Annotated in this window: 235 protein-coding genes, 3 tRNA genes and 1 rRNA gene (1 of these 239 cut by a window edge); 62 read left to right on the top strand and 177 right to left on the bottom strand. The window is 32.1% G+C overall.

The features are described 5' to 3' along the window. Window positions 1-1,694, bottom strand: partial view of an arginine--tRNA ligase gene (argS, locus tag ASD98_RS04700; protein WP_056200864.1) — the 5' portion only. Its footprint begins 85 nt before the window's first position; 1,694 of the gene's 1,779 nt are visible here — the first part of the coding sequence; its start codon is at window positions 1,692-1,694; its stop codon lies off the left edge, out of view. Between the two features lie 325 nt (window positions 1,695-2,019). Between argS and ASD98_RS04695 the strand changes: the two genes are divergently transcribed. Then, window positions 2,020-4,425 (top strand): TonB-dependent receptor domain-containing protein, encoded by a 2,406-nt coding sequence (locus ASD98_RS04695; RefSeq protein WP_056200861.1) that lies wholly within the window; start codon window positions 2,020-2,022, stop codon window positions 4,423-4,425. A gap of 103 nt (window positions 4,426-4,528) precedes the next feature. Here the strand turns inward: ASD98_RS04695 and ASD98_RS04690 are convergent, their stop codons facing one another. From ASD98_RS04690 to ASD98_RS04670, 5 genes are all read right to left on the bottom strand, one after another. Continuing rightward, window positions 4,529-5,200 carry a copper homeostasis protein CutC gene (locus ASD98_RS04690; protein WP_056200858.1) on the bottom strand — a complete coding sequence of 224 codons (672 nt, stop codon included), beginning with the start codon at window positions 5,198-5,200 and terminating at the stop codon, window positions 4,529-4,531. A gap of 182 nt (window positions 5,201-5,382) precedes the next feature. After that, window positions 5,383-6,390, bottom strand: a complete 1,008-nt coding sequence (locus ASD98_RS04685) for a 3-oxoacyl-ACP synthase III family protein (RefSeq protein WP_056200855.1) — start codon at window positions 6,388-6,390, stop codon at window positions 5,383-5,385. A 250-nt stretch (window positions 6,391-6,640) separates the two neighbouring features. Continuing rightward, window positions 6,641-7,591 (bottom strand): ABC transporter ATP-binding protein, encoded by a 951-nt coding sequence (locus ASD98_RS04680; RefSeq protein WP_056200852.1) that lies wholly within the window; start codon window positions 7,589-7,591, stop codon window positions 6,641-6,643. 105 nt (window positions 7,592-7,696) lie between these two features. After that, a complete protein-coding gene (locus ASD98_RS04675) occupies window positions 7,697-8,392 on the bottom strand; it encodes an OmpA family protein (protein WP_056200850.1) in 696 nt (231 codons plus the stop codon). A 17-nt stretch (window positions 8,393-8,409) separates the two neighbouring features. After that, window positions 8,410-8,910, bottom strand: a complete 501-nt coding sequence (locus ASD98_RS04670) for a lipocalin family protein (RefSeq protein ID WP_056203187.1) — start codon at window positions 8,908-8,910, stop codon at window positions 8,410-8,412. Between the two features lie 201 nt (window positions 8,911-9,111). Between ASD98_RS04670 and htpG the strand changes: the two genes are divergently transcribed. From htpG to ASD98_RS04645, 5 genes are all read left to right on the top strand, one after another. Then, window positions 9,112-10,995, top strand: a complete 1,884-nt coding sequence (htpG, locus tag ASD98_RS04665) for a molecular chaperone HtpG (protein WP_056200846.1) — start codon at window positions 9,112-9,114, stop codon at window positions 10,993-10,995. A 230-nt stretch (window positions 10,996-11,225) separates the two neighbouring features. Beyond that, window positions 11,226-11,903, top strand: coding sequence for a hypothetical protein (locus ASD98_RS04660; RefSeq protein ID WP_128414782.1), 678 nt, complete (start codon window positions 11,226-11,228; stop codon window positions 11,901-11,903). A 205-nt stretch (window positions 11,904-12,108) separates the two neighbouring features. Next, a complete protein-coding gene (locus ASD98_RS04655; protein ID WP_056200841.1) occupies window positions 12,109-13,380 on the top strand; it encodes a patatin-like phospholipase family protein in 1,272 nt (423 codons plus the stop codon). 127 nt (window positions 13,381-13,507) lie between these two features. After that, window positions 13,508-14,326 (top strand): hypothetical protein, encoded by an 819-nt coding sequence (locus ASD98_RS04650; RefSeq protein WP_056200838.1) that lies wholly within the window; start codon window positions 13,508-13,510, stop codon window positions 14,324-14,326. 133 nt (window positions 14,327-14,459) lie between these two features. Next, window positions 14,460-15,197 (top strand): DUF4369 domain-containing protein, encoded by a 738-nt coding sequence (locus tag ASD98_RS04645; protein WP_056200836.1) that lies wholly within the window; start codon window positions 14,460-14,462, stop codon window positions 15,195-15,197. Window positions 15,198-15,258: 61 nt separating this feature from the next. Here the strand turns inward: ASD98_RS04645 and ASD98_RS04640 are convergent, their stop codons facing one another. The 8 genes from ASD98_RS04640 to idi all read right to left on the bottom strand — a co-directional run bounded on the left by ASD98_RS04640 (window position 15,259) and on the right by idi (window position 18,966). Continuing rightward, window positions 15,259-15,717 carry a DUF5362 family protein gene (locus ASD98_RS04640; RefSeq protein ID WP_056200833.1) on the bottom strand — a complete coding sequence of 153 codons (459 nt, stop codon included), beginning with the start codon at window positions 15,715-15,717 and terminating at the stop codon, window positions 15,259-15,261. 126 nt (window positions 15,718-15,843) lie between these two features. Further along, window positions 15,844-15,917, bottom strand: a tRNA-Thr gene (locus tag ASD98_RS04635). Between the two features lie 115 nt (window positions 15,918-16,032). After that, a tRNA-Thr gene (locus ASD98_RS04630) sits at window positions 16,033-16,106 on the bottom strand. 78 nt (window positions 16,107-16,184) lie between these two features. Next, window positions 16,185-16,451 (bottom strand): hypothetical protein, encoded by a 267-nt coding sequence (locus ASD98_RS04625; RefSeq protein WP_012022371.1) that lies wholly within the window; start codon window positions 16,449-16,451, stop codon window positions 16,185-16,187. 57 nt (window positions 16,452-16,508) lie between these two features. Then, window positions 16,509-17,480 carry a type I phosphomannose isomerase catalytic subunit gene (locus tag ASD98_RS04620; protein ID WP_056200831.1) on the bottom strand — a complete coding sequence of 324 codons (972 nt, stop codon included), beginning with the start codon at window positions 17,478-17,480 and terminating at the stop codon, window positions 16,509-16,511. 64 nt (window positions 17,481-17,544) lie between these two features. Next, window positions 17,545-18,003 carry a peroxiredoxin gene (locus ASD98_RS04615; RefSeq protein WP_056200828.1) on the bottom strand — a complete coding sequence of 153 codons (459 nt, stop codon included), beginning with the start codon at window positions 18,001-18,003 and terminating at the stop codon, window positions 17,545-17,547. A 3-nt stretch (window positions 18,004-18,006) separates the two neighbouring features. Beyond that, window positions 18,007-18,417, bottom strand: a complete 411-nt coding sequence (locus tag ASD98_RS04610; RefSeq protein WP_053470926.1) for a 6-carboxytetrahydropterin synthase — start codon at window positions 18,415-18,417, stop codon at window positions 18,007-18,009. 21 nt (window positions 18,418-18,438) lie between these two features. Then, window positions 18,439-18,966, bottom strand: a complete 528-nt coding sequence (idi, locus tag ASD98_RS04605) for an isopentenyl-diphosphate Delta-isomerase (RefSeq protein ID WP_056200824.1) — start codon at window positions 18,964-18,966, stop codon at window positions 18,439-18,441. A gap of 295 nt (window positions 18,967-19,261) precedes the next feature. Here idi and msrB point away from each other — a divergent pair, with 295 nt between their 5' ends. Beyond that, window positions 19,262-19,816: a peptide-methionine (R)-S-oxide reductase MsrB gene (gene msrB, locus ASD98_RS04600; protein ID WP_056203184.1), complete on the top strand. Its 555-nt coding sequence runs from the start codon at window positions 19,262-19,264 to the stop codon at window positions 19,814-19,816. 7 nt (window positions 19,817-19,823) lie between these two features. Beyond that, window positions 19,824-20,441: a peptide-methionine (S)-S-oxide reductase MsrA gene (gene msrA, locus ASD98_RS04595; RefSeq protein ID WP_056200821.1), complete on the top strand. Its 618-nt coding sequence runs from the start codon at window positions 19,824-19,826 to the stop codon at window positions 20,439-20,441. Between the two features lie 55 nt (window positions 20,442-20,496). Here msrA and ASD98_RS04590 read toward each other — a convergent pair whose 3' ends face one another. Continuing rightward, on the bottom strand, window positions 20,497-20,934 hold the full coding sequence (locus ASD98_RS04590; RefSeq protein WP_056200818.1) for an META domain-containing protein: 438 nt from the start codon (window positions 20,932-20,934) through the stop codon (window positions 20,497-20,499). A 274-nt stretch (window positions 20,935-21,208) separates the two neighbouring features. Here ASD98_RS04590 and ASD98_RS04585 point away from each other — a divergent pair, with 274 nt between their 5' ends. Continuing rightward, window positions 21,209-22,612, top strand: a complete 1,404-nt coding sequence (locus ASD98_RS04585; RefSeq protein WP_056200815.1) for an aminopeptidase P N-terminal domain-containing protein — start codon at window positions 21,209-21,211, stop codon at window positions 22,610-22,612. 181 nt (window positions 22,613-22,793) lie between these two features. Continuing rightward, window positions 22,794-23,753 carry a quinone oxidoreductase gene (locus ASD98_RS04580; RefSeq protein WP_056200812.1) on the top strand — a complete coding sequence of 320 codons (960 nt, stop codon included), beginning with the start codon at window positions 22,794-22,796 and terminating at the stop codon, window positions 23,751-23,753. 62 nt (window positions 23,754-23,815) lie between these two features. On the opposite strand, the gene ASD98_RS04575 is transcribed toward ASD98_RS04580, so the two are convergent. Next, window positions 23,816-24,904: a hypothetical protein gene (locus ASD98_RS04575; RefSeq protein ID WP_056200809.1), complete on the bottom strand. Its 1,089-nt coding sequence runs from the start codon at window positions 24,902-24,904 to the stop codon at window positions 23,816-23,818. Between the two features lie 90 nt (window positions 24,905-24,994). Further along, entirely contained in the window at window positions 24,995-26,554 is a 1,560-nt protein-coding gene (locus ASD98_RS04570) for an NAD(P)/FAD-dependent oxidoreductase (protein WP_056200807.1), read from the bottom strand. Window positions 26,555-26,860: 306 nt separating this feature from the next. On the opposite strand from ASD98_RS04570, the gene ASD98_RS04565 reads away from it, so the two are divergent. Further along, on the top strand, window positions 26,861-27,100 hold the full coding sequence (locus ASD98_RS04565) for a hypothetical protein (protein WP_056200805.1): 240 nt from the start codon (window positions 26,861-26,863) through the stop codon (window positions 27,098-27,100). Between the two features lie 118 nt (window positions 27,101-27,218). Here the strand turns inward: ASD98_RS04565 and recQ are convergent, their stop codons facing one another. After that, the gene (gene recQ / locus ASD98_RS04560; protein ID WP_056200801.1) at window positions 27,219-29,414 is read right to left on the bottom strand and encodes a DNA helicase RecQ; all 2,196 of its coding nucleotides are present in this window, start codon (window positions 29,412-29,414) and stop codon (window positions 27,219-27,221) included. Between the two features lie 88 nt (window positions 29,415-29,502). On the opposite strand from recQ, the gene ASD98_RS04555 reads away from it, so the two are divergent. The 5 genes from ASD98_RS04555 to ASD98_RS04535 all read left to right on the top strand — a co-directional run bounded on the left by ASD98_RS04555 (window position 29,503) and on the right by ASD98_RS04535 (window position 32,817). Further along, window positions 29,503-30,468 (top strand): SIS domain-containing protein, encoded by a 966-nt coding sequence (locus ASD98_RS04555; RefSeq protein WP_056203182.1) that lies wholly within the window; start codon window positions 29,503-29,505, stop codon window positions 30,466-30,468. Next, on the top strand, window positions 30,468-31,283 hold the full coding sequence (gene tatC, locus ASD98_RS04550) for a twin-arginine translocase subunit TatC (protein ID WP_056200798.1): 816 nt from the start codon (window positions 30,468-30,470) through the stop codon (window positions 31,281-31,283). The genes ASD98_RS04555 and tatC overlap by 1 nt, the downstream gene beginning before the upstream one ends. Beyond that, a complete protein-coding gene (locus tag ASD98_RS04545) occupies window positions 31,276-31,626 on the top strand; it encodes a carboxymuconolactone decarboxylase family protein (RefSeq protein WP_056200795.1) in 351 nt (116 codons plus the stop codon). Before tatC ends, ASD98_RS04545 begins: the two co-directional genes overlap by 8 nt. A 141-nt stretch (window positions 31,627-31,767) precedes the next feature. Further along, window positions 31,768-32,508 carry an LPS export ABC transporter ATP-binding protein gene (gene lptB, locus ASD98_RS04540; RefSeq protein WP_007803831.1) on the top strand — a complete coding sequence of 247 codons (741 nt, stop codon included), beginning with the start codon at window positions 31,768-31,770 and terminating at the stop codon, window positions 32,506-32,508. 84 nt (window positions 32,509-32,592) lie between these two features. Further along, window positions 32,593-32,817 (top strand): DUF5808 domain-containing protein, encoded by a 225-nt coding sequence (locus tag ASD98_RS04535; RefSeq protein WP_056200793.1) that lies wholly within the window; start codon window positions 32,593-32,595, stop codon window positions 32,815-32,817. Between the two features lie 59 nt (window positions 32,818-32,876). On the opposite strand, the gene ASD98_RS04530 is transcribed toward ASD98_RS04535, so the two are convergent. Next, window positions 32,877-33,731 carry a glycoside hydrolase family 25 protein gene (locus ASD98_RS04530; protein ID WP_056200791.1) on the bottom strand — a complete coding sequence of 285 codons (855 nt, stop codon included), beginning with the start codon at window positions 33,729-33,731 and terminating at the stop codon, window positions 32,877-32,879. A 10-nt stretch (window positions 33,732-33,741) separates the two neighbouring features. Further along, complete coding sequence (locus ASD98_RS04525; RefSeq protein WP_056200789.1) at window positions 33,742-34,455, bottom strand: phosphatidylcholine/phosphatidylserine synthase; 714 nt, start codon at window positions 34,453-34,455, stop codon at window positions 33,742-33,744. Between the two features lie 276 nt (window positions 34,456-34,731). On the opposite strand from ASD98_RS04525, the gene ASD98_RS04520 reads away from it, so the two are divergent. Together ASD98_RS04520 and ASD98_RS04515 are read left to right on the top strand one after the other, a co-directional pair. Continuing rightward, window positions 34,732-35,715 (top strand): PorV/PorQ family protein, encoded by a 984-nt coding sequence (locus ASD98_RS04520; protein WP_056203179.1) that lies wholly within the window; start codon window positions 34,732-34,734, stop codon window positions 35,713-35,715. 23 nt (window positions 35,716-35,738) lie between these two features. Continuing rightward, entirely contained in the window at window positions 35,739-36,878 is a 1,140-nt protein-coding gene (locus tag ASD98_RS04515) for a DUF4105 domain-containing protein (RefSeq protein WP_056200787.1), read from the top strand. Between the two features lie 4 nt (window positions 36,879-36,882). Here ASD98_RS04515 and ASD98_RS04510 read toward each other — a convergent pair whose 3' ends face one another. The 68 genes from ASD98_RS04510 to ASD98_RS04175 form a co-directional block, all read right to left on the bottom strand. Beyond that, on the bottom strand, window positions 36,883-38,277 hold the full coding sequence (locus tag ASD98_RS04510) for a sugar transferase (protein ID WP_056200784.1): 1,395 nt from the start codon (window positions 38,275-38,277) through the stop codon (window positions 36,883-36,885). A gap of 56 nt (window positions 38,278-38,333) precedes the next feature. Beyond that, entirely contained in the window at window positions 38,334-39,683 is a 1,350-nt protein-coding gene (locus ASD98_RS04505) for an O-antigen ligase (RefSeq protein WP_056200782.1), read from the bottom strand. Next, window positions 39,683-40,759 carry a glycosyltransferase gene (locus ASD98_RS04500; protein ID WP_056200779.1) on the bottom strand — a complete coding sequence of 359 codons (1,077 nt, stop codon included), beginning with the start codon at window positions 40,757-40,759 and terminating at the stop codon, window positions 39,683-39,685. Before ASD98_RS04500 ends, ASD98_RS04505 begins: the two co-directional genes overlap by 1 nt. Then, the gene (locus ASD98_RS04495; RefSeq protein WP_056200776.1) at window positions 40,756-41,871 is read right to left on the bottom strand and encodes a glycosyltransferase; all 1,116 of its coding nucleotides are present in this window, start codon (window positions 41,869-41,871) and stop codon (window positions 40,756-40,758) included. Before ASD98_RS04495 ends, ASD98_RS04500 begins: the two co-directional genes overlap by 4 nt. Next, window positions 41,868-42,968, bottom strand: coding sequence for a glycosyltransferase family 4 protein (locus ASD98_RS04490; RefSeq protein ID WP_056200773.1), 1,101 nt, complete (start codon window positions 42,966-42,968; stop codon window positions 41,868-41,870). The genes ASD98_RS04495 and ASD98_RS04490 overlap by 4 nt, the downstream gene beginning before the upstream one ends. 9 nt (window positions 42,969-42,977) lie before the next feature. Beyond that, a complete protein-coding gene (locus ASD98_RS04485; RefSeq protein ID WP_056200772.1) occupies window positions 42,978-44,135 on the bottom strand; it encodes a glycosyltransferase family 4 protein in 1,158 nt (385 codons plus the stop codon). Then, entirely contained in the window at window positions 44,136-44,786 is a 651-nt protein-coding gene (locus ASD98_RS04480) for a CatB-related O-acetyltransferase (RefSeq protein WP_056200768.1), read from the bottom strand. It abuts the gene before it with no gap. An 11-nt stretch (window positions 44,787-44,797) separates the two neighbouring features. After that, the gene (locus ASD98_RS04475) at window positions 44,798-46,183 is read right to left on the bottom strand and encodes a hypothetical protein (protein WP_056200763.1); all 1,386 of its coding nucleotides are present in this window, start codon (window positions 46,181-46,183) and stop codon (window positions 44,798-44,800) included. Window positions 46,184-46,190: 7 nt separating this feature from the next. Beyond that, window positions 46,191-47,072, bottom strand: a complete 882-nt coding sequence (locus tag ASD98_RS04470) for a hypothetical protein (protein ID WP_056200760.1) — start codon at window positions 47,070-47,072, stop codon at window positions 46,191-46,193. Then, entirely contained in the window at window positions 47,072-48,505 is a 1,434-nt protein-coding gene (locus ASD98_RS04465) for an MBOAT family protein (RefSeq protein WP_056200755.1), read from the bottom strand. The genes ASD98_RS04470 and ASD98_RS04465 overlap by 1 nt, the downstream gene beginning before the upstream one ends. A 30-nt stretch (window positions 48,506-48,535) precedes the next feature. Beyond that, window positions 48,536-49,669, bottom strand: coding sequence for a UDP-N-acetylglucosamine 2-epimerase (neuC, locus tag ASD98_RS04460; protein ID WP_056200752.1), 1,134 nt, complete (start codon window positions 49,667-49,669; stop codon window positions 48,536-48,538). Beyond that, complete coding sequence (neuB, locus tag ASD98_RS04455; protein ID WP_056200749.1) at window positions 49,662-50,702, bottom strand: N-acetylneuraminate synthase; 1,041 nt, start codon at window positions 50,700-50,702, stop codon at window positions 49,662-49,664. The genes neuC (ASD98_RS04460) and neuB (ASD98_RS04455) overlap by 8 nt, the downstream gene beginning before the upstream one ends. Before the next feature lie 20 nt (window positions 50,703-50,722). Continuing rightward, on the bottom strand, window positions 50,723-51,382 hold the full coding sequence (locus tag ASD98_RS04450; RefSeq protein WP_056203176.1) for a cytidylyltransferase domain-containing protein: 660 nt from the start codon (window positions 51,380-51,382) through the stop codon (window positions 50,723-50,725). 11 nt (window positions 51,383-51,393) lie between these two features. Continuing rightward, window positions 51,394-52,488, bottom strand: a complete 1,095-nt coding sequence (locus tag ASD98_RS04445) for a glycosyltransferase family 4 protein (protein WP_056200746.1) — start codon at window positions 52,486-52,488, stop codon at window positions 51,394-51,396. A gap of 19 nt (window positions 52,489-52,507) precedes the next feature. Continuing rightward, a complete protein-coding gene (locus ASD98_RS04440; RefSeq protein ID WP_056203174.1) occupies window positions 52,508-53,527 on the bottom strand; it encodes a glycosyltransferase in 1,020 nt (339 codons plus the stop codon). A 5-nt stretch (window positions 53,528-53,532) separates the two neighbouring features. Continuing rightward, window positions 53,533-54,423: a glycosyltransferase gene (locus ASD98_RS04435; protein ID WP_056200744.1), complete on the bottom strand. Its 891-nt coding sequence runs from the start codon at window positions 54,421-54,423 to the stop codon at window positions 53,533-53,535. Continuing rightward, on the bottom strand, window positions 54,408-55,196 hold the full coding sequence (locus ASD98_RS04430; RefSeq protein ID WP_082577789.1) for a glycosyltransferase family 2 protein: 789 nt from the start codon (window positions 55,194-55,196) through the stop codon (window positions 54,408-54,410). The genes ASD98_RS04435 and ASD98_RS04430 overlap by 16 nt, the downstream gene beginning before the upstream one ends. A gap of 72 nt (window positions 55,197-55,268) precedes the next feature. After that, a complete protein-coding gene (locus tag ASD98_RS04425) occupies window positions 55,269-56,213 on the bottom strand; it encodes a glycosyltransferase family 10 domain-containing protein (RefSeq protein WP_056200737.1) in 945 nt (314 codons plus the stop codon). A 34-nt stretch (window positions 56,214-56,247) separates the two neighbouring features. After that, the gene (locus ASD98_RS04420) at window positions 56,248-57,390 is read right to left on the bottom strand and encodes a glycosyltransferase family 1 protein (protein WP_056200732.1); all 1,143 of its coding nucleotides are present in this window, start codon (window positions 57,388-57,390) and stop codon (window positions 56,248-56,250) included. A 15-nt stretch (window positions 57,391-57,405) separates the two neighbouring features. Continuing rightward, window positions 57,406-58,254, bottom strand: coding sequence for a class I SAM-dependent methyltransferase (locus ASD98_RS04415; RefSeq protein WP_056200730.1), 849 nt, complete (start codon window positions 58,252-58,254; stop codon window positions 57,406-57,408). Window positions 58,255-58,280: 26 nt separating this feature from the next. Next, window positions 58,281-58,913, bottom strand: a complete 633-nt coding sequence (locus ASD98_RS04410; protein ID WP_056200727.1) for a DapH/DapD/GlmU-related protein — start codon at window positions 58,911-58,913, stop codon at window positions 58,281-58,283. A gap of 69 nt (window positions 58,914-58,982) precedes the next feature. Further along, complete coding sequence (locus tag ASD98_RS04405; protein WP_056200725.1) at window positions 58,983-59,921, bottom strand: hypothetical protein; 939 nt, start codon at window positions 59,919-59,921, stop codon at window positions 58,983-58,985. A gap of 2 nt (window positions 59,922-59,923) precedes the next feature. After that, a complete protein-coding gene (locus ASD98_RS04400; RefSeq protein WP_056200722.1) occupies window positions 59,924-60,826 on the bottom strand; it encodes a glycosyltransferase family 2 protein in 903 nt (300 codons plus the stop codon). After that, the gene (locus tag ASD98_RS04395) at window positions 60,826-61,671 is read right to left on the bottom strand and encodes a glycosyltransferase (RefSeq protein ID WP_056200720.1); all 846 of its coding nucleotides are present in this window, start codon (window positions 61,669-61,671) and stop codon (window positions 60,826-60,828) included. Before ASD98_RS04395 ends, ASD98_RS04400 begins: the two co-directional genes overlap by 1 nt. Continuing rightward, window positions 61,668-62,666 (bottom strand): glycosyltransferase family 2 protein, encoded by a 999-nt coding sequence (locus ASD98_RS04390; protein WP_082577787.1) that lies wholly within the window; start codon window positions 62,664-62,666, stop codon window positions 61,668-61,670. Before ASD98_RS04390 ends, ASD98_RS04395 begins: the two co-directional genes overlap by 4 nt. Then, the gene (locus ASD98_RS04385; RefSeq protein WP_056200714.1) at window positions 62,656-63,522 is read right to left on the bottom strand and encodes a glycosyltransferase; all 867 of its coding nucleotides are present in this window, start codon (window positions 63,520-63,522) and stop codon (window positions 62,656-62,658) included. Before ASD98_RS04385 ends, ASD98_RS04390 begins: the two co-directional genes overlap by 11 nt. Window positions 63,523-63,560: 38 nt before the next feature. Continuing rightward, the gene (locus tag ASD98_RS04380) at window positions 63,561-64,337 is read right to left on the bottom strand and encodes an FkbM family methyltransferase (protein WP_056200711.1); all 777 of its coding nucleotides are present in this window, start codon (window positions 64,335-64,337) and stop codon (window positions 63,561-63,563) included. A gap of 6 nt (window positions 64,338-64,343) precedes the next feature. After that, window positions 64,344-65,612 carry an ABC transporter ATP-binding protein gene (locus ASD98_RS04375; protein WP_056200706.1) on the bottom strand — a complete coding sequence of 423 codons (1,269 nt, stop codon included), beginning with the start codon at window positions 65,610-65,612 and terminating at the stop codon, window positions 64,344-64,346. Between the two features lie 53 nt (window positions 65,613-65,665). Beyond that, complete coding sequence (locus ASD98_RS04370) at window positions 65,666-66,526, bottom strand: ABC transporter permease (RefSeq protein ID WP_056200703.1); 861 nt, start codon at window positions 66,524-66,526, stop codon at window positions 65,666-65,668. Between the two features lie 151 nt (window positions 66,527-66,677). Beyond that, window positions 66,678-68,645, bottom strand: coding sequence for a nucleoside-diphosphate sugar epimerase/dehydratase (locus ASD98_RS04365; RefSeq protein WP_056200700.1), 1,968 nt, complete (start codon window positions 68,643-68,645; stop codon window positions 66,678-66,680). 83 nt (window positions 68,646-68,728) lie between these two features. Beyond that, window positions 68,729-69,613: a glucose-1-phosphate thymidylyltransferase RfbA gene (gene rfbA, locus ASD98_RS04360; RefSeq protein WP_056200698.1), complete on the bottom strand. Its 885-nt coding sequence runs from the start codon at window positions 69,611-69,613 to the stop codon at window positions 68,729-68,731. A 59-nt stretch (window positions 69,614-69,672) separates the two neighbouring features. Next, a complete protein-coding gene (rfbD, locus tag ASD98_RS04355; RefSeq protein WP_056200695.1) occupies window positions 69,673-70,518 on the bottom strand; it encodes a dTDP-4-dehydrorhamnose reductase in 846 nt (281 codons plus the stop codon). Beyond that, window positions 70,518-71,066 carry a dTDP-4-dehydrorhamnose 3,5-epimerase gene (gene rfbC, locus ASD98_RS04350; protein WP_056200692.1) on the bottom strand — a complete coding sequence of 183 codons (549 nt, stop codon included), beginning with the start codon at window positions 71,064-71,066 and terminating at the stop codon, window positions 70,518-70,520. The genes rfbD and rfbC overlap by 1 nt, the downstream gene beginning before the upstream one ends. A gap of 21 nt (window positions 71,067-71,087) precedes the next feature. Beyond that, window positions 71,088-72,227, bottom strand: coding sequence for a DegT/DnrJ/EryC1/StrS aminotransferase family protein (locus ASD98_RS04345; protein ID WP_056200688.1), 1,140 nt, complete (start codon window positions 72,225-72,227; stop codon window positions 71,088-71,090). Then, window positions 72,220-72,645, bottom strand: coding sequence for a WxcM-like domain-containing protein (locus tag ASD98_RS04340; protein WP_056200685.1), 426 nt, complete (start codon window positions 72,643-72,645; stop codon window positions 72,220-72,222). Before ASD98_RS04340 ends, ASD98_RS04345 begins: the two co-directional genes overlap by 8 nt. Further along, window positions 72,642-73,607, bottom strand: coding sequence for a glycosyltransferase family 4 protein (locus ASD98_RS04335; RefSeq protein WP_056200681.1), 966 nt, complete (start codon window positions 73,605-73,607; stop codon window positions 72,642-72,644). Before ASD98_RS04335 ends, ASD98_RS04340 begins: the two co-directional genes overlap by 4 nt. Before the next feature lie 18 nt (window positions 73,608-73,625). Next, complete coding sequence (locus ASD98_RS04330) at window positions 73,626-74,558, bottom strand: GDP-L-fucose synthase (RefSeq protein WP_056200678.1); 933 nt, start codon at window positions 74,556-74,558, stop codon at window positions 73,626-73,628. A 48-nt stretch (window positions 74,559-74,606) separates the two neighbouring features. Beyond that, window positions 74,607-75,722, bottom strand: a complete 1,116-nt coding sequence (gene gmd, locus ASD98_RS04325) for a GDP-mannose 4,6-dehydratase (RefSeq protein WP_056200677.1) — start codon at window positions 75,720-75,722, stop codon at window positions 74,607-74,609. 65 nt (window positions 75,723-75,787) lie between these two features. Next, the gene (locus ASD98_RS04320) at window positions 75,788-76,684 is read right to left on the bottom strand and encodes an NAD(P)-dependent oxidoreductase (RefSeq protein WP_056200674.1); all 897 of its coding nucleotides are present in this window, start codon (window positions 76,682-76,684) and stop codon (window positions 75,788-75,790) included. Between the two features lies 1 nt (window position 76,685). After that, window positions 76,686-77,474 (bottom strand): glycosyltransferase, encoded by a 789-nt coding sequence (locus tag ASD98_RS04315; RefSeq protein ID WP_056200670.1) that lies wholly within the window; start codon window positions 77,472-77,474, stop codon window positions 76,686-76,688. A 119-nt stretch (window positions 77,475-77,593) separates the two neighbouring features. Then, entirely contained in the window at window positions 77,594-78,472 is an 879-nt protein-coding gene (locus ASD98_RS04310) for a glycosyltransferase (protein ID WP_056200667.1), read from the bottom strand. 1 nt (window position 78,473) lies between these two features. Next, entirely contained in the window at window positions 78,474-79,589 is a 1,116-nt protein-coding gene (locus tag ASD98_RS04305; RefSeq protein ID WP_056200664.1) for an EpsG family protein, read from the bottom strand. Next, on the bottom strand, window positions 79,590-80,309 hold the full coding sequence (locus tag ASD98_RS04300; RefSeq protein ID WP_056200661.1) for a glycosyltransferase family 2 protein: 720 nt from the start codon (window positions 80,307-80,309) through the stop codon (window positions 79,590-79,592). 14 nt (window positions 80,310-80,323) lie between these two features. Further along, window positions 80,324-81,334, bottom strand: coding sequence for a hypothetical protein (locus tag ASD98_RS04295; RefSeq protein ID WP_056200658.1), 1,011 nt, complete (start codon window positions 81,332-81,334; stop codon window positions 80,324-80,326). Between the two features lie 75 nt (window positions 81,335-81,409). After that, a complete protein-coding gene (locus ASD98_RS04290) occupies window positions 81,410-82,582 on the bottom strand; it encodes a sialidase family protein (RefSeq protein WP_056200655.1) in 1,173 nt (390 codons plus the stop codon). A gap of 21 nt (window positions 82,583-82,603) precedes the next feature. After that, window positions 82,604-83,131, bottom strand: coding sequence for a DapH/DapD/GlmU-related protein (locus ASD98_RS04285; protein WP_056200652.1), 528 nt, complete (start codon window positions 83,129-83,131; stop codon window positions 82,604-82,606). A 1-nt stretch (window position 83,132) separates the two neighbouring features. Further along, window positions 83,133-83,702, bottom strand: coding sequence for an acyltransferase (locus tag ASD98_RS04280; RefSeq protein ID WP_056200649.1), 570 nt, complete (start codon window positions 83,700-83,702; stop codon window positions 83,133-83,135). A gap of 241 nt (window positions 83,703-83,943) precedes the next feature. Then, window positions 83,944-85,197, bottom strand: coding sequence for an oligosaccharide flippase family protein (locus tag ASD98_RS04275; RefSeq protein WP_056200645.1), 1,254 nt, complete (start codon window positions 85,195-85,197; stop codon window positions 83,944-83,946). Between the two features lie 30 nt (window positions 85,198-85,227). Next, entirely contained in the window at window positions 85,228-85,566 is a 339-nt protein-coding gene (locus ASD98_RS04270) for an acyltransferase (protein ID WP_128414781.1), read from the bottom strand. 506 nt (window positions 85,567-86,072) lie between these two features. After that, window positions 86,073-86,759 (bottom strand): cytidylyltransferase domain-containing protein, encoded by a 687-nt coding sequence (locus ASD98_RS04265; protein WP_056200641.1) that lies wholly within the window; start codon window positions 86,757-86,759, stop codon window positions 86,073-86,075. A gap of 3 nt (window positions 86,760-86,762) precedes the next feature. Next, window positions 86,763-87,809 carry a nucleotidyltransferase family protein gene (locus ASD98_RS04260; RefSeq protein ID WP_056200632.1) on the bottom strand — a complete coding sequence of 349 codons (1,047 nt, stop codon included), beginning with the start codon at window positions 87,807-87,809 and terminating at the stop codon, window positions 86,763-86,765. Then, window positions 87,796-88,908 carry a UDP-N-acetylglucosamine 2-epimerase gene (gene neuC / locus ASD98_RS04255; RefSeq protein WP_056200629.1) on the bottom strand — a complete coding sequence of 371 codons (1,113 nt, stop codon included), beginning with the start codon at window positions 88,906-88,908 and terminating at the stop codon, window positions 87,796-87,798. Before neuC (ASD98_RS04255) ends, ASD98_RS04260 begins: the two co-directional genes overlap by 14 nt. Further along, window positions 88,905-89,927, bottom strand: a complete 1,023-nt coding sequence (gene neuB, locus ASD98_RS04250; RefSeq protein ID WP_056200627.1) for an N-acetylneuraminate synthase — start codon at window positions 89,925-89,927, stop codon at window positions 88,905-88,907. Before neuB (ASD98_RS04250) ends, neuC (ASD98_RS04255) begins: the two co-directional genes overlap by 4 nt. 2 nt (window positions 89,928-89,929) lie before the next feature. Then, window positions 89,930-90,553, bottom strand: a complete 624-nt coding sequence (locus ASD98_RS04245; protein ID WP_056200625.1) for an acetyltransferase — start codon at window positions 90,551-90,553, stop codon at window positions 89,930-89,932. Further along, the gene (locus ASD98_RS04240) at window positions 90,543-91,685 is read right to left on the bottom strand and encodes a LegC family aminotransferase (RefSeq protein ID WP_056200621.1); all 1,143 of its coding nucleotides are present in this window, start codon (window positions 91,683-91,685) and stop codon (window positions 90,543-90,545) included. Before ASD98_RS04240 ends, ASD98_RS04245 begins: the two co-directional genes overlap by 11 nt. Window position 91,686: 1 nt before the next feature. Then, window positions 91,687-92,874: a UDP-N-acetylglucosamine 4,6-dehydratase gene (locus ASD98_RS04235; RefSeq protein ID WP_056200619.1), complete on the bottom strand. Its 1,188-nt coding sequence runs from the start codon at window positions 92,872-92,874 to the stop codon at window positions 91,687-91,689. Window positions 92,875-92,883: 9 nt separating this feature from the next. Further along, a complete protein-coding gene (locus tag ASD98_RS04230) occupies window positions 92,884-93,954 on the bottom strand; it encodes a Wzz/FepE/Etk N-terminal domain-containing protein (protein ID WP_056200616.1) in 1,071 nt (356 codons plus the stop codon). A 9-nt stretch (window positions 93,955-93,963) separates the two neighbouring features. Continuing rightward, a complete protein-coding gene (locus tag ASD98_RS04225) occupies window positions 93,964-96,354 on the bottom strand; it encodes an SLBB domain-containing protein (RefSeq protein ID WP_056200613.1) in 2,391 nt (796 codons plus the stop codon). Between the two features lie 51 nt (window positions 96,355-96,405). Next, complete coding sequence (gene rfbB, locus ASD98_RS04220) at window positions 96,406-97,452, bottom strand: dTDP-glucose 4,6-dehydratase (protein WP_056200608.1); 1,047 nt, start codon at window positions 97,450-97,452, stop codon at window positions 96,406-96,408. A 6-nt stretch (window positions 97,453-97,458) separates the two neighbouring features. After that, window positions 97,459-98,466 (bottom strand): mannose-1-phosphate guanylyltransferase, encoded by a 1,008-nt coding sequence (locus ASD98_RS04215; RefSeq protein WP_056200605.1) that lies wholly within the window; start codon window positions 98,464-98,466, stop codon window positions 97,459-97,461. Window positions 98,467-98,496: 30 nt separating this feature from the next. Continuing rightward, window positions 98,497-99,780, bottom strand: a complete 1,284-nt coding sequence (locus ASD98_RS04210) for a nucleotide sugar dehydrogenase (protein WP_056200602.1) — start codon at window positions 99,778-99,780, stop codon at window positions 98,497-98,499. Between the two features lie 322 nt (window positions 99,781-100,102). After that, window positions 100,103-100,567, bottom strand: a complete 465-nt coding sequence (locus ASD98_RS04205; protein WP_056200599.1) for a UpxY family transcription antiterminator — start codon at window positions 100,565-100,567, stop codon at window positions 100,103-100,105. An 88-nt stretch (window positions 100,568-100,655) separates the two neighbouring features. After that, on the bottom strand, window positions 100,656-102,047 hold the full coding sequence (locus ASD98_RS04200) for a UDP-glucose 6-dehydrogenase (protein WP_056200596.1): 1,392 nt from the start codon (window positions 102,045-102,047) through the stop codon (window positions 100,656-100,658). Window positions 102,048-102,069: 22 nt separating this feature from the next. Continuing rightward, on the bottom strand, window positions 102,070-103,053 hold the full coding sequence (locus ASD98_RS04195) for an SDR family oxidoreductase (protein ID WP_056200593.1): 984 nt from the start codon (window positions 103,051-103,053) through the stop codon (window positions 102,070-102,072). Window positions 103,054-103,063: 10 nt separating this feature from the next. Next, window positions 103,064-105,514 carry a polysaccharide biosynthesis tyrosine autokinase gene (locus tag ASD98_RS04190; RefSeq protein WP_056200590.1) on the bottom strand — a complete coding sequence of 817 codons (2,451 nt, stop codon included), beginning with the start codon at window positions 105,512-105,514 and terminating at the stop codon, window positions 103,064-103,066. A gap of 16 nt (window positions 105,515-105,530) precedes the next feature. Next, entirely contained in the window at window positions 105,531-106,319 is a 789-nt protein-coding gene (locus ASD98_RS04185) for a polysaccharide biosynthesis/export family protein (protein WP_056200587.1), read from the bottom strand. 70 nt (window positions 106,320-106,389) lie between these two features. Then, complete coding sequence (gene recR, locus ASD98_RS04180) at window positions 106,390-107,010, bottom strand: recombination mediator RecR (RefSeq protein ID WP_056200584.1); 621 nt, start codon at window positions 107,008-107,010, stop codon at window positions 106,390-106,392. A gap of 185 nt (window positions 107,011-107,195) precedes the next feature. Beyond that, the gene (locus ASD98_RS04175; protein WP_056200582.1) at window positions 107,196-107,561 is read right to left on the bottom strand and encodes a CoA-binding protein; all 366 of its coding nucleotides are present in this window, start codon (window positions 107,559-107,561) and stop codon (window positions 107,196-107,198) included. A 151-nt stretch (window positions 107,562-107,712) separates the two neighbouring features. Between ASD98_RS04175 and ASD98_RS04170 the strand changes: the two genes are divergently transcribed. Further along, window positions 107,713-108,342 (top strand): MarC family NAAT transporter, encoded by a 630-nt coding sequence (locus ASD98_RS04170; protein WP_056200579.1) that lies wholly within the window; start codon window positions 107,713-107,715, stop codon window positions 108,340-108,342. A 76-nt stretch (window positions 108,343-108,418) separates the two neighbouring features. Here ASD98_RS04170 and ctlX read toward each other — a convergent pair whose 3' ends face one another. The 37 genes from ctlX to rpsL form a co-directional block, all read right to left on the bottom strand. Further along, window positions 108,419-109,354, bottom strand: a complete 936-nt coding sequence (ctlX, locus tag ASD98_RS04165) for a citrulline utilization hydrolase CtlX (RefSeq protein WP_056200576.1) — start codon at window positions 109,352-109,354, stop codon at window positions 108,419-108,421. Window positions 109,355-109,428: 74 nt separating this feature from the next. After that, the gene (locus ASD98_RS04160) at window positions 109,429-110,343 is read right to left on the bottom strand and encodes a dimethylarginine dimethylaminohydrolase family protein (RefSeq protein ID WP_056200573.1); all 915 of its coding nucleotides are present in this window, start codon (window positions 110,341-110,343) and stop codon (window positions 109,429-109,431) included. 63 nt (window positions 110,344-110,406) lie between these two features. Continuing rightward, window positions 110,407-111,684, bottom strand: coding sequence for a citrate synthase (locus ASD98_RS04155; protein WP_056200570.1), 1,278 nt, complete (start codon window positions 111,682-111,684; stop codon window positions 110,407-110,409). A 156-nt stretch (window positions 111,685-111,840) separates the two neighbouring features. Beyond that, window positions 111,841-113,133 carry a phosphopyruvate hydratase gene (eno, locus tag ASD98_RS04150; protein ID WP_053470835.1) on the bottom strand — a complete coding sequence of 431 codons (1,293 nt, stop codon included), beginning with the start codon at window positions 113,131-113,133 and terminating at the stop codon, window positions 111,841-111,843. 101 nt (window positions 113,134-113,234) lie between these two features. Then, the gene (gene carA / locus ASD98_RS04145; RefSeq protein WP_056200567.1) at window positions 113,235-114,353 is read right to left on the bottom strand and encodes a glutamine-hydrolyzing carbamoyl-phosphate synthase small subunit; all 1,119 of its coding nucleotides are present in this window, start codon (window positions 114,351-114,353) and stop codon (window positions 113,235-113,237) included. Window positions 114,354-114,594: 241 nt separating this feature from the next. Further along, entirely contained in the window at window positions 114,595-115,086 is a 492-nt protein-coding gene (gene rplQ / locus ASD98_RS04140; protein WP_056200565.1) for a 50S ribosomal protein L17, read from the bottom strand. A 36-nt stretch (window positions 115,087-115,122) separates the two neighbouring features. After that, window positions 115,123-116,115, bottom strand: a complete 993-nt coding sequence (locus ASD98_RS04135; RefSeq protein WP_008464329.1) for a DNA-directed RNA polymerase subunit alpha — start codon at window positions 116,113-116,115, stop codon at window positions 115,123-115,125. A gap of 21 nt (window positions 116,116-116,136) precedes the next feature. Then, window positions 116,137-116,742, bottom strand: coding sequence for a 30S ribosomal protein S4 (rpsD, locus tag ASD98_RS04130; RefSeq protein ID WP_029272055.1), 606 nt, complete (start codon window positions 116,740-116,742; stop codon window positions 116,137-116,139). A gap of 89 nt (window positions 116,743-116,831) precedes the next feature. Further along, a complete protein-coding gene (rpsK, locus tag ASD98_RS04125; RefSeq protein ID WP_053470832.1) occupies window positions 116,832-117,215 on the bottom strand; it encodes a 30S ribosomal protein S11 in 384 nt (127 codons plus the stop codon). 8 nt (window positions 117,216-117,223) lie between these two features. After that, a complete protein-coding gene (rpsM, locus tag ASD98_RS04120; RefSeq protein ID WP_012022478.1) occupies window positions 117,224-117,598 on the bottom strand; it encodes a 30S ribosomal protein S13 in 375 nt (124 codons plus the stop codon). A 2-nt stretch (window positions 117,599-117,600) separates the two neighbouring features. Further along, entirely contained in the window at window positions 117,601-117,717 is a 117-nt protein-coding gene (gene ykgO, locus ASD98_RS23665) for a type B 50S ribosomal protein L36 (RefSeq protein ID WP_002987490.1), read from the bottom strand. A gap of 12 nt (window positions 117,718-117,729) precedes the next feature. After that, the gene (gene infA / locus ASD98_RS04115) at window positions 117,730-117,945 is read right to left on the bottom strand and encodes a translation initiation factor IF-1 (protein WP_007136545.1); all 216 of its coding nucleotides are present in this window, start codon (window positions 117,943-117,945) and stop codon (window positions 117,730-117,732) included. A 7-nt stretch (window positions 117,946-117,952) separates the two neighbouring features. Further along, on the bottom strand, window positions 117,953-119,299 hold the full coding sequence (gene secY / locus ASD98_RS04110) for a preprotein translocase subunit SecY (protein WP_053470831.1): 1,347 nt from the start codon (window positions 119,297-119,299) through the stop codon (window positions 117,953-117,955). 13 nt (window positions 119,300-119,312) lie between these two features. Beyond that, window positions 119,313-119,765 (bottom strand): 50S ribosomal protein L15, encoded by a 453-nt coding sequence (gene rplO, locus ASD98_RS04105; RefSeq protein ID WP_017495009.1) that lies wholly within the window; start codon window positions 119,763-119,765, stop codon window positions 119,313-119,315. Between the two features lie 11 nt (window positions 119,766-119,776). Then, window positions 119,777-119,959, bottom strand: a complete 183-nt coding sequence (rpmD, locus tag ASD98_RS04100; protein WP_017495010.1) for a 50S ribosomal protein L30 — start codon at window positions 119,957-119,959, stop codon at window positions 119,777-119,779. A gap of 12 nt (window positions 119,960-119,971) precedes the next feature. Further along, on the bottom strand, window positions 119,972-120,496 hold the full coding sequence (gene rpsE, locus ASD98_RS04095) for a 30S ribosomal protein S5 (RefSeq protein WP_085950926.1): 525 nt from the start codon (window positions 120,494-120,496) through the stop codon (window positions 119,972-119,974). 3 nt (window positions 120,497-120,499) lie between these two features. Continuing rightward, on the bottom strand, window positions 120,500-120,850 hold the full coding sequence (gene rplR / locus ASD98_RS04090; RefSeq protein WP_053470830.1) for a 50S ribosomal protein L18: 351 nt from the start codon (window positions 120,848-120,850) through the stop codon (window positions 120,500-120,502). A gap of 11 nt (window positions 120,851-120,861) precedes the next feature. Beyond that, entirely contained in the window at window positions 120,862-121,404 is a 543-nt protein-coding gene (rplF, locus tag ASD98_RS04085; RefSeq protein WP_056200562.1) for a 50S ribosomal protein L6, read from the bottom strand. Window positions 121,405-121,422: 18 nt separating this feature from the next. Next, window positions 121,423-121,821: a 30S ribosomal protein S8 gene (gene rpsH, locus ASD98_RS04080; RefSeq protein WP_029272051.1), complete on the bottom strand. Its 399-nt coding sequence runs from the start codon at window positions 121,819-121,821 to the stop codon at window positions 121,423-121,425. 104 nt (window positions 121,822-121,925) lie between these two features. Further along, window positions 121,926-122,195 carry a 30S ribosomal protein S14 gene (rpsN, locus tag ASD98_RS04075; protein ID WP_031456037.1) on the bottom strand — a complete coding sequence of 90 codons (270 nt, stop codon included), beginning with the start codon at window positions 122,193-122,195 and terminating at the stop codon, window positions 121,926-121,928. A gap of 3 nt (window positions 122,196-122,198) precedes the next feature. Beyond that, complete coding sequence (gene rplE, locus ASD98_RS04070) at window positions 122,199-122,750, bottom strand: 50S ribosomal protein L5 (RefSeq protein ID WP_012022484.1); 552 nt, start codon at window positions 122,748-122,750, stop codon at window positions 122,199-122,201. A 2-nt stretch (window positions 122,751-122,752) separates the two neighbouring features. Beyond that, a complete protein-coding gene (rplX, locus tag ASD98_RS04065) occupies window positions 122,753-123,067 on the bottom strand; it encodes a 50S ribosomal protein L24 (RefSeq protein WP_007803650.1) in 315 nt (104 codons plus the stop codon). Window positions 123,068-123,078: 11 nt separating this feature from the next. Further along, entirely contained in the window at window positions 123,079-123,447 is a 369-nt protein-coding gene (gene rplN / locus ASD98_RS04060; RefSeq protein ID WP_007803649.1) for a 50S ribosomal protein L14, read from the bottom strand. 2 nt (window positions 123,448-123,449) lie between these two features. Further along, window positions 123,450-123,710, bottom strand: a complete 261-nt coding sequence (gene rpsQ, locus ASD98_RS04055) for a 30S ribosomal protein S17 (protein ID WP_007803646.1) — start codon at window positions 123,708-123,710, stop codon at window positions 123,450-123,452. 17 nt (window positions 123,711-123,727) lie between these two features. Continuing rightward, entirely contained in the window at window positions 123,728-123,919 is a 192-nt protein-coding gene (gene rpmC, locus ASD98_RS04050) for a 50S ribosomal protein L29 (protein WP_056200560.1), read from the bottom strand. Between the two features lie 12 nt (window positions 123,920-123,931). Beyond that, window positions 123,932-124,357, bottom strand: coding sequence for a 50S ribosomal protein L16 (rplP, locus tag ASD98_RS04045; RefSeq protein ID WP_017495016.1), 426 nt, complete (start codon window positions 124,355-124,357; stop codon window positions 123,932-123,934). Between the two features lie 19 nt (window positions 124,358-124,376). Beyond that, complete coding sequence (gene rpsC / locus ASD98_RS04040) at window positions 124,377-125,135, bottom strand: 30S ribosomal protein S3 (protein ID WP_012022487.1); 759 nt, start codon at window positions 125,133-125,135, stop codon at window positions 124,377-124,379. Between the two features lie 5 nt (window positions 125,136-125,140). Further along, window positions 125,141-125,554: a 50S ribosomal protein L22 gene (gene rplV / locus ASD98_RS04035; protein ID WP_007803631.1), complete on the bottom strand. Its 414-nt coding sequence runs from the start codon at window positions 125,552-125,554 to the stop codon at window positions 125,141-125,143. 6 nt (window positions 125,555-125,560) lie between these two features. After that, window positions 125,561-125,839 (bottom strand): 30S ribosomal protein S19, encoded by a 279-nt coding sequence (gene rpsS, locus ASD98_RS04030; RefSeq protein WP_012022488.1) that lies wholly within the window; start codon window positions 125,837-125,839, stop codon window positions 125,561-125,563. Window positions 125,840-125,845: 6 nt separating this feature from the next. Continuing rightward, window positions 125,846-126,670 (bottom strand): 50S ribosomal protein L2, encoded by an 825-nt coding sequence (rplB, locus tag ASD98_RS04025; RefSeq protein ID WP_056200557.1) that lies wholly within the window; start codon window positions 126,668-126,670, stop codon window positions 125,846-125,848. A gap of 9 nt (window positions 126,671-126,679) precedes the next feature. Next, complete coding sequence (gene rplW, locus ASD98_RS04020) at window positions 126,680-126,970, bottom strand: 50S ribosomal protein L23 (protein WP_012022489.1); 291 nt, start codon at window positions 126,968-126,970, stop codon at window positions 126,680-126,682. Between the two features lie 7 nt (window positions 126,971-126,977). Next, window positions 126,978-127,607: a 50S ribosomal protein L4 gene (gene rplD / locus ASD98_RS04015; protein ID WP_056200553.1), complete on the bottom strand. Its 630-nt coding sequence runs from the start codon at window positions 127,605-127,607 to the stop codon at window positions 126,978-126,980. Beyond that, window positions 127,607-128,224, bottom strand: coding sequence for a 50S ribosomal protein L3 (gene rplC / locus ASD98_RS04010; RefSeq protein ID WP_007803612.1), 618 nt, complete (start codon window positions 128,222-128,224; stop codon window positions 127,607-127,609). The genes rplD and rplC overlap by 1 nt, the downstream gene beginning before the upstream one ends. A 404-nt stretch (window positions 128,225-128,628) precedes the next feature. After that, the gene (rpsJ, locus tag ASD98_RS04005; protein ID WP_007803605.1) at window positions 128,629-128,934 is read right to left on the bottom strand and encodes a 30S ribosomal protein S10; all 306 of its coding nucleotides are present in this window, start codon (window positions 128,932-128,934) and stop codon (window positions 128,629-128,631) included. An 11-nt stretch (window positions 128,935-128,945) separates the two neighbouring features. Continuing rightward, on the bottom strand, window positions 128,946-131,102 hold the full coding sequence (fusA, locus tag ASD98_RS04000) for an elongation factor G (RefSeq protein ID WP_056200550.1): 2,157 nt from the start codon (window positions 131,100-131,102) through the stop codon (window positions 128,946-128,948). Window positions 131,103-131,112: 10 nt separating this feature from the next. Continuing rightward, window positions 131,113-131,589, bottom strand: a complete 477-nt coding sequence (gene rpsG, locus ASD98_RS03995; RefSeq protein WP_056200545.1) for a 30S ribosomal protein S7 — start codon at window positions 131,587-131,589, stop codon at window positions 131,113-131,115. 23 nt (window positions 131,590-131,612) lie between these two features. Beyond that, entirely contained in the window at window positions 131,613-131,996 is a 384-nt protein-coding gene (gene rpsL, locus ASD98_RS03990) for a 30S ribosomal protein S12 (RefSeq protein ID WP_007136570.1), read from the bottom strand. A gap of 183 nt (window positions 131,997-132,179) precedes the next feature. Between rpsL and ASD98_RS03985 the strand changes: the two genes are divergently transcribed. The 6 genes from ASD98_RS03985 to ASD98_RS03960 all read left to right on the top strand — a co-directional run bounded on the left by ASD98_RS03985 (window position 132,180) and on the right by ASD98_RS03960 (window position 141,549). Further along, the gene (locus tag ASD98_RS03985) at window positions 132,180-133,883 is read left to right on the top strand and encodes a hypothetical protein (RefSeq protein WP_056200542.1); all 1,704 of its coding nucleotides are present in this window, start codon (window positions 132,180-132,182) and stop codon (window positions 133,881-133,883) included. Between the two features lie 84 nt (window positions 133,884-133,967). Continuing rightward, a complete protein-coding gene (locus ASD98_RS03980) occupies window positions 133,968-137,219 on the top strand; it encodes a SusC/RagA family TonB-linked outer membrane protein (protein ID WP_056200539.1) in 3,252 nt (1,083 codons plus the stop codon). A gap of 75 nt (window positions 137,220-137,294) precedes the next feature. Then, window positions 137,295-138,689 (top strand): SusD/RagB family nutrient-binding outer membrane lipoprotein, encoded by a 1,395-nt coding sequence (locus ASD98_RS03975; protein WP_242412072.1) that lies wholly within the window; start codon window positions 137,295-137,297, stop codon window positions 138,687-138,689. Window positions 138,690-138,706: 17 nt separating this feature from the next. Then, on the top strand, window positions 138,707-139,888 hold the full coding sequence (locus tag ASD98_RS03970; RefSeq protein ID WP_056200535.1) for a hypothetical protein: 1,182 nt from the start codon (window positions 138,707-138,709) through the stop codon (window positions 139,886-139,888). Between the two features lie 84 nt (window positions 139,889-139,972). After that, window positions 139,973-140,707, top strand: coding sequence for a 23S rRNA (guanosine(2251)-2'-O)-methyltransferase RlmB (gene rlmB, locus ASD98_RS03965; RefSeq protein WP_056200534.1), 735 nt, complete (start codon window positions 139,973-139,975; stop codon window positions 140,705-140,707). A gap of 41 nt (window positions 140,708-140,748) precedes the next feature. Then, window positions 140,749-141,549: a DUF2490 domain-containing protein gene (locus tag ASD98_RS03960; RefSeq protein ID WP_056200532.1), complete on the top strand. Its 801-nt coding sequence runs from the start codon at window positions 140,749-140,751 to the stop codon at window positions 141,547-141,549. Between the two features lie 2 nt (window positions 141,550-141,551). On the opposite strand, the gene ASD98_RS03955 is transcribed toward ASD98_RS03960, so the two are convergent. Together ASD98_RS03955 and ASD98_RS03950 are read right to left on the bottom strand one after the other, a co-directional pair. Continuing rightward, window positions 141,552-142,058 (bottom strand): hypothetical protein, encoded by a 507-nt coding sequence (locus tag ASD98_RS03955; RefSeq protein WP_056200529.1) that lies wholly within the window; start codon window positions 142,056-142,058, stop codon window positions 141,552-141,554. Between the two features lie 61 nt (window positions 142,059-142,119). After that, complete coding sequence (locus tag ASD98_RS03950; RefSeq protein ID WP_056200526.1) at window positions 142,120-142,893, bottom strand: rhomboid family intramembrane serine protease; 774 nt, start codon at window positions 142,891-142,893, stop codon at window positions 142,120-142,122. A gap of 162 nt (window positions 142,894-143,055) precedes the next feature. Here ASD98_RS03950 and ASD98_RS03945 point away from each other — a divergent pair, with 162 nt between their 5' ends. Beyond that, window positions 143,056-144,333: a replication-associated recombination protein A gene (locus ASD98_RS03945; protein WP_056200523.1), complete on the top strand. Its 1,278-nt coding sequence runs from the start codon at window positions 143,056-143,058 to the stop codon at window positions 144,331-144,333. Window positions 144,334-144,346: 13 nt separating this feature from the next. Here the strand turns inward: ASD98_RS03945 and ASD98_RS03940 are convergent, their stop codons facing one another. Genes ASD98_RS03940 through radC form a run of 3 tightly spaced genes read right to left on the bottom strand, consistent with a single transcriptional unit; the run spans window position 144,347 to window position 146,478 of the window. Then, window positions 144,347-145,096 carry a hypothetical protein gene (locus ASD98_RS03940; RefSeq protein WP_056200519.1) on the bottom strand — a complete coding sequence of 250 codons (750 nt, stop codon included), beginning with the start codon at window positions 145,094-145,096 and terminating at the stop codon, window positions 144,347-144,349. A 2-nt stretch (window positions 145,097-145,098) separates the two neighbouring features. After that, on the bottom strand, window positions 145,099-145,785 hold the full coding sequence (locus tag ASD98_RS03935; protein WP_056200517.1) for a YjjG family noncanonical pyrimidine nucleotidase: 687 nt from the start codon (window positions 145,783-145,785) through the stop codon (window positions 145,099-145,101). A gap of 3 nt (window positions 145,786-145,788) precedes the next feature. Further along, a complete protein-coding gene (gene radC / locus ASD98_RS03930; RefSeq protein WP_056200514.1) occupies window positions 145,789-146,478 on the bottom strand; it encodes a DNA repair protein RadC in 690 nt (229 codons plus the stop codon). A gap of 153 nt (window positions 146,479-146,631) precedes the next feature. Here radC and ASD98_RS03925 point away from each other — a divergent pair, with 153 nt between their 5' ends. Continuing rightward, window positions 146,632-147,279: a DUF1287 domain-containing protein gene (locus ASD98_RS03925; protein ID WP_056200512.1), complete on the top strand. Its 648-nt coding sequence runs from the start codon at window positions 146,632-146,634 to the stop codon at window positions 147,277-147,279. Between the two features lie 57 nt (window positions 147,280-147,336). On the opposite strand, the gene murC is transcribed toward ASD98_RS03925, so the two are convergent. After that, entirely contained in the window at window positions 147,337-148,692 is a 1,356-nt protein-coding gene (gene murC / locus ASD98_RS03920) for a UDP-N-acetylmuramate--L-alanine ligase (protein ID WP_056200510.1), read from the bottom strand. 207 nt (window positions 148,693-148,899) lie between these two features. Here murC and ASD98_RS03915 point away from each other — a divergent pair, with 207 nt between their 5' ends. Next, window positions 148,900-155,403, top strand: a complete 6,504-nt coding sequence (locus ASD98_RS03915) for an MG2 domain-containing protein (RefSeq protein WP_056200506.1) — start codon at window positions 148,900-148,902, stop codon at window positions 155,401-155,403. A 237-nt stretch (window positions 155,404-155,640) separates the two neighbouring features. Here the strand turns inward: ASD98_RS03915 and ASD98_RS03905 are convergent, their stop codons facing one another. After that, window positions 155,641-157,785 (bottom strand): S46 family peptidase, encoded by a 2,145-nt coding sequence (locus ASD98_RS03905; protein WP_056200500.1) that lies wholly within the window; start codon window positions 157,783-157,785, stop codon window positions 155,641-155,643. A 312-nt stretch (window positions 157,786-158,097) separates the two neighbouring features. On the opposite strand from ASD98_RS03905, the gene ASD98_RS03900 reads away from it, so the two are divergent. Next, window positions 158,098-158,628, top strand: a complete 531-nt coding sequence (locus ASD98_RS03900) for an outer membrane beta-barrel protein (protein ID WP_056200498.1) — start codon at window positions 158,098-158,100, stop codon at window positions 158,626-158,628. Between the two features lie 116 nt (window positions 158,629-158,744). Here the strand turns inward: ASD98_RS03900 and obgE are convergent, their stop codons facing one another. The 4 genes from obgE to hpt form a co-directional block, all read right to left on the bottom strand. Beyond that, window positions 158,745-159,746, bottom strand: a complete 1,002-nt coding sequence (gene obgE / locus ASD98_RS03895) for a GTPase ObgE (protein WP_056200495.1) — start codon at window positions 159,744-159,746, stop codon at window positions 158,745-158,747. Window positions 159,747-159,850: 104 nt separating this feature from the next. Continuing rightward, window positions 159,851-161,125 (bottom strand): hemolysin family protein, encoded by a 1,275-nt coding sequence (locus ASD98_RS03890; protein WP_082577784.1) that lies wholly within the window; start codon window positions 161,123-161,125, stop codon window positions 159,851-159,853. Between the two features lie 97 nt (window positions 161,126-161,222). Beyond that, a complete protein-coding gene (locus ASD98_RS03885) occupies window positions 161,223-161,795 on the bottom strand; it encodes an adenylate kinase (protein ID WP_056200491.1) in 573 nt (190 codons plus the stop codon). A gap of 75 nt (window positions 161,796-161,870) precedes the next feature. Beyond that, a complete protein-coding gene (hpt, locus tag ASD98_RS03880) occupies window positions 161,871-162,401 on the bottom strand; it encodes a hypoxanthine phosphoribosyltransferase (RefSeq protein WP_056200488.1) in 531 nt (176 codons plus the stop codon). A 185-nt stretch (window positions 162,402-162,586) separates the two neighbouring features. On the opposite strand from hpt, the gene ASD98_RS03875 reads away from it, so the two are divergent. From ASD98_RS03875 to purE, 5 genes are all read left to right on the top strand, one after another. Then, entirely contained in the window at window positions 162,587-163,858 is a 1,272-nt protein-coding gene (locus tag ASD98_RS03875; protein WP_056200485.1) for a sorbosone dehydrogenase family protein, read from the top strand. A 172-nt stretch (window positions 163,859-164,030) separates the two neighbouring features. Then, on the top strand, window positions 164,031-166,121 hold the full coding sequence (locus tag ASD98_RS03870; RefSeq protein ID WP_056200483.1) for a TonB-dependent receptor: 2,091 nt from the start codon (window positions 164,031-164,033) through the stop codon (window positions 166,119-166,121). A gap of 30 nt (window positions 166,122-166,151) precedes the next feature. Next, a complete protein-coding gene (locus ASD98_RS03865; protein ID WP_056203171.1) occupies window positions 166,152-166,706 on the top strand; it encodes a hypothetical protein in 555 nt (184 codons plus the stop codon). Between the two features lie 180 nt (window positions 166,707-166,886). Then, the gene (locus tag ASD98_RS03860) at window positions 166,887-168,044 is read left to right on the top strand and encodes a 5-(carboxyamino)imidazole ribonucleotide synthase (protein ID WP_056203168.1); all 1,158 of its coding nucleotides are present in this window, start codon (window positions 166,887-166,889) and stop codon (window positions 168,042-168,044) included. Window positions 168,045-168,159: 115 nt separating this feature from the next. Then, on the top strand, window positions 168,160-168,645 hold the full coding sequence (gene purE / locus ASD98_RS03855) for a 5-(carboxyamino)imidazole ribonucleotide mutase (RefSeq protein WP_012022518.1): 486 nt from the start codon (window positions 168,160-168,162) through the stop codon (window positions 168,643-168,645). Between the two features lie 124 nt (window positions 168,646-168,769). On the opposite strand, the gene ASD98_RS03850 is transcribed toward purE, so the two are convergent. Then, window positions 168,770-169,441, bottom strand: a complete 672-nt coding sequence (locus tag ASD98_RS03850) for a hypothetical protein (protein WP_242412071.1) — start codon at window positions 169,439-169,441, stop codon at window positions 168,770-168,772. A 217-nt stretch (window positions 169,442-169,658) separates the two neighbouring features. Here ASD98_RS03850 and ASD98_RS03845 point away from each other — a divergent pair, with 217 nt between their 5' ends. Next, window positions 169,659-171,686, top strand: a complete 2,028-nt coding sequence (locus tag ASD98_RS03845; RefSeq protein ID WP_056200479.1) for a M3 family metallopeptidase — start codon at window positions 169,659-169,661, stop codon at window positions 171,684-171,686. 122 nt (window positions 171,687-171,808) lie between these two features. Beyond that, on the top strand, window positions 171,809-172,468 hold the full coding sequence (locus tag ASD98_RS03840) for a vancomycin high temperature exclusion protein (RefSeq protein ID WP_056200475.1): 660 nt from the start codon (window positions 171,809-171,811) through the stop codon (window positions 172,466-172,468). 82 nt (window positions 172,469-172,550) lie between these two features. Here ASD98_RS03840 and ASD98_RS03835 read toward each other — a convergent pair whose 3' ends face one another. The 3 genes from ASD98_RS03835 to ASD98_RS03825 all read right to left on the bottom strand — a co-directional run bounded on the left by ASD98_RS03835 (window position 172,551) and on the right by ASD98_RS03825 (window position 175,249). Next, complete coding sequence (locus tag ASD98_RS03835; protein WP_056200472.1) at window positions 172,551-174,029, bottom strand: hypothetical protein; 1,479 nt, start codon at window positions 174,027-174,029, stop codon at window positions 172,551-172,553. Window positions 174,030-174,171: 142 nt separating this feature from the next. Continuing rightward, window positions 174,172-174,585 (bottom strand): DUF1842 domain-containing protein, encoded by a 414-nt coding sequence (locus tag ASD98_RS03830; RefSeq protein ID WP_056203162.1) that lies wholly within the window; start codon window positions 174,583-174,585, stop codon window positions 174,172-174,174. Between the two features lie 331 nt (window positions 174,586-174,916). Beyond that, complete coding sequence (locus tag ASD98_RS03825; RefSeq protein ID WP_056200469.1) at window positions 174,917-175,249, bottom strand: hypothetical protein; 333 nt, start codon at window positions 175,247-175,249, stop codon at window positions 174,917-174,919. Between the two features lie 393 nt (window positions 175,250-175,642). Between ASD98_RS03825 and ASD98_RS03820 the strand changes: the two genes are divergently transcribed. The 7 genes from ASD98_RS03820 (at window position 175,643) to ASD98_RS03785 (ending at window position 180,958) form a co-directional block, all read left to right on the top strand. Beyond that, the gene (locus tag ASD98_RS03820; RefSeq protein WP_056200466.1) at window positions 175,643-176,149 is read left to right on the top strand and encodes a GbsR/MarR family transcriptional regulator; all 507 of its coding nucleotides are present in this window, start codon (window positions 175,643-175,645) and stop codon (window positions 176,147-176,149) included. Window positions 176,150-176,625: 476 nt separating this feature from the next. After that, window positions 176,626-177,708: a YqjF family protein gene (locus ASD98_RS03810; protein ID WP_369814745.1), complete on the top strand. Its 1,083-nt coding sequence runs from the start codon at window positions 176,626-176,628 to the stop codon at window positions 177,706-177,708. 17 nt (window positions 177,709-177,725) lie between these two features. Continuing rightward, on the top strand, window positions 177,726-178,085 hold the full coding sequence (locus ASD98_RS03805) for a hypothetical protein (protein WP_056200460.1): 360 nt from the start codon (window positions 177,726-177,728) through the stop codon (window positions 178,083-178,085). 5 nt (window positions 178,086-178,090) lie between these two features. After that, entirely contained in the window at window positions 178,091-178,477 is a 387-nt protein-coding gene (locus ASD98_RS03800) for a hypothetical protein (protein ID WP_053470792.1), read from the top strand. A 62-nt stretch (window positions 178,478-178,539) separates the two neighbouring features. Continuing rightward, window positions 178,540-179,322, top strand: coding sequence for a fatty acid desaturase (locus ASD98_RS03795; RefSeq protein ID WP_056200457.1), 783 nt, complete (start codon window positions 178,540-178,542; stop codon window positions 179,320-179,322). A gap of 115 nt (window positions 179,323-179,437) precedes the next feature. After that, window positions 179,438-180,346, top strand: coding sequence for a TIGR01777 family oxidoreductase (locus ASD98_RS03790; RefSeq protein WP_056200454.1), 909 nt, complete (start codon window positions 179,438-179,440; stop codon window positions 180,344-180,346). A gap of 159 nt (window positions 180,347-180,505) precedes the next feature. After that, window positions 180,506-180,958, top strand: a complete 453-nt coding sequence (locus ASD98_RS03785; protein WP_056200450.1) for an SRPBCC family protein — start codon at window positions 180,506-180,508, stop codon at window positions 180,956-180,958. A 262-nt stretch (window positions 180,959-181,220) separates the two neighbouring features. Here ASD98_RS03785 and ASD98_RS03780 read toward each other — a convergent pair whose 3' ends face one another. Then, a complete protein-coding gene (locus ASD98_RS03780) occupies window positions 181,221-182,027 on the bottom strand; it encodes a hypothetical protein (protein ID WP_056200446.1) in 807 nt (268 codons plus the stop codon). 211 nt (window positions 182,028-182,238) lie between these two features. Between ASD98_RS03780 and gcvP the strand changes: the two genes are divergently transcribed. The 6 genes from gcvP (at window position 182,239) to ASD98_RS03750 (ending at window position 189,835) form a co-directional block, all read left to right on the top strand. After that, window positions 182,239-185,088, top strand: coding sequence for an aminomethyl-transferring glycine dehydrogenase (gene gcvP, locus ASD98_RS03775; protein ID WP_056200445.1), 2,850 nt, complete (start codon window positions 182,239-182,241; stop codon window positions 185,086-185,088). Window positions 185,089-185,403: 315 nt separating this feature from the next. Then, a complete protein-coding gene (locus ASD98_RS03770) occupies window positions 185,404-186,462 on the top strand; it encodes a 3-oxoacyl-ACP synthase III family protein (protein WP_056200440.1) in 1,059 nt (352 codons plus the stop codon). A 218-nt stretch (window positions 186,463-186,680) separates the two neighbouring features. Further along, a complete protein-coding gene (locus ASD98_RS03765; RefSeq protein WP_056200437.1) occupies window positions 186,681-187,205 on the top strand; it encodes a methyltransferase in 525 nt (174 codons plus the stop codon). A 193-nt stretch (window positions 187,206-187,398) separates the two neighbouring features. Next, window positions 187,399-188,247 carry a glycosyltransferase family 2 protein gene (locus tag ASD98_RS03760; protein ID WP_056203155.1) on the top strand — a complete coding sequence of 283 codons (849 nt, stop codon included), beginning with the start codon at window positions 187,399-187,401 and terminating at the stop codon, window positions 188,245-188,247. Window positions 188,248-188,327: 80 nt separating this feature from the next. Further along, on the top strand, window positions 188,328-189,074 hold the full coding sequence (locus ASD98_RS03755) for an ABC transporter permease (RefSeq protein WP_056200434.1): 747 nt from the start codon (window positions 188,328-188,330) through the stop codon (window positions 189,072-189,074). Continuing rightward, window positions 189,074-189,835 carry an ABC transporter ATP-binding protein gene (locus tag ASD98_RS03750; protein WP_056200431.1) on the top strand — a complete coding sequence of 254 codons (762 nt, stop codon included), beginning with the start codon at window positions 189,074-189,076 and terminating at the stop codon, window positions 189,833-189,835. The genes ASD98_RS03755 and ASD98_RS03750 overlap by 1 nt, the downstream gene beginning before the upstream one ends. A gap of 82 nt (window positions 189,836-189,917) precedes the next feature. Here the strand turns inward: ASD98_RS03750 and ASD98_RS03745 are convergent, their stop codons facing one another. The 13 genes from ASD98_RS03745 to ASD98_RS03685 all read right to left on the bottom strand — a co-directional run bounded on the left by ASD98_RS03745 (window position 189,918) and on the right by ASD98_RS03685 (window position 199,444). Then, a complete protein-coding gene (locus ASD98_RS03745; protein WP_199866270.1) occupies window positions 189,918-190,493 on the bottom strand; it encodes a hypothetical protein in 576 nt (191 codons plus the stop codon). Window positions 190,494-190,687: 194 nt separating this feature from the next. Beyond that, entirely contained in the window at window positions 190,688-191,293 is a 606-nt protein-coding gene (locus ASD98_RS03740) for a SprT-like domain-containing protein (protein WP_056200425.1), read from the bottom strand. A 77-nt stretch (window positions 191,294-191,370) separates the two neighbouring features. Then, window positions 191,371-192,048 (bottom strand): SDR family oxidoreductase, encoded by a 678-nt coding sequence (locus ASD98_RS03735; protein WP_056200422.1) that lies wholly within the window; start codon window positions 192,046-192,048, stop codon window positions 191,371-191,373. 35 nt (window positions 192,049-192,083) lie between these two features. Next, window positions 192,084-193,055, bottom strand: coding sequence for a M20/M25/M40 family metallo-hydrolase (locus tag ASD98_RS03730; protein WP_056200419.1), 972 nt, complete (start codon window positions 193,053-193,055; stop codon window positions 192,084-192,086). A 24-nt stretch (window positions 193,056-193,079) separates the two neighbouring features. Further along, window positions 193,080-193,736: a hypothetical protein gene (locus ASD98_RS03725; RefSeq protein WP_056200415.1), complete on the bottom strand. Its 657-nt coding sequence runs from the start codon at window positions 193,734-193,736 to the stop codon at window positions 193,080-193,082. Between the two features lies 1 nt (window position 193,737). Beyond that, complete coding sequence (locus ASD98_RS03720) at window positions 193,738-194,772, bottom strand: hypothetical protein (protein ID WP_056200412.1); 1,035 nt, start codon at window positions 194,770-194,772, stop codon at window positions 193,738-193,740. A gap of 11 nt (window positions 194,773-194,783) precedes the next feature. Then, a complete protein-coding gene (locus ASD98_RS03715; RefSeq protein WP_056200409.1) occupies window positions 194,784-195,494 on the bottom strand; it encodes an NRDE family protein in 711 nt (236 codons plus the stop codon). Next, entirely contained in the window at window positions 195,482-195,970 is a 489-nt protein-coding gene (locus ASD98_RS03710) for a hypothetical protein (RefSeq protein ID WP_056200405.1), read from the bottom strand. The genes ASD98_RS03715 and ASD98_RS03710 overlap by 13 nt, the downstream gene beginning before the upstream one ends. A 5-nt stretch (window positions 195,971-195,975) precedes the next feature. After that, window positions 195,976-196,356, bottom strand: a complete 381-nt coding sequence (locus ASD98_RS03705) for a DoxX family protein (RefSeq protein WP_056200402.1) — start codon at window positions 196,354-196,356, stop codon at window positions 195,976-195,978. Window positions 196,357-196,365: 9 nt separating this feature from the next. Further along, complete coding sequence (locus tag ASD98_RS03700) at window positions 196,366-196,824, bottom strand: YHS domain-containing (seleno)protein (RefSeq protein WP_056200399.1); 459 nt, start codon at window positions 196,822-196,824, stop codon at window positions 196,366-196,368. Between the two features lie 6 nt (window positions 196,825-196,830). Then, window positions 196,831-197,427, bottom strand: a complete 597-nt coding sequence (locus ASD98_RS03695) for a peroxiredoxin-like family protein (RefSeq protein ID WP_056200397.1) — start codon at window positions 197,425-197,427, stop codon at window positions 196,831-196,833. Window positions 197,428-197,517: 90 nt separating this feature from the next. Next, complete coding sequence (locus tag ASD98_RS03690; protein ID WP_056200395.1) at window positions 197,518-198,195, bottom strand: Crp/Fnr family transcriptional regulator; 678 nt, start codon at window positions 198,193-198,195, stop codon at window positions 197,518-197,520. Between the two features lie 106 nt (window positions 198,196-198,301). Further along, window positions 198,302-199,444: an acyl-CoA dehydrogenase gene (locus ASD98_RS03685; protein WP_056200391.1), complete on the bottom strand. Its 1,143-nt coding sequence runs from the start codon at window positions 199,442-199,444 to the stop codon at window positions 198,302-198,304. A 480-nt stretch (window positions 199,445-199,924) separates the two neighbouring features. Here ASD98_RS03685 and ASD98_RS03680 point away from each other — a divergent pair, with 480 nt between their 5' ends. The 3 genes from ASD98_RS03680 (at window position 199,925) to ASD98_RS03670 (ending at window position 203,193) form a co-directional block, all read left to right on the top strand. After that, window positions 199,925-200,500 carry a chalcone isomerase family protein gene (locus ASD98_RS03680; RefSeq protein ID WP_053470767.1) on the top strand — a complete coding sequence of 192 codons (576 nt, stop codon included), beginning with the start codon at window positions 199,925-199,927 and terminating at the stop codon, window positions 200,498-200,500. Window positions 200,501-200,642: 142 nt separating this feature from the next. Beyond that, window positions 200,643-201,869 (top strand): Glu/Leu/Phe/Val dehydrogenase dimerization domain-containing protein, encoded by a 1,227-nt coding sequence (locus ASD98_RS03675; protein WP_056200387.1) that lies wholly within the window; start codon window positions 200,643-200,645, stop codon window positions 201,867-201,869. 385 nt (window positions 201,870-202,254) lie between these two features. Continuing rightward, on the top strand, window positions 202,255-203,193 hold the full coding sequence (locus ASD98_RS03670; protein WP_056200384.1) for a hypothetical protein: 939 nt from the start codon (window positions 202,255-202,257) through the stop codon (window positions 203,191-203,193). A 321-nt stretch (window positions 203,194-203,514) separates the two neighbouring features. On the opposite strand, the gene ASD98_RS03665 is transcribed toward ASD98_RS03670, so the two are convergent. Then, window positions 203,515-203,910 (bottom strand): biopolymer transporter ExbD, encoded by a 396-nt coding sequence (locus ASD98_RS03665; protein WP_056200382.1) that lies wholly within the window; start codon window positions 203,908-203,910, stop codon window positions 203,515-203,517. 3 nt (window positions 203,911-203,913) lie between these two features. Then, on the bottom strand, window positions 203,914-204,609 hold the full coding sequence (locus ASD98_RS03660; protein WP_056200379.1) for a MotA/TolQ/ExbB proton channel family protein: 696 nt from the start codon (window positions 204,607-204,609) through the stop codon (window positions 203,914-203,916). A gap of 131 nt (window positions 204,610-204,740) precedes the next feature. Between ASD98_RS03660 and ASD98_RS03655 the strand changes: the two genes are divergently transcribed. The 3 genes from ASD98_RS03655 to ASD98_RS03645 all read left to right on the top strand — a co-directional run bounded on the left by ASD98_RS03655 (window position 204,741) and on the right by ASD98_RS03645 (window position 206,488). After that, the gene (locus ASD98_RS03655) at window positions 204,741-205,964 is read left to right on the top strand and encodes a folylpolyglutamate synthase/dihydrofolate synthase family protein (protein WP_056200376.1); all 1,224 of its coding nucleotides are present in this window, start codon (window positions 204,741-204,743) and stop codon (window positions 205,962-205,964) included. Between the two features lie 181 nt (window positions 205,965-206,145). Beyond that, window positions 206,146-206,220: transfer RNA gene (locus tag ASD98_RS03650), tRNA-Val, on the top strand. A gap of 61 nt (window positions 206,221-206,281) precedes the next feature. Continuing rightward, on the top strand, window positions 206,282-206,488 hold the full coding sequence (locus ASD98_RS03645; RefSeq protein WP_056200373.1) for a GIY-YIG nuclease family protein: 207 nt from the start codon (window positions 206,282-206,284) through the stop codon (window positions 206,486-206,488). 196 nt (window positions 206,489-206,684) lie between these two features. Here ASD98_RS03645 and ASD98_RS03640 read toward each other — a convergent pair whose 3' ends face one another. Together ASD98_RS03640 and ASD98_RS03635 are read right to left on the bottom strand one after the other, a co-directional pair. After that, the gene (locus ASD98_RS03640) at window positions 206,685-207,335 is read right to left on the bottom strand and encodes a hypothetical protein (protein ID WP_056200371.1); all 651 of its coding nucleotides are present in this window, start codon (window positions 207,333-207,335) and stop codon (window positions 206,685-206,687) included. Window positions 207,336-207,553: 218 nt separating this feature from the next. Then, the gene (locus ASD98_RS03635; protein ID WP_056200368.1) at window positions 207,554-207,991 is read right to left on the bottom strand and encodes a hypothetical protein; all 438 of its coding nucleotides are present in this window, start codon (window positions 207,989-207,991) and stop codon (window positions 207,554-207,556) included. Window positions 207,992-208,314: 323 nt separating this feature from the next. Between ASD98_RS03635 and ASD98_RS03630 the strand changes: the two genes are divergently transcribed. Further along, a complete protein-coding gene (locus ASD98_RS03630; RefSeq protein WP_056200364.1) occupies window positions 208,315-208,674 on the top strand; it encodes a VOC family protein in 360 nt (119 codons plus the stop codon). 136 nt (window positions 208,675-208,810) lie between these two features. After that, window positions 208,811-209,272 carry a MarR family winged helix-turn-helix transcriptional regulator gene (locus ASD98_RS03625; protein WP_056200361.1) on the top strand — a complete coding sequence of 154 codons (462 nt, stop codon included), beginning with the start codon at window positions 208,811-208,813 and terminating at the stop codon, window positions 209,270-209,272. 108 nt (window positions 209,273-209,380) lie between these two features. On the opposite strand, the gene ASD98_RS03620 is transcribed toward ASD98_RS03625, so the two are convergent. Beyond that, window positions 209,381-210,271: a winged helix-turn-helix domain-containing protein gene (locus ASD98_RS03620; RefSeq protein WP_056200358.1), complete on the bottom strand. Its 891-nt coding sequence runs from the start codon at window positions 210,269-210,271 to the stop codon at window positions 209,381-209,383. 181 nt (window positions 210,272-210,452) lie between these two features. Between ASD98_RS03620 and ASD98_RS03615 the strand changes: the two genes are divergently transcribed. Continuing rightward, window positions 210,453-210,992, top strand: coding sequence for a hypothetical protein (locus tag ASD98_RS03615; RefSeq protein WP_056200355.1), 540 nt, complete (start codon window positions 210,453-210,455; stop codon window positions 210,990-210,992). A 423-nt stretch (window positions 210,993-211,415) separates the two neighbouring features. After that, a complete protein-coding gene (locus tag ASD98_RS03610) occupies window positions 211,416-212,618 on the top strand; it encodes a PQQ-binding-like beta-propeller repeat protein (protein WP_056203152.1) in 1,203 nt (400 codons plus the stop codon). A gap of 58 nt (window positions 212,619-212,676) precedes the next feature. Here the strand turns inward: ASD98_RS03610 and ASD98_RS03605 are convergent, their stop codons facing one another. Beyond that, entirely contained in the window at window positions 212,677-213,447 is a 771-nt protein-coding gene (locus ASD98_RS03605; RefSeq protein ID WP_056200352.1) for an SDR family NAD(P)-dependent oxidoreductase, read from the bottom strand. 26 nt (window positions 213,448-213,473) lie between these two features. Then, the gene (locus ASD98_RS03600; RefSeq protein ID WP_056200349.1) at window positions 213,474-214,229 is read right to left on the bottom strand and encodes an SDR family NAD(P)-dependent oxidoreductase; all 756 of its coding nucleotides are present in this window, start codon (window positions 214,227-214,229) and stop codon (window positions 213,474-213,476) included. Window positions 214,230-214,338: 109 nt separating this feature from the next. Between ASD98_RS03600 and ASD98_RS03595 the strand changes: the two genes are divergently transcribed. Next, window positions 214,339-214,692: a helix-turn-helix domain-containing protein gene (locus ASD98_RS03595; RefSeq protein WP_056200345.1), complete on the top strand. Its 354-nt coding sequence runs from the start codon at window positions 214,339-214,341 to the stop codon at window positions 214,690-214,692. Between the two features lie 187 nt (window positions 214,693-214,879). On the opposite strand, the gene ASD98_RS03590 is transcribed toward ASD98_RS03595, so the two are convergent. The 4 genes from ASD98_RS03590 to ASD98_RS03575 form a co-directional block, all read right to left on the bottom strand. Next, window positions 214,880-215,422, bottom strand: coding sequence for a DUF1311 domain-containing protein (locus ASD98_RS03590; RefSeq protein ID WP_128414779.1), 543 nt, complete (start codon window positions 215,420-215,422; stop codon window positions 214,880-214,882). Window positions 215,423-215,675: 253 nt separating this feature from the next. Beyond that, window positions 215,676-216,074: a hypothetical protein gene (locus ASD98_RS03585; protein WP_056200340.1), complete on the bottom strand. Its 399-nt coding sequence runs from the start codon at window positions 216,072-216,074 to the stop codon at window positions 215,676-215,678. A gap of 68 nt (window positions 216,075-216,142) precedes the next feature. After that, entirely contained in the window at window positions 216,143-217,477 is a 1,335-nt protein-coding gene (locus tag ASD98_RS03580; RefSeq protein ID WP_056200337.1) for a PAS domain-containing sensor histidine kinase, read from the bottom strand. A gap of 1 nt (window position 217,478) precedes the next feature. After that, window positions 217,479-218,828 carry a sigma-54 dependent transcriptional regulator gene (locus ASD98_RS03575; RefSeq protein ID WP_056203149.1) on the bottom strand — a complete coding sequence of 450 codons (1,350 nt, stop codon included), beginning with the start codon at window positions 218,826-218,828 and terminating at the stop codon, window positions 217,479-217,481. 285 nt (window positions 218,829-219,113) lie between these two features. On the opposite strand from ASD98_RS03575, the gene ASD98_RS03570 reads away from it, so the two are divergent. Further along, window positions 219,114-219,824 carry an ABC transporter ATP-binding protein gene (locus ASD98_RS03570; protein WP_056203146.1) on the top strand — a complete coding sequence of 237 codons (711 nt, stop codon included), beginning with the start codon at window positions 219,114-219,116 and terminating at the stop codon, window positions 219,822-219,824. Window positions 219,825-219,828: 4 nt separating this feature from the next. Further along, complete coding sequence (locus ASD98_RS03565) at window positions 219,829-222,240, top strand: ABC transporter permease (RefSeq protein ID WP_056200334.1); 2,412 nt, start codon at window positions 219,829-219,831, stop codon at window positions 222,238-222,240. 98 nt (window positions 222,241-222,338) lie between these two features. Here ASD98_RS03565 and ASD98_RS03560 read toward each other — a convergent pair whose 3' ends face one another. The 12 genes from ASD98_RS03560 to rrf all read right to left on the bottom strand — a co-directional run bounded on the left by ASD98_RS03560 (window position 222,339) and on the right by rrf (window position 230,544). Further along, window positions 222,339-223,079 (bottom strand): SDR family oxidoreductase, encoded by a 741-nt coding sequence (locus ASD98_RS03560; protein ID WP_056200331.1) that lies wholly within the window; start codon window positions 223,077-223,079, stop codon window positions 222,339-222,341. Between the two features lie 79 nt (window positions 223,080-223,158). Continuing rightward, window positions 223,159-223,728 carry a Crp/Fnr family transcriptional regulator gene (locus tag ASD98_RS03555; RefSeq protein WP_056200328.1) on the bottom strand — a complete coding sequence of 190 codons (570 nt, stop codon included), beginning with the start codon at window positions 223,726-223,728 and terminating at the stop codon, window positions 223,159-223,161. A 69-nt stretch (window positions 223,729-223,797) separates the two neighbouring features. Beyond that, entirely contained in the window at window positions 223,798-224,121 is a 324-nt protein-coding gene (locus ASD98_RS03550) for a hypothetical protein (protein ID WP_056200326.1), read from the bottom strand. 3 nt (window positions 224,122-224,124) lie between these two features. Then, complete coding sequence (locus tag ASD98_RS03545) at window positions 224,125-225,039, bottom strand: AraC family transcriptional regulator (RefSeq protein WP_056200324.1); 915 nt, start codon at window positions 225,037-225,039, stop codon at window positions 224,125-224,127. 1 nt (window position 225,040) lies between these two features. Further along, on the bottom strand, window positions 225,041-225,346 hold the full coding sequence (locus ASD98_RS03540) for a hypothetical protein (protein ID WP_056200320.1): 306 nt from the start codon (window positions 225,344-225,346) through the stop codon (window positions 225,041-225,043). Between the two features lie 11 nt (window positions 225,347-225,357). Beyond that, window positions 225,358-226,164 (bottom strand): SDR family oxidoreductase, encoded by an 807-nt coding sequence (locus ASD98_RS03535; protein WP_056200318.1) that lies wholly within the window; start codon window positions 226,162-226,164, stop codon window positions 225,358-225,360. Window positions 226,165-226,267: 103 nt separating this feature from the next. Further along, on the bottom strand, window positions 226,268-227,626 hold the full coding sequence (locus ASD98_RS03530) for a hypothetical protein (RefSeq protein ID WP_056200315.1): 1,359 nt from the start codon (window positions 227,624-227,626) through the stop codon (window positions 226,268-226,270). Window positions 227,627-227,632: 6 nt separating this feature from the next. Further along, complete coding sequence (locus ASD98_RS03525; RefSeq protein ID WP_056200313.1) at window positions 227,633-228,136, bottom strand: endonuclease V; 504 nt, start codon at window positions 228,134-228,136, stop codon at window positions 227,633-227,635. 15 nt (window positions 228,137-228,151) lie between these two features. Next, entirely contained in the window at window positions 228,152-228,718 is a 567-nt protein-coding gene (locus ASD98_RS03520) for a DUF4256 domain-containing protein (protein ID WP_056200310.1), read from the bottom strand. A gap of 14 nt (window positions 228,719-228,732) precedes the next feature. Then, the gene (locus ASD98_RS03515) at window positions 228,733-229,194 is read right to left on the bottom strand and encodes an SRPBCC domain-containing protein (protein ID WP_056200308.1); all 462 of its coding nucleotides are present in this window, start codon (window positions 229,192-229,194) and stop codon (window positions 228,733-228,735) included. Window positions 229,195-229,209: 15 nt separating this feature from the next. Next, a complete protein-coding gene (locus ASD98_RS03510; protein ID WP_056200305.1) occupies window positions 229,210-229,803 on the bottom strand; it encodes a YdeI family protein in 594 nt (197 codons plus the stop codon). 631 nt (window positions 229,804-230,434) lie between these two features. Continuing rightward, window positions 230,435-230,544: ribosomal RNA gene (rrf, locus tag ASD98_RS03505) — 5S ribosomal RNA — on the bottom strand. Window positions 230,545-230,686 lie beyond the last annotated feature (142 nt).

The following is a 230,686-nucleotide window of genomic DNA, read 5'->3' as shown; positions in this document are numbered from 1 at the left end:
AAAACCTTTTTAGTCAAATCAACTTCACCTAAAATGTGAACTGATTGGTAAAACGAATTATATTCTTTTACTAAATCGTAAGTATAATTTGCAATTAATGCCGGACTATGATTTTGAGCAGCATTTTGAATTACTTCTGGAAAAAGTTCGATTTGTTTTACCAGCTCTTTTTCCTTTTCGTGAAGCTCTTCAATATTTGTTTTTTCAGAAAAATCAAAATCGGCTTTACGGATGATTGATTGAATTCTGGCGTAAGTATATTGAATAAACGGACCTGTATTTCCTGCAAAATCTACAGATTCTTCTGGATTAAACAGAATACGTTTTTTAGGATCTACTTTTAAAATGTAATATTTCAAAGCGCCAAGACCAATTGTTTTATACAATTTTGCTTTTTCATCGGCAGAATAGCTGTCTAGTTTCCCTAAATCTTCGGAGATTTGTTTTGCGGTATCTGTCATGTCCTGCATTAAATCATCAGCATCTACAACAGTTCCTTCACGGCTTTTCATTTTTCCGGAAGGTAAATCTACCATTCCGTATGATAAATGATATAAACTTGAAGCCCAGTCAAAGCCAAGTTTTTTCAGAATCAAAAACAACACTTTAAAGTGATAATCTTGTTCGTTACCAACAGTGTAAACCATTCCCCCAACATCTGGCATATCTTTTACACGCTGAATTGCTGTTCCGATATCCTGCGTCATATAAACAGCAGTTCCGTCAGAACGTAATACAATTTTACGATCAAGTCCTTCATCTGTCAAATCAATCCAAACAGAACCATCCGGATCTTTTTCGAAAACACCTTTATCAAGACCAACCTGAACAACATCTTTTCCTAATAAATAGGTATTGCTTTCGTAGTAATATTTATCAAAATTAACTCCAAGATTACTATAAGTTGTGGCAAAACCGTCGTAAACCCATTGGTTCATTTTTTTCCAAAGGGCAATAACCGCTTCATCTCCAGCTTCCCATTTCTTAAGCATTTCCTGCGCTTCAATAATAATTGGTGCTTGTTTTTTTGCTTCTTCTTCGGTTTTACCAGTTTCTATTAATTGGTTGATTTGTGTTTTGTAAGCTTTGTCAAACTCAACATAATATTTACCAACTAATTTATCGCCTTTTAAATCTGAACTTTCCGGAGTTTCTCCGTTTCCGAATTTCTCCCAGGCCAGCATAGATTTACAAATATGAATTCCACGATCGTTTATGATCTGTGTTTTATATACTTTTTTACCCGATGCTTTAATAATTTCTGCAACAGAATATCCTAATAAATTGTTACGAACGTGTCCCAAGTGCAAAGGTTTGTTTGTGTTTGGCGAAGAATATTCAACCATAATTGCTTTGTCAGCAGGATCTGGCGTTACATATCCAAATTTTTGATTGCTTTTTATTTCATTAAAGAAATTCAAATAATAACTATCTGAAATTACAATATTCAAAAACCCTGAAACTACATTGAAACGCGCAACTTCAGAAACATTTTCAACTAAGTAGTTTCCAATTTTATTTCCTAATTCGGCAGGATTGCTTTTGATCACTTTTAACAAAGGAAAAATTACCATTGTAATATCGCCTTCAAACTCTTTTCTGGTAGTTTGAAACTCGATTTTATCAACAGAAACGTCAAATAATGCCTGTATTGCTTTTTGTATAGAAGGTGTAAGAATTTGTGATAATGACATGTAAACTTATTTTAAAGTGAGCAAAGATACTGCTTATTCATCAATTACAGAAAATGAAAAACATATAAAATAATATAATCCTGTTAGAATTTCTTAAAAAACGATTTGTTTTGAATGTTAAAATTATCAAAAAATCAAAACGCTAACCTGCTACAAAACAGAACTTCCCAAAAAAACAAAAAGTTTTTTTTATTTTTTCTGTAACATATCGACAACAAAATAGTCTTAATAGAGACTTTAAATTTTATTTGAAGCAAAAAAAATCAAAACAAAAATAAAAAAACAACCTCATCATCAATCAAATCAAAATAATCATTATCTCATTATGAAATTAAAATTCTTTCTGCTTGCATTACTGGGGGTAATTGCAACAGCACAAGCCCAGAATTCAGGAACGGTCACGGGAAAAATTACCGCAAAATCAAACAATGCGCCTATTTCTTACGCTACTGTTTCTCTTAAAGAAAACGGAAAAGTAGTATCAGGAGTCAATACAGATGACAACGGAGATTTTAGCTTTAAAAACTTAGCTCTAAAAAGTTATACCATCGAAATTCAATACATTGGATTTAGAAAATATATTGGTTCTGTGATTTTAGCCGATAATAAAAAATCTGCAACTGTGAATGTTTCTCTTGAAGAAGAAGCAACACAGCTTAAAGGTGTTAATATCGTTGCCGAACGTTCGACGATGGAACAAAAAATTGACCGAAAAGTTATTACTGTTGGGAAAGATTTGACAACTGCCGGAGCTTCTGCGTCAGATATTATGAGCAATATTCCTTCTGTAAATGTGGATCAGGACGGAAAACTTTCGCTTCGCGGAAATGACAATGTTCGTGTATTAATTGACGGAAGACCTTCTAACATTGATCCTGCTCAGTTATTGAAACAAATTCCTTCAACTTCTATCAAAAAAATTGAGTTGATTACAAATCCTAGTGCAAAATACAATCCGGAAGGAATGTCTGGAATTATCAATATTATTTTACACAAAAATGCTAATACTGGTTTTAACGGAAGTTACAGCGGTGGTATTACTTTTGGAGAAACGGCAAAATACAATCAGTCTTTAGATTTAAATTATAAAACCGGAAAAGTAAATTTCTTTGGAAATGCCGGTAATAATTTTGGAACTTACTTTAACGATGGTCATATCAAAAGATTAGATCAGGATGTGGTTCAAAAATTAGATATTTCTAATGACAATGATAACTATTTGTATAAAGTTGGAATGGATTATTTAATCAATGATCACAATACTTTATCATTTTACACGAATCAAAATAAAGCAAAAGGAACGGGACTTGTAAATACTGATATTGATTATAATAACGGAGATCCGGATATTAAAAACATCTACCAAAAATCAAGATACGAAGGCCCAAACGAAACAGGAACTTATAATTTAGCGTACAAACATATCTTTAAAAAAGAAGGTCATACTTTAGATTTTGAAGGAAACTTTAGTAATACCAGAGAAACTCAAGATGCAAGTTTTGATACTAAAACAACAAAGCCGGATAATACTGCTAACTCTCTTTTATATGACGATTATATTAATGACAAAAGAAAATTAGGTACAGTAAACGTTGATTATGTTAATCCGTTAAACGATAAAACGACTCTTGAAGCAGGTGCTGAGGCGAGAATTACAAGAACTGACAATATTTACAACACAACCAATCCTGCATTTGCTAATTCTACTTATACTTATGATACAGATATTTATTCTGCATATGTAACTTTCGGTCAGAAATACAAAAAATTCAGTTATCAGTTAGGAGCTCGTTTTGAGAGTTATAATTTGCAGTCAAATTTAAATTCCGGTCAGACAAAATTTAATGATGACTATATTACATTATATCCATCAGCTTATTTAACTTATAACTTAAATGAGAAAAACGTTTTACAATTAAGCTACAGCCGTCGTGTTGACCGACCAAGTTTAGAGCAGACAAAACCTATTCGTGAGTTTTCTACTCCATTGGTAACTTCATACGGAAATCAAGAATTAAGACCTCAGTTTACAAATTCTGTCGAAGTAAATTATACTAAAACTCTTGAAAAAGGAAGCATTACCGCTGGAGTATTTGTAAGAGCTATCAACGATCAAATAAGCAGAACTTTAAGCCCAGATCCTACAGACACTTCTGGATATAAACAAGTCTTGGGCTTTGCTAATTACGATCACAATAGTGCATATGGTTTTGATATTTCTGCTAACTATAAACTTACTAAATGGTGGGATATCCAGCCTTCTGTTGATTTTTCCAGCATAAACCAGCAAGGTGTAGTGTTCCAGTATGACCCTGTAACAAAATTAAGTTCACCTTTAGAGCGTAGTGTAACAACTTCTGCATTTAATGCTCGTATGAACTCAAACTTTAAGCCTACAAAACGTTTAAGCTTTTTATTATTCGGTTTTTACAGAGGCGGAGTTGAAGAGATTCAACAACATAGAAACGAAATGTACAAAATGGATATTGGTTCACGCTATACATTGTTAGACAATAAAATGAATATCAGCGTACGTTTTAATGACGTTTTCAATACAATGAAATATTCATTTGATGGTATTTATCCTTATCCTCAAACTGGTCAGTTCACCTGGGAAAGCCAAACGGTTTATTTAGGTTTAACTTACAACTTTGGAGGAGCAAAAATCAAAAAATTAGAGCGTAAACAAAGAGAAGATAATACTACTCAAGGCGGTGGTGGAATGTTCTAATCACTGCTTTTATTAGAATCAATTTTAATATTTTTAAATAATTTTCTTGTAGAAAAAAGCCTGAAGTTTGCCAACTTCAGGCTTTTTTATTTTTTTGAGAATATTATAGAAAATTTTTTAATTCTTTTATTTCTTCGGGATTTGCAATTTCTGAATTATTTGTAATTGCAGATGAATGGTAAAAAGTTAAGTCTAACCGTTCTTGTAATAATTTAATATTTGAAGATCGTAAACCGCCGCCCGGCATTATTTCAATTCTATTTTTAGCAAGATCCTGTATTCGTTCCAGAGCCAGAATTCCTTCTTCTACATTTATCGCTTGTCCCGAAGTTAAAATCGTTTTAAATCCGCAATCGATAATATCTTCAAGAGATTTTTCTACATCTTTGACCACATCAAAAGCACGGTGAAAAGTACAAGGAAGCGGATGTGCTAAATGCACTAATTCTTTATTCTGTCTTTTATTAATATTACCGCTGTCTTTTAAAATTCCAAAAACAAAACCATCAACACCCAGTTTTTTATACTGCTTGATATCCTGTTTCATTTCTGTCAGTTCTTCATCAGAATAAACAAAATCACCACCGCGAGGTCTGATTATAATATGCATTTTAATGTTTAAGCTTTCACGGACTTTTACCACTAAAATAGAATTTGGAGTTGTTCCGCCAAGTTTCATGTTTTCGCATAACTCAATTCGATCTGCGCCATTTTCCTGAGCAATTATGGCGGATTCGTAATTAAAGCATGCTATTTCCAGTTGATTTTTTTTCATTGTTAATTATTAATCTATTTACTCATAGTTTGTCATTGCGAGGAACGAAGCAATCTCATTTTTAATTAGTAACGTAATATTAGCCGTGAGATTGCTTCGTTCCTCGCAATGACAGTACTAAAGTATAAAAAAACCTGCTCCAAAACGAAGCAGGTTTTAAATATAATGCAAGATGAATTAATTTACCATTTGATGATTGCACTTGCCCATGTAAATCCACTCCCAAAAGCGGCTAAAACAACGGTGTCACCAGATTTAATTTTACCTTGTTCCCAAGCTTCTGTTAAAGCGATTGGGATAGATGCTGCTGTTGTGTTTCCGTATTTCTGGATATTATTATGAACCTGATCATCAGATAATTTGAATTTATTCTGAATGAATTGAGAAATTCTCAAGTTTGCCTGATGTGGAATCAGCATATCGATATCTGAAACCTGAAGTCCATTTGCTTCTAAACCTTCATTGATTACTTCGGCAAAACGAACAACTGCATTTTTAAATACAAACTGGCCGTTCATGTAAGGATAATAACTTTCGTCATTCGGGTCGTTGTCTGCAATAATATCAGTTACCCAGCGCGCTCCCATTCCTGGTGCCTGCAAAGCCAATTCTTCTGCATGCTGCCCTTCTGAATGTAAATGCGTTGATAAAATTCCTTTTGTCAAATCTTCTTCACGGCTTAAAACTGCCGCTCCTGCTCCATCTCCAAAAATTACCGAAACACCGCGTCCGCGGGTTGTCATGTCTAATCCAGTTGAATGAACCTCTGAACCAATTACCAAAATATTTTTATACATTCCGGTTTTAATATATTGATCTGCAACAGAAATTGCGTAAACAAAACCGGAACATTGGTTTCTAACATCTAAAGCCCCAACGGTTCTTAATCCTAAATCACGTTGTACTAAAACCCCAGGTCCTGGAAAATAATAGTCCGGGCTTAATGTAGCAAAAACTACAAAATCAATATCTTCTTTGGCTACGCCGGAACGTTCTATAGCAATTTTAGCAGCTTTTACACCCATCGAAGTTGTAGTATCTTCTCCACGAATGATATGTCTTCTCTCCTGAATTCCTGTTCGTTCCTGAATCCATTCGTCATTGGTATCTATTATCTTAGACAAATCATCGTTTGTCACAACATTTGAAGGAACATAATATCCTAAGCCTGCTATTTTTGAATGATACATATAATATTGTTATTTGTTAAAAATTTAGAATGCAAATTTACGTATACTTTAAAACATAAGAGTACAAATTACTATTTTTTTCGGTATTAGCAATTTAATATACTTTAATTATCAGACTGTTTAAAAACAATTACTTTTTGAAAAAACAGTTTTTAAAGCAATTCATTGAAAAGAATGAAAAATAAGATTTAGCACTGGAAAGTCTTTCTAAAAAGCAAACCCGACAATTTCAAAACTGTCGGGTTTATTTTTATAAATAATTAAGTCCAAGAAATATTTCCTGTTCGAGAGGAAGATCAATTTCACTTTCGAAAAATATCAACTGTCTTTTATGTACCGTTTCAATTAAATAATGGCCTCCTCTAAAATAAGTTCTTCTAATTTTTACCGGAAGTTTAGATTCTGAAACCATTTTAAACTGATGCGGATACACTAATGTTTTATGGGTTTCGTCTTCATACGGAAGTAATAAATGTGTTGCAACCTCATTTACTTCTCCAAATAACGAAGCCACATATTTCGTCTGCGGATCTTCGTATATTTTTGCCGGATCACCTTTTATGATAATTTCCCCATGTCGCATTACAATCGCTTCATCTGCAAAAGACAAGGCATCTGTACTATCATGTGTTGCGATAATGCAGGTAATTCCTTTTTGTTTTAAGTACTTAAACAAGTTTCGGCGCAAAGCATTTTTACGAAAAGCATCAATCTGACTGAAAGGTTCGTCAAGCAGAATTACTTCTGGCTCTAAAGCTAAAACTCTTACTAAGGCCACTCTCTGCTGTTGGCCTCCACTTAAAAATTTAGCTTTAACATTAGAAAATTGCTCCATTTCTACCATCTCTAACAATTCCTGAACACGAAGTTTTTTCATGTTTGCAAAACCGTTCGAAAGAAACTTACCAACATTCTCCGCCACAGTTTCATATGGAGACAAGTCAAAATCCTGCGCCAGATATTTCATATAAGGCATTCCCGGAATCAAATTGTATTTTGGCCCCAGAATAGGTTTTTCGTTATAAAATATTTTGCCTTCGTCTAAATCGAACAAACCGTACATGAGCTTTAAAAGCGTACTTTTACCACAACCACTTTCCCCGATAATGGCAATATTTTCACCTTTATTGATCGTGAAAGAAACATTATTTATAACTGGTTTATCAGTATACGAAAAAGATATATTTTGAATATCAAGCATGTGTTGTAATTAGAGAGGTCAAATTTACGATGTTTAATTTCTAAAGTCAAAAAAAAGCTGCTTCAATTATGAAACAGCTTTTTTAATATTTTATTTTATCTGAAATTATTTTCCAGCTTCTGCTTTTGCATCGTTAACCATTTTGTCATTTGCTGTAATAGAGAATTCAACACGACGGTTTTGAGCTCTTCCTTCTGGAGTATCATTTGTTGCAATAGGATCAACAATACCTAAACCTGAAGTTTTAAAACGGCTTGATTTTAATCCTTTAGAAACTAAATAAGCTTGTACAGAAGCGGCTCTTTGTCCTGAAAGTGTCAAATTATATTCTGGTTTACCTGTGTTATCAGTATAACCGAAAATTTGAATATCTGTATCTCCATAATCGTTAAAAACAGGAACTAATTTATCTAAATTTGCTTTTGCCTGAGGAGTTAAAGTTGATTTGTTAGTATCAAAACGAACAGCATTTTCATTTAAGGTTAAGTGAATTCCTTCACCTACTCTTTCTACAGAAGCTCCTGGTAAAGCCTGATCAATTTCACGGGCTTGTTTATCCATTTTGTTACCAATTAAGGCTCCGGTTCCACCACCAACAGCAGCTCCAATTGCAGCTCCTAAAGCAGCGTTTCCGCCTTTTCCTAAATTATTTCCTAAAATACCTCCAATAATACCACCGGCAACTACTCCAATTCCGGCACCTTTTTGAGTATTATTAGCATTTTTAACTGAATCGCAGCTTGTAAATAAACTAACTAATACAAGTAAACTACTTAAACCTAAAACTGTTATCTTTTTCATTTTTATCCTTTTTAATATTAATTAGCTCTTTGAAATTGGTAAGTAACATCCTTAACCTGCCCACCAACATTGATATTGTCGATTAACTGAAAAGAGTTATCCGTTAAACCTGCAACTTTTAGTAAGTATCCTTCTTTTACATTTTTAGATTTTGTTCCCGGATTAACAATTTTCAGAACAAATAGTCCCTGATTGTTAATACTCCAAACAATTGGTGAAGTAAAAGCTGTACAATTTGGAGAATTTAAATTCATTGTACCTTTATTATTATTTGAAATAAAATTCCAGGTACTGCCAATAAAACATTTAGAATCTGCAAGATCAAAAGAGGTTACTTTAATATAGTCAGAACCGGCATAAGTTACATTTGTAAGGACCCAATTTCCTTTAATAGCAACTTGAGTAGGTCTGTCAAGTTTAGTCGAAAGCGGAGTTGCTTCTGTTGAAGCTGTTGACGAAGCAGATTTACACGCGAATAACATCGTGGCAATCATGCAAATGAAAATTATTTTCTTCATTTTGTACATTTATTTAAGTTAATACTTACACGTTTAACAATTATTATACCACAAATATACAATTCATTGGGTGAATTTATTTTTAAAATCTAATTATTTTCTTTCAAAATTAACATTTAAGACAATTTGTCACGTAAAAAAGATTGGTATTTTATTTGACTAAATGAAAACCATCAAGTTAAATCAAAAAATCAAAAAAATATGACAACAGGTAAAATTAATGTTTCAGTAGAAAACATCTTTCCCTTAATCAAAAAGTTCTTATACAGCGACCACGAAATCTTTTTACGTGAGCTGGTTTCAAACGGAACTGATGCTACATTAAAATTAAAACATTTAATAAGCATTGGCGAAGCTAAAGTAGAATATGGAAATCCGGTTATCGAAATTAAAGTAGATAAGGAAGGTAAAAAAATCCATATTATCGACCAAGGTTTAGGTATGACGGCGGATGAAGTTGAAAAATACATCAATCAGGTTGCTTTTTCCGGAGCTGAGGAATTTTTAGATAAATACAAAGATTCTGCAAAAGACTCTGGAATTATTGGCCACTTTGGTCTTGGTTTCTATTCTGCATTTATGGTTGCAGAGAAAGTAGAAATCATTACAAAATCATACAAAGATGAACCTGCTGCACACTGGACATGTGACGGAAGCCCTGAATTTACTTTAGAGCCAGCTGACAAAACTTCACGTGGTACAGAAATCATTCTGCACATTGCCGAAGATTCTTTAGAATTTTTAGAAGATTCTAAAATCAGCGGCTTATTGAATAAGTATAACAAGTTTATGCCTATTCCAATTAAATTTGGAACAAGAACTGAAACACTTCCAAAACCAGAAGATGCTCCGGAAGATTACGTTAACGAAACTATCGAACTTGATAATATCATTAACAACCCAAATCCGGCCTGGACAAAACAACCTTCTGAATTATCTGATGAAGATTATAAAAACTTCTACAGAGAATTATATCCAATGCAGTTTGAAGATCCTTTGTTCAACATTCACTTAAACGTAGATTATCCGTTTAACTTAACTGGTATTTTGTATTTCCCAAAATTGGGTACCGATATGCAAATCCAAAAAGATAAAATTCAATTGTACCAAAACCAGGTTTACGTTACAGATAACGTAGAAGGAATTGTACCTGAATTTTTGACAATGCTAAAAGGAGTTATCGATTCACCGGATATTCCGTTAAACGTTTCTCGTTCTGGTTTGCAGGCTGATGGAGCTGTTAAGAAAATTTCAAACTACATTACTCGTAAAGTAGCTGATAAATTGAAAGCTTTATTTAACGAAAACCGCGCTGATTTTGAAGCAAAATGGAACGACATTAAAATCGTTTTAGAGTACGGAATGCTTTCTGAAGATAAATTCTACGAAAAAGCAGGTGCGTTTGTTTTATATCCAACTGTAGACGATACTTATTTTACCTTAGAGGAATTAAAAGAAAAACTAAAAGAAAACCAGACAGATAAAGATGGTAAATTAGTAATTCTTTATGCTGGTAACAAAGATGCACAACACTCTTATATTGAAGCAGCAAAAGAAAAAGGTTATGAAGTATTACTTTTAGATTCTCCAATTATCTCACATTTAATCCAAAAAATCGAAGGTGATAACAGCGAATTAACTTTTGTTCGTGTGGATTCTGATCATATTGATAACTTAATCAAAAAAGACGAAAACACTATTTCTAAATTATCTGATGAAGAAAAAGCAACTTTAAAAACTTCATTAGAAGCTTATATTCCTAAAGCATACAGCGTTCAGCTGGAAGCTATGGACAGTCAGGCAGCTCCATTTATTATTACGCAGCCAGAATTTATGCGTAGAATGAAAGAAATGAGCCAAACGGGCGGCGGCGGAATGTTCGGAATGGGCAATATGCCGGAAATGTATAATCTGGTTGTAAACACTAATTCTGATTTGGCTTCAAGTATTTTAAATACTGAAGATAAAACACACCAGGAACATTTGGTAAAACAAGCTTTAGATTTAGCTAAGTTATCTCAAAATCTTTTAAAAGGTGAAGCATTGACGGCTTTCGTAAAAAGAAGCTTTGAGATGATCAAATAAGATTATAAAATATTTTATTCTAGAAATGGCTTGCAAGTTTTCACTTGCAGGCCATTTTCTTTTATCAGAAAACAAAATTATAAAAATTTAAAAATAAGGTAGTTCACATGTATTGATTTAAGAAAAATCATATAATTTTAGCTTTATTTTCTTTCATCTTATTTTCAATAACCAATAACGTGGAGCGAGCCAAAAATCCTAAATAGAGTAGGCAAATAAATTCTAAGATTATGTTTTATGTAAGACTAAACAAATTAAGAATCATCAAGAATGGTGATTTAATAGGAAAGGGAGAAGTCCAATTCATGAGTTTCATAAACCAATCAAATGAAAGTTTTCCTAATCTTAACGAATTTTTCGAAACCAATGATGAAGCTCGAAAAAAAGAAATCATTAAAGATTCTGTATCAAAGGTTATCGAATCCAGAATTTTGATGACTATCGACAAAGTAAAAGACAAAAGCATTATCACTTTTGGAGATACAGGATATATTGTTTACAAAGACGAAAAAATTCCAAAAGATTTTAGCTGGCAGATAGTCGCTGTAGAATTAGATAAAAAAACACGGGATAATGCTTCATTAATTAAATCGGTTTTAACTGATTCTAATGTTGACACAATTACAAAAGGAATACAGGCACTCGCAAAAGCAAGTAATCCTGTAAGCGGAGCTGTTGTTGAACTTTCTAAATTAGTTGTTGGAGTAATTTTAGACATCGCAAAAAATAAGAAAGACGACCAAATTGGTTATTACCTGACTTCTTTTATTGAAAAATTAGATTATCCAAACGGAATTCGAGACAGACAAGATATTCCTGATTTAACAGGTAATATGTTTGTAGATTATTCCATTTTTGGATATCAGGATTACGCTGTCGAAGCTGTTGAAAATTTAAAATCATTGTAAACAATCTCCTCAAAATATCTTAAAATCCTGCAGATTAATTTCTGCGGGATTTTTTTTGCCCTATACTAATTTCAAATATTTAAAAAAAGGGGAATTCTCCCCTTTTATGCCGATAATCGAATCTGTATTTTTACATGTCTGAAAATCAAATAATTAAATAAATTTATTTTGCAAAAACAAGCCAAAAACCTAAATACCGGAAATCATGGAGAAAACGAAATTTATAGAAAACGGTGAAGTCTTATCGATTATAAAAGATTTAAAGGAACAAATTAAAGAGAAGAAAAAGAAATTCTCTGATATTGTAGATGCAAATGGTAACGAATATGTAGATTTAGTTCAGGAAGGCGGAGGTGTTCTCGGCGTTGCATTGGTTGGATATGTGTATGTTTTGGAACAAGTGGGAATTCGGTTTTTGAGTTTAGCCGGAACTTCAGCCGGAAGTATTAATACCATGCTGATGGCGGCGGCCGGACCAATTGATATTACAAAGTCAGAATGGATTTTAGAGTGCTTGTGTAATAAAAATTTATATGATTTTGTAGATGGCGATCACGATGCCCGAGAATTTATTGATGCATTATTGAGCGATTCCGGAAATCTTAAATTAGTTATAAAGGGCAGTCAGGTTGTAGATAATTTCAAAGATGATTTGGGATTAAATCCCGGTACTAATTTTCATCAATGGATGACAAATCTGCTTTCACAAAAAGGAATCAAAAATTATGGTGACTTAAAAGCGCTGCGTGAAAAAGGTGTTTCAAATGACAATAAATTATTTAGAATTAACAAAGTAAAACTTGGTGATAAAGAAGATTATACCAGACAAGATCATTGGAGCGAAATAGCCATAATAACCGCTGACATAACTACTGAAAGTAAAATTATTTTCCCTAAAATGATTGACTTGTTTTATTCTAATCCCGATGTTCAAAATCCTGCAGATTTTGTGAGAGCTTCCATGTCGATTCCGCTTTTCTTTACTCCATTTAAAATTAAAAATATTCCCGGCGGCGTTGAAGCATGGAACAAATGGAATGAAGCAACATGTCTGCGTGCTTCGGTTCCGGGAGAAGTTATGTTTATGGATGGCGGGATAATCTCAAATTTTCCTATTGATATTTTTCATGAGAATATGAATGTTCCGGCGTCGCCTACTTTTGGCATAAAACTCGGATATGATAAAAATGAAATCAACAAAAACGAAAAAATTACCAATATTATAAGTTCTATGTTTGACACGGCAAGATTTGGTTATGATTCAGAATTTTTAAGAAAAAATCCTGATTTTAAAAACCTTATAGGATATATCGATACCGGAAACCATAACTGGCTGAATTTTAATCTTACTGATGATGCAAAAATTGATTTGTTTATTCGCGGAGCGCAAAAAGCGGCAGAGTTCTTAAACAAATTTGATTGGGAAGAATATAAAAAAATCAGAAAAGCCAAAAGCGAATATTACAAAACCGTTTAAAAAAAAGTTGATTTACAAATAATTAAAAAACTAAAATCCTGAAAGTAGAATTTTCAGGATTTTTTTTGTGAATTATTTTTTTTATTACATTTGGATGCCTTTAATCTAATCTTAAACAAAAACCAATATGAAAAAAACGGCTATTTTACTTTCTCTAATGTGTGCTTCGGCATTTATTTATGTTTCATGTTCGAGCGATGAAGTTGTTAATCAGGCAGACACAACCGCTGTCAGCGCCTCTGTTGTAATTGACGCTATAAATGAAATGGATGTTAAAACAGGATTAACTGTAACGAATACAAATCCTGCTGCAAAACCATCTGAAACTTCTCCAGAAACTTGCGCCAATATTACGGTTACAACCCCAAACGAAACTGCTTATCCAAAAGTCTTTACTGTTGATTATGGCACAGGCTGCACAATAAATCAAATTACAAGAAAAGGAAAACTAAAAATTACGCTTTCTGGTCCAGTAATTACAACAGGAAGCAAAATGACTGTTGAAAGAATCGACTATTCTATAAACGGATATAAACTTGAAGGAACTATAGAGTATACGAATACCACTACTGTTCCAACTGTACCACAATGGAGCAGAAAAGTAACAAACGGAAAATTTACAGATTTACTTGGAAGAGTTTTTACAAATTCAGGAATACACACGATAAAACAAACCGCTGGTGTTGATACTCCATACGTATTAGAAGATAACATTTATGAAATGCCGGAAGGAAACCATACTGTTACTACAGAAAAAGGAGGAACTTTGACTTTAACTGTACAAGAAACCTTAGTTAAAAAATATTCTTGCGAGTATGTTTCTAAAGGAAAATTAAAAATTCAGGGTGGATTTTTAAACGGCGTTATTGATTATGGAAATAACGATTGTGATGCCAAATATACGTATACACATGAAGATGGAGCATCATACACATTAGCAATGTAACCAATTCATTTTTAAAAAAATATAGAGATCCCAATTTAGAAATAGATTGGGATTTTTATTTTTAGAAAAATTAACGGTGACTTATTTACATTCAAACTATTTTCTTTATTTTGCACCAAAATCCAATAAACTAATGAAAAAATCAATTATTGCCTTTACTGTCCTTGCACTACTTGCATCATGTAGCAAAAAAGAATCTGCTGCAGATAACTTACACCTGACAGGAAATATAAAAGGCTTAAAAACCGGAACTTTATATATTCAAAGAATCGTTGATACATCGCTTGTTGCTATCGACAGTGTCAAAATTGACGGAAATGCTGCTTTTGAAAGAGATATCAAATTAGAATCTCCAGAAATGCTTTATCTGTTTTTAGATCGCGGCGTAACAAATTCTTTAGACAATAATATTTTATTCTTTGCTGAACCGGGAAACATCAACATTGATACTAATTTAGATAATTTCATATCAAGCGCAAAAATTACCGGATCTAAAAACCAGGAATTATTCGAAGAATACAAAAAAGTAAATTCTCGTTTTATTGACGAAAACTTATCAATGGTTGAAGCGAGATTTAAAGCGATTAAAAGACAAGACCAAAAAGCTATTGACAGCATTGACGCAAAACAACAGTCAAATATTAAAAGAAAATATTTGTATGCTACAAACTTCGCCATTAATAACAAAGATCACGAGGTATCGCCTTATATTGCTTTAGCAGAGATTTACGACATCAACATCAAATTTCTTGATACGATTCAAAAATCAATGACTCCAAAAGTAGCACAGTCACTTTACGGAAAAAAGCTTACCAAATATGTAGCTGACATTAAAAAAGAAGAACAAAAAACTCCTGCAGCAGCAGAGTAATACATAAAAAAACGCCCTGAAATTCAGGGCGTTTTTTTTATGCTTAATTTTTAAGAAAAAATTATCTTGCTAAAAGCCCTCCTAAAGCAGCAAATACAATTATTAGCCCGTATAAAGACAACAATATAATCGTAAAAATTCCGACGAATTTGTAATGAGATTTTAAGTACCCAAATGATGCTGTTAAGGCTTCTGAATCACTCTCTCTAAAAGCTTTTTTTCCATTTGAAGCAAACTTAAATAAATAATAAACAGGGAAGAAATAAAGAACTGCAAGTAATAAATAAACAAAACTTATGATTGCGCCAAAAGAACCGCCATAAATCCCCATTCCTGGTACCGTACTTGCCATCGTAGAGAAAATTGCTCCTGCAAAAATTGCAATAATCACTAAAAAAGCAATTCCTATAAAGCCCATAATAGCCAAGAAATAAGCCCACTTAGTAGCTTCTCTTAAAAAGTCTTTTGCAGTTGAATCGAGCTGCATCTCAAATTTTTCAAATACTGAGATTTCTTCCATTTTTTATATGTTTTGGTTAAGAAACAAACATAAGGAAATTATACTACAATTGTATTTTGTAAAACTTATATAAATTGGAATTTTTGAGGCATAAAAAAACCACCACAAATTGTGATGGTTTTTTTGAGCCGATAGAGGGACTCGAACCCACGACCTGCTGATTACAAATCAGCTGCTCTAGCCAGCTGAGCTACATCGGCCTATTTTTTTATTACGGGTGCAAAGATAAAATTGTTTTTTATATTTCCAAAAATAATTTCACACCTCTCTCTATAATTAAAAAAACCACCACATTTCTGTGATGGTTTTATCTTGAGCCGGCGGAGGGACTCGAACCCACGACCTGCTGATTACAAATCAGCTGCTCTAGCCAACTGAGCTACGCTGGCGACTCATTACGGGTGCAAATATAAAGCGGATTTTCGTTTCTCCAAAATAAATTTGCACTTTTTTACACTTTTTTTTGCTTACAATGCGTTGATTTTTTCAATCAATTGATTAGCAGTTTGTTCTAATTCAACATTGATTTGTTTGAAGTGTGCTTTTTTATTTTCAACGTTTTTAGCGTTAACTTTTGTAATCAAAGTATCAAATGCAGCGATAGCCTCATCGATTAAAGCATTCGTTTCTGGAGTAGGATTTCCTGTTGTAGACATCTCAAACAAATAAACTGCCTCAATAATATCTCCTAATACAAAATTGATGTCTTTCTTTAAATTCTTAACGTTTGCCATTTTTATTATAATTTTAATTTGCGTCTGCAAAAATACACATAATCTTTAGATTACGTGCTATGAAATGTAAATTTCTAAAATTGAAGCTTTTCCACTTAAATTAAATGCATTTATCGCAGCTGGAACTAAAACGGTATCTCCTTTTATGTAAGTATGTTTAAATCCGTTGTATTCGATTTCAAAGCTTCCTTCAATACACATATAAACTGTAAATGTTTCTCCAGATTTAGAAACTTCTACTTTATCTTCTAACGGAATAAAATTTGTCGTGAAATAAGGACAATCTACAACTACGTTTGAAGTATTTGCTTGTGAATCGTATTTCTTTTGTGTGTCAACTTTATTGTAGTTAATCGCATCGAGTGCTAAATCCACATGTAGTTCTCTTTTATTTCCCTGCGCATCTACACGATCAAAATCGTACAAACGATAGGTAATATCAGATGTCTGCTGAATTTCGGCAACCACCAAACCGGCACCAATAGCATGAACCGTTCCTGTTTCTAAAAAGAAAACGTCTCCCGCTTTTGCCTTTACATCATCCAAAATAGAAACTAAAGTATTATCATGCAAATGTTTTAAATATTCCTCTTTACTTGAATCTTTTTTAAAGCCAACAATAATTCTGGAATCAGTATCTGCCTGCATTACGTACCACATTTCGGTTTTACCAAATGAGTTATGACGTTCTTTTGCTAATTTATCGTTTGGATGAACCTGAATTGAAAGATCTTCACGTGCATCTAAATATTTAAAAAGTAATGGAAACTGTTTTCCGAAACGTTCGTAAACTCTCGTTCCTAAAATTTCATTTGGAGTTTCGTCAATAAGTTCCATTAACGATTTTCCTTTTAAGTCTCCGTTAGCAACAGTACTTACATCACCTTCTACTGTAGATAATTCCCAGCTTTCACCGGTAATTTTAGAAGTGATTGGTTTGTTTAATAATGTTTTTAATTTCTCTCCACCCCAGATTCTTTCTTTCAGGATTGGTTCAAATTGAAGCGGATATAATTTTTCTGGTTTCATAATTTTTAAGTTTTCGGCTAATATCTATATTAATTAAACAATGATGTAATACTATTTTCTAAATCTACAATACTAATTCTTTTATTATATCCAGCGCTTTCGGAATATGTTTTGCGGCATTCATACTATCAAAAATATAAATAACCACTCCGTTTCTATCAATAATAAAAGTTACTCTCCCCGGTAAAAGTCCGAACAGATTATTTTTCACACCAAAAAGCTGTCTCAGTCTTTTATCCTGATCAGAAAGTAAAATGAACGGCAGTTTGTGTTTATTGGCAAATTTATGATGCGATTTTACACTATCTGCACTTATACCAATTACTTCTGCTCCTAAAGCTGCAAAATCTTCATATTGATCTCTAAAGCTGCAAGCTTCTGTCGTACAGCCTGGTGTATTATCTTTTGGGTAAAAATAAATCACTAATGGTTTTCGTCCCAAAAAATTTTGGCTTTCAAAAACTTCTCCGTGACTATTCTTTGCAGTAAAATTCGGAACTATATCTCCTATTTTTAATGACATTTATTATTCTCCTTTATAAGTTACAAAATTGCGGTCCGTTTCATAAAGCACGATTTCTAAATCAAAATCGGGCTGAATTCTTTTTCTAATTTTATTCCATATCACAACCGCAATATTTTCTGCAGTTGGATTCAAATCCTGAAATTCCGGAACATCCAGATTCAGGTTTTTGTGATCAAACGGAATTTCTACTTCTTCCAGTATAATATCCGCTAATACTTTCACATCTAAAACAAAACCAGTTTCCGGGTCAATTTTTCCTGTAACACTTACTGTTAAACCATAATTATGACCATGAAAATTGGGATTATTGCATTTTCCAAAAACGGCATTGTTTTTTTCTAATGACCAATCTTTCCTGTGCAATCGATGTGCAGCATTAAAATGCGCTTTTCTTGATATGGTTACTCTCATTTAGGTCTTTGGTTGGTTTGGTTATAATTTATGGTCTTCGAGATAATGATCAAATTCATCAAAAATTATCTTAAACCATACGGTATAAATTTCGGGCTGTTTTTCAATATCTGCTTTAACATCTTCAATACTCATCCATTTCCAGTCTTCTACTTCATCCGGATTTATATTGGGCTTTTCATCATAATAGCCAATCATAACGTGATCTAATTCATGTTCTGTTAAGCCGTTGTCAAATGGGGCTTTATAAATAAAATGAAACAGCTCTTTTAACTCTGCTTTAAAACCCATTTCTTCAAACAATCTTCGGCTTCCTGCTTCGATATTTGTCTCACCTTCACGCTGGTGGCTGCAACAGGTATTTGTCCACAGTAAAGGAGAATGGTATTTATGATGAGCACGCTGCTGCAGCATAATTTCATTTTTATTGTTTAAAATAAAAACAGAAAATGCACGATGCAGAAGTGCTTTTTCATGTGCTTCTAATTTTGGCATTAAGCCAATTTGTTCATCTTTTTGATTAACTAATATTACGTTTTCTTCTGTCATAAGGCGTATTGATGAAACAAAAATACGAAAAAAGAAATGGCTATAAAATCCTAGAAAACATTGTGAAAAGTTTAACTACTCAATGTTTTTTATAACACTTTGAATCACAACAAACTATATTTCATTTCAGATCAAAAATCCTCTAAAAATAAGATATAAAAACTACAGGTCTTTGTTTTACGTAAATAATAAAAAGTTAAAACATACTTAAATATATCTGAATTGTAATTTAGGCGACATTTCTAAGCAAAATCTCATCGTATCTTTGAAATCCAGATAAATGCAACAAAAATTTATGAAATCGAAAAACCTATTTTTTAGTCTTTGCTTTTTAATTCCGCTTTTTATTTTGCAGGCATGCGGACAAAACACAAAAAAACAACCTGCAAAAATGGTTACTATGGAAAACAAAATAAGTAAACCCGGAAATCCTTATTATTCAAACACAGATACAACTAAACTAAATGTAAGCAACGCCGAATGGAAAAAGGTTTTACCGGAAGATGTTTATGCCGTAATGCGTGAGGCTGATACAGAAAGACCTTTTACAGGAAAATACTGGAACACAGATGAAAAAGGAACATACTACTGTGCTTCATGTGGAAACTTACTTTTCAGATCGACCGCTAAATTTTCAAGCAGCTGCGGATGGCCTAGTTTTTTTGAACAAGAAAATAAAAAAAGTGTTGTTTACAAAAATGATAATTCACTTGGAATGGAAAGAATCGAAGCGCTTTGCGGACGCTGCGGCGGACATTTAGGCCACTTGTTTGACGATGGCCCGGAACCAACCGGAAAACGTTACTGCATGAATTCGATTGCTCTTGACTTTATTCCTGATAATAAATAATATACAAATGAAAAATATACTTTTAATCTGCCTTTTTGCTTTATCAATAAGCGGATTTTCTCAAAACAAAAAACCAGATCTGGAAACTATTACACTTGGCGGAGGATGCTACTGGTGTGTTGAAGCTGTTTATGAAAATCTGGACGGAGTAAAATCTGTCGTTTCGGGATTTTCGGGAGGAAAAACCGTAAATCCATCTTATGAAGGTGTCTGCACCGGAACAACCGGTCATGCTGAAGTTGTACAAATTACGTACGACAAAAATATAACTGATATTAATGAAATCTTTAAAGTATTTTTTACCGTTCATGATCCCACAACTTTAAACCGTCAGGGTGCTGATGTTGGAACACAATATCGTTCTGTAATTTTCTACAAAAATGCCGAACAGAAAAAAGCTGCCGAAAGCATTATTGCAGAATTAAACAAAGCAAAAGTTTACAATAATCCGATTGTGACGAAAATTGAACCTTATAAAGTTTTTTATAAAGCCGAAGATTATCATCAAAATTATTATGCAAACAATAAAAATCAGCCGTATTGCAAAATGGTAATTCAGCCGAAAATAGAAAAGTTTGAAAAAGTTTTTAAAGACAAACTAAAAAAGAAACAAAGTAACAGCTAACAAGAAAGGGGAAATGAAAAAATCATTTCCCCTTTCTTGTATATAGATTTTAAAACTATTGTTTTGCCACTTTTTTAAATCTCATCATTGGCACATCGCCCTCAATTAAATTTAGTTTTCCATCTTTATCGATAGAATAACTGGTGATTTTTTGAATTTGCTTTAAAAATTGCTGCTCTCCTCCGCCTTCACAAAACATCATTGTAGTTGGTCCCGCTTCTCCAAAAGTTAAAGATTTTCCGTTTAAAGTAAATGGTGCGCTGTAACCATTACATCCGTTATTGCCATAAACTTTTGTTTCTTTTTGATCAAAAGTAAGTTGCGGTTTTTTATTTGGAAATAATCCTTCAAAAGCAATTCTTGGCCCCGAAATATATTCTAATTCCCAAGTTGTATCATAAATACTGGCTGTGCCTTTTGTATCTTTTGATGCCATACACGAAGTTATTAATAAGGTTAAAACCGAAACGATTGCAATGGTATACTTTTTCATAAAATTTACTTTTTAAAGATTAATATAATTTGTTTTTTGAAGATTAAAATTATCCTTCAATATCACTTTCTCAATATTCATGCCTTGTTACAAACTTTGTCTAAAAAATAACATAGCCATCCATCAGCTAAATTTTAATACAAATTGTAATTTTCTGATCTCTAATTTACGCCATTTTATTTAAAATATTATTAATCAAACACTTAAATTCTAATATGCGATTCTAATTTTTTCGTAATTTGCATCAATCAAAAAACAAAAAAACATCAAAAAAATGAAGCAATTTCTTTTATTCTTTGCCTTTTTAATTAGTGTATTGCAAATTCAGGCGCAAGAAAACCTTCCAACAGATTATCTTTCGAAAGAATTTCACAAAGGCCGCCGCGAAGCTTTTAGAAACCTAATGCCTGCCAATTCTGTTGCCGTAGTTTTTTCTTATCCTGAAAGAGTTTTTTCAAAAGACATTAATTACAATTACCACGCAAACCCTGATATGTATTACCTCGCAGGTTATAAAGAGCCTGACGCCGTTTTATTGATCTTTAAAGAACCGCAGGGAACCGAAAAATACAATGAAGTCCTTTTTGTGAGAGAACGAAATGCTACAAGAGAAATGTGGACAGGAAGACGTTTAGGAGTTGAAGGTGCAAAAACTAAATTGGGCTTTACAACAGTTTACAACGGAAAAGATTTCAGCAATTTTGCCATTGACTTTAAAAAATTCGACAAAGTTATTTATGACAAAATTCCAACAGATCTTGAGGGAAACAACAACATTGATAATCTTCACGCATTAATTCAAACCTTTAAAGCAAAAGCTGAAATTATTCAGGAAAACGAAACTTCTATAGAGCTGTTCAATACTATTACCAATTCACTTCGCGAGATAAAAACTCCCGAAGAAATGGTGTTAATGCGTAAAACCGTAAAACTTTCATGTGTTGCACATAACGAAGTTATGAAAGCAGTTGGCCCGGATATGAGCGAAAATGAAGCCGATGGAATTCACGCTTATATTCACAGACATTATGGTGCTGAAGGCGAAGGTTATCCGCCAATTGTTGGCGCAGGAGCAAACGGATGTATTTTACATTACGGAGAAAACAATGCTGTAAAAATTGACAATCAATTATTATTAATGGATGTTGGTTCTGAATATCACGGTTATTCTGCCGATGTTACCAGAACAATTCCGGCAAACGGAAAATTTACCGAAGAGCAAAAAGCAATTTATCAAATCGTTTACGAAGCTCAGGAAGAAGTTTTTAAACTTTGTAAAGAAGGAACTCCAATTCAGGATTTAACTAAAAGATCAAGAGAAGTTGTAGCTGCAGGATTAATTAAATTAGGAATCATTACTGATCCTAAAGACGCCAGAATGTATTACCCACACGGCTGTTCTCACTTTCTTGGCCTGGACGTTCACGATAAGGGAAATTATAGTGGAACTCTGAAAGAAAACATGATTTTGACTGTTGAACCTGGAATTTATATTCCGGCAAACAGCAAATGTGATAAAAAATGGTGGAATATTGGTGTTCGCATCGAAGATGATATCGCCATCAAAAAAGATTCATATGAAAATCTTTCTGCAGATTCTCCAAGAAAATGGGACGAAATTGAAGCTTTGGCAAAACAAAAAAGCACTTTCAACGAAATGAAACTCCCTAAGATCTAATTTATTTTAGTCACAGATTAAAAGATTTTCACAGATTATATTTCAGTTTTCAACTTTAAAAAATCCTTATAATCTTTTAATCTGTGACTAAAATAAAGCAAATCAACAAGCCTCATTTAACTTTTTAATTGAGGCTTATTTTTTGATTTTTCACGTACTTTGTATTCTAAATTAATTAAAAATGAAAGCACTTACCTTCTCCTCTTTCGGAGATTCAAATGTTTTAGAATATATTGAAATCCCAAATCCTCAATTAAAAAACGATGAAATTTTAGTCGAGATGAAAGCCATCGGATTAAATTTTGCTGACGTTTACAGGCGAAAGGGAAATTATCATTTAAAAGGAAATCCGCCTTTTATTGCCGGTTACGAAGGTGCCGGAATTGTTGTCGATGCCAATAATCATCCTGAATACAAAGTTGGTGATCGTGTGGCTTTTGCCGATGCTCCATTTGCAAATGCAGAATTGGTTGCTGTAAATATAAATCACGTTTTACCATTACCTGAAAACATTTCGTTTGAAACCGCAGCTTCTGTTTTATTACAAGGTTTAACAGCGCATTATTTAGCAACAGACAGTCATAAAACTGCAAAAGGCGAAACGGTTTTAATTCATGCAGTTGCCGGCGGTGTTGGGCAGATTCTAACGCAAATCAGTAAACTTCTGGGCGCAACTGTTATTGGTTTGACCTCATCTGCCGAAAAAGCAAAAGTTGGTTTTGATCAAGGTGCAGATCATGTTTTTCTTTATAACGACGATTGGAAATCGCAGGTTTTTAAAGTTGTAACAAATGGCGTTGATGTTGTTTATGACAGTATTGGAAGCACTTTAAAAGAAAGCTTCGAAGTAACAAAAGAATGCGGGCAGGTTATTTTCTTCGGAATGGCGGGCGGTGATCCCGAGCCTGTAGATCCAAGAATGTTAATGGATGGTTCGAAAACTTTAACGGGCGGCGATTTGTGGAGTTATTTAAATTCTAAAGAAGAACGAATTAAACGTACATCTCAATTATTCAATTGGATTATAGAAGGAAAAATTAAACTTTCTGAGCCCACTTCTTTTAAATTATCAGAAGGAAAACTTGCACATGACTATCTGGAAAGCAGAAAAAGTACAGGGAAAATTATTTTGATTCCTTAATTTTTTTTCGCCGCGAATTCACGAATTATTTAAAATAAAATTCGTGAATTCGCGGCAATTATTTAAAGTTGATCAATTTCAATTTTAATCAATTCAGACAATTCTAAAATCCTGCTAACATCATCTTTATTAGCAACAAAAAATAAATAGTTATCCCCATTTGTATTATAACTCATTAATTCGAAACCTCTTTTTTCTAATGCCGTTTGAATATAAGGAAACAATTCATGACTATAGGTCTTTTCAGGATATTCGAAATTTAAATCTTCCCCAATCATTTCAGAAATAAAACATTCAGCATCTTCGGGATCGAATTTCCAGTCGCTGTTCCATGCATTTATATTTTTAAAGAAGCTAAAATGACCTTCGACTTTTTCATAATAGTCTTTTTTCTCATTTTTAAAAGCTGCAAAAAGCTTTTTCGCCTCTTTTTTGAGTTCTTTTTGTTCAATATTTCCTCTCGAAACTAATTTTACAAACGCTTCAAAAATTTCAATAGTAACTTCTTCTTTTTCTACTAAATTTTCTGATGAAGGAAGTGTAACACTTTCCGGAATTTCAATATTTAAATATTGGCAGATTCCCTGTAAAACCAATTTAAAATCTTTAATTGCTATTTCCTGGCTTTCATTTTTTGGATTATTGAAATCTAAAAGTTCACTATCCAACAATCCTTTTGTATAATCGAAAAAATGGGTTCCTGAATATAAGATTTTAAAATCGTTGGTTTCTAAACTATTGGTACAGCAAAAAAAGATAATGAAATTTTTTATGGAACGTTTAAAGAACTTTTTTTCATCAGAAGTTGGCTCCGAATAAAACTGAATGTGTATAAAATCATATTCTAATCCCTGATCTATTACATCCTGAGAAAGAACTCCAATATCCATCTTTTTATAAAGCTCATTTAAAACTTCATAAGAATTATTAAACCCTGCTTTTTTAATTTCTGCTCTGCCTTCTTCATGATCTAATGAACCGGGAAAATAAAATAAATTAACCGATACATCTTCCTTAATTCCTTTTACTTTAAGTTCGAGACTTGACTGCTCATTATATAAGTGCAAATAAATTGGATCAATAATATCAAAAGAAATAATGGATTGCGGGTCGTTATTTCGACCAAATAAATTAGAAAAGAAGTTTTTCATTAGAGTTTACAGGTTTGTTTTTTTAGAAATTCTTATAACTAAAGAATTAAATATAAGAATATTCAAATAAATAAAAAACCTGATAAATTATTATTTCAAAGTTTCAGCAATCATTAAAGCACATTTTTCACCATCAATAGCCGCAGAAATAATCCCGCCGGCATAACCTGCTCCTTCTCCACATGGGTACAAACCTTTTATTTGCAAATGTTCATAGGTTAAAGGATCTCTCGGAATACGAACCGGAGAAGAAGTCCTGCTTTCCGGAGCATGCAAAATCGCTTCATTGGTTAAATAACCGCGCATTGATTTCCCAAATTCCTTGAAACCTTCACGTAAAATCTGCGATAAAAATCCCGGGAAAACTTGCCCCATTTCAACCGAAGTTGTTCCCGGAACATACGATGTTTTCGGAATATCTGCCGAAACTTTATTTTGGGTAAAATCAATCATTCTTTGAGCCGGAACTTTCTGAGTTTGTCCCGCCAAATGCCATGCTTTTTGTTCAATGCTTTTTTGGAATTCAACTCCCGCCAAAGCACCGAATTTTGCAAAAGGCTTAAAATCTTCTAATTTTAATTCGATTACAATTCCGGAATTCGCCGTTGCCTGATCACGTTTAGATGGTGACCAGCCGTTGGTAACCACTTCGCCCGGACTTGTCGCACAAGGCGCAATTACACCACCCGGACACATACAAAACGAGTACATTCCGCGTCCGTTCACTTGTTTTACAATCGAATATGGGGCTGGCGGCAAATGTTCGCCGCGATAATCACAGCTGTATTGAATGCTATCGATTAACTCCTGCGAATGTTCTGCACGAACTCCCAATGCAAAAGGTTTGGCTTCGATTAAAATTTTCTTTTTATCCAGTAATTCAAAAATATCACGAGCTGAATGCCCGGTTGCCAAAATCAATTTGTTAGCCAGAATTTTATCTCCGTTTTGAGTTACAATTCCTTCAACTTCATTGTTCTTAACCAAAATATCAGTAACTCTGGTATCAAACAAAACCTGACCGCCAAACTCGATAATTTTATTTCGAATGTCTTCAATAATCTTAGGAAGTTTATTGGTCCCAATGTGCGGATGCGCTTCAACCAGAATATCTTCTGAAGCTCCAAAAGCTACTAAAAGTTCTAAAATTCGGGTTACATCGCCACGTTTTTTCGAACGAGTATATAATTTCCCATCAGAATAAGTTCCGGCTCCGCCTTCTCCAAAACAATAATTAGAATCTTCGTTTACAATATGTTCTACATTTATTGCTTTCAAATCGCGTCGGCGTCCGCGAACGTCTTTTCCACGTTCGAGTACAATTGGTTTTAAGCCCAATTCAATTAATTGTAAAGCTGCAAAAAGTCCGGCAGGGCCTGCACCAACCACAATCACTTCCTGCGCAGAAGAAACATCTTTATATAGAGGAAGTTCAATTTTAGTTTCCTGAAACGGTTCTCCTTTTAAGTATATAATAACTTTCAAATTGATTTTTATCGCTTTTTGGCGTGCATCAATCGAACGTTTTAAAATTGTAATATGCTGAATTTCCTGCGGAGAAACTTTTATTTGTTTAGACAAATAGTCTTTAAGCAGCGATTCATTTGCTGCGATTTCCGGCGTTACCTGAAGTAAAAGTTCTCTTGGCATTGTATCTTTTTTATTCTATTAGCTTTTCTTTCTATGAAAAGAAGATGCAAAAGTACTATTTTGAAATGAGATTTCATCTTTAGTGTAAAATTTGCCCACAGATATAAACAGGTTTTATACTTAACATCTTTGTAATTCTTATTCTTTTTTAGCCACAGATTATTATGATTAAAAAGATTTAAAAAAAACAGTTAGACGCACTCTACAGAAAAAAAACTCAGAACCTTAGCATCTCAGAACCTCAGAACCTTTTTTTCAAAATAGACTTTGTACCTTTGCCACTCTGAACCTTTGCACCTTAAAAAAATGTCTAGAAAAATAAAATTAATTTGGGATTTTCGAGGTCCGGCATCAGCAAAAACTGCTGAACATCACGAAATTCATTTGAAAGAATATATCGCTATCGAAAAACTTCCGCTAAATATTACCGGTTTTAAAATTGTAAACGACATGCATGCAACCGCTTTTATGGTTGTAACCGATGAAAATATGATTCAGGTAAGAGATGCTTTGAAACCGCATCGTGGGGAAATTTATTCCGAATAAAATTCCAATTTTTCAAATCCCAAATTCCAATCAATTGGAATGAATTCCAAAAAAAAATCCAAATTCCAAACTTTCTCAAGCATTGGAATTTGGAATTTATAAATTTTGGCATTTAACTTTAGTTCGCGACTTCGCTAATAAACTTAATACGCATTAAACGCAATTCATCTATATCATAATCGCCATCGAATTCTTTTAGTGCGTCTTCGATTTTGTCTGATTCTGATTCCATGAAATAATCGTGAATTTCTTCCTGCTGATCGTCGTCGAGCATATCATCAATCCAATATTTGATATTTAGTTTTGTCCCGGAATATACGATTTGCTCCATTTCTTTAATCAAAGCATCCATCGTTAACCCTTTTGCAGAAGCGATATCACTTAGAGGCAATTTCCTGTCAATATTTTGAATGATGTATAATTTGTTGGCGGAGTTTACTCCGGTAGACTTTACAACTAGATCGTCTGGGCGAATAATATCGTTATCTTCTACATATCTGCTAATTAAGGTAACAAATTCACTACCGTATTTTTTAGCTTTTCCTTCACCAACCCCATGAATATTGTATAATTCGGTTAATGAAATTGGATATTTTAAAGCCATATCTTCAAGAGAAGGATCCTGAAAAACAACAAACGGAGGAACGCCTAATTTTTTGGCTACTTTTTTACGAAGTTCTCGCAGCATTCCCATTAAAACTTCATCGGCAGTTCCAGAAGATTTTGATGATGCCACTATTGCTTCGTCATCGGCTTCGCTGTATTCATGATCTTCAGACATCATAAATGAAACCGGTTTTTTGATAAAATCTAAACCTTCTTGTGTAATTTTTATCACACCGTATGTTTCGATATCTTTTGATAAATATCCGGTTACTAAAACTTGTCTAAGTAATGCCATCCAATATTTTTCGTCATGGTCTGAACCAGAACCAAAATAAGACTGTGCATCTGTTTTATGTGCTTTAATAACCGCATTGATTCGGCCAATTAAAGTAAACACAATTTCTTTTGATTTGTAAATATGCTTGGTATCCCGAACAATTTCAAGAAGTTTAACAACTTGATCTTTGGCTTCAATTTTATTTTTAGGATTACGAACGTTATCATCCATGTCTGCCCCTTCTCCGGTTTCACTGTCGAATTCTTCTCCGAAATAATGTAATAGGAATTTTCTGCGTGACATTGAAGTTTCGGCGTAAGCCACAACTTCCTGCAAAAGTGCAAAACCAATTTCCTGTTCTGCAACTGGTTTTCCTGACATGAATTTCTCCAGTTTTTCTACATCTTTATAAGAGTAGTAAGCTAAACAATGTCCTTCTCCTCCATCGCGACCGGCACGACCCGTTTCCTGATAATAACTTTCTAAAGATTTTGGAATATCGTGGTGAATTACAAAACGAACGTCTGGTTTATCGATTCCCATTCCGAAAGCGATTGTTGCCACAACGACATCAACATCTTCCATCAAAAACATATCCTGATGTTTTGCTCTAGTTTTTGCATCTAAACCAGCGTGATAAGGAACAGCGCTGATTCCGTTTACTTGTAAAACTTCGGCAATCGATTCTACTTTTTTACGGCTTAAGCAGTAAATAATTCCAGATTTGCCTTTATGTTGTTTAATAAACCGAATAATATCTGATTCGATATTTTTCGTTTTAGTACGTACTTCGTAGTATAAATTTGGTCTGTTAAATGATGCTTTAAAAGTATTCGCATCAGACATATCCAGGTTTTTCAGAATATCTTCCTGAACTTTTGGGGTTGCAGTAGCGGTAAGTCCAATAATTGGTACTTTACCTAATTGTTTAATAATACTTCTCAGATTTCTGTATTCCGGCCTAAAATCATGTCCCCATTCTGAAATACAGTGAGCCTCGTCAATCGCAACAAAAGAAATGGGCACACTTTGTAAAAAGGCTACATATTCTTCTTTCGTTAAAGATTCGGGAGCAACATACAAGAGCTTGGTTAAACCCGAACTGATGTCTTTTTTTACTTGTGTAATTTCTGTTTTGGTAAGGGAGGAATTTAACACATGCGCAATTCCGGTTTCTGATGAGAGGCTTCGAATCGCATCTACCTGATTTTTCATCAAAGCAATTAAAGGAGAAACAACAATAGCCGTTCCGTCCTGAATTAAAGCGGGTAATTGATAACAAAGAGACTTACCGCCGCCCGTAGGCATAATTACGAAAGTATTCGTTTTACCTAAAATACTCGTAATGACTTGCTCCTGCAAGCCTTTAAATTGGCTAAAGCCGAAATACTTCTTTAATTCCTTGTGTATTTCAATTTCGTTTGAATTCATTCTTTATTTAAATGGATATTTTTGTATAAATTTGCAACACATAAAGATACAACTTTCTTTTATACATACAAATTTTAAATATTCTGTTTTGATCTCAAAAGAAAATATACTGGCAATCGCCAAAAAAACTATACTCTCTGAAAGTGAAGCAATTATAAAGTTAATTGATTTTCTGGACGAAAATTTCTTCGAAGCAACACAACGTATTTACGAAACTAAAGGCCGATTAATCGTTACCGGTATAGGAAAAAGCGCCATAATTGCTCAAAAAATGGTGGCTACTTTTAACTCCACCGGAACACCTTCAATGTTTTTGCACGCTGCAGAAGCTATTCATGGCGATTTAGGGATGATTCAAAATGATGATATCATTATCTGTATTTCAAAAAGCGGTAACAGTCCTGAGATTAAAGTTTTGGTTCCGTTATTAAAACGTTTTGGGAATACCTTAATTGCTATTACGGGAAATGTAACTTCATTCCTGGCTAAAGGTTCTGATTTTGTTTTAAACACAACGGTTGACACAGAAGCCTGCCCTATAAATTTAGCACCAACAAACAGTACTACAGCACAGCTTGTAATGGGCGACGCTCTGGCAGTTTGTTTAATGGAAATGCGCGATTTTAAACCCGAAGATTTTGCGGTTTATCATCCGGGAGGTGCTTTAGGAAAAAAACTTTTGCTTCGTGTAAAAGATATGATCGAGCATTCGTTAAAACCAGCTGTTTCTCCAGACACTTCTATCAAAAAAGCAATCTTCGAAATTTCTGAAAAAAGACTTGGTGTTACTGCAGTTATTGAAGACAATAAAATTGTTGGAATTATTACGGATGGTGACATCAGAAGAATGTTAAACGACCGCGATACTATAGCAGATTTAACAGCTAAAGATATTATGTCAAAAAATCCTAAATTAGTATCTTCAGAAACTATGGCAGTAGATGCTTTAAATATTTTAGAAGATTTTTCTATTACACAGCTTATCGTAGCTGACAACGGCGAGTACAAAGGAGTATTACATTTACATGACATTTTAAAAGAAGGAATCGTATAATGGCAAAGAAAAACCTTGGCGAGATGTCATTTTTAGACCATCTTGAAGAACTAAGATGGTTATTAGTTAGAAGTACAATTGCAATATGCATTATGGCATTTGTTACTTATTTTATCAGTGATTATTTATTTGATCAAATTATTTTAGGCCCCACAAGACCTAGTTTTTTTACTTATGTCTGGTTTTGTGATTTATCACATCAATTAGGTTTTGCGGATAGTATCTGCATTACCAAATTAAACTTTATCATTCAGAATACTGAAATGGAAGGTCAGGTTAACATATTCGTCTGGATGTGTCTTTTGGCAGGTTTCATATTAAGTTTCCCTTACATTTTATGGGAACTTTGGAAATTTATCAGTCCTGCACTTTATGAGAAGGAAAGAAAAAATGCTAAAGTATTCATATTCACTTCTTCCCTGCTTTTCTTTTTAGGAGTAATATTTGGTTATTATGTAGTAATACCAATGTCTGTGAATTTCGTAGCAACTTTCTCTATTAGTGAAATGGTAATCAATCAATTTACTTTAGACTCTTATATGGGAATGGTAAAAACGAGTGTTTTGGCCAGCGGATTGTTTTTTGAACTACCTATTATCATTTATTTCTTAACGAAACTAGGATTGGTAACTCCTGATTTTTTAAGAAAATATTGGAAATATGCTGTGATAATTATTCTAATTATTGCTGCAATTGTGACTCCGCCAGATGTTGTGAGCCAAACTATTGTAGCCATTCCAATGTTAATTATCTACGAAGTAAGTATCCTGATTTCAAAGATTGTTTATAAAAATAAATTGAAAGAAAATGTCTGAATTAATTCAAGAATTTAACGACTATCGTTCTAAAATGAACGAAAAATTATTGGCTGACAATAACAAAATTGTAAAGCGAATTTTTAATCTGGACACGAATGCGTATGCACCTGGAGCTCTTGATGTAAAAACAAAAGAACTTTTAGGTTTAGTTGCTTCGGCTGTTTTGCGTTGTGATGACTGCGTAAAATATCACTTGGAAACAAGTTATAAAGAAGGCGTTTCTAAAGAAGAAATGATGGAAGCAATGGGAATCGCAACTCTTGTTGGAGGAACAATCGTAATTCCGCATTTAAGAAGAGCTTACGAATTCTGGGAAGCTCTTGAGGAGCAAGGGAATTAGAAAATGAGACAATTAGTCAATTAGATAATTTTCTTGACAATATGTTAATTCATTTATTCTATTGATTTATTTTCTTTTATTTTGCCCAGTGGAGATATAATTATCTCATTATCAAATTGACATATTATCTAATTAAAAAAAATGAAGCTAAGAGCCGATAATTTAATCAAAACCTACAAAGGCCGAAGTGTTGTAAAAGGAATTTCTGTTGAAGTAAACCAAGGAGAAATCGTTGGGCTTTTGGGACCAAATGGTGCCGGAAAAACGACTTCTTTTTACATGATCGTGGGATTGGTAAAACCAAATTCAGGAAATATTTATCTTGATGATCTAAATATTACCGATTATCCTATGTACAAACGTGCACAGCAAGGAATTGGTTATTTGGCGCAGGAAGCTTCTGTTTTTAGAAAATTAAGTATTGAAGATAACATTTTGAGCGTTTTACAATTAACGAAACTTTCTAAAGAAGAGCAGATTGCTAAGATGGAAAGTTTGATTGAAGAATTCAGCTTAGAACATATTCGCACGAACCGCGGAGATTTACTTTCCGGAGGGGAACGTCGTCGTACCGAAATTGCCCGTGCATTAGCAACAGATCCAAAATTTATTTTATTGGACGAACCTTTTGCGGGAGTTGACCCGGTTGCGGTTGAAGATATTCAGAGAATTGTAGCGCAGTTAAAAAATAAAAATATCGGAATCCTGATTACGGATCACAACGTTCAGGAAACTTTAGCAATTACAGATAAAACATATTTAATGTTTGAGGGAGGAATCCTGAAAGCGGGAATTCCAGAAGAATTAGTAGAAGATGAAATGGTTCGCCGTGTTTATCTTGGACAAAACTTCGAACTTCGTAAGAAGAAGTTGGAATTCTAGAAGAAGTATTCAGTCGCAGTTTTCAGTCACAGTTATCTGAAAACTGTAAACTGCGACTGTAAACTAATTTTTAAATAATCTACGATGAAGTCAGAAAAACCAACTCAGGAAGATTACGACAATTGGCACAAAGATCCAAACAATTGGTATTTGGGATGTTTTTATTATAATCCGAAAGACAAACGATTGCTTCCGCCAAAAAGAATTCAATGGATGGGATATACAGTAAATTTTGCGAATCCTTATTCAGTATTAATTTTTCTAGCTTTCATTGCCTTAATTCCGCTAGCGCTTTTATTTTCAAAATAACCATAAAGTATTCAATCTCAATTTTCATTCTCGGCAAACTGAAAACTGCGACTGTAAACTCATTCAACGGTAATAAACTGCAGTTGTTCTATATCTCCATTATAAATATTAACATCAACTCTGTGTTTTATTCCGGGCAGAGAAGCTTTTTCTGTAAACTGCCAAAACAGCCAATCGTCTTCGATTTTTTCCCGGTAGAAATTGTAATTGGCAATCCAAAACAAATATTCTCCAAATTCTTCTTTTAAGAAATCAGAATAATATCTTTCTCCTGAATAAATTATCGGGCGCACCTGATAATGTTTTTCCACTTTAGTTAACCAACGTTTTAAACCTTTTTTTAAACTGTCCAAAGATTGATTTTTTGGTAATTTCTCTATATCTAAAACCGGAGGTAAATCTCCTTTTTGCAATTTTACGGTTTTAATAAAAAGATTGGCCTGTTCTATCGAGTTTTCGTTTGGACGATAATAATGATAAGCCCCGCGTATGATTTTATTTTCCTTCGCTCCGTGCCAATTACGTTTAAACTGACCATCAACACGATCGTTGCCGGCAGTTGCGCGAATAAAAACAAATTGTACGGGATATTTTTCATCTAAAATTTCAACTTCATCCCAATCTACTTTTCCCTGAAATTCAGACACATCAATTCCAACAACTTTTCCTTTATGATTTTCGAGAACGCGAATATTCCTCACATCAGAAAGATGTTTGTCTACCTCATCTTCATCTAAAACCTTTTCTGATTTAAATCCTAAATAATAAGCCAGTCCCTTGCGATAGTGATAAACAATTCCAATAAAAAGTAGCGCAAAGAAAATCAATAAAAGAGATCGAAAAAGCCTGCTTAGAAATGATCTCCCTGCTGGTTTTCTGGAATATGTTTTACGATAAGTCGTTTTTCTTGCCATTCGAATAAAACTACTTTTTTTTCAAAAACAAATTATTTACGATCGATAGTAAAACGTAAAAAATGATGATTAATGGAACGGCTCCAAAATGGAATAATAAAAGTAAAACGAAAGAAATTAAAAGAAATACGATCTGCAAAGCATTATCTTTCAAATTAAACTTCTTTACTTTTAAAGAGAACAACGGGATTTCGGCATTCAAAATATAAGCACTGCATAAAGTGATCACTAATAAAACATATTGGTTTGTCAGGATCTCAAGCAATAATAAAGAATCTGAAAACTTTAAAACTAACGGAAGACTCAAAATAAAAAGAGAATTTGCCGGAGTTGGCAATCCTATAAATGAATCTGTCTGACGTGTATCAATATTGAAATTAGCCAAACGATAGCAGGAACCTAAAGTTACAATAAATCCTAAAAACGGAATAAATGCATTTGTTCCTAATTCGTGTGCGCTGTTTGTAAATAAACTGTACATAACGTAACCCGGAGCAACTCCGCTGGTTACCATATCTGCCAAAGAATCTAACTGCAAACCAAGCGGGCTTGAAACTTTGAATAATCTAGCGAAAAAACCATCAAAAAAATCAAAAAAGATTCCGAGACAAACCATGTAAAAAGCCATTTCGTAATTGGCTTCGGAAATAAAAACTATTGCAACGCAGCCACAAAAAAGATTAATTAATGTAATTAAATTCGGAATGTGTTTTTTAATATTCATGTCTTATAAATTTTGATAATCTTGGAGAACAAATTTAGCATAATATGCACATGAAAAACGTGTTTTCGCAATTGTTTTTTATTTGAAATTCTAACTTTCGCAATATTTCTAAAAAGGAAGAAATTAGATGGGTAAAATATTATATTTTTGATGAAAATTAAAAACAGACGTCAGTCTGCAAAAAAACAGCTTTTGAAAAAACTTTCTGCGTTTTTATTATTTTGGAGTTTTACTTCGCAATATGCACAAACCGTTCGAAAATATTCGAATGAGTTTATGAATATTGGTGTTGATGCAGCAGCGTTGGGAATGTCGAGTGCTGTTACAGCTTCGACTAATGACGTAAATGCTGTTTACTGGAATCCGGCTGGTTTAACACATCTGGAAGATCATCAAATTTCGTTAATGCACGCCAGTTATTTTGCCAATATTGCGCAATACGACTTTATTGGGTATGCAAGTCCTATTGATGATCGAAGTGCCTGGGGAATTTCGATGATTCGTTTCGGTGTTGATGACATTATGGACACGACTCAATTAATCGACAGTCAGGGTAATATTGATTATAACAGAATTCGTTTGTTTTCTACTGCCGATTATGGTTTTACTTTTTCATACGCCAGAAAACTTCCTGTTGAAGGATTTCAATATGGTGTAAATGCAAAAATCATCCGAAGAGTTATTGGAAAATTTGCCAATTCATGGGGCTTTGGTTTTGATGTTGGACTTCAATTTGAACATAATGACTGGAAATTCGGATTGATGTTGCGCGATATTACAACAACTTACAATGTTTGGAATATTGATGAGGAAGAATACGAAAAAATCGCAAATGCTATTCCGGGAGAAAATAATGAATTACCTGAAAGTACCGAAATCACTTTACCAAAGGCACAATTAGGAGTTTCTAAAAAATTCGAATTTCATGACGATTACAGTCTTTTGGCAGCTGGAAATTTGAATATGCGTTTTGAGCAGACAAATGATATTATTTCGTCTAAAGTTGTGAGTATCGATCCGGCACTTGGTTTTGAATTTGGTTATACAGATATTGTTTTTTTAAGAGCCGGAGCGGGAAATTTTCAGAATGTGATGCAATTGGATAATACTGAAAAACTAAGTTTTCAGCCTAATATTGGTCTCGGTTTTAAATACAAAGGCATTCAGATTGATTATGCTTTAACTGATTTAGGAAATCAAAGTGCAGCTTTGTATTCTAATATTTTCTCTATAAAAGTTGATCTTGGTATTTTTAGATAATAAACTTCTTAAAATTTTAAATTATGAAAAAAGTCCTTTTACAAAAAACACTTTTTAGTTTACTATTATTACTAAGTTTTACTATTGGCTTTGGCCAAAATATACCATTATCAAAATATTCTAGAATAAGCTTGATTACCTGCGGGTTAGGAAACGAAACGTATTCTTATTTTGGACACACTGCTATTCGCGTGGCAGACCCGATAAACAATCTTGATGTAGTTTACAATTACGGTGCTTTTGATTTTAGAACACCCAATTTTGTTGCCAAATTTACTAAAGGTGACTTGCAGTATTTTGTAGTTGCTCATTCATTTGCAGATTTCTTAAATGATTATACTTATGAAAAAAGAAGTGTTTTTGAGCAGGAATTACTTCTTTCTCCAGAATTAAAACAGAAACTTTTTGACAGACTAAACGCTGTTTTACTATCTAACGAACGCTACTATACTTATAAATTTATTGACAAGAACTGTACATCGATGGTTGTTGATGTCATTAATTCAGCGTTGGGTGGAAATGTAATTGTAAAAAAGAAAGATACTGATAAAACATACCGCTCTGTTTTGTTTCCTTATTTTAAAGGTCATTTTTATGATCAATTGGGGACAAGTATTATTTTTGGAACTAAAGTTGATCAATTAGCGACTAGAATTTTTCTGCCTTTTGAATTAAAAAACAGTTTAGATGAAACCACTTTTCAAGGCCATCTTTTAGCAGGAAAGACTAAAACACTTTTAAGTTTTGAAAAAGAAACTCCAACGTCATGGTGGAACAACATCTATACTTATTTGTTTATTTTAGGATTTGTGGTTGTTGTACACAATAAAATTGTAGATAAAATCTATCTTTTGGTTTTATCGTTAATGGGAATCTTTTTTGTTTCGGTTGGATTTTATTCTTTTCACCAAGAACTGGCGATGAATTATAATGTGTTATTGTTTAGTCCGTTCTTATTGCTTTTGATTTTCTTTTCGATTGCAAATAATAAAAGATGGACTTATAGATTTGCTGTTTTACATTTAATTTTCCTAATTGTTTACAGCCTATTTATGATCAATAAGGCACATTTGTTAATTGTACTGCCAATGATCATTACAAATGGTTTTGTTCTGGTAAGAGTTGTGATACGAAACGTAAAACGCATCCCGATAATAATCTAATACTTTATTGGCCTCTGTAAAATAAAACAGTCGTAATTGTTTTAAAAGTAATACTCAAATCAAGAAAAACGCTTCTATGCTTGATATAATATAGATCGTATTGAAGTTTTATTAAGCTCTCATCAATCGATTCTCCATAGGAGTAATTTACTTGTGCCCAGCCGGTAAGTCCTGGCTTTATTACATGGCGGGTTTCATAAAAAGGCATTACTCTGGCGATTTCCTCTACAAAAAATGGTCTTTCAGGTCTAGGCCCTATTACAGCCATATCTCCTTTTAAAACATTGAAGAATTGCGGTAATTCGTCTATTCTGGATTTGCGCATGAATTTGCCAAAGGGTGTAATTCTTTTATCATTAAAAACGGCAAAAACAGCACCATTTGTTTCAGAAGCTTCAATCATGGTTCTGAATTTATAAATTTTAAAAACATTCCCGTTCTTACCAACGCGATCTTGTGTATAAAAAAGACTGCCTTTGTTTCCGAGAAGATTTGCGATAAAAATAAAAGGAATGAAAACCGTGCAGATTATTAAGCCAGTAAAAGAGAACAACAGTTCTAAGAAACGTATTAAAAATAAATACAATTTATTGTTATTACTACGGCTGAAAGGAAAGAAACGATAAAAATCCCGAGCTATATAATGTACGGGAATACGCTGTGTTTTGCTTTCATAAACCTGTGTATATTCCCTAATAACATTTCCAGATTCTAATAAATGAAGTAATTGCTGGTATAAATCTGCCGTGATTCCATCTGTTTTTTGGGAGGCAATTACAATTTCAGAAACGCTGTTTTTTATTACAAAATCTTCTAATTCACTTTTATCAATTTCTTTTACATAGTGAAATTCTACATTTTCTTCAGAAATAGAATCAGAATTAACAAATCCAATAATTTTATAATGCGGGTCAACGTTTTCTAATCCTAAGACTAATTCCTCCACCTGATCCTGATCACATATTAAAACTACATTTTGTGAAAAACGATGAGATGCCAGAAATAATGCATAAAAGAAACGCCATAATAACACAACTAGTAATATTGTTAAATAAAAAATCAATATTATCAATCGCTGTTTTGGAAGTTCCGGAGATAAAACAGGTGTAAGCAGGTATACCAGAACAGTAGTGGAAACTGAAAGAACAACACTTTTAAGTATTTGAAACTGATTACTTGCAATCTGCAAATTATACATTTCGAAAATTGTCCCAAAAATGAACAAATAACCAACAAGTATAATGGGTCTGTAAATAATTTCAATTTCTAAAGCAAAATAATGATAATCAAAAAAGAAACTTAAAAAATACAATGCAGACAAAACGAAAATAGCATCAAAAGCAAAAAGCAAAACTTTTCGTTCTGAAATTTCAAAATGCATTTTATTAGTTGAACGCATATTATGGTAGGTTTAGGGGCTTAAACTTGGAGCAAATGTATTATAAAAAACGAAATTTATTTTAGGTTATTACTTGTTTTTTCAGGAATTTTTATGTGAACGGAAAGCAGCATCATTGCGTATACAAAAGCTGGGGCTGCGATACGCATTGCTGCATGATTTATTGTTAAAAGCCAAAAAACAAAAAAGGATAAAAAATATAAATGCTGGCGATTATTAATATAAAGTATAAAAGGAGGTATAAAAAGCAATAAAAGTCCAAAAATGCCAAATATACCATGCTCGCTAAGCATTCGGGATATTTCATTGTGTGAAGCAACTGCCTGTCCTAATGATTCTTCACGCAATTTTTTTCCAATTCCGGCACCAACACCTAAAATTGGATTATCTAAAAAAAGTTTAAAATCAGCATCCATAATAGCTTCTCTTCCTCCTAATCTATCTTTTTTCACACGTCCTTTTGCATCCTGATTCGCATACCGTTTTTCGATAAGACCTCTTGTCTGTAATGAACTATATGCCCAGGTTCCAACTCCCATTGACCCAATCAAAATAAAGATTAAGATAAACTTCTTTTTTGCTTTTCCGTTTGAAAAGTAATACAAAAAAAGAAGTGAAAGACCAATCATGGCTGCACCCGTAATAACACCTCCTCTGGAAAAAGTTACTATCCCTCTATAACTAATGAAAATTAATATTAAAATATTCAATAAAACAATTCTTTTTGATTTTGAAAACAATATCAATTGTGTAAAAAAGATAAACATTCCTAAACCTAGTATAGTCGAAACCTGATTAGGCCCAAATCCTCCTGAAGTTTCAAAATTGGAACTTGTTCCCGTTACTACATCTTTTACGCTGGGATTATATAAGAAAAGATAAACTACAGTTGTAATTATTGGCATTCCCATGGTAGTCAAAATATTCTGTAAATCTGAAAACAGGATTCTTCTTTTATACATATATATAGAAGAAATTGCCAGACAAAATGGTCCCGACAAATTAAAAACTAGGGCCTTTTTAATATCTGTATCTAAATCAGCTTCAGCAAGTGCTATGAAAATACCAGGTATTAAAAAAACAATAAAAAGAACATATATTAAGGCATTTATAGAAAAGTTGCTATAAATCATGCCTAAAAACATAAAAATAATTACGCAAAGTTTTATGTATTCATTATTTAAATTACCACCTGTCATTCGCAAGAAAACCTCTGCCCCAACCAAATACGCCGCGACAAAAAGCACTTCATTGTTTTTGTTCTTATTACGGCTAACAATATAAAGTCCTACAATAGGAATTAAAAGTGCATAAATTTTTGACAAAAAAGGAATTGCAAAAACTGCCAATGCAATTACAGCATGAATTAAAATTAGAAAACTGTAAGAGAAGGATAGTTTTTTCATTAATTTATTTTTTTATATTCAGACATTAATTTTTCGATTACAACTTTTTCTGAATAATTCTTCATAACTGATATTCTAAAATTATCTGCCGTTGTCTTCCTAAACTGTTCTTCTTTTATCATTTTTTCTAATTGAACTTTCAACTCAAAATCATTAAAAGGACTAAACACTAACCCTGTGACTTCATGTTGAATAATTTGCGAACAAAAACCAACATTGGTAGAAACAACTCCCAAATTGCTCATAGCGTATTCTAATAATGCAACAGGAAAGCCTTCTTCTGTAGAAGCTAAAACTCCTATGTCTGCTTGCGATAAAATATTTTTAACATCTTTTCTTTCTCCATACAAATGTATATGCTTTTCTAATGCATTATATTTTATAAAACTTTTTAATGAATTTGAATATTCATCTAAGTAATCTCTTCCTATTAAATGGAGTGTCCAATCTGAGTCTTGTAATTTTAAATCCAAAAAAGTTTTCAAAATTAAGATATGGTTTTTAGGATTTTTCAAATTTGCCAAAACAACAATTCGTTTTCCTTCTATGCCTTTCAAACTTGTAATTTGATTATCATTCTTTTCTTCAATAGTAAAATTAGGAATAAAAACTACTTTTTTACATAGCATTGTTTTCTGACTCCAGTTTCTTAATTGATAATTAACTACAAAAATGGATGAAAAAAAAACAGATAAAAAAATTAAAACCTTATTTTGTTTCCACGTTTCATTAACCCGGCTTCCATAATGATCATGCCATACAATTTTAATTTTAACAAAAGTTAGTTTGACTAAAACAGCCGTAAAAAAAGAAGAGCTATGAGCATGAATAATCGTAACTTTATTATCAAGTATATATCTTCTTAATTTAAAGATAGCTTTAAGGTCTATTTTTTTCTTCTTGTTTAAAAATAAATAGGAAACATTTTCATTTATTTGATGAATTAGCTCTCCTTCTTTTCTTGTTGCAATTAAGCCGGAAAAAGTTATTTCTTTTGAAAGTGCATTTGCATAATTAACAGCCATTCGCTCTGCCCCTCCAGATTCTAAAGAATCTATTAATTGTACTATTCTCATTTTTGTAACAGCTTTTTAATTTCAAGTTCAAAAATTTCTGTTGTATAATATTGAGACCAATCAGCAGCATTTTTACTCAGTTCTAAGAAATTATTTTCGTTTAAAACCTTATTAATTTGACTTACATCTTTCTCTAAATCCATTTCGAGCATAATTCCTCTTTTTCCATAATCCAACATATAAGGAACACATGAAACTTTTGTAGCCGCGGGAACGCAGCCCCAAAACATTCCTTCTGCAATAGCTTTGGGCCATCCTTCACTTTTAGAAGGCAGAATCACAAAGTGACTTTCCTGATATGCAGTTTTTACGATTTCTTTGGTTTGATTACCATTTAGAAAAATAATGCTGTCAAGTTTATTATTTGTTATGTATTGATGTAAAACATTTCCTTCTGCACCATCACCATATAAATTCAAAATAACATTTTTTCCCTTTTTAGCTAATCCTTGAACTATGTTTACTGCATACATTGGATTTTTTCCTGAAACTAAACTTCCAACAAAAATAAATTTTATGATAGGATCTAAAGACGGCTTTTCTATTTGAATTTTCTCCAATTCAGAATAAGTCGCTGTAAAGAAAGGTTTAATATTTTTAGATTGTTTATTCCAGTCACCATAAACTAAAACCGTCATGTTTTTAGTCAAAAAAGTATTATTTAAAATACGTTTTTGCAATTTATAAGTCCATGGTTGTTTACTTTGGGGATCCCAATTTCCTGCATATTTTACGGTTTTTATTTTTCCGGGAAATAATATCTGGACAAAACAGCCTAGTAAACCCATATTTCCTGGGCATCTTAAGTGAATATGATCTGCGTTTTTCATTGCCCAAAATATGCTCCAAAGAATTACTGGAATTTTAACTATTGAGAATAATATATTCTTAAAACTGATAAAGCTAAAATCAGATACTTTTCTAAATTCAATTTGGTTATGAATATAAGCAATGTCGATGTCTGTTGGATTGGCCTTAATTAATGGAGCAACTATTATTGTTTTATCTACGTATTTAAACCAAATGTTCATTTCACGTACATAAGGTGCGTAACCAAAAAACTGTCCGTTATCCTCAACATGATTGACATTTGTAATAATTGCAAATTTCATTTCAATATTTCTTTAGAAAAATTAAAACAATATTTTTCAATACTAAATTTGTCTAAGTAAGTTTTTCTAGAATTAATTGCCATTTTAGGTTGGAGAATAAAGTCATCTTCGACTCTTTTAAATAATAATTTTATAGATTCAATAGTTGCATCAAATTTAAAACATTCCTTCCCGTCTTCCAGATAGTGAGTTAATCCCGTTGTATTTGATATTAACAAAGGCGTATTATTCATCATAGATTCTAATCCAACTGTAGGTAGGTTATCAATTTTTGATGGTATTATTGCGAAGTGACTATTTTGAAGATATTGATCAATCTCAGTATATTTTAGTGCGCCAAAATATCTGATTGAATTTTCGTCTTTGATTAATTCTTTAATTTCTGATTCTAACCCCCCGTTTCCGGCAATATTCAAAATAATCTTCGAAGATTGATTCTCTTTCTGATAAATTTTAAATGCTTCAATTAATTCTATTATTCCCTTTGAGTGAGCGAGTCTGCCTAAAAAAGAAACAACAATTGCATTTCCATTAATAGTTTTTGAGTTTGAAAACCTATCTTTCATCGGATTTAAAACAACTAATCCTTTTTTAGAATGATAGTTTTTTTCAAAATCCGTTTTAGCCAATTCTGAAGGACAAATTACTACATCACAAAACAGTTTATAGAATACTTTCTTTCTGAGAAATAAAATATCTTTTTTTAATTTCATCTTTTTATTATCTAACTCAATTTGTTCCATTAGGGTATGATAATAAGCAAATGTTCGGATTTTATTTAATGATAATAATTTTGATATCCCGATAGTAATATTAGCTCCAACAAAATGACCAATTACCACATTTGGTTTGTATTTAAAATATAATCTGGAAAACCAAACAGCATCTTTTAATGAAGTTGGCCGGTTTTCAGATGGCCATGAACATATTATTATTTCGCCTTTTTCTTTTTTGATTATTTCAGTTTGAGAAAAATAAGGTCTATAAGAAATAAAAACAACTCTATTACCTTGATCTGCCAAATAATTAGCTAATGAGAAACTAATTACGGCAAATGAATTTTCATTGTAATTATGAGCTATTAAAATGGTTTTCATAAACCTAATTTATTTAATGTATTGAGTGATTATAGATTTGAAGAAATCAACATTTTGCTTAAAAATCTGTTCTAACGCATATTTTTGAAGTACAAATTCCCTTGCCTTTTTTCCAATTGTTTTTGCTTCTTGTTCATTCGAAAGAAACCAAATAATTTTTTCAGCAATATCTTCAGGACTATGTGGATCGCATAATAATCCTGTTTTATAATCTTCAATAGCTTCTGGACCTGGTCCTAATTTTGTAAAAACCACTACTTTTTCCATTGCCATAGCTTCTGGGGCAACTAATCCCTGGGTTTCCATATGAGAAGGGAACACACATACTGATGCCTCAGAATATGCTTTTGGGATATTCGAATAAGAAATAACTCCTTGAAAATGAATATCTTTTACCAGTCCTCCTAACTTTGGCAGCTCCTTTTCTTTTAACATTTTTATATATGATGTGCCATCTGCGAAAAACCAATCTCTTCCATAAATTTCAAGCGCGGCATCAGGAAATTCTTTTTTAACAAAGGGAAAAGCCTGAATTAATTGACGTATTCCTTTTTTCTCACAAACTGTTCCTGCAAATACAATTTTGTTTTGAATTTCATTTTCATGAATGGGTTTAAAAAAATCAGTATCAATAGGATTGCTGATGTATGCTATTGGCTTATTATTATAACTCAAATATTTCTCCGTATGTTTTTTTACATATTGAGAAACTGCAATAAAAGCATCGGCTTTCTTAAAAGATCTTTTTTCCTGAAATCCTTTCCATTTATTAATTTTTCTGTTTTCGCCTTCGGCAAAAAAATGATGTCCTCCATGAAGACGAATAATATATTTTATGTCTTTTATTTTTGATATGAAGGCAAAACCAAGTTCGGAAGATTCTATAATTTGTATAGGATTCTGTTTATGAATTTCAATAATTTTTTGAGTTATAGCTTTTGAGTTAAAATACCATGAAAATCCTTTAACAGTACTTTTCTTTAGTCGATAAACATTAACTCCTTCTACAACTTCTGTTTCCTCGTTTGGAGTATAATTAATACCAATAACAGATACTTGAATATCCTTTTTCACTAATGCTGCTGCTAGTGTTTTAACAAAACTACCAATTCCGCCATGTGGAAATCCTTGTTTTGGAAATTCGTTAGTTAGGAAACAAATATGCATTTATGAATGTTTTTTAATAAACTCCTCTATTGAAAGATAGAAATCATTTACAGATTGTTTTACCTTTTCATCTGACCAATCCCACCAGCTAATTTTATTCAAAGCATCTATAATTTCCGGGTTGTGTTTGTATTTAATTATTTTGGCCGGAACGCCCGCTGCAATTGCATAATCAGGAATATCACTTGAAACAACAGCTCCAGACATTATTGTAACTCCATTTCCAATTTTTACACCTGGTAAAATTGTGGCATTCATTCCAATCCAAACATCATTTCCTACTACTATATCAGCCTTCTTAGCTTTTATTTTATTACTTATATCTCTAACTCTGTAAGGTATTTCATTAATTATTACTTCATCATTTTTTTCCAAAATTTCATGAAACAAAGGAAATGAAGTAACTTCACTTTCTGTGTGAAAACCAGAGTCACAAATGAAATTTACATCATTTGCTATGGAGCAGTATTTACCAATTTTTAAGCTCGAATCATTATACCATTTCCAGACAAAAGCTCCATTATCGTAAGTTTTATTTCCAACAACTGCCCATTTTGCATCTTTTAAATAGATATTATTTTTTCCTTTTAAATAATTATAGTAATTAATTCCTAAAAGGCGCCATAGTAGTTTTCTAATGTATAAAATCATCAGCTTTAATTTTAAGTGTTTTTTATAACATTTGAAATGTTAGAAGCAATATTGTTTTCTTTTCCAACAACAATTTCATACCAATTTTTTAGAGGTGTTATTGATTTCCAATTTTTTTTATGAATAATTTTATCAATAATCTCTTCTTTACTGTTGAGCCAAATTACAGCATTAGTATCTTGCATGCTCCTAAAATGCTGAAATTGGTAAATTGTTTTTACTGACCAGTTTTTATCCCCTTGATTTTGTTGATCATAATTAATAAAAACGCAAGGTTTGTCAAACTTTCCAAAATCAAAAGCCATCGTCGAGCCTACGTTAACTACTATATCAGAATAAAATACCGTGCTTACTAATAATTTAACATCTTCAAAAGTTGGATAAACTGTATTCCATTCTTTTGATTTACTGAAATACCATAAAGGCGGTGCTTCTTTAATTAAATCTTTATACTGCTTTATAATTGCGTCAAATCTTCCCGAAAAATCGACTGGACATCTTCTTAAAAGGATTTGATATTCGTTCTGTAAATTTGCTTTGATAATTTCTTCGGCAATATCTTTTAGATATTCCGGATCATCAGGGGAAGTTTTTGTATCGTCGCCAGAAAAGCAGATGATTTTTTTATTTAAATCTAAATTGTATTTCTTGTAGAAAGTATTCTTATCTATTATATTTTTTTCTTCATTGTAAAACTCAAACTGCGGGGTTCCGGTTACATAAATATCTTTTGATAGTATTTCAGGATAGTATAATTTTAATTCATTCTTCATATAATCAGACCACACTAAATAATTGTTTGCTCTCAGGGCTAATCTTGCTTTTGGTAAATTATCCCATGAATAAATTACGGTGCTTGTTTGAATTCCTAAATCTGCCGCTGCCGCAAAAACAGGAGCTGCACTTAAAGCTCTTTGATGCGAACAAAAAACATGATTGATTTGTGTGTCTTTTAAAAGATTTATTACTTCATTGTAAAATGGATTTTTACGAATTGCTTTTTGATAGCTTTTTTCCAGTTTCAAAATGCTCGAATATTTTTTAAAAAAAACAGATGATACTTCAATTGTTCTGTAAAATATCTTTTTAGACAATCCTTTTTGTTTCCAATTCCAATTAGTTAGTAAACTTGGATTATTGACCTTAGAATTATTATAATATAATCTCGAAAGACAGATTAATTCTCTTAAAAACTTCTCTTTAACTGATTCTTTATAATTAGGAATTAAAATTTCTTCATTAATTGCAGTGCTTTCTTTTATTGCCGTTATAGTTTCTGGATCGAAATTATGAAACAAGATTATATCTTCTTCTAAATTATCAAAAACATTAGAGTAGAGATAGTTTCTAATACCAACGCCATCTGGAAACAGTAATACAATTTTATTTTTCTCCATTGAAAGATTATTTTTTGAAAAAATCTTTTAAAATTCTGGCAGTAAACATTTTTGCTCCAGTATCTGTCATATGTCCGCAAGATGAAAAATATTTATTTTCAACTACTACGTTTTCATAATTATAAATTTCAGGATATGCTTTTTTTACCTTTTCAAAATAATTCATTCCAATAACATTTTCGCACATTGGCGTCATAACCGGGATAAAATTGATATTATGAATCTTGCAGATATTTTTAATCTCTTCGTAATATTTGTTATGTGTTAATGGTTTTAAATTGACAATATTATTTTTCATATTGCCATTTTTGTGTTTTACAAGTGGGTAATATCCTAAATTATCTAATGTGTTTGTCTGCTCTTTTTTTAAAATTTTAAAAGCTTCTCTAAAACCTATTTTACCGTCGTATTTTATATATCTGTAAAATGGGACATAATACAATTCATTAAAATCTGGTTCGTTTACAAAATGATTTCTAATTGTTTCTGAATTATGAATATAGGGTAAGAATTTCGCCGAAATTCCTTCGGACTGATGATCGTTTGAAAGATTTAAATCGGCTTCCAGAATAACATTTTTAATTTCATATTTTCTTTCTATCATTAGCTTTAACATTAATGAAGCTTCAAATAAATGTCCGCCGCTCATTCCATAATTAAATGTTTTGAGCCCTTTTTCTTCAAACATTTGAGCTACAAAATGATTATTTGCTCTGGAAGACCCCAAAATAACAACATCATACTTTTGAGCTTTTGAATTAAAAACTTTTTCAATTTTACCTCTATTATTAGAATGCAAAAAAATATACGTATAGAGTCCGTCTAGTAGAAATGCTATAAGTACAGTTACTAAAATAATTTTAGTGATATAGATTAAAAACTTCTTCATTAAAATTGGAAATATATAAATTCTTTATAATCTGAAAAAGTTCCAAAAGCCATAATAGCTAAAATTGCCAGAGCCGTTTTTAATGTGCTCCATTTTCCAGAAAGCGGTTCTACTTTACTGCGATTATTCCATTCGATTAAAACAAATATTCCAATCATAAGCAGCAATTCGTAACTATAGCGTTCGTTATCTAAATACTGAAAACTAAAATCTTTGCTGGTAATAATTCGTTTTAAATACAAAACAGCATCTGTAATCGTTTTGGCTCTAAAAAACACCCATGCAATACAGGTTAATGCAAATGTGTAAAGTATGCTAAAGAACACTTTTACAGAATCAAAATTAAATTTGAGCTGAATTGTGTCCATGTTATTTCGATTGCTGTTTGAAAGAAGCAACGGAAGGAAATAAACGGCATTTATGAATCCCCAAGCCAGGTATGTCCAATTTGCACCATGCCAAAAACCACTCACAACAAAAATGATGAATGTGTTTCTGATTTTCATCCATAATCCGCCTTTACTTCCTCCTAACGGAATATATAAATAATCTCTAAACCAGGAAGAAAGTGAAATATGCCAGCGGCGCCAAAACTCTGCTATATCTCTTGAAAAGTATGGATAATTGAAGTTTCTCAATAAATCTAAACCAAACAATTTGGATACTCCAAGTGCGATATCTGAATATCCTGAAAAGTCTCCATAAATTTGAAAAGCAAAATATATAGCTCCTAAAATAAGTGAGAAGGAATTCATTGAAGTATAATTATCAAAAATAGCATTTGCATAAGTTGCACAAGTATCTGCAATAATTACCTTTTTTACTAAACCCCAAATAATTTGATAAACTCCTTGTTTTGCATTTTCTAAATCAAACTCGCGTTTAACTTTTATTTCTGGGAGTAAGTGTGTCGCTCTTTCGATTGGTCCGGCAACTAAGAGCGGAAAATAACTCACAAATAAGGAATAATCTACAAAATTATATTCGGCTTTTATTCTTTTAAAATAAATATCGATGACATAAGAAAGTCCGTGGAAGGTGTAAAATGAAATTCCGACTGGTAAAATTACATTTAATAATAATGGACTTGCTTTGAGCCCAACGTTATTTAATAATTCAGAAAATGAGGCTGCAAAAAAGTTGTAGTATTTAAATATTCCTAAAAACCCCAGATTGACTAAAACACTTAACCAAAACCAAAATTTTCGGTTTCTCTCTGATTTTCCTTTTTCAATTTGAATTCCTGTATAGTAATCCAGAAATGTTGAAAAAACTAAAAGAAATAAAAATCTCCAATCCCAACAAGAATAGAAGTAGTAGCTGGCAATAATTAATAAAGCATTCTGCGTGCTTTTGTTTTTATTAAAAACAAACCAATACAGGAAAAAAACGATTGGTAAAAAGATAGCAAACGCTATAGAATTAAAAAACATAAGTGCTTAAAGTGGATTAGTAAAAAGATATTATATATCTCTAAATTGTTTTTGGTGATTGAGCTGCCAAATATCGTCTTTCTTTATTGATTGCAAAAACAATTCATTGCTGTTTCCTTGTCCAAAATCATTTTCTGAAACCTGAACTTTATGAGAATCTATTTTTGAAAGTGCTTGTTTTATGTTTTTTTCTGAGTAATCCACATTTATAATATCGGCATGAATAGCTCTATTTTGCTGGCGTGTTCCTATGTTTATTATTGGTATTCCATAATAAGGAGCTTCACGAATTCCGGCGCTGCTGTTACCTATTATAAATTGACTATTTTTTAATAATGTTAAAAAGTACTCAAATCTTAGAGATGGAAAAATCCTAAATCGTTTATTTTCTTCCAGTCTTTTAAATTCATCAATTATAAATTGGCTTCCTAAATCATTATTAGGAAAAATAACGATGTAATTATGATTATCCTCCAATAAACAATCAACAAAAGTATTCGCATACTCTTTCATTGAATTAAATTCTGTTGTAACCGGATGAAACATTACTATCGCAAATTCATTAAATGAAATTCCGTAGTACTTTTTAGCTGTCTCAAGGGATGGTAAATTGGTAGAAAACATAATATCTATATCTGGAGAACCAATGGTAAATATAGATTCTTTTACTTCTCCCATTTGAATTAATCTCCTTGCTGCTTCCTTGTTAGATACAAAGTGTATATGACTTAGTTTACTAACACTATGGCGAATTAATTCATCAACAGTTCCTGAAACTTCGCCGCCTTCTATATGGGCAACTAAAATGTTATTTAAAGATCCCACAATGGCACCGGCAAGAGTTTCTACCCGATCTCCGTGTACTACAATCATATCCGGATTTATTGACTTGCAAAAGTTTGACAATCCTTCAATGGTTTTTGCCAATGTCAAATCCATTGTAGTTTCGTGCGTATGATTTTCAAAAGTAAAAACATTAGTAAAATTACAGCGCTCAATTTCTATCAGAGTATATCCATAAATTTCCTGCAGATGCATACCCGTAACAAAAACAAAAACTTCAAAATCTTGTTGTTCTTCAAGAGTTTGAATTAGTGATTTTATTTTTCCGAAATCTGCGCGAGTGCCGGTAAGAAATACTATTTTTTTTGTAGAATTACTCAAAATCAGTAAAATCTAATTGCTCATCATTTTCAATATCACGCAAAGCTTTTTTACCTATTAAATCATTAAAATGCTCCGCTAGAATTTTACCAGTTCCCGGGCGCTTAACCCAAATATTTTCTTTAGATAAAATTTCGCCTTTTTTAATTGATTTTATAGCACAAACAGTAGCAAAAGCAAAATCAATTGTAACTTGTTCTTCAAGAGCAGGTTTTTTAGTTCCACCTCGCATTAAGGCAATTTCTGCACTTGAAACAATTAATTCTCCACATGCTTTTTCATCCATACTGCAAACAATATCCGGGCCTGTTCGCTGCATGTGGTCTGTAAAATGTCTTTCTAAAATACTCGCTCCAAGTGCAACTGCACCTAGACAAGCATTATTATTTAAAGTATGATCACTTAATCCAAATACTTTATTTGGAAATGCCTGGTGAAGTTCGACCATTGCACCAAAACGAACTAAATGAATGGGAGTGGGATATAAATTTGTGGTATGTAATAAAGCAACCGGAATATTATGTTTATCAAAAATCGCGACGGCTTTTTGAATACTTTCTATTGTATTCATTCCTGTACTTAAAATTACAGGTTTACCAAATGAGGCAATATGTTCTAACAATGGATAATTATTGCATTCTCCCGAACCAATTTTATAGGCCGGAATGTCAAATTTCTTTAATCTCTCGGCAGCTGCTCTTGAAAAAGGCGTTGAAATAAAAATCATGCCTTTGCTTTCCACATAATTTTTTAGTTCTAGCTCATCAGATTCATTTAATGAACATCTTTCCATAATTTCATAAATAGAAACATCTGCATTTCCCGGAATCACTTTTTTTGCTGCGCCAGACATTTCATCTTCTACAATATGAGTTTGGTGTTTTACAACCTCAACTCCTGCGCGGTGTGCTGCATCAACCATTTCTTTGGCAACTTGTAACGATCCCTCGTGGTTAATTCCGATTTCTGCAATAACTAAAGGTGGAAAATCTGGACCAATTTTACGACCTGCAATTTCTATGTATGGATTCATTATTTTTAAAATTTGGGGTTTTATTGTTTTTGATAAAGGTATCTCGCATAATCCAAATCATCGGGAGTATCGATATCAATTTGTGCAAAAATATGATTTACTTCGAATGGGAATGCATTTTCTGAAATAATAATATCTTTTAGAATTAAGGAAGCTTTTGAAATATAAAGTAATCCGTTTTCAAAAAAAAGCGGTTCTAAATCCTGACTTCTCTGTCCGATAGTATAATTAAAAGGCTGGAATTTATTATTGACAATTTTCCCGAATTTCTGATGATTTCTTGAAACTGTAAATATGCTCTCTAAATTATCATTTTGATATTTTTCAAAAACTTCTTTTAATAAATTTTGAGGTCGCAATGGATTTGTAGCTTGCAATAAAACAACATTTTCAACATCTGAATCAATGGATTCTAAAACATGCTTTAAAGCAGAAACCGTTGGCTCCATGTCTCCCGAAATAGAAATTGGTCTATCGATAACTTTTGCACCAAATTGTAATGCTATTTTTTTAATTTCTGCATCATCAGTTGAAACATAGATATCCTCTATTATATCACTATTTTCCTGTGCATATAGTATTGAATGAGCAATTAGAGGTAATTCTCCCAGTAACTGAATATTTTTTTCAGGAATTCGTTTCGATCCTCCACGGGCAGGAATTATAGCTATTGTCTTCATTGTTTCTTTTTTCAATCTAATCTTGATTTAGCTTTTTTAATGATTTCATTCATACCTAAATTCCATGCTTCTGTAGTATATAAATTTTCCGGAAGAGAATCAAACTTTAATGGCTTTTCCATAAATTCAATTATAGCATTTTCCCAAGCTGATACAAAATGCGGTGTTTCAATTAATTTTCCAAATCTGCCATTTTCCATTATTTCTGATACTCCTCCAACATTTGAAGCTATACAATAACAGCCTGAATGCAATGCTTCTGTAAGACTTAAAGGAAATCCTTCCTGACAAAGGGAAGAAAACAAATAACAATCAGCACTTTGCAGATAAGATGCAATATTTTCATTTGGAATTTTTCCTAAAAACCTAACCCCTTCCTGCTCTTGTTTTGGTTCACATCCTATCACCCATAATTCGGTATTTGTATATTTTATAAAAATATTTTTCCAAGCTTCTAATATTATATGCAAGCCTTTTTTTGGTCGATCCTGTGAGCACCAAATGAAGATTTTTTTATCCTTAACATTAAATGAATCTTTTAACTGATCTTTTTTAGCACTTTCAAGTCTAAAGAATTTTTTAGTATCTATTCCGTTATGTAAAACCGAAATTTTAGATGGTAATGCTCTATAATACTCTTTATGAACCAAATATGATTTATAAGTTAAAAGTACCATTTCATCTATGGATTCAAAAAAAGAATCGCCTTTTTGATGGTCAAAAAAAGGAGGATAACTATGGTAAAAAAATTGAATATAACAGTTACTGCTAATTTTTTTTCTGCTTAAAAAATCTACAACATGTTCGACTAAATAAAAATTATCGACTATTTGAATAACAAATTTTTCTTCATTATTCACGATTTTACCTAAAGCTTTTATGTATGATAAATATCTTTTTTTCGTAAATTTTCTAAAAGCCTTTGTTAGGAAAGTATTTTTTACAAAACTATATTTGACTTTGCTAAAAGAACTATGAGGTTGTTCACAAACAATATAATCTATTTGGTTAAGCTGGGAACCAATGTAATTTTTATACAAGGTTGTCCAGCTCCCTATGTTTGAATAGGGCAACGGTAATTGAGAGATTAAAATTGTTTTTGCCATTTAAGTTAGAATTGTTTTTTTAATAATATTTTGCTTCTTCTTTTGTTAAGCCTTTATATATTAAAAACTTCTTTTTTATGCTTTTTTGAAAGATAAATCTATAAAACAGATCATTTTTTATCCATGAGATTATCTTTTTTTCTTTTTGTTTATCAAATTGAATCTCTTCTATTCTATCCTCAGACGAAATTATTGCTTTTTCTAATTTTTGTGACATCCATTCTTCTTCAACATTGCCCATATGGTACACAAAATTATCTTCTGTAGATAATCGCCAGAGTCCATTTCTTACAACTGTTTTATCGAGGATTTCGTCTTCACTATTTCCTCCTAAACTATAGTCTGAGAATAAAACCCCAAGATTAGAGAATACATCTGATCTGTAAGTTGCTACAAAGTGTCCTGCCCCAATGACTGCTTTTACATTTCCATTAGAAAGGGTAAGGTATTTTTCTAAATGTGTGTGTTTATAAAATTCAGGATTTCCAATACTATTTGCGAAATATTGCAAAGCTTTTGGATTTTTTACAGCAGTAAACTTTAATAAATTAGAAAAAAAATTCTCAAAAATTACGTTTGCTGTTTTATTACTAAACGATTTTGGAGAAGGTGTTGGACAAACTGCTCCTGCTTTTGGAAAGGCTTTGAAAACTTCATAAGTTGTGTTTTGCCAGCCATTTAAAAACAATGCATCTGCATCTGCAATTGTTATAAGTTTAAAATTTTGTCCTGTTATTCCTTTTAAAACAGCATTGATTTTACCAATATTAGAAGTGTGAATTAATTCGTTTATTTTCTTACTATGATATAAATTATTTAAATACTCGACCACTTCATTATTACTTCCGTTATTGACGACTGTAAAGTATGTTTTATTATGGCAGGTTTTAAACAGCGATTCTAAACAATATTGAAGAATTTTAAAACTGTCTTTAAAATACCCCTCCTGATTGGGTATATAAACGGGAATTATAACCTGATGAAAAAAGCTATTAGGTTCTTGTACTTGATCTTTATTCGGATTAAATCCTATTCGCATCTTTGTTATCTCTTTATTAAAATAAAAGTAAGTAATTTTAAATTCCTCCTTTTGAATATCCAAAAAGGATTTAGTACAAAAAGATTAAGGACGGATTTATAACTAAACTTCTTCACCATTTTAATCTGCATTGCGCAAAGATTGTTTAAAAGTATGTTATATTGAATATTATTTATGATTTTTTCAGAATTGAATTTAGTAAGGACTTTTTTTAAAAACAATGAAAGATCAGCATATCCTTTTGCTTCTGCAGAAATATTATTATTATGAATTCTATATTGAACTAATGGTTCGTCAACGTAATAAAACTTGGTAAAAAAAGAACATCTGATCCAATATTCAGCATCTTCACCTGCAGAGGGCATTTCTTCATTAAATAATCCTACTTTATCTACAATAGTTTTATTTAGAAGAACCGAAGGGGTCATTAAAGTCCAATTGCCCATCATTCTCATAGAAACATCTCCGTGTTTTACATCTATAGATCCAGGTCTGCCGGCTATCTGTGCTTGAATTATACCATTTTCATTAATTACCTGACAGCAGCCATGAACAAGACCAAACTCTGGATTTTGTTCTAAGATATTGACTTGGGTTTCAATTTTATGCGGAAGCCATAAATCGTCATCATCTATAAAAGCTGCATATTTACCTTTTGCTAGATTAATTCCAACATTTCTGGGTTTTGCCGGACCTCCGCTATTTTCAATTTTAATATATTTTACTTTTTCAAATGTTTGGCAGAGAAGTAAGTTTCCATCATGCGGGGTGCCATCATCAATAACAATAATTTCTATATTTTCATAGGTTTGATTAATGACACTTTCAATAGTCAATTTAAGAAAATCCGTCCTATCGTAAGTTGGAATAATTATACTAACTAAGGGATATGACATATTTTTTTTATCTTGTTTTTAACTCTTTTCATCAAGCCGAAAAACGTTTTCTTACGAGCCTGATTTAATTCTTGCTGTAATTGCAGCATTTTTTTATAATCTTCATAGTAAATACCATAGTGATTTTGGAGCATTTTATCACATTCTAACAAATGTTTTTCTTGATGAGATTTATCATTACTTACTCCTTTAAGATCAAAGACCGTAAGAGGATATTCAATATGTTTGAAAATAAACTTATTGCTTAAAAAACATTTGATAAAAAAATCTCTATCAGAAACTATTTTATACTGTTCATCGTAAAGTCCCATTTTTTCAAAAACTTCTTTTTTAAAAAATGTACTTTGATGCGGCAAAGAAGTACGTACAAAATATAATGGAGACAAATAATCAGGAAATATTTTGAAACCGCTTTCAAATTTGTAATCTCCGTAAATAATATCCCCTTTAAAATCAGAATGATTTAAAAAATCTTTTAAAGCTGTATTGCTGTTTAAAAAATCACCGCTGTTTAAAAACAATAAGTACTCACCATTTGCAGCTTTAATACCTTTATTCATGGCATTATAAATACCGTTATCTGGCTCACTAAGCCAAAATTGAATGAACTTTTCCTGACTCTCAATATATTCTTTACTTCTATCATTGCTGCCTCCGTCAATCACTATATATTCAAAATCTTTGAATGTTTGTGACAATACAGATTGCATAGTCGTTTCGAGACCTGCTCTATTATTAAAATTAATAGTAATGATTGACAAGTATGGCTGCATAGTTGATATAGTTAAATCTCAGTAATAAATTTCTGTATTAAAATTTCTGTATTAAAATTTCTGACTGAAATACTATTTGATAAACAATAGTCTCTTTATTGCTTTTTTTATATTTTTCTTATACTCTGTATTCATCAAGTGAATTAATTCCTTATAAGTTTGTGCTTTAGGTTTTTTAGGTGACTTTAAAACACCATCAATTATTTCTAAAACATCTTCTCTTATCTTAATTGGGGAGTCCATTTTTTCATTAAATACTGGTTGAGATACTATATCAAGAGCAATTTCGGGATTTTTATCAATTTCAAGCAATTTTTCTATAAGTGCTTCTTCTGTTTCAAAATCATGATAATTTAAAAATCTCTTAGTATTAAATTCTTTCCCTACATGTTTGTTTCCCCAATAAATTGGAATACTGTCAACAAACATTGGTTCGATAATTTTTTCTGTTGTATAGCCATCATGGCATTCATTTTCAAAAGAAATTACAAATTTATATTCCTTTATAAATTCTTTTTTATTGGGTACTGGCCCTCCAACATTATTTAATACTTTGCCTCCTGAGTCAACTTGGATATATTTGGACAGCTTATGAAAAAAATTGATTCTGTCTAAAGCGTTTGGATTAGAAACAACCATACAGCATGTCTTCGTTTTTTGGCTCCAGCTTTCGGCTAATTCATTTCTAGATTTAATTTGAGAAATCTTGTTATTCATATTGTCTTCATCTATGTACAATAAATAAAGAGGCAGTCTGTAATGATCTTCTCTATTATTAAAATCAAATGTAAAAGCAAAATCACATGCAGAAAAATCTGGTCTAATATTTTCTCCTGTAAAATAAATTCTTTTGCATTTATATTTAAGATATTCTGTACCAAAACAAGAGTAAAAAATCAAATCTGGATTTACTTCATCTATGGTCACATTATAGCGTTCTGATAATAAATTGTAGAAATAATTATTCGTTTTATCTAATGGCCAAAAGTCTACAAAGTTAATTCGTATTTCTTTCATTTCTGATCGATTTTCGCTTATCATATAAATTTTCTTATTGCTTAATTGAAGTTTTATAAGCTTTTTTGTAGACAGCTAAACATTCTGCTGCAGCTTTTTCCCAACTAAACTTTTTAACTTGATCTGATCCTTTTATTGAAAATTCATTTCGTAAAATAGGATTTTGAACTAATGAATAAATTTTATTTTTTAAATCTTCAGGATTTCCTGCTTCATAATAAACTCCTGCTTCACCAGCTACTTCTGGAAAAGAACTATGTTTTGCTAAAACTACCGGACATCCGCAAACCATTGATTCTAAAACTGGAATTCCAAATCCTTCATATAAGGAAGGAAAAACAAAACAAATTGCATTTTTATAATAAAGTCCTAATTCATCATCCTTAAATTCTCTCTGAATAATTTGATTTTCCAGATTTAATTCTTTTAAATATTCCTTTTCTTCATTATCAAATTCTCCTCCGCCAGCACACAATAAAACTAGATCATTGTTTAGTTTTAAAAGCTCTTTTATAGAATTTACTAAAAAAATAAAATTTTTATAATTAGCTCTAGTACCTACAAACAAGATATATTTTTCGGGAAGGTTATGCGTATGTGTGTCAACAATTTTTATTGAACAGCCATGATAAACTACATCAATTTTAGATTCATCAATATGCGGATATATTTTAATAATGTCACGTTTTGTATTTTCTGAAACGGCAATAATTCTTGTTGCACTCTCCATTAAAAGTAATTTATTAGCGCTAATCGATGAAATTATTTTTTGCTGATCTTCAAAAAAATGTGGAAATAATTCATAAATCATATCATAAATTGTCAGCACAAAAGGCTTTGAGTCTATCAATTTTAAAAAACTTACATCATAATAAGTCGGAATAAAAACATCAAAATCTTTTTTTAAAATTGTTTTCTCAAAAAATTTATCATTTCGTTTTCTTGTTTTTTCCAGGCCGCGAATTTTTAATTTTTCAAGTAATTTGATATACAGCGAATATAATTTCTGTTTAAAAGTTACTAAAACGCTTTCATTATAGTATACGTTTGAAGTTCCGTACAGAGGAATTTGAACTTTATTATTTTTTGAAAGTCTTGAAAGTATTTCTGTATAATATCTCGAAATACCCCCATATTTTTGCAAATTAAATGTTTGCGGATGTACCAAAATCTTCATCGTATGGTAATTAAATTAATTAGTATTGTTATTAATTTTATCTATTACCATTTTATAATCTTTCTCTAGCAGGCTTTCGAGGTAAATTTCTTTTTTTGAGCTGCTTGAATATTCTAATTGTCTAATAATTTTGTAAAGTCCTCTAACAACAAAAGATTTTTTATTTTTATTCTGCCACTTTTGAAAAGGGTTTGAATCCAGTTTCTTTTTTGTTAAAATGTGAAGATTATTTTCATTCGAATAAAAATGACAGTTCAATTTTTCTGCAATTATTTCGAGCGATTTTATATTATAAAAAGCAACGTGCTGACCAGTTTCTTTTGCAAAATACCTCCAATCCTCTATTGATTCCATTTTTAATTGTGGCTGTAATTCTGTCGAAAAAAATATAGAATCAGAATAATCAAACATTTTTTCAATTTCTTCAAAAGGATTAACCAAATGCTCAAAAACTTCGAACGCAGTTAATAATTCAAATTTATCTTTAAAATTTTGATCTGTTACATCAAAATATTGTGCAAAATAATTTTCGCAATAAAAATCCTGTCTGTAAAAATCTAATCCTTTATCTCGCATTAATCTAACGAATAAACCGTAACCACCAGCAAAATCGATAAACTTTGCTTTATAGTTAAAGTATTTTTTTATAATCCAGGTTGTGATATTTTGAAGACTTAAATTTCTTGCAACTAATCCAATATCAGTCATTGCAATAACTGAAGAATAGGATTCTTGCAGCCAAAAAGGTTCTTCTGTTTGAATAAAACCACAGTTCTGACATTTAAAATAATCTATTTCGTATTTGCTTAATATTCTGCCAGAAAATATTCTATCTGAATTAGATTTACAAATTTTACAATTCATGAATTCTTTGTTTGTTTTTTGTGATTTTATCTTTCGTTTTCAGGAATAGTTCTTATAAATACAGCTGGATTTCCGGCAACAACTGTCCAGTCAGGAACATCTTTTGTTACAACGCTTCCTGCTCCAATTACTGCACCTTCACCAATCGATACACCTTTTAAAATGATGCTATTAAATCCGATCCAGGCTTTATTCTTAATCTTAATTTTCCCTTTCTTAATATTACTCCAATCTTTGTAGAATCCTCCTATTTTATTTTCTTCTAAACCTTTCTTCCATTGTAATAGATCATCTTTTCTTTCTGACCAGACAATTGAATGAGAGTTATTATCGATAAATGTGCATCCCCAGGAAATCAAAACGTCATCACCAATTTCAATTTCATCGATACAAATAAAAAGCCCGCCACCAATAAAGGTTCTATTTCCAATTTTTATTTTCCCTTCCTGAATTTCAAAAATATAATCCCCTTTTATAATAGATTCATCACCTATTTCTAAATATTTTTTTTCCTCTAAAGGTTTTCTCACAAATATATTGAGAGAGGAAATATCAGAAGAAGGCGCAGATAAAATATACTTTGATTTATTAGACTGTAAATCAATGTTTTTTTTACCTAGTAGTAGTGATTTTATTTTTTTCTTTATTTTTTTTAGCATGAAAAATGAATTTTGAATTCAATTTGAAATAATCCCATAATTAAAATAATCTTTTATTGCTATTGAAAATCAGCCTTTTGATTTTTTTAAATATTTAAATCCTCTTTTAACAATATTATATACTGTTTGTTTAATACCTCCTTTATTTCTAACAATTTTAAAACAAACATCTGAAATATATCTATCTATATTTTTGTTAACTTGGATATTATTGGGGTGAACAATATTTCCTATGTTTTCTGTTGGTAAATTTTCAAATTCACTTGATCCCGTTGTATGTGTTGCATTTATTCCAAATCCTAAATTAGATACCAGATTTACGTTTGGAGCAATCACAATTCCTTGATTATTCCAAATAGAAAAACTCCACTGGTAATCCCACGTATCGATCTCTTTATTTAAAACTTTTTCGAATATAGGCATCCAATAATTTTTAAATATTATTCTATTATCGATTCTATTCATTAAATTATTGGTTTTAAAGTTTTCTAAATGTTTTAAATCAAAATCGTATTGTTTCCAGGCTCTTTTCCAGCTTGCCCATCCCCAAACAAAAGCATAATTAGAGAAAAAATAAGAAGAATCATCAGCTCTTTTTTCAGCGTGCAAATTACTTCCGTTAATAGCAAAAATATTTTCGTTCTCTTTATATTTTTCTAATAACTCTTGGCAATAATAAAAAAAAGAAGGGTGTGGCAAACAATCATCTTCTAAAATTATTCCTTGCTCTACGTTATCAAAAAACCAAGTTATAGCTTGAGAAACTGCAAGGCCGCAGCCTAAATTTTCATTTCGAAATAATGTTTTCACTTCACAGTCCCAATCTATACCTTCTAGAACTAAATCTCTGGTTATTTTACATTTTTCAGCATCCTGAACAACATTTGGTCGTGCTCCGTCTGCAGCAATAAATAAATATTTAGGTTTTTGTTTCTTTATCTCTTCAAAAACTACTTTTGTAGTATCAGGACGATTGAATATAAGGAATAATATAGGAGTTTCAAACATGACTATTTTTTAAGAATACTAATAAAAAATCTTCTAATCGATTTTACAAATGGCATTAGCCTAAAGTTTAAAAAGTAAAGTCTCATTATAAAAAACCATTCTTTTAATGTCAGTTTTCTATCTTTTTTTATTGTGACTTCATAAGTCATCAGCAATTCCAGTCTTTGATCTTTTTTAAATTTGTGTAAATAATTTATTATTACATCCTTAAAAAAACGAATGCTTACCTCTTTTTTTAAGATTGCATTTTCTTGCTGACCTGATATATTTATATTAGAAATTCTAAAGAATACTATAGATTCATTTATGGTGTATATCAATTTGCCATCCGGAAAATCTAAAAATGCTTTATAATCACTGCACCAGGCTAAAGGATAATTATTAAAACCATACTTTTTGTAACTAGCTTTTGAAAAAACATATTCAGATAATGAGCTTCTTGTGATTCCTTTAAAAATTCTCACAAAAGAGTCTGATGCTGATTCCCAAACAGGATGAATGTATGCGTCTGAAATTGTTTTGGAATCTTCTAAAACAATTTTTGTAGCAAATCTAATTACATTAGATTCGCCTTTAAATTTTTCGAAATTTCGGTACCAAGATTCGATTAATGAATAGTCTAAAAAATCATCATCACCCAAAATCATTATCCAATCTTCTTTTTCAGAAAGCGAGATACATCTTTCCCACTGTTTGGTTAAGGAAGTACCTCCTAAATTAGTTTTAAAACGATGATATTCAAAATCAAATTCTGATTTATATTTTTCGAGAAGTAAATCTGGATTTTCGGGACTGGCATCATCACCTATGTAAACCTTGAATCTTTTGTCTGTTTGATTAGCTAATGATTCTAATGTCTTTTCGAAAAAGGTTATTTTATAATAAGGGATTATAATTGCGATCATTAACGTAATAACATTTTAAAAAACTTAAGATGAAGTTTTGATTTTGGTTTTAACAAAAGGAGTCTTAACCAAATTTTTATTAAATGTATTTTTTTTATGTGATTAAATGATTCCAAAAGAAACTTTGCACCATTATCAAACTCTAGTTTTTTTAAATTAAAGTCTGATTCTCCATTTAATTGTAATGGTAATATATCCGAATACATATCGTGTATTTTAATTACAGATTCATACCATGAAGAATTGATTGTTCCAATCGAAAAATGTTCTATTAAGATTTCTTTTGTTGCTGCGATTTTATAATTATGTCTTAAATACTCAAAGGATAAATTCAAATCGTAATTGTGAAATCCTGTTAATATGTTAGAAAATTGAATTTCATCTGAACGTCTTGCAGCCATAAAAACACCATCAATTGCGGCTACTTCTTCTGTTTTTTTTATCCAGCCTTTTTCCCAATGCTCAACCTCACCAGATTTAAGATGCTGCATTATATTGAGAGCCTTAAGATCTTCCGGACAATCCCACCATGCTGATGGCATTTTAGTTTTTATTTTGGCGCCTGCCACACCTATTAATCCTATTTTAGGATTTTGTACAAATATGTCCTCAACTATTTTTCCCCAATCATTATTGTGAAACAAAATATCATCATGAATAAAACACCAATAATCACCCTTGCTTCGATTAATGCCAAGATTGTAAGCTTCAAAAATAGAATATTTATTTTTTGAATTATCAATCAAAATCAATTCGTAGTCAACCCCAATTGTTTCATCAATATTACTTAAAAGTATTGGGTTGATTTCTGCTGTTCTGGAGCATATTATTATCGAAAGTTTCAAGCTGTTTTAAAAAATCTTTTTATTTTAATACTAAGGTTTTTACGAATTTTATATTTTTTATAAAAGATATCTATTATAGTTAACAGTAGTAAATACCCTTGCAGTTTTTTTCCTCCCCTAATAAGCAAAAAAGCCTTTTCGTATGTTAAAAAATTTCGTTTTATAAATCTATTTTCTGCTTTAATTCTATGAATATTATCAATAGTAGTAGTTGATAAATAATCCATTAAAACTTTCCGCATTTTATAATCAATATCAATAATTGCAATTCTCTTTTCTGATTGAATGGCTTTTGCGATAACACTGGTAGAATGATATCTAAAATTATTTAATGACTCCGGTATAAATGCTATTTTTTTATTTACGATTAATTTAAAATAAAACATCCAATCTCCACAATATCTAAACTCATCTGCTATATCAAAATGATCTTTAATATTAACAGCATCTTTTTTAAATAGTACTGCACTGGCATTTGGGATTACATTTTTGAATATTAAAAACTTCTCAATAAATTTATTTGCATCCATTGTAAAAGGATTCAAAAATAAATTTGCATCAATGTCATTAGTATGAGTAATCCAATTTCCTGTTACTTTGCCAAATTCATTAACTCTATTCGACTGACAGTATGCTAAAACAACATCTAAATCATTTTGAAAAGGTTCTACTAATTTTTCTAAAAAATTATTGTCGCAATAATCATCTGTTTCTGCGATCCAAATTAAGTCGCCTTTTGCTAATGATATTCCTTTTGACCACTGTTTAAAGGTATTTCCAGAATTAGTTTTGTTAAAAATACAATGAGAAATTTTCTCATTCTTTGCATACATTGATAAAATTTCCCGGCTATTGTCTGTGCTGCAATCATCTAATATGATTACTTCAAAGTTAGAATAGTTTTGAGCAAAAATACTATCTAGCCGCTTGGCCAAATATTTTTCATGATTAAAATTTGGGACAATTATAGAAACTAATGGTAAATTATTTATCACTCCTAATTTTTTTTAAAAGCTTTTTTAAAATTTTCTTGAATTGATTAACATCGAAAACTTTTTCTTTTTCAATCGATCCTCCATATTTTTTTATCTGATTATTCAGTATTTCCTGAACTTCAGAATCAAAATTTTTTCTTATATTTTTTAAAAAATCTATCCAAATTTCTTCTCTTTTTAATTGAGTCTGAGAAGACCATATAGAATTATCATGAAGTCTGTATACACTCATAAATTCATTTAAGAATTTAATTTTTCCATACTTAGCATTAAGCATGTGCAAAAAATAATCTCCAACTGGTGCTTTATGAAAATATTTAGGCAGCTTATTAAATAATTTATTTCTAAAAACTACACTACAAGTGTGAATGTAATTTCCTTTAGCAAGATCTTTTATTGTTGTTGTTTCTGATACTTCACTGGTTATATCATCTTCTTCTAAAACGCTATTCCTTAATACTTGGACTTTATGATAACAAATGCTATAATCTAAATTTGCTTCTAAGAAATCTACTTGTTTTTGCAGTTTTAATGGATCTGTCCAATAATCATCTCCTTCGCAAAGTGCAACATATTTTCCTGAACATTGATTAAAGGCAAAAATACCATTAGCTTGCATTCCAATATTTTTTTTATGCCTGAAATATTTGATTTTACTTCCTTGCGAATGTGTTTTTATTAAATCATTAACTATTTCCTCTGTTCTGTCAGGAGAACAGTCATCGGCGATAATTAATTCATAATCAAAATCCGTTTGCTGCATTAAAATTCCTTTTATAGCCTGTTCAATATAGGATTCATGCTTATAAGTAATCATATTAACCGAAACTTTCTTTTGTATATAATTACCGTTCATTTAACCTCTTAGAATTTTTAAATTATTCATTCAATTTACTATTGAGCAACTATTTGAGAATCAACAAATCCATTTTTCTTAACAAATACTAATTCAACCAGCCACAAGACTTTTAGGTCAAAAGGCCTGTTTAAATCTGTAATTTCAAATAATCTATATCCATTTTCATCCATGAAATTTATCAACTTCAAGAAACTATTATCAAACGATTTATTAACAACTCCAGCTTCTACCATAAATATTTCTGTTTTTCCAAAATAATCACTTGCTCCTTGCAAAACTTCAATATCTAATCCTTCGGCATCAATTTTAATAATATCAGGAATAGGAAAATTCCCTTCGATAAGCAATTCATTTAGAGTTATAACAGGAATTTCTATTTGTTGTAATCCAGCTGTTTCTGCTTCTTCTTTTGTATATCTGAATGAACAACTATCGTCACGATCTACAATTGTAAAAAGAAAAGATCCTTTTTCTTTACCTGCACCAAAGGGATAAAATCGAATTTTAGAATTGCTATCTAAAATATCTTGAAATGATTCTTTTAACCAATTTTGAGGCTCTACAAGAGTATAATATGCATCTGGAAAATATTTCAAAGCATCACGTGTCCAAGTTCCATGATTTGCTCCAATATCAACAATATGTTTTGGTTGAAAATTGATCTTTTTTAAATTATTATAAAAATTCGACAATAAGGAACTTTTATCATCAATATGAACAGATTCAATAGGTGATTGAGAGATTGAGCTTATCTTGGTTAAATTATAACCAAATCTTTTTAATAATAATTTAATTTTCTTTTTAATTTTCATTTTACATTAATTATCTATTGACCATTCAAATCTTGGTTTTATAAATCCCGGTTCTCTTCCCATCCAAGCACCAATTGGTCTTTCTCCTTCCTGAATAATAAATGACATAATGTCCTTTTCAATAAATAAAGCACTTTTTCCATTTTCTATTATAAAAAGAGAAAGATAATAAGTACCTATATTTAAAAATCCTTCGGGAAAAACACATTTAATTTTATTTAAACCGTTTCTTAATTTTAAATCATTATTTATATGTGAAAAAGTAAAAAGAGGTTCACCAGCATCATTATTTAATACTAAAGTTAAATGCAAGTTTTTTGAACTATCTTTTAAAGTAAGCATCGTATTTAGCTCTATTTTTTGATATTCATCTAATGGGTCCTCAGATGATTTGCCAAATGCATTTAAACTTATTTCGTGAAGTGTAAATTCTGGTTTATCGTATTCTGAAGAAAAGTTTCTCATGTTCATTGACTCTGAATCCTGACTTAGATAATAATTCACAGCTTGTTCTGTACTGCCAACCATTGCTACTTTTCCATTAATAAGTACCAAACCCTTTGTACACAAACTTTTAACTGCAGCCATATTATGACTCACAAACAAAACCGTTCGTCCCTCACCTCTAGAAATATCTTGCATTTTACCAATTGCTTTTTTCTGAAACTCTGCATCTCCAACTGCTAAAACCTCATCGATAACCAAAATTTCCGGTTCCAGAAAAGCAGCTACTGCAAATGCAAGACGAACAGTCATACCACTACTATATCTTTTAACAGGAGTATCAATATAACGCTCGCAGCCAGAGAATTCGATAATTTCATCTAGTTTAGATGCTATCTCTTTTTTTGTCATTCCCAGAATTGCACCGTTTAAAAAGATATTCTCACGACCGGTCATTTCTCCATGAAATCCAGTACCTACTTCTAATAATGATGCGATCCTGCCACGAGATTTTATACTTCCGGTTGTGGGTGCTGTTACTTTTGAAAGTATTTTTAATAAAGTAGATTTTCCTGCTCCATTTTTACCTATAATTCCTAAAACCTCACCTCGTTCAACCTCGAAATTAATATCATGTAATGCCCATACGTATTCTGAAGTTCCTTTTGTAGAACGATCATTAGTATCGCCTATTTTCAAGTATGGATTTTCTTTACCACGAATTTGGTGCCACCATTTATTTAAATCGTGATTTAATGTACCTGTTCCTACTTCTCCTAAACGATATTGCTTAGAAATATTTTCGGCTTTTAAAATAATATCTTTTTCCAATTATAATCTTTAATCGTTAATTACCTAAAATAAAATCTTATAGATTTTTAATCCTAAACTGTATCAATAAAACTTTTTTCTGTCTTGTTAAAAATTAAAAGGCCAAGAAAAAATATGACAATTGTAATGGTTACGGTATATCCTAATCCTATTACTGAAATTTCTCCAACGTTTAATAACATGTAACGTGACGATTCAATGATATACGCAAGTGGATTATATTCTACGATCCATCCGTAAGAAGGTAATTTTGCTTTAATAAGTTCCATTGGATACATTACTGCAGATAAATACATAAGCAATTGTATTCCAAATGCCACCAAATAACTAAAATCACGATATTTAGTTACCATAGAAGAAATCAACATCCCCAATCCAAGCCCTAAAATTCCCATAATGGCAATCAATAAAGGAAAAAGGAATAATGAACTGTTTAGACTTAAATCCGATCCTTTAAAATAATAAAAAATATAAAAAGCAATAAAAATTACAAGTTGAATTCCTAACTTAATTAAATTTGAAATTACTACAGAAAGAGGTGTAATTATTCTTGGAAAATAAACTTTTCCAAATATACCCGCATTGGCTTTAAATGTATCCGAAGTTCCATTTAAACAAGCTGTGAAATAATTCCAGACAGTGATCCCTGCTAAATTAAACAAGAATGGAGGAACAGAACCGGTATTTATACCCGCAACATTATTAAATATTATGGTAAATGTTATAGAAGTAAATAACGGTTGAATTAAGTACCAGAGCGGTCCTAATACCGTTTGTTTATATACTGTAATTACATCTCGTTTAACAAAAAGAAATAATAAATCTCTGTATTGCCATACTTCTTTAAAGTTTAGTGAAAAGAACTTATTTTTTGGTGTTATTTCGAACAACCAGTCATTAGAATTATTATTCATTTATATTCTATATAATCAATTTTTAATACTACATATAAGAGTTCTTTACCCTTTTATTTAACAAGATTTTTAGCCTTTTATTATTTAATTAAAAAGGAAAAAGGCGTTTTAAAAAAACACCTTTTTAATATATCTATTGAATTTGTCAGAATTATTTATCAAGAACCTCAAAAGCAGAATTCATACTTTTAAATTCAGGGACAATTTTTTTCATTTTTGCAACTATATCTTCATTATCATAAAAATCAGCAATTCCAATTAACTCATCTATATCGGTATGCAGATTTTCATATTCATCCTGAATTTCCTGAGCAATCATAATTTTATTATGATAAGTTGGTAATGTTTTAGAAGTATCATTTAATAATTCTTCATATAATTTTTCACCAGGTCGTAATCCAACTATTTTTATTTTGATTTCCTTATCTGGTATAAATCCGGCAAGCTTAATCATTTTTTTTGCTAAATCTATTATCCTTACTGGTTTACCCATATCGAAAATATAAATTTCGCCTCCATTACCCATTGCCCCTGCCTCTAAAACTAGCTGACAAGCTTCTGGAATAGTCATAAAATATCTAATAATATCCTGATGAGTTATTGTTACTGGGCCACCTTCAGCAATTTGTTTAGTAAATAAAGGAACAACAGAACCGTTAGAACCTAAAACATTTCCAAAACGTGTTGTAATAAACTTAGTTACTCCAGGCACATTTTCTTTTTGATTTTTCAAAAATAAAGACTGTACATACTTTTCTGCTATTCGTTTGCTGGCTCCCATAACATTACTAGGATTCACAGCTTTATCGGTAGAAACCATCACGAATTTTTTAACATGATATTTACATGCTAAATCAGCTAGGTTTTTTGTCCCCTTTATATTTGTTAATATAGCTTGTGATGGGTTTTCTTCCATCAATGGAACATGTTTATAAGCTGCCGCATGAAAAACAACGTGTGGATTATAATTTTTAAATACCTTTTCTAATGCCTTTTTACTTTTAACGTCGGTAATAACTGCTACGATTTTTGCTGAACAGTTCATACTTAATGTTTCAAGACATAAATTATGAAGAGGAGTTTCTGCATGATCCAATATTATAACTGTCTTTGGGTTAAAACCAAGCACTTGTCTTGCTATCTCACTTCCAATAGAACCTGCAGCTCCAGTGATTAGAATAGTTTTGTCTTTTAACTGTTTAGATATTGATTTACTATCTAAAACAATCGGTTTTCTTTCCAACAAATCTTCAATCTGAATATTTTTTACTTTTTGTGAAATTTCCTTTTGGTTTTCCCAATCAGAAATTAGAGGCACTGTGTAAACCCTGTAATTAAATTCAAGACATTGGTCTACTATGATTAATTGTTCATCTTTTGATAAACTTTTATCAGCAATAATAACTCCTTCGGCTGCGACAGATCGCATTAATGCCGGCAGTTTTTTTCTTAAAATCAAAATTGGAAGATCCAGCATTCTCTTGGATGCATTTTGATTATTCTTATCTACAAAACCTACAATCTTAAATCGGGATGGAGTTTCAAATTTCAGTGCATTGGCAACCGATATGGCATTTGCATCCGTACCATATATTACTGTTCTTATTAGTTTTGAATTTGTTTTTTCTGAAAAATATAGTTCAAATGTTTGTTTTACAATAACACGATATAAAAACAAACCGCAGAATGAAAGAACTAAATTGATGAATAATGCTGTATTTAAAAATGCCTTTTCTCCTGCATATAATTCATAAACAAGATTTACAAACAAGAAAAAAACCAAAACTGACATTTGAGAAAACAAAAGTTTTATCGCATCAATATAGGACGAATGCCTTATAATCCCCGAATAAGTTCTAAAAAGCCAAAAGAAAAAAACATTTACTATTATTAAACTGGACACAAAATAGAAATCATGTGAAACAATAATGTATCCTAGTGCAGTTCCTTCAAACAGCATATAGGTAAATGTAAATGAGAAAAGAAGCACCATAACATCTATGGCAACAATAATCCACCTTGGTAAATAACTAAGGTTATTAATATTTGCTCTCAAATTTCTTGGTGAAAAAGAGTTATACAATATGGATGCTATTTTGGTTGGTTTATCTGTATCCAATTTCGTTTAGTTTAATTCTGCAAACTTTGTATGGCTTACAAAAATACAAATTAAAGGTTTAAAAATTTATTTATTATTTAAAATTAAACTTTAGAAGTGTTTTTCTTTTGTTTTAAAAAATCTATTAAATAAGACCCATACCCAGATTTAACTAATGGCAAAGCTAAATTTTCTAACTGGTCATCATTAATAAAACCTTGTCTCCATGCTATTTCTTCAATACAGCCCACTTTTAGGCCTTGCCTTTCTTCAAGGACCTGTACAAATTGACCTGCCTGCATTAAGCTATTAAAAGTTCCGGTATCTAACCAAGCCGTGCCTCTGCTTAAAATACCAACTTTTAATGCTTTTTTCTCTAAATATACTTTATTTACGTCGGTAATTTCATATTCTCCTCGGGCACTAGGCTGTATGTTTTTAGCAATCTCTACTACAGAATTATCGTAAAAATACAAACCTGGCACTGCAAAATTTGATTTTGGATTTTCTGGTTTTTCTTCTATACTAATCGCATTTAGGTTTTCATCAAACTCAACAACTCCATATCTTTCTGGATCTGAAACGTGATAAGCAAAAACAACTCCTCCTTCAGGTTTTGTATTCGATTTTAATAATTGCTGCATATTAGACCCAAAGAATATATTATCTCCTAAAATCAATGCTACATCATCATTACCTATAAACTTTTCTCCAATAACAAAAGCCTGTGCTAATCCATTAGGTATTGCTTGTTCAGCATAGCTGAATTTACACCCCAAAGTTGAGCCATCTCCTAATAATTTTCTGAAATTTGGTAAATCATGAGGTGTTGATATAATCAATATTTCATTAATCCCAGACATCATTAAAGTAGATAATGGATAATAAATCATCGGCTTATCATAAACAGGCATCATCTGCTTACTCATTGCAAGTGTAAGAGGATGCAAACGTGTACCAGAACCTCCGGCTAAAATTATTCCTTTCATAGAATCTTTTTTAAATTTTAGAGATTATCTATAATTTTTATATCAATCTTAAAATTAATTTATATAAACATTTTTTTCAAACTTTCTTTATAATAAGGAACATCCAGATTATAAATTGCTTTTATTTTTTCTTTGTTTAACAATGAAAACTTCGGACGTTTCGCAGGTGTTGGATAGGCCGATGTAGGAATTCCTCCAATACTACATTTGTAATTACCTAACTCTTTTATTGCCAACGCAAATTCATACCAGCTTATTTCGCCTTCATTTGAAAAATTATAAATTCCCGGAACCCATTTTGAAGATTCTATAATCTCAATCATTGCAATGGCCAAATCAGCTGCGTATGTTGGTGAACCTATCTGATCGTTTACTACATTAATTTCATCTCTTTCCTGCATTAATCTCTGCATTGTTTTAACAAAATTATTTCCAAATTTACTGTAGACCCAAGAAGTTCTTATTATAATTGAATTTGGATTTTCTCTCAGGCAAGCAATTTCACCAGCTAGTTTACTTTCTCCATATACATTTATCGGATTTGTTTCTGAATCTTCACCCAAAGCTGTTGAAGAAGAACCGTCAAAAACATAATCTGTCGAAACATGAATTAGGTTTACGCTATTTTCTGCAGCATACTTCGCAATTAACTCTATTGCTAAATGATTGATTGTAAAAGCCAGTTCTTTTTCAGTTTCAGCTTTATCGACTGCTGTATACGCTCCACAATTTAGAATAATATCGGGCTGAATTTCATTTAACTGAGTTTGAAGCAAATCAAGATCGTTCAAAGTTATTTTTGCCCTATCTGCAAAAACCCATTCGTATTGAGTATAATTCGAAGATAAAACGTTTAATTCAGAACCTAATTGTCCATTTGCTCCTGTTACTAATATTTTTTTCATTAAAATAAGCTGTTACAGTTTTCGATAAAAGGAAGTATTTGATCTTTTTCAGAAACAATAACATTTTTTAAATCCATTCCCCAATCAATATTTAATGACGGATCATCAAATTTAATTCCGCCTTCAGAAGCTTTATTATAAAACTGATCACACTTATACATTACAGAAGCTGTCTCGCTAATTACTGAAAAACCATGTGCAAAACCTTGTGGTACTAATAGTTGCTTTTTATTTTCGGCTGATAATAAAATACTGAATGCTTTACCGTAAGTTAAAGAATCTTTTCTTAAATCTACAGCAACATCTATAATTTCTCCTTCTAAAACACGAACTAATTTTGTTTGCGCAAATGGCGGGTTTTGATAATGTAATCCCCTTAAGGTTCCATAATTTGAAAAAGATTGATTATCCTGAACAAAATCTATTTCAATACCAAGATCTTCAAATTTAGTTTTACTGTAAGATTCAAAAAAGTAACCTCTTTCATCTCCAAAAACTGTTGGTTCAACAATAAGCAAATCTTTTATAAATGTTTCTTCAATTTTCATATTAAAATAATTCTTTTTTTTTTAGCAATTAAAAAAAGATCTTATCACTTTCTTAATCCTATATTTATCCTCATTAGTGAGACTTGATCCCGAAGGCAAACAAAGTCCGTTTAAAAATAATTCTTCAGCAACTTTTTCTCCATAATAAGGAAACTCTCTAAAAATTGGCTGTAGATGCATTGGTTTCCAAATCGGTCGACTTTCTATGTTTTCTGTCTCAAGTGCTAATCGCAGAGTTTCTTTATTTATATTGTTTTGAGAATTTGGTTTTACCAAAATTGTATTCAACCAATAATTTGAATAAAAATTTTCATTTGAAACTTCAAAAAGTTCCACATCTTCTATATCACAAAAAACATCTTTATAAAAAGAATGATTTTTTCTTCTTGTCTCGATGTTTAAGTCTAGTATTTTTATTTGGCCCAAGCCGACACCAGCACAAACATTGCTCATTCTGTAATTATAACCTATTTCACTATGTTGATAATGAACTGCTTTATCTCTTGCTTGTGTAGCGTAAAAAATAGCCTTTTCTTTTAAATCTGATGAATTGCTAAGTAAAGCTCCTCCGCTTGATGTTGTAATTATTTTATTCCCATTAAAAGATAAAATTCCAAAAGAGCCAAAAGTTCCACATTTTTTATCTTTGTATTTACTTCCTAATGCTTCGGCACTATCTTCGATTATTGGAATTTCGTATCGATCTGCAATTGCATGAATTTCATCCACTTTATAAGGCATCCCATATAGATGAACTGCAATTATGGCTTTAGGCTTTTTACCTTTTTTTATTCTGTCTTTTATTGCAATTTCCAGACTGTTCGGACATATATTCCAAGTTTCCTGTTCGCTATCTACGAATACTGGAGTAGCGTTCTGGTACAGAATAGGGTTTGCAGATGCTGAAAATGTAAGTGTCTGACAAATAACTTCGTCCCCAGCTTTTACTCCTAATAAAATTAATGCTAAATGAATTGCAGATGTTCCTGAATTTAAAGCTGTAATAAATGCTTCACCATTAAAGTAATCTTGTATTTTAGTTTCAAAATCATCAACATTTGGACCTCCCGAAGTAATCCAATTAAAATCTAAAGCTTTTTGAATATACTCCTGTTCAAAACCGCTTTGTTGTGCCAATGACAAGAAAATTCTTTTATCCATTTATATACCAGTAGTCAGAAGGAAAACGAACATCATCTTCTTTAGTTCTTGTTAGCGGTAAGGTTGAAAATGAAATTAATTTTGAATTTGCTTCAATAGATTCAATTGCATTTGCATAACCCGCTGGTATATGAACTACTTTACTATCAGATTCTGAAACAGAGATTGTTTCAATAATTAAATCTTTTGAAGGATTATCCCAATTATCGATTTTCACGAAATGGATTTTAAAAGACCCACTTAAACAGTAAAAGTTTTTTGCATCTAATTTATGACCTTGCCAGGCACGAATTGGGTTTTCTTGAGAATTGCTTATTATGTAAAATCTTTCTATATCTTGAAAACTAAAATCATTAACATATGAAATAGTCCCACGATGATCTGTAAAATTTCCACCCTGAATTACTTTTGGCATCATAAACTTAATCTCAAATTGTTTTTTCTTAACAGATAAAACTTTAATGAATATATTAAAAGTAACGGAACAATTACAATTATAAAGAGAACTATATCCTGAATTTTTTGATACAGGAATACAATTAAAAATGAAATCCCAGCCTGTACAATTGCATAATATAAAGACACTAATCGATGTTGTATTTTATATTCATTGCTCAAGACTTGATAGAGATGTAATCGATGTGCTTCAAATATATTTTGCTTTAAATATAAACGGTGAATTATTGTACATACAGCATCAACTCCGTACACTGCTAAAAATAAAAGCCAAATAAGACTGTTTGTAATTAAAATTAATTTTAAAACTAAATAAATAATCCAAAAAGCTATTGCAATACTTCCCACATCACCAGCAAAACATTTAGCTTTTTTTCTGTAATTAAAAAACAGAAAAACTAAACTCGCAATCATTGCATATTTTATAAAAATGCCACTAGTAAAAAGCTGAATCTTAGTATTTACATATAATAATGATCCCATTACTACTAAAGTGTAAAGTCCTGTGATACCATTAATCCCGTCCATAAAATTGTAGGCATTAATTAGCCCAATTGCTAAAACATATGCTATTAAAACTCCCCAAACTGGAACCAAATTAAATAATTCTAAATCATAAAAAATTAGTGTAATGGAAAGAAAATGAATTGAAATTCGAATTTTATTAGATAAACTTTGAATGTCATCCCAAAAACTAACCAAACTAACCAAAGTTATTCCAGTAAAGAAAAAATAACTATTCTGGATATTCTGTACAAAATAAAGTAGTGCTGAAAACCAAAAAATGATTCCTCCTCCTCGCAAGGTTATTTCTGTATGAGAACTTCTTTGATTTGGCTTATCAATGATATTAAAACGATCTGCAACCTTAAAATAAAGCAACATTAAAATCATTAATATAATTCCTAAAATTGTGTATTCCATAATTTAATGAAATTTATATTAATCCCAATGAGTATCTTTAATTTCATCATAAACTTTTTGAATTCCTTCTTCTAAAGTTGTTTTAGCTTTCCATCCAAAACCGGTTAATTTAGAAACATCCATTAATTTACGAGGAGTACCGTCTGGTTTACTTGGATCTGTAATAATTTCACCTTCAAAACCTACAATTTTTTTTACTAAAATTGCCAAATCTAAAATTGAAATATCTTCACCAACTCCTATGTTAACCAATCCTGAATCGTTATAATTTTCCATTAAAAACAGGCAGGCTTCTGCAAGATCGTCTGCATGCAAAAATTCTCTTTTAGGGCTTCCTGTACCCCAAATTGTTACAGCAGAATCTCCATTACGCTTAGCCGTAATAAATTTTCTAAGCATTGCAGGTAATACATGTGAATTTTTTAAGTCATAGTTATCATTAGGTCCATACAAGTTTGTAGGCATTACAGATATAAAATTACAACCAAACTGATCCCTATAAGCATCACACATTTTTATTCCGGCAATTTTTGCAATTGCATACGGTTCATTTGTAGGTTCTAACTCACCGGTTAACATATATTCTTCTTTTAATGGCTGCGGTGCCAATTTTGGATATATACATGACGAACCTAGAAACATCAATTTAGTAACGTTATTTAAATATGATTGATGTATCACATTATTTTGTATCATCAAATTTTCATAAATAAAATCGCCTTTGAAAGTGTTATTCGCAATTATACCACCAACTTTTGCAGCTGCTAAGAAAACATAATCGGGTTTTTCTTTTTTAAAAAAATCAGCTACTGCTTGTTGATCTCTAAGATCAAGTTCTGAGGAAGTTTTTAAAATAAAATTGGTAAAACCTTTGGCTTTTAATTGTCTTAAAATAGCTGAACCAACCATCCCACGATGTCCTGCTATATATATTTTGTCATCTAAATTCATAATGCTAAATTTCTCTTTCAAGATTAAAATTATTCTACTTTGTTTAAATTAATATTTAACCGATTTTATTTCTTTTAACATTTTTCCTTTTTGAACATAGTCTAGATCAGATGCCATCATTTCTTTCACTAATCCGGCCAAATCATATTGAGGAACCCATCCTAATTTGGTTTTAGATTTTGTAGGATCTCCAATAAGTAAGTCAACCTCGGTAGGACGAAAATATTGCGGGTCAACAGAAATAACCTGTTTACCTAACTCAATTTGATAAGCAGGATTACTGCAAGCAGCAACATATCCTTTTTCATTTACCCCTTCACCTCTAAATTCGATACTTATTCCTACTTCTGCAAATGACATTTTAACAAAATCACGTACATACGTAGTTTCTCCCATAGCAATAACATAATCTTCAGCAACATCTTGTTGTAGAATACGCCACATCGCCTCTACATAATCTTTCGCATGTCCCCAATCGCGTTGTGCGTCCAAATTTCCAAGATATAAGCAATCTTGTTCACCTAATGCAATAGCTGCTGTAGCCATAGTAATTTTACGGGTTACGAAAGTTTCCCCTCGGCGCGGTGATTCATGGTTAAACAAAATTCCGTTACAAGCAAACATATCATAAGCTTCACGATAATTTTTTGTAATCCAAAAGCCATAAATTTTTGCTACTCCATATGGCGAACGAGGATAAAAAGGTGAATTCTCATCATAAAACCCTTTTTCATTTTTATTCTCAACCAAGCCACCATACAATTCTGATGTTGATGCTTGATAAATACGTGTTTTCTTTTCTAAACCTAAAATACGCACTGCTTCTAAAATTCTTAATGTACCAATACCGTCAACATTTGCAACATATTCTGGTGAATCAAAAGAAACCTTTACATGACTCATAGCTCCTAAATTATAGATTTCGTCAGGCTGAACCTCTTGAATAATTCGAATAATATTAGTAGAATCTGTTAAATCTCCATAATGTAACTTAAAATTCACATGGGATTCATGTTGATCTTGATAGATATGATCAATACGTTGTGTATTAAAAGATGAAGCCCTTCTTTTAACCCCGTGAACCATATAACCTTTCTCTAATAATAATTCTGCTAAGTATGAACCATCTTGTCCTGTAATACCTGTTATAAGAGCTATTTTCATTTTTTTATTTTATTTTTTTAATTTCTATATCTATTTAAATAGAAACTGTTAATCTCTATCTTGTTTCAAATTGCTTCTTCTGAAATAAATTCAATAACTGATTGTGGCTTCCATTGTAATAACTTTCTAGCTTTTTCATCATCAAAAGTTAAATCAGAATTTATTTTTTTCACTTTAGAAGAATTTATTGGAGAAAAAGACCCCAGTAAATCTCCAATTTTTCCCATTATTTTTGCCGCAAATAATGGTAAATTTCTGGGTTTTTTCTTGTTATAGCTTAGAGCAATAACCTCGCTTAATTGATTGAAATTTGGATGTAAACCATCTGTCAAATTATAAACGCCGCCAATTTCAGCTACTTTAGGAATTATTTTTGCCACATCTAGAGCCAAAACCATACTTTTTTTAGCTCGACCTCCTCCAATATTAAAATAATATCCTTTTTTTATAGAACGTACCATAGCACCTAAATTACCAGGCGCATCTTTTCCAACTAAAAGAGGGAGTCGCAATATGGTACAGATAATATTATTTTCTTCACACCAGTTTTCAACTAATATTTCTGATTTAATTTTACTTAATCCATAAGGATCATTTGCTAGTAGTGATTTTTCTTCATTTATTAATTCACCAGAATCTAATCCATAGACACTTACAGAACTTATAAATATAAAATATTTAGGAAAACCTCTTTTGTCTAATGCATTTAATAAATTTTGTGTGCCTATATAATTTACTTCATTAAACAATTCCTTTTCTAATTCAGTTTTCGGAACACTATGTGCTTTACCAGCCGCATGTATAATCAAATCAAATCTTTCTTTGAAATCTGGAATTTCTTTCTCTAAAGAACAACGATAATTTCCACTATTCCTGTTTAAATCATAAATCGAATAATTCTTTAGGCTCTCTTTAATAATTTTACCTAAAAATCCGCTAGATCCAGTAATTAACGTTTTCATATTAATAAATGCTTTTTAACCATCCCCATTTGTTAAAATATATAAATGCACTTTGAACTGTAATCCATTTAAATTTGATTTTTTTATGGGTTAATTTTCCAAAATGGTGAAAGACTTTTGCTTCTGGAAAATATGCAGTTTCAGAAACCTCTAAAAACCTTCTTGTTAAATCAGCATCTTCCAAATACATAAATATCTTGTCGTCAAAATAACCTACTTCTTTTAATGTTGATGTTCTTAAAAACATAAAACAACCAGACAAATAGGGTATATTATACATTATATCATTGTAATCATGATTTTTATATTCATATTTATCCATGCGATTGCTAAAAACCTTTTTTAAAAAATTTGGCATAAAACCTCTTGCGAATAAATCAAAGAATGTTGGATTTGTTTTACATAAATATTGCAGATCACCATTAGGGTACTCTACTCTAGGCATGATATGTCCTACATTTTTATTGTTTTCTGCAAATGAAACTAGTTTTTCAATAATTCCTTTATCAAAATATATATCGGGATTCAATACTAAATGATAATCAGAATTCAATTCAAAAGCTTTTTTTATAGCTACATTATGTGACGCACCAAACCCAGGATTAGATGGATTATGAATATACGTGATTCTATCATCATCTTTTAAAATTTTTAGTGCATCTGTTGGTGAATTATCAACTAAGAATAGATGAACCTCGAGCTGGGTATTTAAAAAAGACTTTATAGCCTCTTTCAACATATTGATATCATTGTTATATAGTACAATACATGATGTAATATTAAAAGACATTTTTTTTATTTTAACAAGATTAATTTCAAAAGAATACAAAAATTTTAGAATTCATGTAACTTTTACACATTTATAAAGATATAGTAAATAGACATTATCAGATAATTATCTAAAAAAATCTATTTTTCAAGTTTAATGATAAAGAATTTAAGAGTATAGAAAAGCCGTACGAAAAAAGATTCGAAATAGGTAAAAGAAATTTTAAACTCACCTTTTACAAAATAAATTACAGTACCACCCAGCGCTCGAATGGTTAAGAAGGCTGCATGTTTATGCATTCTATGTTTACTTAATAGAGCAACCACACCAATCCCATAATTCACCATTCTACTTCTTAATTTTTTATATGGGAACAGCTTGAACTTACTTTCACCCGAAGGATGATAATTATAAAGTTCATTTGTGTAATAAAAATCTCCTTTTTCTGTAGCGCGAATAAAATAATCACCGTCTTCTCCCGCACCATACTTAGCATTCACTCCAAATCTAGTATCAAAATATAAAACGTTCTTAAATGTTTTATAGTTTAAAACAATGTTTACTGCTCCTACAATATTATAATCGTATTTTGTTAACAATTTATTATTTTGATAATTAACTTTTCGGAAAAACGATTTTGACCCTGTACAATAAACATCTATGATAAAATTTCGGAAATCTTTATTTAAAATTTTAGAATGGATTTCGTTGAAAAAACTATCATCAAACGAAGAATCATCGTCAGGAAAACTTAAAAAATCAAAATTAAAATTATTTTCTATTATATATTTTATTGCAATATTTCTAGCAATTGATGTATTTACATTTGCATTATGCTCAATAATTTTAATAGTTGTATTATTTGTACTTGTAACATTTTTGATAGGATTATTATCTTGATTCACTATTACTAAATAGACAGAAAGATTATGATTATTATCTACAATACTTTTTACAAGTTCATATATATATTCATGATTACAACAAGTTGAAATAAAAACAAGATCAAATTTTTGCATATTATTTGCTAAAGATTGTACGATAAGGAATGTAGTAAGGATAATTACCCGGCATATAAAAATTGGTAAGCATTACTGCAAACGACCATGCACTTACTAGTATAAGACCTAATATTTTAAATGGATATTCTTTTAGGAAAATTAAAAAATATGGTATCAATAAAACATCAAATACTTTAAGATTCATACTAACCCTTGTAGCCAGCATATACCCTAGAGGAGTTAATAAAAAATAAATAACAATACCCCAAAAATAAATATTTACCATTTTTTTAAAAATAATATTTGAGGATTGAAATTTTGAAAAATATAGCGCCAATATTAAGATCAAAAGTCTGTGCAAAACTGAAACACTAAGTAATTTAATTTCGGCGCCAAATGTTTCATTTTGAGTATAAAAATCAACTACCCCTAAATATCCCGCATCTTTTACAAAAGCTAATCCTCCTAACTGAATCAATACATTTCCAATTCCTGCAAATGCCCAAATCATAGAAGCTCCTAACAAAATAAATTTATTCTGGAGAGAAAAATCAAACAATCCCAATAAATAAAGAAAAGGAAGTACGAGTGCCGTTTTATGAACAAAAAAACCTAGAAAAAAAGATAAAACGAGTACTTTAAAAAAAGTTAATGTAATTTTTTCTTTTTGCAAAAGGAGAGGGAGAAGGTACATTATTATCGCAATAAATAAACCTTGTCGTATACCGTTAAAAAAAAGATTAGCATAATAAACACCATAAAAAATTAACCAGGATATAAATGGATTATACGAATATTTTAAAATAGCTTTATTGGTAAAATATAAAGATATTATCATATGTACAGCAAAGAGTCCTATTTTATCTAATCCAACATATTTTAAACAAGACATTGCAATTCCGTAGCCTGGCTCTATATATACATCAGCAACTTCAGATATTGACATTGGTCTGTTAAATATGGTGTCAAAAATTTCTTCGTAACTTTCATAGTCCATACCAATTTTATATCTCAAAACTCCAAAAATAAGTAATATAAAAAAAATACATAAAGAGTAGTATTTATTAATTTTAACAAATACAGACACAAAACTAATTAAGAAAATAAAGATAAAAATCAGATTATAAATAGCCATCTATATCTTTCTTAAGTTCATTCTTAAAAAAAAGTACAATCTTATTTTTATTTTTTTTAAAAACCCTGAGTTATTTTTTAAGGATATACCAGTATATTCATTTAGCATTTGTCTCGCATTTTGAGATGAAAAACCATTATTATCATAAATGCATATAATTTCATCTACAAATTTAAATACAGCCTTAGATTTTTTCAACTCGTGATACTGATTATAATCTGCTGCAATTTTATACGATAAATCAAAAAGATTATTAATTAGAAAAGTTCTTTTTATTAAAACACTTTGATGACAATAAGGCATTGTTTTCCAATCTAAGTTTAAGGGATATGCTTTGGCAATTCTTTCACTATTTAAATCTTTAATACATGTGTTACCATAAATAACATCTTCATATTGACTTTGAGTGATTATGTTCTCCAACGTTTTATTTGAATAAAAATTATCCCCAACATTTAAAAAGTAAATATAATCTCCGGTAGCTAATTGAATCGCTTTGTTCATTGCATCATAAATACCTTTATCCGGTTCTGATTTCCAGAGAGAAATTTTTTCTTCGTATTTTCTAATTATATCTTGAGTTCCATCTTTTGAGCCTCCATCTACGATAATGTATTCAATATTGTCATATGTTTGATTTATAACATTTGCTATAGTATTTTCTATAATATCCGCGCCATTATAAACAACTGTTACCACAGTAATTTTAATTTTATTCATCTCTTTTTTGAATACTAATTTTTAATATTATTCTCAAAATCATTAAATGATTGAAAAAACTTAACTTGGTTATTTGATGCTTCTGACAGATAATCTGTGTAGAGTTTTGAAGAAGTATTTTTCCTGAATTGAAACAAATTAACTAATGAATATGTTTTTATATCACTACTTGTTGCGAAATGAGCTAATGCTGTTGTGATAATTCCAACACACATTTTGACATCTTTAATCTGCAGAAATTCTGCGGGTATATAAGAGGGTATTTCGACGTCAACCACATTCATTATATTCTCAGGAACACCCAAGCGAGGATGTCCTTTTATAACAACAGTCCAATTGTTTTTTTTAAAAGATTCAACAATACTTAACTGAATTTCGTCATGGCTTTCACAGTTATAAATTGTAGGTTCGCAAGGCATGACAAAAAACAAAACTATTGGTTCTATTTTTTGTAAAATATCTATTTCATATTGATATTTTTGAAAAACTTCATTATTGACTTGAGGGACTCTTCGTTCAATTTTATATTTACCATAATTTAATTCTGGAATCTTTTCAATTATTTCCAATTTAAAATCAACTCCTGTGAGTAAGAAATAAATTAATTTATAAATACTTAATTTAAAGGTCAACTTCTTTTTTTCAAAAAATTCTGACGAAAAATCATAATGATCTAAATAATAAATCTTGTTCCTTTTTGACAGACCTTTTAAAAAGAAGGATGTCAGCCAATCTTCAAATCGAGAAAAAAAATAAACATTTGTATCAGCTATAGAATCAAAATATTTTTTATTAAGTTTTATAATTCTCTTTCTTTCTCTAATAATATCTAAAGGACTCTTAAATGATTTTAAAGCATAAGGAATAAAAACCAGTGAATCTAAATCAAGATTTAAGCTTTTGATAAATTTAAAAACATTTTCTACATTTATTACAACAATTGATATTATTTCTTCATTCTTGTATTTCTCATATAAAGACAATACATACGGAATATCCGCTGGTGCTTGGCAAAAAACAATCATATTTACAGGAGAAAAAATTAAAATATTTAAAATGTAGTATTTAAATATTTACTTTAAAAATTCATAAAATCAGTATCAGTTAGCTTTATTTAATAAATCTTCCAAAGAAGATATTGAAACTTCAGAAAAGACAACAACTGATCTAGAATCGCCTACATTTTTTTTTGTGTAAGTAATTAACATTTTATCTTTCGAAAAATTAATTGTTGGATAATATGCCCCCACATTTAATGTATTCTCAATATCAAAAAGATATTTCCAAGTTTTACCCTCATCTTTACTTATAGCTAACGATAAAGGTGACCTGTTATGATAGTCAAATATTCTATCAGTATTATTCCAGCTTAAAACCAATAAGTTTTTACCCGGAATTTTTGCAATTGTCGAAGGCGCATCAGGACTAGTTATATCACTTTTCACAAAATCTGTCCAAGTTAATCCATCATCATTACTAAATGCAAATATAATTTTACCAGACGAATTTCTTAGTGTCATAATTAATCTTCCATCACTCAACTCCTCTACACATGGCTCATATAAGGAATTGCCTTTTGTGTAAAGTAACTTAGTATTTTGCCATGTATCTCCATTATCATCAGAATAATAACAAAATATATAATTTTGTGAACCTGCTCCTCCAATTGCCATTGGCAATAATATGCGGCCAGATGAAAGTAAAATTGCACGATTATTTGCAGCATGCTGATAAACATCTTTAAGAGTATTTATCATTTTTGGTCCTGACCACGTTACACCATTATCAACAGATGATTTCATGTAAATATTAATACTATTTGTGCTTTCCTTGCCATAAAATAAACTTAGGATAACTTTGTCATTCAATTTAACAAGTGAATTTCCTCCTGTTTGAATTTTCGACAAGTTTTCCTGAAAAAGTGATGTTCCTGTAAATTGTTTCGTTTGAATATTTAAATCAAAATTTAATAATTCAGAGAATGCAAAGTCATCATATTTTCCATAGCCCATGGCAACAACTAAATAATCATTATCATTTTTTTTACAAATAGATGCAAAAGCAGATCCTCCCAAGTATTTTCCTGTTGGATTTGGATCAAGGATAGTATATTTTTCTAGTTTAAAAGAAGATGGTATTCCTTTTAGTATTCCAAAATCTTTTGATTCTTTAACTACAACTTCATGTGAATCTTCAAGATATTCTTGCGCATCACTACAAGAAGTACTAATAATAAATATTAATAAATAATAAAAAGTAGTTCTTAATTTCATTCAAAATTTAATTTAAATCTGTTAATAAAATTTTTTTTGTTCTTTTAATTTTTGGAAAGTTTCTATATCTCTAAACTTAATAATCTTATGAGGATTCCCCCCTATTATTGCATAATCAGGCACATCTTTTGTGACAACAGTTCCTGAACCAATAACGACCCCTTCACCTATTGTGACTCCTGGAACAATTGTTACATTTGCTCCACACCACACAAAATCTTTGATCTCAACTGGCGCTAATTTGTCTGCACTATCATATGGAATTGAGATCTGACTGTCATAATTATGATTATGAGAAAAAACAGTTAGTCCTTTGCCTATGTGACAAAATTTTCCAATTTTAACACCGCCGAAGGCATTAATATAACATTGTCCATTAATTACAGTACCATTGTCAATATATAGTTTTTCTGGTGAATTAATAATAAAACCATTATTACAATCAGGGCCTATAATTACTGATTTAATATCACAATTAACCTTTTTAAAAAGGTTTTTAGAATAAAAAACATTATAAATGGAAAGTATTTTATTTAGAATTTTAAACATTTTAATAAAATTTTTGCGCCCTTTTTAGTTCCAAAAAAGCATCTATGTCTCTATAACTCAAAACATTATGAGGGTTCCCTCCTATAATTGCATAGTCTGGTACATCTTTAGTAACCACACATCCACTTGCAATTATTACACCCTCTCCTATTACTACTCCAGGAACTATTGTCACATTTGCTCCACACCAAACAAAATCCTTTATAACGACTGGTTTATCAATTATTTTATTATCATAAGGAATTGCCTCAGCATTCTTATAATTATGATTAATAGAAAAAATAGTTAGTCCTCTGCCGGTATGAAAATATTTTCCAATTGATACTCCTCCTGAACATTCGATAATGGTATCAGATTTTAAATGACTAGTATTATCTATTTTGAATTTTGAATAATCTCCATTGACACTAATAATTTTAACACCTCCAAAACCTTGATCAACATAATTAATCTTATTTCCTGATTTTCGTTCTATTCTATTAATTTCAGCTAAATGAATTTGATTTTTCAGAAAAGTTATTAAAATATCAATTTTAAAAAAAAGAATTAGTTTTACAATAATTTTACTCATTTAAAATTTGAATTAATAATTACATTTTTAAGATGTTCGGATAACTTGGTAATAATACCGATTTTAGTTTTATTTCTTGAAAAACAATTCACTATTAATCGATTTAGGATAATTTCGTTAAAATTATGCTAATCGAATGAATTTACAACTTTAAAAAAAGATTAAATATTTGTAATATCAAATAGTAATTGATTGCCAATCTAAATATTTAACCAAAGTAATCATATTCCATCTTAATGATCTATGTAATTTGATACTTTTTAAATAAACTTAACGAGATAAAAAATGACAATACAGATAGAAATACAAAAGATAAAAGTGAGGCTAAAGCTGGTCCATAAATTCCAAAAAAAGGAATTAAAGTAAATGATAATAATATTACCAAAATAGCACTTGAAACTACTAAAATGGTCTTAAGTTTTGTCATTTTAAAATAATCAATAACTAAACCTGTTGTAGTATAAATACCAAAGAAAGCTTGAGCAATACACATTATATATATTATAGGCATGGCTGACAAGTATTTTTGACCTAAAAATAGGTTACCAAAAAAATACAATCCGAAGCAAAAAATCATACTAATTATTAAAACTAAAATTGAATAATATAATGTCAATTTTAATATAAAATTTTTCCCTTCTCGTTTACTTAGCTTTTTATAAACTAAAGGATAAATTACCTTAATCATGTTTGTATTAATCATAACAATAAAAGATGCTATGCCTGCTGCGGCTGCATATAAACCAACTTCCTTAAGACTAAAAAAATTCAAAAGGAAATATCTGTCAGACTGATTTAACACCCATCCGGCTAAAACTGAAAATATTAATGGGGCGCCATAATAAATAATAATTTTAAATTGCTCTTTATCAAAGCTAAATCTAAACGACTTACCAATTGAACTTAGAAAATAAAATCTTATAATCAGAAAAATAAACTCGGATATTAGTAAAGCAAAAATTCTTGATTTCCAATCTAAATTAAAAAGCGAAATAAAAATAACTGTCAGAACAAATCCTACCAAAACAGTTCCCGTTGAAATGAGTCCAAAACGGGTTGGCTGTGAGAATTGAAAAAGTTCTGTATTATGGACTGAGCTTAATGTCTGAATAAACCCTATTGTAGTTGCCATAATAATTACAAATCCAAACTCACTAAAATATAATGAAAACAGGAATGAAATTATTGAGCTGGCTAAAAATGAAATCAGAAGAAATGAAATATAACTATTCCTAAAGTTCAAATACTTATTGAATTCTAAATCAACTATTTCTATCGCTATTAATCCATTGGCAGAAAATGATATTAATGATGGAATAAAAAATAATATACTTGTATAAATACCAATCATTCCATAATCTTCGGGAACTATATTTTTGGTTAAATATGAAATCGAAAATATACTTATTCCTGCATTAATTATTGTAAAGATGTAATAATTAGCAAAGTTTAAAACCTCTCTTTTTTTTACTAAAGATTTTATTTTATTCAACATCTTCATCAAAAATTAAAATCTTTTTCATTCTTATTTATCATTATAGTTTAAAATAAGTTTAAGATTGTTTCCTCTTCTAATAAAATACTTTTCGAAATACTTATAAACAAAGTAACTTATTATAAGTGTTGATACAATAGACATGGCAATAATATAAAGTCCAGAAATGTTAAATCGTTTGGATATAATTTGAACAATTGCAAATACGATTGGATGTAGTAAATAAACTGAATAACTTGCTTCTCCTAAAAGGGATAACGGTTTTATAAATGAGCCTGCATCTCCACTTCCCCATCCTGTATAATGAAAAATCATTATGCCAAATGCACATATCCCTCTTAAATAGTCTAAATTAACTAGGCGTCTCATAAATTTCCCTTGTTTAAAACGATTAAAATAATAAAATTTTCTTTCGAATAGAAAAAGTCATAACTTTTAGCAGTTATTAAGCATCCCTTTACTTGTTTTGCAAATTATTTAGACGTTTCTCCATCCTCCATTAATAATCAAATACTTCATTATTCTCTCTTTAAAAAAATGCAAATTGTTATATATATATCTTTCTATATGGTATCTTATAGTTTTTCTCTGGTTCAATTATTTTCTCCAGACCTCGTGTCACTTTCAACTTTTCTTAGCTAGAAATCACCTTCTACAAATTAATGATATTCTTTTCACTAGTGATAAAGCTTCAAAAGTTTAATTCCGACTCTTGAAATATTAGTTCTTTCATCACTCAATTAGACTCTATTCGTCTAAAAATCAAGCCTATAGACTTTTATTTCTCTGTTATAAGTTTAAAAAAATATTAACTTAAACTGTAATCTAAACTATTATATCTAATCGCTATAATATACACTAAAATATTATTGAAGTTAATTTGAATCATTCAAATAAAACTCAGCAAGCTTCCAGTCAAACATAGTATCAATATCTATACTGTCTGTTTCATTCATTACATACTTTATCATTTTCTTAAATGATCCTATAGGTCCATTTCGTAATGATTGTATATTTATAATATATAAAGCCCCATTCAGCTCCCATACATCTGGGCAATCCTGCCTTCTTATAAAATCAGATTTCTTTGATTTTGCTAAAAATCCTTTTTCATTTTCTTCAAAAAGAACATAATATGGATTCGATTTAGTTTCTTTTACTGAGACTACCATATCAATATCATCAGTGTATAATTTAAGTGCTTCCTTAATATGTGCATGTGTTCTAAAAGGAGATGTTGGCTGCATTAAGACCAAGATATCTGCAGTATATCCTTTTTTTTCATAAAAATCTATTGCATGTAGTAAAACTTCATAAGTACCTGCATCATCTGTTGCCAGGAAGTCAGGGCGAAGAAAAGGAACTTTCAAACTTGTTGTATTCTCAACTACCTCTTTTATTTCTTCACTATCTGTAGTAACACAAATAATGGCATTTTCAAAAACACCTTGAGCTGCTTCAATTGAATAATTTATTAAAGGTTTGCCATTAAGAAGTTTAATGTTTTTTTTAGGCACACCTTTACTTCCGCCTCTTGCAGGAATTACAACTAACGGTTTCATTCTTTAAAATTTTATGTTTTTTACATCAATATGAGCTTTCTCAAAATCTTCATGTTTTCCAACATCTAACCAATATCCTGAAAACGGAAACGAAATTACTTTCTTTTTATTTCTTATCAGCTCCTCCATTAAATCCGTTGCATTAAAAAAAACATTTTCAGGAATAAACTTTAGCATTTCTTTTTTAATTAAATAAATACCGCCATTTGAATAATAAGTATAAATTGGTTTTTCTTTAAAACTTTTCACAACACCATTCTCGGTTTCTAAAACTGCATATGGCACATTTACCTGATATGGAATTGTTAGTACTGCCAAATCTGCATCTTCTTTTATAAACTCAAGAAAAAATTGTTCATAATCGATATTTGTAAGCAAATCTGAATTTGTTACCAAAACATAATCATGTTCAAAATTTTTTATCTGAGATACAGCTCCAATTGTTCCAAGAGGTTCATTTTCCCAAACGTATTCAATTTTAACATTTTTATCTTTTCCATCTCCAAAATGATCTTCAATTTTTTCTCCTAAATATTTAACAGAAACCCAAAAATCATCAATTCCAAATAAGGCTAATCTATCTAAATTGTGTTCCATAATGGCTTTACCTCCTACTTTTAAAAGCGGTTTAGGAAGAGAATCTGTTAAAGGCTGTAAACGTTGCCCACGGCCGCCAGCCATAATAACTGCATCAATAGGAAGATAAGATCTTATTTTTCTAAAATTTATAACATTAACTACCTTATGATTTTCATCTACTATAGGTACAACTCTAAAGTCACCTTCACGATATTCGATAATTTGTTTAAGATTGTTTTCTCCTTTTTTAATGTATCTTGGATTCGTTTGAATGATTTCATCAACATTACTTTCTATCGAAAATCCTTTAAGTAAACCACGTCTAACATCACCATCAGTTAATGCACCAATTAGTCTGTCTTCTTTGTCAACTACAAAAAGAATAGCATCTGGAGATAATTCATTAAATTTTAGTAGTGCCTGCTTAACTTTACTACCAGAAAGAATTAAGTGTTCTTTATATATTCTCATGAAATATTTTTACTATTTTAATAATGTTATCTGCAGCCTTATCTTTAAAGTATACATTATCGCCTTCAAATTTTCCTTTATTCATTGCTATATTAACAGCAGAAATAATTGATTCTTCTTTAAAATCACTATTTAAAATGTTATCACTTTGAACTCTTCCTTTTTGTCTATCACCAACATTCACAACATATTTGCCAAATGATGCTGCCTCCAAAATTCCGCTGGAAGTATTTCCTAATAAAATTTTTGCATAATACATTGCTGAGAAGTAATTTTGCTTTCCAAAGTTTTCAATTAACAAAAAGCGATCAGGCATTTCTTTTTTCAATTCTTGAATTAATTCTCTGTAAACAGAGCCTTGTGTATCTGCATTAGGCATTGTAATAATTACAAATGTTTCTTTGCAAATAGACAGTAATGCTTTCTTCATTTCATTAGCAAAATGAAAATTTTCTTTAATCGAAATTGTTTCTGGATGAAACGTAACTAAAATAAATTCCTCTTCTGGAATCGCATATTTTTTATAAAATTCATTTTTATCTATCGGACGAAAATCTTTAATGTCATTTAAACTTAAAGAACCAACGGAGTAAACTTCTTTTGATGAACCAATTAAATTAATAACTTTTTCTTTAAAAACATCGGTCGCAGTAAAATGAAGAGATGATGCTAAAGTAATTTGATGCCTATATATATTATCTATGGCGCCTAATGTAGTTTCTCCTCCATGAAAATGGGCAAATCGTATTCCAAAAACTATTCCCGCCTGAACGGCTGCGCTCATTTCAAAACGGTCTCCGAGACAAAAAACCAAATCATATTTATTTCTTTCCCAAAAATCTGCAAATTTTAAAATTGTAAGTCCATAAGATGTCACAATGGATTCTTCATCATCGTTAGATATCAATGCTGAAATAGTATGAACACAATTATATTTATCTACTTCTATTTCATTTAAAGTATATCCATGATTTTTGGATAAATGAGTTCCAAAAGCAATAATTTCTAATTCAAAAAAAGGATCGTCTTTTATTTTTTGAAGGAAGGGGAGATATATTCCATAATCAGCCCTTGAACTTGTTAATATTCCTATTTTCATTTTATATCTAAAAATGATAATTTGTCAAATTCATTTTTATTAGTGGTTAATTTTTTCCCAATAACATTTTCCCATTCCATAGGAGAAATTCCATCCCCAGGTCGCAATGTAATAATATCGTCATCAGTAATAATATGACCTTCTTTTAAATCTTTATTAATAAAAATACTCTTCCTCGCAATTGCTATATTTTTTGTTTCACTTTTACTTGCAATTTTTTCACCGTCTCCACTTATAGCTAATTCTATATTACGAATTCCTTTAACCATTTCTTTTAATTCATGAGGTTCTAATGAAGCCACATGATCAGGACCTGGCAAAGTTTTATCTAAGGTAAAATGTTTCTCTATAATTTTTGCTCCCATAGCTACTGCTGCAATAGGCACTTCTATGCCTAATGTATGGTCTGAATAGCCAATCGGTACCCCAAAATTTTTGCCAATAGTTAACATCGCTTTAAGATTAACATCTTCCATTGGAGTAGGGTATTCTGTATTACAATGAAGTATTGAAATTTTTTCTTTTTTTAATCCAAATTTCACTAATACATCTAAAGCTTGTTTGATTTCTATTTCAGAACACATACCAGTAGATAAAATAACAGGTTTACCACATAAAGCAATTGCTTTTAAATAAGGGTAATTAGTGATCTCTCCGCTTGGAATTTTAAAAAAATTAAGTCCTAATTTATTTAGATAGTTAATTCCTTCAACATCAAATGCGGTAGAGAAAAAATTAATGTTTTTTTCTCTACAATATGACATTAATTCTAAATGATTTTCGTGACTTAATTCTAAATTTTTTAACATGGTATATTGAGAGTCATCACCATCGTTAATATTAACACTTTGATATTCTGCTTTTTTTGCTGATTTACTAACCAAACTGTCAGCTTTAAATGTCTGAAATTTGACATAGTCTACACCAGCATCAACAGCCGCATCTATTAATTTTTTTGCAATATTAATATCTCCGTTATGATTTACACCAGCCTCAGCTATAATAATTACTTTACTCATATTTAGATTATTCTACCTGGATTCCCTACTACTTTTTTGCCGTCAGGTATATTCGAAATAACTACAGTGCCTGCTCCTATTATCACATCGTTTCCAATTACGACACCTTGTTTTATTACTGCATTTGCACCAATGAATGTATTTCTGCCAACATTTACATTTCCCGCTAAAACAGCACCCGGAGCTATATGCACTCCATCTTCTAAAATGCATTCATGTTCAATAATACACCCCGTATTCAAGATTACATTTTTTCCTATTTGAGCTAGAGCATTAACTACCACTCCCTTGTTAATAAAGCTTCCATTACCGACAATAGCACTTTTTGAAATTAGTGCCGTCTTATTAATAACTGTTTGAACTCTCTTTCCTTTACTTTCAATAAAACCTGCTACATTTTGTCTTAAATTATTATCTCCAATACCTATTACAAATGCAATGTTTTTATCAAATTCAATAAAATTTTGATTTTTTTCAAACCCTAAGTAAGGTAAATTAAAAGGATCATTATCGCTTTTTTCTTTTTCGAAATATCCAATTACCTCATAACCATTCTCTAAAAGAGTTTCTAGCACTACATAAGCATGACCAGAGTATCCTATAAGAATATTTTTTTTATCTGACACTGCTTGGTATATTTATAATGCGTTCCTCTAAGAATTCAGCATTAATTTGTTCGTCTCTTTGGCAATTTTTATACATCGGTAAACGATACATTAACTGCCAAATTGGTCTTGTCATAACACCTTTTACATTTGTTTCTTCTAAAAACAAATCTCTTTCATTTTTATTTGCCAACTCTATGCACATTAACCAATAATTCGCTTTAGTCTCAGGTGTTTCCGTTCTGAATTTGATACCTGATGACTGAAAAAAAGATTCATATTCTTTAGCTAATATCCTTTTATTTTCCAAAAAAGTATTTAATTGTTCTAATTGGGCACAAGCTAATGCTGCATTTAAATTTGGCATTCTAAAATTATAACCCATTTCATCATGCACATATTCATAAGGGTGAGGAATTTTGGCTGTTGTAGTTAGATATTTTCCTTTTTCACCTAATTTAAAATCATTTGTAACTATTGCGCCGCCGCCGCCACTGGTAACTATTTTATTTCCATTAAAAGAAAACGCTCCTAGTTTACCAAAACTACCTGTTGGTTTTCCTTTGTACTCGCTTCCTAATGATTCTGCAGCATCTTCTACTACTGGAATTTTCCAATCATTACAAACAGCAATTAATTCATCTAAGTGGACAGGAAATCCAAAAGTATGCATTGGGAGACATGCACTAATTTTTTTTTGAGTCTTTTTATTGTAACAACCATCCTCTCGTAATTCTCCAAACTCTTCTAAAAAAGTGGAGACAGCCTTCGGAGACAGTCCCATAGTATCCAAATCAACATCTAAAAAAACTGGTGTTGCATTTTGATATGCAATAGCATTTGCAGTAGCTACGAAAGTTAAAGCTTGTGTTAATACTTCATCTCCACTTTTGACCCCAATTAAACGGAGAGCTACCTGAATTGCTGCTGTACCATTTACAACTGCGACAGCTTTTTGTGTTTGAGTAATGTTTTGCATTGTCACTTCAAATTGATCAACATATGCACCAACAGAGGAAACAAAAGTAGAATCTATAGTCTCTATTAAATATTTTTTTTCATTACCTCCAAAATAAGGAACGTGGAGAGGTATGAAATTTTCTGTTTTATATTGCTCTTTTATAAAAGAAATTGTCGAATTAATAGCACTCATATTACATTTTTGAATCTAAATATTTACCTGTTTCTTTATGTCCAAAATTTGGGATCATGGCATGAAACATACTGACAATTTCTTCCTTCCCCCATCTTTTATCAGTTTTCATCCTTTTTATTTGAGCAGTAAAATTTTCCAATTTTAAATCATCAAAAATGGCCTCATTTTTAATAACTCCAAAATTTTCAAAACGATCCATATCCAAAGTTTCACTATCTGTAAAAAATTCTTCAAAATCTTTTTCTCCAGTAGTATCACTTTCTGTAAATAAACAGGGCCATTTTTTTTGTTTAATTAAATCTTCTACATTTTCTCTTGCCTCGGCTTCTGTTTTACACAAATGGGGCTTGTAACCTATTTCGTCTAAATATTTCACTGCAATATCAGCAAAAGAAATTAAATGAAGACTTTCACTTAACTTTGGAAAAAATACATCTCTATTTTCTCCAAAAATACATGACATTAAACAAAGTTCACCTGATTCTTTTGGTGTAACAAAATATCTTTTAATATCATTTGGAGCTACAATTGGTTGTTTTTTTATAATACGTTGATTAAAACCATGTAATAATGATCCATCTGAAAAAGCCACATTTGCAAAACGAGCTGTTGAAATTTTAATTTGCTGACTTTTACGCATCAGATACATTTCCATGATTCTCTTAGAAGCCCCCATCATGTTTACAGGATTCGCTGCTTTATCTGTTGAAACGCAAAAGTATTTCTTAGTGCCATTTTCGATTGATTGCTGTAAAGTTTTTTCTGTATTAAATACATTTACATCTATCATTCTCATTAATGTAAAAGGATCTTTTTCACTTCTAACATGTTTCAATGCAGATAGATTTAGTACATAATCATATTTTCCATCAGATTGGATAAAGGCATCATATTCTACAGATCCAATATCCAAGGCAAAAGTTTGAAAATCACCATCTATATAACCAAATGAACTTCTTAAGTCTCTAACCAGTTCAACCATATTGTTTTCACTTATATCAACAACATGCAACTTCAGAGGGTTTCTTTGGAAAATTTCTTTTGTAACAGCTTGTCCTATTGAACCTGCACCTCCAATAATTAAAAAACTAGATGTACTGATTATTTTCTTCAAGTCTTCTTCAAAATGCTTTATATCATTCTTAAAAATCTCACTCTTTCTTCCAATTAAATTAAGAATATCCATTATAATATTTTAAATATTGTTTTTTAAATTATTTACAATTTTTTTTACGAGCAAAAACATTATCATAAGGAAACCTGCTAAAAAACCTCCCAATATAATTCCTTTAACTTTTCCAAACCTCTCTTTTGCTAAAGGTAAAATTGGTCTATCAATAATTTGAATTAAAGGAGTTTCTCTTCTTAAAGTAACTTTTGCCATTTCACTTTGCTTAACAAGTTCTGTCAAAATTGCTGTATTAGCCTGAACATCAACCTGTCGTCTGGCAGAAGGCGCTCTTCGAACATTTAATGCTGGATTTAAATTAAATGTATTGTCTGTTGCGACTGCAACTCCTGTAATTGCTCCATTTAATTCACCACGAATAGAATCAGTTTGTCTTTCCAGGATATCCATATTTATTCTGGCTTTTTTACTTTTAGTATCAACGTAAAATTCGCCAACTTCTTTTGCTAAACTTTCGCAAAAATATTTAGCAAATAATTCATTAGTTGAAGAAACTTCCATTGTAACAATAGAAATCTTTTTATCCTTTTGATCAACAATTAATCCTTTAGATATATTTTCATAAATTGAACCTAAGATACTATCATGCAGCCTATTAAATCCTACTCGTTTTCCAGGTGAAAATTTAATGTTTTTCAACTTTTCACTTTTATTCCATGATTCTCTCCATTCATTATTTTCGATATACATCTCTGCTAAAGAAATAACTTTCCCATTTAAATTAACCGGAGATAGCAGTGTTTTTTCAATCATGGATCTTGATTTAAAGAGCTCAGTTAAATTGGCCCCAGAAAACATTCCTCCACCATTTCCTCCCAAATCTAAACCTAAAGTACTCGCTAGACCTATTGCTCCACCTAAGCCTCCCCCACTTTTTTCATCTTCCAATGCAAAAGAAAGTGAAGCTGTATATTTAGGCTTTTTCATTATGGAATAAGTGACTCCCAGGAAAGCTCCAACTATACCTGCTAATACAATTATTTTCCATTGTGAAAACAAGTAATTATACCATTGTCCTACTTTTAATATTAAATCTCTTAACGATATTTCGTCACTTTTAATATCTGTTCTATCCATTATTATAATCTATTTAAAAGCTGTAACAATTAGTAATGCTAAACTGGTAATGACGCTTCCTATGCTAACCCATTCACCTGTACTCATTTTCTTTGTTTCAGGTTTTTCAGGAACAACAATTTGCGAATCAGGCTCAACGGAAGGATATGAACGAAAGAATAAAAATGATTTTGTAACATCAGCTTTTCCATTAGGATATATTATATAAGCTTTTCTTTTCCAGCCTTTATTGTTCACTCCTCCTACCGCATTTATATAATATTTAAATCCTTTTCCTCTTCTATACGGAATTTCTGATGTTAACAACACATTTCCTGCTACCTTTACGCCTTCATTATAAACAGCAACTTCAATTTCATCGCCTGGAAATAAAGTAACATTTGAATAATGATTTTTATTTTTTTCTATTTTTTCCCAGTTAATAGGAATAGTAGCGTATTTTTTATCTACTAATTTCTCTTTTAAAGAATCGTTCTTAGATAAATTTAGATCAATATCCTCTAACTTCTCTATCTCCTCTTTTTTAATAGGTCTTTTTATCTTCATTCCTTCAATGTTTGAAATAGAAGTTAAACCTCCGGCTCTCATAACTATATCATAAACCTTTTCTTTTTTGTTTGCTAAAACATATTTACCCGGATAAGTTACTGCTCCTGAAATAGTCACCATCTGAGGTTTTTCATAAACTGCTATCCTACGAATATTAATAACATCGAAAGGTTTTAAAATGAAGTTTTTAGCCTGTTCATTATTATCTGATGAAATTTCAAGTTGCATCAATTCAATACGTTTTGGATCACTATCATTAATGACGTCTGACTTAACCATTCTTGCAATTTCTACTCGTTTAGATGCAGATCCTGTTAATCCACCTACTTGAACTATTAAATCATTTAGGGTTAGATTCTCAACATATTCATAGACACCGGGCTGTTTAATTTCACCATCAATAGTGACCTTATACTCTTCTCTAAAATCTAAAATAGAGTAAACTGTAATTATATCTTCTCTTTTTAGTTCAATGTCTGCATTGACGTCTCCCGTTAATGCCGCACTTAGATCAACATTTACAATCTCTGAAGTTAAGTCTGATTTTAAGCGGATTACCCTTGCTCTCTTACTGTAGGCATCTTCTTTAAGCCCTTCAGCTCTTGCAACAAGATCAGAAATTCTCATTCCTTCGGTAAAAGAATAATAATCTGGTCTAAAAACTGCTCCTTCAATTTTAATACGATTCTCAAATCTGTTTAAAATTTTTGTAACTCTAAAAACGTCTCCTGATTGTGGAATGTAAGTACTAAAATCACTTTCATTAATATCCTGAACTTTAAATTCTTTTCCTGTTTTCTGCACAACACTAACAGATGCCGTATATGCCAACTCATTAAATCCAGATGCAAAATTTAATAAATCAGAAAAAGTTTCTCCCTTTTTCATCTCAAAAATCCCTGGGCGCTTAACTTCACCCTCAACTTTAACTCTTTGATTATATGCAGGAATTCGTACAACATCATTGTCTTTTAAATTAACATTATCAGACTGGTCACCTTTTACTAAGAATCTATAAATATCAATATTTCTAAATACTTTATTATTTCTAATAAGTTCGATATTTCTATAACTTCCATTTTTGCCTGGTCCTCCTGCTAAATGAAGAGCGTTATATACAGTTGCTAAAGACGATATAGAGTAATTTCCTGGCTGTTTCCCTCCAACTACAGTTATTTTAATAGTTCGTATCTGACCAAGAGTAACACTAACTTGGGATTGTCCTGAACGTACTGTACTATATACATTAGAAATTGCTGATTTAATTTTTTGAGTAGCCGCTTCAATTGGCATTCCTGCTACTGAAATTTGCCCTACATATTGTATGCTTATTTTACCTTCAGCACTAACAGGAATGTTAGCATTATATTCTTGAACCCCATATATACTAATTTGAAGTTCGTCTCCAGGGCCTAATATATAATTAAGAGGAGTTGCTAGTTTCAAATTAGGTTCAAAATTTAAATTTGGATTATCAAAAAGTTCCGAACCAAAAATTATAGCGTTTGCCGAATCTTTGACTTTATTATTAATTATCTTTTCCTGGTTTCTTCCAGATTCAACTTTATTTGCATTATTACTTGTTGAACTACTTGACATATTATTAAGCTTGCTTTTGAGTTTGTCAAATTCTTCCTGGCTCATACCTTTAGATAAAGCCATAGGTTCAACCTGGTCAATAGTCATATTATTACTCTTTAATTGTCCACTAATTTCAGCTAGTTGATCCTGAGATAAATAATCAACTTTTATTGTACTTAAATCTTTGGACTTTAATATATCTTGAGCATGAGCATTGAAAGATATTATTGAAACTAATAATAAAATAAGAACGTATACTCTATTTTTCATATATTTAAAATTTGACCTTAGGTCTTGGATAAATAAAATTATTGCTTTTTTTTAAGAATATTGTTTTTGATAGTAATCTTTATAAGAACCCGATGTCACATTTTGAAGCCAATCTTCATTGCTTAAATACCAATTAATAGTTTTCTCTAAGCCTTCCTCAAAGGTAACAGATGGTTTCCAGCCTAAATCCCTATTAATTTTTGTAGCATCAATTGCATATCTCAAATCGTGACCAGGTCTGTCCTTAACATAAGTGATTAATTCCTGTGAAGAGCCTATTGTTCTACCTAACTTTTTATCCATTAGATTACATAAAAGTTTAACTAAATCAATATTTTTCCATTCATTAAAACCACCAATGTTATAAGTTTCGTGATTTTTACCTGCATGAAAAACCAAATCTATTGCAATTGCATGATCTTCAACGAATAACCAGTCACGAGTATAATTTCCATCACCATAAACCGGCAGTGGCTTATTATTAATAATATTATTTATAAAAAGGGGAATTAACTTTTCAGGAAAATGATAAGATCCATAGTTATTAGAACAATTTGTTAAGACATATGGTAATCCGTATGTTTCTCCATATGCTCTAACAAAATGATCAGAACTAGCTTTTGAAGCAGAATAAGGCGAATTTGGATCATAAGCAGTAGTTTCAGTAAAAAGACCTTCTGCCCCTAGAGATCCGTAAACTTCATCAGTACTTATATGGTAGAATCTTTTTCCTTCATAATTTCCTTTCCATTGATTTTTTGCTGCATTTAACAAATTCATTGTACCAATTACATTAGTCTTTACAAAAGCCAAAGGATCTTCAATAGATCGATCTACATGTGACTCTGCAGCTAAATGTAAAACACCATCAAAATTGTGCTTTGAAAAAAGATCATTAATAAAACTTTCATCAACAACATCTCCTTTTACAAACTTATAATTTGATTTATCCTCAATATCTTTTATGTTTTCAAGATTTCCTGCATAAGTTAAAGCGTCCAAATTAAAGATTTGATAATTCGGATATTTATTCACGAAACGTCTTATTACATGAGAACCAATAAAACCAGCTCCGCCAGTTATAAGAATTTTTTTCATTTTGAATTAATTTAATAGATCTGAATTTTGTTTTTCTAATTCGCTATATATATCTTTTACATCCTGCGAACTTTCTTTCTGTAAAATTAAATTTGCGGTATTAGTATGTACAAATATAGTATTTTGTAATCCTAAAAAAGTTGTATGCTTATCACATCCAATAACCATGTTTCCATTTTTATCTACCGGATGTCCTTTTGTTATTAAATATTGATATACAGACTCAAATGATCCGAGATCTGACCATGAAAATGATGCTGGTACAACTTTTATTTTTTTACTGCGCTCCATTACAGCATAGTCAATACTAATTGATGGAATCTCTAAAGATAAAGCTAAATCGAGGAAACCTTCTTTATGAGCTTCCCATACAGCTTTAGATTTTTCATAAACATCTGGCTGAAACTGTTTCAATTCATCTAACAGCACTCCTGCTTTAAAACAAAACATACCGCTATTCCATAAAAAATTACCTCTTGCTATAAATTCTTTTGCAGTAGTCTCATTTGGTTTTTCTCTAAATGACAGCACTTTATCTCCTTTTGATTCGATATACCCATAGCCAGTTTCTGGCTTAGTTGGAATAATTCCAAATGTTACAATAAAACCGTCTTGAGCTTTCAAAACTGCCTCCTGAATAGCATTATTGTAATCATCCATCTTGTCTATAATGTGATCTGATGGGGTTATAATTAAGATATCTTCTGGATTTGAAGCAAATGCAGCAAAAGCAATAGCAGCTGCCGTATTTCTCGGTGTCGCTTCTACAATATTTACGTATTCTGTTTTGGTTTTATCCATAACCTTTCCGCTTAAATGATGATTATCGACATTTCCAACTACCATTACTTTATCTGCTAAATGACTATTACGATCAACCGTCATCTCAAATAAAGATTTGTTTTCAAAAATTTCTAAATATTGCTTTGGCTGGCTTTTACGAGAAAGAGGCCATAATCTGCTTCCTACTCCACCTGTTAAAATTACATGTATAATTGAATTATTTTTTTCCATTTTTTTTAATTAAACAAGAAGTTAAAGTATCTATAGCCTATTATCTGCTAGTGAACCTAAAACTCCTTTTACATCATATAATAAACTGCTCTCTTTTCGCAATTCAGAAAAATTTAATTTTAAAAATTCATTATGCGCTACACCTAAAACTATAGCATCAAATTTTTCTGCTGGCAAAGAATTTTTAGTATCTAATTTATATTCTTTTTTGACCTCTTCGACACTCGCTAAGGGATCAAATATTGTAACTACTATTCCGTATTCTTTTAATGCTTTTACAACATCTACTATTTTGGTATTTCTAACATCCGGACAGTTTTCTTTAAAAGTAATTCCTAACATTAAGAGGTGTGCTCCATTAACTGAAACACCTTTCTTTATCATTAATTTTACAATTTGTGAAGCAACATATTCCCCCATACTGTCATTTAAACGTCGTCCTGCCAAAATTATTTCAGGATGATACCCAAATTCTTGTGCTCTCTGAGCTAAATAATAAGGATCTACTCCAATGCAATGACCTCCTACAAGACCTGGTTTAAATGGTAAAAAATTCCATTTCGTTCCCGCTGCCTTTAAAACTTCCTGGGTATCAATATTCATCAAATTAAATATTTTTGCCAGCTCATTCACGAATGCAATATTGATATCTCTTTGAGAATTCTCAATGACTTTTGCTGCTTCGGCTACTTTGATTGATGGGGCTAAATGTGTTCCAGCAACAATCACCGATTTATATAATGAATCTACTTTTAACCCTATTTCTGGAGTTGAACCAGAAGTTACCTTTAAAATTTTTTCGACAGTATGTTCTTTATCTCCTGGATTTATTCTTTCTGGAGAATAGCCTACAAAAAAATCTTTATTAAATTTAAATCCTGAAATTTTTTCTAAAACCGGAACACATTGTTCTTCTGTAACACCTGGATAAACTGTTGATTCGTAAATTACAATATCATCTTTTTTTAATACTTTACCAACTGATTCACTTGACTTATACAAAGGTGTAAGATCTGGGCGATTATTTTTATCAACTGGTGTTGGCACTGTAATTATAAAATAATTACACTTTGCAATATCATCAAGAGAACTTGTGCAATACAACCCAATTTCAGTATCAACATTATCGACTAATACTTTTTGTAAGGTAGTAGAATCTATCTCCAGCGTAGTATCTATACCAGAATTCAGACTTTCAATTCTTGATTTGTTTATATCGAAACCTACAACTGCATATTTAGTGGCAAATAATCTGGCTAAAGGCAAGCCAACATAACCTAAACCTATAACAGCTATTTTTATGTTTTTTTCCAATTTTACTCCTTATTTATAAGTTTTCAGTCATTAAAATTCACGGCTTCGCCCTTCTGAGTCACAAAAAATGAGACCAGACTGCACAAAATTATTTTCGGCAAATATAAGATAAAAGTCAACTTATATACTATAGTTTTTTGTAATACTTTAGTAAAACAAAGAATTACAGCCATTTCAAACACTAATACCCTAACAATCAATATGTAATAAAATATTTACAAAAAGAAACAGAAAATAAAACTCATGAATGAAATTTTATTTTCTGCATATTTAAGGAAGACAATATAAAGGTTAATCCAGACGAAATAGGATGATATGATTTTTATTTGTATTTAATTTTCAATATGCATCCCAAAGACTCAAGAACAAAAATATAATGTGTATTAGAAACTTCCTGAACAATTGCACTTTGATTATTAAAAACGCCAGATTCTAATTTTATTTTGTCACCAACATGAAATGGCAAAACAGAAGCATCGGCAATATTAGGAGATTTGAGGCTGTTCTTTATTATATTTATTTCTTCATCACGAACAACTGCTGGCTTTCCTAACCAAAATAAATATCTCACAACCCCGGCTATCTCAAATACAGAATTCCTTTCACTATCTGGCAATTGCACAAAAACATAAGAATTAAAGAGCGGCATTTCAATTTTTTTTTTTCTATCTGACCATTGCTTTATTTTAATTATTAATGGACAATAGCAGTCTATTCCCATTTCGGTAAGGCGTTCAGCTACTTTTTTTTCCCATTTCGGTTTTGTATAAATAACGTACCAATTCATAATTTGCATTTATTATTGAAAATAAATCTTAAAACCAATCCCCTTCTTCTCACTTCATCTTAAACTTTATCTCAATAGGACATTTTCTTTAAGAACCTATTCCTTTATAAACAAACCCGATTGATTCTAACTTTTTAGCATCTAGTATATTTCTTCCATCAAAAACAAATGCGGGCTTGTGCATTGATTGATAAATTTTTTGCCAATCATAAGTTGTAAATTCGTCCCATTCAGTTAATACTGCAATAGCATGTGAACCTTTGCAAGCATCATAAGCATCATTAAATATTATTAAAGAATTAGTATTTTCGTCAGAAGTTCTAGTTCCTAAATAATCTAAATCACTTAGCATTTTATTTCTTGATACTTTCGGATCATATACAGAAATTTTTGCCTGTTCATTTATTAAATCATCTGCTACATAAATTGCCGCAGATTCACGAGTATCATTTGTATCTTTTTTGAAAGCCCAGCCTAAAAAAGTAATTTTTTTATCGGCAACAGTATTATATAAAGTCTGAACAATTTTATTTGAAAATCTTCTTTTTTGATGGTCATTCATAATTATAACCTGTTCCCAGTAATCTGCCACTTCATTTAAACCATAAGTCTTAGCAATATAAACCAGATTTAAAATATCTTTTTGAAAACAAGATCCTCCGAAACCTACAGAAGCTTTTAAAAACTTAGGACCAATTCTGCTATCCATACCAATTGCTTTCGCAACTTCATTTACATCTGCTCCCGTTTTTTCACACAGTTCAGACATTGCATTGATAGATGAAATACGTTGTGCTAAAAATGCATTAGCCGTTAATTTAGACAATTCTGATGACCAAACATTTGTTGTTAGAATCTTATCTCTACTTACCCAATTTGCATAAACGTTTACTAAAGCATTAATTGCGGTCTCTCCTTCTGGAGTTGTATCTCCACCAATTAAAATTCGGTCTGGATTTAATAGATCTGTAACTGCCGTTCCTTCAGCTAAAAATTCTGGATTTGATAAAATTTGAAATTGTACGCCATTACCTGTATTATCTAATATACTTTTTATAGCTTCGGCGGTTCGAACTGGTAAAGTAGATTTTTCAACTACAATTTTATTCTGCTTTGCAACTTTTGCAATTTGCCTGGCACATAACTCAATATACTTTAAATCAGCCGCCATACCTTTTCCTTTACCATAAGTTTTGGTTGGGGTATTAACCGAAATAAAGATAATCTGCGCCTCGTCAATTGCTTTTTCTACTTCTGTTGAAAAAAACAAATTTCTTCCTCTTGCTTCTGCTACAATTTCCGATAGACCAGGCTCATAAATAGGAATATTATCAGTATTTGGATCATTCCAATCCTTAATTCTTTGTTCATTCAAATCTACAACTGTAACTTGAATATGTGGACATTTTTGAGCAATTACCGCCATTGTAGGACCTCCAACATAACCAGCTCCTATGCAGCAAATTTTTGTAATTTCCATTTACTATATTATTATCTTTTATTTATTTCAAATTATTCCAATACCAGCTTACAGCTTCTTTCAATCCTTCCTGAAGAGAATATTTAGGATTATATCCTAAAAGACTTTTTGCTTTATCAATACTTGCTAATGAATGTGGAATATCTCCCGCTCTATTTACACCATATATAATCTCTACATCAGCAATTTTTGGATCAAATTCTGACAAATACACTTTTAAATATTTAACCAAATCATTTAACGTGTTTCGATCTCCGAAAGCAGTATTATAAACTATATTAATAGCCGCTTGATCATGAGTATTAATTGCCAAATCATTCATCTGAATTACATTATCGATATAAGTAAAATCTCTAGAATAATTTCCATCGCCATTAATGACAGGACTTTCTAAACTCATTAATTGTTTAACAAATTTTGGAATTACTGCCGCATAAGCTCCATCCGGATCTTGTTTTCTTCCAAAAACATTAAAATAGCGCAATCCAATTGTTTCTAATCCATACGTTTTGCTGAAGATTTCAGCATATAACTCGTTTACATATTTAGTTATTGCATAAGGAGATAATGGTTTTCCAATTACATCTTCTACTTTTGGTAATCCTTCAGAATCTCCATAAGTAGACGAACTAGCCGCATATACAAAACGTTTTACTTTTGCATCCTTAGAAGCAACTAACATGTTTAAAAAACCTGAAACATTTACTTCATTAGTTGTTATTGGATCATTTATTGATCTTGGTACAGATCCTAACGCAGCCTGATGCAGAACATAGTCAACACCTTCAACTGCCAAAATACAATCTTCGATATTTCTTATATCGCCTTCAATTAATTTAAAGTTTGGATTTTCCATAACATCCTTCAAATTGTGACGATGGCCAGTAGAAAAATTATCTAAACAAACTACTTTATGACCTAATCCCAGAAAATATTCTGATAGATTTGAACCTATAAAACCTGCTCCACCAGTAATTAGTATTGTATTTTGATTTGAAATTTCCATTTGTTTAAAATTATCTTTTTCTAAATTTACCAGAAATTAAACTCCAAAGTCCACTTTGTTTCTCTTCTTCATGATATCCATTTGAATAAGCTCCATAACCATAGCCATATCCATAAGTAGCTCCATACTTTGCTTTATTTTCAAAGCCATTAAAAACGATACTTGTGTTGTTTAATTCTCCTCTTCTAACTTTATTATTCAGCAACGTTATCATATCTTTTTTAGTATAATTCTGCCTTACAATATATAAAGTAACATCAGCATATTGAACAAGTTCTGAGGCATCTGAAACTAAACCAACTGGTGGTGTATCGAGAATTATATAATCGTATTTTTGTTTTAATTCATCTATCAATTCTTTCATTGCATCGCTTAGAATTAATTCAGATGGATTTGGAGGAATTGGCCCGGAAAGTATTACATCAAGATTAGCAATTTGTGTTGAATTTGTAATTTCATCCAAACTGTTCTGCTTAATTAAATAATTAACAACCCCTAATTGTTTATTTGTTAAAGAAAATTCATCTGCTAATCTTGGTTTTCTCAAATCCAAACCAACGATAACTGTTTTCTTTTCACTTAAAGCAAAAACTGTGGCAATATTAATAGAACAAAATGTCTTTCCTTCACCACTTATAGATGAAGTAATCATTAAAGTTTTTGAACCATGAAGCTGTTGTCTTTTATATAAAAATTGCAATGAAGAGCGTATACCTCTAAAAGCCTCTGAAAGAGCAGACTTTGGCTTCTCAAAAACAGCTAAACTTACTGCATCTTTATTAACACCTATTACTCCAATTATTGGCATTTCGGTCAATTTACTAATGTCTTCAGTGTTTTGAATTGAATTATTGATAAAGAAAATTGCAATTACAAACATAAGAGGAATTAAAATCCCTAAAAACAATGCCAAGATATAATTTGCAGAAGTTTTTGGCCCTATTAATCCTCCGCCAATATCTTTTGCAGAATCAATAAAATGAATATCCGACAGATTTGAAGCTTTTACAATTTCTGCTTCATTTCGTTTTTGAAGAAACTCTGTATAAATATTATCATTTAAATCGTACTTCCTTTGAATTTTTAATAATTCTTGCTGTTCTTCCGGCAATTTTTTAACAGTACTTTCAGCTTGACCAATCTTTGCATTTACCAAAGATAAATCATACAATAATGAAGCCTTAGCTGAAATTATGTTTTCTAATAAAACACTTTTTACAGCCTGCATTTGATTATCGAAGTCTTTAAAAATCTTATCGCTTTTTACGGCATATGCCATCTCTGATCTTTGTGCCGAAAGAGCAATAAGTTTTGAAACATTTGCAACAATATTGGGGTCTTCTATGCCGGCAACAGAAGGTGCAGGTAATCTTGAATAATCGACACTATTATTTAAATAAGATCTTAAAGAATTATAATAGGCAATTTTTCGTGTTACCTGATCTTTTTCAACATCAAAGTTCATTATTTTATCTGAAAACTTAGCGCCACCTCCTTCAATTTCATAAATATTTTTACCTTTTCTAAAAGTTTTCAATTCATTCCCAGTTTGTTTCAACTGTGCTTCCATAGCAACAAGTGTACTATCAATGAATCTTATTGTATTGGTTGCAAACTGGTTTTTGCCATCTAATTGAATTTTTATCAACATTTTTACTGTTGCGTTTAAATATTCAACCATTCTGGCTTTATTGGTTCCCTGCATTCCTAAAGTCAGAAGTGAACCTCCATTTTTATCACTATCTACACTTATTCCTCTATAACGAGAAACCGTTCCATTAAAATCATTGAATTTTACAAAATATTCTTTTCCTTTATAAAATCCCGGATTATCATTAATTTGTAATTTCCAATTTAAAAAAGGCAGAGAAACTTGCTCACCAACTTTATATTTTTTAATAAAGGTTACAGGCTGTACAGAAGTATTACTATAAGCATTAGTAGCATAAGTAATTAACGAAACTGAATTACTTTCGAATGGTATTTGAATTTGATATTCATTTTCACTTAAAAACTTGATATTGATTAAAACATTTGCAAGCTGTCCTTTTGTTTTATCTATATCAACATAAAAAGGGACTGCTCCGTAGGAATCAATTAAATTGTATTTTCCTTGTTCAAGATAATCAATATAGTACTGTAACTTATCAACAACCAACTCATTATGTGACCTTGATTGCAATATTGTAGAAATTCCATTAACTTGATCTGAAATTCCGCCCCAATTAAAAACCAAACTTGTGTTAGATGTAAAAAACGGATTACTTTCTTCTTTAATAGAGATCATGGTCTGCATTCCGTAAATTTTCTCTTTTCGAATATTTACTTGATATGCAATTGTAAAAGCAATAATCAAACTTACCAAAAACCATTTCCAATAACTTAAGATTTTTAACAAAAATCCCTTAAAATCAAAATTTGAATGATTCTCAAAAATGGAAAAATCTTTTATATCTAACATTTTAATAAATTATTTTTTAATTTCTGATTATCAAATAAACTGTTGTAGCCAATGACAACAGTGTAATAACGGTTCCTATAGACTGTATACCTGTTTGACCAGTTCCCCATGTTTTTTGTTTTAAGGGCTTGACATATATATAATCATTTGGCTGCAGATAATAATAGGGAGATTTCATAACATTAACATCAGTAAGGTCTATTTCATTCATTTGTACACCTGTTGGCGATTGGCGAATTACAGTTACCGCTTTTCTATTACCTACAGTGGTAATGTCACCGGCATTCGCAATAGCCTCCATAATATTTACATTCTCTTTAAATAATGTTTTTGTTCCTGTACTTCCAACCTCTCCGTTGATCGTATACCTAAATCCTGCTAATTTTACAGTAAGAAAAATATTAGCTTCACTTTTAAAATACTCTTCATGCAGTTTTTTTTCTATTTTAACCCTGACTTCTTCTAAAGTATAACCAATAACATTAATTTCTCCTAAAATTGGCATTCTGATATTACCATGGTCATCAACAGTAAATCCATCGAAATATAATGACGATTCTGATTTACCACTAGAAGAAGTTTCTGTTGTGTTAAAAATAGAAACCAATTTAGGATCTATAGCTTTTATACTAATGCTTAAAACATCATTTACTTGCAATCTATAAGGTTTAGATTCTACTGATGCAATATTATTTTGTTCTGATGAAGTATTTTTATCTTGCAGATATACTAGATCATTTAGAGGAATACAAGATGTAAATAATGTACTAATCAGCAATAATATATAAAGGCTGTTTTTTGTCATTTTGAAAATTTTAACGCAAATATAGTTTTTCCTTTAGTTTTCCGGAAATCTATATATTATTTGATCGTATTTAATTGCTTTTGAAAGTTTTTTCGAACGGAACGCGGTGCAAAATACTTCTGCCAAGGGTAATTTCATCCGCATATTCTAATTCATCTCCAACCGAAATACCTCTTGCTATGGTAGAAATTATAATTTCTGAATCGGCGATTTGTTTATAAATGTAAAAATTTGTGGTATCTCCTTCCATTGTAGAGCTCAAGGCGAAGATAATTTCGATCACTTTTCCTGATTTTACTTTCTCAACTAAAGTAGAAATATTTAACTGACTTGGACCAACTCCTTCGATCGGAGAAATTTTGCCACCTAAAACATGATAAATCCCTCTGTATTGACCAGTATTTTCAATCGCCATTACATCGCGGATATCTTCTACAACACAAATCGTTTGATGATTTCTAGTAGCATTTGCACAAATTTCGCAAATCTTTGTATCTGAAATATTATGGCAATTTTGGCAAAATTTAATATCCTCACGCATATTTAATAACGCTTGAGACAGAAATCCTGTTTGTTCTTTTGGCTGCTTTAACAAATGAAGAACTAAACGCAATGCTGTACGCTTACCAATTCCTGGTAATTGCGACATCTCGTTAACCGCTTTTTCAATAAGTTTTGATGAAAATTCCATGACGACAAAAGTAATACTTTTAATGGTATAGCGGGCTTTGGCACATCTAAAATCAGCACTCAAAAGATTAAATATTATTACTAAGTTTATTTTAGCAGTAATAAAAACGACATTCTTTTATGGCAGTCCCGATACTTCGGGAGCCATAAAAATATAGAATCGCTGAGATAAACTTTAGAAAAAAATCAATATTGATTCGTCGCCAATAAAACCAAGGTACATGCAACTTCTACTTCAATATTGTTCAATTCTAATAATTGATATAATTCAGGATTTTCAGTTCCAGGATTAAAAATTACTCTCTTAGGCTGTGCTTCAACGATATAATTATAATAATCACGTTGACGATTAGGATTTAGATATAAAGTTACCGTATCTATATTTTTAACAGGAACAGCTTTTGTATGAATTTTTACGCCAGCGACTTCTCCTGTGTTTTGACCAATTGCAAGAACAGTATGTCCTTTTTGAGTTAATGCATTTATCGCTCTAAAAGCATAACGATCAGGTTTTGTGGTTGCACCAAGCAACAATGTTTTTTTATTTTTCATTATCTTAAAATATTTCACAAAAGTAGTCAAAAAGGACGAGCTTAATTTATCCTATTGATTTAGAATATTGACTTTAAAAAATAATATCATAATATAAATTTACATACAAGTATTAAAATTTGACTATTTTTACTTCACTAACCAATATTATATGGATTTATTTATTTATCTATTTGCTGCACTTTTCTCAGTACTAAACCCAATTGGGACAGTTCCCATTTTTGTTGGATTAACACAGCATGATTCACAAAAAGAACGCTCTAGAATTTCTTTATGGACTGCCATAAATGTTGGCATTATTTTATTGGTTTCTTTTTTTATTGGACAATATGTTTTAACTTTTTTTGGAATAAGCATTGATGCGCTTCGTATCGCAGGCGGAATTGTGATTGTAAATTCTGGCTTTTCATTACTCTCTGGTAAATTCAATAAAAAACGAGGAATCAATAAAAAAATCGAAAACGAAGTACAACAAAGAAACGATATTGCTTTAACTCCATTGGCTATTCCTATGCTTGCTGGGCCAGGTTCTATTTCTTTATTAATTGCATTTTATCAGGAACATCATCAAATGGAGGAAATCATTTTCTCCTGTCTTGCCATCTTAGCTATCGCCGTAGTTATTTTTGTTATTCTAAAAAGCGCACATTATCTGGCAAGAATTTTAGGTGCATCTGGAATTGTAGCCATATCAAGAATTGTCGGCTTTATTGTAATTTCTATCGGAATTCAATACATCGTAAGTTCGATCGTAAATATTATTAAAGGAAATCTGATGTGATTTACCTATTTCAAAAAACAGAAAAAGGGATAAAAACTTAGTGTTTCTATCCCTTTTTCTGTTTTATCAACTAATTTTAATTTCTTGGCAAAAATACTTCAGCCATCATACATCTTGCACTTCCGCCTCCACAAGCTTCAATAGTATCTAAGCTTGAACTTAATATTTCAGCATGTTTTTCTAATTGTTGAATTTGTTTTGGAGTTAAGCTTTGATGAGCCGAAGCGCTCATAACGATATATTTTTTATCGTTTGTTCCTCGAACTTCCAACATATTTCCAGCAAAATTATTAACCTGATCTTCTGTAATTAAAATGATTTCTTTTTTATCATCTTTTAGGTTTTCAAGAACCATTTTACGCTCTTTCTTATCATCTATACAATCTGCACAAATAACCGCAAACGTTTCACCCAAGCACATCATAACATTTGTATGATATATTAACTTGCGTTCACCATCAACAGTTTGAAAAGCTTCAAAAATTACAGGAGCATAATCAAAATCTTCACAAAATTCAATAAAAAGTTCTTCATCAGCACGAGGAGACAAAGCACAATATGCTTTTGCATTAGCACGATCTAAAAGTAAACTTCCGGTTCCTTCTAAAAAATAGCCATCATCTTCTGCAGATGTGTAATCCATTATGTTTGAAATTTCAAAACCTTTTTCCTCCAAAGTATCTAAAATATCTTCACGACGTTCTAAACGGCGGTTTTCAGCAAACATTGGATAAAGAGCAACATCTCCATTTTCATGAAATGAAACCCAATTGTTTGGAAAAATACTATCCGGAGTGTCTGTTTCCAAAGTATCTTCAATTACTGTCACGTCTACACCAACAGCTCTTAGTTTTTCAACAAAAGTATCAAACTCTTGTTGTGCTTTTGCATTAACTGTACTTGGCAATAATCCGTCTAATACTTTTTGGTAATAATTATTTACAGCTGTCTGTTCATTCATTCTGAAAGCAACAGGCCGAATCATTACAATTGCATTTGTTGTTTGTTTCATTTTATATATTTTTTTGTTTTAAGTTTCAGGTTTCAAGTTGCTGTAACTTAAAACCTGAGACTTGAAACTTATTTTTAGTCTCTAATTAATGGCAAAGTCGAACATCTTAACAAACCTTCTTGTTTTGCAATTTCGGCATACGGAATTTCTTCTACAGTAAACCCTTTTGCTCTAAGCCAATTATTTAATCTGGTAAAGTTTTTCTCTGAAACGACAACATCTTTATCAATCGAAAATACATTCGAAAACATGTTGTACATTTCATCTCTTTCAATATGAAATAAGTTTTCCTTTCCGAAAAGATTTACTAAATACAAATAATCTGCTTCTTCACGGAAACCCCTTTTATAAATGATTCCTTTATCTTTACCTACAGGTTGAAAACAGCAGTCTAAATGCAATGCATTGTCTCGGGCTTCCAGTTTCGATTTAACTAAATCAAATTCTTTCACAATCTTATTTGGAAACAATTCTTTAATATAATTTACGCCATGCATATTTGTTCTGGCAGTGATATAATCTTTGTAGTCGCTTCCTTTGTATGTACCGATAAAAATATGATCGTTCCAAAGCATAACATCTCCTCCTTCGATATGAACTTCTTCTGGCGGTCGAACAACTTTTAAGGAATCAATTTGATCAATTACATATTGAATCGCATCTAACTCACGTTCGCGATCAGGTAAAATATTCGATTTCACAAAAACATCATCAATTACAAACCCTATATCTCTTGCAAAAATCTGATTGTAGCTTTCAATCAATTCGGGACGATAAACCGTTACATCATATTTTTGAAAAACAGCATTGAACGCATCCATTTCAGCAACCATATCTTTTTCGACAGGATATGTTCCGGCTTTAATATGTTCCAATGATTTAGGATCATAGGCTTCTTCTAATGAAGGAGTTGGCCCATTATGAACGGCCGAACCCAAAACTACAGCACGCAATCTTGACGTTTCGTTCTTTATATTTAATTGCAACATAACTTTATTATATTTTGGACAAAGATAAAAAAAGCTTTACAGTTAAGTAAAGCTTTAGATTTTTTATTTATTAGACTTAAAGTCTCTTAAAGGATGTCCAGTATAAATTTGTCTTGGCCTTCCTATTGGTTCTTTATTTTCGCGCATTTCTTTCCATTGTGCAATCCATCCCGGAAGTCTGCCAATTGCAAACATAACAGTAAACATATCCGTTGGAATTCCTAATGCTCTGTAAATAATTCCAGAGTAGAAATCAACGTTTGGATATAAATTTCTTGATTTGAAGTAATCATCTTCAAGAGCTGCAGCTTCTAATTTTTTAGCAATTTCTAAAATCGGATCTTCAACACCTAAAGTCTCTAAAACTTCTTTAGCTGCTTTTTTAATGATTCTAGCTCTTGGATCAAAGTTTTTATAAACTCTGTGACCAAATCCCATTAAACGGAATGGATCATTTTTGTCTTTTGCTTTCGCTAAAAACTTATCAGTATCTCCACCGTCTTTATTAATTTCTTCAAGCATTTCAAGTACTGCCTGATTTGCTCCTCCATGAAGTGGTCCCCAAAGAGCAGAAACTCCTGCAGAAATAGAAGCAAATAATCCCGCATGAGATGAACCTACCATTCTTACAGTAGATGTTGAACAGTTTTGCTCGTGATCTGCATGAAGAATAAATAATTTATCTAAAGCATCAACTACAACAGGGTTTGCTGTATAAGGTCCTGTAGGCAGTTTAAACATTAACTGCATAAAATTGTCTACATAACCAGTTGTATTATCGTAGTAGTTTAAAGGATAACCCATAGATTTTCTATAAGTCCAGGTTGCAATTACAAGAAATTTACCCATTGTTTTACAAATGGCTTCGTACATTTCTTTTTCATTGTCAACATTTACTGCTTTTGGATTAAATGCTGTTAAAGCACTTGTCAAAGCAGATAGCACTCCCATTGGGTGTGCAGTTTTTGGAAAACCATCAATGATATTTTTCATTTCTTCGTTTACCAAAGTATGTTTTTTAATACCATTTTCGAACTGCTCTAATTCTTTAGCGGTTGGAAGTTCTCCGAAGATCAAAAGATAAGAAACTTCTAAAAAACTAGCTTTTTCTGCTAAGTCTTCGATTGAATATCCTCTGTAACGTAAAATTCCTAATTCTCCATCTAAGAAAGTGATTTCACTTTTACAAGATCCAGAATTTTTATATCCGGGGTCAATTGTAATAATACCTGTTAAATCACGTAATTTGTTAATATCGATAGCTGATTCATTTTCACTCCCTGTGATTACCGGAAGTTCAATTTTTTGACCATCTACTTCTAATGTAGCTATTTTTGACATAATATAATCGGAAATAATTCTATAAAATAATAATTTATCAAATCTAAGGAATTTAAGACTAATTAAAAAAAGAATCCTGCTATGAATTTGTTAAAACTCCAAAAAAAAACCATTCGTTAACACGAATGGTTTCTTTTCAATATATAACTCTTACAATTATTTGATCTTGAAAGCGTTTAAACCTGGGAAATAAGCCGTACTTCCTAACTCTTCTTCAATTCTTAATAATTGATTGTATTTTGCCATACGATCTGAACGTGAAGCAGAACCTGTTTTAATTTGACCACAGTTTAAAGCAACAGCTAAATCAGCAATTGTATTATCTTCTGTTTCTCCAGAACGGTGAGACATTACTGAAGTATAACCCGCATTTTTAGCCATATTTACTGCAGCGATAGTTTCTGTTAAAGTACCAATTTGGTTTACTTTTACAAGGATTGAATTAGCAATTCCTTTTTCAATTCCAGTAGATAAACGTGCAACATTAGTAACAAATAAATCATCACCTACTAATTGCACTTTATTTCCAATTTTTTCAGTTAAATATTTCCATCCATCCCAGTCATCTTCATACATACCGTCTTCGATAGAGATAATTGGATATTTAGCAGCAAGTTCAGCTAAATAATCCGCTTGCTCTTCAGATGTTCTGATTTTTCCAGTTTCACCTTCAAATTTCGTATAATCGTATTTACCGTTTACATAAAACTCAGAAGCTGCACAATCAAGAGCAATCATAATTTCGTCACCGAAAGTATACCCTGCCTTTTCAACTGCTAATTTGATAGTATCTAAAGCATCTTCAGTACCACCAGCTAAGTTTGGAGCAAAACCACCTTCATCACCAACAGCCGTACTTAAACCTCTGTCGTGTAAAACCTTTTTCAAGCTGTGAAAGATTTCAGTTCCCATTTGCATAGCATGTGTAAAAGAAGTTGCTTTTACAGGGAAAATCATAAATTCTTGGAATGCGATAGGCGCATCAGAGTGAGAACCACCATTGATGATATTCATCATTGGAACAGGTAATGTATTAGCAGAAACTCCACCAACATATCTGTACAAAGGCAACCCAAGTTCGTTAGCAGCAGCTTTTGCAGCAGCCAAAGAAACTCCTAAAATAGCATTAGCTCCTAATTTAGATTTGTTTGGAGTCCCATCTAAATCAATCATTAATTGATCGATAGTGTTTTGTTCAAAAACAGAAGTTCCAACTAATTCTTCAGCAATAACAGTATTTACATTGTTCACTGCATTCAAAACTCCTTTTCCAAGATAAGCTTTACCTCCGTCACGTAATTCAACAGCTTCGTGTTCTCCAGTTGATGCTCCAGATGGAACTGCAGCTCTACCTAAAACTCCGTTTTCAGTTACTACATCAACCTCAATAGTAGGATTTCCTCTGGAATCCAAAATTTGTCTTGCGTGAACTTTAATTATAATACTCATTATTTTTGTTTTTTATTAATAGATTTTAGATTTTTTTCGAAATTAGAAAAATATTTAATATTAAAAACGTATTTTCTTTATTAAACACCTTTATTTATTAACTACATCGTTTTAGACACAGTTAGTTTTATATTCTCAACAAATTGATCAAATAAATATGACGAATCATGTGGCCCCGGACTTGCTTCAGGATGGTATTGTACTGAAAAACAATTCTTATTTTTCATTCTCATACCTGCCACAGTCCCATCATTTAAATGCAAATGTGTAATTTCTAAATCAGGGTGATTATCTAACTGTTCTTTGTTTACAGCAAAACCATGATTTTGAGAAGTAATTTCTCCTTTTCCAGTAATGATGTTTTTTACCGGATGATTGATACCTCGATGTCCGTTAAACATTTTATAAGTCTGAACACCATTTGCTAAAGCAATTACCTGATGTCCTAAACAGATTCCGAATAAAGGTTTATCCTCTGTAAGAATTTTCTTTGTCACTTCAATTGCTCCAAATAATGGATCTGGATCTCCAGGCCCATTTGATAAGAAAAACCCATCTGGATTAAACGAATTTAAATCTTCATAAGTTGAATTATATGGAAAAACTTTAATATAACAGTCTCTCTTTGCAAGGTTTCTAAGAATATTTTTTTTGATTCCAAGATCAAGTGCAGAAATTTTGTATGTTGCATTTTCATCTCCAACAAAATATGGCTCAGTTGTAGATACTTTTGAAGCTAGCTCCAAACCTTCCATGTCAGGAACATTTGCTAATTCCTTTTTCAAATCTTCAATTGAAGTTCCATCTGTACAAATCACAGCATTCATTGCTCCATTGTCACGAATGTAACTTACAAGAGCTCTTGTATCAACATCAGAAATACAAATCAGGTTTTGTTTAGTAAAGTAATCTTCTAAACTTCCAGAAGCATCTTCTCTAGAATAATTAAAGCTAAAGTTTTTACAAACCAAACCAGCAATCTTGATGCTGTCTGATTCAACTTCTAAATCATTAACACCATAATTACCAATATGCGGATTAGTCGCAACCATAATTTGACCAAAATAAGAAGGATCTGTAAAAATTTCCTGATATCCGGTCATTCCAGTATTAAAACAAACTTCACCAAAAGTTTTACCGCTGATTCCGATAGATTTACCATGAAAAATAGTTCCATCGCTTAGTAATAAAATGGCGCTTTGTCGTGTTGTGTATTTCATTCTTTAATTTGTATTGTTTTTAATCGTCTTATGAAACTTTGATGTCTCATTTGTAATTAGATATTTTGCAAATTTACTTCTTTAAAAGAGCGCTGCCAAGATTTTTTAAATTTTTCATTCATAAAAATAAAACCTTGACAATAAAATAAGTTAAATTTTATTCTTCTAAAAAAAATCAAAAAAAAAGGATAAACTAAAAATTAGCTTATCCTTGATTTTTATAGAATCATTACTTTCATAATTATTCAGAAGCTTCAGTAGTCGATTCTGATTCAGCTGCAGGAGCTTCAGGAGCAATACCCTCAGCTTTTTTAGCTTTACCACCACGACGGCTTTTAGCTTTTTTAACTTCTTTTTTACCACCATTGTAAAGTTCATTGAAATCTACAAGTTCGATCATTGCCATATCAGCATTATCTCCCAAACGATTTCCAACTTTAATGATACGAGTGTATCCACCTGGACGGTCTCCAACTTTAGCAGCTACATCTCTGAACAAATCAGTAACAGCATATTTGCTACGTAAGTATGCAAAAACAATACGACGATTGTGAGTCGTATCTTCTTTTGATTTTGTGATTAAAGGCTCAACGAATTGTTTAAGCGCTTTAGCTTTAGCAACAGTAGTGTTAATACGTTTGTGCTCGATAAGAGAACAAGCCATATTAGCCAACATAGCTTTTCTATGTCCAGTCTGTCTGCTTAAGTGATTGAATTTTTTTCCGTGTCTCATTGCTATTTTAAATTTAATCCCGCAAGCGGGATTGAATTATTCTTTATCTAGTTTGTATTTAGCCAAATCCATTCCGAAAGTTAAGTTCTTAACTGCAACAAGTTCATCAAGTTCAGTTAAAGATTTTTTACCAAAATTACGGAATTTCATTAGGTCATTTTTATTGAACGATACTAAATCACCAAGTGTATCAACTTCAGCCGCTTTCAAGCAATTTAATGCTCTTACAGATAAATCCATATCAACAAGCTTAGTTTTAAGCAATTGTCTCATATGCAATGACTCTTCATCATACGATTCTGTTTGTGCAATTTCGTCAGCCTCAAGTGTAATTCTTTCATCAGAAAACAACATGAAATGGTGAATTAAAACTTTAGCAGCTTCAGTAAGAGCATCTTTTGGATTAATAGATCCATCAGTTTTAATTTCAAAAACCAATTTTTCGTAATCTGTTTTTTGCTCTACACGGAAATTTTCGATTGCATATTTTACATTTTTTACCGGAGTAAAAATAGAATCTGTAAAAATCGTTCCAATTGCAGCATTTTGTTTTTTGTTCTCCTCAGCAGGAACGTATCCTCTACCTTTTTCGATTGTTAAATCGAAATTCAATTTGATTTTAGAATCTAAATTACAGATAACAAGGTCTGGATTCAAAACTTGGAAACCTGAGATAAATTTTTGAAAATCACCTGCTGTTAATTGATCTTTACCAGAAACAGAAATTGTAACTGATTCATTATCGATATCTTCAATTTGACGTTTGAAACGTACTTGTTTTAGATTAAGGATAATTTCGGTAACATCTTCAACAACACCTGAAATAGTAGAAAACTCATGATCTACACCTTCGATACGAACAGATGTAATTGCATAACCTTCTAACGCTGAAAGCAAAACTCTTCTAAGTGCATTACCAACTGTCAATCCATAACCAGGTTCTAAAGGTCTAAATTCGAATTTACCTTCAAAATCGGTTGAATCGATCATGATAACTTTATCGGGCTTTTGAAAATTAAATATTGCCATAAATTTCGACTAAGTCAATTATTATTTGTTGTACAACTCTACGATTAACTGTTCTTTAATGTTTTCTGGAATTTGAAGTCTCGCAGGTACAGAAACAAAAGTTCCTTCTTTAAGATCATTATTCCAAGTAATCCATTCATAAACATGACTTGAATTTGATAAAGAACGCTCGATAGCCTCTAAAGATTTAGATTTTTCACGAACTGCAACTTTATCACCAGGCTTAAGGTGGTAAGAAGGAATATTTACAACTTCACCGTTTACTGTAATGTGTCTGTGAGATACTATTTGACGAGCACCTCTTCTAGATGGAGCAATTCCCATTCTAAAAACAACATTATCTAATCTTGCTTCACATAGTTGCAATAAAACTTCACCAGTAACACCTTTAGTAGCTGATGCTTTTTCGAATAAATTTCTGAATTGTTTTTCTAAAATTCCATAAGAATATTTAGCTTTTTGCTTTTCCATTAACTGAACAGCATACTCAGATTTTTTTCCTCTTTTTTTAGCCATCCCGTGTTGTCCAGGTGGGTAATTTCTTTTTTCGAAAGATTTATCATCTCCGAAGATTGCTTCGCCAAATTTACGAGCGATTCTTGTACTAGGACCAGTATATCTTGCCATTTTGAATTGTTTAAGATTGAGATTATGAATTCAGGTCTTATCCTTCGATAATCTATTTTCAATCTAGGTTATACTATAATTTTTGAGTATTAAACTCTACGTCTTTTAGGAGGACGACATCCGTTGTGAGGCATTGGAGTAACGTCGATAATCTCAGTAACTTCAATTCCACCGTTATGAATAGAACGGATAGCAGACTCACGTCCGTTTCCTGGTCCTTTTACATAAACTTTTACTTTTTTAAGTCCTGCCTCAAGAGCTACTTTACTACAATCTTCTGCTGCCATTTGAGCTGCGTACGGAGTATTCTTTTTAGAACCTCTGAAACCCATTTTACCAGCTGAAGACCAAGCAATAACTTCACCTTTCTTATTTGTCAAAGAAATAATAATATTGTTAAAAGTCGAAGAAACATGAGCTTCACCCGTTGATTCAACGATAACTTTACGTTTTTTTGCAGTTGCTTTAGCCATATTACTTATTATTTAGTTGCTTTTTTCTTGTTAGCAACAGTTTTTCTTTTTCCTTTTCTAGTTCTAGAGTTGTTTTTAGTTCTTTGACCTCTTAATGGAAGACCAGATCTATGACGAATTCCTCTATAACAACCAATATCCATTAAACGTTTGATGTTCAAAGAAACTTCAGAACGTAACTCTCCTTCAATTTTGTAAAATGAAACAGCATCACGAATTGCTCCGATCTCGTCATCATTCCAATCTTGAACTTTTTTATCTTGGCTAACTTGAGCTTTTTCTAAAATCTCAATAGCTCTACTTTTTCCTAATCCAAAGATATAGGTTAGTGCTATAACACCTCTCTTATTTTTTGGGATATCTACCCCTGCTATTCTTGCCATAATTATCCTTGTCTTTGTTTAAATCTAGGATTTTTTTTGTTTATTACGTACAATCTCCCTTTTCTACGCACGATAATGCACTCGGCACTTCTCTTTTTTACTGATGCTCTAACTTTCATAGTGAATATCCTTTAATATCGATAAGTAATTCTTGCTTTTGACAAATCGTAAGGACTCATTTCTAGTTTCACTTTATCACCAGGTAATAACTTGATATAATGCATTCGCATTTTTCCAGAAATATGAGCAATTACAATATGTCCATTTTCTAACTCCACACGGAACATTGCATTAGATAATGCTTCAATGATTGATCCGTCTTGTTCTATTGCTGATTGTTTTGCCATAAATATATTAAGCTACTGCTTTTCTATTTTTACCAGTCTTCATTAAACCATCATAATGTTTGTTTAACAAGTATGAATTGATTTGTTGAATAGTATCTATAGCAACTCCAACCATAATTATTAATGAGGTACCTCCAAAAAACATTGCCCAAGATTGTTGTACATCCATAATACTTACAACAATAGCTGGGAACACAGCAATTAAAGCAAGGAATAAAGATCCTGGGAAAGTTATTAAAGACATCACTTTATCAAGAAATTCAGAAGTTTCAGCTCCAGGACGAACTCCAGGAATAAAACCACCACTTCTTTTTAAATCATCAGCCATTTTGTTAGTAGGTACAGTGATCGCAGTATAAAAGAATGTAAATACAATAATTAAAGTTGCAAAAACAAAATTATACCAGAAACCAAACATATTACTAAATGCACCAACAATAGATTGTGATGTGTCTGATTTAGACAATCCAGCTACAGCTGCAGGGATAAACATAATTGCCTGAGCAAAAATGATAGGCATAACTCCTGAAGCATTAAGCTTAAGAGGAATCCATTGCCTGTTACCACCTGCTAGATCTTGCTCGTAGTCGCCAGTTGTAGTACGACGAGCGTATTGAACCGGGATTCTACGCACTGCCATTGTAAGCAATACACAAGAAATGATTACCAATAACCACACAATAATTTCAATAACTAACAACATTGGACCTCCATTGTTATTGGTAACTCTCGTAGTAAACTCTTGAATAAAAGCCTGCGGTAAACGAGCTAGGATACCAACCATAATTAATAATGAAATTCCATTTCCAATACCTTTATCTGTAATTTTTTCACCAAGCCACATAGCAAAAATTGTACCAGTGACTAAAATGATTACAGAAGAGAACAAAAATTCAGGTGAATTAAATCCTAGTAAGAATGCACTTCCAGGTAACGTTCTGTATAAATTATAGATATAAGTTGGACCTTGAACCAGTGTAATAGCTATAGTCAACCAACGAGTGATTTGGTTAATCTTTTTTCTACCACTCTCTCCATCGTTTTGAAGTTTTTGTAAATAAGGAATCGCAATTCCCATTAACTGAACAACAATAGATGCAGAAATATAAGGCATAATACCTAAAGCAAAAACTGAAGCTTTAGAGAAAGCACCTCCTGTAAACATGTCTAGGATAGACCCTAAACCATTTTTAGTTTGTCCCGCTAAACCTGTTAATTGAGTTGCGTCAATTCCAGGCAGCGTTACATGTGCACCAAAACGATATACCAAAAGCAATCCTAATGTAATTAAGATTCTGTTTTTCAGTTCTTCGATTTTCCAAACATTACTTATTGATTCAATAAATTTCTTCATCTTAATAGATAAGTTATATAGTTACAGCTTCTCCACCAGCAGCTTCAATAGCAGCTTTTGCAGTAGCAGTAAATTTGTGGGCAGTTACTTTTAATTTTGCTTTCAATTCTCCTCTACCTAAAATCTTAACGATTTCATTTTTGGTAGCTAGACGATTTGCTACGAAATCTGTCATAGAAACAGAATCAGTAATCACACCATTGTCTACTAATAATTGAAGCGTATCTAAATTAACACCTTCGTATTCTTTACGATTGATGTTTGTGAAACCAAACTTAGGCACACGTCTTTGAAGTGGCATTTGCCCTCCCTCAAAACCAATCTTTTTTGAATAACCAGAACGAGATTTTGCTCCTTTGTGACCTCTTGCAGAAGTACCACCTTTTCCAGAACCTTCTCCTCTACCTAATCTTTTATTTTGATTGTGCGTTGACCCTTCAGCTGGTTGTAAGTTACTTAAATTCATAACAGTATTTGTTATTTAGCTTCTTCGACAGAAACTAAGTGTTTAACTTTGTTTATCATACCAAGGATAGCAGGGTTTGAATCATGCTCTACAACTTGTCCCATTTTACGTAGACCTAAAGCTTCCAAACCTCTTTTTTGAGAAAGAGGACAGTTGATTTTGCTTCTTACTTGTTTTACTAATAATTTAGCCATAATTTCCTTGAATTAACCTTTAAAAACTTTTTCTAAAGAAACACCTCTTTGTTTTGCAACAGTGTGAGCGCTTCTCATTTGTAATAAAGCATCAAAAGTTGCTTTAACCACGTTATGAGGATTTGATGATCCTTGAGATTTAGATAATACATCGTGAATACCTACTGATTCAAGAACTGAACGAACAGCTCCACCAGCAATAACTCCTGTACCATGAGAAGCAGGAATTAAGAATACACGTGCACCACCAAATTTACCTTTTTGTTCGTGAGGAACAGATTGCCCATTCAAAGGAATTTTTACTAAATTTTTCTTAGCATCTTCTACTGCTTTCGCAATTGCTTCAGAAACGTCTTTAGATTTTCCTAATCCGTGACCAACTACTCCATTTTCATCACCTACAACTACAATAGCAGAAAAACCGAAAGCTCTACCTCCTTTTGTAACTTTAGTAACACGATTAACACTTACCAGACGATCTTTAAGTTCAAGACCACTTGGTTTTACCAATTCTACATTTTTGTATTTAGACATAATATATTAGAATTTAAGTCCAGCCGCTCTTGCGCCTTCTGCTAATGATTTAATACGACCGTGATACAAATAACCACCTCTATCAAAAGTGATTGTTTCGATCCCAGCTTTTAACGCTTTCTCTGCAACTAGTTTTCCAACAGCAGCAGCTACTTCAACGTTAGTACCTTTTCCTATTTCTTTTTCTCTTGAAGATGCAGCTAAAATAGTAACTCCATTTACATCATCAATAAGTTGAGCGTAAATTTCTTTGTTACTTCTAAATACAGATAGTCTTGGGTTAGCAGCAGTACCACTAATCGATTTTCTAATTCTGAATCTAATTCTCTGTCTTCTATCAGATTTTGTTAATGACATAATCTTATTTTTTAAGCTGATTTACCTGCTTTTCTTCTTAATACTTCACCCACAAATTTAACACCTTTTCCTTTGTATGGCTCAGGCTTACGGAAACCTCTGATTTTCGCAGCAACCTGTCCTAAAAGTTGTTTGTCAAATGATGTTAATTTTACGATAGGGTTTTTACCTTTTTCAGATATTGTTTCTAAAACTACTTCTGGAGCAATTTCTAAAACAATATTGTGAGAATATCCAAGAGCTAAATCTAATTTTTGACCTTGGTTTGAAGCTCTATAACCAACTCCAACTAATTCAAGTTCTTTTGTAAAACCTTCATTTACACCAACAATCATATTATTGATTAATGATCTGTATAATCCGTGTTTTGCTCTTTGGTCTTTATGATCAGACGATCTTTCTACTTGTACTTGATCGCCTTCAACTTTTACATCTACGTCCGAAAACTCCTGAGTTAGTTGACCTTTTTTTCCTTTTACTGTAATAATACCGTCTTTAACTTCTACAGTTACGCCAGCAGGGACTACAATTGGGCTTTTACCTATTCTTGACATCTTATCTAGTCTTTAAAATTAGTATACGTAACAAATTACTTCACCACCTACATTTAATTGTTTCGCTTGTTTTCCAGTCATAAGACCTTTTGAAGTTGAAACAATTGCAATTCCTAATCCATTAAGGATTCTTGGTAATTTGGCAGCACCTGCATATTTACGTAAACCAGGTTTACTAATTCTTTGGATATCTTTAATTACAGGCTCTTTAGTATCTTTATCATACTTCAAAGCAATTTTGATTGAACCCTGAACAGTGTTCGTCTCAAATTTGTAACTCAAGATATAACCTTGATCAAATAAGATCTTAGTTATTTCTTTTTTAAGATTAGAAGCTGGAATTTCAACAACTTTGTGGTTTGCAGCCACAGCGTTACGAACTCTAGTCAAATAATCTGCAATAGGATCTGTATACATATGTATTTGATTGCGATTATGGTTTTCGGGAGACACTCGCCTCCCGAACCTTTAATCAATTAAAATTATTTTTTGGTTTGCAAAAGTAGTAACTTATTGCGAGATTACCAAGATGCTTTTTTTACTCCAGGAATTAATCCATTATTAGCCATCTCACGGAAAGTTACACGTGAAATACCAAATTGACGAATATAACCTCTTGGTCTGCCTGTTAATTTACAACGGTTGTGCAAACGAACTGGTGAAGCATTTTTAGGTAATTTTTGTAAGCCTTCATAATCTCCAGCTTCTAACAAAGCTTTTCTTTTTTCAGCGTACTTAGCTACCGTTTTCTCTCTTTTCACCTCACGGGCTTTCATTGATTCTTTAGCCATGTCTTAATTCTTTTTAAAAGGTAATCCTAATTCAGCCAATAATGACTTTGCTTCCTTGTCTGTTTTTGCAGTAGTAACAAATGTAATATCCATTCCTGAAATTTTGTTTACTTTGTCAATATCAATTTCCGGGAAAATGATTTGCTCTAAAACTCCAAGATTGTAATTACCTCTTCCGTCGAAACCAGTAGCTTTGATACCACCAAAATCTCTAACGCGTGGTAAAGCAGAAGTAATAAGTCTATCTAAAAACTCATACATTCTTTCACCACGTAAAGTAACTTTTGCTCCAATAGGCATCCCTTTTCTCAATTTGAAAGACGCAACGTCTTTCTTTGAAATTGTAGATACTGCTTTTTGTCCAGTGATCTTTGTCAACTCATCAACTGCATAGTCAATAAGTTTTTTATCAGATACAGCTGCACCAACTCCACGGCTCAAAACGATTTTTTCAAGTTTTGGAACTTGCATTACGTTTGTATATCCGAATTCTTCTTTAAGAGCAGAGATTACTCTACTCTTATATTCTTCTTTTAGTCTAGGTGTATATGCCATTACTATAGTACTTGATTAGATTTTTTTGAAAATCTTACTTTCTTATCTCCTTCTACTCTAATACCAACTCTAGTTGTTTCCTTAGTTTTAGGATCAATTAGTGAAATGTTAGATATTTGTATAGAAGCTTCTTTCTTAACGATACCACCTTGAGGGTTTTTAGCACTTGGTTTTGTATGTTTCGAAACCATGTTTACACCTTCAACTATCGCTTTATTTTTTTCACGGTAAACACGTAAAACTTTACCTTCAGCACCTTTATGGTCTCCAGCAATAACTCTTACGATATCTCCTGATTTTATTTTTAGCTTTATCATCTTAAAACGAATTAAAGCACTTCTGGTGCTAATGATACAATTTTCATGAATTGTTTTTCACGAAGTTCTCTTGCTACCGGACCAAAAACACGTGTTCCTCTCATTTCCCCTGCAGCATTCAAAAGAACACATGCATTGTCATCGAAACGAATATAAGAACCATCAGCTCTTCTCACTTCTTTTTTGGTACGTACAACAACTGCAGTTGAAACAGCTCCTTTTTTAACGTTACCGTTAGGAGTTGCATCTTTAATAGATACTACAATCTTGTCACCAACAGAGGCATACCTTCTTTTGGTACCTCCTAAAACACGGATAGTTAAAACTTCTTTTGCTCCCGTGTTATCTGCTACTTTTAGTCTTGATTCCTGTTGTACCATAATTATTTAGCTCTTTCTAAGATTTCAACTAATCTCCAACATTTTGTTTTACTTAAAGGACGCGTTTCGCTAATTCTTACAGTATCTCCAATGTTACAGTCGTTTGTTTCGTCGTGTGCAACGTATTTCTTAGTTTTTAACACGAACTTACCGTATAATGGGTGTTTTACTTTTCTTACTTCAGCAATAACAATAGATTTATCCATTTTATTTGAAGTAACAACACCTATTCTCTCTTTTCTTAAATTTCTTTTTTCTTCCATCTTTCAGCAGAATACAATTATTGTAACTCTCTTTTAGTTAACTCTGTAGCTAATCTTGCAACCGCTCTTCTTACACTTCTAATTTGAAGTGGATTTGCAATTGGAGATATAGCGTGAGCCATTTTTAGGTCAGCATATACTTTCTTAGTTTGACTAAGTTTTTCTTGCAACTCCGCTGCAGAAAGATCTTTTATTTCTGATTGTTTCATAATAAATATTAATTATGCTTCGAAATCTCTAGCAACGACGAACTTAGTTTTTACTGGAAGTTTTTGAGCTGCAAGACGTAAAGCCTCTTTTGCAACTGACAATGGAACTCCTCCAACTTCAAACATAATTCTTCCTGGTTTAACAACAGCAGCCCAATACTCAACTGCTCCTTTACCTTTACCCATACGTACTTCAAGAGGTTTCTTAGTAATAGGTTTGTCTGGGAATATTTTAATCCATAATTGTCCCTCTCTCTTCATGTAACGAGTTGCAGCAATACGCGCAGCTTCAATTTGACGAGAAGTTAAGAACATTCCATCTTCATGTACAGATTTAATACCAAACATTCCATTTGAAAGTTCATGCCCTCTTTGAGAGTTACCTTTCATTTTACCTTTTTGTACCTTACGGTATTTTGTTCTTTTAGGCTGTAACATTTTTCTTTAGTTTAAAAATTTACTTTCTTTTACGAGCGTCTGGTTTTCCACCTTTATTAAAGTTAGATTTACCTCTAGGGGCATCTCCACCTTTACCACCGCCAGTACCAGATTGTTTTTTATCCATTCCAGCAAGTGGAGAAAGATCTCTCTTTCCATAAACTTCACCTTTCATGATCCATACTTTGATACCCATTCTACCGTAAGTAGTGTGAGCTTCAGCCAAAGCATAATCAATATCAGCTCTGAAAGTTGATAGAGGAATTCTACCTTCTTTGAAACCTTCTGAACGTGCCATCTCTGCACCATTCAAACGACCAGAAATCAAAACTTTGATACCTTCAGCGTTCATACGCATAGAAGCAGCAATAGCCATTTTGATTGCACGTCTGTAAGAAATACGGCTTTCGATTTGACGAGCGATGCTTGTCGCCACAAGATAAGCATCTAATTCAGGTCTTTTAATTTCAAAGATGTTAATTTGAACCTCTTTGTCAGTAACTTTCTTAAGTTCTTCTTTTAACTTGTCTACCTCTTGTCCGCCTTTTCCGATAATGATACCAGGTCTTGCAGTAGTGATAGTAACGGTTACAAGTTTCAAAGTTCTCTCGATGATTACTTTTGATACACTAGCTTTTGATAAACGAGCGTGGATATACTTTCTGATTTTGTGATCTTCGGCAAGTTTATCACCGTAATCATTTCCACCATACCAGTTTGAGTCCCACCCTCTGATGATACCAAGTCTATTTCCAATTGGATTTGTCTTTTGTCCCATGCTGCTTAAGAATTGCTTTGTGTGTTATTGATAGCTCCAAGCACGATTGTAACGTGATTAGAACGTTTTCTTATTCTGTGTGCACGACCTTGTGGAGCTGGACGAAGTCTTTTCAACATCATTCCACCATCTACTCTGATCTCTTTAACAAATAATCCAGCTTCTTCTAAATTACCTTCACTATTTTTTTGCTCCCAGTTGTTGATTGCAGATAATAATAGTTTCTCTAATTTTCTTGAAGCCTCTTTAGAACTGAATCTTAAGATGTTAAGTGCTCTTTCTACCTTCTGACCTCTTACCAAGTCCGCTACTAAGCGCATTTTTCTAGGTGAAGTAGGGCAGTTATTCAATTTTGCGAAAGCAATAGACTTATTAGCCTCTTTTCTCGCATCTGCTGTTTCTCTTTTACGAACTCCCATTGCTTCTTATTTTTTACCTTTATTTTTTGCTCCAGCATGACCTCTAAAAGATCTAGTTGGTGAAAACTCTCCTAATTTGTGACCTACCATGTTTTCTGTTACGTAAACTGGTACAAATTGACGACCGTTATGAACTGCGATTGTTTGTCCAACGAAATCCGGAGTAATCATAGAAGCTCTAGACCAAGTCTTTACTACACTATTTTTACCACTTTCTACGTTTTCCTGAACTTTCTTGTCTAACTTATAATGAACGAAAGGTCCTTTTTTTAATGAACGTGCCATATCTTATTATTTCTTTCTACGTTCTACGATATACTTGTTACTCGGGTTTTTCTTAGAACGAGTTCTATAACCTTTTGCTGGTATTCCATTTCTTGAACGTGGATGTCCACCAGAAGAACGTCCTTCTCCACCACCCATTGGGTGATCAACAGGGTTCATTGCAACAGGTCTTGTTCTAGGTCTTCTTCCTAACCATCTTGTTCTACCAGCTTTTCCTGATACAACTAATTGGTGGTCTGAATTAGAAACAGCTCCAATTGTAGCCGAACAAGTTAACAAGATCAATCTTGTTTCACCAGATGGCATTTTAATTGTAGCATATTTTCCATCTCTTGCCATTAATTGAGCAAATGTTCCAGCTGAACGAGCGATTACCGCACCTTGACCTGGACGTAACTCAATACAAGAAATTACAGTTCCTAAAGGAATTTTACTTAAAGGCAATGTATTACCAATTTCTGGTTGAGAATCTGCACCAGAAACTAATTTCTGACCAACTTTCAATCCATTTTGAGCAATAACGTATGTTTTCTCTCCATCAGCGTAAGCTAATAAAGCGATAAATGCAGTACGATTTGGATCATATTCAATTGATTTCACTGTAGCCGGAATTCCGTCTTTAGTTCTTTTGAAATCAATAATACGATATCTCTGCTTGTGACCACCACCCGTATAACGCATGGTCATCTTTCCTTGACTATTTCTACCTCCAGAGTTTTTTATCGGCGCTATCAAAGAGCGTTCCGGCTTATCAGTTGTAATGGCGTCATAACCATTCACAACTCTAAATCGCTGACCTGGGGTAATAGGTTTTAATTTTCTTACTGACATTTTTCTATCTTAGATATTGTTGTAAAAATCAATTGTTTCTCCTTCTTGTACTTGAACAATTGCTTTTTTGATTGCATTTGTCTTTCCACTGATTAAACCACTTTTAGTGTATTTAGTAGATCTATCCGGTCTTACGTTCATCGTATTAACTGAAACGATAGTTACTCCATAAGCAGCTTCAACAGCTTTCTTAATTTGAACTTTGTTTGCTTTTTTGTCAACAACGAATCCGAAGCGGTTTAGAACTTCACTTTCTTTGGTTACTTTTTCTGTTACTATAGGTCTAATTATGATACTCATACTCCTATTATTTGCTTAAATTTTCTTCGATTAACTCCAAAGAACCTTCTAAAAGCACTAAATTATTAGTGTTTAAAATAGCGTAAGTGCTTAATTCTGAGCTAGTTACGACATTAGAAGCCTTTAAATTGCGTGACGACAAATATACATTTTTATTTGACTCTCCCAACACAAATAGAGATTTTTTATTTTCTAACCCTAAAGCTTTCAAAACGTTAATGAAATTTTTAGTGTTTGGCGCATCAAAATTAAAGTCTTCAAGAACGATAATATTTGACTCTTTTGCTTTGATTGAGAAAGCAGATTTTCTTGCCAATCTTTTTAAGCCTTTATTCAATTTAAATGAATAACTTCTTGGTCTTGGTCCGAAAATTGTTCCACCACCTTTAAACAATGGATTTTTGATACTTCCCGCACGAGCTGTACCAGTTCCTTTTTGTTTTTTAATCTTACGCGTACTTCCCGTTACTTCAGCTCTTTCTTTAGCTTTGTGGGTTCCTTGTCTTTGATTAGCAAGATATTGCTTAACATCAAGGTATACAGCGTGATTATTTGGTTCAATTGCGAATACTGAATCAGAAAGTTGAACTTTTCTTCCAGTATCTTTTCCGTTGAAATCTAATACTTTTACTTCCATTACTTCTGAATGATTACATAAGAGTTTTTATGTCCAGGAACACATCCTTTAATAACAAGCAGGTTCTTTTCAGCAACTACTTTTAAAACTCTAAGGTTTTGAACTTTTACATTGTCTCCTCCCATTCTTCCAGCCATACGCATTCCTTTGAATACTCTAGATGGATATGAAGAAGCTCCTACAGAACCCGGCGCTCTTAAACGGTTGTGTTGACCGTGAGTCGCTTGTCCAACACCACCAAATCCGTGACGTTTAACAACCCCTTGAAAACCTTTACCTTTAGATACACCTTGTACATCTACAAATTCTCCTTCAGCAAAAATAGAAACATCAATAAGATCCCCTAATTTTTGTTCAGTTGCAAAATCTTGAAATTCAACGACTTTTTTCTTAGCAACAGTTCCAGCTTTTTTAAAGTGACCTAAAGCCGCTTTAGTGGAATGTTTCTCGTTTTTGTCATCGAAACCAAGTTGCAACGCTTCGTACCCGTCAACACCTTTGGTTCTGACTTGGGTAACAACACACGGCCCAGCTTCGATTACTGTACAAGGAATATTTTTCCCGTTTTCATCAAAAATGCTAGTCATGCCGATTTTTTTACCAATTAACCCAGACATAAATATTAATTATTAATTACTAAAATTCCCTTCAATTTGAAAATAACAGAAATTTCCAAACAGGGAGTGCAAAAGTATACATTAAAATTGAATATACCAAACAGTTACAAAAATTAAATGTCTCATAATCAAAATCAAAGCATCATTCCCTCTTCTTTCAATATTTTATTTGTCGAAAAAATTAAATTTCACCATTTTAACTTACAGCCTTATTCAACTTAACAATTACTTAATTCATTCATTAAAAAATTCCAGCAACCGCCTAAACAAAAGACATTTCAGCCAAAATAGAAACAATTCATCAAAATAAATATCTTAAAAAAAATTACCCGTCAAAACTTTTAACCAAAAAAAAAAGCGAGACATTTCTATCTCGCTTTTTATATTTAAAATATAATACAAAATTATACTTTTATTTCTACTTCAACTCCACTTGGCAATTCAAGTTTCATTAATGCATCAATAGTTTTAGATGAAGACGAATAAATATCAATCAATCTCTTGTATGACATTACTTCAAATTGCTCTCTCGCTTTTTTGTTAACGTGCGGAGAACGTAATACAGTGAAAAGTTTTTTGTGAGTTGGCAACGGAATTGGACCTGTTACAACTGCTCCAGTAGTTTTTACTGTTTTTACGATCTTTTCAGCAGACTTATCTACCAACATGTGATCGTAAGATTTTAGTTTTATTCTGATTTTTTGACTCATTTTCTTAAGAATTAAGCGTTACCTTTTGCTTTTTTAATTACAGCTTCTGAAATATTAGAAGGTGTTTCTGCATAGTGAGAAAACTCCATTGTTGAAGTTGCTCTACCAGAAGATAATGTTCTTAACGTTGTTACATATCCAAACATTTCTGATAAAGGCACATCAGCTTTAATAGTTTTAGCACCGTTTCTGTCACCCATGTCATTAACCTGACCTCTACGACGGTTGATATCACCTACGATATCTCCCATGTTTTCTTCAGGAGTAATAACTTCCATTTTCATGATTGGCTCCAAAATAATCGCACCAGCAGCTTTAGCCACTTCTCTATAACCCATTCTAGCAGCTAACTCAAAAGAAAGCGCATCAGAATCGACAGGGTGGAAAGATCCGTCCGTCAAAGTTACCTTCAAACTATCCACTTGATAACCTGCCAATGGACCAGTTTTCATAGCTTCACGGAAACCTTTTTCTACAGAAGGGATATATTCTTTAGGAACATTACCACCTTTTACTGCATTGATAAACTGTAATCCAACAGGAACTTTACCATCAACTTCATCAGCTGGCTCAAGTGTAAATACGATATCACCGAATTTACCACGACCTCCTGATTGCTTCTTGTAAGTTTCTCTGTGCGTTGCAGTTCTTGTAAACGCTTCTTTATATTCAACTTGAGGCTCACCTTGGTTTACTTCAACTTTAAATTCACGTTTCATACGATCTACTAAGATATCTAAGTGAAGCTCACCCATACCAGAGATAATAGTTTGCCCTGAAGCCTCATCTGTTCTAACAGTAAACGTCGGATCTTCTTCAGCTAATTTAGCCAAAGCCATACCCATTTTATCAACGTCAGCTTTAGTTTTAGGCTCAATTGCAATACCAATTACCGGCGCAGGGAATTTCATAGACTCAAGAATGATTGGGTGTTTTTCATCACACAATGTATCTCCAGTTTTAATATCTTTAAATCCAACAGCAGCACCAATATCTCCAGCCTCAATAAATTCGATTGGATTTTGTTTGTTAGCGTGCATTTGGTAGATACGAGAAATTCTTTCTTTATTTCCTGAACGAGTGTTCAAAACATAAGAACCAGCATCTAAACGCCCAGAGTAAGCACGGAAGAAAGCTAAACGACCTACGAATGGGTCAGTAGCAATTTTAAATGCTAAAGCAGCGAACGGCTCTTTCACATCTGGCTTACGCAAGATTTTAGTTTGATCTTCTTCTAATAATTCAGCATCATCAGGATGAATTCCCTCGATACCTTCTTTATCCATTGGAGAAGGCAAGTATTTACAAACTGCATCTAACATGAATTGAACTCCTTTGTTTTTGAAAGAAGAACCAGCAATCATCGGGATGATAGCCATGTCCATAGTTGCAGCTCTAAGAGCATTGTTAATTTCTTCTTCTGTGATAGAATCTGGATTTTCCATATACTTATCAAGCAAGTTTTCATCGTAATCAGCAACTGCTTCAATAAGAATATCTCTATATTCCTTAACTTCAGCAACCATATCAGCAGGAATTTCAACTATATCAAAAGTTGCCCCTTGAGTTGCATCATGCCAAATGATAGCTTGGTTTTTTACTAAATCTACAACACCTTTGAAATCATTTTCTTCACCAATTGGCAAAGTGATCGCAACAGCATTTGATTTTAACATATCACGAACTTGTTGACAAACTGCCAAAAAGTTAGATCCTTGACGGTCCATCTTGTTAACGAATCCCATACGCGGAACTCTATATTGATCTGCAAGTCTCCAGTTAGTTTCTGATTGCGGCTCAACACCATCAACAGCACTAAACAAGAAAACCAATCCATCAAGTACACGCAAAGAACGATTTACTTCTACAGTAAAGTCAACGTGTCCAGGAGTATCAATAATATTAAAGTGGTAAGGCAATGAGTTTGGCAAAAGTTTACCTTGCTCAGTTGGAAAATTCCACTCACAAGTTGTAGCAGCTGAAGTAATTGTAATACCTCTTTCTTGCTCTTGTGCCATCCAGTCCATTGTTGCAGCACCATCGTGCACTTCACCAATTTTGTGTGACTTTCCAGTATAAAAAAGAATACGCTCCGTTGTTGTTGTTTTACCAGCATCAATGTGAGCAGCAATTCCGATATTTCTTGTATATTTTAAATCTCTAGCCATTTCTTACGAATTAAAATCTAAAGTGAGAGAAAGCTTTATTAGCTTCTGCCATCTTGTGAGTATCCATTCTTTTCTTAACCGCAGCACCCTCTTCTTTAGCAGCAGCTAAACATTCTGACGCTAAACGTTGTGCCATAGATTTTTCGTTTCTTCTTCTAGAATAAAGTATCAACCACTTCATTGCCATAGAAATTTTTCTATCTGGACGAATCTGCATTGGAATTTGAAATGTAGCTCCACCAACTCTACGGCTACGTACTTCTACGTGAGGCATAACATTAGTTAAAGCATCTTTCCAAATTTCTAATGAAGTTTTTTCTGAATCTTGCTTTTTAGTTTCAATGATATCAATTGCATCATAAAATACTTTGAAAGCTGTAGATTTCTTACCATCCCACATTAAGTTGTTCACAAAACGCGTTACCAACTGGTCATTAAACCTCGGATCTGGTAAAAGTGGTCTTTTCTTTGCCGCTCTTTTTCTCATGTCTTTTTCTTAAAAGTTTTAAATTACTTTTTTGCTTCTTTTGGGCGTTTAGCACCGTACTTAGATCTTCTTTGCGTTCTTCCTGCAACTCCTGACGTGTCAAGCGCTCCACGAACGATATGATATCTAACACCTGGTAAATCTTTTACCCTTCCGCCTCTAACTAATACTATCGAGTGCTCTTGTAGATTGTGTCCTTCTCCAGGAATGTAAGCATTCACCTCATTACCATTTGTCAAACGTACACGCGCAACTTTACGCATTGCAGAGTTTGGTTTTTTTGGTGTAGTAGTGTAAACACGCGTACAAACCCCTCTTCTTTGAGGACAAGAATCTAAAGCAACCGATTTACTCTTCTTAGTTATCTGAGTTCTTCCTGTTCTTACTAATTGTTGAATTGTTGGCATAATTAATACTAAAAATTATTATGTTTATTAAATTCCCGCTTTTTACGGGGTTGCAAATGTATAAAATAATTTTCACTATACAAACGTTAATGTATTAATTTTCAACAACATTATTTATTAGTATGTTTTTACAAACAAACAATGGATATTTGCATACACTTTAATTAAATAAAACATTTTCACTTGAAACAGTTTTTTTATACATTGTTCTTTTTTCTTATAAGCTTTTCAGCTTACACCCAGACCTTTCATCTAAAAATAAATGGATCAAATGATATTGAAAACAAAATTATTGATTCCTTAAATTATACTAAAGATCATCCAAACATCAAATCATTATTTGATGAAATAAAAAACACTTCCGATAAACTCTCAAAAAAAGGCTTTCTAGACAATAAAACACTAGAAAACAACAAAATAAACGACAGTACATACACCGCTGTTTTTAGTCTAAAAAATAGAATAAAAAGTATACATATATATATAGGTATAAATAATCGTTTTTTAGATTCTCATAAAAATCAAAATGACTCCATAATTCTCCCTTACGGCGACATTGAAAGTTATTTAAATGCAAAAATAATTCAAGCTGAAAAAGATGGTTTTGCGCTAAGTAAAATTAAACTCGAAAATATCCGAAGAAAGAATTTAATAATTTATGCTGACTTAAATTTTAAATCCGAAAAAAAACGCAACGTAAATTCAATTATCCTAAATTATACAAATAGCAATTCTGGCGCCTTTTTTCCAAAAGGCCATCTAAAACAACTTAATAAAAAATACCTAAACAAAACGTTTAACCAGGAAATTATAAAACAACTTTACGAAGACATTAATAATTTTGAGTTTGTTTCTCAAACTAAATATCCTGAAATACTTTTTACAAATGATTCTACCAAAATTTATACTTACATAGAAAAAAGGAAAGCAAACACTTTTGATGGCTTTATTGGTTTTTCAAACGATGAAAACAAAAAAGTAACCCTTAATGGATATCTTGACATTCAATTAATCAATACACTGCACGCTGGAGAACAATTTTCATTATACTGGAAAAGTGACGGAAACCAACAAAAGACTTTCAGCACTAAACTAGAAATTCCATACATATTTAAATCACCGCTCGGAATAAAAGCCCAATTAAACATATTTAAACAGGACAGTACTTTTCAAAATACAAAAACTGCAATTGAATTAGGTTATTACATAAATTACAATTCTAAAATATATTTAGGATATCAATCTACAGAGTCAAGCGACATCCAAAACACAAACAATTCAATTATCAGCGATTTCGACAATTCATATTTCACATCGACTTTCGAATATAAAAAAACAGATTACAATAATTATCTCATGCCGAAAAAAGCATTCTTAAACTTGGCTGCCGGATATGGAAAAAGAAACACAAATAACGATTTAGAAACGGTGGGATCAAGCAAACAATTCTACATAAATTTAAATGCGGGCTATAATTTTGAGCTCAACAACAAAAGCTATATTAACATAAATTCACAAAATTTTTATTTACAAAGCAAAAACTACATTTCAAACGAATTATTCAGATTTGGGGGCATTAGGTCCATAAGAGGATTTTTAGAAAATAGTCTCCAGGCAAATTTCACAGCGTCTATTCTTACAGAGTACAGATATATTGTTTCATCAAACCTTTATATTAATTCAATCTTTGATTATGGAATATACCAAGACTTGACAAGCGTTTCAGACCCAAACAAAATAAAAAAATTAATAGGAATTGGAATTGGAACCTCAATACAAACTCCAAACGGATTAATAAATATTAACCTTACAAACGGAGCTAACAAAACACAGGAATTACAATTATATAACACTATCATAAACATATGTTATAATGTTAAATTTTGACCTTTAACGAAAAAAAAAAATATTTTACTAGGAAAGTTAACAAATTATTAAGAGTTTTGCGATACTAATTCAAAATATTTAAAAATGAAACTAAAGTTCAATGGATTCTTAGTACTTTTATTAGTACTAGTTGCGCAACTTTCTTTTGCGCAAGAAAGAGCTGTTTCGGGAACAGTTTCTGATAATGCAGGAATGCCTTTACCAGGTGTTAGTGTATTAGTTAAAGGAACAAAAGCCGGAACACAAACCGATTTTGATGGTAAATATTCTATCAAAGCATCATCAAGCCAAATTTTGGTATTTAGCTACATTGGGATGAAAACCCAAGAAATAGCTGCAACTTCATCTACAGTTAACGTAAGTTTAGCTGGAGATGCGCAAGAACTTGAAAGCGTTGTTGTAACAACAGCTTTAGGTGTAAAAAGAGAGAAAAAATCTCTTGGTTACGCTACACAAGAGGTTAAAGGAGGAGATTTAAGAAATGGTACATCAAGTGGTAACTTCTTAAACGAACTTTCTGGAAAAGTTGCGGGTGTTAACATTACAAGAAACACAAACTTTGGTGGTTCTACAAGTGCAATTTCCAGAGGGGTTAAAGCAATTGGTCAAAGTAATGAAATGTTAATCGTTATTGATGGTATGCCTATCAACAACGGAAACAATACTAATGATGGATTAACTACTCAGTCTTCAGGAGCAAGAGGATACGATTATGGTAATAATGGTATGGACATCAATCCAGAAGACATCGAAAGTGTTAACGTTTTAAAAGGTGCCGCTGCATCTGCATTATACGGTTATTTAGCTGGTAATGGAGTTTTAATGATTACTACTAAAAAAGGTAAAGCTAAAAAAGGATTAGGAATTACAGTTTCATCTGAGGTAGTAACAGGTTCTCCTGACAAAAGCACATTCGTGAAATATCAAAAAGAATACGGAGCTGGTTACGGAGGTTCTTTTGGCGAGCAAGATATTGACGGTGACGGTACTCCAGATTTAGTTGTTGCAATGGGAGATGATGCTTCTGTTGGAGATAGATTTGACCCATCATTAAATGTTTACCAATGGGATGCATTCTCTGCTTACCCAGGAAACGCTAACTATGGAAAAGCTACACCTTGGAAAGCTGCAGCAAATGATCCAAATTCATTCTTCCAAAATTCACTTTCATTAGTAAATAGTATCTCATTTGAAGATGGTAACGAAAAAACAAACGTTGTTTTTAATTACACAAACACAAACCAAACTGGTACGTTAATCAACAGTGAATTAAGAAAAAACAACTTCAGTTTAAAATTAAATCACCAGTTTACTGACAGATTATCTCTTAGCACTTTCGCTAACTTCTCTGCTCAACAAACTACAGGTAGAAACATGACTGGATACAGCGACAATATTGTTTCTGGTTTCCGTCAATGGTGGCAAACAAACGTTGACATTAAACAACTTGAACAAGCTTACAATAATTCAGGTCAACAAAACATTACTTGGAATAGAAAATCTCCAGAAAATGCAGCTCCAGCTTACTGGAATAATCCATACTTTGAGCGTTACCAAAACTACCAAAATGATAGAAGAAATCGTTTTATTGGTTATGCGAACTTGACATACAAAATTGCTGACTGGGTTTCTGCAACAGGAAAAATCTCAACAGATACTTACGATGAGTTACGTGAAGAAAGAGTTGCTGTAGGTTCTGTAGCAAAAACTTTTGGTATCAATGCTCTTGACGAAACTTCAGGTTACCAACGTTATAATGGTAATTTCTCTGAGCAAAACTATGATTTACTTCTAAACTTCAAACATAACTTCGGAGAAGATATTAGCTTAACTGGAGTTGCTGGGGGTACAATAAGAAACACTTATTTCAATCAAATTACAGCTTCTACTCAAGGAGGTTTAATTATTCCTGGAATTTACAGTTTATCGAATTCACGTTCTGCAAGTCCATATCCATATGAAAGAGAAACAAGAACATCTGTAAACAGTTACTATGCTTCTGCTTCATTAGGATATGTGGATACATATTTTATCGATGCAACTGCACGTAGAGATGCTTTCTCAAATCTTCCTGCTGATGACAATACTTTAACTAGTTATTCAGTTTCTGGTAGCTGGGTATTCTCTAAAAACCTAAACGCTAGCTGGTTATCATTTGGTAAATTAAGAGGAGGTTACTCTGAAAGCCCACTTGGAACTCCTGCTTTAGCATTAGTTGATACTTACACTAAATTTGATCCATTCAACAATAATCAAATGTATTCTGTAAACTCAATTAAAAATAACCCAGACTTAAAGCCTATTAAGACAAACACTACAGAGGTTGGTCTTGAGATGCAGTTCTTAAACAGAAGAGTTGGATTTGACGTGAGTTTATATAAAAACGTAAATGATGGTGAAGCTGTAAGAGTTCCTTATTCAACCGCTACAGGATATACTTCTAAGTATGTAAATGCTGCAACAATTGAAAATAAAGGTATTGAGATTCAATTTAATGTTACTCCAATAAAAACAAACAATTTTTCTTGGGATATTAACGTAAACTGGTCTAAAAATGAGAACGAAGTAACAGCTTTAGCTGATGGAGTTTCTAACTTACAAATTGCTTCATTCCCTGGAACTGTAACTTTAAACGCTGTTGTTGGACAACCTTTTGGAGTATTAAAAGGAACAGATTACACATATACTGCTGATGGTCAAAAAATTATCAACCCATCAACTGGTAGATATGTAATCAACACTTCAACAAACAATATTATTGGAAACATCAATCCTGACTGGATTGGAGGTATCCGCAATAAATTTGCTTACAAAAGCTTAGCTTTCAGCTTCTTAATTGACACTAAACACGGAGGAGATGTTTTCTCTACTGACCAATGGTACGGAGTTGGAACTGGACTTGGTGATGGTACTGCTGGAAACAACGATCTTGGATATCCAAAAAGAAATGCTCAACTTGCTGGTGGAGGTGTAATCCTTCCTGGTGTTTATGCTGATGGAACTCCAAATACAACAAGAACTACTTATTCAACAGGTGGAGCTATCACAAATGCTTATACTAACGGACCAAGAAGTCAGTATGTTTATGATGCTGGTTTTATTAAACTAAGAGAGGTAAACATTACTTATACTTTACCAAGTTCATTAGTACAAAAAATGAAATTGGTTGATGCTAAAGTTTCACTTATTGGATCTAACTTATGGATAATTCAAAAAAATCTTCCAGATGCAGACCCAGAAAGTGGATTAGGATCTAACGTAGGATCACAAGGTCTTTCTATCGGTTCTTTACCAACAACTAGAAATATTGGTTGTAACTTAACAATAAAATTCTAAGCTATGAAAAATAGATTAATAATATTAATATCGTTTATAACCTTATTTGCATCATGCTCTGATGACTTTGGAGGAATGAACGAAGACACAAAAAACCCAACCATTACTTCACCTGAGTTTTTATTCACCAATGCTGAAAAAACTATGGTGGATCAGGTTACAAGCACATCTGTAAACTTCAACGTTTTCAGATTATATGCTCAACAATGGACTGAAGTACAGTATCCACAAGAAACTCAATATGACCTTACTGGACGTACTATTCCAGATCGTCATTGGGCAACTTATTACCGTGATGTATTAAGAGATTTTAAAGAAGCTAAATCACTTTTGTTAACTCAAAAAGCTAATTACACTGGAGCACCAGAAGGCTTAGTAGTTTTTGATAATAAAATTGCTATTATTGACATTCTATCTTCTTACTCATATTCAATTTTAGTTGATACGTTTGGAGATGTTCCTTACAGTGAAGCTTTAGACATAGATGGGCATCCACAACCAAAATATGATGATGCACAAACTATTTACAGAGACCTTATTGCTGTGTTAACTGCAGCATCTCATAAATTAGATCAAAGTGCACCTAGCTATGATGTAGCTGATCTTATTTTTGGTGGAGATACTGCTAAATGGGCTAAATTTGCTAACTCTTTACGTTTTAGATTAGCTATCAATATGGATGATGTAGATCATACTTATGCTAGTGCACAAGCTTTAGCAGCACAAGCTGATGGTTTAATTTTAGTTAGTACTGACGGAGCATATATGCCATATACTACAAATACAACTAATAACAACCCGTTATACCTTGATTTAGTAGCTAGTGGTCGTGATGACTTCTTGCCGGCTAATACATTCGTAAACAAAATGAATACTCTTTCTGATCCAAGAAGAGCAAAATACTTTACAGAATTTCCAGAAGGTTCAGGACAATATAAAGGTGGTGTATATGGAACAGTTAATGTTTACGGAGATTTCTCTCACTTAACTGAAACTATCAAAAATCCAGTATATCCTGGTGTTCTTTTTACTTATTCTGAAGTAGAATTCTTGTTAGCAGAAGCTGTAGAAAGAGGTATTGCTGTTGGTGGTACTGCTGCATCTCACTATAATGCGGGTATTACGGCATCTATGAAAGATTGGGGAGTTTCTTCTGCTGACATTGCAGCTTACTTAGTAAGATCTGATGTAGCTTATGCAACTGCTGCTGGAACTTGGCAACAAAAAATTGGAGAACAAGCATGGATCTCTTATTTTAACAGAGGTTTTGAAGCTTGGACTTCTTACAGAAGATTAGATTTCCCAGCTTTAGTAGCTCCTCCAGTAACTTTTGGTGATATTACTGAAGTTCCAAAACGTTACTCTTATCCAGGAATTGAGCAAACATTAAATGCTGCAAATCTAGAAGCTGCAGTTGCAAAATTGGGTAACAATAATGTGACTACTAAAATTTTCTGGGATAAACATTAATATTTAATATTACAAATATGAAAAAATATATAAAACAAATTGCTGCGTTCGCATTTATTGCAATTTTAGCTTCTTGTGATGCCGCAGATGATAATATAGAATATTCAACCGCGGGAGGGAACGCTGTTCCAACAACATCAAGTATTAGTCGTTTAGATAACAACTATATTTTGCCTCTTAACACTTTTACAAAAGAAGGTGTAACCGTATCTAAAGTTGAAATCTATAAGAATGCTGCTAAAACTACTTCAGATCCTATCGTATTTGGAGATAAAGTTGCGGATGCGACTCTTAGTGATGGAAAAGCTACTTTCAACACTTCTTCATTAGGAAGCTTTGATGTATTTCCTGTAACTTCTGGAGGAACAACAACTTTAACTGGTAAAACAGGAAGTTATTCATTAGCAATTCTTTCAACTTATTCTGATGGTACAACTACAAGAGCTACTTGGACACTTACAGTTGGAAAAGGAATAGTTTGGCAGATATACAATGCTGATGGTGACCCGGTTACTAACCCAACAAGTGGTGTATCAACAATTAAGTATCTTGATCCAACTCCGGTAATCATTACTTTTGCACCAGTTAAAAAAGGAACTACAACTGTTAACAGTATAGTTGGAGAATGGTCTAAAAATGGTGGAGCTTTTTCTGCATTACCAGGAACATTACCTATTACTCATCAAGATCTTGACATTGCAGCAATTCCATATTCTACTTACGGAGGAATCGTAATTGGAGACAAAATCACTTACAGATTTACTGTAACTGCTGGAACTCAAACTGATGCTATTTCTACAACTGTAGAATTTGTTAATCAAGAGTTTGGTGCAGGTCACGATGGAAGTATTTCTAACGCTGCAGATTCAAACAGTTTTGATTTCACTACTGGAGCTGCCGGATCAGAAATTTCTTTTGTTAGTCCATTTGGTATAACAGCAGGAGCTACTAGCGGTATTACATTTGTAAAATCAACTCTAGATTTTAATACTACTGACTTATTTGAAGCTGATGCTGCTTACACAGCTGGAGCTAAAGTAACAAGCTTAACTAATCTTGTAACTGGAGATGTTGTCATCTACAAAATTACTAGAGATGGTGATGACTATTATGGAATTTTAACAATTACTGATAGAATCCAAGGAACTAACAGTCAAGAATTACAATTCTTATACAAAGAAGGAATATTATCACTATAATTATTTCTTTAATAATACTAAAAAGCCATCCCGTTCATTCGGGGTGGTTTTTTTTTATATAAACATTATGCCTATATTTGCCCCATGGAAAAAGAACATCAAATATTTGGTATTAGAGCCATTATAGAAGCGATACAAGCTGGTCAGGAAGTTGACAAAGTATTTATACAAAAAGAGATTTCTGGAGAATTAATGAAAGATTTAATGAAGGTAATGAAACGTGCTAACATTAACTTTTCATACGTTCCGGTTGAAAAACTAAATAGATTAACACCAAATAATCATCAAGGTGCCGTTGCTACAATCTCCCCTATTGGATTTATTGATATAGAACATTTAGTAGAATCTACAATTGCTTCGGGTTTAAAACCTTTATTTTTGATATTGGACCAAATTTCAGATGCGAGAAATTTTGGTGCTATTATCAGAACTGCAGAATGTACGGGAGTAAACGGAATTATCGTTCAAAAAGCAGGTTCTGCGCCAGTAAATGGAGATACAGTTAAAACATCTGCGGGTGCAGTATTCAATGTGCCTATTTGCAAAGTAGAACATATCAAAGATGCTATATTCTATCTTCAGGGATCTGGAATAAAAACTGTAGCCGCTACAGAGAAAACAGATCAAAACATTTATGATTTATCATTAAATGAGCCTTTAGCCATTATAATGGGATCTGAAGACAGAGGTATAAATCCATCTGTTCTTAAAATTGTAGATGAAAAAGCAAAATTACCAATGTTTGGTTCCATAGGATCGCTTAATGTATCTGTTGCCTGCGGTGCATTTTTATATGAAACAGTTCGTCAAAGAAGCTAACAAAGCATCCAGAAGTAGAATGACAACTTAATAAATATTAAATGTCTTCAAAACTTGCTCATAAAATAGTGCTTAGAAAAATCTGTTCTGCAATTGTAATTTTTCTAATTACAATGATGAGTTATGGACAAACAACAAAGTACAATCAATTTTGGGGTGAGATTCAATTTAACCGAACCATAAACAAAAAATGGTCAACTGAACTTAACTTGGGAACGAGTTACAGCAGTACTGAATCATCTCCAAACATTTTTGAGCAAAATACACAAAGATCATTTAGAGCCTGGGGACATTATTATTTGTCTCCACGATGGAAGTTGTCATCATTCATAGGATACTTTAACAACAAAGATGTTCCTGAAATAGGTCAATTTGAATCTCCAGAATGGAGATTTGCTTTACAAGGTATTTATTATTTCCACAAAACCGGATATACTTTAAGTACAAGGATGCGAACCGAGCTTCGTCATATGAAAAATGAAGATGACACTTACGAAAATGTAGTTCGATATCGTCAGCAAATTAAATACTTGCAACCTATTAACAGTAAAGTTTTACGAGAAGGTGTTGTATATGCTATTGCATCCGACGAATTATTTTTTAAATCCGGAACAAAAGTTACCGGTCTTAGTTTTTTTGACAGAAACAGATTAAATATTGGCGCTGGTTATCTGTTTTCGGACAACATACAGATTGAACTGACGTATGCTAATGAATATCTTCCCAGAGATGCCGGAAATCAAATCATAAACGCCGCATCATTCACCCTTACATTTAATAATTTTTTTGAGAATCTAAATAAAAAGTTCATACATAAATCAGAAACTATAAGTGATGATTAAATCTATTTTTCTTCTTCTTTTAAAAAACAAGCCAGCTGTTTTACAATTTCGTCTTTATGTAATTTGAAATTATAGTCACGTATAAACTCAGTTCCCTTCATGTTTATAGATGCCACAACAGCTTCAAATGTAGAAAATGCAGTTAAATCCTTTTTATCTATTAGATATAAAACCTGCATAACAGAATCGTTTTTTATATACTGGGTATCATAATGCGTTAATTTATAAGCATTATTATCAGCTAGGTGTATTATCAAATCATCTTTAATTTCTTTTCCTACTTTCTTTTCCGGAAAAGGTATGGGTTGAAGGGCTACAAAATAATTTTCTTTATCGGTAACAATATTTATTTTTAGAGATTTAGATTTTGTGGTATAAAAAACCGCCGGATCAAAATAATAAACCATAGAGCCATCAGCAAGTAACTTATTTTTTACATCGCATTGAGCAAAAGATTCAGTACTTCCAAAAATTAATAAAATTAAGACAGAGAAAAAAGCATTTTTCATGAGTTGGATTAATTAAATTAAAGCGTCTCTTAACAAAATTAATCATTTTAATTCATAAATATCACCCTTCAGAACCTTTATCAATTGATTCTGATTTGGTTACAACATAATTCACAATAATACTTGAATTAAAATATGCTTCAGGATTTTCAATTTCTTCTTCAGGAGTTTCCGTATTTACAAAATTTCCGTCTTCATCGAAATGTTTCATAAAAGCATCTTGTGAAGGATCAAAATCTGGTTTCTGCCAATCGTAAATTATGGGTTTTGTATATTCAGAAGTTTTGTAATATAAAGAAAGTCCAAATCCTGTAATAAACCCGCCTAAATGTCCTTCCCAGGAAATTGCCGCATCTACATCTGGAAAAACATACCAAATCATTCCTCCATAAAGTAAAATAACAGATAACGAAAGTGCCACCAGACGATAATATTTAGTTTGGATTCCTTTAAAAAAAATAAAACTTACCAAAACATAAATTAATCCGCTGGCGCCAATATGAAAGTTTGATCGACCAATAATCCAGGTTATCAATCCGGAAAATAAAATTCCATAACAAATAACCCCAAATGATTGTTTTGGATAAAAAAACTGTAAAGCTGTCAGCAAAACCAAAAGTGGAATTGAGTTATTATATAAATGTTCTAAATTTTCGTGGATAAATGGGCTAAACAACACACCTTGCAATCCGGAAAGTTCTCTGGGATAAATTCCATTTTGATAAAAATCGAAATCAAATCGAATCTGAATCCAATATATAACCCATAGAAAAAGGACAAAAAATATTGGAAGTCCAATAACTGCTGTTGAAAATTTAAATTGATTATCATTCATATAGTCTCGATTCTAATTCATGGTTTTGACATCAAAAAACTATCCAAATAAAAATTACTGATAATTTGTCAGCTATCCTATTATATGTTAAATGTTTAAAATTGAATTGGGATATAGTATCTCGTGTAATAAAATTAATTTTGAAAATAGTAATTTTACAAAATGGAAGCACCGTTAGCCGAGCGAATTCGCCCACAGAAATTAGAAGATTATGTTAGTCAAAGTCATTTGGTAGGACCAAATGGATCTTTGACGCAGCAAATTTCAAAAGGAATAATTCCGTCACTCATTTTCTGGGGACCACCCGGAACTGGCAAAACAACTTTGGCACAAATTATAGCGCAGGAATCTAAACGTCCGTTTTATATTTTAAGCGCTATTAACTCTGGTGTTAAAGACATTCGCGATGTAATTGAAAAAGCAAAACAAAGCGGCGGTTTATTTACTGCCAAAAACCCTATTTTGTTTATTGATGAGATTCACAGGTTTAGTAAATCGCAGCAAGATTCACTTTTAGCTGCTGTTGAAAAAGGATGGATTACACTTATTGGCGCAACAACAGAAAACCCAAGTTTTGAAGTTATTCCCGCATTATTATCCCGTTGTCAGGTCTACATACTAAATGCTTTTACAAAAGACGACTTAGAAGCCTTATTACATCGTGCAATGAAAATCGATGTAGAATTAGCGTCTAAAAAAATAACTTTAAAAGAAACAGAAGCTTTATTGCGACTTTCTGGCGGAGATGGCAGAAAACTGCTTAACATTTTTGAACTTGTGGTTAATGCTTCTCCAAACGATAATGTAATCATTACCAATGATCGTGTTTTTGAATTGGTTCAGCAAAATACTGTTTTGTATGACAAAACTGGTGAACAACATTACGATATTGTATCTGCTTTTATAAAATCTATAAGAGGAAGCGATCCAAACGGTGCAGTTTACTGGCTGGCAAGAATGATCGAAGGTGGTGAAGATGTAAAATTTATTGCCCGAAGAATGCTAATTCTGTCTAGTGAAGATATTGGAAATGCAAACCCAACGGCATTTATTATGGCAAATAATACTTTTCAGGCAGTTTCAACGATAGGTTATCCGGAGAGCCGAATTATATTAAGTCAATGCGCCATCTATCTGGCGACTTCTCCAAAAAGCAATGCATCCTATATGGCTATAGGAAATGCACAGCAATTAGTAAAACAAACAGGAGACTTACCTGTTCCTATTCATTTGCGAAATGCGCCGACAAAATTGATGAAAGAATTAGGTTATGGCGAAGATTATAAATATTCGCATGACTACGCCAATAATTTTGCCGAACAAGAATTTCTCCCTGATACCATAAAAGAAACGGTTCTTTACAATCCGGGAAGCAATTCTAGAGAGAACAGCAACCGCGAATTTTTAAAGAACCGCTGGAAAGATAAATATGGTTATTAAACCATAATATGTTTTAGAATTTTACAGAAACTTTTTCTGAAACCAATTTATCATTTTGATAATACTCAAAATACCATTGATTATCTTTTGCGTTTAAAGATCCCTGAATTCCATCTTTAATGGCTATAAATGAATCTGCACGTGAAGTTTTTAATAATTTCATCACCACTTTTGGTGTTTTATCAATTAATTGGAAACCATTTTCTGTTGGCTGAGCATACAGTAAATTAGGATCAGAAAGATTAACATTAACAGAAGGCTTTTCCTCAATTGGAGTACTTGCAACAGCAGCAACCGGAGTTGCAGCTTGCGCTACGTTAGAAGAAGTTGAAGAAACAGTTTTTCCATTATATTTATAATGTAACCCAATAACTGAGGTAAATGCATTCTCAAGACTTTCTTTATATGCTACTTCGTAATCCTTCTCCCTGCTCTTTCCGGTTTCAGAAGTATAAATTACTTTTCCGTAGCAATCTTTAAACTGAATAAAAAGTTTTGTTACTAAAAAGGCATTATCCTTTTTAACGTCGATATACAAAAGCTCACATCTGTCATAACCTGCAGGTATTTGCTCATTAGTATAAAAAGCTTCAAAACCAGCTTTAAGTAAATTTGATTTAGTTAATGTTGCTAATCGATATTGATTATCTGTTTTAATAAAATCATATTTAAGAGGAATTATAACTGCCTTATAATCATTAACAGATTGCGAAAAACCAATAGCCGAACAAAATAGTAAAGCCAGTAAAACTTTTATTTTCATAATTATAGATATTTTTTTAGTTCAAGTAAATGATTAATTTGTTTTAAATTTTTAGGCACATCAATATTTCTAACGTTAAAGAAAATGGCATCCAGTCCCGCGTTTAAAGCGCCATTAACATCTGCATCAAAATCATCTCCAATCATGACACTATTTTCTTTTGCGGCCTGAGCCAAATTAACAGCATAGTCAAAGATAATACTATTTGGTTTTTTAACCCCAGCTAATTCAGAATTTGTAATTGTGCTGAAATAATTTCCAAGCGAAGCATTATTAATTTTCTTAGTTTGAACATGGGCAAAGCCATTTGTAATAATATGCAGCTTATATTTAGGTTTAAGATACTCTAAAACTTCAATTGCTCCATCAAAAAGATAATTATTATCGGTTAAAAACTCAATATAATCATTAGCAATTTGATCTATGTTTTCATCAGAAATTGAATAATTTAAAGCATCAAAGGAAAATTTTAATCGATTGTAACGTAATTCCTGATGTGTAATTTCATCGTTTTGATACAACCTCCAGCATTCCTGATTTATGGGAACATATTTTTTAATAAAATCTTCAATTTTAATCTCTCCGAAATTGTTTTTAAAAATACGATCAAAAGCCATTTCTGAATTTTTATCAAAATCCCAAAGCGTATGATCTAAATCAAAAAAAATGTCTGTAATGTTAGTATTCATAAATTAAAAAATTCCTTCATCTACAAAACTATAATATTTTGTTTCAGTAATAATCAAATGATCTAAAATTTTAACATCTAGAATCTCTCCTGCAGTTTTTATTTTCTTTGTTATTTGTTTATCTGCATCACTTGGTTTCAAATTCCCGGAAGGATGATTATGGCACAAAATCAAACCTGTAGCACCATTTTCTAAGGCTAATTTAAAAACCAAACGTATATCTACAATTGTTCCGGCAATTCCTCCTTTACTTAATTGTGATTTAGAAATAACCTTATTAGAATTATTCAGAAAAAGTACCCAAAATTCTTCATGAGACAGTTCACCTATAATGGGCTGCATAATTTCGAAAGCATTTTTACTTGAAATAATTTTGGACAATTCAACCGTATCCTCTGCCCTTCTTCTCCTGCCTAATTCTAAAGCAGCTATAATTGTAATAGCCTTTGCTTCCCCAATTCCCTTAAATTGCATTAATTGAGAAATAGACATTTTTCCTAAAGAATTTAAATTCCCTGCGCCGGCTAAAATTCGTTTGCTTAAAGCAACTGCTGATTCATTACGACTGCCAGAGCCAATTAAAATAGCCATTAACTCGGCATCACTTAAGGCATCTTTACCTTTAAGCATTAATTTTTCCCTTGGTTTGTCATCTTCTGACCAATTTTTAATGGGAAAATTTATAGTTTCCATCTAAAGTAAATTTTAATTATTTGAAGAAAACTCTTTTCTTAATCTCCACGGCGAATATATTAAAAAATAAGAAAAATCTCTCGTAAATAAAAATCTATTCTATTTATTTAATCTCTAATTTTAAATGCGTTTTACTTTAAAATAACTTACTAAATGAAATCAATTTATATTGCTATAACCTTGCTTCTGTTTTTATCGTGTAATCAAAAACAAACAGATTCTTTACAGACTGAAAACCTACAGGAAACTGCTAAAACCTTTGGCCAAAAATTATCAGATGCAGCAATTTCAATAATCGATTCATCAATAGATTATGATCCTGCTTATTTTTCAATTCAATATCCCAATGGAGATGTTCCAGCAAAAAAAGGAGTTTGTACCGATGTTGTTATTCGTTCTTATCGAAAATTAGGGATTGATCTTCAAAAAGAAGTGCATGAAGATATGGTAGAAAACTTTGATGTATATCCGAATTTAGAAAAATGGGGAATGACTAAAACCGACACTAATATCGATCACAGAAGAGTACCAAATCTGGAAATATTTTTTGAAAGAAAAGGAACAAAACTACCTGTAACCCAAAATTCAAAAGATTATAAAACAGGCGAAATTGTAACATGGATGATTAATGACAAACTGCCTCATATCGGGATAGTAACCAACAAAAAATCAAAAGACGGAAAACGAAATTTAATTGTCCACAATGTGGGGAATGGACAAGTTCTTCAAGACTGTTTATTTGAATATAAAATTGTAGGACATTTTAAATATTTAAAAGAAATTCCAGAATCCAAATTCTAAAAAAAAGCCAGCTGCAAAACAGCCGGCAATTATCTAATTCTCAAATTGACTAATTTCCTAATTAATCAATTGTTTTACTTCGTCAAAATTTAAACCTCCGTAATTTCCTGAGCTCATTAATAAAAGTGCAGAATTATCTAAATTTAAGTTGAATAAATATTCTTTAAATTCAGCTGGGTTTGTATATATAATTAAATCCTCTCTATTAAATGAAGTTGCAATTTGCTCGTATGTTACTTCTTCTAACTGCTTAATTTTTACAGCATCTGGGGAGTAGAAAACAACTGCAACATCAGCATACTCTAAAGCTCCTTCGTATTCTTTCAAAAATTCAGCATTTAAACTGCTGTAAGTATGCAATTCTAAACAAGCCACCAAAGTTCTGTTTGGATATTGTTCTTTTACAGCTTTAGTCGTTGCGGCCACTTTACTTGGCGAATGCGCAAAATCTTTGTAGGCAACTTTTCCTTTTCCTTCGGCGATTTTTTCTAAACGCTTAGAAGCCCCTTTGAAACTTGCAATTGCTTCATAAAAATCAGCTTCGTCAACACCCATATTTTGGCAGATCCATTTTGCTCCGGCAAGATTATTTAAATTATGCGCTCCAAAAACTTCAATTGGCATATCGCCTTCTGGCGTTTTTAATAATGTTACGCCGTCACTAACAGTATATTCCGGAGTATGATAAGATAATTTACGAATTGGATTTGTTGCAGCTTCTGAAACACGTTTTACTTCAGGATCATTTTCGTTATAAACTAAAATTCCACCATTTGTAATTTTTGAAATAAAAATTTCGAACTGTTCCACATAATTCTCATACGTTGGAAACACATTGATGTGATCCCAGGCAATTCCAGAAATCAACGCAATATTTGGCTGATACAGATGAAACTTCGGGCGACGATCTATTGGAGAAGATAAATATTCATCTCCTTCTAAAACCATAAAATCATTTTCTTCAGTAAGATGCACCATGGTATCAAAACCTTCTAATTGTGCTCCCACCATATAATCTACTTCAATATTATGATAATGCATTACGTGCAAAATCATCGAAGTAATGGTAGTTTTTCCGTGCGAACCGCCAATTACAACACGAGTTTTATTTTTAGATTGTTCGTATAAAAATTCTGGATAAGAATAAATTTTAAGTCCCAATTCCTGCGCTTTCAATAATTCCGGATTATCAGCTTTTGCATGCATTCCAAGAATTATGGCATCAATATCGGCTGTGATTTTTTCAGGAAACCAGCCCAGTTCGGCAGGAAGAATTCCTTTTTTCTCTAATCTTGATTTTGAAGGCTCAAAAATAGCATCATCACTTCCTGTAACCTGATATCCTTTATTATGCAATGCTAATGCTAGATTGTGCATAGCGCTTCCGCCTATAGCGATGAAATGTGTTTTCATTTAAAATGTTTAATCGTTAAACTGTTTAATTGGTTAATCGAAAAGGCCAATAACTAATAAAACTCAAATAAATTATTTTTCAAAAATAAGGAAATATAAAATGTGTTATTTCCTTTTATAGATAAATTAGTACTTTGTACGAAAAATAATTTTAAACCTTTCCCAACCTTTATCGAGAAACTGCCCTCTATAGATAAAAAGCACTTTATGAAAAATATACTATTTGTTTTATTATTGATTTCTACCACAATATTTGCACAGCAAAACGACAAACAATGGGAAAAGGTAATTGATTTTGAAAATATTGGCAAAATAAAATCAGCAAATGAGATAGTTGATAAAATCTACAAAGATGCGGTTTCTGATAAAAATGAAGCAGAAATTATAAAATGCTTTTTTTATCAATCTAAATATTTGCAGGTTGTAGATGAAAATGCACAAACTAAAATTTTAAATAATCTTAAAACAGAAATAAACAGAGTTTCAATTCCTTCAAAAGCAATTTTGAATTTTGTTTATGCAAAATGCCTTAATGATTATTACAGCCAAAACAGTTATACTATTAACAAAAGAACAAATACAGAAACTCTCGATGCTGATTTTTTGACCTGGACAACAGCCAATTTCATGGATCAAATCAACCTGGCATTAAAACGAACTTTAGAAAATGAACAAATTTTAAAGAACACTCTTGTTATAAAATACGAACCTATTTTTGATTATTCGGCTTTAGAAAAAAGCACAGATCAAAATTTGTTTGATTATTTAATAAAAGAAAGCATTGCGATTTATAAAACAAGATCTCAACAGCATTATATTAATCAAACAGAATTTGATCCTTACAAAAAAGAAATTTTAGGAAATGCGACTGCATTTATAAAATTGAATTTTGATTTTGTTGCAAATGAAGATTTACGTTTGCTATTATCATTATACCAAAAACAAGAAACTGTCGAGCCAAATCAAGAAAATCAATTTGACCGTATGCAGTTTTTTAGAAATAGATCATTAATATCTGAAGATGATTATTTTTCGGCTTTAGTCAATCTTCAAAAAACAGTAAAAAACGAACTGCTGAATCAAAAAATTCAAATGGAAAAAGTTTTTATTTTAAGCAATCAGGCTTCAAAACAACTGAATCCAGATTATAACATTAAAGCAATTACCACTCTTGACAGTATTCTTAAAGTTATAAACAGATCAAATGCATATAAACTTGCTATTCAAAAAAAAGCAAATATTCTGTCTAAATCTTTATATGTACAGCTTCAAAAATATACTTATAATAATGAAAACACAAGGGCTTTTATTCGTTATAAAAATGTTGATCGTTTAAAAGTTTCTTTCTATAAAATCAATCATAAAGAACTTCTTGACTATAAAAAATCATATCATAAAAAAGATAGTTTAACAAACGCAATTATTATAAAAAAACAGGCTTTTGCTGTTAACGATTATTCCCTTCCAAACAAAAAAGACTATTTTCAATACACAACCGAAATACTTTTGCCTAACTTAAAAACAGGGTCATATTTAGTTTATTTTGAAAGTGATTCTGATTTAAAAGATACAAAAGCTTTTGCTTATGAAATCATTACTTCGTCAAACCTAAGTGTTTTGGGTTCTCAAGATAGTTATGATGAAAAATTTCAGGTTCTGGATCGAAAAACGGGAAAACCTATAGAAAATGCAACTATTAAATCAACAAACTTTAACATAAAAACAGCAAAAGACGGAATCGCCGTTTACAAACAAAAAAAACAAAATTCAGCATATGAAATGCTTGAATTGTTTACCGCAAACGATACTATTATAGTTCAAAAAAATTATCTCAATTACAATGCTCACTATTTAGATAAACAAGATGAAGATGCCAATTTTTCTGGAAAAGTAGAATTTTATCTTGACCGCGCCATTTATCGTCCGGGACAAACTGTTTATTATAAAGGAATTGCAATTCAAAAAAAGGGAAATAAAACAAGCGTTGTTCCACAGACTTCTTTTAAAATTCAGTTTGAAGATGCTAATTATAACACTATTAAAGAAATCGAAGTTACAACAAATGAATTTGGTTCTTTTTCGGGCGAATTTGTCCTTCCAAAAACAGGTTTAACGGGAAGATTCAGAATTAGTGCCGAAGAGCCTTCTGACGCAGAAAAAGATATTAATTACGATAAAGAAGAAGCAGATCATCCGTTTTGGGATCATGTAGATTTAGAAACTTCTGAAATCGATTTTAGAGTAGAAGAATACAAACGCCCAAAGTTTGAAGTTACGTTTGAACCTAAAAAAGAGACCTTTCAAGTCAACCAATCCATAAAAGTAAAAGGACTTGCAAAAGCATTTGCAGGAAGCACAATCTCTCATGCAAAAGTTACGTACACCGTAAGCAGATATACCAATTACATTAGAAGACATTATGGTCAGGTAGAAAATGAAACTTTGACTACCGGCGAAACTAAAACTGATGCAGAAGGAAAATTTGTAATTGATTTTGTTGCAACACCTTCTGAAGACAGTGATAAAGATAAACTGCCTGTTTTTAATTATCTTATTAAAGCTGAAGTCACTGATATAAATGGAGAAACACACGAAACACAGACAACTGTAAAAGTGGGTTATCATAATTTAGTTTTAGAAACAGATATTAAGTCTCAAATCGAAACCAAAGACAAAAATGAGATTACACTAAACAGCACGAATTTAAATGACGAATTTTTAGCTGCAAAAGGTGAACTTAAAATCTTTTTTGTAAGTCCGTTTTCAAGTAAATTCAAAAAAAGAGTCTGGCCAAAACCAGAGATTGATACTATTAGCAAAGCCAATTTTGAAAAATTATTTCCTTACGAAAAAAATAATGAAGAGTTTGATGATCTTGAGGAAATCTTGCTTTATTCTAAAAAAGTAGATACTGAAAAAGACAAAAAAATTGCCTTAGATTTTATCTCAAATTACAAATCCGGAAATTATAAAATCGTCTTTTCGGCAAAAGACAGCTTTAATAATGACATAGAATCTTCAACAGATTTTCAAATTATGCAAAGTAAAGACAAGTATCATTCCAGCACTTTATTTACAGAGAAACAAATAAATAAAGATCCTAAAAAGGATGGTTTTGTTTTATTAAAAATAACTTCGGTAATTCCTGAGCTTTATATTTCGACAGTAGGAAATTATAATAGTCAGATCTTTTTTGAAAAAACTATTCATTTAGAAAATAATGAAGCAACGCTAAAAATTCCATTAAAAAAGGAATTTGAAGAAGCTGTAAAATTAAGTTTCCAGAGTGTTTTTGAAAATGAAATCTTTGCCTCTGAAACAAATATTGCCCTAAAATCGACAGCTCCTAAATTAGAGTTTAATGTAGAAACATTTAGAAGCAAAATACAACCCGGAAGCAGCGAAAACTGGGCTTTTAAACTAAAATCAAACGGAACAAAAAAGGAGGCCGAAATTTTAGCCTCGATGTATGATAGTTCACTCGATCAGTTTACCAAAAAAGATTGGTATTTGCTGGCAATCAATAAGTACAACTATAACAATGGCAACACAAAATCGTCTTTGGGATTTGAGGAAACTTCATCTTATGTTATCAATTTAAATCAGCCATTAAATCGAATGGAACTTTTTAATGAAACTACTAAACTAATGTGGTTTGGATTCGATTTTAATAGCAGAAATACAAATATCCACCTTCAAAAAGAATATCAATTACAGCTTGCTAAAAAAGCAAAAAAACCGCTTAATACAAAATTGGTTTCTGGTGTTGTAACAGATATTTCCGGGCTTCCACTGCCAGGAGTTTCTATTGTAATTAAAGGAACCAAACGCATGACCCAAAGTGATTTTGATGGTTATTATGAAATAGAAGCTACAGGAACAGAAGAGCTTGTATTTAGTTATATTGGCTCCAAAAGCCAATCGATAATGGCCGAAAATAAAAAGATTATTGATGTTACTTTAACAAACGATTCCAGTCAATTAGAGTCAGTTGTTGTGACTGGATACGGTTTTAAGAAAGAAAAAAAATCACTTGCATACGCTACATCGACCATTAGCAGTGAAACTATTGAAGAAGATAATTATGTTTATAGTGCGCTGTCAGGAACAGTTGCTGGAGTACAGGTTACACAAACACCTTCAGATAAAATTGTTATTCGCGGCGCATCTTCAAATGATGCTGTAAATCCCTTATATATTATAGATGGAAAAATTGCCAGTGCACAAGCAGTGAGCAATTTAAATTCATCCGATGTTATTTCTATTAACGTTCTAAAAGAAAATGAAGCAGCAGCTCTTTATGGAAGCAAAGGCGCAAATGGCGCAATACTTATAACAACAAAAAATGCTTTAGAAGATTTGACTAAGGTACAAGCTAGAAAAAATTTATCTGAAACTGCTTTCTTTTTGCCTAATTTAAAAACGGATTCTAGCGGAAAAGTAAGTTTCAACTTTACGTCTCCAGAAGCATTAACGGCTTGGAAACTTCGCTTGTTTGCGCATAATAAAGATGCTGTATCGGGTTATTTACACAAAAGTGTTGTTACTCAAAAAGAATTGATGGTTTTACCGAATTTTCCTCGCTTTTTTAGAGAAAAAGATACGATTGTTATAAGTGCTAAAGTTTCAAATATTACAGCCGAAGCAAAAACCGGAATCGCCATTTTACAGTTTTTTGATGCTGTAACGATGCAGCCAATTGATGCTAAAATGCTAAACGAAAAAAATGTTAGAAATTTTACAATTCCGGCGTATGGAAATACTGTTGCAAACTGGACCATTACAATTCCAGAAGGCTTACAGGGAGTTCAATATAAAATTTTGGCAAAATCGGGTGATTTCTCTGATGGTGAAGAAAACATACTTCCGGTTCTAACTAATAATATACTCGTTACAGAAAGTATCCCTGTTTGGGTTCGAGACAATTCAACCAAGGAATATACGTTTGAGAATTTAAAAAATAACAATTCAACCACTTTAAAAAATCATCAATTTACGTTAGAATATACGTCAAATCCTACTTGGATTGCAATTCAGTCTTTACCGTATTTAATGGAATATGAACACGAATGTGCCGAACAAACATTTGCTCGTTATTATGCAAATGCTTTGGCATCTGAAATCATTTCAAGTAATCCTAAAATTGAAACTGTATTTGACGAATGGAGAAAGAACGGAAAATTAAACTCTAAATTAGAAGAAAACGAAGAATTGAAATCAATTATTTTGGCTGAAACACCTTGGTTAAATGATGCTCAAGACGAAGAAGAACAGAAAAAGAATACAGCTCTTTTATTTGATTTAGAAAAGATGAAAACTTCGCAAGAAGCTACTTTTAAAAAATTAAAACAAAAACAAAAAGATTCTGGAGGATTTGTCTGGTTTGATGGCGGAGAAGAAAGCCAATATATTACAAGGCATATTTTGGCAGGTTTAGGGCATTTGTCAAAATTGAGTACAACAGAGCAAAGTAAAGAAATTAATGAGATTACTAAAATCGGGGTTCAGTTTATGGATAATAGCTTTTTAGAAGAATACAGAATTACAAACCGATATTATAAAAACACCAAGAAGATTGCGTGGACAAGCACATTTACTAATTTGCATTATTTATACGCCAGAAGTTTTTATCTGGATAAATATCCATTATCTGATACTTTAAAAAAGGTTACCAAATTATATCTCGAAACAGCTAAAAAAGATTGGCTAAGTTATTCTATTTATGAAAAAGGATTGGCCGCTTTAACTTTAAATAGATTTGGAGAAAAAGAAACTGCCAAAAAAATTATTGAAAGTCTAAAAGAAACTGCATCAAACAACGAAGACTGGGGAATGTACTGGATTGCCAACCAATCAGGTTGGTATTGGTATCAGGCTCCAATAGAAACTCAGGCTTTATTAATTGAGGCTTTCGCCGAAGTAAGTAACGATACTAAATCTGTTGATGCAATGAAAGTCTGGCTATTAAAAAACAAACAAACCAAAAACTGGCCAACGACCAAATCTACAACCGAAGCTATTTATGCTTTATTATTGCAAGGAACAGATTGGCTTTCTGTAAAAGACAATACAATTATAAAATTGGGAGATGAAAAAATCATGACCAAAAAGCTGGCAGAAAATCAAAAAGAAGCTGAAACCGGTTATATCAAATTAAACTGGAAAGCTAAAGAAGTAAAGAAAGAAATGGCTTCTATCAGCATTCAGAATAAATCAAAAGTTCCGGGATTTGGCGGTATTTACTGGCAGTATTTTGAAGATTTAGATAAAATTAAAAACAATTCGGGAGCGGTTTTAACTGTTGCAAAAGAATTATATGTAAAGAAAAGCACTTCAAATGGTGATCAGCTGCAAAAAATAACGGCTGCAAACGAATTGAAAATAGGTGATTTAGTAACTGTAAGGTTAATTATAACTTCTAAAGAAGACACCGAATATATTCATTTAAAAGACATGCGCGCTTCTTGTTTTGAACCTCTAAATGTTCTTTCAGAATATAAATACTCAGATCGTTTAGGATATTATATGAGTACAAAGGATGCTGCAACACATTTCTTTTTTGACCGAATCAATAAAGGAACTTATGTTTTAGAATATGATATCCGCATAAATAACAGCGGCGAATTCTCAAACGGAATTACAACAATTCAAAGTATGTATGCTCCGGAATTTTCAAGTCATACGAAAGGAATCCGAGTAAAAGTTCAATAAAAATTTCAAAAAATAAATTCCAAATTCCAAAGAATGCCGGAAAAAACCATCCTAAAAACCCCGACAGGTTTTAAAAACCTGTCGGGGTTACTGAACCTGTATGTCAGGCTGAGCGAAGTCGAAGCCCTTTTTAGCGCTTCGACTTCGCTCAGCCTGACATTTTTTTTCAAAATTAAAAACAACAAAAAACCCGACAGATTTAAAATCTGTCGGGTTTACTTTTTAATGAAATTGAGATTATTTTGAAATCGTCAATTCGTCAATAATATTTTTAGCTCCGGCGTATTTATCAATAATCCAAAGTACGTAACGAATATCAACGTTAATAGTTCTTTGCAATTTAGGATCAAAAATTACGTCTCCGGCCATTGCTTCGATATTTCCATCAAAAGCAATTCCAATTAATTCTCCTTTTCCGTTTAAAACCGGTGAACCTGAGTTTCCTCCAGTAATATCATTATCCGTTAAGAAGTTTACCGGCATGTAACCTGCTTTATCTGCATATTGACCAAAATCTTTTGCTTTGTTTAATTCTAACAAACGATTTGGTAAATCAAATTCCTGATCTCCGGCTTTATACTTTTTCACCATGCTTTCCATAGTTGTATAATTGTTGATCGCCGCATCGTTACGAGGATCTGCAGGCAAAGCACGAACTTTTCCGTAAGTTAATCTCAAAGTAGAGTTTGCATCAGGATATTTAATCGCATTTAATTTTGACTCTCTTAAACCTTCAACCAATTCGCGGTAAGCAATTGCAAAACCATCATCTGCTTTTGCCTGATCATCTGTTTTAGCACGGTATTTTGTTAGTAAATCATTTGAAATAATATACAAAGGATCGTGTACAATTGCCAAAGGTTTTGGATCAGCCATAAATGCTAATACTTTTTCTTTAGTTGTAAAATAACTAATTTCAGTTGCTTTTGCTACATCAGCAGTAAAATCACCATTATTAGAAGTTTTCATTTTGGCAATTTCTGGAGCAAGTCCATATTCTGCAGCCTTAGAAGCGTATAAATTTAGTTGTGCTGTCAATACATCTTTTTCAAGCGGAGCATAAAAATTGCCATAGATATTGTCAATCATTGTGTTGATCTTAGGTAACATCTCCGCTCTTTTTGCTTCATTTTCTTTATAGTAGGCAATCAGTTCATTTCCTAAATTTGCAGGACCTGCAGCATAACTAGAAGTACGTAAAAGCTGCGTTAAGTAATTATCGTGACGTGCTTTTAAGTTTGTTTCTCTGTAATAATCGTTAATAGTAGGAATTACATTTTCATATTTTTCCTTATTAGCCGGCTTACTTGCCCACTCGTAAAATTTATCTTCCTGTTCTGATTTAGTATCTACCGTTCCAGCTTTTGTTAAAGCATCGATCATACCCTGACGGTTTTTCCAATAGTTTGCCGTAGAAGCATATTTAGAAGCATATTTCAAACGAACTGTTGCATCTGTATCCATATACTTTTTCATTACGTCCATTCCGGTTTTAGCACCTTCAACCCACGCAGGATAAGCATATTTTATATTCTGCTCAATTCCGCCTGCCGGCATCCAGCGATTTGTTCTTCCTGGATAACCCAAAATCATAGCAAAATCATTTTCTTTTACACCTTTAATACTTACAGGCAAATAATGTTTTGGCTGTAAAGGCACATTATCTTTAGAATAAGCCGCAGGATTTCCGTCTTTATCAGCATATACTCTAAACATAGAGAAATCCCCAGTTTGACGAGGCCACTCCCAGTTGTCAGTATCCCCGCCAAATTTACCAACACTTTCAGGAGGTGTTCCTACTAAACGAACATCTGTGTAATCTTGGTAAACGAAATAATAATATTCATTTCCTTGAAAGAAAGGACGAACAGAAACTGTATATTTCCCGTTTTCACTATTTTCTTTTTCAATTAAACTAATCTCTTGCTGAATGATTTTGTTTCTTTCAGTCTCCGTCATAGTATCATTTACTTTTGATAAAATTCTTTTAGAAACATCATCCATACGCACGAAGAAACGAACGTATAAAGATTTAGGTTTCATTTCGGCACTTTTATCCTTTGCCCAAAAACCATCTTTCAAATAGTTTTGTTCTGCAGTAGAAAGTTCTGCAATCGCATTATATCCGCAATGGTGGTTTGTTAAAACCAATCCGCTTTTAGAAACGATTTCAGCGGTACACCCACCATTAAACTGTACAATTGCATCTTTTAAACTATGGTGGTTAATACTATAAATTTCTTCGGCTGTTAATTGCAAGCCCATTTTCTCCATATCTCTATGGTTCAATCTTTCGATAAACATCAAGAACCACATTCCCTCATCAGCTCTTACAGGAAAAGCCATAAGGCACATGGTCAAGAATAAAACTATTTTTTTCATGTTATTTTGTTTAAGTACTGCGAATATAACTCATTTTCGCAAAAAAAATAAACATTCGATCTAAAAACAAAACATAATAAATAAATATGAAGATGATTTTGCGAAATTCATAATTTGATAAAAAAGGAAAATTATTAGAGTATAAAAAGATAAAAACTAGTTAAACTTATAAAATTCTAGATTTAATGAAATCATGATTTTAAATCTTAATAAAAATTGTAAAAATTAACTTTCTATTGAATATATTTTATTTAATCTATTTCTTACAAATAATATTTCCTTTAATTTGCCTTTTTAATTAAAAAAATAAAAATGAAAAAATTATTAGTAGCAGTTGTGCTTTTAGTAACAACTATGATGAGTGCACAAAAAGGGTCAATCTTACTTGGCGGAAATGTTGGGTTTGGTTCAGAAAAAATTGGAGATGATAAATATGAAAACTTTGAATTTTCTCCAAAAGTAGGATATCAATTTACTGACAACTGGACTTTAGGAGTTGAAGGTTCAATCCTGAACTACAAAGAATCTGGATCTAAAAGAGAAGAAGCATACAGAGTTGGTGTTTTTACTCGTTACTCAGTGCCCCTTTCTGATTTATTCTCTTTCTACACTGACTTTGGAGTTGGATACCAAGAAAGAACTATTGACAATACAAAAGGAGTTTATGCTAGTTTAACGCCAGCCTTATTTATTAACATGAAAAGAGGATTTGGTTTGAACTTTTCTATTGGGGGAATCAATTATGACAATCTTAGCGGAAAAGGAAATCCCAGAGAAGAACGTTTAGGTTTTAATTTTGGAAAAACTTTAAACATTGGAATTTCTAAAAACTTTGGACTATAATTTCACAGGATTTAAGTTAGAAAGTAAAATCCTTTATACTTTTTGTTTTTTCGCACAGAAAGTAAAAAACCCGACAATAGAAATTGTCGGGTTTTTATATTTATAATAAAACGATATTAATCGTTTAGCATTTTCCACAGCTTATCCTTCAAATCTGTCAAACCTTGTTGTGCAACAGATGAAATAAACATATACGGAATATCTTTAAAAGAAACATCTAACTCAGCTTTCAATTCAGCCTTAAGTTCATCATCCAGCATATCACATTTTGAGATCACCAAAAGACGTTCTTTGTCCAGCATTTCAGGATTATACTTCGTCAATTCATTTACCAAAATATCATATTCTGCTTTAATATCCGGTGTATCAACCGGAACTAAAAACAGTAAAGTTGAATTACGCTCAATATGACGTAAGAAATAATGCCCTAAACCTTTTCCTTCTGCAGCACCTTCAATAATTCCAGGAATATCAGCAATTACAAAAGACTGAAAATCTCTATAAGCTACAATTCCTAAATTTGGTTTTAAGGTTGTGAAAGGATAATCGGCAATTTTTGGTTTTGCTGAAGTTAATACAGATAATAATGTCGATTTTCCAGCATTAGGAAAACCAACCAATCCAACATCTGCCAGAACTTTAAGTTCCAGAATTACGTCCATTTCTAAACCCGGCAAACCAGGCTGTGCATAACGAGGTGTTTGGTTTGTTGAACTTCTAAAATGCCAGTTTCCTAAACCTCCCTTTCCTCCTTTTGCAAGAACTCTTTTTTCCCCGTCTTCTGTAATTTCAAAAAGTACTTCTCCGGTTTCCTTGTCTTTTACAACAGTTCCCAAGGGCACTTCAATAAATTTATCATCTCCATCTGCTCCTGTACTGCGGTCTCCTCCACCATCTCCACCATGTCCGGCTTTAATATGACGCGCAAACTTTAAATGAAATAATGTCCAGAGTCCTTTATTCCCCACTAAATACACATGTCCGCCTCGGCCTCCATCTCCACCGTCCGGGCCGCCTTTTTCAATAAATTTCTCTCTATGTAAATGCGTAGATCCTTTTCCTCCTTTTCCGGACGAAACATATATCTTAACGTAATCTACAAAATTTCCTTCTGTCATTTTTGTTTGTTTATGTGTAGTTTCAGGTTTCAGGTTTCAGGTTTCAGGTTTGCGCAACGCAATTAACCTGAAACTTGAAACTCTAAACTTGAAACAAATTTTCTCTACTCTTTAAGCGCTTTTACAAGTACTTTATCAATCTTTACGCCGTCCATGTCGACAACTTCTAAGATGAATTTTTGCCAAATTAGTTTTTCACCTTCTTTTGGAATATGCGAAAGCTCGGTCATAATCATTCCGCTTACGGTATTTACTTCGTAATCGTTTGTTAGTTCATCTAATTCGAAATACGTTAAGAAATCGTGTAATGAATAATGTCCGTCAACCAGCCATGATCCGTCTTCTCTTTCTATAAGCTGAAACTCATCTTTATAAAACTCGGATGCATCTCCAACTAAAGCTTCAAGAATGTCGTTCAATGTTATTAAACCTTGAAAAACACCATATTCATCTGAAACCAAAGCGTAATGAACACCCGTTTTTTTGAAATTTTCTAACGCTTTATAAGCTGTTGTCTGCTCCATTAAATAAGGCGCATCAGAAATTATAGAAGCAAAATCAAAATTATCATTTTCGATATTGGCGAATATATTTTTCAGCGTTACAACCCCAACAATATCATCGTAATTTTCATTATAAACCGGATAAACCGTATGCAGATCCTGAACTACTAATTCTTTTATTTTAGTTTTATCTGCATTTAACGGAAGCATATCTACCGATTTTCGGTGCGTCATTAACGAACTTACTTTTCTGTCTCCAATATGGAAAACACGCTCCACAATATCTTGTTCAATTTCCTGAACTTCTCCAACTTCTGTTCCTTCTTTGATGATTGCCTTTATTTCTTCTTCGGTTACTTTTCCGTCGGCTGTTGGTTTAATCTGCAAAACATTCAATAAAAAATCTGTCGACGATGTAAGCAGCCAAATAAAAGGTGCCGTAATAATCGAAACTACTTTCATTGGCATCGCAACCATTTTGGCAATCGATTCCGGATAATTTAATCCGATACGTTTTGGAAGTAATTCTCCTAAAACCAAAGAGAAAAACGTTAAAACTACAACCACAATTCCAACTGCAACGGAGTGGGCGTACGGTTTTAAAATTTCAAAACCGCTCACAAATGTTTCTACATCCATTGTGATTTTATCCCCACTGTAAATACCTGTCAAAATTCCGATTAAGGTAATTCCGATTTGTACAGTTGATAAAAATTTGTTTGGAGAATTCGCCAGATCCAGAGCAGTTTTGGCACTTTTGTTTCCTTTTTTTGCTGCTGTTTCCAGTCTATTTTTTCGTGCAGAAATCAATGCGATTTCTGACATCGAGAAAACTCCGTTTAATAGTATTAGAAAAAATATTATTAGTATTTCCATTTTTAAGTTTAAAGTTAAAAGTCAAAAGTTAAATGTTTTTCAGAACTTATTTCAAATTTCCTTCTAACATTTAACTTTTAACTTGAAACAGATTTTATTACAAATTATCTATAACTGACGTTAAGCGTTCTGTAATTTCTTCGATAGTTCCGATACCGTTTACGGCGTGAAACTTATTCTGCTCTTTATAATACCCGATTAATGGAGCTGTTTTTTCGTTGTATTCCTGATATCTCACACGAATTTTTTCTTCGTCCTGATCATCAGGTCTTCCGCTTGTTTTTCCTCTTTCAAGTAAACGTGCTACCAAAATTTCGTCATCAGCCTCTAATGCAATTGTTGCTGTTACGCTTGAACCAATTGTTGGTAAAAATTTATCTAATGCTTCAGCCTGATCGATTGTTCTTGGATAACCGTCGAACAAAAATCCTGCTGTATCAGGGTGTTTATTTACTTCATCAATTAACATTGCAGTTGTTACTTCGCAAGGAACTAATTCTCCATTGTCCATAAAAACTCTTGCTTTTTTACCTAGTTCAGTATCATTTTTTAAATTAAAACGAAAAATATCTCCTGTAGAAAGGTGTGTTAAATTGTATTTCTCTTTTAAAAATTCTGCCTGAGTTCCTTTTCCTGCTCCAGGCTTTCCAAATAAAACAATGTTAATCATAGTACGTTTGAGTTGTGTGACTTCTTATTTTTTGAAGAAGTTTAAAATGAATATATAGTTGTGTTTTGTTTAAAATTATTCTGCTAATTTATATACTTCGGTCAGGTTTCTGCCTAAACCATCGTAGTCTAATCCGTAACCGACAATAAATTTATTCGGAATTCTGATTCCAACATAATCTATTTTAATGTCTTTTTTATATGCTTCTGGTTTAAAGAACAAAGTAGCCACTTTAAAGTGTTTTACATTTTGTGCTTTAAATAAATGTTTTAATTCTTCGATTGTATTTCCTGTATCAATAATATCTTCGAGAATAACAACGCTTCTTCCAGACAAATCCTGATTGATTCCAATCAATTCTTTAACCGAATTTGTTGTTTCAGTTCCTTCATAAGAGGCCATTTTGATGAATGAAACCTCGCATGGTTTTTTATATTTTTTCAGGAAATCGGCAACCACCATAAATGCGCCATTCAAAACTCCAATAAAAATTGGAGTATCATCTCCAAAATCATCTTCTACCTGTGCTGCTAATTTGGTTAAAGCAAAATCAATTTCCTTAGCCGAAATAAACGGAACAAATTGTTTATCGTGAAGTTGTATCATTATTTTTAAATTTAAAATAATGGACAAAGATACAGAATTACAACCAATCTGCCCACATGAAAATAGAATCGAAAGATGACTTTTTTGTGAATGTTAAATATCAGTTAATAATTACAAAATCGTTCTTGCAGCTACTTTTTAATTTACTAAATTGTTGTTGAATAATCATTTAACTCCAAATATCAATGAAGAATTCCTTAACACTATTTTCTATATCATTATTAATTTTAATGACCGCCTGCAACGGACAAGTTAAAAAAGAAGAAAAAGAAGCATTGGCAAAACAACCTGGAAATGTTGTAAAAACTGCTGTTGGCAACATTACTCTACCTCCGCCGTATGCAACCGAATCTAAAACCAATAACAGCAAAATAATTGGATGGCCAAACGGAGTTACTCCAAAAGCACCGAAAGGTTTTGCAGTTACAAAATTTGCTGATGGTTTTGAAAACCCACGCTGGACCTATATCGCACCAAACCAGGATATTTTTGTGGTAGAAAGCGGAACACGCGCCAGTAAAAATCAAATCACAGTTTTGCGCGACAAAGACAAAGACGGAAAATTTGAAACCCGCGAAGTTTTCATCAAAAACTTAAATAAACCTTTTGGAATGTTAGTTTTAAAGGACTTTTTCTACATAGCAAATACCGACGGACTATATCGTTATCCATATAAAAACAATCCATTAAAATTAGAAACAAAAGGCGAAAAAATTCTTGAACTTCCTGCCGGAGGTTACAATAATCACTGGACCAGAAATTTATTAGCAAGCCCTGACGGGAGTAAAATATACGTTTCTGTAGGCTCAGGAAGTAATAATGCTGAACATGGTGTTGACAAAGAAGTCCGTCGTGCCGGAATTCTTGAGATTAATCCTGATGGAACTGGCGAAAAAATCTACGCTTCGGGGCTTAGAAATCCTGTTGGAATGGACTGGAATCCCGTTAATAAAGAACTTTGGACCACTGTAAATGAACGTGATGATTTGGGTGATGATTTGGTACCTGATTATATCACGAGTGTAAAAAAAGAGGGGTTTTACGGATGGCCATATTCGTATTTTGGAAGCATTCCTGACCCAAGAATGAAAGGCGAGAGAAAAGATTTGGTCGAGAAAGCAATTGTTCCTGATGTTCCCGTTGGCGCTCATACTGCTTCGTTAGGATTGGCTTTTTACACTAAAGATGCTTTCCCTGCGAAATATAAAAATGGGGCTTTCGTTGGGCAGCATGGCTCGTGGAATCGTTCTAAAATTTCAGGTTACAAAGTGCTTTTTGTTCCTTTTAAAGATGGAAAACCTTCAGGAAAACCGGAAGATTTTTTAACCGGATTTATTTCTGATGAAAATAAAGCTGAAGTTTACGGACGTCCGGTTGCCGTGACCGTTATGAACGACGGATCACTTTTAGTAAATGATGACAGCGGGAATACAATTTGGAAGGTTACAGCTAAATAAAATTTCAATTTTATCTGATAGATATCGGCACAAATTCCAATTCTGTACAGATAATTTAAACATATAGAAACATAGATTTTATATTTTATTAAAAGCGAAACACCTTTTTTGCCTCCATGAATCCTATGTTTCTATGTGTTTTAAAAAACTACGTCTTTAATTCAAATCATTTATGATCTTAAAAAAATATTGTCTTTTTCTTTTTATGCTTTTTATTTTTCAAAACATTGAAGCTCAAAAAAAAGAAGGCAAAAATATTGACTCTCTAAAAACTGAAAAACTGAAAGAAGTTGTCATCAGCCCGCTTCATATTGATAACAATTTATTAAATACTCCGGCTTCGATTGGAATCCTTTCGAAAAAAGATTTACTGCAAAATAACACCACAGATATTACAACGGTATTGAACACCATTCCGGGTGTTTTTATGCAGTCTTCTAATTTTACTACAACAAGAATTTCGATTCGTGGTATTGGCGCGAGAACAACTTATGGGACTAATAAAATCAGGGCTTTTTATGGCAGTATTCCGCTGACTTCCGGAAACAGCGAAACGGTTATTGACGATATTGATCTGGAAAACCTCAACCAGATTGAAATTATTAAAGGGCCTCTTTCGAGTGTTTATGGCGCTGGTTTAGGCGGTGCTATTTTAATTTCACCTCAGCTTTCTAAAAACGGAAATCAAACTGCAGGCATAAGTTCAGTTTTTGGTTCTTATGGATTATTGAAAAACAGTTTGAATTTTGGTTTAGATGAAAAAAACGGAAGCTTAAACATTAGTTATCATAATTTAAAAACTGACGGCTGGCGAGAAAATAGTGCTTACAAACGAGAAGGAATTACGCTTGCAGGAGAATTATTTCGAAAGAAAAACAGCAAATTGACTTACTTTTCAAATTATACTTATTTAAAAGCTTTTATCCCGAGTTCGATTAATAAAAACGCTTTTGAAAATAATCCGGAATCTGGTGCGCCAACCTGGGTTGCTTCTAAGGGATATAAAGAATACAAATCGACTTTGGGCGGAATTGCTTATGATTTTTCAATTAATGAAAATTTAAAAAACTCAACTTCAGTTTTCATCAATTATAAAGACAGCAACGAACCGAGGCCTTTTGATATTTTGCGTCAATATACTTTTGCAACGGGTGCAAGAACGCAATTCGCCGGAAATTTTAAAATTGGAAAAACACAAAATAACTTCATTGCCGGAATTGAATATTTTACGGATACTTATAAAGGTAATACTTTCGAAAACCTATATCAGCAAAATAATGGCTTAGGAAGTTTACAAGGTGATCAGCTTACAGAAACGGGTCAAAAAAGACATTTCTATAATATCTTTTCTCAACTTAGAACATTACTTTCAGAACAATTTGAAATTCAGGCAGGTTTAAATTATAATAAAACAAAATTCAGTCTAGATAATTATACCCAAAATACAAATCAGGAATATAGTTATGACGGTATTTTTTCACCGCAATTGTCTTTATTATTTAAACCAAATTTGCAGCAGACTGTTTATTTTTCTGTTAGCCGAGGATTTTCGTTACCAGCGACAGAAGAAACTCTTACAAGCGAAGGCACAATCAATACCAATATAAAACCTGAAAATGGTTATAATTTTGAAGTTGGTGGAAAGTTCTATTTCTTCAATAAAAAACTTTATACAGAAATTGCAGTTTACCGAATGGAAATTAAAGATTTATTAGTTGCTAAAAGAGTTGGCGATGATCAATATGTGGGTTTAAATGCCGGAAAAACATTTCATGAAGGAATCGAAATTACATTAAATCACAATTGGCCAATTAATAATTTCTTTTCTCTGAATTCCTATTTAGCCGGATCTTTAGGAAATTATGAGTTTAAAGAATTTATCGATAATGGAAATGATTATTCTGGGAATAAATTAACCGGAGTTGCGGCAAACAAAGTCAACGCCGGAATTACTTTAAACACCAATCTTGGAATTTATTTCAATGCCGATTATCAATTCGTGGATGAAATCCCGATGAATGATGCCAATACTGCTTTTTCTAATTCTTATAATCTTATCAATTTAAAAACAGGTTATCGATTGGAGGTTCTGCAAGGTTTGACCTCCCATTTTGCTGTTGGAATAAATAATGTAACAAATACAAAATACGCATCACTAATACTGCCAAATGCTGTTGCGGCTGGAAACGCGACACCCCGCTATTATTATCCCGGACTTCCTATAAATTATTACGGAACTATCTCATTAAATTATTTATTTTAGATGCTTGAAATCACCCCCAAACCTAAAAAAATGCTTTCTGTATTACACGAAAAACTGGATTATGTAAGTGCTTATCGGGAAAACCGGTTAAAGTGCGCGCAAGACATTCTTGAAAACCCATCTTTATTTGAAGAATTAGTTTCGATTTGCTTTTCGCCCGAAAACAAAAACAATCATAAAGCCTGCTGGATTCTTGAATTTGTATCGTACGAAGAACTAATCTGGCTCCAGCCCCACCTTGATTTTTTCTGTTCTAATTTGAAAGTTCTGAAAGATGAAAGTGCACTTAGGCCAATTGCAAAAGTGGTACAGCTTTTAGTAAAATCACATTTTAAAAAAGACGAAAACAGCATTTCTTTATCCGAAGAAAATCTTCAGTATTGTATTGAAGCTAGTTTCGATTGGCTTATAAATGATGTAAAAGTAGCGACAAAAGCCTATTCTATAAGAACCTTATATGTCTTGGGAAATTATTACGACTGGATTCATCCTGAGCTTCAAGTTATTTTAAATAAAGATTACGGAGATCATTCCGCAGCATACAAAGCCGTTGCGCGCGAAGTTCTGAAGAAAATCGAGAAATAATTTTTCAGCCACGAATTCACGAATTATTTTTGATTCTGACTTACGTTTTGCTAACTGAGAATTTTATTATAGATAAAGAAAAAAATAATTCGTGAATTCGTGGCTAACAAAAAACTAGTAGTCAACGAAATTTTGGCTGAAAAAAGATTAAAAGGTATCTTTGCAAAAACACAACACAAAATGAATTATTTTTCTTCTGATTTTAAATTAGGAATATTAGGCGGCGGACAATTAGGCAAAATGCTTTTGTTCGACACCAGAAAATTTGACATACAAACTTATGTTTTAGATCCGAGTGACGAAGCGCCGAGTAAAATTGCCTGCAATAAATTCTTTCAGGGTGATTTAATGGATTATGAAACGGTTTATAATTTCGGGAAACAAGTCGATGTTTTGACTTTTGAAATCGAATTGGTAAACCTTGAAGCTTTAACACAATTAGAAAACGAAGGCTTAAAAGTATATCCATCACCAAAGACTTTAAAAGGAATTCAAAATAAAGGAACTCAAAAAGATTTTTATACCGAAAGTAATATCCCAACTGCTGCTTATTTACGTTTTGAAAGTCCAACACATTTGCAAAAATCAGTTGGAAATAATGAAATCACCATTCCGTTTGTTTGGAAATGCACTGAGTTTGGTTACGACGGAAATGGCGTAAAAGTGATCCGCCAGATTTCTGATATGGACGATTTACCAAATGTAGAATGTATTGCAGAAACAATGGTTCCTTTCAAAAATGAATTAGCGGTAATTGTGGTAAGAAATCCATCAGGAGAAATTAAAACGTATCCAGTTGTAGAAATGGAATTTCACCCCGAAGCAAATCAGGTTGAATACGTAATCTGCCCTGCAAGAATCGATGAAAAAGTGGCAGAAAAAGCCAGAGCAATTGCTTTGAATGTTTCAGAAAAATTCAATCATGTTGGGCTTTTGGCTGTGGAAATGTTCCAAACTCATGAAGATGAGATTTTGGTTAATGAAGTCGCTCCTCGTCCACACAATTCAGGACATTATTCTATTGAAGCCAGTTATACTTCACAATTCGAAAATCATTTACGCGCTATTTTAGATCTTCCGTTAGGAAATACAGACAGTAAAGTTGCCGGAATTATGGTAAATTTAGTTGGTGCCGAAGGGTTTTCTGGAGATGTAGTATATGAAAATATCGAAACTATTTTAGGATGGGACGGAGTTACGCCGCATATCTACGGTAAAAAACAAACTCGTCCGTTTAGAAAAATGGGCCACGTTACGATCGTAAATGAAAACATGGTTGAAGCAAGAAGAATTGCTGAGAAAGTTAAGAATACTATTAAAGTGATCAGTGGTCAATAATCAGTGACAAGTCGCAGTTTTCAGTATTCAGTTAAAACTAAACAAACAGAGTTTACAGTTTCCAACAACTTGAAACTTGAAACCTGAAACTTGAAACAAAACAAACAAAAAACAAATGAGCAAAGTAGCCATTATAATGGGAAGCATCTCAGACATGCCAGTCATGCAGGATGCCATCGACATATTAAAACAATTTAATGTAGAAGTTGAAGTAGATATCGTTTCGGCACACAGAACGCCGGAAAAATTATTCGATTTTAGTAAAAATGCACATACACGCGGAATTTCGGTAATTATTGCCGGTGCGGGCGGTGCAGCGCATTTACCAGGAATGGTGGCTTCTATGTCGCCTCTTCCTGTAATTGGAGTTCCTGTAAAATCAAGTAATTCTATTGATGGATGGGATTCGGTTTTATCGATTCTTCAAATGCCAGGCGGCGTTCCTGTTGCAACTGTGGCTTTGAACGGAGCAAAAAATGCTGGAATTTTAGCGGCACAAATTATTGGAAGTCACGATAAAAAAGTTTTAGACACTATTATTTCTTATAAAGAAGAATTGAAAGCTGCAGTTAATAAAGCGGCTGAAGGTTTGAAAAAATAGAATTATTCCGCAGAGTTACACAAAGAAAAACGCAGAGATTCGCTAAGATTTTTATATTATTATAGAAACTTTGCGAATCTCTGTGCTTTTTTTGCGAGTCTCAGTGAAACAAAAAATTTATAAATTATACTTCATCTTCAACTTCCTCCAAAATAGATTCAAATTCAGATGCTGTTACATCATCCTTATTTATCCAATTCTCTGAAGTAACGAGGTTATAATTTATGTCATCCTCTGTGGTCAATTCCCAGATAATACTTTCTGCTTCCGGAAACGGAATATTCTGAGACATTTGATTTTCAAATAATCTTTTAATAAGATTTCTGTCAGACAAACCATTGTTCAATAATTTCAGAATATTTTCGGCGGTTAACTTTTGTGTTTCGCCATCGGTTGGTGTCATTGAAAAGTGAACTACAGAAGCTTTTGCATTTGGAAATTTCCCATTGTATGCTTTAAAAAGCAATTGATTGACATGGAACAAAGTTCCTTGCATGTGTATTTCCGGATATTCCTCACAAACTTTATCAATTAACATATTGTTCGAAATCTGCTCGATTTGACCCTCGGTTAATTCCTCTCCCAATTTATATTCTAAAACAATCTGTGCCGCTTCATTAGGTTCATAATCAGAAATTGCCATTTCTAATAATTCAGGCAGACTGCTTTTTTCAGCGGTCGCTCCATCCGGATAGTTGAATTTTTCTAATAATTGAATAAAATCTTCATCTGACCAATACCCTTCAACTTCATTAACCGTATCAATATTCTTTATTACAACTTGATAATTCATCATTTTTTATTTTTAATTATGATTAGTATTTTATAATTCTAATCTTTTTTTCAATTTACGCTTTTAAAACCAAGGAAGGGAATAAATAACATATCTATAACACAATTTAAGAGGATTTTATGCTCACAATCGATTTTATATAGATGATTAGATTTCTATAAAGTATTATCTTTGGAATTCAAAAATTTTGACTTCAATTAATAAAAAATAGTATATCATAATGAGCGTTTTACTTTCAAAATTTATAACCAAACATAATACTGCACCTTTTTCTCAAATTAAAATCGAAGATTACGTTCCGGCTTTTCAGGAAGGAATTGTTTTGGCTAAAGCCGAAATTGATGCCATCGTAAATAATCCGGATGCGCCAACTTTTGAAAACACCATCGTGGCGATGGATTTTTCTGGCGATATTTTAGATCGTCTTTCGAGTATTTTCTTCAATTTGAATTCGGCTGAAACAAATGACGAGATGCAGAAAATTGCTCAGGAAGTTTCGCCTTTACTTTCAGAATTCGGAAATGATATTCGTTTAAACGCTGAATTATTTGCAAAAGTAAAAGCCGTTTACGATCAAAAAGAAAGTCTGAACTTAAATCCGGAACAAACGACTTTATTAGATAAAAAATACAAAAGCTTTTCAAGAAACGGAGCGAATTTGCCTGAAGACAAGAAAAATCAATTAAGAGAAATTGACAAAGAATTATCTAAATTGAGTTTACAGTTTGGTGAAAATGTTTTAGCAGAAACCAATGCTTTTGAATTGCATTTAACAGATGAGAAAGATTTATCTGGTTTACCAGAAGGCACAATAGAAGCGGCAAGGTTATTAGCCAAAAATCAGGAAAAAGAAGGCTGGATTTTCACTTTAGATCATCCAAGTTATGTTCCGTTTTTGACTTATGCAGATAATCGTGAATTGCGTAAAAAAATGGCAATTGCCTTTGGTGCAAAAGCGTTTCAGAACAACGAATTTGATAATCAGGAAAATGTTTTAAAAATTGCCAAATTGCGTTTTGAAAGAGCCAATTTATTAGGTTATAAAACGCATGCACATTTTGTTCTGGAAGAAAGAATGGCCGAAAGCCCGGAGAAAGTTTTCTCTTTCTTAAATGATTTATTAGCAAAAGCAAAACCGGCAGCTCAAAAAGAATTTGCGGAATTAACTGCTTTTGCAAAAGAGCTGGACGGAATCGAGCAATTAGAAAAATGGGATGGTGCTTATTATTCTGAAAAATTAAAACAACAGCTTTTTAATTTAGATGATGAAAAACTGAAACCTTATTTCCAGTTAGAAAAAGTTTTAGACGGTGCCTTTACGGTTGCCAAAAAATTATATGGTTTAACGTTTACCGAAGTTTTTGATATCGATAAATATCACGAAGAAGTTACTACTTATGAAGTAAGAGATGCAAATAACAATTTGGTTTCGATTTTCTATGCTGATTTCTTCCCAAGAAAAGGAAAAAGAAACGGTGCCTGGATGACTTCGTTTAAATCGCAATACGTAAAAGATGGCGTAAACGAAAGACCGCACATTTCGAACGTTTGTAATTTTACAAAACCAACCGAAACGAAACCTTCATTATTAACTTTTAATGAAGTTACAACTTTATTCCACGAGTTTGGGCACGGTTTACACGGAATGCTTGCGGACACAGTTTATCCAAGTTTATCAGGAACTTCAGTTTACTGGGATTTCGTAGAATTACCAAGTCAGATTATGGAAAACTGGTGTTACGAACCGGAAGCTTTAGCTTTGTTTGCCAATCATTATGAAACCGGAGAAATTATTCCGATTGAGTATGTTCAGAAAATTAAAGAAAGTGCGAGTTTTCAAGAAGGCTTAGCAACTTTGCGCCAGTTAAGTTTTGGACTTTTAGATATGGCATGGCACGGACAAGATCCAACTCCCATTACAGATTTAAAAGCTTTTGAAACCCAACAATTTGCTAATACACAATTGTATCCAGATGTAAAAGAAAATGCGATGAGTACTGCCTTTTCTCATATTTTTCAAGGCGGTTATTCTTCTGGATATTACAGCTACAAATGGGCTGAAGTTCTGGATGCAGATGCTTTTGAATACTTTCAGGAAAAAGGGATTTTCAATGCAGAAGTAGCAAAGAAATTTAAAGATAATGTGCTTTCTAAAGGAGGAACAGAACATCCGATGACTTTATACAAACGTTTCAGAGGTCAGGAACCGAAACCAGAAGCTTTATTGAAGAGAGCGGGGTTGCTTTAGACTTTCTTAGATTTTTAGACTTCTTAGAATAGTAGAAACCGAGGTAGAAATACTTCGGTTTTTTATTTGGTTTTACTTTAACTATCTTCGTGTTTTAAATCTTAATCTTACAAATACAAGCCGTGAAAAAATATTTCAAAATAGCCCTTTACCTTTTTATTATTGGACTGATTGCAGTTGTTTCTGTCAATTACTACGTAAAATCTTCTACAAAAAAAAACATTTATTATTCAATAAAGAAATTCCCTAAGAATGATGTGGGAATTATTTTTGGTGCAGGAATTAATGGAAATCAGCCAAGCAAATATTTAAAAGATCGTTTGGATGCGGGAATTATGCTTTGGAAAGCCAAACGAATCAATAAAATTCTACTTTCTGGAGACAATGGCCGTGATGAATATGATGAATTAACGGTTATGAAAAACTACTGTTTTAATCATGGAGTTGATACAACAAAAATATTTATTGACTACGCAGGTTTCGACACCTACTCTACTATGTATCGTGCGAAACATATTTTTAAGATTAAAAAAGCAACATTAATTTCTCAGGAATATCATTTGAACCGAGCCATCTATATTGGACAAAAGCTTGGAATAAAATCGGCTGGATATTCTGCAAACAATGGAGAATATCACAGATATACTTATGTTTGTTTTAGAGAATATGGTTCAATTTTCAAGTCCTTTTTTGATGTTTTAAGAAATCGGGAACCTCGTTTTCTGGGAAATTCAATTAACATTAATGGTCCTTCTAATTATTCAAAAGAGGATAAAAGATAAAATAGAAAAGCCGAAGTAATACTTCGGCTTTTCATTTGGAGCAAAATTAAAATAAGACACTTTTTGTTTTGCAAAAAATGAACTATTTATTTCGACGAGCAAACACTTCTTCAAACTGTTTAAGTTTAAGTGCTTTTGTTTCTTCGATGCGTTTAGCTTTCAGGTTAACATTTTTAGCAGTTGCCGGATGAGGTTTTGTAGTATACAAATAAGACTCAAAAACGTGGCTTAAATATAAAGGAGATTTCCCGATTCCCCTTATAGTGTCAAAATTTTGAGATTGATGGCAGCTAAAACAATTCGCCAAATTACCAACATTAATTTTATGTATGCTATCCTTAAAAGTCTGCGTGTAAGTCTCCATTGTAATGTTTGCTAAATTAGCAGAACCTCTTGCCAATGAATCTGGAAGAACGCTTGATATATTACTTTTTACGATAGTTTTTGCCTGTTGCGCCGGAGTTAATCCGTCTGTGTTTAACCAAATTGACCCGTTATAAAAGTAATTCTTAAAAACATCTGTTAATTTTGATGCTACACATTTATTGATCGTATTAATATTGTCAAAATTAGCAGGTTCAGCCTGGCTTGTTGTCATGTAAGCATTTGTAGTTATAACTTTTGGAACACCATATTCGTAAAGAACAAAAGCTTTATATGGCTCTAATGGTTTCTTGCCTTTTTTATTCCATTTTATTCCTTTCAATCCAGATGTTGTTCCGCTTTCATAAAGCAGCATTTCTTTTGCCGAAGTCACAGAATTACTTTTCCAGTCATAAACCGGTGCCATTTCTTTATGCTCAAACGTTGCCCAGATAAATTCAGGATGATTTTTTACAACACCCACAACATGCATCCCTAATAAAGCAACAGGTTTTGCGACATATTGCCCTTGCTTATTTTTGAATGCTGCTTTCGTAACGAAATACTCTGCAATTTTTTCTTTCGGAATTGCATCGGTACTAATCCATGAAACTTTTAATTCAAATGCACCAACTGGAAATGTTTCTAAATTTGAATAAGGAACTTTTCCGCTGTTAATTTCAGAAGCTGCGATAATTGCTTTATCAAATAATATTTTATTTACGTGTATAGAATAATATACAGTATCGCCAGCCGTTTTTCCGGGAACAAATTTTGCGTTAGAAACTAACACCCCTTCTGGACCTGCCTGATTAATTGAGCTTAAAACTAATTTCAATCCTAATTGCGGAGCAACCGGTGCCATCTCAGGACTAACAACATCCAAAGAATCTAAAAACAAAGGATTTCCGGATGGAAGAGGTTTTGTCACCCAAAGAAATTTCTGCCATGACCATTGATGGAAAATGCAATTTGTGGTACTTGAAGTATCAAAAGGACTTCCGTCTCCTTCTGCAGGTGGCGGTGTCTGTTCGTGCGGAAACCAGCTTGCTTCGCATTCGCAAGGTTCTGCTGCCGTTTTAGCATATCCTGAAACTCCGGCTTTTCCTAATATTTTTTCTTTGTTTAAAAAAAATATTGAAACAGCTGCAACAATAAAAACTACTAATAATAAGATAATAATAGGTTTTCTTTTCATGTTTTTGTGATTTATTTTTTTTTCGGTAATAAAAAAGGCCGTCTAAAAAGACGACCCTTTCAATCAAAACTGTAACCAAATCAGGCGTAATTAAATCCTAATATGTTTCGTAATTCGAGTTGTTAATATTTGGGGTCTCTTATTATGCCAACTCTGGTTGTAAATTTGTTGCTGCTTTTACAGGTACATTTTCAATATTATGTTGGTAGTATGAAAAACCTCCAATTCCGTTCCATTCTGCATTAACAGCTAAATGAGCGTCAAAATCGGCTAAAAAAGCACCAATTGCCGGAGCTGGAAAAGTTTGAACATATTGTCCTTTTAAACTAACTAATTGTGTATACTGTCCAATTCCTGCTGCATATATTTTTCCAGTTACAGGAACAACAATATGACCATCAGGGCCATTTATTGCCTGAGTAATTACTACTGTACCAGAAACTGAATTTTGTGATGGTACAACAACTAAACTAAATGTTGCAATTGGAGCACCTGGTGTTCCTACATTTCCTATTGTGCCTTTTGCCAAATAAGCACCTGCTAATAAATCTGCCATAACTTTTGTATTTTTGGTTTTCCTACTCATAAGGCTTTTCGGTACCGCCTCGTTTTTTTAAGTGGGTTCTGCTCCACCTATTTTGAAGTTTTATATTTATTTAAACACTTTTATTGCTTATATTAAATAGTAATACTTTGGTTTATTTCTACTTCAAAACTATATCAGATAAGTAGACATAAATGGAAAAATGATGTGAAATGGAGTTTCTTTGACATGAAACAGCTTAAGAGTGACACGAGAAAATTTCACCAGTAAAAACACCTGCTTAAAACAAAAAAACCACTAATATTCTATTGCATATCAGTGGTTTTAAAACTTATTTAAGTTACTATGAACTTACGCCATCTAAAGCTAAATGATTAGAAAGAGTAGTTCCTGAACAAGTGTAATCAGCAACAGCCGAATTTCCTGACTGGTACATAAAAGCCTGCTGCGCTTGATTGTCATGTCCGGCCATAACCCAGATTTTCATCCAAAGTACAGAACCGTCCGGTACGCCCAGACTTCCCGGATCTGTCGTATACGACTGACCTAAAAGTTCATTACCAGTTTGAGAAGAACTTTGCAATTGTCCATTTGAGTCTAAATACACAAACTCTGTTCTGCAAACATACCCGCCTTGTTGATTTAATTTAAATTTTCCTACTGTTTGAATTGCCATGATATTAATTTTTAAAATTTTATGACCTACTCTATTTCTGCTTTTCGGTTTTCGCAGCCGCTTTTTCTGTGCGAAACAGTTCACTAAGTGATTTAATTCAATTTTGTTTGATTTGTTGTTTCAGGGAGAATTTCATAAAATTTTATTCTTTTCAACTTGAAACAAACTTTGAAAAAAAGATTGCTAGCTTATTTTCTTTTCGATTTCAAAATTATAGCAGATGCTTTGGCCAAATAAAAAAATTGCCGCAGAATAGATAATATTGGTTATCAATTAATTAAAATCAATACATAAAACATGTTTTTATTTAATCTAAAAAATAATAAAACAATTCAAAAAAACAAACTTTCAATTATTTTTGAAAGTTTAAAAACTTTTGTTTACATTTGATCTATGGAATTCAAAGAAGCAAAAAATAAGTTTATACAAACCTGGGGAGCTTTAGGTTCTCAATGGGGAATTAATAAAACGATGGCACAGATCCACGCTTTATTAATGATCTCAAACGAGGCTGTTTCGATGGAAGACATTATGGAAGAATTACAAATTTCCCGTGGGAATGCAAGTATGAATCTGAGAGGATTAATGGATTGGGGAATTGTATATAAAGAATTTAAAGCCGGCGAGAGAAGAGAATTCTTTACTGCTGAAAAAGATTTAGACGAATTAGCAGCAAAAATCTCCAGAGAAAGAAGCAAAAGAGAAATTAAACCTGCACTTAAAATCTTAAAAGAAGTTTCGACAATTGAGGCAAAAGATTCTTCGGCTGAAGAAAAACACTTTGTTGACCAAACTTCTAAATTATACGATTTCGTTTTAAAAGCGGATAATATGCTGGACAAAATGACTGAATTCAATGAAAACTGGTTAGGGAAATTGGTTATAAAAATGATGAAATAAAAAAATTTAATTAAAACTTTCATTTTTTTCTGAAAGTTTAAAACAATCAATAACTATGGTATCAACAAAAAGCATGAACAAATTTGCCCTAATAATCTGTTTCCTTTTCTATTTAACATGTTATTTACGTTTTGCCGGACAAGCATTTTTATTAATAGTACAATTGATTTCGGCAATTTTTTTAAGCATTGAAATATTTTCAAAACCAAATAATTATAAAATCAAAAATCAAATAAAGACATATTGGACCGTTACGATTCTAAATGCGATCATTCTTTTTTCCTTTTTCAATTTCATAATGTGGAATGATTTTTTACAAGTCGTTTTTGTAACTCTAATCCCGAATATTACTGCCATTTATTTTTATAGAATACTAATTAAATGCGAAAACTTAGGATTTGTGATCTAAAAATAGGTTTGGTATTCTGAAAATCATATAACCATCTTCAATCTTAAAATTCAAAAACAAATTAACCATGACATTTACCACATTACATAAAATCAATAAAATATTTTATTTCACAACTCTTGGACTTTACCTTTTCGTATATTTTGGTATGTTATTCCAAATCGTTTTAGGAATTGTACAAGTGATAATAGGAATTATTTTACTTGCAAAAATGAAGGAGCTCAGCAAAGAAAAAAAGAGAAAAATTCAAATTTACTGGCTTTTAGTACTAACAGATTTTTTACTTATTGTGATCAATTTTATTTACGAAAATGATTTTGCGAATTTCCTTTGTTTCTTTCTATTTCCAATGTTAATAGCAACCTACTTCTACTTTTTAACAGCCAATATTACTTCTGATTCATTTCTAAAAGCAGAATGGAAAAACTTAGCACTTTTCAATTATGAAGTTGATCCTAAAATTTTAGAAAAATATGTTCCAAATGGTACTGAGATAGATTTATGGAGCAACAAATGTTATGTGAGTCTGGTTAGTTTTATGTTTAAAAACACTAAAGTTTTAGGATTGAAAGTTCCGTTTCATATCCATTTTGAAGAAGTCAATTTAAGGTTCTATGTAAAACGTTTTGAAAACGGAGAATGGAAACGTGGAGTTGTTTTCATTAAAGAAATTGTTCCTAAAAAAGCCATCACTTTTATTGCGAATACTTTGTATCAGGAACATTATGAAACTCAGAAAATGAGACATGAAATCATTGAAAATGAAAACACAAACACTTTTATTTATCAATGGAAAAACAAGGAAAACTGGAATACTATTCAATTAGAAACTGAAAAAAAACTAATAGAAATTGAAAATGATTCTGAAGCTGAATTTATAACAGAACATTATTTCGGTTATACCAAAATTGATGAAGAAGTGACTTTTGAATATGAAGTTCAACATCCGAGATGGGAACAATACAAAGTTATCAATCAGAAAATGGACATTGATTTTGGAGAAAATTATGGTAATGAATTTGAGTTTTTAGAAACTGCAATTCCAAATTCAATTTTCCTTGCAGAAGGATCAGCAATTGAAGTAAAAAACAAACGCAAACTAGAAATTGCAGATCTTTTTATACCACGCGGTTTAAATTATGAATATTAACCGATAAAATAATCGTCATGAATTTCAACATCATCGGATATTTAATATATCTCAGCATTACGACTTTCATCATTCTGAAAGTCGGAAAAATCTGCTACAGAAACGGAAATATTTATGTGGCAGACCTAATCCCTGATCATGCTGACATTTGCCAAAAAATCAATCAGATTTTGCTTTTAGCCTATTACCTTTTAAATATTGGTTATTGTGCCATGACTTTAATATCCTGGCAGAAAATTATTTCATCAACACAATTGATTGAAATTATCTGTATAAAAACAGCTGTCATAATTTTTATTATTTCAATCCTGCATTACCTCAACATTTTAATTATAACTAAATACATTCAAAAACTAATTCATAACAACAAAAACTAAATATTATGGAAACTACAAAAATCTTAATCGGTTACAGTATTTATTTACCAGTCGCTTTATTTTTAACTTATTACGTTTCTAAAACGCTTTTTAAAAACGGAAAAATCTTTATGCTTGACATCTTTAAAGGCCGGGAAGAAATTGCAGAGGCCACCAATAAACTTTTTGAAACCGGATTCTATCTTTTAAATATTGGTTTTGCCTTAATGATTTTAGAAATGCAATTATACAGAGACAGTTATCAGGAATTAATTGAAAATTTAAGTTATAAAATTGGAGGGTTTTCTATTTATCTTGGTATCATGCTATTTTTCAATTTGTATTTCTTTTTTAGAGGAAAACGAAAAGCTAAAGAAGCTCAAAGAGAAGAAAGATTGGTTTTTAAAGCCTAATTTCAAATCAAACCTAACAGACTTAAAATCTGTTAGGTTTAAAGAACCTTAAATCATAAAAAATGACACATCAGGAAATACTCAAAAAAGTGCAATGGAAAGATTTGAAAACACTTAGCTTTAAAGAAATGCTAATTGAAAACAACTTGACAATTCCGTGGTTTCTAATTTCTATGACGCTTGCTTATTTTGGTTATTATTTAGCAGCAATTCCTTTTTCAGCTTTTTTCTTTCTAGCCGGATTAAGACAAGTACATAATGGCTTTCATAATTCATTAGGAACAAACAAATTCTTAACCTGGTTTACTCTTTATTCAAACAGCATTTTGCTGATGGTTTCAATTCATGCCGTAAAGTTCAATCATATAAGACACCATAAATATTGTTTGTCTGATGATGATTACGAAGGAAAATCAGCAAAAATGACTTGGTACGGAGCTATACTTTATGGACCAATTCATATGTTTTTGATTCACAAAGTAACATTGCAGAAAGGAAATAGAAATTATGTCAAAAATGTAATCTTAGAGCTTTTTTCTATTGCAGTAGTAACCTTTATAATTTTCTATTTTCAGATTCATTTCCTGATTTATCATATTATTATAATGGTCTTCGCCGAATTTTTAATGGCTTTCTTTGCTGTTTGGACTGTGCATCATGATACCGAAGATTCTCCGGAATTTGCCAGAACACAACGAGAAGACTGGAAAAACAAAATTACTTTCAGTATGTTTTATCATTTAGAACATCATTTATTTCCGGCAGTTCCAACAATTAAATTACCAGAACTGGCAAGAAGAATTGATAATGTATTTCCTGATATTGAAAAAAAGAACACTTTTTAATTGACAAATAATATTCGTCACGAATTGCACGAATTTTCACGAATTAATATTCAGCAAAACACTTCAAAAAAATTAATAAAAATTCGTGCAATTAGCGGCAAAAAATCTACACCCAATGAAAAAACTTATTATCGCAGCCGGAACAGGTTTTCTTGGACAAGTATTAGTTAATCATTTCAAAACTAAATTTGACGAAATTGTAATTCTAACGCGAGGAAAATCTCAGGTGATTGACGGAATCAAATATGTAAACTGGAACGCCAGAACTTTTTCTGGTTGGGAAATCGAATTAGAAAATGCAACGGTTTTAATTAATCTCGCCGGAAAATCTGTTGATTGTCGTTATACCAAAGAGAATAAGAAAGAAATTCTTTGGTCTCGAATTGAAAGTACAAAAATTCTAAACAAAGCGGTTTTAAATTGCAAAAATCCGCCGAAACATTGGCTGAATTCATCAACAGCAACTATTTACAGATTTTCATTAGACAAACAAATGGATGAAGTTGATGGTGAAATCGGGAATGACTTTTCTATAAATGTGGCACTTTCCTGGGAAAAGGCATTCTTTAAAACCGAAACTCCAAATACCTTAAAAACGGCTTTGCGAACTTCTATAGTTTTAGGAAAAAATGGAGGCGCTTTAATTCCGTTAAAGACTTTGGCTAAAATTGGTTTTGGAGGAAAACAGGGAAAAGGAAATCAGTTTGTAAGCTGGATTCATGAGGAAGATTTTGCGAATGTGGTTGATCTTATTATTCAAAAAGAAATTACCGGAATTATAAATGTGGTTTCTCCAGAACCTATTCGGAATGCTGATTTTATGCAAAAACTTCGAAAAGCAACTGGTTTTCCTTTTGGAGTTCCACTTAGTAAATTCTTTCTTGAAATTGGAGCTTTCTTCATTCGAACAGAACCTGAATTAATTTTGAAAAGTAGAAATGTGATCCCGAAAAGACTTTTGGAAAATGGGTTTCAATTTAAGTTTGGAGATATTGATAACGCTTTTCGAGATTTATTACGCTAAACTTTCTTAATAAATATTCTCTCAGTATTTGTCATTCTGAGGAACGAAGAATCCTCGCGAGAAGCTCCGTTACTAAAATCCAATCTTTGTAGAGTTACTTACGAGGATTCTTCGTTCCTCAGAATGACAAGATTGCGTAAAACATAATAACATAAATTCATGACAACAATACATCTCACAACAAAAATACAAGCATCTAAACAAATTGTTTTTGATGCTTCACGAAATATCGACATTCACCAGCAATCTGCAAGTCCTACAAAAGAAAAGGCAATTGCCGGCGTAACATCTGGATTAATAAATTTAAATGAAACGGTAACCTGGCGCGGCAGACATTTTGGTTTTTTTCTCACACACAAAAGCCAAATTCCTGTAATGGATTTTTATGATTATTTTGTGGATGAAATGGAAGAAGGAAAATTCAAATCTTTCAGACATGAACATATTTTTGAGGAACAAAATGGCGTAACAATTATGAAAGATGTATTACAATACGAAACTCCGTTTGGGATATTTGGGGAACTTTTCGATATTTTATTTTTAGAAAAACATCTTACTAATTTTCTTTTGGAAAGAAATAAGGTTTTGAAAGAAGTATCAGAAAAAAAATAATGAGTTGCCTCCGGCTTTAGCCAAAATATAAATTTGGCTAAAGCCAGATTAAAGTAACACTTTTACCTCCAGCTAAAGCTGGAGGCAATTCATAAAAGATTAATAAATCTTCTTTTTAAAATAAATTTTCTGGTTTTACGGTTTGCGTGAGGGATAGAAGCGGATAGCCCACAGCCTGACGAAGGAAGTGCGAGGACTTGGAGCGGATAGCCCGACCCGGAGGGGCACGCCCAAATAATTCAAGAAATCAAATGGCTATTATTTATAGAAACACAATCATCAGCCACCAAAAGATGGGTACACTTTCGACCCAAAAAGAAGTATAATATCGAGAGCGGTTTGTATTAGCAAAGAAAATAAAAAGCATTAAAGTTACCACCATAATAAGGTTGATGATAAGGTCATGAAGTGTAAAACTCAAAATTCCTAAAACCCAAAACGGAACCAAAAGTGAAAACCCTAAAATCTTTGTTCGTTTTACGCCAATGGTTTGCGGAACGGTTTGTAAATGAGGATCATCATTGGCCAAATCTAAAATCTCAAAAACCAAAATCAACACAAAAACCAAAACAAAACGCTGAATACATTTTATAAAAAAGTTGGCTGTAAAGGGAATTTCGGCATTTATATAGGGTAAAACCAAAGTCGCTCCTACCCAGCAAAGTGCTACAATATAAATTTTTACTCCTGCCCAATTTCGGGCATTTTTTCTGTTTGGAAAAAACGGTAAAGTATAAAGTGCGGTTATGGCAAAAATTACTGCAGAAACAATTTGTGTAATTCGTTTTAAATGGAAAAAATAATAACCCACTAAAATCACCGAAATGAAACTTAAAACAGCAATAATTTTTAATTGAATTCCAACCGGTTTTCTTTTCACCCGAACCAAAGCATCATATTTAACAAAATTATATCCTACAATTGTTCCGAAAAAAACAAACAATGCCATTGGTTCATCATACTGAATATGAAAGAAATGAAAAGTAATACGAACCAAAGCATAACACGATAAAGCCACGTGAATACTGCTGTTTAAATAAAAATCTAATATTTGTTTTAGAAGTTTCATGCCTCAAATCTAATCAATTGGTAACAAATCAACTCTTTAGTTAGAAATTTGATAAAAATTGAAGTTAAAAATACCCATTAAATTATTAATAATACTTAATTTTGCGCCACAAAAAAACAACACATTTACTATAAAATGTAATAAACCTTGTGAAATCGCATAGAAACACTCGGCAAATTACTTTTGATCTTTAAAAAATAGACTGCTACAGATGAAAACAGATGCTTTTGCTTTAAGACACATTGGTCCAAGAGAAACAGATCTACAACACATGTTACAAACCATTGGTGTTGACTCGATCGAACAACTTGTTTATGAAACCCTTCCGGACGATATTCGTTTAAAAGCGCCTTTGAATTTAGATCCTGCAATGACGGAATACGAATTTGCAAATCATATTCAGGAATTAGGAAAGAAAAATAAAGTATTCAAATCGTATATTGGTTTGGGTTATCATCCAACGATCGTTCCGGCTCCAATTCAAAGAAATATCTTCGAAAACCCGGGATGGTATACTGCTTATACACCTTATCAGGCAGAAATTGCTCAAGGTCGTCTTGAAGCTATTTTAAATTTCCAGACTACTGTTATTGAATTAACTGGAATGGAAATTGCAAATGCTTCATTACTTGACGAAGGAACAGCTGCAGCAGAAGCTATGGCTTTACTGTTTGATGTTCGTACTAGAGATCAAAAGAAAAACAATACACACAAATTCTTCGTTTCTGAAGAAATTTTGCCACAAACTTTATCTGTACTTCAAACACGTTCAACTCCAATTGGAATTGAGTTAGTTGTTGGGAACCACGAAACTTTCGATTTTTCAAATGAGTTTTTTGGAGCTATTTTACAGTACCCGGGAAAATACGGTCAGGTAAACGATTATAGCGCTTTTGTTACTAAAGCAAAAGAAAATGAAATCAAAGTAGCTTTTGCTGCTGACATTTTATCATTAGCAACTTTAACTTCTCCGGGAGAAATGGGAGCTGCTGTAGTAGTTGGAACAACTCAACGTTTTGGTGTACCAATGGGTTACGGTGGTCCTCACGCTGCTTTTTTTGCCACTAAAGATGAATACAAACGATCTATGCCAGGTCGTATTATCGGGGTTTCGATCGATGTAAATGGAAACCGCGCTTTACGTATGGCTTTAGGAACTCGTGAGCAGCACATTAAACGTGAAAAAGCGACTTCTAACATTTGTACTGCTCAGGTTTTATTAGCAGTTATGGCCGGAATGTATGCTGTTTACCACGGACCAAAAGGATTACAATATATTGCTGGTAAAGTTCACGCATCGGCAGTTACTGCTGCTGAAGCTTTAAATAAATTAGGCGTTTACCAAACCAACACGGCTTACTTTGATACTATTTTAGTAAAAGCAGATGCTCAAAAAGTAAAAGCTGTAGCGGAGAAAAATGAAGTAAACTTCTTTTATGTTAATGCCGATACAATCTCTATCTCATTCAACGAAACAACTTCAATTGCCGATATCAATCAAATTATAGCGATTTTTGCTGAGGCTTTAGGAAAAGAAACTTTTACTGTTTCAGAATTAACTGCTGCAAGTCAGTTACCGGCTTCATTAGAAAGAACGTCGCCTTTCTTGACGCATGATGTATTCAACAATCATCATTCAGAAAGTCAGATTATGCGTTACATCAAAAAATTAGAGCGTAAAGATTTATCGTTAAACCATTCGATGATTTCATTAGGTTCTTGTACGATGAAATTAAACGCTGCTTCAGAAATGTTGCCTTTATCAATGCCAAACTGGAACAGCATTCACCCTTTTGCACCAGTTGAACAAGCTGAAGGTTATATCACGATGCTTAAAAAACTGGAGGAGCAATTAAATGTAATTACCGGTTTTGCCGGAACAACTTTGCAACCTAACTCAGGAGCTCAAGGAGAATATGCTGGTTTAATGGCGATTCGTGCTTACCATTTGTCAAGAAACGAAGGTCACCGTAATGTATGTTTAATTCCATCATCTGCTCACGGAACCAATCCTGCTTCTGCAGCGATGGCCGGAATGAAAATCATCGTTACCAAAACGACTCCGGAAGGAAATATTGATGTAGAAGATTTAAGAGAAAAAGCGATTGAACATAAAGACGATTTATCTTGTTTAATGGTAACGTATCCTTCTACTCACGGAGTTTTTGAATCTTCAATTATCGAAATCACAAAATTAATCCACGATAATGGCGGATTAGTATATATGGATGGTGCAAACATGAACGCGCAAGTTGGATTAACAAATCCTGCTACAATTGGCGCTGACGTTTGTCACTTAAACTTACACAAAACATTCGCTATTCCTCACGGTGGTGGCGGACCTGGAGTTGGACCAATTTGTGTGAACGAAAAACTGGTTCCATTTTTACCGACAAACCCTATCTTAAAAGTAGGCGGCGAGCAAGCTATTACAGCGATTTCATCTGCACCTTACGGATCTGCTTTAGTTTGTTTAATTTCTTACGGTTACATCACGATGATGGGTGCCGAAGGATTAAAAAGTGCTACAGAACACGCTATTTTAAATGCTAACTACATGAAAGCCCGTTTTGAAGGTCACTATCCAATTCTTTATACAGGAGAATGTGGAAGAGCGGCTCACGAAATGATTTTAGATTGTCGTTCGTTTAAAGAAAACGGAATTGAAGTGGGTGATATAGCGAAACGTTTGATGGATTATGGTTTCCACGCGCCAACGGTTTCTTTCCCGGTAGCAGGAACTTTAATGATCGAACCAACTGAATCTGAAGATTTAGCAGAATTAGATCGTTTTTGTGATGCTCTTATTTCAATCAGAAAAGAAATTGAAGCTGCAACTGCTGATGATAAAAATAATGTGTTGAAAAATGCACCTCACACATTGGCAATGCTAACTACAGATAATTGGGCTTTCCCTTATACTAGAGAAAAAGCAGCTTATCCATTAGAGTATATTGCTGAAAATAAATTCTGGCCATCTGTTCGTCGTGTAGATGATGCATACGGTGACAGAAACTTAGTTTGCAGCTGTGCTCCTATTGAAGCTTACATGGAAAACTAAGAAATTATTTTTCTTATATATTCAAACCCGACAAGTTTAAAAACCTGTCGGGTTTTGTTTTTGTTTCAAGTTTCAGGTTTCAAGTCTAAACAAAAACCTGAAACCACAAACCTGAGACAAAAAAAACTTTTGCTATCACTTTGACTTCAATCGTTTGAAATCTCGGAAAAATTAAAAAATCATTAGAAAATAACCATTATATCATTCAAAAAATCGTTATTTCATAATTATATGCATGCATAGTATTTTTTATGATAGTTATCATGTTTTTATTTATACTTTAGCAGGAAATTTATCGGATAATTAAGGGAAAAAATGAAAATAAAAATTATTGGCATTGGGAGTTATATTCCTAATTTAGAAGTAAAAAACACAGATTTTGACAAGCATATTTTTTTGAATGAAGATGGAACCCCTTTTGGTTATCCGAATGAAGTCGTAATAAAAAAATTTAAAGGTATTACGGGAATAGAAAATCGCCGTTATGCCGAACCTCAATATACAGCATCAGATTTAGCCGTTTTTGCAGCTGAAAAAGCAATTGCAAATGCAGAAATCGACGCCGAAACTTTAGACTACATTATTTTTGCCCATAACTTTGGCGATGTAAAAACCGGAACGCATCAAACAGATATTTTACCAAGTTTAGCCACTCGTGTTAAAAATAAATTAGGCATCAAAAATCCTAAATGTGTGGCTTATGATATTCTTTTTGGATGTCCGGGCTGGATTGAAGGTGTTTTACAAGCGAATGCTTTTATCAAATCCGGAATGGCAAAAAGAGTTATGGTTATTGGGGCAGAAACGCTTTCAAGAGTTGTTGATGATCACGATCGTGATTCGATGATTTATTCTGATGGTGCCGGAGTTTCAATTTTAGAAGCATCTACTGATGAATCTGGTCTTTTATCTTATGAAAGTGCCACTTATGCTAATGACGAAGCAAATTACCTTTACTTCGGAAAATCATACAATCCAGATTTAGATCCGGATATTAAATACATTAAGATGTATGGCCGTAAAATCTACGAATTTGCTTTAAGCAATGTTCCGTGCGCTATGAAAAGCTGTTTAGATCAAAGTGGAATCGCTATCGACGATGTGAAAAAAATTCTGATTCATCAGGCAAACGAAAAAATGGACGAAGCCATTATCGAACGTTTCTACAAATTATACGATAAAACAGCACCTAAAGATATTATGCCAATGAGCATTCATGATTTAGGAAACAGCAGTGTTGCAACCGTTCCAACTTTATACGATTTGATTCTTCAAGGAAAAATTGAAAATCATGAAATCAACAAAGGCGATGTGGTTATTTTTGCTTCAGTTGGAGCAGGAATGAATATTAATGCTTTTGTTTACCGCTATTAATTTATAGTATTCAGTGTTCAGTTTTTAGTATTCAGTCGTATTTACACAGAATTTAATCTCCACCTAAAAGGAGTAACTAATTACACTAACTAAAATCTGAACACTGCAAATCTAATAACTACACTGTTCACTAAAAACTGAACACTGAATACTTTTTTAGTATATTTGCGACCTAAATAATTAAATCAAGAACGAGAGATTGTTCGTTCGCAATTACTATGTACGAAAAAACGTTTCCGAATAAAAGATTCAAACTTACCCTAGAGTTTTTACAAAAGCACGTTAGCACATCTGAAACCATTTTTGATTTTGGTGTACCAAATCCGTTTTCTAAAATAATGGAAGAAAATGGTTATACTGTAAAAAACACAAAAGGCGAAGATTTAGACAACGATCAAACGGCTTTACAAACAGAAGATTATACTGTTTTTACTGCTTTTGAAATTTTCGAACATTTACTAAATCCATACACCATTTTACAAAACGTAAAATGTGATAAACTGCTAATTTCAATTCCGTTGCGTTTATGGTTTTCACCGGCATATCGTTCTAAAACTGATATGTGGGACAGACATTATCATGAATTTGAAGACTGGCAATTAGACTGGCTTTTAGAAAAAACGGGGTGGAAAATAACAGATCGTTTACAATTTACACATCCGGTAAAAAAGTTTGGATTGAGACCTCTATTAAGATATTTTACTCCAAGATATTATATTGTTGTAGCTGAAAAAATAAAATAAAATTCCAATATTTAAATTCCAAATTCCAAACTGGGATAAATTTCAAAAAGCAATTCCAAGTTCCAATTTAAACTAGTTAAGTTGGAATTTGGAATTTTTAAAAATTGGAATTTACTTTTAAGTGTTGGAATTTGGAATTTAAGAAGATTGGAATTTATTTTGGAATTTGGAATTTAAAAAATTGGAATTTAACATGAAGTACTACATCGTCATCCCTGCACACAACGAACAAGATTTAATAGGCTTGACATTGCAGTCTCTAGTTACTCAAACCGTTTTGCCATCTAAAGTTGTGGTTGTAAATGACAATTCTACTGATAAAACAGAAGAAGTTGTTTTGGATTTTGCAAAAGAGAATCCTTTCATTTCTGTTGTAAACAAAACTTCAGATGCTATTCACCTGCCGGGAAGTAAAGTAATTCAGGCTTTTCAAAAAGGCTTTGAAACTTTGGATTCTAATTATGATATCATCGTAAAAATAGACGGTGATTTAATTTTTCCTCCAAATTATTTTGAAACCATAATCAAATATTTTGAATCTGATCCAAAAGTCGGAATGGCTGGCGGATTCTGTTATATTGATAAAAACGGCGAATGGGTTCTAGAAAACCTAACCGATAAAGATCATATTCGCGGTGCTTTGAAAGCGTATCGTAAGGAAACTTTTCAGCAAATTGGCGGTTTAAAACCTGCAATGGGCTGGGATACCGTAGATGAATTATTGTGTAAATATTACGATTGGAAAATAGTTACAGATGAATCTTTACACGTAAAACACTTAAAACCAACAGGCGCCAATTACAACAAAACAGCCCGCTATAAACAAGGCGAAGCATTTTATACTTTAGGTTATGGTTTTTGGATCACAGCAATTGCTTCGGCAAAACTGGCAATGATGAAAAAAAAGCCATTCCTCTTTTTAGATTATATCAAAGGATTTTTGAAAGCCAAAAAAGCTAAAACTCCTTTATTAGTGACCTCTGAACAAGCTAAATTTATTAGAAATTATCGTTTACAAAAAATGAAACAAAAGCTTTTCTAGTTTTTTTAAACTTAAAAAACTGTAAAGTGAAACGGTAAACTGTAAACTAATCCTTAATTTAGCCAATATTTGTAAAACTTATGATGCTAGTTCGTTATTTATCCCAAATAGGAAGATATTTTTTAATGCTTAAAGAAATTTTCAATAAACAGACCAAATGGCCTGTTATGAAAAATTTGATTTTCAAAGAAATCGATGATTTAATAATCGACTCTCTTGGTATCGTTTGCTTTATATCTTTTTTTATTGGAGGAGTTGTTGCCATTCAAACGGCTTTAAACTTAACTAATCCATTAATTCCAAAATATTTAATTGGTTTTGCTACACGTCAATCTGTAATATTGGAGTTTGCTCCTACTTTTATCTCGGTAATTATGGCCGGAAAAATGGGGTCTTACATTACTTCAAGTATCGGGACAATGCGTGTTACGGAACAAATTGATGCTTTAGAAGTTATGGGTGTTAATTCATTAAATTATCTTGTTTTTCCAAAAATAGTAGCTTTATTAATGTACCCTTTTGTAATTGGGATTAGTATGTTTTTGGGTATTTTTGGAGGATGGCTGGCTTGTGCATACGGCGGATTTTCGACTAGCCAGGACTTTATTCAAGGTGCTCAAATGGAATTTATTCCGTTTCACATTACATATGCCTTCATTAAAACTTTAATTTTTGCAATGTTATTAGCTACAATTCCATCTTTTCACGGATATTATATGAAAGGTGGAGCATTAGAAGTGGGTAAAGCAAGTACCGTATCATTTGTATGGACGTCTGTTTGTATTATTCTTTTTAATTATATATTAACTCAATTATTATTAGGATAATGATAGAAGTAAAAAATATAGAAAAATCATTTGGTGACAGTAAAGTTTTAAAAGGTGTTTCGACGGTTTTTGAAACTGGAAAAACCAACTTGATTATTGGACAAAGTGGATCTGGAAAAACTGTTTTATTAAAAACCTTACTAGGAATTCATACGCCGGATTCGGGAACAATTGAATTTGACGGAAGAGTTTATTCTGAATTAGATCCAGATGAAAAAAGAGAATTAAGAACTGAAATTGGAATGGTTTTTCAAGGAAGTGCTTTATTTGATTCGATGACTGTGGAAGAAAATGTTGCTTTTCCTCTAAAGATGTTCACAAACGATAACAGAGCAAAAATCAAAGAACGCGTTGATTTTGTTTTAGAAAGAGTAAATCTGGTTGATGCACATAAAAAACTGCCTTCTGAGATCTCTGGAGGAATGCAGAAACGTGTGGCAATTGCCCGCGCAATTGTAAATAATCCAAAGTATTTGTTTTGTGATGAACCCAACTCCGGTCTTGACCCGAATACCTCAACTTTAATTGATAATCTGATTAAGGAAATTACAGAAGAATACAATATCACAACTGTAATTAATACGCACGATATGAACTCTGTAATGGAAATTGGAGAGAATATTGTTTTCTTAAAAAAAGGAGTAAAAGCGTGGCAGGGAACTAAGGAAGAAATATTTGTAACAGATAATAAAGACATTGTCAAATTTGTTTATTCTTCGAACTTGTTTAAAAAAGTACGTGAAGCTTATTTGAAAGGCTAGAAGTTTTTTAAATTCCAATAAAAAAAATCCAAATTCCAATTTTACTAAGATTGAAATTTGGATTTTTTTATACTAATTCTCCCTAATATTTTTTGCTTAAACCAAAACCAACTGTTACTCCTGCACCAATAAAAGTATATTTCCCAAAATTTCCAAAAAGCTTGACACCAACACTTGGAATTATCGCATTATAGATTAGTTTGGATTTCTTTTTTGAATAAAACCATTTGTAATTAGCTTCAAAAGGTACACCATAATAATTTCGAGATTTAACCGAAAAAATTTCTTCAGTATCAATCTCTTCAGTATCGATTGTTTCTAGTTTTCTCATTTCTAAATTATTACGACTCACACCAACCGAAACGCTATAAGAATGATTTGAACTCAGCCAGCGTCTTCCATACAACAAAGCATATTCTTTATTATCTTCTGATTTATAATATCTCGGCATTATAATATAATTATCTCCTCTTTCAGAATATCCTACTGCATTTGTAAATCTAAAAGTAAAAAGATTTTCTTCAGTTTGATAATTCAATTCCAAACCACCCGAAATACCAACACTCTGACCAATTGTAGGTCCTCCAAAACCTTCAAAATAAATTATTGGATTTGAAGTTTCATTAGTTTCTTGTGCATAAATTGAATTGGAAAGCATTAGAACAAAAATAATCTTAAGTAGTTTTTTTATCATAATCAAAGAATGAAATAATTTTCTAAATATAAACAAATTGAATATCTTATGTCCACGTAAAACTAACCGTTTTTAAATTTAAATAAAATAAAAAATTCCAAATTCCAATCTTAGTAAAATTGGAATTTGGAATTTAATATATTGGATTTTTTTATATTTTAATGATTGCCTGGCAATAGCTCAACCTCAGCATTTGGATTAAAGAGATATGTTTTTCCTGAACTTATTTCGAGACATTCAAAACGTTTGGTTCTAACGGCTATTTTCTTGAATATTTTTCCATTTTTAATTCGGAAGACACTTCCGTAGGGAATCTCAAAAATATAATTTTTATCATTGGTCAAATCATATTGTTTTAAAGCCAAAGATAAAGTGGTGTCTGTATCACTGCTTGCTGAAGGATTTTTAAAGTGACGTGCCAATAAAGGCAGCAAATGACTCGGAAATATTTCCGGTCTTATAAACGGAACCATTAAACGCTGAAAAGAATATTTCCATTCATTTCCGTGCGGTTTTATATTTCTTCCAAATTTTTCAAAAGCAACTAAATGGGAAATCTCATGAATCAATGTAATCAAAAATCGGTACTTATTTAAACTCGCATTAACCGTAATTTCATGTTTACCGCTCGGTCCTCTCCTATAATCGCCATGACGCGTCTGACGCTCATTTACGATCTTGAGATGAACCTGATTGGCTACAATCAAATCAAAAACAGGCTTTACAGCGTGTTCCGGAATATATTTTGCTAATGTATCGCTCAAAATAATTATGAATTATAAAGTATGAGTTATGAGTTGTTTTTCAATTGGAATTTGGAATTTAAAAAATTGGAATTTAATTACGGGTTCGTTGATGAAACCTCTAAAACTTTTCCATTAAAATATTTATTTCCATTTAATGTAAAATCATAAATATAAGTTGCCATTCCTTCTGCAGAAATTGGAGCCTGATAACCCGGGAAAGCTTCATTTAGCATTTCGGTTTGAACCGAACCCAAAGCTAAAACATTAAATGATATTCCTTGTTCTTTATATTCTTCTGCTAATAATTCGGTTAAAGTAATTACAGCGCCTTTACTTGAGCTGTAAGCTGCTAAACCGGCAAATTTTAAACTTCCTCTTACTCCGCCAATTGAACTGATTGTTACCACGTGACTTCCTTTTTGTAAATATGGTAAACAAACTCTGGTAAGATTGGCCACAGCAAAAACATTTACTTTATAAATACTTTCAAAATCAGCTTGTGTTGTTTCTGCAAAAGGCTTTAATAATAAAGCCCCGGCATTATGAACTACTGCATCGACTTTTTTCCAGGTCGAAGAAAGAAAACTTTCTACTTCCTGCAAAGCAGTTTCATTAGCTAAATCAATTGATAAGCAGGTTACGTTTTGATGTTCTAAAAGTGTTTTTGGAATTTTTCTCGAAATCGCTAAAACCTGATTTCCGGCATTGGCAAACTGCAATGCTAATTCATATCCAATTCCTCTACTCGTTCCGGTAACAATAATATTTTTCATGCAGCAAAAATAAGCAAAACCAAAATAATGGACTGTTATTTATTCATTGTAATTTCTTCTGTTGGAGTTGTTGCAATTTTAGTTACTGCTGGTAAAAACTCCTGAATAAAAGCCGTCATGTGCGGAATATCCATTACTTTAAATTCATCTGAAACGTGGTGATAAAAATCGAAATTTTCAAAATCAAAAGTACTTATCGATTGACACGGTTTTCCGAAAGCTTCAAAAAACGAATAATTATCAGATCTGTAAAACAATTTATATTCAGCTTCTTTTGGTAAAAAACCAATTGTCTTTTTTCCTGTATATTCATTTATTTTTTCGGCCATAGTTGATTTATCAAAACCTGTAATGTACGCTAAGTAATCGCGTTTCATAGGAACGCCGATCATTTCGATATTTAATTGTGTGTATAAATTAAAGCTCTTTGCTTTAAGTTTCTGAACCATACTTTTTGATCCTAAAAGGCCTTTTTCTTCTCCGGCAAAAAACACAAAAAGAATACTTCTTTTATTAGAATGGGTTTTACTGAAATATTTTGCTAATTGCGCCACAGCGGTTACGCCCGAAGCATCATCATTGGCACCATTAAAAATTTGATCTGCTTGTTTCTTTTTTTCAATTCCAATATGATCGTAGTGCGCGCTTAAAACAACATATTCGTTTTTAAGAACCGGATCTGTTCCTTCTAAAACTCCAACAATATTAAAAGCCGGAGATTTAAAATTGGTTAAGGTGTCTCGATAAGTAGTAAAATAAGGTTTTACATTATTCTTCTTTAAAAAGTCTTCTAAAAAAACTGCTGCTTTTTCTATTCCTTTTGTTCCCGTTTCACGACCTTCTAATTCATCCGAAGAAAGATATTTTAAAAAATCTGAAACATCAGATTCTTCAACTTTATAAGTTATCTCCGTTGATTCTGATTTAGATTCTTTTTCACTAACTATCGATGTACTTGTTTTACAGGCAATAAAAACAAACGGAAGAAGAAAGTATAGTTTTTTCATAAACGAAAATTTGATGCACTTAGATTAAGTTTCTAAAGCTGCTGATTTAAAATATTTTTTATACACTTTAAATACCTGAATACTTCCGAGAATTATAAAAAATAATGGAATAAAAACAGGCATTACATACTTTGAAAACTGATTTGTTTTTTGAAAAAAAGCCTGCAAAATTACAATCAAACTAAACATTCCCAAAAAAACACCAATCAAAGTTCCTGCAATATAATAATATTTTAACTTTCTTTCTATTCTAATGTACTTTCCATTAAGCAAATATAAATTCCAACTGGCCCAAAAAGGGAGCTGCAAAAAATTAAAACAATTTAAAATAATCCCAATTACAAACGGTGAATAGATTAAATAATCCCGCAAAATTTCATTCGATTTTATTTCCTGATTAAAATTGAAATAAAAAACAAAGGCCAAAACAAACATAAATCCTACTGCAAAAAAATCAATAATCTTCATTAATTTTTTATTGTTAATGAGTTGTTTAGCAAAAAGCAGCGTGAAATAAATAACAAAAGTTTCTACTAAAACAACTCCGAATAAAAAGAAAACTAAATCATGAAGTCCTGATTTGGTATAAATTTCTAATCCAACGAGATTTAAATATCCTAACGGAATTGATCCCAGAAAACTCACGAGAAACCCAACTAAGATATTTTTTAAACTTTTCATTTTAAAAATTCATGATTTTATTGTTTTGTACCAAATGCAATTTGTATTCGCGCATACCCACTTTGTAATCTAAATAAGGAACTCCCATTTTATGGTTTTCAACACTTATTTCATACATATAGGTAATATGTCTTGCCAATTCTTTCCAGGCAAACCATACGGAATGTTTGGGATCGTAAATGTGTGTGGGCTCGCTTGCGGCGCCGTTAAGTTCTACAATTTGAAAATTTTCTCCCCGTTCTAATTCTTCAAAAGTGTTGTACATGATATCAAAACGTCCGAAATAGAATCCCGGAATTTGAGTTGCAATTTCATTAATTGTCTTTGTTAATTCTGTTGTAATCCAATCGCTGCCATCAAGAAATTTTGCACCTCGGGCATGATTGCCAAACGGAACTAAATTTAATGTTTCGTCTTTGTGTAAAATTCGCTGCAACTCTTTTCCATATTCTTCTTTTAAAACCTCAAACTGCAGTTCAAATCTTGGAGTTTGTTTGATTAAATCTTCAATAGTCGATTTTCCGTCTCCTGTTACAATCAAAAATTCTTTAGAAACAATTCCGGTAATTTTTCCGTTTTTTTGAAGCGGGCTGCGTACATAAAAAATACCTACTTCTTTTTCAAATGGAATAAGATCCTGCAGTAAAAAATCAAAATTTGCTTTTTTGGCATAATCTGTTAGTTCAGAAACTGTTTTTATTTTTTTCACTCCCGAACCACGCAACCCAATATCTGGTTTTGCGATTAATGGAAAATAAATTTGTTTTTCGACCAATAGATTGACGATATCTTTTAAATCCGAATTCTCCCGAATTAAAACTGTTTTGGGGTAATGTTTTTTAGGCAGTAAATCATAAATCTGTTTTTTACTTTCCATAATAAAACCACCATTTTTAATTTTGGGATTTGATGCATTAAAGAAAAAAATAGATCTTGCTTTGACAGCATAATAAGCCCAAAGAAAATAAATAGGAAAGTACAAAACCTGAAAAGGCCAATATTCCCAATTGGTTACTTTGTGAAAAAATAGTTTCATAGGTTTGCGTTTTAAATTCGAATAAAAGAGGTTGAAAAATCTTCTGTTTTTATTAAATCGTAATATTTCATTGCGCCTTTATTTTGCTCTGTCACCACTTGTGTTACGCTTAATGTTTTCATTGTGTTTTCTCTGTTAATGATTAAACCATTTTGAGCGTCATCACTATGTGTGTTTTTATGAAAATCCAGCATCTCTAAGGCCGAGATTTCATTTTTATCTTTTACAAAATCAAAAAACCAGTTGGAACGCTCTTTTCTAATTTCTTCCGGATATAAAGTAACCGATGACCAAATATAGTTTTGGGTTTCATCCAGTTTTGTTTTTCTTTTATTGAAACCATCCCAAATCAATTCGTACAAAACTTTTTCCTGATACAAAACCAGCGTAAAGGGTTCGATATTATGGAGATCAATTTGTTTCCAAAAATCTTTAGGAGAATCATTTTCAATAATATCCAGCACGATTAATCCGCGGCTTTTTCTATACGGAAGTACAGGATTGTGTTTTGTAATTCCGCCATTTAATAAAACCAAAACCGTTCCGTTTTCATCCATTGCAAACCAGGTTCCTCCCGCTTTTGAATCTTTTGGATACATAATATTTTTTCCGTTGTGAACATAATTTCTTGGCACAACAGCACTGGGACGAATAACTTTTTCGTCCCGGTTTGAAGTAATAATGGCAACTCCTTTATTATTTATAAAACTTACTGTACACATTGTTTTCTATATTCGATAGTAGAACGCGCTACGCCAAAATTGTCATCTATTAAAATATTTTCAAATTGCAGTACAGCCACTTTTATTAAAGCCTGATGATGCACGCAATGTTCCAGATTGTAAAGCAGCTCTCTGTAATAATTACTCTGAATTCTCATGGTAAGTCCGTCAATAAACTGTTCCAGAAACATTATTTTATTTTCGCTTTGCAGTCCTGCTTTAATTTCGGTGATGCATTGTTTTGCAAAATCAGTCTCCGTTTGAATTCTGTTGTTTCTCTCCCGGTTATCATAATTTATAATTCCCGAATCATATCCGTTTTGAAGACATTGAAACATTTCGAGAATATGCCTTGTGTGTTCGCCAATAGTAGCGTTGCTTAAAGCCAGACAGGATTTTGAATAATCTTTATCCGATAATTGATTTAATAAATCCGTTAACTCATCTAAACTGCGGCGTATTGATTTTAGTAACATAACTTTTAATTTAGAAGATTAAACAATTTGTTTTTATTGAAATAAAGCAAACCTAAACTGCATAATAAGGTAATAACAGCTAAAGCAAAAAGTAATCCGCCGTCGTTTTGAACCTCAATTCCTAAAACAAATAAGTGTGACAGGATAGCGCCAATCATAATTCCGGCTGCGCCAAGTGCACCAAGCCAGGTTGTTTTGGGTGTTAAAATCAAAATTGCGGCAATCAATTCGGCAATTGCAGAACCAATTCTTCCGTAAGGTTCTACACCTAAAGTCGAGAAAATATAAATACTTTCTTCTGCTCCGCTGAATTTAAAAAACAAGGTTTGCAATAAAATTACCGAAGCCGTTATTCTCAAAATCCATAATATAATTTCCTTTTTCATGGCTTCTGGTTATTTGTATATTTTTTTCCAGTTGTTATCGGCCTTCACTTTTAACTCCGCTTCATCCGGGTTCCAGCTTTTCAGGGTATTATTAAAATAAGCATTATAGAACAAATAGAGCTTTCCATCGCTAATTTTAAAAGTCTCCGGATTAATTTCTATTTTTTTGCCTGCACTTCCCATTGCATAGGCACACCATCCGCCATATTGAGGTTCATATTTTGATGGGTTTTTCAAAAAGGTATTTTTATTTTCTGCTGATGAAAAATTATAAGTTACTCCCTGATACGAAGTCGAAATTTCTTTTTTCCCTTTAACTGCTTTTCCCTGATTAAAATATCCAACGGGATCATAACCCTGAATACCTACTTTATTTTCTAAATTATACTGGCTAACTCTTTTGGCATCATTTTGAGCAAATGAACTGCCTGAAACTAAAATCAATAACAATAATACTAACTTTTTCATCTTTTTTTATTTTAAGTTTTTTAATACTGACACTAATAATTCTGTGGAAATACGCTGTTTAACATCGGGTGAGATATATTCAAAAAGTATATCAGACTCAGTATTAACAACAAAAACAGAAGGAACAGGCAGTAAACTGGTATTGATTCCATTAGAATGTACGTTAATTACTGTTTTGTAGTTTTCCGGAACCTGATAAGCAATTCCTGCCGCTTTTATCAATTCTCCTTTTGAGTCAGAAAGTAAAGTGTATTTTACTTTGTCCTTGTCTTCTGTTATTTTTAAATTTTCAGGAGAATCCGGACTTACAGCAATAATTTGGTAACCCAAATCAATAATTTGTTTTTCAGCTCCAGCCAATGACTGCAAATGCAAGTTGCAATACGGGCACCAGCCGCCGCGATAAAAAACAAGAACCGTTTTTTTCTTTTTAAGTAATTCTGAAAGGTTTACATCTGCATTTTCAGATGATTTTAAAGTAATGTTTGGAATCTTCTCTCCTATTAATAAAGGAGCAATATCAATCGCAGATTTAGGAATCTCGCTTTGCGCATGAGCAGCCGAAGTTAACGCTGCCACAAAAATTAAAAGTATTTTTTTCATAGTGTATGGTTTTACATCTTTTTGATGATGTAAAATTATTGTACTATGAAAAAGCAAAATGTCAGCTAATTTACACTTCGCTTAAAATAATTATAATTTGGTAATATCCTGAATGATAATTTCTTTTCTGTTATAGCTTAATAACTGGTTGGTTTCCATTTCATTTAGCAATTGTGTAGCGGTTTGCCTCGAAGTACAGATAATTTGAGCAATATCATTTTGGGTTAAATAGTTTTCAATTGCTACCGTATTTCCGTTTCTCACACCTTCTTGTTCTGCCCAGTCTTTTAGGAATTGGTACAATCTGGTTTTGGCATCTTTAGAAATTAAATTCGCATAACTATTTTTAACACGCTTCATTTTTAAACCAACAAACTTGGTGTATGAAATTGCCAATGTTGGATTACGCAGCAATAAATCTTCAAAATCAGACATTAAAAAACTGCAGATTACAACATCATCAGAAAGTACTTTTGCATATTCTTCGACTCTATTGTCTGTTTCTAAAGTCAATTCGCCAAATAAATCTCCTTTTTGAATAATGTCTTTTATCGTTTCATTACCATCATCATCAATGGCAACAATTTTTATATTCCCTTTTTTAAGTAAAAAAATACGTGGCACATCTGAAGAAGAAAAGTAAATAATTTCCCCTTTTGATGCTTTTTTAAAACCGGTTATAATACACAATTGCTTGATTTGTGAATAACTCAGCGTTCTAAACAATTTATGATCCCGCAAGTACCAATATTTTAAATCTTCGTACATAGAATAAATTTTCTTGATGTAAATGTAATAATTTTAACATCTAAACAAAAAACCCTTTCGAAGCAGAAAGCCTGAAAGGGTTTTGAAATTATATTTATGAGAAAAATTATCCGGCGATAACTGATCTTGAAATAACGATTTTTTGGATTTCTGAAGTTCCTTCGTAAATCTGAGTAATTTTTGCATCGCGCATAAAACGCTCTACATGGTATTCTTTTACATAACCATTTCCTCCGTGAATCTGAACCGCTTCAACAGCAGTATCCATTGCAACTTGCGAAGCGAATAATTTTGCCATTGCACCACTCACATCATAATTTTTGTGCTGGTCTTTATCCCAAGCCGCTTTCATACATAAATGACGTGCCGCTTCGATATTCACCGCCATATCTGCCAATTTAAAAGCGATCGCTTGGTGATTGCAGATTTCTGTTCCAAAAGCTTTACGCTCTTTAGAATATTTCAAAGCCAGTTCATAAGCTCCAGAAGCAATTCCTAATGCCTGAGACGCAATACCAATTCTACCACCGGCAAGGGTTTTCATAGCAAATTTAAATCCGAAACCATCTTCACCAATTCTGTTTTCTTTCGGAACTTTTACATCACTAAACATTAAAGAGTGTGTATCAGAACCGCGAATTCCCATTTTTTGTTCTTTTGGACCAATAGAAAAACCAGGCATATCTTTTGTCATGATCAACGCATTGATTCCTTTATGTTTTAATTCAGGATGCGTTTGCGCAATTACCAAATATACAGAAGCTGTGTTTCCGTTTGTAATCCAGTTTTTTGTTCCGTTTACCAAATAATGGTCGCCCATATCAATCGCAGTTGTTTTTTGCGAAGTTGCATCACTTCCTGCCTCTGGTTCGCTTAAACAAAAAGCGCCGTGAATTTGACCTGAAGCCAGACCCGGTAAATATTTTTGCTTTTGTTCTTCCGTTCCATATTCTTGTAATCCCCAGCAAACCAAAGAATTATTTACAGACATTACTACAGAAGCCGAAGCATCAACTTTAGAAATTTCTTCCATTGCAATAACATAAGAAATTGCATCAAGTCCGCTTCCACCGTATTTTGGATCAACCATCATTCCCATGAACCCAAGTTCACCCATTTTTTTCACCTGCTCGGTTGGAAAAATTTGTTTCTCGTCGCGTTCAATAACTCCGGGTAATAATTCATTTTGAGCAAAATCTCTTGCAGCTTGCTGAATCATCAAATGTTCTTCGGTAAGATTAAAATCCATAGTTTTATTTTATTGTTTTTTCTAAACCGAATTCAGAATTCAGTTTTTGTGGTTTTTTATTTGTTTTTTTTGAAAAGCCAATTTATGGTTAAAAGGCTTCCAAAGATAATTTTTAAATGCGGATTTTACAATGCATGCATATAAATTTAATAGATCAACAAGAATAACGATAACGTTTTCGTAATAATTTATGATTTGCTTCAAACAGACGATAATTTTGCAGCGTTTTTTCTAAAATTCAATATTAGAAAATGCCATTCAAAAACTTCAAAAAAGTAAAATTTACGACATTTCCTTCGCAGAAAAGATTAAACAATTGCTAAAGCGCGTAAATCTACGTAAAGTTAGTCTTACTAATTTGATTACTAAAGCGATAGAGTTAAAAAAATCCGAAAACTCAGAAAAAAAACTTCTAAAAAAAGATGATTATATTGATAAATTAACATTATTTTTGCCTTAAAATTAAATAATTGACAGAGCATGAAAAAGATTTTACTAGTACTTACACTCCTTTTAACTTTACAATTTTCAGCAGTTTCTGCCCAGACTCATTTAGAGGTAAACGGCGTTACTGTTCCTAGAAAAATAGATTATCAAAACAAAACCTTACAGCTTAACGGCGCTGGCGGAAGATCAAAAATGTGGTTAGAAGTTTATGTGCAGGCTTTGTATTTATCTCAATTGAGTCAGGATCCAAAGTTTATTATTGACAGCGATACCGAAATGGCGATTCGAATTGAAATTACATCTTCTATGGTTTCTTCAAATAAATTAACCAAAGCGATGAATGTAGGTTTCGAAAAATCTGCTGGAAGCAATCTGGAACAATTACGTCCGAGAATCGAACAATTCAAAACGTATTTAAGCGATGCCATTACAGAAAAAGATGTTTTCGTTTTAGCTTACAATCCGCTTGATCAAACTATCAATGTTTTTAAAAATGAAGTTTTGAAAGGAAAAGTTCAGGGATTTGATTTCAAAAAAGCATTATTCGGAATCTGGCTTTCTGATAAACCAGTTGACGAAACTTTGAAAAAACATTTATTAGGAATATAATCCTTAAAATTTTACATATTCAGAAAGCCGAAAACCGAATAGTTTTCGGCTTTTCTTTTTTGTTTAATAAATTTGATGCAAAATACATTATTAGCATTATTCTATTTTATACTTTTACGCAAAATAAACATATCACAACAAAATGAAAGATTTATTACAGCAATTTGAAAATAAAGAACCTGAAATTGTTTTTAACTGGAAAGATTCTGAAACAGAAGCAGAAGGTTGGACAGTAATTAATTCACTTCGTGGAGGAGCTGCAGGAGGTGGAACAAGAATGAGAAAAGGCTTGGATATGAACGAAGTTTTATCTTTAGCTAAAACAATGGAAGTTAAATTTTCAGTTTCCGGGCCTGCAATTGGAGGCGCTAAATCTGGAATAAATTTTGACCCGAATGATCCTCGCAAAAAAGGAGTTTTACAGCGTTGGTACAAAGCGGTTTCTCCATTATTAAAAAGTTACTACGGAACCGGAGGAGATTTAAATGTTGATGAAATTCACGAAGTAATCCCAATGACAGAGGAATGTGGTGTTTGGCATCCGCAGGAAGGTGTTTTCAACGGACATTTTAAACCTACAGAAGCGGATAAAATTAATAGAATTGGTCAATTACGTCAGGGTGTAATTAAGGTTATCGAAAACCCAAAATTCTCACCAGACGTAACCAGAAAATATACTGTTGCTGATATGATTACCGGTTATGGTGTTGCCGAAGCGGTTCGTCATTTTTACGCAACTTACGGTGGAGACATAAAAGGTAAAAAAGCAATCGTACAAGGTTTTGGAAATGTTGGTTCTGCAGCCGCTTTTTATTTAGCCGAAATGGGAGCAAAAGTGATCGGAATTATTGATCGCGATGGCGGATTAATTAAAGAAGATGGTTTTTCTTTTGAAGAAATCAGAACGTTGTTTTTAAATAAAGACGGAAATAAATTAGTTGCTGACAATATGATTCCGTTTGAAGAAATCAATTCTAAAATCTGGACAATTGGTGCTGAAATTTTCACGCCTTGCGCGGCTTCAAGACTGGTTACTCAAAACCAAATTGACAGCTTAATCGCAAACGGATTAGAGGTTATTTCTTGTGGAGCGAATGTTCCTTTTGCAGATAAAGAAATTTTCTTTGGTTCTATTATGGAAGAAGTGGATCATAAAGTTAGTTTGATTCCTGATTTTATCTCAAACTGCGGAATGGCGAGAGTTTTTGCTTATTTCATGGAGAAAAAAGTTCAAATGACCGATGAAGCTATTTTCAATGATACTTCTGAAATTATAAAAAATGCAATTGTAAAAGCGCACGCTTTAAATTCATCAAAAACAAATATTAGTGCAACGGCATTCGAAATTGCATTAAAACAGTTAGTGTAATCTACTTTATACTTTTATATAAACGAGCCAGATTTCTATTTGGCTCGTTTTTTTATTTAACCGCAGAGAACGCAAAGGTTTACGCTAAGTTCGCTAAGCTATTTATTTTTAATCTCGCAAAGACGCAGAGTCGCAAAGAAAAACTTAAAAAGAAAAACTTTGCGACTCTGCGTCTTTGCGAGAAATAAATTAGCGCGCTTTGCAGTTAAATATTTAGCAACAGATTTACACAAATTAAAACAGATAAAACTTTGCGTTCCTTTGCGCAAAACCTTAGCGAACTTTGCGGTTAAATTACCCACAGCTCTTTCTTTCTAAACAATTTTTACTAATTTTAAACGTTTTTAATAATACAATTACAAAACTCTGAATCGAAATTAGTTCAATGAAAACGAACCAGTATAAAATTAATCCTAACAAAGCAAGTGCTGCTATTTCTTCTGATAAAAAGAAATCGCTGGCACTTACTATTCTTATATATACAGCCTTAATTGTTTTATTATTTTTCATACGTTTTTGGCCTCCATACAATCCGGAAAATAATGTTGCCCTTGCAGATGGCGGCGGCGGCGGCGGTGTAACGGTAAATTTTGGCGACAGTGATTTAGGTTCGGGAGCCAATTATAAAAGCGAAGTTCTGAATGTAAAAAATGAAGTCAAACAAGCTCCCGCAAAAGCAGTTGAAGAAGAAGCTATTATTTCTCAGGAAAACACAAAAGCTGATGAAACTGATGTTGTAATTCCTGTAAAAGAAAAACCTAAAAAACCAACTCCGGTTGAAAAACCAATACAGAAACCTGTTCCTGAAAAACCAAAAGTTTCAAATTCTACAAACGATGCTTTATCAAGCATTTTAAAAGGTTCGAAAAAAGGCGGCGACGGCGATGATAAAGCAGCAGGAAATAAAGGAAAACCGGGAGGAGATTTAAACTCTAAAGGTTATTACGGATCTGGTGGTTCTGGCGGAGGAACCGGAGGCGGTAACGGAACCGGAAATGGAATTGGCACAGGAAGTGGTTATGGTCCCGGAAGCGGCGGCGGTTCTGGTGGCGGATCTGGATATTCTTTAAATGGTCGAAAAGCATTATCTAAACCTGCACCGAAATATACTTGTAATGAAGAAGGAACAGTTGTAGTCGAAGTTACGGTCGATCAAAATGGAAAAACCGTGAGTGCAACTGCGGGAATAAAAGGAACAACAAACAAAGCGAGTTGTTTATTAGAACAAGCAAAAATAGCCGCATTAAACACGAAATGGTCTCCTGACGATAAAGCGGCAGCGAAACAAATTGGAAAGATTATTTATAATTTCAATTTGAATTAAAAAACACGAATTTCACGGATTTTCACGAAATCTGTTCTCATAAAAAAAGGCTTTCTGAAATAATCAGAAAGCCTTTTTAATTTATTCATCACGTTTGTCATTGCGAAGAGCGAAGCAATCTCACCTCTATAAGTAAGCGCAAAGATATACTTAGTGTGATTGCTTCGTTCCTCGCAATGACAAGATTGTGTTGTTTTGCGTGAGGGATAGGAGCTGGCTACCGAAGTAGCGCGTATAGCCCGACCGCAATAAAAAAATGGGCGAATCAACGTTATGCTGATTGGCCCATTTTTTTATTGTGGTCACGCCCTAATTATAATTTTACTTCGGACTCGTAGCAATTACAAACTTCAAATTGTTCTTCACTCCTATCTGCAATACATCAACTAAATCCTGAACCTGCAAATTAAACGGAATTCGGACTACGACAGTCTGCGATTTATCGGCGCCAATTTTATTCATTAAAGTAGTTTCTAATTCTTCAAAAGCAACGGGCTGTTTATCGATATAAAATTGCTTATCTTCTGTAACCGATAAACTAATTAATTGTTTATTGGTTTTTTCATTTGATTTCGCTTTTGGAAGCGTCATCTTAATAACATTAGGGTTTGCCAGTGTTGAAATAATAAGGAAAAACAACAACAGGAAAAACATAATGTCACTCAAAGATGAAGTGGCAACTTCGGCGTGAAATCTTCTTTTTCTCTTAATCGACATACCTTATGATCTTTGAATTATGTTTACAAATTCTAATATCTGTTTCTGAATTTTTAAAGCAAAATCATCAATTTTTCCGTTTAGTAAATGGTAAGCACTATAGGCAATAATTCCCACCATAAGCCCGGAACCGGAACTGATCATTTTCTCATATAAACCTCCGGAAATATTTCCAATACTGATATTTTCTGTAACCGAAATACTGTAGAAAATCTTAATTACCCCGGAAATAGTTCCAATGAAACCAAGAGTTGGCGCAATACCAGCAATAAGACCCAAGTGACCCAAACGTCTTTCCATTTCGCCAATTTCAATATCGGCGGCGCGGTCCATATTTGATTCGATTTCTGCAATTGGTCTTCCAATCACTAAAACACCTTCTTTTAAAATATTTCCAACAGCCGTATCATTTCTTTCTACAATTGTTCTGGCTAATTCAATGTTTCCGGCATGTAATTTATCTCCAACATCCTGCATTAATCGCGCATCAATTCTTGAAGCTTTCTGGATATACAAGTAGCGTTCAAAAATTACGTAAATGGTGTAAAACAATAAAAGTGCGATTGGTATTAAGAAGAAACCTCCTTTTAAGATAAATCCTAAAACAGAAATTTCAGTTTCCGGGTGAGCAATTTTTTCGATCACTACGTTTGAGGCGTTTGCGAGAGTATCAGCTTGTAATTGAATGTAGCTAAACATATTTTAATTCTGGTTTTTAATAATTAATTCTAAAAAATATTTCAATTTTGCAATAAAGATAATTTTCATTGTTATATTAAACTAAAAAAACTGGAAATTATTTCAATCAGCAACTATTTTATCCAAATAAAATGAACTATCAGGAAACGACAAACTGGATGTTTAATCAATTACCAATGTATCAGCTTCAGGGTGCTTCGGCATACAAAGAAGACCTGACAAACATCAAGTTACTGGCAGAACATCTTGGTAATCCCGAAAAGAAATTACAAACAATTCACGTTGCGGGAACAAACGGAAAAGGTTCAACATCGCACATGCTGGCTTCGGTTTTGCAGGAAGCGGGTTATAAAGTGGGTTTGTATACGTCGCCGCACTTAAAAGATTTCAGGGAAAGGATTAAAGTAAACGGCCTGGAAATCTCAGAAGATTTTGTTTGCGAGTTCATCTCCAAACACAAAGATTTCTTTGAAGCCAATGATATGAGCTTCTTCGAAATGTCGGTTGGTTTGGCATTTGATTATTTTGTTTCAGAAAAAACAGATATTGCGATTATCGAAGTTGGTTTGGGCGGAAGACTGGACGCAACGAATATTATTACACCTTTGGTTTCCGTTATTACAAATATTGGTTTAGACCATACCCAATTTTTAGGAAATACGCTTGAAGCTATTGCGGGCGAAAAAGCCGGAATTATTAAACCAAATGTTCCGGTTGTTATTGGTGAATATACTCCGGAAACGCAGCCTGTATTTTTGGCTAAAGCCGAAGAAAATAAAGCGCCGATTTCTTTCGCTTCAGATTTAATTGATCAAATTTATTTGTCTGACTTAATTGGAGATTATCAGTTTCATAATAAAAAAACAGTTCAGCAGACGATTTCAATTCTGAACAATCAAACCAATTTTAAAGTTTCAACGGAACAATTAAAAGAAGGTTTATTGAATGTTGTAAAAAATACGGGTTTACAAGGAAGATGGCAGCAGCTTGGCGAAAACCCAAAAATTATCTGTGACACGGCACACAACAAACACGGATTAGCTATTGTGATGAATCAGCTTCAGAATGAAAAATATGAAAAACTGCATATTGTTTTGGGTGTGGTAAACGATAAAGATTTAGATTCTATTTTACCGCTTTTCCCGATAGAGGCGCAATATTATTTCTGCAGTCCGAATTCGGCAAGAGGTTTACCAACTGAAACGCTTCAAAATGCAGCAGAGAAATTTAATTTAATTGGAGAAAAATACGATTCTGTTGAAAGCGCTTTCGCGAAAGCCAAACAAAACGCTTCAAAAAATGATTTTATTTATGTTGGCGGAAGCACTTTTGTCGTTGCCGAATTGCCTTTGTAACAATCAAAACTTAAATCTTAGAAAAAAGTCTAAAAAAACCGATTTAATAACAAATTCATAAACAGCGAGATATAGTTTATTTTTAAAAAAGTTTTATTTTTTATTCGATTTTCTTTGCAGAACTCAAAAACTAGCGTATATTTGCACTCGCTATCACAAACGATAGCAACCTAGTAAAATAGGGCGATTAGCTCAGCTGGTTCAGAGCACCTCGTTTACACCGAGGGGGTCGGGGGTTCGAACCCCTCATCGCCCACAGAAATTCCAAAAACTCCAAAGTCATTTGATTTTGGAGTTTTTTGCTTTATATACATTTCATGAATTTTATTGTTTATATCTTATTTAGTGAAAGCAAGAATAAATTTTATATTGGATTTACTTCTAATTTAGAAGAAAGGCTTATTCGTCATAATCAAAAAAGCAAAGGTTTTACTGGAAATGTAAATGATTGGAGAGTTGTTTATACTGAAAATTACGAAACAAAAGAACTTGCACATAAAAGAGAATTACAAATTAAATCTTAGAAAAGCAGAATTAAAATTCAGAAATTAATTGATAATAAAGATTAGCTCAGCTGGTTCTGAGCATTCCGATTTTTCATCGGAAGTGGTCGGGGGTTTGAACCCCTCATCGCCCACCAAGAAACTCCTTAAGAAATTAAGGAGTTTTTTTTACGCACTTTACAGACACGGATTGCAAATTCAATCCAAATATCTGATTTTAGATAATACCTAATTTTAATAATTCTTGTCCAAGCTTTGTTATTCTATACAAACTACCACCGGTTTGATTCCCATCAGCGTCGAAAATCTCTGGCCTAACATAGTACATATGAACTAATCCTGAATTTTCTAATGAAATAGAAGTAAACGTGTTGAACTGACTTTTATCTTTATAAATGGAAAGTTTTTTTAAATCAGGCAGGAAACAATTTGCAATAATTGTAGCAAGTCTGTGAAACATCTCAAAATTTATTTCCTCTTCTATAAAATTTTTAAATAGTTTTCCAAGTATAGTTGGTTTTTCTAAATCATCTATCTTTTCTAGAATTACAAGTATTTGTTCTCCAACTTTTTTTCTTAATGATTCATTATTATTTAAATCATCATAAAATTTATTTTTAGATTCTTTTTTTGCTTTTTCAGTCTCAAGTAAAAACGCTATAATCTTTTTTTCAAATATCTTTTCCTGAATGTTTTTTCCAGCAGAATAAAGCTTAGCCAATGATCCGATTATTGGAACATCTTTAATTATTCCGTCATCAAAAAATGTATCCAAAGATATTTCTGCTATATCACTTACAATTTCTTTTAAATCTGATTTTGCAATTGATGTAACTAAACTTGTTTCTATATCTTCTTTTTTTATCATATTTCGTAAAATCTTACTTAAACTTAGATATAGGTCTAATAAAATTAAACTTATATGTTACTAATATAAAAACATTTCTTTTAAAAATTATCAAATAGATTTTCAATGTCTTGTACACTTTTGGCTCCTGCTGGCTCGAGCGTCTCGCTCATGAACACACACGGTTAGGCACGAACGAGAAGCTCATTTTTTTCTTAATTCATTTTTCGAAATATATTCTACTCAAATGGTATTTCAAACCAAACTAGAGAATCATAATCTAAGTATAAATCAGCCAAAAAATCACCTTCTTCATCAGTATTCATTAAAAGGCTTTCACGTTGTATTTCACCATTCTTAATAATTAGTATAATAATTTCAGAAAGCGGATAAGAACTGCCCGGATCTTCAGTATAAAGCACAATAAAACTATCAATTTTAAATTCTTCTACAATGGTAATTATTTCTTTTCCCATTAAAGACAAATTTGCTTTATTAAAAATTAAATTATTAATGGTTTCATAAAGACTAAATTCATTTTTAGCATCTTCAATATTTCCTTTTAATGAAAAATGCGTATAATCTTTGTTACAAAAGTGCTCATATTTATCCGGTATTTGACCTATCAAATCCTTTGTTATTAATTGTGCATTAATCTTATATCCAAAGAATTTCATATACAACTACAATTTATTTTTTTAATAAAACTAAGCCAAAATTAAATGATTTCAACTTGTAATTTTCAATTATTCTAATATAGATATTTTGTAATGAATTAAAACAAACACAAAGCATTGTCATTTCGACTGAAAGGAGAAATCACACTCGACAATCGACAAAGATTGACGATATACTTTGCAGAATTTCTAGTGTGATTTCTCCTTTCAGTCGAAATGACAAGATTGTGTAACTTCCAAAAATTAAAAACAAAAAAGCAAATTCATTTGCATATTGTTGTCGTGTATATTATATTTGCGACAACAATTTAATTTTAGAAAAAATGAGAGAACTTACATTTGCATCACTACAGGTAAAAAATTTAGAAGCATCAAAAGACTTCTACGAAAAGAAATTAGGGTTTGAAGTTGGAAATACTAATCCGCAGGCTTGTATTTTTAAATACGACGAAGGAAAAGCAAGTTTTGCTATTCGTACTCCGCTTGAACCTTTAGAAGATCGAGAATTAGGAGTTGGCGTAGCGCTTTGGTTTGCTGTTACCCAAAATGTAGACGAATTAAAAGAGAAATTTATCGAAAACGGAATAACAACAGCGGGACCAATTATAGAAACTCCGTTTGGAAGAGCTTTTCACGTAAAAGACCTTGACGGTTATAAACTTACTTTTTTGCAGACAAAATAAAAGTCAATATCAGTAATTTTAGAACAGATTAAGGAAAAAAAAAATTCCGTTATCTAATCTACTAAAGGTTCTGATGGCTATCTTTGAAACCAATAAACTTGATTTTTAATACTGACACAAATGCTTCAACATTATTATGGCTAAGGAAATTAATTTTCATTTTAAAAGTCCAAAAGACAGCCCCGGGTATTTACTTGGACAACTAACAATGCTTTGGCAGCGCAAACTAAAAAAAGTTTTAGATCCGTTAGATTTAACGCAGACTCAATTTGTATTATTGGCTGCTTTGGGCTGGCTTTCAAAAAAAAGCAATTCTGTAACACAAATTGACATTGCGAACCAAAGCAATGCCGACAGAATGATGGTATCAAAAGTATTGCGAACGCTGGAAGAAAAAGGTTTTATTACAAGACATGAACACGAAACTGATACAAGAGCAAAAACTATTCGATTAACGAATATAGGCGAAACAATTTTGCAAAAAGCTCTTATTGAAGTAGAAAATGCCGATCTTGATTTCTTTTCTTCTTTAGATGAAAATCTTCCGTTGTTTAATTCTAATATGGCAAATCTTATTGATAGAAATAAAACAGAGTAAAAGTGCTTCGGCATAATACTTTCAATCCGCTTGATAAACATCTAAAAAGCCCCATTATTTCTAATGGAGCTTTTTTATTTATCAAAATTCTCAAAATGAATTTTCTACTTAAGAAGTAATGCTAAGCTTATATCCCTTTCCGCGTATAACAACAATTTGGACATTCGGATCATATTCCAGTTTTTTTCTAAGTTTTGATATGAACATATCCAAACTGCGGCCTACAATAACACCTTCATCTTCCCATATCTCTTTTTGTAGTCGGCTTCTCTCTATGATCTCGTTAGGAGACAATGCAAAAATGAGCAATAAACGGGTTTCTGTTCCGGTGAGGTCTAATGTCTTTTCATTTATGATCAGCTTACGGTTCTTCGCATCAAAAACTACCGAACCTAAAGTGAACAAACTAGCAGAATCGTTAGGTAAAGTTACTTTCGGCTTAGCAGACCTAAAAAAAATAAATCCAACAAATGCTAAAAATGACAAGCCGCCAACCAAAAAATATTTATTCTTTGCTGTATATATACCCAGTGGTTTAAATTTGATATTAATCATGTAACACGCTTTGGGCTGTTTTCTTCCTTTACATGGCACAATATCATCTTTCTTATTTTCTGATATAGCATATCCATAAGCTACACTTGTATTTCCACAGTTCACTACGTTTACAACATAATCACGTGCGAGTGGATCTTGAGCTAACAAACGCTGCGTAATATTGACCAAAGAGTCCGTTTGAAAAGTAAACTCATTCTCGAACATGATTTGGTATTCATTTTCAGCAATCTTTTTTACGGGAAGAACCTTGGATGTTTTATCTCCCGATTGTAAAAGTAGTTCATGACCAATTCTCCGAAGCAAAATTTCCCTTCTTGCGATAACAAACTCGTCACTATCATTCTTACTGAAAGCTACGCAGATTGCAGATATAAACAAAAGCAGTATCAATCCAAAGATGTACTTGCCTTTTACGGATAGGAGATTTTGACTATGATGCATAGTGTCAAGTTTTTATTTACAAAGTTTACATTTTTATTTACAATCTAAGTTACTCAGGCTGAAATATATCAAAGTAATTTTGCTACACCAACCTTAATAAGGAGGTAAAAAATAAAAGAATGCCTTACATGAACGAGATTTATCAGGAGATAAATCTATTTTAATTAAACCTATAAAAAATATGAAAAAAATCATTTATGCGGTGATCTTACCGCTGGTTGTAGTAAGTGGACTAGTATTTGTAAATTGTGAAATTAAAAATGAAACTTCTAAAAAACCAATCCAAAAAACACTCTCTATTGCTGAAAGGAGAGCCAAATTGAAAAAATGGGAAGCAACTCCAGATGGTGTAAAGTTCAAAAACTGGGAAATGTCTCCCCAAGGTAAAAAAGTGCTTGCCGGCGCTGCTAAAATAAGCAAGCATACCCATGACTTTACCAATATGGAGGCTGTTGTAACTTCTCTTTCTCTTCCGCCCGGATCGCTATTAGGTTTCGGAGTGATGGCCAGGATTGATGGTGAAGATTATATTCTGAGATTTGAGCCGGAAAAGTCCCAACTTCAGCAATTGTACAGTCTGAAAGTTAACGACACAATAATTTTAAAAAGCCATGGTGTATCATATGCACCCAAGTATTCGTATCCAATAATATCGGGCAGCTATGTAGAACGAGATAATAAAGTACTTTATAAACGTGTCCCTCGCAAAGGCGGCTGCTAAGTAATAAATTAGATATATTCACGTATATACCTTATGAATAAAAAGTAAACAATTTTAATTACTGCTTTCTTCTTAGGTTGCCGTGAACCTGTAAAAGAGGAACGAGAAATCGCACATGAAATTCTGCAAAGTATGTCGCCAATTTTTGTCGATTCCCGAGTGCGATTTCTCCTTTCAGTCGAAATGACAAGATTGTGTAAAGATCTTTGCTTGATTTAAGTTCCAAAAATAACCTCTCGAAACAGAAACTCCATTAAAACAATGGAGTTTTTTTATGTCTTTATTTTTTCATTATGTTTCACTTGCTGCTATCACAACTTCTAAAACCCAATAATAATTTTTAACTATATTTGACATAGATTGTTTTGTTTGGCAGCTTTTTTGCTGAGAAGAAAATCAAATCATCAAACCCAAATCTTAAAAATGAAAACAAACCTAATAACTCTTTTGTTTGTATTTGCTGTTATAAATACGTTTGGGCAAACGCCCGCCGCATCAAAAACTACAATTACGAATAATAAAACTTTACCGCCTGGTGAGCAGGTCACGAATAAAGCTGTAAGCGCGCTTAAAAAAGTTCCTTTAGACGAAGCATCAATTTTAATTTATGATTACGACGGTGCTCTCTTTTCATACGATTTAGAATCTGAACAAATTGGCTGGACTGTAAAAGCTACAAATCCTTATACCGAAATGTGTGCCAATAAAGTAACCATATCTAACGGCGTTGTATACATTCCGTTTATAAACGGTGAAATTGTTGCGGTAGACAACCAAAGCGGTGATGTATTTTGGAAATCAAGATTAGGAAATGTCACAGATCAAATTGTTCTTAAAGACCAGGCTCCGGTTGTAAATAATGGAAAGCTGTATATAACGGCTCAAAATCAAAACGGAAGCAGTAACATTTATGCTCTTGATACAAAAGATGGCAGTTTAGCATGGACTTACAAGCTGGATACTCCAACTAACGACATTCCGGTGCTTTTTTTTAATAACAAAGTTTTTGTTCCAAGTGCATCTAATTTATATGTTTTTGATGCCAATACAGGAAAAGTTCTTACTCAAAAAAGCTTTGACCAAAGTATGCACAGCAAACCTGTAACCGATGGTGAAAATATATTTATGGCAAATGAAAAAGATGTACTTTTTGCCTTAACTCCAGATAAACTTGACGTTTTATGGCAATTTAAATTACCAGAAGATCAATATAATATTAAGGAACGCATCTTTAGCAAAGACAAAAAATTATATCTTGCAGCACAAGGCACAACAGTTTCTTCTGTATATGCTGTAGATTCAAAAACAGGAACCCAAATTTGGAAAAGGGATTTTAAAGATGATAATGTCGAATACATAACTGAAGACAGTGATAATATTTGGGGCTATACTAAAAAAGGAAGGCTTTTTCAACTAGACATAAACAATGGCGAAATAGCATTCGAACTAAAATTAACAACCCAGCCTATTTCAAATATTGAATTTCCGGTTGATGATACTATCTTTTATTATTGTGATGCCGGTTTAATTAAATTTGATTTAAGCACCAAAGATGAAGATTTATATTATATGCGAACTTCTATTAAAGATGATGTTTATACCGCATTTCTAAAAATAATTAGATAAAATAGAAAACTCCAAAGTCATTTGATTTTGGAGTTTTTCATTTAAAAGATATTCTCTATTATTTCATCAGGCTGATATTGGTTAAACCGCCATCAGATAAGATTTCAGTCCCAACTATAAAAGCAGAATCATCTGATGCCAGAAATACAGCAGCATTTCCAATGTCAGATGGAAGACCTTGTCTGCCTACCGGAGTAATGTCTATCCACATTTGTTTTACAGCATCCAAGTGTTCTTCCGGCACGATTTTTCCAAATACAGGTGTGTCTATAGACCCGGGTGAAAGTGTATTCACACGTATTTTTCTTGGCAATAAATCTAGTGATAAACCTTTTGCCAATGATATAATTGCCGCTTTTGCTGCAGAATAAATAGCCATTCCCGGCGCAGCGCGATGTGCCGCACTCGAACCAATTAATATGATTGATGCACCATCATTTAAATATGGAAGTGCTTTTTTAACGGTAAAATAGGAACTTTTCAAATTCAAATCCATGTATTGGTCATAACCTTCTTCGGTAATATTTTCGATATCAGCCATAGGAACTCCGTCGACAACACCGCCGGCATTTACTACCAATACATCTATATTTCCGAATTTTTCAGCCGTTTTTTTAAATATGTTTTCTAAGTCATCGCTTTTGGTTACATCACCCGCAATACCTATAAAATCTGATTTTAAAGCTGCTACAGCATTATTTAATGTTACTTCATTTCTTCCGGTTATTGTTCCAGAAGCACCTTCATTTTTGAATGCCTCTGCAATGCCAAAACCTATTCCGCTATTACCTCCAGTAATTACGGCTACTTTATTTTTTAATTTACTCATTTTGTTCTTTTAAAAATTAGAAATAATTATAATCCGAAAATTCCTCCCGAAACAGAAATTTTCTCTCCGGTAATCCATCCTGAATCGTCAGAAGCCAGAAATACGGCTACTTTTGCAATATCTTCCGGCTGTCCGGTACGTCCAAGAGGTGTGCTGGCAACAAATTTTGTTTCGGCTTCACTGCCAATAAAACCTGCAGAATGTGAACCTTCTGTTTCTACTATTCCCGGTAAAATAGAATTGATTCTGATATTTCTTCCGATAAATTCTTTAGATAAAGAAATCGTAATGGCGTCTAAAGCTGCTTTTGTTGCAGAATATACAGATCCTGTTGGAAGAGGTGATTTTCCCGCTTCAGAACTAATATTGATAATATTTCCGCCTTTTTCTCCAAACAATTTTAAAGCTGCCTGTATGGAAAGTAATGATCCTAAAACATTGATATTAAATTGCGAATGGAAAGATTGTGCAGACAACTCTTCAATTGGCGCATATTGGTAAATTCCTGCATTGTTTACCAAAATATCTAATGTCCCAAAAGCATTTTTTGTTTCTTCAAAAAGTCTGTTTACATCAGATTCATTTGAAACATCGCCCTGAACTGCAATTGCTGTTCCTCCGTTATCTTTTATTGCTTTTACTACTTTGTCTGCGTCATCTTTACTTGATGCGTAATTCACTACAACTTTTGCACCTTCTGCTGCAAAATATTTAGCAATAGAAGCGCCAATTCCTTTTGAAGCGCCTGTAATTATTGCTACTTTATTTTTTAATTTGCTCATTTTTATAATTTTAAATTATGTTTACTGATGCAAATTTATGCTAGTTTAATTTATTTTAGTAACTTTGTAACCAAAAGTAACAGTAACCTTGAAGTAACAAAGTAACCTTATGGAATGTAATTTACGCGAGAAAGAGAAGCACAAAAAGGAGATGATGGCAGTGCAGGATTCAATGGATGTATTGAGCGGAAAATGGAAAATATCTATTATTTCTTCTATTTGTTATTATAACGAAAGAAGGTTTTCGGATATCCTGAATGATGTTGTTGGCATTTCAAACAAAATGCTGAGTAAGGAATTAAAAGAATTGGAAATAAATAAACTAATTAAAAGATTGGTTCTAGACACGCAGCCCGTAAGTGTTCATTATGTACTTACAGATCATGGAAAAACACTGCAGACAATTATTAATAATTTGACTGATTGGGGGATTGAACATCGAAAAAAAATTATTGAGGAATAACCTTTGAGGTTTTTTATTAGATATGAGTATAATCCCTACGGGATATTCTTTATTGGGGTCTTATTCTTTCCTACCGATATTTAATTTCTACGAAATACTCCGTTAGGAGTTAAATGTCGGTAGAAAACAACAATCAATGCGAAATATTTGTCCAGTAGGGACTAGACAAATATAGTACACATGTATTTCAATAATTCCCATGTTCTTCAAAATCAATGTAACAATCAAACAAGATTATCATTCTTTGTTTCATGATATTACAATAATCTAAATAGTAGTTGTAATCAAACCAATCATCTCTTAAACGGGTTAAAATCCATAGAGATTCTTCTTTCTTAAAAATTTCCCAGGCGTTCTGAGATTTTATCAGAGCTTTTTTCTGAGTTTCTGTTGACTTCGTCTTTAATAATTGATAGTATTTATTAATTATTTTTTCATACCTGCTTGTCACATGTTTAACTAAATCAACTTGTTGTTTATAATTTACAGGAACTTTCCTGTTCTTATTTCTAAAATAATATCCAATTCTAAAAGTGTCAATTGCAAAATCTGAATACAATTTCTTTGTAAATGGATTCATTACATTTGATTCAACTAAGGATTTTAAATCAGGTATTTTAGATTCAATTTGTGAATTAATAAATTCATCACTATTTTCTTTTATATCATTTTGTGAAAAGCAGGCAGTTAAGCAAAAACTAAAAATAAGAACGAGTATATTTTTTATCATTTGGTTGGTTTTATATATAATCCCTACGGGATATTCATTTATTGGGTTCTTGCTCTTTTCTACCGACATTTAACTCCTAACGGAGTATTATTCGTTTATTGGATCTTCTTTTTCTACCGATATTTAATTTCTACGAAATACTCCGTTAGGAGTTAAATGTCGGTAGAAAAAAATAATCATTGCGAAATTTTTGTCCCGTAGGAACTAAACTAGTAATAATCCGTTTTTTAAAATTATCATCGCATGAACTAATTTATTCCCCTATTTTTCTAGTTATATCACCTTCAAACCATTCAGGAGAACTATAAAACTTAAATTTTGTCTTATATTCATTTCCGTTAATTTCAATAATTTCATTGTAAATAGTATCCTTGTTCATTTCTTCAACGAATTTTGAATCATTTATAACTTCTTTTCCTTTTAAAAGTTTACGATCAAACATTATAAAAGCGCAATTATTCAACCATGTTATTCTGTATCGTGCTACCATTCCAGAATCCACAACTGTTTCTGTTTGATAATGATTATCTCTTTCTATTAGAATTTTACCAACATATTTGCTTTGATACTCAAATTTTCCCGTTTTAAATTTATCACATTCTAATGATGAACAACTAGAAAAAATCAAGGTAATTATAATTATATATCTCATTCTTTTTTATTTTAAACTTTCTGCAAAACTTTAATTGGAACTAATATATTAGAAATATCTAAATAACCTCACCCCTCCACCAAACAAATCTCAAAAACAGTTTTCCCATTCTCAGTTTTAAACGAAACATAACCTCCATGCGCTTCAATAATATTTTTAGAAAGCGTTAAACCAATTCCGGCGCCTTCGTTTCTCGTGGTGAAGAAAGGCAGGAAAACTTTATTTTCTATCTCTTTTTCGATTCCGTTTCCGGTGTCGGTGATCTTAATGTAAGTTCTGTTTTCTTTGGCTTCAGCCGAAATTAGAATTTGTTTTTGAGTTGCATTTTTTAATGCATGAACAGAATTCGTTAAAAGATTAATGACAACCTGTTCCGTTTGCTGCGGGTCGACATTAATTGGGCGTTTTAGGGAAATTGAGTTTACGACTTCAATTTCGTCTTTTTTAAATAACGGATTCATGATTTGCAGACAATTTGCAATCAAAAGCTGGAGCTCTATTTTTTGTTTTTTTGGAGATGGAAGCATGGCTAATTTTCGATAACCTTCAACAAATTTCTGCAAATGATCGCTTCGCCTTAACATGGTTTCGACGCTGTTTTTGATGTCTTCTAAATCTTCTGCCGACAGCGAATCCTGTTCTACCAAATCCTGTAGGTTTTGACAAATGGAACGAATTGGCGTTATCGAATTTAAAAGTTCATGCGAAATCACTTTCATCAAATTAACCCACGCATCTTTTTCTTTTTTCTCTACTACATTTTGGATAGAATCAAGTAAAACGATACAATACTCCTGTTCAAAAATCTCTGTTCTGGAGGCCTGCAAAACAAATGTTTGTGCGGTTTGTTCGTTTATACTAATTTCAACAGACGTTTTTATTTCATGAAAATCATCTTCTTCAATAATTTCACAAAGTGATGGTAATTGATTTTTAAGATATTTCCACTTTGAAACTTTAGGAACATTAAAATGAGACGAGAAATAATCGTTCATTAAAAATATATCCCAATCCTTTTCCTGTTTTTCTAAAATGATAATTCCGGTTTCGATATTATTTAAAATAGAGCGGTAAATAATATCTTTTGAAATCTGCTCGTTTTGTCTACTTTTCAGCGTATCGTACAATTGAAACAAGTCGCCATAATTTCTATTGGCTTTATGTTTGGTAAAATCTGATGAAAAATCATTCTGCAGTATCGAAGAAATCGTTTTATCGTAAAGCAAAACAAAATTGCGAACATAAAAATACATTTCCCGAATGAGCAGAAAAACAATAAAAAAGCCAAATATCCCTGTAAAAAGCAAATTGATTTTAAGGAAATAAATTGAAATTTCGATTCCCAAAACAATAGCGATTAATCGAAAAAAAAGCAGTTTATAAGTTTGCAGTGTTTTAAACATACTAATTAATATTGATATTATATTTCTCTAAACGTCTGTACAAAGAACCTCTTGACAATCCCAGTTCATCGGCAGTTTTACTGATATTATTACTATGCTTAAGAAGTGCTTTTTCAATCGTCGCTTTTTCTACAGAAGAAAGCTGAATATCATCTGGGTTTTCATCATAAGCTGTTATGGTTTCTAAATCTAAATCTGAAACCGTGATTGTGTTGTTTTCACAAAGAATAACAGCCCGTTCAATTTTATTTTCCATTTCTCGAATGTTTCCATTCCAGGCGTGTTTTTCAATTTGTTCCAAAACCTTTTTATCAAAAGTAATTTCACTTCTTCCGTATTTTTCAATCATTTTATCCAGAAGATATTCTGCCAGCGGAATTTTATCTTCGTTTCGTTCCCGCAGCGGCGGAAGTAAAATTTCCATTGTATTGATTCGGTAATACAAATCTTCCCTGAAATTTTTATCAGCAACTTCTAACTTCAAATTTAAATTGGTTGCCGTAATAATTCTAACATTCAAAGGTCTTGGTTTGGTTTCGCCCAATCGGGTTACGGTTTTGGTTTGAATAACCTGTAATAATTTAGATTGCAAATGCAGCGGAACATTTCCTATTTCATCCAAAAAAACAGTTCCGTTTTGCGCCATTTCAAAACGTCCGGGCGTATCTGTTTTTGCATCGGTAAAAGCCCCTTTTGCATAACCGAATAATTCACTTTCGAAAATATTCGAATTCAATGAACCTAAATCTACGGCTACGAATGGGCTGTTTTTTCTCTCGGACTGGCTGTAAATATGATGCGCCAGAACAAATTTTCCAGTTCCGTTTTCTCCAAGAATCAAAACATTGGCATCGGTTTTAGCTACTTTATCGGCGAGCGAATATGCTTTTTTTATTATTTCAGAAGTACCGGCAAAAAAGTCATTATCGGTTTCAATCTCTTTATTCTTTTTTTGTTCTTTTCGGGATTTGTCAACGGCTTGTTTTACAGATTCCAAAAGTTTTTTGTTTTCCCAGGGTTTTAAGATATAATCAAAAGCACCCGATTTTAATCCTTCAACCGCAGTTTCTACTTTTCCAAAAGCGGTCATTAATATTACAACGGTTTTCGGCGAAAGCGTTTTTATTTCTTTTAGCAGGTACAAACCTTCTCTCCCATCTTCAAAACCTATTCTGTAATTCATATCGAGCAAAACGACATCGATGGCATTTTTTGACAATAATTCGACTATTTTTTTCGGATTATTGAGTGTGTGAATGTTCTCAAAATACTTTTTCAGGTATACTTTTGATGCAAAAAGTATGTCTTCCTGATCGTCGATGATTAATATTGATGCGTTTGTCTTTTTCATTTTTGTTCGGTTTTGGACAAAAGGTGTCCAATTGTGGACACTATAGATTTTTTTCGGAAAATAAAATTTTAAAAATAAGGCAGTTACAAGGTTTAAATTTTTGGCACGAAAATCACATTTAGACTTGTAAATCATTAATTATTAACGTCTTCTTGAAGTAAAAATAGCAAAATAAATATCCATAAACCGCATTGTTAATTATCTTAATTTTCGGGTGTGTTTCTTTTACTTCAGAAGTCAAAAAAATCAGAAAACGAATATCAATCAAACATTAAAAAATCAATTATGATTACGATCAAAAAACTTTCTAAAATTTTTAGAACCGAAGAAGTAGAAACAAATGCTTTAAGTGAAATTTCATTAACCATAAACGAAGGCGATTTTGTCTCCATTATGGGGCCATCCGGCAGTGGAAAATCAACTTTATTAAATATCATCGGATTATTAGACAGCGCTTCTGGCGGAAGTTATGAATTGCTGGGACAGGAAATGATTGGCCAGAAAGAGAAATTAAAATCGAAAGCCAGAAAAGAAAACATTGGGTTCATTTTTCAGAATTTTAATTTAATTGATGAATTATCGGTTTATGATAATATCGAACTGCCCTTGATTTATAATAATGTTTCATCATCTGAAAGGAAGAAAAAAATAGAGCATATTGCAGGTATTTTAGGTATTTCACATCGTTTAAAACATTATCCGCAACAGCTTTCAGGAGGTCAGCAGCAGCGTGTAGCCGTTGCAAGAGCTTTAATAAATGACCCGAAAATTATTCTTGCCGATGAGCCTACAGGAAATCTGGATAGTAAAAATGGTAATGAAGTAATGGAATTATTGACAGATCTTCATGCCAGCGGTTCCACAATTTTGATGGTTACGCATTCTGATTATGATGCTTCTTTTTCGCAGAAAATAATCTTAATGAAAGATGGAGTTATTCTTTCAGAGAAATTAAATCAGAGAAATGTAGATGTATTAGTAACTTCTAGAAACTAAGGTCATGCTGAAAAATTGGATTAATGTTTTTACGTATCATATAAAAAACAATAAACTGTTTACGGTTTTGAATGTTTTAGGATTAAGTATTGGAATTGCAGGTTTAATTTTTGCGATTTTGTATTGGAACGAGGAGTATTCATATGATAAATGGAATCCCGAAAAAGATAAAACGTATATCGTTCTAAATGATATTGGAGGCGGAAGTGTCTGGGCTACAAATTCGCCTGTAACTGCTCCGGCTTTAAAATCTTCTACTTCTTATTTAGAAAATTATTGCTATTTCAGAACATATTATACTAAGGAAATTATAGCCTATAATGGCAAATTAGAATTAGTAGATAAGATTTTTTCTGCGCAAAGCAGTTTCTTTTCTTTTTTCCCTTTTGAATTTATTCGCGGCAATAGAAAAACGGCCATTCACGATCGCAATAGTATTGTTTTATCTGAAGAAACCGCAGCTCGTTTGTTTAAAGATGAAGACCCAATGGGAAAACAAGTTAAGTATGCAGACCGTTTTTTTGTTGTTCGCGGAATTTATCGGTTATCTGGAAAATCGGCCGTTATGCCTGCAGCCGTTACCACTATAGTTGAGGATGATTTAGAAAAAAACAGAGAAAACTGGGGTTTCAGTTATGGTTTAATACTAAAACTAAAAAAACAAAGTGATACGACTGCTGTTGTCAAAAAATTAGATGAAATTTTTATTGAGCAAAACTATAAAAAACAGGCTCAGGAAGAAGGTTTGTCGCTTGATGCTTTTATAAAAATGTATGGTGATCCTGTAAAGGCGCAATTGCTTCCTTTGAACGGATCGAGACTTTATTGGGGAAATTATCCTTTTCCGGAAGGGACTGGAAATCTTCAGTTTTTACGAATATTAATGGGTTTATCAATACTTATTTTATTGTTGTCGATTGTAAATTATATTAATCTGGCGACGGCAAACGCAGTCAAACGCGCAAAAGAAGTTGGTGTTCGAAAGATTGTGGGAGCCACAAAATTTCAAATTATTGCCCAATTTGTATTTGAAACAATATTAATTACACTTTTTTCACTTTTACTTGCACTAGTAATTGTAGAGCTTTCGCTGCCTTTTTACAACTCTTTTTTAAATAAAAATCTGGTTCTTATTGGAGCTCAATTTTACCTGCAGTTAATTTTAATATTCTTTCTTGTTGTATTTGTTTCCGGAGTTCTTCCTGCAGTATATATCTCAAACTTTGAAGTATTGAAAGTTTTAAAAGGAAATTTTTCGAGAAGTAAAAATGGTGTCTGGCTTCGCAATGGTATGTTGATCCTTCAATTTGCAATAGCAGCCTTTTTTATTATTGGTTCTTTTATCGTTTACAAACAGGTAAGTTATATGGCCGAAAAGGATTTGGGTTTTAAAGGCGCGCAGGTTGTGGATATTTCTTTTAAGCCAAAAAAAGGAAAAGAACAATTTGAAAGATATAAAACTATAAGACAAGAGCTTTTAAAAATAAACGGTATTGAAGCGGTTTCTACCGGATCATTTTCTATTGGAAGCGGCAATAATTCATGGTCGGGCATGCATTATAAAACAAATAAAGAAGTTATAACTCAGCAAATGGGAATTGATTTTGGGCTTTTGGAAATTCTGGGAATAAAGATAGTTAAAGGAAGAAATTTAAGTGATAAATTGGCATCTGACAGTATTTCGAATGTTTTGCTAAATGAAACGGCCGCTAAAACACTGCAAGAAAATGATCCTTTAAATAAAGAAATAACCTGGGATAACCAAAAATTTAAAGTAGTTGGGATTGTAAAGGATTTTAATTACTTCGGTCTGGAACATAAAATTGCCCCAATGATTTTCTTCCATATCAATACAAGCAATTCTTCGCAGGAAGAAATCAAAACTATTTCTGTTAAGATTGCACCACAGGAAATGTCTAAAACTATCGCCGCTCTGGATAAATTTTGGAGAACAAAAGTGGATACCGAATATCCGTTCGAATATAATTTTGTCGACACAAACTTTGCCCGAACGTATAAAAAGTATGAAAACCAAAGTAACTTATTTTCACTTTTAAATGGAATTGTAATTCTAATTGCTGTTTTCGGATTATTTGCTTTGGCTTCTTATTCGATGGAAAGGCGTTTGAGAGAAATTGCAATCAGAAAAACTTTAGGTGCAGAAACAGATGTTTTATTAAAAGAATTGTCGAAACAATATGTAGTTTTCTGCATAATTGGTTTCTTAATCGGAGTAATTCCGGCTTACCTCTTACTGCGAAAATGGCTGGAAGATTTTGCTTTTAGAATTGATATTCCATTGCTTCCATTTTTAGCTGCGTTTGTATTTTTAATGCTTCTGACTTTAGCCATTGTTTTAGCAAAAGCGTATCAGGTAACGAAAATTGATATTTTGAAATACTTAAAATACGAATAGATAATTTTTTAAAATACTTTGACATTATTATTTCAAATTAAAAAACGAAAGACTCCAATAGAAATATTGGAGTCTTTTTATGTTAATAGACAGCTATTTTACCAAGGACTTACTCCTGTTTCATCTTCAATATCATTACTAAAGAATTGTCCAGTTGGCCCGTTTTCATCTGTTACGGTATGTTTGATAATAAACGATGCTGCACTTTCAACAGTTCCCGGTCCATTATGATGATTGAAATCTGTTGCGGTATAACCCGGATCGATTGCATTTATTTTAAAAGAGAAATCTTTTAGTTCATAAGCCAATACAATGGTATATGCGTTTAATGCTGCTTTTGAAGTTCCATAAGCTGCCGATTTAAAATCGTAGTATTTCCATGATGGGTCACTATGCAAAGTCAAAGAACCAAGTCCCGAAGTAATATTACTGATTCTCGGGCTGTTTGATTTTTTAAGTAATTCCAAAAAAACCTGAGTAACACTTATAACACCAAAAAAATTTGTTTCAAATACATCTTTAATGTCTTTGACGCTGGTATCCGAAGCGGTTTGAGGAAACTGACCGCCGCTTATTCCCGCATTGTTAATCAGGATATCTAATTTTCCCTGCTCGCTTTCTACAATATTCTTTGCTGCTAAAATGGATTCTGGATTGGTAACATCAATCTGAATGGCTTTGATGTTTTGAAAACCATCTTTGTTTAATTGTTTTACAACTTCGTTTCCTTTTTCAAGATCACGGCTTCCTAAATAAACAAACAATCCTTGCTTTGAAAGTTGTTTTGTTATTTCTAATCCTATGCTTCTGTTTGCTCCTGTTATTAATACTGATTTCATTTTTTAATTGTTTTAAAATTATAATACAAAGTTGGTTACTTTGAAAATGGAATCATTTGTCATTTGGCAAAAAGCAATTTTAACTGATATTTTTTCTAATTCTGCTTAATGAGGATTGTGTAATTCCTAAATAAGAAGCCACATAAGATAACGGAATGCGATTGATTACATTTGGATAAATTTTCAGAAACATTAAATAACGGGTAGTGGCATCTTCTGAAACCAGCGGACTTCTTCTTTCTACTTTTTGTCTCAATGCTTTTGAAATAATTCTGTGCACAATAGCATCCCAGCCAATTATTGTTTCTAAAAGTTCCCTCCAGTCTTTTTTAGAAAAAACCAGCAGTTTACAATCTGTTATCGCCTGCACATAAGCATTCGAACAAATATCATTGTCGAAACTTTCCATGTCAACAACCAGATTATTTTCGTCGATAAAATATTTGGTAATTTCTTCGCCTCTATTGTTGTAATAACAAACGCGGGTAATTCCGTCTAAAACAAAACCAACCTGCTGGGCAATTTTTCCAGCTTCCGAAAAATATTCATCTTTCTGAAGTTCTAATACAGTTGTTTTACTTGCAATTAAATCCAGCTGATGCTGATTTAAAGTTCCAAATTGCAATATATAATCTATAAATTCTTTCATAGAGGCAAGTTAATCAAAGTTATTGGTGCACAATTTGTCATTTGGCAAAAACGATTCAAAACATAAAAGTTATTTTCCGAGCAAATTTTCGGTGCTGGATAAAAATTCTTCCGTTGCTTTTTCAATATCGATATTCATTCTTTCAGCCAAAACGGTCAGCCACCAAATCGATTCTCCTAATTTATGTTTGAGTTCTTGTTCTGTATTTCCTTTTGGCCATCTTCCCTGCTGCGACATTACGTTACGTCCAACTAAACCGGCATCTGTTAAAAATGCTAGTGCATCTTCTTCTATTGTCCATTCACTTCCGTGATGAGATAATTCTAATTCGTGATAACACTTTCTTATTTCTAAAGAACGTTCTTTTAGCTGTTCAAAATTTATTGATGCCATAATTTAATTTTTATTGAATTGTTCCTGAAATGCGACTGGACTTAAATTTGTTTTTTTCTTAAATAATTTATTGAAAGACTGCGGATGCTCAAAACCTAATTTATAGGCAATTTCAGATATTGAAAAAGTTCCTTTTGTGATATAATCTTTTGCTTTTTCTATCAATTTATCATGAATAAACTGCTGTGTATTTTGTCCGGAAAGATTTCGAAGTAAATCACTTAAATATCTGGCAGACAAACCTAATTCATCTGCAACAAATTGTACGGTTGGCAAACCATTTTCAAGAGGTTTTTCGTTATTAAAATAATCTTCTAATAAAATTTCTAGTTTCGAAAGCACATCATTATTAATCGCTTTTCGGGTAATAAACTGTCGGTTATAAAAACGATTACTGTAATTAAGTAAAAGTTCGATTTGCGAAATAAGCACGTCCTGGCTAAAATTATCAATTCGTTCCTTCAGCTCATTTTGAATATTGGCAAAAACGTTTAAAATGGTTTCTTTTTCATTTTCAGATAAATACAAAGCTTCAGATGCCGTATATGAAAAGAATCCGTATTTTTTAATATTCGTATTTAAAGTATACGGCCGAATAAAATCGGGATGAATATTTAAGGACATGCCGCTGTAATCGGCCTCTTCTTCCTGCATTTTTAAAACTTGTCCGGGTGAAATAAATGACATTCCCCCTTCTTCAAAATCATAAAAACCATGACCATACCTAAGTTTTCCCGAAAAACGAGTTTTAAAAGAAATTTTATAAAAATCTAAAATAATTCCGTTTTCAAAATCTTTTGGATCAAATACAGCTTCACCATAATTCAAAATACTAATAAGCGGATGCATGGGCTTTGGCTGTCCCATAGCTTTATGCAATTCTGAAATGCTGTTAAATATTTTAGGCTGGTTTTTCATTTTACAAATTTATAAAATGTTCAACTGGTGCAATGTTCCAGCTCACTGTGCTTTGATCAATCATGTCGTGTACAGCAGAATCGCTAAGTTCTGTCATTAATTTATGCATCGCATCTGTACCTTCTGCTGTGCTGTTCCAAACCAACATATCGTAAACCATTCCTTTTTTTAATTCAAAAATTGTTCTGGAACGAAATCCTTTTTGACGTTTTAAAAATTCGTCAATTTCTTTGTTTGCTTCAATAAATTGCTGCGTTGTAAAACCATTTAATTTAAAAGTTGTCAATTCTATTGCTTGATTTTTCATCTTGTTTTAAATTAGAAAGTAAACATTGCTTTTATGTTCTGCACTTGAGTTTCGGCACCATTCTTTAATCTTTCATCGTACAAAGCATTGGCATCATTTCCGGCTATATATCGCAACTGATTTTTATTATCTGTCGCCGCTTCGTATATAATTTGAGCAACATCTTCGGCATTTGTATAATTCTCTAATTGTTCTGCACTATAACCTTTACTTACTTCTGCAGTTAATTTTTCATATGCTGCGTGTTGCCCGACTTCCATAGAACGAATTGCAAAATCGGTTTTCATGCCGCCCGGAGCGACAACTTTAACCTGAATTCCAAATTGAGTTAATTCTGATGCAAGGCTTTCTGAAAAACCATCTACACCAAATTTTGTTGCACTGTAAATAGAACAAGTCGGAAATCCGATTAATCCGAAAGTAGAAGTAACATTTATAAAAGTACCGCTTTTTTTCTCACGAAAATGAGATGTAAAAGCTTTTGAAACTCTGATAACTCCAAATAAATTAGTAACAATCTGACGTTCGATTTGAATTTCGTTTAAAGATTCTAAAGCACCAATTAACCCATATCCTGCATTGTTTAATACAACGTCAACAGAGTATTTCTCCGTAATATTTTTTATTGTTGCTGTAATTTGTTCTGAATTTGTAACGTCAAGCGGGAGTACAATTACGTTTTTTAATAAAGTTAATTCTGTTTCCTTTTCCGGATTTCGCATAGTAGCGATTACCTGCCAGCCTTTGCTTTGAAATAATTTTGATGCTGATTTTCCTAAACCAGTTGAAGCTCCTGTAATAAAAATTGTCTTTTGCATTTTTAATTGTTTTAAAATTATAATGCAAAGATCAGCCGAAGCCTGAAGTTGTTTTTAGTCATTTTGGATAATTAGTTAGCCAAAATGACGATTACGAAATAAATTAGTCACCACCGCAGCCACCGCATGAACTTCCACAAGAACTCCCGCATGAGCTACCTCCAGAATTTCCGCATCCAGAACCACTGTCTGATGATGTAAAATTGTTATTTGCAGGCATGACCAAAGGCATAAAAGAAGCTGTCAGACCTCCGTATAAAAAATAATTCCACTGCCAGTCTTGTTCAACATTAGTATTACTTTTTCCTTCTTTAAAAGAGGAGTGAATTGTATGAAAAAATAAATAGTTCACTACTTTCTTATAGTAACGATAAGAGATCGCTGCTAAAATTATGGTTATAATAACAATATTAGTTATAGCCTTTCCTCTAGAAACTCCTGTAATAATTCTGCTAAAGCCTATATTTAAAAGAAGTCCAAAAACTACCAACGCTACTTTTATGATAAATAAAAATTGCTTAGAATCTAAAATCGTTTCTCTAATTTTTTCAACTCCTTTTTTTAATTGTTGAAATATTTGTTTGTTTATAATTAACTGATGTAACTGTAGATAAGGTATTAAATCATATTCTTTCATGATCTCAATAACACAATTTTCATATTGATTATTTGTTAGCGTATCATCGATTAAGTTTAATTTATTGCCTGTAACCTGAATTCTTCTATTTTCAATTAAATTATTTACGACTCCATGAATTACATAGTCTAGATTATTTTTTTGAAAGAAGACCAATTCTAAAGGTGTGAGATTGCTAATGATTAATTTCGACTTAATTTTTTCAATCAGCGAATCACAAGTTTTCTTAACAAATTGCATCAATAAAAAGGTTACCAAAGCGAACAAAAATATGTAATACCATGCAAAATATGGATTACCAATTTGAATCAAAATTGGTTTTATAAGAAGAGAAATGGGAAAACTTAAAAGTATAAATGCTCCTAAAAAAATTATTTTTAATATTCCGAGATTATAATTAGCGCTGTCTAGTTGGAGTGAATCCATTGAATTTCCAAAAGTCCAAATTTCTTCTGGCTGCTTTCCAAAATTTAATTCATATAAGTTTTTAGTAACTTCTTTTGCTTTATGGAATTTCTCGTGTTCAGCTTTATTATGTGTTGACGGAATATGTTCAATTCTTTTTGTCAAAATTGTACATAGATCAGAATAGGAATTTGTAAAAATTAAATGCTGATGCCACACAATATCTACAATTTCTGAAGGTGAAACCATTTCGTTGGAAGTTGCTGCCAGATACATGAATTTTTTATATTCTAAAATCGCTGTTTTAGTAAAATAAATAGTCCAACTATTTTCGAATGCTAATCTTGTTGAAAATCCGTATTGATCATTTGGTTTGTCGAGATCAAAATTTTCGATTTGATTCCAAAGTTGTATATCCATAAAAAATTAAAGTTCTTTCGTTAAACGATCTAACTCTTTTAATAAAGTTGGAATTCTGAATTCGCCAGACATACTTTCTACTTTTTGAAAAGCTTCTTCCAAATCAATTCCAATAGATGTTATAAATAAAGGTTTAGCACTGTCTCCTCTGAGCAAAGCTTTTTTATCTTTTTCGATACTGGCAAAATTGGTTTTGGCTACACCAATAATTGGAATCTGTTTATTTAGCTTTTCATATAAATACCCGCCTAAACCATATTTTTTATCATCATCTAAATACACAAATCCGTCTACAATAATGGCTTCAATATTTTTCAAATCAATTTGATCTAGTAAGCTAAGAATACACGGAAGTTCTCTCCTATAAAACTCTCCTGGAATATATTCTGAAACATTATCAATTATTTCTGTGTGAACTTTAAAATTTTTATCTTCATTCCATTCCTTAAATTCAAGGCAGACTGTTTTTGCTTTATTATCAAAATAATAAGTATCGAAGGCTAATATCATATTTATTTTTACTCTTTAAACTCTTAATAAACCTCGAAAACCTCTCGCTGCGTAATACGAATCGGCACCATTGTGATATACAAAAACAGTATCATAGCGGAAATCTGAAAAAATAGCACCACCCAGTTTTCGAATATTTGCAGGAGTTAAAATCCAGCTTGAAGTTTTAGTATCAAATTTTCCGAGTTTTTGAAGTTCTCGATATTCTTCTTCATTCAAAATTTGAATTCCCATTTCAGAAGCCATGTTTACAGCACTGTCTTTTGGCTTATTTTCTTTTCTTTTTTCTAATGCTTCGTGATCGTAACAAATACTTCTTCGCCCTTTTGGACTTTCTGCAGCACAATCATAAAAAATATATTCTCCTGTTTTATCATCAAAAGCAACGACATCCGGCTCGCCTTCTGTTCGTTCCATTTCGTCAAGAGACCAGATTTTTTCAGGATTAGCTTCGAGCTTAGCCAGAACTTTTGACCACTCAATATTTTTATGGCGATGTTTATTGTTTTCAAAACGTGCTTCTAAAACACTTAACAATGATTCTTGCTGCTCTAAGGATAATTTATATTTTTGATTATTCATGACTTTTGAATTAATTATTTGGAAATAAATTCTGAAAGATATTTTTCAAGCTTTTCAATATTCTCTTTTTGCCCCTGATCTGCTTTGTGTGCTTTTACAACAATATCAAACATTTCTTGAGAATCAAATAAAAAGGACCAGTCTAAAAAAGTTTCAGAATTTTTAGACTCAAATAAAACAGTTGTAATAAAATGCGGATTGAAATGTTCAAAGATAATTTTCTCAAATGGGATAATTTCTTTAAAAATACTTCTGTTTGGATAATTTTTTCCATCAGGTCCGTGCATTGTTAAATTCCACTCGCCTTCTTCTTGAAAATCCATTTTATGAATTGTATTAGTAAAACCGTTTGGTCCCCACCAATTTGCAATATGTTCAGGGTTTGTCCAAACTTCCCAAACTATATCCGTTGGTGCCTTAAGCAATATTTTACTTTGAAGTCTTCTATTTTCAATATTATTATTTTTGCTTTCCATACTTTCTTAACTCATTTAATCATTCAAACCCTTACCCTCTAAAATATTTGGAATATTTTTTTCTACTCTCGTTTCTCTGGTTTTGGATTGTTTTGGTTGAGAGAAATGTAAAAGATAGGCTCTCTGTCTTCCAGGCGTAAGTGCCGAAAAAGCTTTTTGTAAATCTGGCATTACATCTAATTTTTTCTGGAATTCTTCAGATACTTCAAATTCAGAAGTCTTTTTCAGTTCTACTTTCAAACCAGCTTTCTCGATTTCTATCGCTTGATAAATATATGTTTTTAATACATCTTTTAAGTCAACAATTTCTTTAAGATTAGTAAATCGTATTTGTCTTGCCGCTTGTACATTCTCAGATTGTTGTATTAAAATACCATCTGTGTCTTTTAACAAAGCGCCTTTAAAAAACAAAAAGGCACAATACTCTTTAAAAGCATGAATTAAAACAACATTAGCTTTTTGAAAAGTATAACAAGGAACTCCCCATTTTAATTCTTCGCTCAATTGACATTCGCGGGCAATTTTTCGCATTAAAACTAATTCTTCCTGCCATTTCTTGACTTCATCAAAAAAGAAATCAACATTTGGGTTTGCATTAACTTGTGACATCTCATTTTTTTTAAAATTACTCTTTCACAATAGAAGAAAGATTTTAATTTAAAATTAAGACATTTTTTTGATTTAACTATAAATTTAAAAGTCTAGCAAACTAGAAAAATATCTCATTTAATGGCAAAATAGAAACGAAAAAATCTTTCAATCTTACAATTTAGCAAGCAAAAAATAAGATTTAAGACGTTATTTGTTGACGAATGCACTCTATATTTCAAAAAAAAGACATTCTAAAACATGTTGATATAAAAAAATATCCCTCCCAGCCTGATCTTTAAAATACTGCCAGCGTTTTCCACCGCTGGAAATCCATAATTATAAAAGCCCTTAGGTCATCTCAGTAATCAAAATACGATTGGATTTCCGGGATATAGGCTCAGATATTGGATATTGATAAACCTATCGCTTGCTTGGTAAGACAAAAGTATTATATAAAAAAAAATCCTCATCAAAAAAATGATGAGGATTCTTAAAAGAAAGGCGACGACATACTCTCCCACAATACTGCAGTACCATCTGCGCAGGCGGGCTTAACTACTCNGGAATACCAGAAACGTTGACAGAAGCAGAGACATTACAATAAAATAAAAAAAAATCCTCATCAAAAAAATGATGAGGATTCTTAAAAGAAAGGCGACGACATACTCTCCCACAATACTGCAGTACCATCTGCGCAGGCGGGCTTAACTACTCTGTTCGGGATGGGAAGAGGTGAGCCCCGCCGCAATAACCACCTTAAGGTTGTTAATCTAAAGTCACAAGTCTTAAAGTTGTCAAGTCTTTCGACTTTTGACTTTAATCTTTCGACTTAAAGACTGCTCTGCGTCGAGCTAATATYTTAACATACTGAGATAAAGAAAAGTAAATATATTTTAGAAAG

This window comes from Flavobacterium sp. Root186 (genome assembly GCF_001428525.1).
In the GTDB taxonomy this organism is placed as follows: Bacteria; Bacteroidota; Bacteroidia; order Flavobacteriales; family Flavobacteriaceae; genus Flavobacterium.
The sequence above is the reverse complement of the archived record's forward strand: the minus strand, read 5'-3'. Positions and strand labels throughout refer to the sequence as shown.

Bases quoted from the DNA above. Each gene is read 5' to 3' on its own strand.
- ASD98_RS04695 (WP_056200861.1), top strand. From the start codon at position 2,020: ATGAAATTAAAATTCTTTCTGCTTGCATTACTGGGGGTAATTGCAACA.
- ASD98_RS04690 (WP_056200858.1), bottom strand. From the start codon at position 5,200: ATGAAAAAAAATCAACTGGAAATAGCATGCTTTAATTACGAATCCGCC.
- ASD98_RS04685 (WP_056200855.1), bottom strand. From the start codon at position 6,390: ATGTATCATTCAAAAATAGCAGGCTTAGGATATTATGTTCCTTCAAAT.
- ASD98_RS04680 (WP_056200852.1), bottom strand. From the start codon at position 7,591: ATGCTTGATATTCAAAATATATCTTTTTCGTATACTGATAAACCAGTT.
- ASD98_RS04675 (WP_056200850.1), bottom strand. From the start codon at position 8,392: ATGAAAAAGATAACAGTTTTAGGTTTAAGTAGTTTACTTGTATTAGTT.
- ASD98_RS04670 (WP_056203187.1), bottom strand. From the start codon at position 8,910: ATGAAGAAAATAATTTTCATTTGCATGATTGCCACGATGTTATTCGCG.
- htpG (WP_056200846.1), top strand. From the start codon at position 9,112: ATGACAACAGGTAAAATTAATGTTTCAGTAGAAAACATCTTTCCCTTA.
- ASD98_RS04660 (WP_128414782.1), top strand. From the start codon at position 11,226: ATGTTTTATGTAAGACTAAACAAATTAAGAATCATCAAGAATGGTGAT.
- ASD98_RS04655 (WP_056200841.1), top strand. From the start codon at position 12,109: ATGGAGAAAACGAAATTTATAGAAAACGGTGAAGTCTTATCGATTATA.
- ASD98_RS04650 (WP_056200838.1), top strand. From the start codon at position 13,508: ATGAAAAAAACGGCTATTTTACTTTCTCTAATGTGTGCTTCGGCATTT.
- ASD98_RS04645 (WP_056200836.1), top strand. From the start codon at position 14,460: ATGAAAAAATCAATTATTGCCTTTACTGTCCTTGCACTACTTGCATCA.
- ASD98_RS04640 (WP_056200833.1), bottom strand. From the start codon at position 15,717: ATGGAAGAAATCTCAGTATTTGAAAAATTTGAGATGCAGCTCGATTCA.
- ASD98_RS04625 (WP_012022371.1), bottom strand. From the start codon at position 16,451: ATGGCAAACGTTAAGAATTTAAAGAAAGACATCAATTTTGTATTAGGA.
- ASD98_RS04620 (WP_056200831.1), bottom strand. From the start codon at position 17,480: ATGAAACCAGAAAAATTATATCCGCTTCAATTTGAACCAATCCTGAAA.
- ASD98_RS04615 (WP_056200828.1), bottom strand. From the start codon at position 18,003: ATGTCATTAAAAATAGGAGATATAGTTCCGAATTTTACTGCAAAGAAT.
- ASD98_RS04610 (WP_053470926.1), bottom strand. From the start codon at position 18,417: ATGAGAGTAACCATATCAAGAAAAGCGCATTTTAATGCTGCACATCGA.
- idi (WP_056200824.1), bottom strand. From the start codon at position 18,966: ATGACAGAAGAAAACGTAATATTAGTTAATCAAAAAGATGAACAAATT.
- msrB (WP_056203184.1), top strand. From the start codon at position 19,262: ATGAAATCGAAAAACCTATTTTTTAGTCTTTGCTTTTTAATTCCGCTT.
- msrA (WP_056200821.1), top strand. From the start codon at position 19,824: ATGAAAAATATACTTTTAATCTGCCTTTTTGCTTTATCAATAAGCGGA.
- ASD98_RS04590 (WP_056200818.1), bottom strand. From the start codon at position 20,934: ATGAAAAAGTATACCATTGCAATCGTTTCGGTTTTAACCTTATTAATA.
- ASD98_RS04585 (WP_056200815.1), top strand. From the start codon at position 21,209: ATGAAGCAATTTCTTTTATTCTTTGCCTTTTTAATTAGTGTATTGCAA.
- ASD98_RS04580 (WP_056200812.1), top strand. From the start codon at position 22,794: ATGAAAGCACTTACCTTCTCCTCTTTCGGAGATTCAAATGTTTTAGAA.
- ASD98_RS04575 (WP_056200809.1), bottom strand. From the start codon at position 24,904: ATGAAAAACTTCTTTTCTAATTTATTTGGTCGAAATAACGACCCGCAA.
- ASD98_RS04570 (WP_056200807.1), bottom strand. From the start codon at position 26,554: ATGCCAAGAGAACTTTTACTTCAGGTAACGCCGGAAATCGCAGCAAAT.
- ASD98_RS04565 (WP_056200805.1), top strand. From the start codon at position 26,861: ATGTCTAGAAAAATAAAATTAATTTGGGATTTTCGAGGTCCGGCATCA.
- recQ (WP_056200801.1), bottom strand. From the start codon at position 29,414: ATGAATTCAAACGAAATTGAAATACACAAGGAATTAAAGAAGTATTTC.
- tatC (WP_056200798.1), top strand. From the start codon at position 30,468: ATGGCAAAGAAAAACCTTGGCGAGATGTCATTTTTAGACCATCTTGAA.
- ASD98_RS04545 (WP_056200795.1), top strand. From the start codon at position 31,276: ATGTCTGAATTAATTCAAGAATTTAACGACTATCGTTCTAAAATGAAC.
- lptB (WP_007803831.1), top strand. From the start codon at position 31,768: ATGAAGCTAAGAGCCGATAATTTAATCAAAACCTACAAAGGCCGAAGT.
- ASD98_RS04535 (WP_056200793.1), top strand. From the start codon at position 32,593: ATGAAGTCAGAAAAACCAACTCAGGAAGATTACGACAATTGGCACAAA.
- ASD98_RS04530 (WP_056200791.1), bottom strand. From the start codon at position 33,731: ATGGCAAGAAAAACGACTTATCGTAAAACATATTCCAGAAAACCAGCA.
- ASD98_RS04525 (WP_056200789.1), bottom strand. From the start codon at position 34,455: ATGAATATTAAAAAACACATTCCGAATTTAATTACATTAATTAATCTT.
- ASD98_RS04520 (WP_056203179.1), top strand. From the start codon at position 34,732: ATGAATATTGGTGTTGATGCAGCAGCGTTGGGAATGTCGAGTGCTGTT.
- ASD98_RS04515 (WP_056200787.1), top strand. From the start codon at position 35,739: ATGAAAAAAGTCCTTTTACAAAAAACACTTTTTAGTTTACTATTATTA.
- ASD98_RS04510 (WP_056200784.1), bottom strand. From the start codon at position 38,277: ATGCGTTCAACTAATAAAATGCATTTTGAAATTTCAGAACGAAAAGTT.
- ASD98_RS04505 (WP_056200782.1), bottom strand. From the start codon at position 39,683: ATGAAAAAACTATCCTTCTCTTACAGTTTTCTAATTTTAATTCATGCT.
- ASD98_RS04500 (WP_056200779.1), bottom strand. From the start codon at position 40,759: ATGAGAATAGTACAATTAATAGATTCTTTAGAATCTGGAGGGGCAGAG.
- ASD98_RS04495 (WP_056200776.1), bottom strand. From the start codon at position 41,871: ATGAAATTTGCAATTATTACAAATGTCAATCATGTTGAGGATAACGGA.
- ASD98_RS04490 (WP_056200773.1), bottom strand. From the start codon at position 42,968: ATGAAAACCATTTTAATAGCTCATAATTACAATGAAAATTCATTTGCC.
- ASD98_RS04485 (WP_056200772.1), bottom strand. From the start codon at position 44,135: ATGCATATTTGTTTCCTAACTAACGAATTTCCAAAACAAGGATTTCCA.
- ASD98_RS04480 (WP_056200768.1), bottom strand. From the start codon at position 44,786: ATGATTTTATACATTAGAAAACTACTATGGCGCCTTTTAGGAATTAAT.
- ASD98_RS04475 (WP_056200763.1), bottom strand. From the start codon at position 46,183: ATGGAGAAAAATAAAATTGTATTACTGTTTCCAGATGGCGTTGGTATT.
- ASD98_RS04470 (WP_056200760.1), bottom strand. From the start codon at position 47,072: ATGAAGAAGTTTTTAATCTATATCACTAAAATTATTTTAGTAACTGTA.
- ASD98_RS04465 (WP_056200755.1), bottom strand. From the start codon at position 48,505: ATGTTTTTTAATTCTATAGCGTTTGCTATCTTTTTACCAATCGTTTTT.
- neuB (WP_056200749.1), bottom strand. From the start codon at position 50,702: ATGAATCCATACATAGAAATTGCAGGTCGTAAAATTGGTCCAGATTTT.
- ASD98_RS04450 (WP_056203176.1), bottom strand. From the start codon at position 51,382: ATGAAGACAATAGCTATAATTCCTGCCCGTGGAGGATCGAAACGAATT.
- ASD98_RS04445 (WP_056200746.1), bottom strand. From the start codon at position 52,488: ATGGCAAAAACAATTTTAATCTCTCAATTACCGTTGCCCTATTCAAAC.
- ASD98_RS04440 (WP_056203174.1), bottom strand. From the start codon at position 53,527: ATGCGAATAGGATTTAATCCGAATAAAGATCAAGTACAAGAACCTAAT.
- ASD98_RS04435 (WP_056200744.1), bottom strand. From the start codon at position 54,423: ATGTCATATCCCTTAGTTAGTATAATTATTCCAACTTACGATAGGACG.
- ASD98_RS04430 (WP_082577789.1), bottom strand. From the start codon at position 55,196: ATGCAGCCATACTTGTCAATCATTACTATTAATTTTAATAATAGAGCA.
- ASD98_RS04425 (WP_056200737.1), bottom strand. From the start codon at position 56,213: ATGAAAGAAATACGAATTAACTTTGTAGACTTTTGGCCATTAGATAAA.
- ASD98_RS04420 (WP_056200732.1), bottom strand. From the start codon at position 57,390: ATGAAGATTTTGGTACATCCGCAAACATTTAATTTGCAAAAATATGGG.
- ASD98_RS04415 (WP_056200730.1), bottom strand. From the start codon at position 58,254: ATGAATTGTAAAATTTGTAAATCTAATTCAGATAGAATATTTTCTGGC.
- ASD98_RS04410 (WP_056200727.1), bottom strand. From the start codon at position 58,913: ATGCTAAAAAAAATAAAGAAAAAAATAAAATCACTACTACTAGGTAAA.
- ASD98_RS04405 (WP_056200725.1), bottom strand. From the start codon at position 59,921: ATGTTTGAAACTCCTATATTATTCCTTATATTCAATCGTCCTGATACT.
- ASD98_RS04400 (WP_056200722.1), bottom strand. From the start codon at position 60,826: ATGATCGCAATTATAATCCCTTATTATAAAATAACCTTTTTCGAAAAG.
- ASD98_RS04385 (WP_056200714.1), bottom strand. From the start codon at position 63,522: ATGAACGGTAATTATATACAAAAGAAAGTTTCGGTTAATATGATTACT.
- ASD98_RS04380 (WP_056200711.1), bottom strand. From the start codon at position 64,337: ATGAAAATTAAAAAGAAAATTAAATTATTATTAAAAAGATTTGGTTAT.
- ASD98_RS04370 (WP_056200703.1), bottom strand. From the start codon at position 66,526: ATGAATAATAATTCTAATGACTGGTTGTTCGAAATAACACCAAAAAAT.
- rfbA (WP_056200698.1), bottom strand. From the start codon at position 69,613: ATGAAAGGAATAATTTTAGCCGGAGGTTCTGGTACACGTTTGCATCCT.
- rfbD (WP_056200695.1), bottom strand. From the start codon at position 70,518: ATGAAAAAAATATTAGTAACAGGAGCAAATGGACAATTAGGTTCTGAA.
- rfbC (WP_056200692.1), bottom strand. From the start codon at position 71,066: ATGAAAATTGAAGAAACATTTATAAAAGATTTGCTTATTGTTGAACCA.
- ASD98_RS04345 (WP_056200688.1), bottom strand. From the start codon at position 72,227: ATGGATAAAAGAATTTTCTTGTCATTGGCACAACAAAGCGGTTTTGAA.
- ASD98_RS04340 (WP_056200685.1), bottom strand. From the start codon at position 72,645: ATGATGCCAAAAGTAATTCAGGGTGGAAATTTTACAGATCATCGTGGG.
- ASD98_RS04335 (WP_056200681.1), bottom strand. From the start codon at position 73,607: ATGGAATACACAATTTTAGGAATTATATTAATGATTTTAATGTTGCTT.
- ASD98_RS04330 (WP_056200678.1), bottom strand. From the start codon at position 74,558: ATGAATTTAGATGACAAAATATATATAGCAGGACATCGTGGGATGGTT.
- gmd (WP_056200677.1), bottom strand. From the start codon at position 75,722: ATGAAAATAGCTCTTATAACAGGTATTACAGGACAAGATGGTTCATAC.
- ASD98_RS04320 (WP_056200674.1), bottom strand. From the start codon at position 76,684: ATGAAAACGTTAATTACTGGATCTAGCGGATTTTTAGGTAAAATTATT.
- ASD98_RS04315 (WP_056200670.1), bottom strand. From the start codon at position 77,474: ATGTCTTTTAATATTACATCATGTATTGTACTATATAACAATGATATC.
- ASD98_RS04310 (WP_056200667.1), bottom strand. From the start codon at position 78,472: ATGCAAAAATTTGATCTTGTTTTTATTTCAACTTGTTGTAATCATGAA.
- ASD98_RS04305 (WP_056200664.1), bottom strand. From the start codon at position 79,589: ATGGCTATTTATAATCTGATTTTTATCTTTATTTTCTTAATTAGTTTT.
- ASD98_RS04300 (WP_056200661.1), bottom strand. From the start codon at position 80,309: ATGAATAAAATTAAAATTACTGTGGTAACAGTTGTTTATAATGGCGCG.
- ASD98_RS04295 (WP_056200658.1), bottom strand. From the start codon at position 81,334: ATGATTGTTTTTTGCCAAGCACCAGCGGATATTCCGTATGTATTGTCT.
- ASD98_RS04290 (WP_056200655.1), bottom strand. From the start codon at position 82,582: ATGAAATTAAGAACTACTTTTTATTATTTATTAATATTTATTATTAGT.
- ASD98_RS04285 (WP_056200652.1), bottom strand. From the start codon at position 83,131: ATGTTTAAAATTCTAAATAAAATACTTTCCATTTATAATGTTTTTTAT.
- ASD98_RS04280 (WP_056200649.1), bottom strand. From the start codon at position 83,702: ATGAGTAAAATTATTGTAAAACTAATTCTTTTTTTTAAAATTGATATT.
- ASD98_RS04275 (WP_056200645.1), bottom strand. From the start codon at position 85,197: ATGTTGAATAAAATAAAATCTTTAGTAAAAAAAAGAGAGGTTTTAAAC.
- ASD98_RS04270 (WP_128414781.1), bottom strand. From the start codon at position 85,566: ATGAGACGCCTAGTTAATTTAGACTATTTAAGAGGGATATGTGCATTT.
- ASD98_RS04265 (WP_056200641.1), bottom strand. From the start codon at position 86,759: ATGAAACCGTTAGTTGTAATTCCTGCAAGAGGCGGAAGTAAAGGTGTG.
- ASD98_RS04260 (WP_056200632.1), bottom strand. From the start codon at position 87,809: ATGAGAATATATAAAGAACACTTAATTCTTTCTGGTAGTAAAGTTAAG.
- neuC (WP_056200629.1), bottom strand. From the start codon at position 88,908: ATGAAAATAGGAATATTAACAAGTTCAAGGGCTGATTATGGAATATAT.
- neuB (WP_056200627.1), bottom strand. From the start codon at position 89,927: ATGAGTAAAGTAATTATTATAGCTGAGGCTGGTGTAAATCATAACGGA.
- ASD98_RS04240 (WP_056200621.1), bottom strand. From the start codon at position 91,685: ATGAGTGCTATTAATTCGACAATTTCTTTTATAAAAGAGCAATATAAA.
- ASD98_RS04235 (WP_056200619.1), bottom strand. From the start codon at position 92,874: ATGGATATTCTTAATTTAATTGGAAGAAAGAGTGAGATTTTTAAGAAT.
- ASD98_RS04230 (WP_056200616.1), bottom strand. From the start codon at position 93,954: ATGGATAGAACAGATATTAAAAGTGACGAAATATCGTTAAGAGATTTA.
- ASD98_RS04225 (WP_056200613.1), bottom strand. From the start codon at position 96,354: ATGAAAAATAGAGTATACGTTCTTATTTTATTATTAGTTTCAATAATA.
- rfbB (WP_056200608.1), bottom strand. From the start codon at position 97,452: ATGAAAAAAATTCTTATAACTGGCGGAGCTGGTTTTATTGGTTCTCAT.
- ASD98_RS04215 (WP_056200605.1), bottom strand. From the start codon at position 98,466: ATGGAAAAAAATAATTCAATTATACATGTAATTTTAACAGGTGGAGTA.
- ASD98_RS04205 (WP_056200599.1), bottom strand. From the start codon at position 100,567: ATGAATTGGTACGTTATTTATACAAAACCGAAATGGGAAAAAAAAGTA.
- ASD98_RS04200 (WP_056200596.1), bottom strand. From the start codon at position 102,047: ATGGAAATTACAAAAATTTGCTGCATAGGAGCTGGTTATGTTGGAGGT.
- ASD98_RS04195 (WP_056200593.1), bottom strand. From the start codon at position 103,053: ATGGAAATTTCAAATCAAAATACAATACTAATTACTGGTGGAGCAGGT.
- ASD98_RS04190 (WP_056200590.1), bottom strand. From the start codon at position 105,514: ATGTTAGATATAAAAGATTTTTCCATTTTTGAGAATCATTCAAATTTT.
- ASD98_RS04185 (WP_056200587.1), bottom strand. From the start codon at position 106,319: ATGACAAAAAACAGCCTTTATATATTATTGCTGATTAGTACATTATTT.
- recR (WP_056200584.1), bottom strand. From the start codon at position 107,010: ATGGAATTTTCATCAAAACTTATTGAAAAAGCGGTTAACGAGATGTCG.
- ASD98_RS04175 (WP_056200582.1), bottom strand. From the start codon at position 107,561: ATGAAAAATAAAAAAACATTGTTGCTTGGTGCAACCACAAAACCTGAT.
- ASD98_RS04170 (WP_056200579.1), top strand. From the start codon at position 107,713: ATGGATTTATTTATTTATCTATTTGCTGCACTTTTCTCAGTACTAAAC.
- ctlX (WP_056200576.1), bottom strand. From the start codon at position 109,354: ATGAAACAAACAACAAATGCAATTGTAATGATTCGGCCTGTTGCTTTC.
- ASD98_RS04160 (WP_056200573.1), bottom strand. From the start codon at position 110,343: ATGTTGCAATTAAATATAAAGAACGAAACGTCAAGATTGCGTGCTGTA.
- ASD98_RS04155 (WP_056200570.1), bottom strand. From the start codon at position 111,684: ATGTCAAAAATAGCTACATTAGAAGTAGATGGTCAAAAAATTGAACTT.
- eno (WP_053470835.1), bottom strand. From the start codon at position 113,133: ATGAGTATTATAATTAAAGTTCACGCAAGACAAATTTTGGATTCCAGA.
- carA (WP_056200567.1), bottom strand. From the start codon at position 114,353: ATGAAATACACAACACGACAAAGCGCCATTTTATTACTAAGCGATGGA.
- rplQ (WP_056200565.1), bottom strand. From the start codon at position 115,086: ATGAGACACGGAAAAAAATTCAATCACTTAAGCAGACAGACTGGACAT.
- ASD98_RS04135 (WP_008464329.1), bottom strand. From the start codon at position 116,115: ATGGCAATATTTAATTTTCAAAAGCCCGATAAAGTTATCATGATCGAT.
- rpsD (WP_029272055.1), bottom strand. From the start codon at position 116,742: ATGGCAAGATATACTGGTCCTAGTACAAGAATCGCTCGTAAATTTGGC.
- rpsK (WP_053470832.1), bottom strand. From the start codon at position 117,215: ATGGCTAAAGCAACTGCAAAAAAACGTAAAGTTATCGTTGAATCAACG.
- rpsM (WP_012022478.1), bottom strand. From the start codon at position 117,598: ATGGCAAGAATAGCAGGGGTAGATATCCCAAAAAATAAGAGAGGTGTT.
- ykgO (WP_002987490.1), bottom strand. From the start codon at position 117,717: ATGAAAGTTAGAGCATCAGTAAAAAAGAGAAGTGCCGAGTGCATTATC.
- infA (WP_007136545.1), bottom strand. From the start codon at position 117,945: ATGGCAAAACAATCAGCAATAGAACAAGACGGATCAATCATTGAAGCA.
- secY (WP_053470831.1), bottom strand. From the start codon at position 119,299: ATGAAGAAATTTATTGAATCAATAAGTAATGTTTGGAAAATCGAAGAA.
- rplO (WP_017495009.1), bottom strand. From the start codon at position 119,765: ATGAATTTAAGTAACTTACAACCAGCTGAAGGGTCAACGCACAATCAA.
- rpmD (WP_017495010.1), bottom strand. From the start codon at position 119,959: ATGGCTAAATTATTAGTAAAACAAGTAAGAAGCAAAATCAACTGTCCT.
- rplR (WP_053470830.1), bottom strand. From the start codon at position 120,850: ATGTCATTAACAAAATCTGATAGAAGACAGAGAATTAGATTCAGAATT.
- rplF (WP_056200562.1), bottom strand. From the start codon at position 121,404: ATGTCAAGAATAGGTAAAAGCCCAATTGTAGTCCCTGCTGGCGTAACT.
- rpsH (WP_029272051.1), bottom strand. From the start codon at position 121,821: ATGTATACAGATCCTATTGCAGATTATTTGACTAGAGTTCGTAACGCT.
- rpsN (WP_031456037.1), bottom strand. From the start codon at position 122,195: ATGGCTAAAGAATCAATGAAAGCCCGTGAGGTGAAAAGAGAGAAAACG.
- rplE (WP_012022484.1), bottom strand. From the start codon at position 122,750: ATGGCATATACACCTAGACTAAAAGAAGAATATAAGAGTAGAGTAATC.
- rplX (WP_007803650.1), bottom strand. From the start codon at position 123,067: ATGATAAAGCTAAAAATAAAATCAGGAGATATCGTAAGAGTTATTGCT.
- rplN (WP_007803649.1), bottom strand. From the start codon at position 123,447: ATGGTACAACAGGAATCAAGACTAAAAGTAGCAGATAACACGGGAGCA.
- rpsQ (WP_007803646.1), bottom strand. From the start codon at position 123,710: ATGGAAGAAAAAAGAAATTTAAGAAAAGAGAGAATAGGTGTTGTTACT.
- rpmC (WP_056200560.1), bottom strand. From the start codon at position 123,919: ATGAAACAATCAGAAATAAAAGATCTTTCTGCAGCGGAGTTGCAAGAA.
- rplP (WP_017495016.1), bottom strand. From the start codon at position 124,357: ATGTTACAGCCTAAAAGAACAAAATACCGTAAGGTACAAAAAGGTAAA.
- rpsC (WP_012022487.1), bottom strand. From the start codon at position 125,135: ATGGGACAAAAGACAAATCCAATTGGAAATAGACTTGGTATCATCAGA.
- rplV (WP_007803631.1), bottom strand. From the start codon at position 125,554: ATGGGAGTTCGTAAAAGAGAAACAGCAGATGCGAGAAAAGAGGCTAAT.
- rpsS (WP_012022488.1), bottom strand. From the start codon at position 125,839: ATGGCACGTTCATTAAAAAAAGGACCTTTCGTTCATTATAAGTTAGAC.
- rplB (WP_056200557.1), bottom strand. From the start codon at position 126,670: ATGTCAGTAAGAAAATTAAAACCTATTACCCCAGGTCAGCGATTTAGA.
- rplW (WP_012022489.1), bottom strand. From the start codon at position 126,970: ATGAGTATCATAATTAGACCTATAGTAACAGAAAAAGTAACCAAAGAA.
- rplD (WP_056200553.1), bottom strand. From the start codon at position 127,607: ATGGAAGTAAAAGTATTAGATTTCAACGGAAAAGATACTGGAAGAAAA.
- rplC (WP_007803612.1), bottom strand. From the start codon at position 128,224: ATGTCTGGGTTAATTGGTAAAAAAATCGGCATGACTAGCATTTTTGAT.
- rpsJ (WP_007803605.1), bottom strand. From the start codon at position 128,934: ATGAGTCAAAAAATCAGAATAAAACTAAAATCTTACGATCACATGTTG.
- fusA (WP_056200550.1), bottom strand. From the start codon at position 131,102: ATGGCTAGAGATTTAAAATATACAAGAAATATCGGAATTGCTGCTCAC.
- rpsG (WP_056200545.1), bottom strand. From the start codon at position 131,589: ATGAGAAAAAGAGCGGCAAAGAAAAGACCACTTTTACCAGATCCGAGG.
- rpsL (WP_007136570.1), bottom strand. From the start codon at position 131,996: ATGCCAACAATTCAACAATTAGTAAGAACAGGAAGAACTCAGATAACT.
- ASD98_RS03980 (WP_056200539.1), top strand. From the start codon at position 133,968: ATGAAACTAAAGTTCAATGGATTCTTAGTACTTTTATTAGTACTAGTT.
- ASD98_RS03975 (WP_242412072.1), top strand. From the start codon at position 137,295: ATGAACGAAGACACAAAAAACCCAACCATTACTTCACCTGAGTTTTTA.
- ASD98_RS03970 (WP_056200535.1), top strand. From the start codon at position 138,707: ATGAAAAAATATATAAAACAAATTGCTGCGTTCGCATTTATTGCAATT.
- rlmB (WP_056200534.1), top strand. From the start codon at position 139,973: ATGGAAAAAGAACATCAAATATTTGGTATTAGAGCCATTATAGAAGCG.
- ASD98_RS03960 (WP_056200532.1), top strand. From the start codon at position 140,749: ATGTCTTCAAAACTTGCTCATAAAATAGTGCTTAGAAAAATCTGTTCT.
- ASD98_RS03955 (WP_056200529.1), bottom strand. From the start codon at position 142,058: ATGAAAAATGCTTTTTTCTCTGTCTTAATTTTATTAATTTTTGGAAGT.
- ASD98_RS03950 (WP_056200526.1), bottom strand. From the start codon at position 142,893: ATGAATGATAATCAATTTAAATTTTCAACAGCAGTTATTGGACTTCCA.
- ASD98_RS03945 (WP_056200523.1), top strand. From the start codon at position 143,056: ATGGAAGCACCGTTAGCCGAGCGAATTCGCCCACAGAAATTAGAAGAT.
- ASD98_RS03940 (WP_056200519.1), bottom strand. From the start codon at position 145,096: ATGAAAATAAAAGTTTTACTGGCTTTACTATTTTGTTCGGCTATTGGT.
- ASD98_RS03935 (WP_056200517.1), bottom strand. From the start codon at position 145,785: ATGAATACTAACATTACAGACATTTTTTTTGATTTAGATCATACGCTT.
- radC (WP_056200514.1), bottom strand. From the start codon at position 146,478: ATGGAAACTATAAATTTTCCCATTAAAAATTGGTCAGAAGATGACAAA.
- ASD98_RS03925 (WP_056200512.1), top strand. From the start codon at position 146,632: ATGAAATCAATTTATATTGCTATAACCTTGCTTCTGTTTTTATCGTGT.
- murC (WP_056200510.1), bottom strand. From the start codon at position 148,692: ATGAAAACACATTTCATCGCTATAGGCGGAAGCGCTATGCACAATCTA.
- ASD98_RS03915 (WP_056200506.1), top strand. From the start codon at position 148,900: ATGAAAAATATACTATTTGTTTTATTATTGATTTCTACCACAATATTT.
- ASD98_RS03905 (WP_056200500.1), bottom strand. From the start codon at position 157,785: ATGAAAAAAATAGTTTTATTCTTGACCATGTGCCTTATGGCTTTTCCT.
- ASD98_RS03900 (WP_056200498.1), top strand. From the start codon at position 158,098: ATGAAAAAATTATTAGTAGCAGTTGTGCTTTTAGTAACAACTATGATG.
- obgE (WP_056200495.1), bottom strand. From the start codon at position 159,746: ATGACAGAAGGAAATTTTGTAGATTACGTTAAGATATATGTTTCGTCC.
- ASD98_RS03890 (WP_082577784.1), bottom strand. From the start codon at position 161,125: ATGGAAATACTAATAATATTTTTTCTAATACTATTAAACGGAGTTTTC.
- ASD98_RS03885 (WP_056200491.1), bottom strand. From the start codon at position 161,795: ATGATTAACATTGTTTTATTTGGAAAGCCTGGAGCAGGAAAAGGAACT.
- hpt (WP_056200488.1), bottom strand. From the start codon at position 162,401: ATGATACAACTTCACGATAAACAATTTGTTCCGTTTATTTCGGCTAAG.
- ASD98_RS03875 (WP_056200485.1), top strand. From the start codon at position 162,587: ATGAAGAATTCCTTAACACTATTTTCTATATCATTATTAATTTTAATG.
- ASD98_RS03870 (WP_056200483.1), top strand. From the start codon at position 164,031: ATGATCTTAAAAAAATATTGTCTTTTTCTTTTTATGCTTTTTATTTTT.
- ASD98_RS03865 (WP_056203171.1), top strand. From the start codon at position 166,152: ATGCTTTCTGTATTACACGAAAAACTGGATTATGTAAGTGCTTATCGG.
- ASD98_RS03860 (WP_056203168.1), top strand. From the start codon at position 166,887: ATGAATTATTTTTCTTCTGATTTTAAATTAGGAATATTAGGCGGCGGA.
- purE (WP_012022518.1), top strand. From the start codon at position 168,160: ATGAGCAAAGTAGCCATTATAATGGGAAGCATCTCAGACATGCCAGTC.
- ASD98_RS03850 (WP_242412071.1), bottom strand. From the start codon at position 169,441: ATGATGAATTATCAAGTTGTAATAAAGAATATTGATACGGTTAATGAA.
- ASD98_RS03845 (WP_056200479.1), top strand. From the start codon at position 169,659: ATGAGCGTTTTACTTTCAAAATTTATAACCAAACATAATACTGCACCT.
- ASD98_RS03835 (WP_056200472.1), bottom strand. From the start codon at position 174,029: ATGAAAAGAAAACCTATTATTATCTTATTATTAGTAGTTTTTATTGTT.
- ASD98_RS03830 (WP_056203162.1), bottom strand. From the start codon at position 174,585: ATGGCAGATTTATTAGCAGGTGCTTATTTGGCAAAAGGCACAATAGGA.
- ASD98_RS03825 (WP_056200469.1), bottom strand. From the start codon at position 175,249: ATGGCAATTCAAACAGTAGGAAAATTTAAATTAAATCAACAAGGCGGG.
- ASD98_RS03820 (WP_056200466.1), top strand. From the start codon at position 175,643: ATGGAATTCAAAGAAGCAAAAAATAAGTTTATACAAACCTGGGGAGCT.
- ASD98_RS03810 (WP_369814745.1), top strand. From the start codon at position 176,626: ATGACATTTACCACATTACATAAAATCAATAAAATATTTTATTTCACA.
- ASD98_RS03805 (WP_056200460.1), top strand. From the start codon at position 177,726: ATGAATTTCAACATCATCGGATATTTAATATATCTCAGCATTACGACT.
- ASD98_RS03800 (WP_053470792.1), top strand. From the start codon at position 178,091: ATGGAAACTACAAAAATCTTAATCGGTTACAGTATTTATTTACCAGTC.
- ASD98_RS03795 (WP_056200457.1), top strand. From the start codon at position 178,540: ATGACACATCAGGAAATACTCAAAAAAGTGCAATGGAAAGATTTGAAA.
- ASD98_RS03790 (WP_056200454.1), top strand. From the start codon at position 179,438: ATGAAAAAACTTATTATCGCAGCCGGAACAGGTTTTCTTGGACAAGTA.
- ASD98_RS03785 (WP_056200450.1), top strand. From the start codon at position 180,506: ATGACAACAATACATCTCACAACAAAAATACAAGCATCTAAACAAATT.
- ASD98_RS03780 (WP_056200446.1), bottom strand. From the start codon at position 182,027: ATGAAACTTCTAAAACAAATATTAGATTTTTATTTAAACAGCAGTATT.
- gcvP (WP_056200445.1), top strand. From the start codon at position 182,239: ATGAAAACAGATGCTTTTGCTTTAAGACACATTGGTCCAAGAGAAACA.
- ASD98_RS03770 (WP_056200440.1), top strand. From the start codon at position 185,404: ATGAAAATAAAAATTATTGGCATTGGGAGTTATATTCCTAATTTAGAA.
- ASD98_RS03765 (WP_056200437.1), top strand. From the start codon at position 186,681: ATGTACGAAAAAACGTTTCCGAATAAAAGATTCAAACTTACCCTAGAG.
- ASD98_RS03760 (WP_056203155.1), top strand. From the start codon at position 187,399: ATGAAGTACTACATCGTCATCCCTGCACACAACGAACAAGATTTAATA.
- ASD98_RS03755 (WP_056200434.1), top strand. From the start codon at position 188,328: ATGATGCTAGTTCGTTATTTATCCCAAATAGGAAGATATTTTTTAATG.
- ASD98_RS03750 (WP_056200431.1), top strand. From the start codon at position 189,074: ATGATAGAAGTAAAAAATATAGAAAAATCATTTGGTGACAGTAAAGTT.
- ASD98_RS03745 (WP_199866270.1), bottom strand. From the start codon at position 190,493: ATGCTTTCCAATTCAATTTATGCACAAGAAACTAATGAAACTTCAAAT.
- ASD98_RS03735 (WP_056200422.1), bottom strand. From the start codon at position 192,048: ATGAAAAATATTATTGTTACCGGAACGAGTAGAGGAATTGGATATGAA.
- ASD98_RS03730 (WP_056200419.1), bottom strand. From the start codon at position 193,055: ATGAAAAAACTATACTTTCTTCTTCCGTTTGTTTTTATTGCCTGTAAA.
- ASD98_RS03725 (WP_056200415.1), bottom strand. From the start codon at position 193,736: ATGAAAAGTTTAAAAAATATCTTAGTTGGGTTTCTCGTGAGTTTTCTG.
- ASD98_RS03720 (WP_056200412.1), bottom strand. From the start codon at position 194,772: ATGAAACTATTTTTTCACAAAGTAACCAATTGGGAATATTGGCCTTTT.
- ASD98_RS03715 (WP_056200409.1), bottom strand. From the start codon at position 195,494: ATGTGTACAGTAAGTTTTATAAATAATAAAGGAGTTGCCATTATTACT.
- ASD98_RS03710 (WP_056200405.1), bottom strand. From the start codon at position 195,970: ATGTTACTAAAATCAATACGCCGCAGTTTAGATGAGTTAACGGATTTA.
- ASD98_RS03705 (WP_056200402.1), bottom strand. From the start codon at position 196,356: ATGAAAAAGGAAATTATATTATGGATTTTGAGAATAACGGCTTCGGTA.
- ASD98_RS03700 (WP_056200399.1), bottom strand. From the start codon at position 196,824: ATGAAAAAGTTAGTATTATTGTTATTGATTTTAGTTTCAGGCAGTTCA.
- ASD98_RS03695 (WP_056200397.1), bottom strand. From the start codon at position 197,427: ATGAAAAAAATACTTTTAATTTTTGTGGCAGCGTTAACTTCGGCTGCT.
- ASD98_RS03690 (WP_056200395.1), bottom strand. From the start codon at position 198,195: ATGTACGAAGATTTAAAATATTGGTACTTGCGGGATCATAAATTGTTT.
- ASD98_RS03685 (WP_056200391.1), bottom strand. From the start codon at position 199,444: ATGGATTTTAATCTTACCGAAGAACATTTGATGATTCAGCAAGCTGCA.
- ASD98_RS03680 (WP_053470767.1), top strand. From the start codon at position 199,925: ATGAAAAAGATTTTACTAGTACTTACACTCCTTTTAACTTTACAATTT.
- ASD98_RS03675 (WP_056200387.1), top strand. From the start codon at position 200,643: ATGAAAGATTTATTACAGCAATTTGAAAATAAAGAACCTGAAATTGTT.
- ASD98_RS03670 (WP_056200384.1), top strand. From the start codon at position 202,255: ATGAAAACGAACCAGTATAAAATTAATCCTAACAAAGCAAGTGCTGCT.
- ASD98_RS03665 (WP_056200382.1), bottom strand. From the start codon at position 203,910: ATGTCGATTAAGAGAAAAAGAAGATTTCACGCCGAAGTTGCCACTTCA.
- ASD98_RS03660 (WP_056200379.1), bottom strand. From the start codon at position 204,609: ATGTTTAGCTACATTCAATTACAAGCTGATACTCTCGCAAACGCCTCA.
- ASD98_RS03655 (WP_056200376.1), top strand. From the start codon at position 204,741: ATGAACTATCAGGAAACGACAAACTGGATGTTTAATCAATTACCAATG.
- ASD98_RS03645 (WP_056200373.1), top strand. From the start codon at position 206,282: ATGAATTTTATTGTTTATATCTTATTTAGTGAAAGCAAGAATAAATTT.
- ASD98_RS03640 (WP_056200371.1), bottom strand. From the start codon at position 207,335: ATGATAAAAAAAGAAGATATAGAAACAAGTTTAGTTACATCAATTGCA.
- ASD98_RS03635 (WP_056200368.1), bottom strand. From the start codon at position 207,991: ATGAAATTCTTTGGATATAAGATTAATGCACAATTAATAACAAAGGAT.
- ASD98_RS03630 (WP_056200364.1), top strand. From the start codon at position 208,315: ATGAGAGAACTTACATTTGCATCACTACAGGTAAAAAATTTAGAAGCA.
- ASD98_RS03625 (WP_056200361.1), top strand. From the start codon at position 208,811: ATGGCTAAGGAAATTAATTTTCATTTTAAAAGTCCAAAAGACAGCCCC.
- ASD98_RS03620 (WP_056200358.1), bottom strand. From the start codon at position 210,271: ATGCATCATAGTCAAAATCTCCTATCCGTAAAAGGCAAGTACATCTTT.
- ASD98_RS03615 (WP_056200355.1), top strand. From the start codon at position 210,453: ATGAAAAAAATCATTTATGCGGTGATCTTACCGCTGGTTGTAGTAAGT.
- ASD98_RS03610 (WP_056203152.1), top strand. From the start codon at position 211,416: ATGAAAACAAACCTAATAACTCTTTTGTTTGTATTTGCTGTTATAAAT.
- ASD98_RS03605 (WP_056200352.1), bottom strand. From the start codon at position 213,447: ATGAGTAAATTAAAAAATAAAGTAGCCGTAATTACTGGAGGTAATAGC.
- ASD98_RS03600 (WP_056200349.1), bottom strand. From the start codon at position 214,229: ATGAGCAAATTAAAAAATAAAGTAGCAATAATTACAGGCGCTTCAAAA.
- ASD98_RS03595 (WP_056200345.1), top strand. From the start codon at position 214,339: ATGGAATGTAATTTACGCGAGAAAGAGAAGCACAAAAAGGAGATGATG.
- ASD98_RS03590 (WP_128414779.1), bottom strand. From the start codon at position 215,422: ATGATAAAAAATATACTCGTTCTTATTTTTAGTTTTTGCTTAACTGCC.
- ASD98_RS03585 (WP_056200340.1), bottom strand. From the start codon at position 216,074: ATGAGATATATAATTATAATTACCTTGATTTTTTCTAGTTGTTCATCA.
- ASD98_RS03580 (WP_056200337.1), bottom strand. From the start codon at position 217,477: ATGTTTAAAACACTGCAAACTTATAAACTGCTTTTTTTTCGATTAATC.
- ASD98_RS03575 (WP_056203149.1), bottom strand. From the start codon at position 218,828: ATGAAAAAGACAAACGCATCAATATTAATCATCGACGATCAGGAAGAC.
- ASD98_RS03570 (WP_056203146.1), top strand. From the start codon at position 219,114: ATGATTACGATCAAAAAACTTTCTAAAATTTTTAGAACCGAAGAAGTA.
- ASD98_RS03565 (WP_056200334.1), top strand. From the start codon at position 219,829: ATGCTGAAAAATTGGATTAATGTTTTTACGTATCATATAAAAAACAAT.
- ASD98_RS03560 (WP_056200331.1), bottom strand. From the start codon at position 223,079: ATGAAATCAGTATTAATAACAGGAGCAAACAGAAGCATAGGATTAGAA.
- ASD98_RS03555 (WP_056200328.1), bottom strand. From the start codon at position 223,728: ATGAAAGAATTTATAGATTATATATTGCAATTTGGAACTTTAAATCAG.
- ASD98_RS03550 (WP_056200326.1), bottom strand. From the start codon at position 224,121: ATGGCATCAATAAATTTTGAACAGCTAAAAGAACGTTCTTTAGAAATA.
- ASD98_RS03545 (WP_056200324.1), bottom strand. From the start codon at position 225,039: ATGAAAAACCAGCCTAAAATATTTAACAGCATTTCAGAATTGCATAAA.
- ASD98_RS03540 (WP_056200320.1), bottom strand. From the start codon at position 225,346: ATGAAAAATCAAGCAATAGAATTGACAACTTTTAAATTAAATGGTTTT.
- ASD98_RS03535 (WP_056200318.1), bottom strand. From the start codon at position 226,164: ATGCAAAAGACAATTTTTATTACAGGAGCTTCAACTGGTTTAGGAAAA.
- ASD98_RS03530 (WP_056200315.1), bottom strand. From the start codon at position 227,626: ATGGATATACAACTTTGGAATCAAATCGAAAATTTTGATCTCGACAAA.
- ASD98_RS03525 (WP_056200313.1), bottom strand. From the start codon at position 228,136: ATGATATTAGCCTTCGATACTTATTATTTTGATAATAAAGCAAAAACA.
- ASD98_RS03520 (WP_056200310.1), bottom strand. From the start codon at position 228,718: ATGAATAATCAAAAATATAAATTATCCTTAGAGCAGCAAGAATCATTG.
- ASD98_RS03515 (WP_056200308.1), bottom strand. From the start codon at position 229,194: ATGGAAAGCAAAAATAATAATATTGAAAATAGAAGACTTCAAAGTAAA.
- ASD98_RS03510 (WP_056200305.1), bottom strand. From the start codon at position 229,803: ATGTCACAAGTTAATGCAAACCCAAATGTTGATTTCTTTTTTGATGAA.